Origin of the sequence: Bacillus sp. 03113, assembly GCF_006546985.1 — a bacterium.
GTDB lineage: Bacteria > Bacillota > Bacilli > Bacillales > Cytobacillaceae > VATK01.
Window position 1 is genome coordinate 1 of the sequence record NZ_VATK01000008.1, and the last position, 209,950, is coordinate 209,950.

Below are 209,950 nucleotides of genomic sequence, written 5' to 3' on the forward strand. Positions count from 1 at the left end.
GTGGCAATTTTTTTGCTTATAAAGCTCTCTATTAAAGGATTTAATAACCTATTTCTATATAAAGTTTTGACAATACGACGCTGCTTACGGGGGGGTATTTATTATCTTATCAGTTCTTTGGGGATGGGGGATTGATAAAAAGCTGCCTGATCTGTATGACTGGATTGGAGCTTTCATTTGTTTAATAGGTGTAGCAGTTATGCTGTGGGCTCCCCGACATTAAAACGGTTTAAAAAAGTTATCATTAAATATGATTGTTTTAATTCCATAATCAGACATTTGTAGATGTAAATTAAAGATTGATAATTTAAAACAAACTTTGATAAAACTTTGTATTTTAATATAGGGTTTTTCTTTTGACCATTAAACTTCAGCTGTATTGTTCAATTAAAGGGCCATTATCTATGTTAAAGTTTAGAAGAGATTGAAGGTTTCTACTTAAAGTAACGCGGCAGAATACTTGAATAAGATTATGGTAAAAAGAGAAGGATGGAAGACTTGATAAAGAATATAAACTAGTTGGTTACAATTAAAAGGGTCTTAATATTAAGGAAGGAAGTGCAAAACTATGGATTTCGAAACAGTTATGCTGGAGCTTGAAGCCCTCGGTAAGGAACGAACTAAAAAAATGTACATATCCAATGGTGCACACGAGCCGCTTTTTGGCGTAGCTACAGGTGCTATGAAACCAATCGCAAAGAAAATAAAAATAAATCAACGTTTAGCTGAAGAGCTTTATTCCACAGGTAACTACGATGCAATGTACTTTGCAGGCATTATTGCAAACCCAAAAGCTATGAGTGAGTCGGATTTTGATCGTTGGATGGATGGGGCGTATTTTTATATGCTGTCTGATTTTGTGGTGGCAGTAACTTTATCAGAGTCAGATTTTGCACAAGACATTGCTGATAAATGGATTGCAAGCGGTGACGAGCTGAGAATGTCAGCGGGCTGGAGTTGCTACTGCTGGCTTTTAGGGAATCGCCTAGACAATGAATTTTCCGAAAGCAAGATTTCCGATATGCTTGAAATTGTGAAAAGTACGATTCATGATTCACCAGAACGAACGAAATCCGCTATGAATAATTTTCTATACACCGTGGGGATTTCATATTTGCCGCTACATGAAAAGGCAGTCGAGACCGCAAAGGAAGTAGGTACAGTAGAAGTCAAACCGCACAAGAAAAAAAGCAGTTTCCTAAATGCTTACGAAAGTATTCATAAAGAAATTGATAGAGGGAAGCTTGGTTTCAAACGCAAATATGTAAGATGTTAATAATTAGCTTAATATCGGGGTGTTGATCCAAGAAGGATTGACACTCTTTTGATTGAAGTTATTGAACTAACGGGCAGAAAGGTGAAGGAGAATTTAGATCATCGTTATACCCTTGACCTGGAATTCACTCCAGCTGTTAGGATTTCGAGAGAAATTAGCTGAAAAACTTAGGATTCGGAAATCCTGTAAAATTTATTCAATCTTTGTATAAATACATCTATTCCTTTATTCCGAAGGGCCGCTTTTACGGAGAAGGATTGCGCTCTTATTTTTGAATCGGAACATTTAATGAAATAAGTAGGTTCAATTTTTTATAAATAGTTGCAATAGCATCCTATATGGATTATCCTATAATTAGTTGCAATAACATCTTATTGGGGGTTGATGCTTTCGTGGACAACGATATGAATAAGCCATTCATGGGTACTGGGTCGCCGCCTGGAAAATATATCTCGGCTATATACCGTCATCTGCAAATCCTTATAACAGCTCAGCTTCAGCCATTCCGAATTGGAAGCGGGCAGTATATCTTCTTGTTGACGATCGCGAAAAAAGAAGGGATTTCGCAAAAAGCGCTAAGCGAGGAGCTTTTGATTGACAAGACAACGACGACGAAGGCGATCAAAAAACTAGAAGCAGAAGGGTATGTGCGAAGGGAAACAAATCCTACCGATAACCGCTATCATCTACTTTATTTGACGGAATTAGGTAGAGAAGTTTTGCCGAAAGTAGCAGCAGTATTGCATGATATCAGTAGAAAAAGCCGGGTTGGTATAGATGACGAGGAATATGAGCTTATGCTCACCCTGCTAAAAAAGATGCTGTGCAACATGAGCGGACAGGTTCGCCGTAGAGAGAAGAAGCTATGACACAGCAGCATCAACAGAATCAATAGGTGAGCAATTTGTTGTTAGGTATGGAATCATTCTGTTGGATTACTATTACCAGTTCTAAAGAGGTAATTACCCCAAAATCCAGCTGGAAAGTAGATATAGTTATCAAAATAAAGGAGAGTGAAAAACTTGGAGGAGGAAATGAAAAGACCATTTGAAGTGGATTCATCGGAGTATCCATTTAAGGACCATTGGCTCCCTTATCGTGACGGATATATTCATTACATTGACGAAGGACAAGGGCCGACGGTTCTTCTCCTTCACGGGAATCCCACGTGGTCGTATCTCTATCGAAATGTCATTAAGGAGCTTCATAGCGACTATCGTCTTATCGCTTTGGATTATCCTGGATTTGGCATGTCAAAAGCGCCTTCTAGCTATGGTTTTACTCCACAAGAGCAATCTGAGGCGGTCTTGGACTTCATCCGACGCTTAGACCTAAAGAATTTTGTTTTAGTGGTTCAGGATTGGGGAGGACCGATCGGATTAAACTACGCGGTTCGACACCGGGAAAACTTACGCGGCATCGTCGTGATGAACACCTGGGCTTGGCCCGCGACTCTTCTTCCAATGAAGGTTTTTTCTTTGGCAATGGGGGGATGGCCCCTCGGTTACTGGCTTCAGACACAGCAAAACTTCTTCGCCAAAAACATTGTCCCACACGGGATTTACCATTCTGAAAAAGTCACGGAAAACTTGAGAAAGGCCTATACCGACCCGTTCCCAACACCAAAATCAAGGATACCGACATGGGTTTTCCCAGGACAGATTCGGAAGGCACGATCATGGCTTGCGGAAATTGAATCGAAACTGCCAGTGTTATTTGATTTACCCGCACAAATACTATGGGGTATGAAAGATAGCGCCGGCTTTCCGCCTGAAGAGATGGCAAAATGGCAGAGATATCTCCAAATGAATGAAACCGAGTCCCTGAGGGATGCCTCTCACTATGTTCAAGAAGATCGGCCAGATCGAGTTGCAGCATCTATCCGAAGAGTCCTTGAAAGAACGTCGCAGCAGTGATGGAAGTTAGGCTGAACCAACTATATTTCTGTTAGGTAACCATTAACTTATTATACCATTTATAATAGGAGGAGTTAGTATGACAACAATTCTTTGGGCAACATTGACCGCTAATGGTAATTATGCGCAGTCCAGCGCTGAGCATCCACCTAAAAAGGAAGCATTAGCCGATTTTGCGACGTATGCAAAAGCTGTGGGGAATTTTATAGTAGGACGTAAAACGTTTGAGGGCTTCCAGGCAAGTGGTGGTGTAACTTTTACCGATATTGACATAGTTGTAGTTTCTAAGAGCGTCAAAGAAATCCCTGGCATTAAGATTGCAGGGTCAGCACATGAAGCCCTAAACTACTTGCAAGAAAAAGGCCATAAAACGGTACTCCTTTCGGGTGGTGCGGATCTGCATAATACATTTTTAGAGCAAAAGCTTGTTGACGAGATAATTTTCAATGTTGTACCTGTGTTGGAGGGTAAGGGGCTTAACCTTTTGCTTGACACAGCTAATTACCAATACAAGGATGTCCAGTTGTTAGATTTCAAGTCTCTTGGCAGTGGTGTCGTTCAGTTGCACTACGCGGTAGGTAAATAGCAATTCAATAATAATACCCGAACACGAGTTGCATATCGCGATGTCTCACCTCTGCAGCGCATGACCTCTTATTGGCGGATAACTTTCTTTTAAAGCTACAATTATTCAAGAAAAGGAGCATCGCCAAAAGTGGAAATAATACATCTGTAGGTGCAATAACACTACTTATAAATCTTTTATATGTTTTCTAATATCTGTCGCTACTTTAGTAGGATCATCAATCTCAAAAAAGACATATATGTATTTTTCATAACCTTCTAATTCAATCATTACGAGAGTAACTCTATTTTCATAAGAGAGAAAGTACCATTCATCAGCGTATTTAAAACTTCCTTCAAAAATATTGAGAGGAGAAATTGATGTTCCAGGCATACGAAGCATCCATTTTGGAGCATCAAAATGATTAACATAAACACTCTTGATCGTGTTATAAGGCATTTTTAATTTTAGTTTTAATGCAAAGAATCCTGTTACTCCATTCAGCTTTAGAATTACACCTCCATCATCAAACATTACTTCTCTTCCCATAGTTCTCCCACCTTCTCTCGTAAACTGAAACGCCACAGCCCCCCTTGCCGTCTATGGTCATCCCTACGAAGTGAACTGCCCCGGTCAGCACGAACATAGCCGCTAATCCGCCCGAAGAGCAACCGTCCATGACCGTAGACCGCTCACTCCTACGGCTCCTGCGCCGAGAAGCGCCAGCGTGACGAATACAAGTACGATGAGTGGTTCCATTGAATTACCTCCTATAATTAGAATTTTTCATACAAATTCAGAAATTTCATCTATTGTAACTTCTTTGAACCTGCAGTTCACAAGACCAAATCTCCAAAGCTTTTCGCTACAGCTGCACATCTTGAGAGTAGTACAAAAGACAAGGAGATTGCAGGTAACAAGATGCTCCATTAGAACACGTAGGCGATTGAGTCGCAAGTCCGGCTGCAAAAAAATTCACGAACTGCCAATTAAAGCAAGACATATCGATAACCGAACTTCCTAGATGCCTCTGGATCTGGAGAAAAGCATTGATCCCAAAAGCGTATATATACTATACACTTTTTCCAAAAAAAATTCCCAGAGATGCCTCGCTTACAAATGACTCAATTTTTACCTTTACGATCCCAGCAAGGTGATTATTCAGCGTTCAAGCCTTTCCAGGTGACCCGATCATTATTCTGTTACAATACGAATGAAAATTAACTCTTATACCAGGAAGATTTAATGATACTAGAAATGAAATTTTTTAGGAGCTGATTACATTGAACAATACAGAACTTTTTTCTATGATTCAAGAAGCCTCTAGCCGATCAGGATTAACCACTCATACACTACGTTATTATGAAAAAATCGGGCTTCTTCATGAAATCCAACGTGACAAAAGAGGTAAGCGCTTATACTCAGAGGAAGACATGAGATGGATTATATTTCTGCTTCGCTTGCGGGAGACAGGAATGTCTATTCAGCAGATGCTTCGTTATTCTGATCTTCGACGTGAGGGGGAATCAACGGTAAAAGAGCGACGGAAAATGCTTGAGGAGCATCAAGTCCTAGTTAGAGCGAAAATTGCAGCTTTACAGGAAAACTCCGAAGTACTGAATAAGAAAATCGAATTGTACAAAGAGCTCGAATCAGGATTATCCTAAACAGCAAAAATAACTTGACTTCGAGTGCGCTCTAACGACTAAAGTAGATATATGAGTTGTTATCTACTTAGGAGAGGTGGAGTTGAAATGACAGAAGCAGCCAAAACAGTAAAAAGTTTTTTTGAAGCATTATGGAGTAAAGATACGGAAAAAGCTCTTCAATTAGTGGATGAAAATGCAATCTTTATTGCTATGAGAAAGGAATCGTCTGATCAGGTTCCTTTGTATGGAACTTTTAAAGGGAAAGAGGGAGTTAAAAAGTTTTTTGCAACTCTGGCAACTTCTTTCGACACTAAACGTTTTCAAATTAATCATATTATGGGAGAGGGGGAATGGGCTACTGCTTGGGGGAGCTTTCAACATATTGTCAGAAAAACTGGAAGTTTGTTCGAAAGTGAGTGGTCTGTTGTTTGCCGAATTAACGATGGTCGTATTCTTAGTTATCAGATTTATGAGGATACAGATGCTTTAGAAAGAGCTTTTGGTGTCCGATAACTATAAATATTCAGTACGAAAGTAGAACTATTATATAATCTAAGAACTGTCTTCAGGTATCTCGCAGAATACGTAAATAGAATAGGCAAACAATTTTGAGTTTCGCCAAAGTATACCTATGAATGAAACGTTGCGAACGATTGCATGTTAAAACAAACACGTTTGAACTTATTTTGCTACCCAAATTTATATTAGGGGTCAGTATACCAAGTTAAGGGGGAAGATTAAAATGGATACACAGGGGAAATATACAGTTATTACCGGGGCAAGCTCTGGTATAGGTTACGCGACAGCTAAGGCTTTCGCAAAACGCAAGAAAAATATCATACTTGTGGCTCGCCGTGAAAACAAACTGAACGAACTAAAAAGAGAAATCTTGCAGGAAATTCCTGAGCTGGATATTGTGATAAAAGCAGTCGATGTATCCGTCAGTCAAAACGTCCATCAACTCTATCGAGAGTTAATTCCGTATCAAATCGAAACATGGATTAATAATGCAGGTTTCGGTAGCTATAACAGTGTGTCCGGTCAAGACTTGGAAAAGATTGAAACAATGCTGCGCCTAAACGTGGAAGCCCTAACTATCTTTTCGTCCTTGTATGTACGTGATTATAGAGACGTGGATGGTACACAATTAATCAATATATCTTCAGTTGGTGGATACACAATCGTGCCAACGGCCGTTACCTACTGTGCTTCCAAGTTTTTTGTCAGTGTATTTACTGAGGGATTGGCCCATGAACTGAAAGCCGCCAATGCAAAATTACAAGCTAAAGTTTTGGCACCAGCGGCAACCAAAACCGAATTTGGAAAAGTAGCAAACAATACGAGCGAGTATGACTATGACAAAGCTTTTAGTACATACCATACAAGCGATGAAATGGCCAATTTTCTCTTGCAGCTTTATGATAGCAACATGACTGTTGGTAGAGTCGACAGAGAATCCTTTGAATTCAAACTTAGTGAACCACTTTTTGCTTATGCAGGCAATTCTAAGAATAACCAAAAAGTCCAACTGAAAGATTAACACAGCACAATTTTAAAGTGGTGTAGCAGGTGAATCACAACAGATGTGAGTTGGGTAACTAAATGAGAAGAGTTGCGCGATTGCTGAACAATGAGCAGTCGCTTTTTTAGTAAAAAGCGTGGGGAAACATTAGGTAGACCTAAGTTGGATAAAGAAAGAGCTTATTGTTGCGCTACGGATGTATGATAGTAAAGAATATTCTATAAAGGAGATAGTCTCGGGAACTGGAATATCTCAAGGTTCCTTATATAGGGCGGTCAATAGAAGAAAGCTTGAAGAAATAAAAAAATAGGGATGCGTTTTATTATTTCTCCAAATTTACTTTGCAGTCTACAGCAAGAATCCTGTCACTAAGCCTTAATCTTTAGAATAATGATCTTAATCACTTTACATACCATACTAGGGTATAATATAATACGAATATAAGGGGGCGGATAATATGGGAGCCGAATTTGAACATGATCCTCTTTTAGAAGACGATCATTGTTGTTCTACGACAAGTGATAGAAAAAGTCATCATTCAGAAAAAGTCAAAAAAAACCTAGTTACTCGATTAAACCGGATAGAAGGACAAATTCGAGGAATAAAAGGTTTAATTGAAAAAGATACTTATTGCGACGATGTGATTACACAAATATCAGCCACACAATCAGCATTAAATAGTGTCGCAAAAATATTAATGGAAGGCCATTTAAAAACTTGTGTGCTAGATCGTATTCATGAAGGGGACATGGAAGTTTTAGATGAATTTCTAATCACTGTACAAAAATTAATGAAAAAATAAAGGAGCCGATTCATATGGGAAAAGTTCAATTAAATGTTGAAGGAATGTCTTGCGGTCATTGTGTAAAAGCAATCGAAGGCAGTGTTGGAGAGCTAAACGGTGTTTCCAATGTAAAAGTTGATCTTGAAAACGGTACGGTTGATGTTGAATTTAATCAAAATGAAGTATCTCTAGATACTATCAAAGAAGCGATTGATGATCAAGGGTACGACGTTCAATAATGTATTGAAATGAGGTGCTGTAAAAAGCACTCTCTCTTTTTCATAAAAATATACCCCATATAGGTATAAAGTGAATAACGAATATATATCATAAAAATAAAATAAAAACAGGAGAATCATCAAATGAAAAAATGGACATTATCTGCGCTTGCCTATTTATTAGTCGTGGTTATTGGTTATTATGCGATTTCCACCATAAATAACAAAGCTGAAGTAAGTTCAGCTAGCAAAAACATGCATGAAGAACATTCAAATAGTACTCATGCAGGCAAAAAAGAGACTCATAATGATCATGAAGCTGAACCAAATACTAATAGCGAAGTTCAAACTACTCTAAAAATAGAACAACAAGAAATCATGATTAACATAAAGGATCAGCAAGAGAAGCCTGTTTCTGATATAAAAATCAATCACGAAAAACTGATGCATCTAATTGTTGTAAGTGCTGATTTAAGTACGTATCAGCATCTGCATCCTGAGGTAAAAGAACCAGGCGTTTTCACCGTTCCACATTCCTTAGAAGAAGGAGAATATAAAGCATTTGTAGATATTAAACCAAAAAATTTGGCTTATGAAGTCAAACCGATTCCTTTTCAAATAGGGGAGTCACATGATCTTAGCAGTCACTCTTTACAACCTGATTCAAATTTAACCAAAGAGATTGACGGTCATCAGGTAACTTTAAATCCTAGTTCTTTAAACGTCAATCAAGAAATTCAGCTTTCATTTGATTTAAATGGAGAAACGCCGGAGCCGTATTTAGGAGCATTAGGGCATGTTGTCATACTTGATGAAAAAGCCGAACAATATGTTCATGTACACCCACAGGAAGGTGAAAAGCCCGTTTTTGAAACGAAATTTACTGAGCCGGGAATTTATAAAATTTGGGCAGAGTTCAAATTTAACGGAAATGTTTCCGTATTCCCATTTGTTGTTGAGATTAAATAGATTGCTTTAGAAGTTAGTCGTCAAATTTCTCTCCACAGATGAAAAGAAGTAGAAGTATATTTACGTTTCTGCTTCTTTTTTATGCCTTGATAAATCCTGAAATTGGTCAAAAATGCTATTTATATAGTAATATAGTAAAGGATCATTCAATTTATTTTGGATTGCAAAGTATGTTTCTTGTCAATCAATTTTTTTCTTTGAAAGGAAATTGTGAATGTATGAACAATTCTATTGAAAGTATTACAAGCGCTGCAAGTACACCCACTCGATCAAATAGGTTATGGATGGCCATTGTATTAGGAATTTTAGTAGCGTTTGCCCCCTTATCCATTGATATGTATTTACCAGCTCTCCCTAATATTGCGAAAGATTTGCATACTACCCCTTCCTCGGTCCAACTTAGCTTAACTTTATTCCTATTTGGTTTATCATTAGGACAATTAATTGCTGGACCATTAAGCGATGTATACGGACGCCGGAAGCCTCTCCTCATAGGACTGATCATTTATTTTATCGTTTCTCTTTTCTGTGCGTTTAGCCATTCCATTTGGGAATTGATCGCTTTTAGATTTATTCAAGGTTTGGCTGGATCTGCTGGGATAGTCATTGCCCGCGCTATTGTACGTGATCTTTATTCAGGTCCTGAGTTAACGAAATTCTTTTCTATGTTATCGATGGTAAACGGAGTTGCCCCGATTCTGGCACCTATTATAGGAGCTCAGTTATTGCGTTTTGCTCCTTGGCAAGGTGTGTTCATTGTTTTAAGCGGAATCGGATTAACGATGTTTTTCGTTGTACTTTTTGGATTGCCTGATACACTGCATAAGAAATTGAGATCAAAGGGCGGCATTCATCAAACGATGAAAACATTCTCGGGTTTGTTGTTAGATCGTTCCTTTATGGCGTATGCATTGCCTCAAGGGCTTGTATTTGCGACGATGTTTGCTTATATTTCAGGTTCAACTTTCGTTTTGCAAAACGTATATGGGGCTTCTCCACAGCAGTTTAGCTTGATCTTTGCTATTAACGGGATGGGGATTGTTATCGCCAGTCAAGCAGCGGGTAGATTAGCAAATATCGTAAACATAAACAAGCTTTTTGTTATTGGGTTACTTATGGCTTCGATTGGAACTATACTATTGTTTATCATGATTCTTTTGCATCTTGGCTTGTATGCGATTTTACCGCCATTATTTTTTGTTGTTTCAAGTGTTGGGATCGTGACAACAACAGGATTCTCACTCGCTATGGAGAATTACGGTAAATCTGCTGGGAGTGCAGCCGCCTTACTTGGTGTGTTATCCTTAATCTTTGGTGGAAGTGTGGCACCTCTTGTTGGGTTAGGAGGAGGCATGTCTGCTCTTCCAATGGGGATTGTTATGGTGATCGTAGGGGTTAGCTCAATGCTCGTATTTAAAGTGTTGCTTCCGAAAAATCAATCGAACGATCAGAAAGTATAAAGATATAAGATCGTAAAAACAAAACAGTGAACTCATTCTATAAAACGGGAAATGAGTTCACTGTAGAGCTCGATTAAAAACCTTCTTCAGCAGCTGTAAACGGAATATTTAGCCTGTTTTCAACAGCTCTCAGCCTTTGATTTAATCGGTTTAATCGACGATTTTGACGCTCATCAGTTTGACTAAGACGTGTAACTTCTTGATTTAACCGATTAATATCCCGATTTAACCTATTTATTTCTCTGCTCAATCGAGTAATTTCTCTTGCTTGCTGCTCATTTTGTCTTTCTAAAGCACTTACTCTTCTTTCAAGCTGAGGTGGTTGTCGATATGGATCATATTGTTCTTGTTGTGAGTAAGGAACATATTGATTTTGCAAATAGTAGTCACCATGTTGTGGTGGTATATATCCAGAATGAACATAGGGATTCATTGAGGCACTCTCCTTTTTTATTTATCTTTAGTTGAAATCCCTATCAAAATATGTTGAAATGGGCTAAATGGAACGGCAAATACCCAGGAAAAACTCTTATTCCATAAAAGTGATAATACTACATATACAAAGACAATCTTTCTAAAATAAAAGTACATTATGGTTTACTTTCAATTAAAAATTTTTTCCGATAATGTGAAAGTGCTAATAAAGGGAAAATATATTTGTAGCTATGATAATGAATATAAAAGCCACTTGCCATTCCTTGTCCTTTAGGATAATGTGTCGTCCAATCTTCTTTATTTGAAGCTTCGATGATATATTTTATGCCAGCTTCCAGCTGTTGGCTTGGTTTGTCTAAAGCTGAAACGAGTGTATCAACTGCCCAAGCTGTATCTGTTAAGGTACTAGATGTTAATGGAATATATTTTTTCTTGATATCGCTTTTACACGATTCACCCCAGCCGCCGTCTGGATTTTGGATAGCATTTAACCATGTAACGGACTTTTGAATAGATGGATGCCTGGAGGATACACCTGCTGAAACAAGACCAGTAATTGCTGCCCAAGTCCCGTAAAGATAGCAAATTCCCCACCGACCATACCAAGAACCATCTTTCTCCTGATGATCGAATAACCAATTAACCCCATCTTTCATAACAAAATGGCGTTTTGATAAACGTGTATATTTCCCTAAAAACTCCAACGATCTTCCAGTCAAATCAGCACTAGAACGATCCTCAAGCAAATATTCCGCTCCTTGAATCGGAATAAAGCTAGAAATTTTTTTACTCACATTTTTTTCAAAGGATGACCAGCCGCCATCATCATTTTGCATTGATAGTAACCAGTTCATCCCTCTATCCCATACTTGATAATAGAAGGGCTCTTTGTTCACTATTTGACTAAGCGCTCGTAAAGAAGCCGTTGTGTCATCTACGTCAGGATTGAACGTATTTACATTTGAAAATCCCCATCCTCCAGGGTAGCTGTGAGCATTATGAATGATCCAATCTCCATATTTAACATGCTGACGCGAAAGTAAATAGCGGTTGGCTTTTTCAACGACTGGGTCAGTAATTGAAACACCAGCTTCCTGTAAAGCATAACTAATGAGAGAAGTGTTCCACACGGTTGCTGTTGTATATTGCATATGCGTATGTCCATTAACTTGACACTTCATGGTTAGCAAACCTTCAACTGCTTTTAAGATGATAGGATCTTTTTTCTTGTATCCAAGGGAAAGTAAAGCAAAAATCATTAGAAATGTCGAACTAAAATAACTCAAAAATGTGCCATCCGATTCAATTCTCTCTAGCATATATTTTTTTGCTCGTTCAATGGCAAGAGCATGAAGCTGGTTTGGGAAACCAATGAGCGCTTTTATTCCATTATGAATGGTATTTAGAAAGGATCTACATTCAATGGAGCGATTCCATGCTACAAACTCTTCATCCCAACTTCTTAATCTTGTTATAAATAAATCAGAAAGATCAGGACTGTTTTTAGTCCTCAACTTGTATTTATTATTTGCAAGAATCAAGATAGGAGTTAGATTTGCTCTGCCGTAAATAGAAATATCGAAAAAGTTAATAGGAAAGGTTGTAGGTAAGAGGACGATTTCAATTGGGATGGGGAAGAAATTAGGCCAAGAATATTGGCCTGTTAATGCAAGCATAACTTTCGTAAAAAAATGGCTTTTTTCAATACCGCCATTTGATAACACAAACTGTTTGGCAGACTTTATATTTTTATCATCTTTTGTACAATAACCAGAATATAAAAGGGCGTAATAGGCTTCTATAGTGGAAGAAAGATTCCCAACCCCTTCGTCATAAAAAAGCTTCCATGCACCATTCTTTTCTTGCTTGCTTAAAATGCGGGCAACCAGCTCCTTTATTAATTCTTCATCATTTATTTTTAGCGTACGTAATAAAATAATCATATAGGCATCTGTTGCGATACCTGTATCGAACGGGTAGTTCCAAGAACCGTCAATCGATTGATCTTTTTTTAATTGTTCGACCATCCGATTCATTTCTGCTTCTAACCAAGAATGCACAAAGATCAATCCTTTCTTTTTTTAAAATGCCAATCATCGTAGAAGAGCGTTGATCACTGCAAACTTTAATATATGGTGAATTTTTCACTTCATCAACTAGCTTAGAGATTTCCTTTTTAAACATATTCATGAATTAATTAAAGAATTCTTGAAAGGGGATGTACTACATTTTTTTCAAAAAAGAGAAAACGAAAAAACTGTTATTTTCCCATCACCTTTTTGAAATAAGGGAGGAATTAATGAGGAGTAAATCCTTTGAAATAAAGTACGAATTATCCAAGAAAGAAAAAGCAATGGTGGAAAAAATAAAAAACAAAACAAACGAGTTTAATAAAAATAACGTGACTCGAACGAACGCTTATTATGAATTTTATCGCCTTCATCCGGAAATTCATTGGGCTTTTCTAGGTCATATGGTTTCGAGGAATGGGGGATGGAACATGACAGATTTAAAAGGAGATTTGATTGCAAGATTATTAAATGAAAAAGCAAGACAAGCATTTTTTTCTTTTTTGGAAAGAGGAAACTGGCTTATTTTTCAAGATGCCTTTCCACAATTCTTAATTTATGAAGAAAGCTTAAAAAAAAGCAAAAACCTATTTCATCTCCTTGACTTTTTTAATATTTCTGTATTTATGAAAGCAATATGGAACTATTTTTGGCGATATGGTGACTCCCATATGTTAACCGTTGCGCTTGTTATCAATGAACAAAGCTATTTAGAGAAAAGGGTCATCCAAAACAGACTTTATAAAGATAGTGTTTTTAATACAATCGAGTTTAAGCTGCATGAGCTGCTTTCCATGAATCACATTATCTTTCCCTATCTTGATCGCCACAAAACAAAGCTTATTGGTCAAACTCTCCATCACTTTGGATCATTACATGAACGAATCATGCTCGGAAAGCGATTGTATTCGTTGCTATTTTTACAAAAAGACTTACTAACGAAAGTGGAAAATTGGGCTATGAATCACCCTCACACAGGTTCAAGAAAGGACTATTATTCTCACTTATTTAATGATGTTAGAGAAGATGTTCCAGGCATTCTTTATAAACGTCGATTAAAAAAGTGCCAGCTGAGGCCAAGTGCATGTCGAATCTATAGTCCAAAGCTTGAATTCGCATGGAAAAATACGGATCAACCAATCGCTGAAGCAGGGGATTGGTATGAAAATTGGAGAGTGTTAAAGTATTTATCAATACTAGATGAACAAATAAAGGATGAGATTCATGATGAGTATTGCGAAACAATTGAAAAAATCGAACTCGCGATCATTGCCAAAAAAACCATTTTTCTTTCATAAAGCTACACTTTCAACTTTATTATTTGCTTCATTAATAGGAACGTATTTAGATCTTTATTTTGTTGGGAGAAACCTCTATTTTTTTCCAAACAGGCCTTTAGAGGATATATTTACCATAAACATTGTGTTTACACTGGGAGTTCTTCCGATTTATACTCATATGTTTATTATGCTTATAAAAAATTTGACATTTTTTAAACGTTTTCTATTTATTGTTCTGATGAGCTATTTGTTTACCTTGATAGAGGAACAATCTGAATATTATGGATTCTTTCATCATTCTGAAGGATGGAATCATATGTATTCCTTTTATGGTTATCTTCTATTTATGATTAGTGTTTGGAGATTTTACAGATGGATGGGGGAAAGAATATAACACCCCGTTTACCTTCAAATCTTAAAAGAAGGCAATGGAGATTCCATTTTTCGGATTTCCCATTGCCTTTTATAGTTTGGTCTAATCAGCATAATAATTTTCAGTATAATACGGCTGCGATTGAGAGTTAAAGGTGACGCCAACTCCTAAATATTTGTAGCCCTTTTGTAATATATTTTCCCTATGACCTAGCGAGTTCATAAGTCCTTCATGAGCAAAAATACTGCTAAACTGCCCATACGCAAGATTTTCCCCAGCCATCTTAAATACGACTTGATCCTCCTGCATCCGATCAAAAGGGGATTGTCCTTTTAAATTCGTATGATTAAAGTAATGGTTTTCGGCCATATCATTGCTATGCTTTCGTGCAGTTTCTTTTACATGGTCATCCCAGGTTAACACGCGAAGACCGTGATTAACCCTTGATGCGTTTGTAAGGTCAAAAAGTTGAAATTCAAAGCCTTCTTTTAGCTTCTCACTACCAGTTGTATAAAAGGATTTCTTATTTTGTTCAAGTTCTTTGCTGATCAATTGAATGGCTGTCACAGTATTGTTTTTATGCTTATCATAAAAAATAGTTACATATGTGTTGTCGATCAAAAATACGTCGTAATCTCTATTTTTATCAAACTGATAGAAAACAAAGCCTTTTTGAATTTGAGTTAAGGGCTGACCAAGCTTAACTAGAACATCATCTTTTGAACTTCCAAGCTTTATCCCATTTTTAGAAGCTAGTAAATCTTGATTTGTATAAAAGCCTGCAACCTTGTTTTGTGCATTATAGGCAACCATCATATAATTTTGATAATTTTCGTGATACGCGTACCATTTAACTCCATACTCGTTCTCTGATGAACGCTTAGGTGCTCCAACTAGTCTTTCTACCTCGTCTTTTGTATTGCCAAACTCTAAATTATGAACAGAAAATACTTGGTTTTCAGGCTCTTTTAACTGAGGTTTTTCTACAGCATCAGATTTCCCATTATTTTCTTTAGGAAGCTGTTCAATCGTGTTATTTAATTCACCTAAAAGGAATTGTAATTTCGTATTAAAAGAATCCCAGGCTCCTTGAAGCTCTTCGTTTTCTTTAATATTTTTTATTTCACTTGTTGCTTTGTCCCATGTTTGGCCATAGTCTGCTTGATTTACATGACTTCCAAATATAGCCCACAAACTACCGATAATCACTATAAGCAAAAGAAATCTCTTCACTTAATCACCTCCAAGCTTATTACCCATTCTATCCATTTTTATAAAAATGTATATGGAAATGTTTCGCAACTATGAGTTTAACAGTATTTTTTTAAAAATTTATTAAGGTTTTTCCTAAATACGAAAGTAAAGTTAAATTTCATTTTATAGTTCATTCTGTTTCCAATCCCAAAAAAGATGGATATTTAGACAAAAGAACCTAGGAAATCACTATCTAAATATGGCATAATAAGACTAGCTTCACGAGCTGAAGATCTTATACTCTTTTAGTAATCATAATTATTTGTTAATAACTTGATATTAGAAGATAAATGATTGATTTACAGAAAGAAAATATTGAATAAAGGGAGACATTTAGTTATGAGTGATTTTCAAGGATTAAATGTTCAAGAATTAAATGACAATTATGCAACTTTAAAAGAAAAATATGACCATTATAAAAGTCTAAAACTAAGCTTAAACATGGCAAGAGGAAAGCCGGGGCCTGAGCAGCTAGATCTTTCGTTAGGCATGATGAATTTACTTACAACAAAAGAAGAATTAATTGCTCAAGGTGGAGTCGATACGCGAAATTACGGCGGACTAGATGGACTTACAGAGGCTAAAGAATTATTCTCCAAAATACTAGAGGTAAGTACTGAGGAAATCATTATAGGCGGCAACTCAAGTTTAAATATGATGTATGATACGATTGCTCGTGCAATGACACATGGTGTCTACGGCAGCGACCTTCCTTGGAGCAAGCTTCCAAAAGTTAAGTTTCTATGTCCTAGCCCAGGCTATGATCGCCATTTTGCGATCTGTGATCTGTTTAATATTGAAATGATTACAATAGATATGCACGATAATGGCCCAGACATGAATCAAGTGGAAACGCTTGTAAAAGAAGATGATTCGATCAAAGGGATTTGGTGTGTTCCAAAATACAGCAATCCAGATGGAATTACGTATTCAGACGAAGTCGTTGATCGGTTGGCACAGATGGAAACGAAAGCGAACGATTTTCGAATTTTTTGGGATAACGCCTACGCGGTACACCATCTAACAGAAAATCATGATGTGTTAAAGGATATTCTCGAGGCATGTAAAGAAGCTGGTAATCCGGATCGAGTTTTTCTTTTCGCCTCAACATCTAAGGTAACGTTCCCTGGTGCAGGGGTTGCGATGATGGGAGCTAGCGAAGCGAATATTCAATTCATCAAAAAGCAATTAAACTTTCAAACAATTGGACCTGATAAAATAAATCAGCTTCGCCATGTGAAATTCTTTAAGAATATTGAAAATCTACATGAACACATGAAAAAGCAAGCGGAAATTATTAAACCTAAATTTGATGTCGTTTTAAATGGATTAGAATCTGAATTAGGCGGAAAAAATTTAGCAGCATGGCATAAACCAAACGGCGGGTATTTTATTAGTTTAAATACATTAGATGGTTGTGCTAAAGCAGTTGTCAAATTGGCAGCAGAGGCTGGTGTTACGTTAACCAATGCTGGAGCAACCTTCCCATATGGAAAGGATCCAAGAGACCGAAATATTCGCATTGCGCCGACTTTCCCTTCTTTAGAAGAAATGAAAACGGCGATAGATGTATTATGCTTATGTATTCAATTAGTCAGCATTCAAAAGCTTCTTTCTGAAAAAGAAGCAATTGAAACAAAATAAGAAAAGCATCATCCTTTATTTATAGTAATGATTTTAATAAGAGAGTGACCCAAAAATCAGAGGCACCTCAAAGTGAATATGGAGTATGTAGTGATTGAATCATCTCACTATGAACAATATATTCTTGAGGAGTTTAAGCACTTTTGGGACACTTTTTTTTGTGGATCAATCGAGTAAACCGCTTGCATTAACTTTACTCAATTATATATAATAAAAGTAAGGAATGTAAGGAAATTAAGGAAAGTAAAAATGAGAGGCGATAAAGATGGAATTCTCAAAATTAACTTCTAAAGGGCAAATAACAATCCCAAAAAAAATAAGGAACCTACTCCAAATTGAAGAGGGGGACCAAGTAGCCTTTGTTGAAGAAGACGGTTTTGTAATCATGACAAAAGCTACCCTTCAAGCACTGCATGATATTCAGGATATTGTCAGCAATGAAACCTTTAAAGAAATGATTAAAAAAGTAAAAAATCATGAGCTTGAGGATAAATAATGTGAGAATTCGATCATACGGTCTTACAACCTTAAAAAAAATGAAAAGGAGAAGGAATGAATGAATATTCGAGAAAGTGAACTTCCTGGAATTGGCCGGAAATTTGAAATTATGACAAGCAACGAGGATAAGGTCGTAATTGTGATCCATCACGATGGCAGAAGAGAGATTTATCATTATGATGATGATGATTTAGAAGAGAGCATTTCCAATGTTACGTTGAATGATTCTGAAGCAAGAAAAATTGCTGCCATACTTGGAGGAATGGTGTATAAACCAAAGGCGGTAGAAACCATCGAGATGGCATTTGATGAACTATTGATTGAATGGTTTAAAGTAGAACCTCATGCTCCTGCGGTAAATAAGACGATTGGCGAAATTGATATTCGTAATAAATTCGGAATTAATATTATCGCGATTATAAAAAAAGATCATACAAAAATGTTGAACCCTGGACCTGAAACGGTCATTGAAGCGGGAGATACACTTGTCATTTCAGGCGAGAGAAAAGATCTTAAGAACGGGATTCAAAATATGTTGTGCAAGAAGGGAGGGTAATGTTTAATGGACCACCTTGTTTTTGAAGTAGGTACAGCTCTCCTATTGGTGGCACTTGCTGCCCTTATTGCAAATCGATTAAATTTTTCAATCATCCCTTTTCTGATTATTGTGGGAATGCTGGTAGGCCCTCATGCTCCACACATTGGGATTATTAATTTAAAATTTATTGAAAGCGCTGAAATAATCGAATTCCTTGGTCGAATTGGTGTGTTATTTCTTCTATTTTATTTAGGCTTGGAATTTTCGATTGGAAAATTAATAAAATCAGGGAAATCCATTGTCATTGGCGGCTCCATTTATATATCTAATAATTTCAGTTTAGGATTATTATATGGTTTAATTACTGGATTTTCCTTTTATGAAATATTAATTGTTGCTGGAATTATCACCATTTCTTCTAGTGCCATTGTTGCAAAGGTGCTTGTTGATTTGCGAAGAACCGGGAATAGTGAAACGGAATTAATTTTAGGAATTATCATGTTTGAGGACATTTTCTTAGCTGTTTATTTATCTGTCATTTCTGGCTTAATTCTTGGTGATTCAACTTCACTTGTCAGTACACTTCTTTCTGTACTCATAGCATTAGGCTATATGCTCTTATTTTTTATCGTTGCCAGAAAAGCCTCACCACTATTAAATAAGCTTCTAAATATAACCTCAAATGAAGTTTTTATCATCGTTGTTTTTGCTACTTTATTTTTTGTAGCTGGATTTTCAGAGACAATTCATGTTGCAGAAGCAATCGGAGCTTTATTATTAGGACTTGTATTTTCTGAAACAGAGCATGGAGAACGTATTGAGCATCTAGTCGTTCCTTTTCGAGATTTTTTTGGAGCTATTTTCTTTTTTAGCTTTGGATTAAGCATTGATCCATTATCATTAGGCGATGCAGCATGGCTTGCTCTAGGAGCGGTGATATTAACGATTATCGGAAATTTTGTTGCAGGAATGATTGCTGGCAGACGAGCTGGATTATCCCATAAAGCATCGTCTAATATTGGATTAACCATTGTGTCTCGTGGAGAATTCTCCATTATTATGGCCAACTTAGGTATTGCGGGAGGTTTGTCAACGATTCTTCAGCCATTTTCTGCACTTTATGTCCTTATATTAGCAATTCTTGGTCCACTTTTGACAAAGGAATCGAAGCAGGTATTTAATGTGTTGAATAAAGTATTCAAATGGAAAAAACCAAAAGCTTCAATTAAAAGAGTGTCTGAGAATGAACAATAGAAACTTCTAATATTGTAAAGATTCTGTAAATTATTCACACAATCTTTACGTAAAAAACACGTATTTTAGCTAAGAAATCCGCTAAATACGTGTTTTTTCATTCTTTTTCCACGACTGTAAAAACAATGTTAAACTTGTTCTTTTTTACACAAGATCAAAGAATATTCATTACACCCTTAACACGGTCTTTATAAAATAAAGGTAGGATCAAAGGGTAAGGAGGTGGAGAAAAAATGAAAATCGATCTACATATGCACACTACCTGTTCTGATGGTGAATTGACCCCGAAAGAAATCCTACATATGGCGAGCCAAAATGGAGTCTCCATCATGTCGATTACCGATCATGATGACATTACAGCTTTTCAGGAAGCAAAAAGCGAAGCAAATAAAATGAACATCACGCTTATTCCAGGAATTGAACTCAATACGAATGGTCCAAATGGTGAGCTCCACATTTTAGGGTTTGCTTTTCATCCTGATCATCCAAAGCTGCTTCAATATATTTCGTGGCGTAAACAGGAAAGGGTGAGATGGAGTAAACAGATCGTCTTAAAGCTTCAAGAATTAGGGTACGAGGTAGAATGGGAAAATTGCTTCAAACGAGCAGCGGGCGGTGTCATTGTACGAACACATATCGCCGATGAACTCGTTGCACATGGATATTTTATAAGCTCAAAGAAAGCTTTCAATACACTGCTTGTAAAAGGGCAAGCGGCTTTCGTAGAGCGGTCCCCTTTTTCCTCTTTAGACGCGATTCGCTTAATTCATCAATGTGGAGGGAAGGCCTTCATCGCCCATCCTGGCATTTATCCGTTTAAAGGTCACTTGACGTAATAATAAAAGAAGGCATTGATGGAATAGAAGCTTATTATTCACAACACGATGAACAAACAACGAACTATTGGCTTAATGAAGCTTCCAACCATCAATTGCTAGTAAGTGTTGGCAGCGATTTCCATGGACAGAACTCAAAGAATCCATATCCAATAGGATCTGTGAAGTTTGAATCAAATAGAGTACATCCTACTTTAAGACAAATTGTGAAGGTGGAGGAAACGATTTGAGATTATATGCTTCTTCTACATTATTATGGGGTAAGACATTTGAGGAAATGTGTCAGCAGGTTGCAAAAATGGGACTACAAGGAATTGAGCTTTGGGCTGAGCAAGCTTGGCACCAACATTTTTCAATCGATGAGATAGAGAAGTTAATTAAACAATATGGACTAAAATTAAGTTTGCATGCAGCAAGCTGGGATTTAAATCTTTGTTCATTGAATAAAGGCATAAGGCGCCAGTCCATCCATGAAATTGAACGATCTATCGCTATGGCCTCTTCGCTTCCAGCCTTAAATGTAACCATCCATCCTGGGAAAAGAACGTTGACACCAGCATGGACCAATTGGCATATGCAATGCTTACAAGAAGCCATTGATCACTTAGAGGAATTCGCCCAGCTTTATGGGGTGACTCTTTCCATCGAGCTTATGGAATCGGTCAATAAAGAGTTTGTAACGATTCCTGATGTCATGAATGAATTAGTTGAAAACCGAACAGACACGATTATGACGACCTTTGATGTTGCACATATTCCCATTCATGCTGATCCATTGTTGTATTTCAAAAAGCTAGAAAGAATCAATAAAATTCATTTAAGTGATTCAAGACCAGATTCCTATCATGTCCCACTTGGTGAAGGACAAATTCAATTAATACCGATATTAAATGAAATTGTACATCATGATTTACCAATTGTGTTAGAGGGATATGATCCGAATGGTCAAAACCAAACACTAGAAAAGCATGTCACTTATTTGCGCAATTGCTTTTTAGATGAAGAAAAGGTGATGATCAGATGAGGTTTTTAGTGACAAATGATGATGGGATTTTCGCTCCAGGGCTTACAGCTCTTGTTGAAGTTTTACAGCATTTCGGTGAAGTGTATGTGGTTTGTCCTGATCAAGAGCGCAGTGCTATTAGCCATTCTATCACATTAAGAAAACCCCTAAAGGCAACACCGATCTCATCATTCGGCAGCAATGTTACGGCATGGGCGATTAGCGGGACACCCGTTGATTGTGTAAAACTGGGAAACGAAGTTTTAGTAAAAAAGAAAATAGACTTTGTTATATCTGGGATTAATTTAGGTGCAAACCTTGGTCGTGATATTTATTATTCTGGAACGATTTCTGCAGCAGTGGAGGCTTCATTATTAGGAATTGCCTCAATAGCTGTGTCTCTTGATCGTTATGAAGGGAACAATCTTGATTATTCCATACCAAAGAGATTATTATTTAGTATTTTAGAGCCCATCCTTTCCAATAAAATTCCAAAGGGTGTATTTCTAAATATGAATCTACCTTATTTAACAAAGGAATTATGTAAAGGGGTTAAAGTTACACCACTTGATTTAAATGTGTGTCGTTATAAGCATGTTGGAATAAATGATCCAAATGGACAAGTTTATTATTGGCTAAAGGACCATCTTATGCAGCTTGGGAATGTAAATGAAGATGGGGATTATGCGTTTTTAAGAGAAGGATATGTGACAATTACTCCTTTAGAAGGAAAAATGAGTCAAAGAAAGTACATGAAAAAAGTGGAGAGCTGGTTTAAACATACATTACATGGGAATGCCAAGGAGGAGATATCTTTATGAAAAGATCTTTATGGATGAGTATCCTACTTATGTTGATACTGATGATTAGTGCTTGTGGTAAAGCAAGTGAACCTGCTTCCACAGAAGATGAAAAAGAGACCAAAGAGACTGAAGCGAACATTTCAGGAACGATCCAATTTTACACCTCTCAACCAGATACAGATGTAACAGAACTCGTCAATGGATTTAACGCAAAGTATCCCGATGTAGAAGTAAAGGTTTTTCGATCCGGAACAGAAGAAGTGATTGGCAAATTATTAGCAGAAAAACAAGCTGGAAGTATACAAGCTGATGTCCTGTTAGTGGCAGACAGCGTCACCTTTGAGAACTTAAAGGAGCAAGATTTGTTAATGCCATACGAATCAAAAGAATTATCAGAAATTCCATCAGAATTTGTCGATAATGAACATATGTATACAGGTACGAAAGTCATGGCAACGGTTTTAGCTGTCAATACAGAGAAGGTAAAGGAACTTCCAAGCTCATGGAATACTTTAACAGAAGCAAGTTCGAAAGATAAATCAATTATGCCTAGCCCGCTTTATTCAGGCGCTGCAGCTTATAATGTTGGAGTGATAAGCAGGCAATCTGATTTTGGTTGGGATTTTTATCAAAAACTACGCGACAATAACATTACCGTTGTTCAAGGAAATGGTGCAGCTTTAAAGGCAGTAGCTAGCGGAGAAAAAGAATTTGGCATGGTCGTTGATTTTATTGTAGCACGCTCAAAAAAAGAAGGATCTCCAATTGATCTTGTTTATCCAAAAGAAGGAGTACCTGTCATTACAGAGCCAATTGGTATCATGAAAAATACAAAAAATGAAGCAGCGTCTAAAGCATTTGTCGATTTCGTATTATCTGAAGAGGGTCAAGCTTTGGCAAACAAACTCGGCTATACCCCAATTCGTAAAGGGATGGATGCCCCTGAAGGATTAAAAACCATAGATGAATTAAATGTATTATCATCTCCGATCGATGAATTACTAAAAACCCGTGAGGATGATAAAATGCGCTTTAAAGAACTTTTAGGTGAATAAGAAAAGCGCTGCGCCTTGAACAGCCTTGAAGAAAAATGTTCTAATGGCTCAAAAAGTGTTTTTTACTTTTAGAGACATGTGGTTATTTTTCACAAGGGCTAGGCGCTAGAACTAGACAATAAGAAAAGCGCCTGTTTAGCGACGTATGGACTGAGGCGCTCTAAATAAGATAAAAGAAGACTTATCGTAAGAAGTAGAGCGATGTACATTAGTCGCTGGGCGCTGGAACTAGATAGAAAAGAGGACCATTCATATGGAAGAACAGTATGCGGGAAGACAAAGCCATTCGTCTTCCTCTCTTTTTACAAAATGGGTAAAAGGAAAGCATTTGATTTTTGGCTTATCTTTTGCACTTTTGAGTATCTTCTTTGTAATCCCAATTATTCGTTTATTGTTAATGAGCTTTTCAAATGAAAAAGGTTTTTCGCTCTCCAATTATGAAAAACTATTAACAGAAAAATCAACATGGGTCATGTTAAAAAATACATTTTATATCGTCGGTGGATCTACCTTACTTTCACTATTTTTAGGGATCATAATGGCTTGGATTATTGCGTATAGTGATATTCGTCTAAAAAAAGGGCTGCAGCTGCTGATTCTTATCCCGTTTGTGATTCCATCCTACATTGTTACGCTATCTTGGACACAATTAGTCCAAAAAAATAGCTTTTTCATGAAGCTATTATCCTTCATTCCAGGGTCCATTGAGTCTATCAATATGTATAGCTTAGGAGGAATGATCTTCGTACTTGGAATCTCCCATTATCCACTTGTTTTTATACTAACTACCAATGTGCTTCGAAGGATACCTAGAGAGTTAGAATGGGCGGTACGCTCATCAGGCGGTGGAAGATGGAAAATATTTAGTACTGTTACTCTGCCGCTTTCATTCCCAGGAATCATTAGTGGCGGTTTACTTGCTTTTTTATCAAGCTTAGATAATTTTGGAATCCCCGCATTTCTTGGAATCCCAGCAAACATTACGGTCCTTAGTACAGCTATTTATCAAGAAATTGTCAGTTTTGGTCCAAATTCCTTTGCATATGCTTCTGCTTTATCTATTCTTTTAGGGATCTTTGCTTTACTAGGGATATTTATCCAATGGTTATTCATGCGTAAATCAAAGCAGCATGAAACGACCATATCTGATCAGAAGTCACGCTTTTCATTTGGTCCATATCGTTTGTTATTTGAAGTGTTCATTTGGTTATTCGTCATTTGTATAAGCATCGTACCTATTCTGTCAATGGTTGGTTCCTCTATGATTAAAGCTTATGGACTGCCATTTACATTTGAAAATCTAACTCTTAAACACTATCAATATGTCTTATTTGAATATGACAAGGTAAAAGGAGCTATTTTCAATAGCGTCAAGCTTTCAATCATTACAATGGTAGTCTGTGTAATTGCAGGTACGATCATAGCTTATTATCGAGTTCGAAAAAATAATTCTCTAACGAAAATAGTTGAAATATTGATTGGGATTCCATTTGCTCTCCCTGGTATGGTTTTAGCACTATCGATCATTTTCGCTTGGATGCAGCCTATTCCTGGCTGGAATCCGGGAATATACGGTACTATTTGGATTTTACTAATTGCTTATATTACTCGCTTTATGATGCTTCAAGTACGAGGCAGTATGACGGCTATGTCACAGGTGTCTATTGATATGGAAGAAGCAGCCCATGTTTCAGGTGCGAGTGGGTTTGCAAAATGGAGAGTTATTATGTTCCCGCTATTACTAACAGGTGTTTTAAGTGGGGCATGTCTTGTGCTTATTACGACATTAACTGAACTAACCGTTTCTTCTTTGCTTTGGTCAAGTGGTACAGAAACGATTGGATTGATCATTTTTAACTTTGAACAAGCAGGATACACGACATATTCAACCGCATTTTCCGTTTGCATTATCTTGATGATGCTAGCTGTAAGTTCATGTGTATATTTGCTGCAAAAATGGTGGATGAGGAAGGTGAAAAGTATATGAGCACAGAGCTGAAAAAGATCGATAAAAAATTTGCTCAAACAACGGCACTTTCTTCTGTTGATCTGACGATTAATGATGGAGAATTTGTCGCGATTTTAGGACCTTCTGGATGTGGAAAAACGACCTTGTTGCGATTAATAGCTGGCTTTGAAAAACCTTCAGAAGGGGAAATTTGTATGAATGGTGCACCTGTTGCAAATAAGAGGAAAGCTCTGCCGCCAGAAAAGAGGAATATTGGAATGGTCTTCCAGTCATATGCTCTTTGGCCACATCTAAATGTCAAAGATCAAATTTATTTTCCATTAAAGCATCACCGTTTTGTAGAAAAATCACTACAAAAAATGGCTGATCAGCGTGTGGACGAACTGCTTTCACTCGTTGGTTTACATTCATTAGGTGAGAGAATGCCGAATGAATTGTCTGGAGGACAAAAGCAGCGTGTTGCCATTGCCAGAGCGTTAGCACCTAAACCAACGTTATTGTTAATGGATGAACCTTTAAGCAGTTTGGATGCAGAATTAAGATCAGAGCTGCGCAACGAAATTCAAACGATCCATCAAAAAGCAAATACTGCAATCGTTTATGTAACACACGATCAATCTGAAGCACTTGCAATGGCTGACAAAATTGTTGTCATGAAAGATGGGAAAATTGAGCAAATAGGGTCTCCTGAACAGGTATATATGAGGCCTGAAACACCCTTTGTAGCCTCTTTTGTTGGTAGAGCGAATGTTATCCAAGGAAAATGGAAACAACACGTTTTTCATCCATATGGAAATCGCAGCATCGAATGGTTTCTTCCAAATGTGTCTGAAAGCTTTCGATCATTGCAAACATGTCCCATTCGCCCTGAACAACTTACAATTGAAAAGAGTGGAAGAGGAATCCCAGGAGTCGTGCATAACGCGCTTTTTCAAGGAAAAGAAATGAATTATACAGTCACAGTAGGGAACGAACGTATCCATGTAAACGGGTCCCTAGCAAATCGGTATTCAGTTGGTGCGAAAGTAATGATACAACTTAAAGACAGTTTAGAATTAGGCGTTCAACCATTAGACCATTCTGAAAAAGAAAAGATCTATTTTTAATGATAAGTCAATTACCATTTTCACATTGATAAATGATCAGTAACCGAATGTTTTTGGATTAGTAAAGATTTTCTTCATTTTTATGATAAACACCCAAGAACTTTGATTATATTAGGCATATTCATAATATGATCTTAAAATGGGAGGGAATTAGGGTGTTGTATAAAGAAAATCGGAATGAACATCCACAACAGTATCACGAAGCAGACTTTTATCGTCGGCCAATTGGTTTTGGCGGATTCGGAAGACCGTTTGGATTCGGGAGGCCCTTTGGTTTTGGTTTTGGGAGACCTTTTTTTGGAGCACCATTTCTCGGAGGGCTGCTACTCGGAAGTGTATTAGGGGGAGCATTTGGATACGGTTACCCATATTATCCTTATCCGCCTTATCCGTATCCACCATATTATCCTTATTACCCTTATTATCCTTATTAGACAAAAAATGACCTATAAAATATGCTATTGATCATGACTCTAAGTCAACTACAAGGAAGTAAGTAAATAATACGTACGAATCCAAGCTAGTTTACTCTCTAAGATAGCTTGGATTTTTTATTTACGAATTAAAATGATGGAGAAAAATAAAAAACAGTTGATTTTGATAATCATTTTCAATTAAAATAAAAGAAAGTGATAATCATTATCAATAGAGGTGAGAGATAAATCATTACTTTTATTAACTATAGCTCAATATATGTCATGAAATGTCATTATTGTGGTTATATCGAAGAAGGTACAATTTGTTTTGAAATATGTCCTTGCTGTGGCGAGATTGATGGTCTTGATAGATATGAATACATAGAAACGGAGGAACATGTCATGCGTTCGCTATTAATTATTGGAGCTGACCATTTAGGAAATATCCCAAAAAAATTAGGAGAAATAGGTTATAAAGAGGTGCTTCATTTAAATGGGCGTAAGGTGCAAATGGTTAAACGTAAAATTCCTGAGCATATCGATTTTATTCTCATCCTTACAGATTATATTAATCATAATTTATCAAATGTGATAAAACAAAGAGCAAAAGAACAAGATATTCCCATTTGCTTCGCAAAACGCTCATGGTCTTCCATTCATCAAGTGCTTACCACTGTTTAGTGAATTTTATCTATTATAAATTTTTGTTCATTAAATTTTCACTTGTTTTCGTGCTACACCAAAATAATTAACTAGTGTCAGAGCCAATGTTTATGGGTATATAGAAAATTGGCTCTTTTCAATGACTTAAAATTAGATTTCTTCTCATACTGAAAAATACTTAAATTAATCTATTTTCAACCCAGCATCATAAACATAAGGATTACTAGGTTCTTTAATTTTTGTTATGTTTTGACTTTCGATCATCGGGACATCAGCTCCCTCCATTGTTGTTTTTTCAATCGTTCCAGTTACTTGAATCCATTCATCATTTAATAGTTTAATATCATTTCCTTTTGTTATCATGCCATAAACGGTTGCGTCTGCGATACAACAAACAACTCCGAATCGTGCGATTACGAATTGATCCTGCGGAAGTGCAGGTTCTTTATAAACAAATCCAGTTATCGTAATCGTTTTACCTACAACCTGTGAAAGATTTTCTCCAATCAAATTCATCAATGGTACATACATTGAATCTGAAAATTTAATATGATTCGTTTTCAAAATCTTCTTTTCTAAGGAACTATATTCTTCCTTTGTTAAAGGTTCAGGTAAATCAAAAGAGGAAGCCTGATTATTAATGGAGTCCTTATAACTTGTTGGATTTTTTTCTGCAACTTTTTGTTGGGAAACTGCTATACTCACTTGAGAACCGTAGTTGATTTGCCTTTTCATGGCAACAGTGCTACCCAACACGTTATTCGAAAATAAAAAACCTGAAATAATTGGAATTATAAATAAACTATAAATAAACATATTTTTAGTAAATGATTTTGAAATGGCATGTTCCCCCTGACACAAGCATGTAGAACCATTTTTCTTCGAAGTACCTCTTAAAATGAGTAAAACACTTAAACTAAATAAAACGATAAATGAAAAATAAATAAAGGGAATCATTTTTGGTGCGATAAAGAATATAATTTGATACGTCAAAAGTAATTTAAAGAGCAGCAATGTAAAGCCTGCAAGAATGATTCCTCTTACTATATGATGATGAGAAATTTCCTCATTTCTTTTCATAATCCCTTCCTCCATTAAAAAAGCTGATATAGACATATAACTACATAGACGACAACAATCGTTAAAGCGATTAGGAAACATACAAATCTCTTTTTAAAATAAGCAAATAACATCATCGTATTCTTTACGTCCAACATTGGACCAAAAACGAGAAAAGCAAGCAAACTTGCTTCTGTAAAATTTGATCCAAAAGAGGATGCCACAAAAGCATCTGCCTCAGAGCAAATAGAAAGAACGTAAGCAAACCCCATCATGATCCCTGGTGCAAAAATAGGATTAGATCCAATCGATACTAAAAGATTACGATCTAACAATGCTTGAAATAAACTAGCCATGAAAGCACCGATAATAAGAAATTTCCCTGTATCAAACAATTCATCACTAGCATGATTCAAAATTTCCAAAAGTCTATTTTGAGGAACATGTTCATGATGTTGATTATGAGGAGGGTACAACTTATTTTCTTTTATGACGGTTTGTCCATTATGATTACGATATACAATCATGCCAATTATAATTGAACAAATAAATCCGATAATCATTCTAGAGTTGGCTATATTTGGTAAGTTTCTAAAAGCAAAAAAAGTAGAAGCATAGACAACAGGATTTATAATAGGGGCACTTAACATAAAAACGATCCCTACATGAGCAGGCATTCCTTTTTTAATTAACCTTCTGGCAACAGGAATAATGGCACATTCACAGATAGGAAAGATGATGCCTAACAATCCAGCTGGGATTAACGCTAAATAAGCATTTTTCGGTATTAGTTTTTGAATCATTTTTTCAGAAACAAAGGTTTGAATGATAGCTGATACAAAAACCCCTAATAATATAAATGGAATTGCCTCTAATAGAATACTTAAAAAGATCGTGTGCACATTAAGGAATAGAGGGGGGACGTTGCTAATAATAGAATTGTTCGTGACTCTTTCAGAAAAAAGAAAGAGAAAAAGAAAAAGGCAAAATAAGAGGAAGATAAAACAATCCTTTGCTGCCCTCAATACGAATGACACGACCATTCCTCCTATCAATCTAGTAATTAATACTATCATCATATGCTTGGAGGAATAGGATATAGAACAAGGATATTCACATAGGGGAGAATTTATACGAAGTTTAGATTATCTACTCGAAAACTTTAACCTTACAAGACCAGCAAAAAAAGGACAGAGAACAAGTAATTAAACTTGCTTCTGTCCTCTTTATTATTTTAAGTTAAAGAGGCGGGATATTTTAATCTTACTGAAACAGAGTTCACTTATGAAGTTTTATTCATTCTATGATCATCGTATATCGTACGAATACGAACATTTTTGGGTGTTCCTGTCACCATTCTCCCACATACTGGGCATTGGGCTTTCAACCCTTTTAAAGCGTTTACATCAAATGTGTTTAAATATCCGTGAAAAAATGGCGAACGAAACCATTTTTTACAATTTGGATTGGTACAGCATAATTCTAAAACCTTATTTTCACTCATTTGATCATCTCCTTAATGAATAATATACGTTCAACATCGTATGTATTCCTCTTTTTTACAGGTGAAAAAATAAGACAAGTAGTTACAAAAGGAACGTTTTTTTGTCGAATAGATTGTTTTGTTTCGTTGAATGAGATTTTAGATTAATATATATAAAAAAGTAAAAGAGGAATGATAACCATGTATTTAACCATAAAAGAAACAGCAGAATATTTATCTCTAGAAGAATCATATATAGAAAGTCTAATCCAGCAGAAAAAAATTCGTGCCGTATTTGATGGAGAAGTTTTTTTAATTAATAAAGAGCAGTTTCAAACTCATTTGAAACAAATGGAAAAATATAAAGAACTAGCTGAAGAAATACTTAATGAACCGATCCCAGAGGATAAAGATATAAGGGATGAGGATTAATGGGTTTATGAAGATACCTATAATCTATTGTATAACAATACGAAAAAAGTGTCACTATATTGACACAGAGGACATCGAAAAAGGCCATTCTTTGTCGTATAATTTTTTTAGATGAAATAGAGGGGATTTCACTCTCTATTCAATCTTAATATTGATCAAATTGGGATCAACAGTTGTGGAAGGAGAAACAAGAATGAAAAAATGGGCTTTTGTATCAGATTTTGATGGAACAATATCTAAAAAAGATTTTTATTGGATGGTTATTGATCAGTACTTTCCAGATGGGAAAGAGCTTTTTAAGGATTGGAAAGCTGGAAATATTAAAGATATTGATTTTCTTGCGACTGTATTTAAAGCGATACATCAAGAAGAAGAGCAAATTATTAAAGATGTTCATTCTATTCCAATTGATGAATATATTCCAGAATTTATCAAACATGTACAACAAAATGGCGGCGACTTTTATATTCTAAGTGCAGGTACAGACTATTATATTCGCCATATCCTTGATAAGTATGACATTGAAAATGTGACTGTTTTTTCTAATGAAGGTTATTTTCATGAAAAAAATATTCATTTGAATATTAATGCGAATGACTGGAAATATTCAGAACGATATGGGATCGATAAAGCAACCGTTATTCAAAAATTAAAAAAAGAATATGAATTGGTTTATTTCGCTGGTGATAGTGAGCCTGATTCACATCCAGCCGTATATGCAGATTTAACATTTGCGAAGGATGCCTTACCAGATATGCTGAAAGAAAAAGGGGTTCCTTTTATTCCTGTTGAACAATTTACAGAGATTGAAGAATATTTAGTTAAAAAAGGACTGATTTCTAAATGACGATCCAAGGTACAAGCTTTTCAATTCCTGCTATTTTAGAAATCAATGAGGGAGTTATTCATCATTTAGAGTCTCTTTTAAAGAAGTATAATTTTCATAATACAATCATTTATTTTGATGATTTTACTTATGAAAATTATGCAAAAGCGATTCAGGGTACTTTTTCTTCTTTAAACATTGATACGAAAGCTTTACCTTTAAAAATGGATATTCATACCCTTATTGATGAGGCGTTTTGTATTAAAAACTATGATGCTGTTTTAGCAATGGGTGGAGGAGCGATTATTGATTATGGCAAATACATTGCTTTTTCAAGAAAGCTCCCGTTCATTAGCATTCCTACTTCTGCCTCAAATGATGGGTTTGCTAGTAGTAACTGCTCGATACAAATCAATCAAAAGAAAACAACAGTTCCAGCAAAAATCCCCTATGGAATTGTAGTCGATCTAGATATTGTACAAACAGCTCCCAATCAGCTGATCCTTGCTGGAATTGGGGACTTGATGTCTAATATTACTGCATTATACGACTGGGACTTTGAAGAAAGACATGGAGTAGGACAAGTAAACGCATTTGCTGCCATGTTAAGCAAAAAAGCAGTGAATAGCTTTATTCGAACACCTATGAACGATATTAAAAACCCGATTTTTTTAAAAGAATTAATAAGTTCCATGACAATCGGTGGAATTTCAACAGATATTAGTGGAAATAGTGCACCTATAAGCGGCTCAGAGCATCTTATTTCTCATGCATTAGATAAAATTTCAGTTAATCCGCAAATGCATGGTGTACAGGTCGGAATCGCAACATATATTATGGCAAAGGTTCAAGACCATCGATATGAGAGAATCATTAAAGTATTTGAACGCACTGGCTTCTTTAATTACGTTAAAACATTGCCTTTAAACAAAGAAGAATATCGTCAAGCAATTGACTTAGCACCGAGTATAAAGCCAAGTCGTTACACTTATTTACATGAAGAAGCATACCGAGAAAAAGCAAAAAAATTATTAGATGAGGATCGGATTTTATGTGAAATATTTCACAAAATTTAATTCTTTGAGTAGCCATCTCAAATAATGAAAAACTGGTTGAACCATGAGGAGAACCCTCCCCAAAAATTTTTAGAGCCTACGAATGTAGGCTCTTTTGTTCATTGTATGGTAATGATTTCGACTGGTCCATGGTCATCACAATGTCCATTGTGAATATGATGTAATCTTCCTTTAACTATATAATCCATATGATCGGCATGAGGAACCATTTCATGTCCACAATCATTTTCATGATCACACCCACAAGCAATAGGTTTACATTCATCAGGATTCGTTTCACTTATTGGAATTTTACATTCATCCCAGTGGCCTTCATGTTCATGATGAAGATGACCATCATGAACATAATCAATATGGTCATCATGCCGAATTTTAGTATGACCACAGGCAATGCTATGTCGGTGTTGATGTTCACTTGTATGAATAGAGTGTTCCATTCTAATATACCTCCAAACTTATTTTCTTTTTTAGTATTACCTTAAAGCATCAAAATTAATTAGTAATGACCGTAACAAAAATGGTCGTTTTTGTTACAAAAAATGAAAAAGTAATGTTGTAATTCCTAAAACTTATACATAATAATAATTATATGTATAAGTTTTAGAACAAATATCTTGAAGTGATATGATTATTTTTACTTCTAGTTGTAACAAAATAGTTATAATTTTATCTTGAAGCCATACATTGTAATATTGTATAGTGAAAAAGGACATGATGAATAGGCGATGGAGTTCGCCATGAACGCCCTAGAGCTGATGACTCCTACTAGAGATGTGACCTGAAACGGTCTTTCCCTAGTAGGAGTCTATTTTTTTGTCTTCAAAGAACTTTACTAAGTAAAAAGGAGAGAGAGCATTGGAGAAAATAAAACAACTTATTGTTACAGTTTCTTCCCAGAGAATGCATGTTGGTCTGCTATTTTATGTATTCAAATGGATCATATTAGGTGGAGGAGTAGGGATTCTGGCTGGTTCGGCCTCTGCATTTTTTTTGGCAAGCTTAGATTGGGCTACGAAAACACAACAAACGTATTTATGGCTGTTATTTTTATTACCTATTGGAGGAGCATTTGTTAGCTTGCTTTATTGGAAATTTGGTCAAAACTCTTCGAAAGGAAATAATTTAATTATTGAGCAAGCGCATGGTGCGAAAGAAAGTGTACCATTTCGTATGGCACCTTTGGTTCTATTTGGTACAGTTGTAACACATTTATTTGGTGGGTCTGCAGGACGTGAAGGAACCGCCGTTCAAATGGGTGGTGCTTTTTCTGAATTAGTAGGTAAATTATTTAAATTAGATGAAATCGATCGCAAAATTATTATGATTTGTGGGATTAGTAGTGGTTTTGGCTCAGTATTCGGAACGCCATTGGCAGGTACCGTATTTGGGTTAGAAGTATTAGCAATTGGACTCATTCGTCATGAAGCTATTTTTCCTAGTTTTGTTGCAGCCTTTATAGGGGATATTGTGACAAGTGCTTGGGGCATACATCATCACCAATATCATATTGGAAGTATTCCAGAATTATCGTGGTTATTAATTGTAAAAATTGTAATAGCTTCTATATTATTCGGCTTAACTAGTACGTTGTTTAGTGAATTAACGCATTGGTTAAAGACAACTTATACAAAATTGTTCCCTAACCCAGTTATTAAAAGCTTTATTGGTGGACTTATTGTTGTTGTTCTTGTTTATATTGTAGGCACAAGAAAGTATTTAGGACTGGGGATTCCTTTAATTGATCAAGCATTTGATGGGACAGTATCGTTCTTCACGTTTTTAATGAAATTAATTTTTACAGCATTAACATTAGGAGCGGGGTTCCAAGGCGGAGAAGTTACACCATTATTCGTTGTGGGTTCTACTCTAGGTAGTGCTCTTGGAGATATTTTATATGTATCAATACCATTTTTAGCAGCGCTTGGATTTATCGGGGTGTTTTGTGGTGCAACAAGTACACCAATTGCATGTTTTATTATGGGGATTGAATTATTTGGTTCGGAGGCAAGCATATATTTATTCATTGCATGTCTTTTTAGCTACCTATTCTCAGGACATACAGGGATTTATACATCTCAACAAATTGAAGTTTCAAAAAATAGATGGATTGAAATTCCCAAACAGGCAACACTGGCTTCGGTGAAAAAAAAGCGCATGATGTAAATTTGTAAAAGAAAATGGAATTTTTATAATAAAGAGAGGTAGTTATACATGGATATAACAGTTTAAAAGAAAAGGCGTTAAACTAGACCGAAACCCCCACCTTCTTTTATAGATATAAGGAATTGGTAAATAGTTTCTTCTTATTATAGTAAAAAATAGTAAGTCCATAATAGGACTTACTATTTTTTATAATATTCAAAATCACTTCTACGTTAAGAGAGGGGATTCCTCTTAACGTGTGTTTTATGTCATTTGGTTGGCGGCACCCCAGTAAGTAAAAAACAAAAATTAATCTTGTTTAACTTTAAAATCACTTCAACTTGCGGTAAGCTTATAAATGAAAGCGGTTGTTTATGAAGGGAATGAAAATTAATTGAGCACAAGGAGTCGCGGAATTTCAATAGGACCTCCTCGTTTTAATATTGCTGTGCGTGCACTTGTTTGGCTATCACGGAGTGAAGGGAAGTTGTCTAGCGCATCAATCGCGTGTCAAGTAAATTCACACGCTACTTTTTTAAGACGAGTATTAGTTTTATTAGTGAATGCAGGGATTGTGGAGGCAAGAGAAGGCCGGGAGGGTGGCTATATCTTGAGGAGACCCTCATCCCAAATTACCCTTGCTGATGTTTATATGGCAGTAAAAAGCGAATGTTCAGAAATAGAAGAAACAGGAAATTGCGGTGAAGCCGGTAAACAACTGGATATGGCCATAGAAAAAATCATGAACGAAGCTGAGCAAAAAACTCTTGACTTTCTTCGTCAATATACAATCTCAGATTTAATAGCTAATATGGATTTATTCACTGACATATAAAAAGAATAATTTCTGTTTACTTTATCCTTGCTTTGAAAAAGTGTTCTTTGTATAATGTGCTTATAAAAGTTGCAGTTAGTTAATCACTTACTGCATTTATTTTCACTTTATACTGTGCTGTAAACTATTGCAGTAAATATATACCTACTAGCGATACCGACCATATCATTTTGCTGCAAGTGTATGTGTTTGAATTAAACTGTGCTAATTATTGAACAGTTTTTACGAAACACGTTTCAGCCAAGTAAAGATGAAGGTTGTTCATTCTGGAAAATAGCGGTTATTTTATGCCGTATATATTAGGAGGAGAGAGAATATGTCAACAAAAACAAAACAAGAAGCGTTATTTTCAACTGTAATTCGAGATCGCCATTCCGTACGAAAATATGACTCCAATTGGAAAATTCCAAAGGATGAATTAAATGAAATACTTGCAGAAGCTACACTGGCTCCATCTGGTGCCAATATGCAAACGTGGCGTTTTCTAGTGATTGACGAGCAAACAAAAAAAGATATTCTTTTGCCAATTGCAAATAACCAGGAACAGGTTGTTCAAGCATCAGCTGTTGTAGCGGTATTGGGAGACCGACAAGCGATCGATAAAGTAGATCAAATTTACAATGCAGCCGTTCAAGCCGGTTACATGACTGAGCAGGCAAAAAGTCAGATGATTAAAAATATAAAAGGATATTTCTCAGATCCACACTCTGATGTTGTTAAGCGTTCAGTATTAATTGATGGCTCACTAGTATCCATGCAGTTAATGCTTTCTGCTAAAGCGAAAGGATACGATACAGTGCCAATGTTAGGCTATAATGAGCAAGCATTCCGAAAAGCATTCGGAATTTCCGACCGCTATTCCACTGTTATGCTGATTGCGATAGGTAAGGCTGCTCAACCTGCCCATCCTACACTTCGTTTACCTTTAGAAGAAGTAACATTCTGGAATAATATGCCTGAATAAAATTAAATTCGACATTACCGTATTAGTGGATCGTCAATTTGAAGAACAGATTTTCTACCTAAGAAAATTCTGTTCTTTTTTTGCTTGCTTTTTTTTAGAAAGAATATGACCTTCACTGTACATTTCACACAATTTTCTAATTTTTTGAGCTTACCATCGATGCTATGTAAGAATTTGTTATGATAAAATGAGATTGAGAAGGAAACAGTTTATAAAAATATAAATAGGAAAAATTCAGGTAGAAAAAATCACAATAGGATGGTGTATAGCAAAATGAAAATTGGTTGGATTGGCCTCGGGAATATGGGGATGCCTATGGTATCAAATTTATTGAAAGCAGGGTATACAGTCAATGTCTATAATCGAACACCTTCAAAAGCAAATAGTTTAGTTGAAAAAGGAGCAACTCGTTCTTTACATATTCGTCAATTAGTAGAAAATAGTGATGTGATCATTACTATGGTTTCTGATGACCAAGCAGTGAAAGACCTTTACTTAAGTAAAGAAGGAATACTAGATGCATCCCCAGCAAATAAAATCTTGATAGATATGAGTACTGTTTCGCCAAAAACCACACAAGAAATCTATGAAAAAGCAAAAAATGCAGGTGCTCGTTATCTTGACGCTCCGGTATCTGGAAGTGTTCAGCCGGCAACTAATGGAACGTTAATCGTGTTAGTTGGAGGAGATGAAGAAGTCTATCATGAAGTAAAGGCTGTATTCGAACCTTTGAGTAAGCTGTCACTCTATTTAGGCAGCTCAGGTTCTGGAAACAATGCAAAATTAGCGATTAATTTGCTATTGGGAATTACCATTCAAGGTATGGCAGAATCCATATTATTTGCTGAAAAACAAGGGATAAAACCTGAAGATATGATAAAAATTATTACCGAAAGTGCTGTTGGCACGCCTATTTCGAAAATAAAAGCTCCATCCATATTAGCAAACCAATTCCCAGCAGCATTCGCTTTAAAACATATGGCAAAAGACTTGCGATTAGCAGATGAAGCTACAGATTTATTACCTATAGGTGATTCTGTATATGAAACCTTCCAAGCTGCTTTACAGCAAAATTTTGGAGAAGAAGACGTTATGGCAGTCATGAAATACTTGAGAGGGAAAGCATAAATAAAAGTAAATGGAGAGCTTAAAAATGGCAGATATAAAATACGAAATTATTGAAACGCTTGGAATTATTTCGCAATCCTCTAAAGGCTGGAATAAAGAATTGAATCTTATAAGCTGGAATGGAAACGATCCAAAATATGACTTGCGTGATTGGTCGCAAGATCATACAAAAATGGGAAAAGGCATAACTTTAACCGAGCAAGAGCTAGTATCTTTAAAAAAGATTTTGAATCAAATTGAATAAAAGTAACGATCTAGTATTGTTGCTGTTGTAATAAAAAAAGATTTTTTTAAGAAGGAGCCATTGTTAAAACAACATTGGCTTTTTATTTTGACTAAATGACATGTTATGATCATAATAAACTATATTCAAAAGAAAAGGAGCAGTAAATATTGCTAAAAAAGAACATGAACCAATATCTAACAAAAATGATTGAAGAGAAAAACGCTCAAAAAAACGGTGAGAAAATACAAATAGAACTGTATAAGGAAGATAAAGATTATATAAATACATATCAAATCATATCAGATGAAATGAGAGAGAAGATTACGATAGTAGAGCCAACTGCAAATCGTTTTGAAGATGCTTATATGGAACGATGTGATAAAGAAACTGAAAAAACGTTAGCAGAAGAAGCACCATCTTTTTTAAATCAACCCATTGATTATTTTTCCACACATAAAAATGAATTTTTATATTTAGAATCTTCCTGGTTTGATATAATCGGTGTTGATGCAATTTGTTTAGAGGTAGACGATGTATTTGGTACTTATGATGTCATGTTGGGCTTAAAGCTACAAAAAAAGAAAGAAACAGCTATTAAAGGGTACCTAAACAAAGAGATAATCGGAGATGGAGCAAAATATGACTTAATGTTTATCCAAGAAGACGGTTTATGGAATTTAAATTTCACATTGAACTTTATAAAAGGATTTAATGAAGATTTAATCGTTGGAGAAGCTTATGAGGTCATTTATCGTTTTTTATTTAAGTTAGTAGAAGAGGTTGAAAAACAAAATACGTAAGAATTATTCAAAAAGAGTGGGGAGCGCCGCTCTTTTTATTTGCCTTTTAGGAAGGGGAATTTTACCATTTCTCTTAGCTGCAAAAGGTAGTTGATTAATAATATTTGAGGGTACGAAAAAACCCTAAAAAATAATTAAAACCTTTAAAAAACGTACCTAAATAAATTTAAACAAAATACTACACGAAAATCAAGAAATACTGAATTTTTTGTCGAAAGACACGAACATACTATCGTTTTCCCTCCAATCATACTATAATAGAACTAACTATTTATGGAAATGAAAGGAGGAATTTTCATGCCATATGGATTTATTCGTCACATTGAAAATAAAGGATATAGTCAAGAAACTGTTACTAGTTATGAAAAAGTACTAGGCCAATTCTTTGGTTATATAAAAAGTATGTATCCGAATAATAAAGAACCCTATGAAATTTCTCCATCTGATATTAAAAACTATTTAGCCTTTCAAAAAAAGAAAGGGAAAAGTATTTCAACTATTAATAAAGAGCTGACTGTAATCAAGATGCTTTTTCATTTTTTATGGGAAATCGATAAAGTCCCCGTTGATCCAGCAGTTAAGCTTAAAAGATTTAAAAATAATAACAAACCAACTATCACTATTTTTTATGAAGAGATTGAGAGTATCCTGCCAAAAGTGATAACAAACAAAGAATATACTGCACAAAAGAAAGCCATTTTTCTTTTAGCATTAAAAGGCCTTAAATCTTCCGAATTCCGGTTTAAAAAAGAGAATGTCGTCTACCATGAGCATCAAGATTATGCTGAAATTCATCTAAAAAATAGAGTGATTCGTTTAGAAGGTAATGAGGCCACGATCTTCTTAGAGCATTATTTACAAGCTAGTACAATGGAAGGGGAATTTGTTTTTACCACAAAGCATCATGGAGAAAATCTCGTAGGGCCGATCCAAGTAATGTCCATCTTAAACCATTTGAAGAGCATCTCAGAAGATTATCGGCTGCCGGAACATCTTACCTTAGTAACGATTCGAAAAGCACTCGCCTATCACTTATATACGAAAAAAAGATATTCCATCCAATATATTGCAAAGGAATTAGGAGTTGAAGAAAATACAATTTCTCTTTATTTAAAAAATATTATGGAGGGGATCTTACTTCAAAAGTTAAAAGAGAAGGAGACAGATACCTCTATAGGAAACTGAATGATCCTAATACATGGTATACAATAAAAAATTTAAAGGAGATCATATCGATGGGTTGGTCTTCATTTCAAAAAATTCGCAGTGATTACAATGATACTTTTAAGCAAATAGACGAAAATTTGTTAAAACTTTTAACAGAAAGAAAAGAATTAGCAAATGGGAAGAATGCCTTTCCACCAGAAAGTCTAATGCAGGAATGGTCTGAAAAATATAAATTGGATATTCCTCAAATCAGTTGGTTAATTCATAGTCTAAATAGCAGAAGTAGCTTTATGATACTTGACGGGCCAAATGAACTCTTAGCTGTCATTCCGATTATGAAAAAATCAATTGTTGGTGATTTTGAATATATTTTGACACATTCCATGCAGCATCAAAACTGCAGTATGATATACCTAGAAATAAAACATACAAATAAGGAAGAACACGTTGATCACATCCTTCCTCAGTTAATGCTACTCATTGATGGACCTGTATCATTCGATGTTAGTCATCACGGAGCTCATGGTGGAGGTGGGGAAGCAAAAATTAGTTTTCTTATTTATCCATCACTACCGAATAATCTTGATAACATTTCTTTTGCTTTAATTCCACATGCAAGTCCAATGGACTCTTCTCTAAAAGAAGTTAAATTGAACAAGGAAGTTTATTTTTAAAAGGAGTCGGCTCAATATTATTAAGCTGAAATAAAAGAGTCCTCGAGTATAACTATATACTAAAGGACTCTTTATTATATTAAGAATAAAATTGGATTAAAAAATTCAAAATAAAAAGAGAATCTCTAAAATACATTTGAAAGGGGAATACATTTTGCAAAATAAAATTTCAAAATTAGCTCTATTGCTACTTTCCGTCATGTTCATTCTTTCACCGATGAAAATTGAAGCCAAAGGAAATGTAAACGCACAAACTCATTGTATTAGTCCTTCCGCAGAAAAATTAAAAGGAGACTTAAGAAGGCTCTGGATCGACCATACAATATGGACGAGAAACTATATTATTAGCGCATTAGCAGGTCTGGAAGATCAACAAAAAGTATTAGCAAGGCTACTAAAAAATCAAGAGGATATTGGTAATGCCATTAAACCTTATTATGGTGAACAAGCAGGAAATAAACTTACTGAACTATTGAAGGAACATATTGTTATTGCAGGAAAATTGGTGGATGCTGTAAAGCAAAATAATCAAGCTGATATTGAAAAATATAACAAAGAATGGCACCGAAATGCTGATAATATCGCAAAATTTTTAAGCAGTGCCAATCCAAATTGGAAATTTAATGTAATACAAGATTTAATGTATGTACATTTAAAATTATTAACAGACCAAGTGTTAGGTAGAGTGAAAAAGGATTGGGATGCGGATATTGCCGCTTTTGATAAAGGAGAAGACCATATTATCATGATGGCTGATGCTCTTACAGACGGAATTATTAAACAATTCCCAGCTAAATTCAAAAATACATAAAGCTCTATTCGTTGCTGATGAATAGAGCTTTATAGTCAATAATGAATATTTTCACTCTTTATTTCTCACGCTAATAATTGAGAACCCATATGGAGGTAGTTCTATCTTTGACGATTCTTCTAAAGATTCATTTGTCCAAATATCTATTGGATCCTTGTCTGTAAAATCAAATGGGATAGAAATTTTTATCTTTCCTATAGAATTATTAACCGCAATGATTAACGTTTCATCTATAGATTGTTTTGAATAAATTATATGGTTCGTATTTGGATTCGATTCTATAAATTTAAATTCCCCATCATTTCCAAATGCAGTGTGCTCTTTACGAATAGAAATAAGTTTTTTCACATAGTTAAAAAGTTCAAGATCTTGTTTATCCTTATCCCAAATCATACATTTCCGGCACCCAGGATCGTTTTCTCCCTCTAATCCAATTTCATCTCCGTAGTAAATACATGGAGTACCAATAAAAGAAAGCTGGAACAAATAAAGCAGCTTTAGCTTATCTTTATTATTGTTACAAATCGTTAAAACTCTTGGTGTATCATGACTGCCTAATAAATTAAAAGCGACATTGTTAACATTTTTAGGGTAAGAGGTTATTACTTTTGTGATCTGTTGAATAAATTCATTAGCATTTATTTTATTCTTTGCAAAAAAATCTAAAGAGGCATTTGTAAACGGATAGTTCATAACAGCATCAAACTGGTCACCTTTAAGCCATGGCATCGAGTCATGCCAAATTTCTCCAAGAATATAAGTATCATCTTTCACTGATTTTACTGTTTTTCTAAATTCTCTCCAAATTTCATGATCTACTTCATTTGCTACATCTAGACGCCATCCATCAATATCAAACTCTTCAATCCAATACTTTGCAACCTTTAGAAGATACTCTTTTACCTCAGGGTTTTCTGTATTTAATTTTGGCATCATATGAGTAAAGGCGAATGTATCGTAATTTAGCTCTGGTTCAGCTTGCACAGGAAATTCTCTTAAATGAAACCAATCTTTATAAATTGATTTCTCTTGATTTTCAAGTACATCCTGAAAAGGAGCAAAATAGTATCCACTGTGATTGAAAACAGCATCGAGCATCACACGAATATTTTTTTGATGGAAGGTATCAACTAATTTTTTAAAGGTTTTTTTGTCTCCAAACTGTGGATCAATTTCCAAATAATCGATGGTGTCATATTTATGATTTGAATTTGCTTTAAAAATTGGCGTTAAATAGATTCCGGTAATTCCAAGATTCACGAGATGATCAATATTTTCAATAATTCCTTCAAAGTCACCACCAAAGTAGGATTCTGGCTTAGGGTCTTCACTCCCCCAAGCTAACGTTCCGTTAGGATCTAAGGTAGGATTAGCATTAGCAAACCGTTCTGGAAAGATCTGATACCAGACTGTTTTTTTTACCCATTCCGGTGCCTTGAACACATCTATCGAATTTAGGAAGGGAAAGCAAAAATAAAAACTTGCATCATGTGGATCCTCACCTACAAATCCTCTTTCCCCATAAACAACTGATCCAGTATCTGAATATACCTCAAATCCGTATCGCAACCGACGGAATTCTGGTTTTACTTCAGCAAACCAGTAATCGAATAAATCATCTGATCCTTCGAGAGTCATTGGTTTACTTGCATTTAACCAACCGTCTTTTTTTGACCATAGATATGGATCTCCATAGATTAAATATACTTTTATTAAATCATTTTTTTTTGAACGAAGGCGAATATGTAACGTTTCTTTATCATAGGCATATGCATAATTATTTTTTGGTCTGTGATAGATTGCTTCTTTAAACATAATATCTCCTCCAAAAATATTACATCGTGCAAACGATTGCACAAACAAAATATTAACACCTCACTGTAAAAAAAGAAAGAGAAATCATTTAAAAAATGGGATAATAGTTTTGTTTGTTTTTGTAAAAATAGTTGATTGACAAATAAATGGGATAAAAGTAGAATGAAAGTATTGGAATTGCAAACGTTTGCACAAAGATTTAATTACTTACAATTGGTTCCATCTTATACTTACACATAGATTTGCAAGCGTTTGCAACCATATAAGAGAAGTTTTATTAAAAGCATACTACCTTCAATTTTCAAAGTTCGTAAACGTTTACATTTTATCAATTATTCAGGGAAATGATTTTATTTTAAAGTAAAGATATGTAGTACCTTTGCCGCTGGTTACTATATTATTCTTTATCTTTCAAAAGCATCTTATAGAAGGGTAAAAACAGGGGTTAATAAAGGTTAATAAAGAATCAACATCCCATTTTTAAATAAAAAGGGTAGGAACCAAGGAAAAGATTGAATTTCTATTTGTTCCTTCTATCTTAACAAAAAGGAGCTTACGATCATGGAAGATACAAGCTTTGCCATTCACCCAGGAACTAAAAAATCAATCGAAGGGAAACAATTCAACGACATTGGAAATCTAGTTAGCTATACAAAAACGGGTCAAACTTTTTCTTTCGTTTGTGAACAAGGATTTGTCAATCTATTATTTTATCGTGAAGATATCGTACGTATCGTCATGAATCCTTTTGCACCACCTACTATGGAAAGCAGTTTTGCTGTTGTTAGAGACCCTGAACCTATTGTGATAGGAGTCATTGAAAAGGACGAGACAATCCAACTGTTTGGTGTAAAACTAACTCTTTCAATATCACATAATCCATTCCGTATTGCAGTGTATGACGCTGGTAATCGTCTTCTAGTTCAAGAAACATCTCGTGGGATGGGATACAACGAAAAAAAAGAAGTGATTTGCTTCAAAGAAATGAGATATGAAGATCATTTCTACGGATTTGGTGAAAAAACAAGTTTTCTTGATAAACGTGGTGAAAAAATGACAATGTGGAATAGTGATGTATATGCTCCACACAACCCTGAAATCGATTCACTGTACCAATCAATTCCTTATTTTATGAATGTAAACAAAGGGCTTGCTCATGGTATCTTTTTTGATAACACCTATCGAACCGTTTTTGACCTAAAATCTGAAAAGGATATTTACTCCTTTTCAGCAGAGAAAGGAGAGCTTGATTACTTTGTTATGGCTGGCCCAACTCCAAAGCAAGTGCTTGAACAGTATACTTATCTAACAGGGCGTATGCCAATTCCTCCCAAATGGGCAATTGGTTACCACCAGTCACGCTACAGCTATGAAACAGAAGCTGAGGTTCGTGAGCTTGCAAGTAAGTTTATTGAAAAAGAGATCCCACTTGATGCCATTTATTTAGACATTCATTACATGGATGACTACAGAGTGTTTACATTTGATAGAGATCGTTTTCCAAATCCGCAAAAACTCATTTTAGATTTAAAAGAAGTTGGAATCCATGTTATCCCCATTGTCGATCCAGGTGTTAAAGAAGATCCTGAGTATTCCATTTATCAGGAAGGGATTTTAAAAGACCATTTCTGTAAGTATATTGAAGGAAATGTTTATCATGGTGATGTGTGGCCAGGGAATAGTGCATTTCCAGACTTTATAAATAGCGATGTGAGAAAATGGTGGGGAGAGAAGCATCAATTTTATGCAGACCTGGGTATTGAAGGAATTTGGAATGATATGAACGAACCCTCTGTATTTAATGAGCAAAAAACAATGGATGTGAAGGTAACACATAATCTTGATGGGAAATTAAAAACACATCGAGAAATGCACAATACTTACGGATTTTATATGGGAGAAGCAACTTACGAAGGTATGAAAAAAAGCATGAATGGTAAACGCCCATTTTTATTAACCCGAGCTGGGTATGCAGGGGTACAACGATACGCTGCTGTATGGACAGGAGATAACCGCAGTTTTTGGGAGCATTTACAGCTATCCCTTCCAATGTGCATGAATCTTGGACTTTCTGGAGTAGCTTTCACTGGACCGGATATTGGTGGATTTGCTCATGATACGACAGGTGAACTGTTAACACGCTGGACACAGGTAGGAGCATTTACTCCTTATTTTAGAAATCATAGTTCAATTGGGACTGTTAGACAAGAGCCTTGGTCATTTGGGGAAGACAATGAACGGATCATAAAAAAATATATCGACCTTCGTTATCAATGGATGCCGTATTTGTATACGTTATTTGCTGAAGCAAATCGAACCGGTGTACCAGTGATGCGTCCATTGATGATGGAGTTCCCAGACGATGAGCATACAATTAACTTATATGATCAATTTATGATTGGTGATCAAGCAATTATTGCTCCTATTCTTAAACCAAGTACATTTCACCGGGTCGTCTATTTACCAAAAGGGATTTGGTTTGATTACTGGACAGACAAAAAATATGAAGGTGGGCAGCATATATTAGTTAAAGCACCTTTAGATATACTCCCTATCTTTATAAAAGAAGGTGCTATTCTTCCACACAGCTCAAAAATAGGAGCAGGAAAGGGAACGGAAACAGCGTTAACTGTCCACGTTTATCCTATGCAAGAAGGAAAATCTGAATATACACTTTATGATGATGATGGCTCTACATTCGATTACCAACAAGGACAAACGATTGAAAAACGAATTTCATGCGAAGTAACTTTAGAATCCTTACTAGTAGAAATTAAGGATCTCCATGCCAAATATCAACCAGATTGGACGAAAATCATGTTAGTACTGCATGATTACCATTTTGATAAAACGATCTATATTAATGGGGAACTAGCTCAAATTGTCAAAGCAGATCATGAAAAGTATACCGCTACCATTGTAAAAGAATCGTAATACTTTGAAGAAAGGTGCTGTAATAAGTCAAACTTACAGCGCCTTTCATTATTAATATGTTTTTAAATGTGCCGCATAGAAAAATCGGTTTAATTGAGGGCTTGTTTCCTCTCGGATATGTCCACAGTTTTGGTTTTATTATGTTATTAGAAACAACACTAAAAGAAAGAAAACGTGGATTATCTTCAGTATTTAGATGATGAGGCTGACTTATATTTTTTTATCACAAGCTTACTTAGTCTACTAAAATTGCTCTGCCTTTTATTCTTTTGATCGGCATTCTTTTCTCAGACTCTTACTTAAACTTAAATAGTCTAATGAAAAGAAGGAAGTAGTGTCCAGATAATTGACATTAAAGTCCGATAAAAATAAAAATTCCCTAACAAAGAGTTGCATTTGTAACTCTTATATTTTATATTTGTTGTACATACAAAATAAAGAGAGGATCTGTTTAATGATGGATGATAGCTTTCTTCACACATGTTTGTTTTTTACAACCAATCGATTAAGCCGAGCTATTACAAAAATGGCTGAGGAGGAGTTTGCTGCAACTGGATTAAGTCCAATGTATGGGTATTTAATCCGACTCGTAAATGGAACACCTGGCATTACACAAAAAGAATTATCTGAAAAGCTTTATATTACCCCGTCAACGCTCACACGTTTTATCGATAAACTAGAAGGGAAGCAATTAGTGGAACGAAAAGTAAATGGCAAAACTGTCCTCGTTTACCCAACGAGTAATGGGAAAGAATTAGAGGAGAAAATTCGACTTGCTTCAAAGAATTTTCATAAACGATACGAGAGCTTTCTTGGGAAAGAAGCTTCTGATCAGTTGACGAGAGTTCTTGAAGAAACAAGCGATAAATTGGAGAGAAAATAAACTATCTCTTTTTTTAAAACAATATTTGTATGTACAACAAAAATGAATCTTTAATAAAGGAGCAGAACTGCATGAAAGAAAATAGTCATTCTTCTAAAATCCATTATGGCTGGGTCGTTGTTTTTATTACATTCGTGGCGCTTTTAGTATCCTCGGGAATCCGATCCATGCCGAGCATTTTAATGCTCCCATTTGAAGATGAATTTGGATGGAGTCGTGGAGGGATTTCTAGCGTAATCTCGATTGGAATTTTCTTATATGGATTAGTAGGCCCGTTTTCAGCAGCATTCCTGCAAAAATACGGTATAAGAAGGGTAGTGGCTTTTTCATTAGCGGTATTAGCGATTAGTTTATCGATTACACCCTTTATGACTTCACTTTGGCAATTTGAGATTTTATGGGGACTTGTGTCAGGTCTTGCTACAGGAATGATGGCAAATGTTCTCGGTGTGACGGTAAGCAATCAATGGTTTGTAAAAAGAAAAGGACTGGTGGTAGGGTTACTAACAGCTAGTGCAGCTACTGGTCAGTTGCTGTTCTTGCCTACCTTGGCCAAAATCACGGTAGAGGCAGGATGGAGAACTTCCATTTATACCGCTGTTACAGTGATTGTTATTGTGCTCGCAGTTGTTGTCGTCTGGATGAGAAACCATCCATTTGATGTAGGCTTGGCTCCATTTGGTTCAGAGGAGGTAGTCAGACCGGCACCTTTTACCGGGAATTTATTTCTCGCACCCTTACAGGCTCTTTATTCTGCGCTAAAGAACTCCACATTTTGGCTCTTAGCTGGTACCTTCTTTTTCTGTGGTTTTTCCACCAATGGCTTGATCGGAACGCATTTAATTCCTGCAAGTCACGATCATGGTATTCCTGAGGTAACGGCAGCAGGACTTTTGGCTATGATGGGAATCTTTGATCTAGTAGGTACAACACTTTCTGGATGGCTTTCAGACCGCTTCGATAGCCGAAAACTATTGTTCTGGTATTATAGCTTACGTGGACTTTCCTTGCTTTTCTTACCATATGCTTTTGAAGCCAATCACATGATGCTTCTAATATTCTCCATCTTCTATGGTCTAGATTGGATTGCCACAGTCCCGCCAACTGTAAAGTTAGCTTCTATCGAATTCGGGAAAGAAAAGGCAGGAATGATTTTTGGCTGGATCGTCGTTTCTCACCAGGTTGGTGCATCTGCAGCTGCTTTTGGAGCAGGAATGATGAGAGAAGTGCTCGGAAGCTATACCATTCCATTTATTTCAGCTGGCTTAGTTTGCTTGTTCGCAGCTTTAATGGCTATGAAAATATCAAAAAGTAAAGCAGCAATATAAACACAACTTTGAATCACTTCATAGACAAAAAAGTTCTTAAAATGAAGAACTTTTTTGTCATCACTTTGTTTAAACTATATTTTGTAATATTTTAAGTTAATACTATTTTTATTATTACTCCATAAATGACCCCTAAAAAAATGGAAGAGAGAGTCCCTAATAAAAAATATTCTGCAAAATCTCTATCATCCATTTGTTTAAAGCGAACAATTGATTTAGCTGCAACAATGAACCCTATACTTGTAAAAGCATTATTAACGATCAATACAATAACAAGTAATCTTTCTAAATACCCGATATAAACTCCTCTTGATAGATGTTGCTTTTTATTAACGAGGTATGTAAATTCCTCTGAAATACTTGGAATTGGCTGACTTGCCATATGAGATGCTTCGGTTTGTTCTCTTTTTATTACATACTTGCCTTCGTATAAAGACAAATGATCTGGCAGTATTCCAACTAGAAGTTTAATAAAATGGCTACTAACAGTCGTTGAAATGATGAACATCAATATTAAAAAGAGAATGGTATTAATAGTAGAAATATTTTGGCCAGCTTCTTGACTCAATATCACATTGAAATGATTGGTATAAGAAGTCAAATCAAAATCAAGAAAAATAATACAAACTAAAATGACAGCTCCTATATGTAGGGCCTGATCGAGAATAAATAAGTAAAATTGCCGTATAGGCTGCTTAAAATAAGTATGTAATAATAATATTTTAATCCGATCAATACCGTAGTGAAAAAACACGATGGCAATGGATGGTAATGCAGCCTGTTTGAAAAAATATGTGAGATCATTCCTTAAATAAAAACCTGTTAAAACGAGCATAGAAAGTACGAAATGATGCAGTAAATGCCTTCTTAAATACTTTGATTTATTTTTCACCATTTTATCTGTCTGTAGATAAAAATCTCCTATCAAATGAGCGATAATTAAGCATAAAATGATCATTGTATTTCCTTTCCTTGTTTTTACATTTTTAATTCAGGAAAAAATTGTTTAACATTATCCTTAAGATGATTTCTAATAGATGTATTTAAATCATGAATTAACAGCATCATTTGATCAACATTCTGCGATTCAGATGTTTCATGTATACTTAATATTTTCTGGATTTTATAAAAATTTTTTAGTAAAAGTTCACTCTGACCTCTTTTATAGTGGGTGGATATGGTAGATTGAGTTTTGTTTAATACCTTTGCTACTTGTTTTTGTTCATGAAAAATAGAATAAAGAGAGTAAATAAGCTTTTGATTCTCTGATTGATTTTGAAGTAATGCTTGCTGATTTTCTATCAATAAATTCAAGATATCTGTTGTACTTATGATTTTTTTTTTCTCTTGATCTCCAGTTATTAGCATATTCGTATAACGATTTTTATCTTTTTTGATCTTTGCATTTTGATCTCTAGCTTTTTTTATTAATGGGTGATTCCAAATTTCAATATCTAGATTTTCGATATCTTCATCTATAAACCCATAAGAGATCCCAAAATATGGGCGTTGCTTAGTGAATTTCCAATGTTGACTAATGTGGTAGGCAATTGTAAAAGCTGTAAAATGATGATAACTGACAAATAAAATTTCATCACCCCGTCGATGTGAAACCTTAGACATTATCGTATTTTCACACCATGCTCCAATATATTTTTCCCATTCTTGCAAGTATTTTGTTATCTCAAACCAATTCTTTTCGGAAGTAGAGTTCGTGACATCCATAATAAAAATCGACGTAGCTTTTTTCATATCGATACCTCCAGTATAACAAAGAAACATATGTTCGTTAATAGTTTTTTTACTTTAAATGATTAAATGGTTCATTGTCATTATAACTCACTTAGATAAATTAGTCTAAGTGGATAAAAATTCGATAAATTTATCAAACTTTGATTGAATTTGATAAATTTATCGAATTGGGTTAAAAATATTCAAAATAACTAGACTGCAGCATGTAAAGTGTTATCAAAGAAGGCATTAAAAAAGAGACCCCACATCAAGCAAAGGTAGGGTCTCTATCAGATGAAGTATAGAATACAACTGATTCTCCTATTTTTACCTACTGAAACGAGCTCACTTGTATTGTCTTAACACAACTGCTATGGATTTATTTATCCGTTTTGGTAGAGGGGGATGGATTGATAATATCTTACTCAACCAGATAAAAAAGCCTTTTTATTTGTTTACCTGATCAAGGTATTCAGAATGGTTTACTTGTTGATAAAGAATTTTTCCAATCGCAAGCATCGTTAAGCTGTTTTTGGCAGCAACAAGATTTCCAGTATAATAAATAGCATATCGTATGGCCAATCATCAGCGCATGAAGCAATAATGGGACTGTCAACAGTCCAACCAGAATCATAATACCAATGATCGAAAGGGCAAACAACATAGATATAATACTAATAATGAGTACGATCCAAAAAATAAATAGACTCTTTTCTGAATACTAGTTCTTTTTGAGTTAATTCTTTTTCTATCATCCAATCGATCTCCTTATGTACAATGATTAAAATTATAGCAGTTTTTTGAAATGTTAATAGTAGTATTCCTTATCCAGATAATGGATGTATAAAAAAATCGAGAAAGTAGGCAATATGAAATGAAGTTAAGTATATTAGATCAAGCACCAATTTCTTCAAATCAAACGGCTAAAGATGCCTTAAATGAATCTATGAAATTAGCACAAGCAGGAGAAGCGCTAGGGTATACACGCTATTGGATTGCTGAACATCATGACTTACGAGGGCTTGCATGTTCTGCACCTGAAGTGATGCTAGGCTATATTGGAGCAAATACAAATAAGATTCGCATTGGTTCAGGAGCTGTTTTATTGCCTTATTATAAACCATATAAAGTGGCAGAAGTATACAACATGCTGGCTACTTTGTTTCCAGGTCGTATTGATGTTGGAATAGGAAGAGCACCTGGAGGTTCAGCTGAGGCTACAAATGCTTTATCAGCTAATTTCTTAGAACAAGTATGGAACATGCCAAACTCTGTAAGAGATCTGCTTAATTTTTTAGACGATGATTTTCCTGCTGACCACGAGTACGCTAAAGTATCAGCTTCTCCGTTGCCTCAAGTTTCACCAGAGCCTTGGCTTCTAGGGACAAGTAAAAAAAGTGCTTTACTTGCTGCCAAAAATGGCTTAGCTTATACATTCGGTCAGTTTATGAGCGACCAGGACGGCGCTGCGCTTATTCAACAATATTTACAAGCCTTTAAACCTAGAAAACAAGGTCAAAAACCTAAAGTTATTCTGACTGTGTCAGCTATTTGTGCAGAAACGTCTGAAAAAGCTGAACAGGTAGCGTTAAGTACCCTTATTTGGACATTGCAAAAAGAAAAAGGGGAAGGGCAGCAAGGAGTTCCTTCCATTCAAGAGGCAATGCAATATAGGCTAAGTGATAAGGAAAAACAAACATTAGATAAAAGGAAACAAATCATGATTATAGGTAATCCTTATGAAATAAAACAGAAATTTTTTGAGATACAAGCTCAATATAAAGCAGATGAAATAATGATTGTGACGATTACACACTCTCCGAGAGACCGGATTCAATCCTATAAACTGATAGCAGAAGAAATACTTCATCAATTTAAAAAATAATTAATGAGTACTTTAAAAAATTAAGAAGAATAAGCGAAACGGTCGTATACTTATACCTTTTTAAGGAAAACGTATACACGAAAGGAGTTGAATGCATTATGAAAAATAAGGACAGGAATAGAAGTACAGAACCTTCAATCGCTCCGGGAATGGATGACAACGAAGAACTAGAGAAAGAAGCCACAAAAGAGGAAATTGAAAAGGGCGATTATACACAAGTGACTACACTTTCTTATGATGAAGTAGATCAAAGTTAAATATAAACCGCCTAAAAAGCACTGACAAAAATAAGCAGCAGTGCTTTTCGAATAACGTCATTGAAAACAAGATGTATAACGTTGCATAATCAAGATATTCTTCAATTTCCTTTAACATACTTGTTTTAACCACGTCTAGTGTTTTTTCAATAATCACTTTTATCAAATTACCCCAAAAATGAACTTAGACAGTAAAAGGAATTATGTACTAAACTGCTTAAATTACCGTGGAGGATAGCTGTAATGTAATAAAAGAGCGTTTTTTAATAATAGTCTTCAAAATAATATCGATTTCTATGACATTTTTCACAGTTTCTATGAGGAAAATCCCACGCTAATTGCTTTCCGCATTGGGTACATTTCTTTATGAAAGTTGTTAAATTTTTCGACAGAACTTGAAATATTTTTTTGGATATTTCTTCTTTTAAATCAATAACTTTATCCTCATCGAAATCAATTGATTGGGAATAGAGAAATGACGTATATAGTGATAGTTTTTTATAACTGTTTTCTAGTTTTTCTACATCACTTGAATCAGTATAAACATGAGGATATTTTAGTTCATTTCCTAAAAGATACTCTTTGATCATTTCTAACCAACATTGGGTCATGTGTTGTTCGTCAATGGAAAATGGTACTGAACATAAAGAAACTTTTTTCGAAAGGGGGAGTTCTATATCTAAGTTGTTCAGTTTTCTTTCTAAATAAGCCATTTTCGCTTCTACTTCGTTTAAAGGATGAACCTTATATGGAGAGTCCTTTATCTCTATTTGGTAAAACTCCCAAGTTCTTTTCAATAATTCGAATGATTCATAGGGAAACATCTTGATTGAGTCTTGTGAAATTGGAAGATATGAAAATTCAATGTCTTGAACAATTGCTTTTAATGATTTTTTAAGACTTTTCGATCCCTTTGTTGCATTGACTAATCCTTTTTCATAAATTCCTTCTCGCCCTGCTCGACCCGCTATTTGTTGAACTTCTTCAGGTTTTAGCAACCGAACATTTTTCCCATCAAATTTTTCATTTTCCATAAAGAGAATTCTCTTTATTGGAAGATTTAGTCCCATGCCGATCGCATCTGTAGAAACTAATATTTTTGAGAAACCTTTTCGAAATTGCTCCATTTGTTTTCTTCTTGTTTCAGGAGGCATGCTGCCATATAGAACTGAAACAGTAAAACCTTTTTTCAATAGTATTGCTGCTATATTTAGTACTTTTCTTTTTGAAAAAACGATCAATGCGTCAGCGTTTTTAATATCAGTTGGAAATCGACATGACTTTTCTTCCCAAAGTAGAGGGGTATTTCTTTCATGCTGGACAATTTCAAATCCAAATCCGTGAAAGGATAATATTTTTTTAATTAATGACAAGGCATGTGGTGCAGTAATTAAATGAATTTCTTTTGCTTGTACACCAAGAATAGCTTTTACCCAATAAGAACCTCTGTCATGATCCGAGAGCATTTGACATTCATCAATTACAACTACATCAAAATTCTCATGAAAATTCGCAGCTTCAACCGTAGCACTAAGGTGAGTACTTCCATGAATATTTTTTCTTTCTTCACCGGTAATTAACGCACATTTTTTTCCGTTACTTTTAATTTCTTCAGTTCTCCATAATTTTCTTTGAACAAATTTTTTATTTGGTTCTTTATTATATTAAGATGATTTTCAAAATGTTGATTGAAGGAGGAAAAGTTATCAGGTTTTTCTATTTGCTCATAAAGTTCTTGTAGCTTGCTAATTTTATCTTCTGTAAAAAAAGAAATTTCATATTCCCCGAAATCATAAAAAATACTGTCTGCAAATTCATAAATTTTATCATCTAAATCTAAAACCTGTCGTAACACCCAATCAAGATTTTGAATGTCCATTTTATCTACTTCGTCTGCTTCGTATCCTTGCTCCATAAGAAAAATTCTTATTTTATCAATCCCAATTGTTTCGATCGTTTCGATAATTAATCCATAAATAAAGTCATTTGTTTTTTCTTCGATTTCATGAGCCAATGTGTGGTAATATCCATAATGATATGCTGGTAAAGGATACAACTCATAGTCGTTCCAAAAATCTTCTAATTTATTATAATAGTCAATATCAAACTCTTCATTCTCTCGAAGGTCTTCTAATTCTTCTTGTACCAGTTCTACAACCTCTTGCTCTAATTTATTAATTTGGTTATTTATTCCTTCTTTTAATTTTTCTATAAAAATATCTTCCGTTAATTTTGTATCTATTATAAACACCTCTTTCAATCTTATATTCTTTCACTTAAATTATATCAAACGTATGTTCTGTTATCTGTGAAAATTTTGTTAATTTCATTATGATTAATGATTATGTAAATTCTTTTATACAAATTTAGTTTGAGTAATATCAAACTCAGTTTATTAAAAAAATATCTTAATCATTTATATGGATTGACTAAATGATTAATGGGTAATATAAGCAAATCATAGCATTGAAATTAAATATATTTTCAATCCTGATAGGAGACGATTAGATTGAAAAAATTGATAGGAACAATGATAATCTTATTGTTATTAAACATGTTTCTTCCAGCAAAACAAATTGTTAATGCAAGTATAGAAGAAGGAATGAAAGCTGCTTTTATTAGAAATCATGATTTATGGGTAAAAATCGGAGAGAAGGAGCATCAAGTAACATCTGGAGAAAATGTACAATACCCGAAATGGTCCTATAACGGAAAGTGGCTTGCCTTTCAAAAAAGAGAAGACCAAAAGTCGGAAATATGGTTATATCAATTAGAAACAAGGCAACTATTCAATGTAATACAAACGGAGTTTCCCACATATAGATGGTCGCCTAATGAAAACAAGCTCGCCATTTTAGTTGGTGATAAATTGAAGATGATTGAGACAGATAAACTGACGTTAGGTGAAAAGAAAAATCAAATCTACAAAAAAGTGTTTGAGGGAGTTGGAAACTTTTCTTGGTTGCCAAAAGGAAAAGAATTTTTAATCTCTACTGCTCCTGTGCAAGTACCAGAAGGGTGGGCAGATATTCAATTGTTAATTGTTCCTGAGGATATTTCACAAGATATGAATAAAGTCAAACAGCTATTTACTCTCCCAAGTCAAACAGAAAAATACTTTGCGATTACAACTAGCTTGTTTAAATGGTCACCGGATGGTAGGTGGATATCATTTTTAGGGATTCCTACCGCTTCGTTAGCTGCAGATGTGAATACACTTTTTATTTTATCTGCTGATGGCAAGAAGCTTATACAAGTAGATGAAATGCTGAATAATGAAAATTGGTTTCATTGGGCACCAGATCTGAAATATCTTGCGTATATTGAAGGGGTAGGTCGAAATGCTACTCAAAATAAACAGCTTAAAATTAAGAAGTTTAACAAGTGGGGCATGAAAGAAGCAAGCTTAACACCAGAAGGGTATGTAGATTGGGATTTTACTTGGCGGTCAGATCGGATCATTACAATTTCACGTGCACAGGAAAGTGATTTACAATTGGATTCAGCAGAAAGACCTTTACCATTTTTAGTGCAGATTGATATTAAAAAGAATAGACAAACTGTATTGACGTCACCTCCTGAGAACTTTGGAGATTTTTATCCAGTTTATTTAAGAAAAAGTAGCCAATTAAGCTGGGTTCGATTTAATCACCAAAAAGCTGAAGCATGGATCGCTAGTCCTGATGGTTCAGAAGCTGTTAGATGGATTGAAAATATTGATCCAGCTCCTGAATATTATGAAAGATGGGATTGGCCTGCGGTAATTAGTTACTATAATTAAATTAGTGTTATAAAGAGTTGTGATAACATTGGTTTCAATGTTTTTACATAACAATGAAGATGTCATGGCAAAATCAGTCTTCTGGTTATCAATTACATCTAGGAATCAAAATAGGATTCTTACAAACAGAAGGAATTAAATGTTTCCTAACATTTCTGAGTAGGAATTTTAGTTAAATAGGTGATCAACTTTTACATAAAAACCCTGTAATATAGATGAATGTATTAAACCTGTTTCTTTTACAATTGCTTTTTGTTCATAGCCGCCATATTCATCCAAAATATAAACTATAACGGTATTTAATATAGGATTTACAATCCAATATTCCTTAACGCCATATTTCATATATAAATTCAGCTTTGTTACTAGGTCATGGGATTGATTGGAAAAGCTTAGAATTTCTATAATCATTGTCGGGACTCCGTGATAATTATTCTCTGTAAATCCTTCTTTTTCACATATGATCGATATGTCGGGAATAACGACTTTCTTTTTGACTATAGGCTTTTGACATAAAGTAGGATGCCACTCATTTTTACAAGCTGGTGAATAGCCTGATTTTCCATTTTTAGATTCCCAACGTAAAGCGAAAACATCGGTCCTGCCTTTAAATAGTTTTTTAAATATATGGATTCTTTCTTTTAATTTTTCTACTTTAGTAGTTTTATCAATAGTTGAAATTGGATAAGAATCCTCAAGGCGAAATTCAATGTTATGGGATTTTAAAAGTTCTTTTAATAGACGATTTTCATGTTTTAATCTTTCACATTCTTTAATTGTCAGCTGTAGCTGATGTTCGAGATTTTGCATATTATTCCCTCTATTAATGTGGTAAATTAATTTAAAAGCTTCGTAATTTATATTGCTATTATACCCAAAGTAAGTAGAAGATAAAATTCAAAAAATTTAAAAGAAAAAAATTCGGAGGTGGTTAGAAGGCAAAGAAAAGAAACGGTCATTACTATATAGTTCAATATATTGATCGAGCATTCCATGAAAAAGTTTCAATGATATAATAACTTGTGAATTTTAAGATTCATTTAAATATTCTCAAATATAAAGACAAGATATTACAAATTTAAATTTCAAATGTCGATCATCACAATAACGGAAGAAGGATTAAAATGAAAAAAAACAAAGTAAAAATTAAGATAACAGATGAATATCCAACAAGTATTGTTAAAGATTTTCTAAATTTCTTAAACTACATAGAAAACAACACAATTAAGTTAACGAAGGCTAACCAATATCTTACTAGTAGCTATATATTCTCTAATGTCTGAACCAAAGCTGGACGTTCCTTTAAAAAGTAATCAATCAACCTATCCACTCTTACACATGTTTTTTCACCTTGCACTAAAGTTAGAATTATTACAAAAAAGAAGTTTTGGAGGAGGGATGATTGCTACGATCCATGGAGAACATATGGCAGACTTTAATGGTATGACTCTATCTGAAAAATATGTAACATTATTAGATTCTTTTTGGATAAAAGCAGATTGGGAAGAATTACAAGGAGGATATTTCCGTAAAGAACCAACTAATATTGATTTACTATTTGAATTTTTAGAGCAATTTCCCGCAAATAAAGAGTTAAATGTAAGTGTAAATAGTGATTTAAGGCATTTTCTCTTTAATTTTGAACACTTTCTCTTTTATTTTAGCTACTTCGGACTTTGGAATATAGTAATAGATGAAGAAAAATCACAACAAATAAGTGTGAATTATCATGCAGCAAAATCAATCATGCTCACTCCATTGTTTAAATGTTTAGAAGAAGCATTAGCCGAAACATGGGAGTCTAAGACTAATGATATGATAGCAGCCTTTGAACTCTTAAAAATATTTAGTCCACCTCCAATTATTGAAGATATACAAGATCATCTACAAGAAGAAAAAAACCAAAAAGAATCGCTATTTGTATTACTAAAACCTTTATTTGAAGAAGGGGAACTTAACAGCACATATAGCACATATAGCAATAGAAAAAAAACGATAGTCGCTGGAAAATATCTATTTAAAGTAACTTTAAACAATTCATGCTGGTGTACGGTACAACTCTCTGAATCACACACACTTTTAGATCTCCATGAATTAATTCAAGATGCTTTAAAATTTAATGACGATCATCTTTACTCCTTCTATATGGATGGAAAAAAGTTTAGCAAAAATTGCTATAACTCTCCAATGGATAGTCATGGACCTTTTGTAAATCATGTAAAAATAGGCAGTCTCCATTTATATGAGGGACAAAGATTTCTTTATTTATTTGATTTTGGTAATGAATGGGAGTTTTATATTAATGTAATGAAAATTACGGAAGGGATAGAAGGTGTTTCAGCTATAATTTGTGATAGGAAAGGGGACCCTCCTACACAATACGACTCGTAATGATTCCAAGAGTTATACCGTTGGTGATGTAAAAACAATTTTTAAATACACTAAATCAAACTGCTATTAAACATTAGCAAGACGGATATTCATAAAAATAGAGGTAACTTTACTTTAAAACACATGAAGGCAGACTACATTTTAGGACCAATCGGATCAACAAAATCAACTCCAAGATATGGCAGAAGTAAGGATTGGTAACTATTGTATGATTGGTCCCAATGTTGCACTATACACAGCAGATCATTCAATTCAACCGAAAGACAGGAACAAGAGTGGTTATGCCATTCCAATTGAGATAGGAAATTATATCTGGTAAGAGGTTGTTTTGTTTTTCTAGTTTACATAATGTATATTATAGGAACTAATTAAAAGAAAATAAAATTCCATCTCAATCAAGAAGTATACTTTAAATAGTGAGACAAAATGGAATTTTATTCTTTATCACGCCTGATTTTATAAAATATCATCCTATACATAAACAGTGTTTTAGATCAAGTAATTATTTACGAACTGGCACCATCTTTTCTAAGATTTTAATGTTCCAATTCTCAGAGTTTAGATTTTTTCACCATCATTTAATATAACTTTATTGAGCTAACAATAAATAAATACTTTTATTTATATTCTTACTTTATTCTACTATTTCATTTTATCCACCATTTCATATAACTTAGTTTACACGTAGTTTGTAACTCCTCCATCAACAAATAAATTTTGACCTGTTATGTAGCTAGCGTTATCCGAACAAAACATAACAACAGGCGCAATCAATTCTTCTAATCTGCCTAGCCTTTTCATAGGAGTTCTTTTCTCAATAAGAGTACGAAACTCTTCATTTTCTAATGAGTTTGCATTAAGTGATGTTTTGAAAAACCAAGGACTAATCGCATTAACGGTAATACCATACGTAGCCCATTCATTTGCTAGCTGACGTGTAAGTTGAGCAACACCTGCTTTACTTGGTCCGTATGGGGTTCCAGATGCCAAAGTTAAACGTGAAGCAACTGATGCAACATTTACAATTCGGCCATACTTCTGATCCATCATATGTTTTCCCACAGCATGAGACATTAAAAATACGGATTTAAAATTAATAGCCATTAACGTATCCCATTCATCTTCCGTTAACTCAAAGGCGGTTTTCCTTATACTGCTACCAGCATTATTAATAAGAATATCGATATGTCCAAAATGTGCTATAGCTTTCTCCACTGTTTCTTTTACAGAATTGCCGTTCGAAACATCGCAGGCTAAAGCCAATGTTTTTCTTCCTGTTGCTTTAGATATTTCTTCGGCTGCACTTTTAATTTCCTTTTCTGTTCGTGATACCAAGACAATATCTGCACCAGCACTTGCCAATCCTTCAGCAAGTGTTCTGCCGATTCCTCTTCCTGCTCCTGTCACATTGTACAGCAAAATAGCGTCTATATATATGATATATGAGTTGCGTCAGGTAAATATCTTTAATTGAATTGAATCGCTTTACTCGTCAAAAGATGTAAAGAATACATCTTTTAGGATCTTCTTTGCTTTTTTTAAGTTTCCGGTATCAAGGGTTATAAGCATGTCTACTATATCATTTATTTCCTGAGATTTTATTGCTGAACACAGTTCCTTTGTGTAGTTTAATTGAACGTTCGAACGTTCTTTCTCTGTCTGCCCTACAATTGGTTCCTTTTGTACGTCTGTATTAACCCATGATGCATCCAAGGTATCCTGGAGGCATTGGATAAGAAAATGCAACTCACTAGAGTTATATCTTTTTAAAAATTGATAGGCTCCTTTATCAATTTGTCGATGGAGGGCTTTATGCAAATGGAAAATTTCTTTACCTAAGGGAGTTGTACGAAACAGAATTTCTTTTTTGTTACCAGGAAGAAATTCCTTGCGGATGATCTGTGTTTGAAGCAATTTTCTTGAAATTTTAGATACACTGCCTTTAGGTATGCCAAATTGCTTCGAAATGGTAATGCCATTAACTGGCTCCAGCTGCCCAATTGCATCTAATACATGCAACATCATAACCGTCATCTCTTTTAGTAGTTTTATTACGTCGGGATTATTACTGTTGTTTATCAACCACTGCTTCTCCTCATCATCTTCTTCTTGGAATTTTTTTTGTAAATTGGAAACAGTTTCCATTAGTTTTTTTATTAACTTATCTTTATTGGGGTTCTCATTATAGTCGAAAGAATTGTTTGAGGCAGCCATGTAAATTATCTCCTTTGATTGATGTTCAGCTATATCCAGTATATCAAGAATCAACTCTCAAATAAAGTTTCAAGGAAACATTATTGACACCATCGAATAAGGATGATATTATAGTTTCCAAGAAACTAATTTAAAATTTCAGGAAACTATTTTCATTTAAGCTTAATTTAGATAAGAATAAATACTGATGAAAGTTATTCACACCCCAGCTTTCAAATGCTTTTATATTAAACTTTCAAGGAGGATTATGTATGAATGTTGTCATTGTCTTTGATCATCCGTATGGTGCATTAGCGTCTGAGAATATCCCTCACCAAAGAAGCTATTCCGCAGCACTGCTTGCAGCTGTAACGAGAGGTCTAAGTTCAGCTGGGCACAAAATAGACCTTATAGATTTACATGCAGACGGATTTAATCCAGTCCTTTCGGCTGAAGAACTTTCCGCATGGCGGCAAAAAAAGACCATCGATCCCCTTGTGATCGACTATCAGCGTCGACTTATCGATGCAGACTATATCGTTTTCATTTTCCCTATCTGGTGGGAGTGTATGCCTGCACTTACTAAGGGTTTCCTCGACAAAGTATTTGTAAAAAGCATCATATACGATGAACGTAAGCCAGGGCGTCCATTCGTCAGCCTTCTACCGAAGATTAAGGGAGTTTCTCTGCTGACTGTTATGAGTACTCCCGGATTTTTCTATAGATTGTTTTTTGGCAATCCCGTCACCAAAATCCTATTTCGCGGCACTTTTCGAAAGATGGGCATTCATAACCTCCGCTGGTATAACTACACTGGAATGGAAAGACGCAGCTTTGAGACGCGAATTAAATTCCTTAGAAAGACAGAGCATCGGTTCGTTCGACTTTAAAACTACGGACATCGGGGAATAAATCTAAAAACGTTTTACAACATTTAGCCTCTGAAGTAATAGATCCCGATTTATCTTTATTATTATTTTATAGATTAATCGGGATATTTATAATGAAAGAATCTCTAAAAAAGGTGTAACGATAAGAGCTCTTATGTTGTCAACATTTTCATTAAGATATTAATATCCCACACTCGATAATTGTCATCTCTATCGACCTGCTGTAACATTAAGCCCGAAATGACAGAAAAATAGAGTAACAATAGTTCACTAGGATCCCCTGCACAAAATTCCCCCGATTCCTGACCCTTGATGATAATAGGAAGTATTCGGTCAATTAAAGCATTGGAGGAATATTGTTCGACGATTTCCTTAGCCTTCTCAGGTACTTCATCTGCAGTTTGTACTTGTTGTATGAGCATAAATGAATGTTTATTGCTTTCATCAAGCATCCCTTTGGTCAATTCCCTGATTTTTTCTGTTGGTGTACCTGACATTTGTTCCAGAGAAGCAAAAGTCGCATCCGTTTCTTCCATCGCCTCTTGAACAAGTGCAATAAAAAGCTCATCTTTGGAACTGAAATAACGATATGAGAGACCTTGGCTAATACCAGCTTCATTAGCAATCATGCTCATTTTCGTTCCAGCGATTCCGCGGCGGGCGAATACTTTTAGAGCTGCTTTCTTAATTTGCTCTCTGCGCTCATCACGGATTTGATCTAGTTGTTGATCATTTAATGGTGCCAAGATTTATCACTCTCTCTTCTGATTTCTTTTTCGTTATTGCTAATTACATTGTTTTATTCAAGTGTACCTGATTTTCGAACCTGTTCTTCACTAATCTCCCAAAGTCGCTTTGCTGCTTCCTTATCTATGGCCATGTCAGATGGTGTCATCACTTGTCTGTCTGCACAATATTGACCGTTCAAACCAGTAATATCACTCACTTCAGCTAGCCATACCAGTGTATCTGCACCCTCTTCAGGAGTACGGGAAAAGGGCTTCATGACAGCCATTGTTGCTCGAGCTAAAGCGCTGTTATTTTGATTAAAATTGGTTGCGACAAGGCCGGGATCAAAGCAGTGCGCTGTAACGTTAGATCCTTCTAGTCTTCGTGCCAATTCAGAGGTAAATAATATGTTGCCAAGTTTGCTCTGTGCGTAACATAAGGTGGGACCCCCCATTAACTTCTTGAAACCACTGTAAAAACGCTCGGAGCTTAGGTCGCTAAACTCAATACCTTTCTTGACCATCTTGTGACCATGAGAAGTGGTCGTAATTACGCGTGCAGAAGCACTCTCCTTAAGGCGATCGAGTAGCAACGATGTTAGCAGGAATGGAGCAAGGTGGTTAACCGCCCACGTCATCTCCACACCGTCCTCAGTAATCTGTCGAGTCTCGAATAAGGCACCAGCGTTATTTACTAAGACATCTACTTTAAAGCAGCTATCGAGAATTTCGGCTGCTACTTGACTTATGGACCTTTGGGAAGCCATGTCCGCTATAAACACGTCTACAATAGACCTATTGTTCGTTAAATGCTTAATTTGGGATGCTACCTCATCCGCTTTAGACTTATTTCGCGCAACAATCCCTAAGTTTGCACCTCGTGCAGCAAGTGCCTTGGCTGCGGCCAGCCCTATACCATTAGTGGCACCAGTAATCACCACATACTTACCATGCAAATTCCATTCTTGTTTTGTTCTTATACTATCCATCTCCAATAGCTCCTTTATTCATCCATAATAGTGAATGAACTGTTCATTCATAAAAATTATAATGTATTTTTTTGAGAATGGCAACATAAATACTTATTTGGTTAACTATCTATCCTGTCTTCATTCATTCTATTGACATGGAAAATCCTCACTTAGAATGATTAAAGTGAGGATTCTTTATCCAATAACTGCTTCCTTTTTCTTAACAATTCAGTATATTTCTCTTCAATAGACGCTTTTCTTCTTCACTATTTGCATAAGATAGTTTACTAATAGTCTCCGTTAGCTGTATATCAATCGTTAGTTTTATCGATTGCTTATTTTGGAAAAAGAAGGACTTTTATTTAAAAAAAACGAATTTATGTTGTAAAAAGATAAATCTTTTTACACACTGAGATTAATAATACTTTGACCGGTCCATCACTTAAAAATCTTGCCCTTATAGAAAACAAGCTTTAAGCATAGAGTAAAATAATATTACTAACTAGTTATATTTTAATGAGGGTGACCATATAATCATCTGATCTTCCTTTTGTCTTCACTTTTTTATTGATTTCTTCCAATGTTATTTTTCGCAATAGAAAACCCAAAGAAAAAATCGAACTAGACCAATGGAAAAAAGAAGCTGTTCTTGAAATTGAAACAGAATAGTTAGATGTTCTTATTATTGAGTTGAAAGGTTGGTTGATCAGATGACAATGAATCGCAAGGAAGTCTTGATTGATGAATTTCTTTCATGGCCTGGCGTTACGCAAAAACCCCACCGATTCGGAGGGATTGAATTCCTCTTTGAAGGAAAAGAAATTGGACATATACATGGAAATCATCTTGTTGATCTACTATTGCCAAAATCAAAACGGGACGAAGCGGTTGCTGATGGAAGTGCACAACCCCATCACATGTATCCTGATTCGGGTTGGGTATCTGTTTATTTGAAATCCGATACAGATATGGTGAATGCAATCAAACTCATGCGTTTCAAATATGAATATCTCATATAAAAGAATTAATTCTCATTTATTATTTCAATCTCTCAAAAAAAGTAATCAAATTATTGTCTGGGTCAACCACAGCAAAATCCCTCACTCCCCATGGGCGATCTCCTATATGAGCACTTGGGTGCAAAATATTTTGCCCCTTTATAATATGATAAAGTTCATCAATTCCATCTACACCTACTTGACAGTTTGCTGTACCGGCAATAAACGACTCTGCTCCAGATAAAATAAAGTCGAACATAAATTGTAGACAGATCGATTTACAATAAAGAATTATCATCTATTTGTATTTTTCTATTTCTTTTTTTATTAATTTTACTGACTTTTCAAAATAGGAACGCTCATGAGGAACAAATTCATTTTTGCCAATGAACTTATTAATGGATTCTTTTAACCCTTCATCATTCTCTTTAAAGCCTTCAATTCTTAAACCTTCTCTTTCACCTAGGCAAAATTCATAATAAGAGTTAAATTTTGCTTTAACAAGTCCTGAAACCTCTTCTTTTTGCAGGAAATAATCAATCATAATATTGTTCCCATAAAATAAAAATACGTTTGCGAACTCCTTATCAATAAAATTGTCCAAAATGATACAATCTTTTATTACACCTAAAGACACTAACTGGTTTATTGAGACATCAATTCCCAATTCTTCTTTTATTTCTCTTAAACCATCTATTACGGTTTCATCTACTAATAAATGACCTGCAGCTGTTACATCTAAAAGGTCTGGAAAATCCTTTTTTAAATGACTTCGAATTTGAAAATAAATGAAATCCACTCCGCTTTCTCTACTCACAAACCAGCAGTGAAAGGTTTCGTGTAAAAGACCTTTCTTATGCACCTCTTTTCGAGTTGCTACCCCTACTTTTTGATGTCTTTCATTAAAAACGTTCAGTTTTTCATTATCTGTCATATTAAATGCCTTCTTTTTTTCAAAATAGTTTAAAATGATACTTAATTTCACCTACTAGGATGCTTGTTTTCTACTCATTTCAATTCGCCTAAAGACCAATTTTAATATAATTGGAATAACAAATAATATAAACAGTATTCGAAATAAATGATAGCTAGTAATGACCGATAAATCCGCTTGGACTGATTGGCCGAGCAATGCCATCTCTGCAATCCCACCAGGAGCCATGCTAATAAATGCAGTTAATATAGAAACATTATGTGTTTTCATTAAAATAAAGGCTAATCCCGTTGAAAATAAGATAAGTAAAACGGATGTAATCACAGTCAAAAAGGTAAATTTTGTTGTTTGACCTGCATTTTTAAACTTTAACATTAACCCAAGATGAGTACCTATAAGAACTTGTGCAAGACGAATAAAATGTGGATCCATTTGAGGTACATCTACCTCTAATACCTTTAAAGAGGCTATGCCAATAAGGGCTCCTAATAAAAAAGGAGTTGGCAGCTTGCTTTTGACAGCCAAAAAAGAACAAGCTCCTGCAAAAAGGAGAAAGATGAAATGGATATAAGAAAAAGATTGAGATGAATGAAGAATTTGCTGTGGGATATGGCCTTCTTTATTCAAAAATGGACTCAGTGCGATAAATGGGACAATAAAAATAACACAAATAATTCTCATTAATTGAGTAACAGTCACGATCGTGATATCTACATTTTTTAATTCTTCACTCAGATTCACCATTTGTGATAATCCGCCTGGGATGCTTCCTGTCAATGTGGATTGATAGTTAACTCCTGTAATCTTTGAGGTAATGAAAGCAAGTACAGAGCTAAATCCGATAATAGCAATTGTCATCATTGCCATTGATGGAAGATGATGAATCATTTCAACAAGCGTATGCTTCGAAAACGAAAAACCAATTGTGTATCCAACAATAATTAAGCCTAAATTTCTGATAATTGATGGCCAGACTAATTCTTGCTTAAATAGCGTTACCGATAAAAAAGCAAACGTCATAGATCCTAACATCCAAGAAAGTGGAATATGTAATAAGGTAAAAATGTAGCCTCCAGTTAGACCAATGATCAATGTTTTAAATATTTGCTGCATGACAACCCTTCTCTAATCGTAAATAGTATAGTATGTTTTTATTGTTTTATTGAATAAAAAACATTCTTTCAAGTAGAACAAGCAAAAAATTGCATTTTTATTCAGTTAAATGTAAAAAAATTCAATTAATCAACTTCCATAACAACATCATTTTTTATCCGTATAATATTTTTCAACCATTTTCATTTTAATGTTGCATTTATTTTTTTAATTCACTTTGTCCTATTGGAGTTATTAAGCCATCCATACTATAATAATTTTTTTCTTTCCAATATGTTTGTAATTTTTCTTCTCCTTGTTTTTCTGCCCATTTCGTTAAGGTTTCTCGATCACCTTCATAGCTCAAGAAAGGTACACTAAATCCACAAGAGGTTTTCACAGACGTAATTTTGGCATGTAAAATTTGTCTTGCACCTGGTATAGTAGGAAAATACTTTATAAATTCATCCCATTCTGTATCATTTGGTAATATTGTTCGCCCTTGCCCATATAATCGTAATATCATAGGAGGGCCTTCAAATGCGATAAACATAAAAGTAATTCTTTTATTTTCATTGATGTGTGCACTTGTTTCATTGCCGCTTCCTGTTAAATCAAGATAAGTAACTTCTGTTGAAGATAATATTTTTAATACATCATAGCCTTTAGGTGAAATATTTACATGACCCTTATCACTTAAAGGTGCTGATCCGACAAAAAATATTTTTTGTTTTTTTATGAACTCTTCATGTTCAGGAAGTAACTCATCAAAAAGCTTCCCCATTATTCTCCCTCCTTGTATCCTTAACATATGTTTATAATCCTTAATTCTTCATGTATTTAATGAATCCTTTATTTTTATAAAAAAGCTATTTAAAAAAATCCTCTATTTAATTAACAAGAACTTGTTTTAATAAAGTAGAGTCAGTTTTCTCATACTACATATTAGACATTCTATAATGGGGGTGATGATGTGGGAGATTGGAACAAACAAGCAAGTCGAAATAACAATATTCAGTCAGATATAAATGTTAAAAAAGAGGAACTAGCACAAAAAAAGATTCAATGGAATATACAAGGGCAACTTGGGATGGAAGCAATTGGACAGGAAGAAAAGGTCGTAAAACCAAAATAAAATTCATAAAACAACGATCTTCTTCTCAAGATCGTTGTTTTACTTAAGACTTGCCTGTTTCTTTAACTTAAATCATCGCCTTATAGTCATTTTGAAACTGGCCATTAATAATAAGAGGTTTAGGTAGCGTTAAATTAGTTAAGATAAAATCCTTTAACGTAAATAAATAAAAGTTCGACATCCCCCCACTCCCTCCTGTTGGGATCGTTATAAACATATCTTTCACACCGTCATGATTTAAATCATCATATACAATTTTCGGCTCGTATCCTCCTTCTAGCTCTTCTTTATACGTTTTTCCATTAGATTCTGTTATGTCTAAAAAAACCTTCTTCAAAAATTTTGTATTTTGATCAAACCGAATTCCTTTTATCGTCACAATATCTATTTTTCCATCCCCTGTAATATCCACTTTATCTTGTGAAACCATGATCGATAAATTTGGTTCTTCTACAGCAGAAGCACCAGTAATCGCAAATAGGGACAAAATAAAAAAAGCGGCAAATGAGAATAACAGCTGTCTCTTCAAGCAAACTACCTCCCGATATGCACTTTATAAAGATATTTTGCTCGTTTTTTGGAAAATAATGTAGAGCCTTTATTAAAAATAAGTTAACGAAAAAACCATGACACAATTAGTTTGTCATGGTTTTTTCGTTAAAATATAATTTCAACCTTCCGATTCTTGCCGAACGCCTTCCACAATCCAAAGTTCCTTTGCTTTCCCTGCATCCGTCTCATCAATGACAAAAGAGCCATTTGAATATCGATCACTATAGCGAAGATCAGCCGCATTTAAATGATGCTGTACTCCTTTTTCAGTTTCCAAATAAATTTGGTCCTTATTTTTTACAAGTGCCATGGCTACAATACGATGAGGGTTTGCTTTTAATTCTCTCAACATCACTACACCACGTTTTGCTCTTGTTGATGCTTCGAAATCCTTCAATTTCATTTTCTTCATAGAACCGCGCTGAGTAAGAATCACAAGTGCTTGATCATTTTCATCCTCAATTATTTTCCCTCCAATGACAAAATCGCCATCTTTAAGATTGATTCCTTTAACACCAGCTGCTCGTATCCCTACCATATTGATCTCTATTTCATTAAACAACAAGGCATAGCCAGTGTGTGTGGCTAATAGAAGCATATTTGACCCGTCAGTTTCGTGAACATCTATAAGTTTATCATCCGCTTTTATATTAATGGCAACGAGTGGCTTAGAATAGCGTTGAGCTTTGTAGTGTGAAAGCTCCGTTTTCTTAACCATCCCGTTTTGTGTGATAAACAATAAATTCGTTGTAACATTAAAGTCATTAACAGGGATAGCTTTCACAATCGATTCGTCTCGATCTATTGGGATAATATTCGCAATATGTTGACCTAAATCCTTCCATCTAATATCTGGAAGTTCATGGACAGGACAGTATAAATAGTTCCCTTTATTTGTGAAAACCAACAGAACATCTGTCGTATTCATGTTTAGCTGTGCTAAAATTCGATCAGAATCCTTCATCCCGAAATCTTGTCCATTTGAAGCAGCAAAGGAACGTTGGCTCGTCCGTTTTACATAGCCTTCTTTCGTGATTGTAACAATCACATCTTCACTGGCAATAAGAACTTCAAGATTAATTTTGATTTCTTCAATTTCCGCCTCAATTTTAGTTCTTCGTTCATCTACAAATTTCTTTTTCACATCTTTTAATTCTTTTTTAATAACATTATTTAATTTTTTTTCACTATCTAATATTGAGGATAGCTCGGCAATTTTTTTCGCTAGTTCTTCCGCTTCAGTTCTTAATGCTGTGATATCGGTATTCGTTAAGCGATAAAGCTGCAAAGAAACAATCGCCTCTGATTGCGGCTCTGTAAACTGATATTTCTCAATCAAATTATCCTTTGCATCCCGCTTATCCTTTGAAGCGCGAATCGTAGCGATCACTTCATCTAGAATCGACAATGCCTTCATTAAACCTTCTACTATATGCTCGCGATCTCTTGCTTTTTGCAGGTCATAGGTTGTTCTTCTTGTAACTACCTCTTTTTGATGAGCAATGTAGGCATCTAATAAAGCTTGTATCCCCATTAATGTTGGACGCCTATTGTGAATGGCTACCATGTTAAAATTATAGGTAACTTGCAGATCCGAATTTTTGTATAAATAGTTAAGGACACCCTCTGCGTCTGTCTCTTTTTTCAGTTCGATGACAATACGCAATCCTGTTCGATCTGTTTCATCGCGAACCTCAGCAATGCCTTCTACCTTTCGATCTAAACGAAACTCATCTATTTTTTTCACTAAATTTGCTTTATTCACTTCATAAGGAATTTCTGTTATCACGATTTGTTTCTTCCCACCACGAATATCTTCGAAGAAGGCTTTGCCGCGAATAATCATTTTCCCTTTGCCAGTTTCGTACGCTTTTTTGATTCCATCAACACCTTGAATAATACCACCAGTTGGGAAGTCTGGACCTTTGATGATTTTCATAATATCTTCTACTGAACAATCTGGTTGATCCATGCGAAGAATAACACCATCAATTACTTCTCCTAAATGATGAGGAGGAATTTCTGTTGCGTATCCAGCCGATATTCCAGTAGAACCATTTACAAGCAAACTTGGAAACATGGCTGGCAGAACAGTGGGTTCATTTGAGGTATCGTCAAAATTAGGAATAAAATCGACCGTTCTTTTCTCGATGTCTCTTAATAATTCTCCTGATATAGCAGATAGCCTTGCTTCTGTATAACGCATCGCAGCTGGCGGATCTCCATCGATGCTCCCGTTATTTCCATGCATTTCTACAAGTAAATTTCTTACCTTCCAGTCCTGACTCAATCGGACCATGGCATCATAGACAGATGTATCTCCATGTGGGTGATAATTCCCAATCACATTTCCCACTGTTTTCGCAGATTTCCGAAAGCCTTTTTCATGTGTATTTCCTTCAACATGCATGGCATACAAAATTCTTCTTTGCACTGGCTTTAACCCATCACGTGCATCTGGCAGGGCACGCTCTTGAATAATATATTTACTATAACGGCCAAATCGGTCACCAAGAACATCCTCTAGAGGAAGATCGCGAAATTTTTCTACTAAACTCACTGTTCTTTCGCCTCCTCTGTAATAGAAATATTTTCATTTTCTAATATACTACCATCTTCTTCTAGTCCAAACTGGACATGTGATTCAATCCACTTTCTTCTAGGTTCAACCTTGTCGCCCATTAGTGTCGTGACTCGTCGTTCAGCTCTAGCTAAATCATCGATCCTAACGCGAATAAGCGTTCTCGTCTCTGGATTCATCGTTGTTTCCCATAACTGGTCGGCATTCATCTCTCCAAGTCCTTTGTATCGTTGGATCATATAGCCTTTGCCAACTTTTTTGATCGCTCCTTGTAAGTCATCATCGCTCCAAGCATATTCGATTACTTCTTTTTTCCCTGTTCCTTTGCTGACTTTATATAGAGGAGGAAGAGCTATAAATACCTTTCCCGCTTCAACAAGAGGCTTCATATAGCGATAAAAGAATGTCAGCAAAAGCACTTGAATATGTGCGCCATCTGTATCTGCATCGGTCATAATGATCACTTTTTCATAATTGACATCAGAAACAGAAAAATCAGCTCCAACACCTGCGCCAATCGCATGAATAATCGTATTGATCTCTTCATTTTTAAAAATATCCTGGAGCTTTGCTTTTTCCGTATTGATTACCTTTCCTCTCAAAGGAAGAACGGCTTGGAAACGACGATCTCGTCCTTGCTTTGCGGATCCTCCTGCTGAATCCCCTTCGACCAAATACAATTCGTTTTTCATCGGATTTCGTGATTGTGCAGGAGTCAGCTTTCCAGACAAGGAGCTTTCACTGCGCTTGCGTTTTTTGCCGCTCCTTGCTTCCTCACGGGCTTTTCTTGCAGCATCCCTTGCTTGAAAGGCTTTAATGGCCTTTTTGATTAATAAGGAGCTAGTTTCTGGATTTTCTTCTAGAAAATACGATAAATGCTCAGACACAACGCCATCTACTGCTGATCTTGCCTCGCTTGTCCCAAGTTTTCCTTTCGTTTGCCCTTCAAACTGGAGGAGATCCTCTGGTACTCTAACGGAAATAATGGCTGATAAACCTTCTCGAATATCAGCTCCATCCAAGTTTTTATCTTTCTCCTTTAAAAGGCTCACTTTACGTGCATATTCATTAAATATTCGGGTCATGGCCGTCTTGGAGCCAGCTTCATGCGTCCCTCCATCCTTCGTCCTTACATTATTCACGAAGGATAAAACATTTTCTGAGTACCCATCATTAAACTGAAAGGCAAATTCAATTTCAATTCCATTTTGAATCCCTTCAAAACTAACAACAGGATGGAGAACATCCTTTTCTTCGTTTAAATATTCGACAAATGCTTCAATTCCATTTTCATAACAAAATTGTTCTCGTTGGTCAGCCCTATCATCCATAATTTCAATTTTTAGTCCTTTTAGGAGAAAAGCTGATTCACGTAATCTTTCACACAATGTTTCGTAATTATAGGTGGTGGTAGAAAAAATGGAAGGATCAGGTTTAAAGTGAATGGTTGTACCTGTTTGATTGGTCTTCCCTTTTTTCTCAAGCGTGGTAGTAGGTTTTCCCCCTTGATGAAAACGTTGTTCATAAGTAAACCCGTCTCGCTTTATAGATACCACTAACCATTCAGATAAGGCATTGACAACGGATGCGCCGACTCCATGTAATCCACCGCTCGTTTTATAGCCGCCCTGACCAAATTTCCCTCCAGCATGAAGGATTGTAAAAATCACTTCCGGTGTAGGTTTTCCAATCTTATGCATCCCAGTTGGCATTCCACGGCCTTTATCTTGAACGCTAATAGAATTGTCCTTATGAATTTTTACAATAATATGATCTCCAAATCCAGCAAGAACTTCATCTACAGCATTATCTACGATTTCATAAACGAGGTGATGGAGACCTCTGGAATCTGTACTTCCTATATACATTCCAGGTCGTTTTCTAACGGCCTCTAATCCTTCAAGAACTTGAATGGCATCGTCGTTATAATTAAATGTTTCTTGTCTTGCCACGAACATACCCCTTTCTTTCCATAAAACAACATTTCTGAAAATAAAACATGTCGAACATTCGTTTATGTATTCGGTTAAAAAAAGAATTATCCTTTAAATAATAAGTGTATTTTATATGAAAAGCGAAAAACCGCCTATCACTTTTTTAATAAAGAACGAATGTTCGCATCATTATTCTACCACTTTTTCTGCAATCGTCTATGCTTTATTTTAGCCATTTATTTTATTTTGGCAAATTGGAGCTGACATTTCCACATTAGTCAAAGGAAAAGCACACTCCATTTTACCTGAAAAGTGTGCTTAGAAAAACGTTATTTTGTTAATGCATGCTCCACTTTAATACAACGATCCATAACGACTGTATAGCCTTTTTCCTTTAGCATCTGAAAGGTTGGCTCATGGACGATTCCAAGCTGAGCCCAAAAAACATCAGCATCGATTTCGAGAAAATCCTCTCCAACCTCTGGGATAAATTCCGCTCTTCGAAACACATTGACAATGTCTATATGGCCTTCAATTTCTTGTAATCGAGCGACTGCTTTTACACCTAGTACTTGGTCAACCATTGGATTGACAGGGATGATTTCATAGCCTGCCTTTTGCATCGCTTCAGCAATCATAAAAGAGGTTCGATCAGGCTGGTCACTTAAGCCAACGACTGCAATTCGTTTTGCTTTTTTTAATATGGTACCGAGTTCTTCTCTAGATGGATTTTCAATACTCACATATGCCACTCCTTTTTCGTTTAACGATAGCGTTAATCTATATAAAAGTAAAGGAATGTAGAAAAGCGGAGGTGCCTTGACCATCGACGTACAAACTGGAAGTGCTTCGACTGAGATAAAGGACACACGATGAGAGAAAGCGAATCGATGTTGACTTATCGTAGGGAGAAGACCTGAAGTTTGCTAGTCGATAGGCGCTGAAGCTAGACAATGAACATAACTACCCAATGATTCTGTGGTAAATAGCCTTCGCAATCGTAGGCTCGTTCGTCCCATGGATTAAAGCACGTCCATCTTCAAATAATACGACACGATGGTTATCATACGTAAATGAAAGTAAGTAAGGATTTGTTTTTACGTCTTGACCAATTCCTTTAAGCTGTTGTGATAAATCCTTCAATGATAATGCTAATGGTAGAGCTGGTCTTATTTGAACCGTTTCTCTTCCACACAGCACCGCTGTTTTCATTTGTCTTTCATACGATAAGTAAGGTAAGGATGGTTGATGACCACATGATTCACACTGATGATTTTTAAAGCTTGCTACATTTATTTCTGCATGTTCATTTTTCCATATATCAAAAGATCGTAAGTGAGGCTCAAGTTCATATCCTGATACATACTTTAATACTTGGGTCACCTGATAAGCAGCTACCCATTGAACAATCGGGCCAATGACTCCAACCGTATCACAGGTTAAACCGTTGTATGGCAAATGAGCTAATAAACAATTCAGGCAGGGCGTTTTCCCCGGTATCACGGGATATGTAAGACCATAGCTCCCTACACAGGCTCCGAAAATAAAAGGAATGTGATACTTTAACGCGGCGTCGTTCATCAGCATTCTCGTTTCAAAATTATCCGTTGCATCAATGATGATTGTTTGATTTTTGATTAACTCTTCAATATTAGAGCAATTTATATCAGTGACAATGCTTTTTATCTCTACATCACGATTAATTTCTTTTAATCTAGTTTTCGCTGCTTGTGCTTTTGGCAACGAATTGATTGCGTCTTCTTCTCGATATAACTGCTGTCGCTGCAAATTGCTCCATTCGACATAATCACGATCTACAATGGTTACTGAGCCCACACCTGCTCGAACCAGCATTTCAGTACTTGCTGAACCAAGGGCACCCGCCCCCATGATGATCACCCGAGCAAATTGAAGCTTTTTCTGCCCTTCTTCGCCGATTGGAGAAAAAAGCTGCTGTCTGGAATAGCGATCATTCACGATGTGATCATTCCTGTAACAGGGCTGCTAGCAACGCCATAATTCTTCTCTTCTATTCTTCCAGCTTCATACCCAAGTCGGCCAGCTTCAATAGCTAACTTCATCGCATTTGCCATTTTTACAGGATCATTTGCACCAGCTACAGCGGTATTTAACAGGACGCCGTCAGCACCAAGCTCCATTGCACATGCAGCATCCTTTGGTGATCCAATTCCAGCATCTACAATGACAGGAATGGATGACTGCTCGATAATAAATGATAGATTAAGAGGATTGATAATCCCTTTCCCTGACCCAATTGGGGAAGCACCAGGCATGATAGCATGAACGCCAAGCTCTTCAAGTCTTCTTGCAAGTACGACGTCATCTGATGTATAAGGGAGGACGATAAAGCCTTCCTTTAAAAGAATTTCAGAGGCTTTTAACGTTTCAACTGGATCTGGCAGAAGTGATCTTTGACAACCAATGACCTCTACCTTAATCATATCACAAAGGCCACTAGCCTTTGCTAGCTTCGCAATTCGTACCGCTTCATCAGCTGTTTTTGCACCTGCTGTATTTGGAAGAAGTTTATATTTTGACAAATCCAGCTGTTCGAGAAAATTTGGTTGGCTTGGTTCAAAAATATTCATCCGTCTAACTGCAAAGGTTAAGATCTCAGCTTCTGACACCTTTACAGCTTCTTTTTGAACCTCAAATGATGGATATTTCCCGGTTCCTAATAATAGTCTTGATTGAAACGTATAATTGGCAATGGTTAACATGTTATCCTCCTCCTACAAAATGTATAAGTTCTATAGAATCTCCTGTCATAAGCTTCGTCTCGGAATATTGTTCTTTTTTTAAAATTTCTTTGTTCAATTCCACGATGACAATACGATTCGTTAATTGATAATGGTCAAGTAAATCTTGAATGGATTCTACATTGCTCGGCAATGTTACTTCTTGTCCATTTAGTTGAATATTCAAAATCTTCACCTCCTTAAGCTAGTAGAGAAGTCATGGCTTCGATCAATCTTAAAAGCTTCTAGCCAAGACTTATTTATTTGCTTTTTTAAAATAAGGCGGCTAATGATATCCCCAGTTCCTGGAGCAAGCAAAATTCCATTCCGATAATGCCCCGTCGCAAAAAACAAATGATCATCATCTGGATGTGCTCCAATAAAAGGTTTTTGATCAAAGGTTTGAGGACGTAATCCTGACCAAAATGATTCAATTTTTAATTGTTTTATCGCTGGAAGCATGGAAACAGCTCTTGTAAAAAGACGGCCCAACCCATCCATTGTATTGGCTTCAGTCCAATCATTTTCAACCATCGTTGCTCCAATAACGAGCTTTCCATTGTTTCTAGGGACGATATAGCATTGATCATGAAAAAGGGTATGATGAAGCGAAAAACGATCATTATATACAGCTAAGCACTCTCCTTTAACTGGAACTAACTTTTGAGCAATATCTAACTGTTGAAAAAAATGAGTGCTCCAAACTCCACTGGCAATAACCACAAACTCCGCCATCACAGTCCCTTTTGCTGTCTGTACTTGGTAGCAGTCACGATGTTTCGTGATTTGATGGACGGGTGTATGTTCCTGAATATCCGCCCCTAATAGCCCTGCACCTTTGGAAAAAGCCATACAGGTCTTACTCGGAATGACACTAACATCATCTTTTAAATAAGCAGCTCCGAGAATATGTTCTGATATCGACTCTTCTTCCTTTCTTACATCATCAGCACTAAGCCATTGAACGGTATCAAATTCTGAAAGTTTCATGCAATCTTCTTGATCTTTTTTTGTAAAGGCAAGTTTATAAATTCCACCTGTTTTAAGTCCAATATCAATACCTGTTAACGCCTGTAATTCATCTTTTAATTGAAAATACGAGAGCTGGCTGCTTCTAGCAAATGGATAAAAGGTTTCTAGCTCATCCCATTCTGAGTGTGCGCCTAGCATCCCTGCAGCAGCACTTGTTGCTTTAGAACCTATTTGGCCAGAATCAAAAACTGCTACCTTTACTTTCTCTTTTGCAAGGTGGTAGGCGATCGAACAACCAATAATACCTCCGCCAATTACCGCAACATCATAATGTGTTTTCATGTTATTCTCCTAACATAAGCTATGGTATTTCGAAGCTATTTTTATTGGATCCTCTGTGGAGAAAATTCCAGACATAACGGCTACACCATCTGCTTTAACTAGGTGTATCTTCCATATATTTTCCGGAAGGATCCCTCCGATTGCATAGACAGGAATGCAAAGATTCATTTTCATTTTTTCTAATTCATAAATTCCTCTAGGTCTTTTTCCTTCCTTACATTTCGTTTCATAAATATGCCCATATAAAACATAATCAGCACCTTGATGTTCAGCTTCAACTGCTTCTTCATATGAATGAATGGAACAACCGACCTTTAGCTGTGGAAATTTCTGCTTTACTGCCTTTACTTGAAGACCATGGGATGGGAGGTGTACATTTTGTATGTCTCCTAATAAAGCAATATCAAGACGATCATTAATAATCAATTTTCTTTTTGAAACATTGCCCTCTTCTAAAAGGTGAAGCAAGCGCATGATATCTGATGCTGTTTTCGTTTTTTCACGAATATGAATCCCGTCGACGATATCCTTGATTTGAATGATTTTCTTTGCTAAATCCTCAATCGAATGCCGGTCATCTGTAATTACATGAAGCTTCAGGATCTTTCACTCCTTTTTGAAACTATGATGTTGACCTGATCAGAAAGCGGCAGGTATCTTTTTGTTTCGAGTAAGCACCCTCAAAAAGTGAACCAATAATCACTATAAGTTTACTGCCTATTACTGAGGGTAAAACAATGATCCAATACCATTTAGACAAAAAGAAAAACCACTTCCTCATAAAAAGAAAGTGGTTTCATTATTTGTACGCAAAAAAACACAAATAAACAGTGCCACTTTCCTACGCAGGTACGAACCTGTTCAGGTTTTGAGGGTTTAAAAGTAACTACTTTATTCTCAGCCCTTATCAAGGGATCCCCTAGTGAATCTATTAATTAAATTAGTAGAATATTAAATTTACGTTCATCATACCATACCGATGAAATTATTCAAGGAATAAATAGCCAATTATACCGCTATTTATTTTTTCGCCACTGCTTTTTCCAATGAAAGGGCTGTCCAAGCCGATTCCGCAGCAAAGGATCGCGACCAACTCGCAATACCCGCTAGATTATATTTCGCAGCTAAACCAGCGCGTTTTTGTAGGGAAAGATCATCCTCAAGCCAAATCTTATACGTAATCCCTTTATTACCATCTACATATTCGGCATAATTTTGCCCGCTGTCTTCATCGTAGGAAGCTTGTATTTGATACTGATCAAGCCATTCCTTAACTTTATCCATAGAAAGAGCTTTCGAGTTTAACTTGCCATCCGCATGCTGTTCCCAAAGCCGAGAATATAATGGAACTCCTAAAATAAGCTTTTGAGGAGGGACGATTTTTAATAACTTTTGCAAATTCTCTTCTACCCATGGGAAACTAGCAACACTCCCTGCTTTTGGAGAAGAAGCCCAATGCTCATCATAAGCCATGACAATGAGATAATCAACAATCTCTGCCAGATGCTCTCTTTCATAGAAAGCTGACCAATTTCCTTCAGTGATGAATGTAATATCCATGGAGACAAGTAACCCTGCTTCATGAAAGTAAGGGGTAGCCTCTCGGACAAATTGGGTGACAAGAGGACCATCCTCGGCCTGTACATTTTCAATATCGATATTTATTCCATTTAATTGGTAGTTTTGACTATAAAGCAACAATTGACGAATGATTTGCTGCCTTGTTTGAAAATCTTTAAAAGCTTCATGTGTAAGGGTTGGATTAAAGTCATTTGAAAAAAGACCCCATACTTGATATCCTCTTGCTTTTGCCCAATTGACATAGTCTAGCGACCCCATGTTTTTCACATTCCCAATGGTTTGATCGAGTTTAAACCAGGTTGGAGAAACGACATTGACACCAGGCATTTGTCCAATTTTGGACGGATCAGGGTTTCTCTTGTAAACCGCCTCCCATGTTAATTGGATAGGTCCTTGAATAGGGGTTAGCACAGCTTCTTTTTGTTCATGTTTAATTACGACTTTATTTGTTTGACGAATCGATATTAAGTTCTTTTGTATGAAACCTGCGACCCCATTTTCTTTTCTAACAAAATAGTAATCTTCTACTTGTTTTTCAACAAAGAGAGAATCATTTTTATTAACATCTTCTGTATAAGGAGATCGTAAGCTAGGTTTTGTTCTTAATCGCAGCTTACCTTTATGTGCATTCTGATCCGTTACCATTCCCATTTTAAGCACATCACCATCCATGTCAATTTTGACAGCATTCGTATGCGGTAAAATAGAGTATTGAATGGGATAATAATCAAGGATTAGATTCAGCGACATATACAGTTTCCCATCTTTGTCTTTAAGTGGTGGAAACTGCAGCTCAACAGGCTCTTGATTAATGAAATAAGTTAATGACTCTGTAGGCATCTGTATAACCTTATCCTTCGTGGTAATGATAATGCTGGTTGATTGTTGATCATAAAAAATACTTTTATCTATGTATTTTTTTACAAAATCGACTGGCAAGAAAACCGTTTCTTTTTCGATGATTGCATTTGCCTCTTGCTTTCCTTTAAATATAACTGGATTTTCCCCTGAAAAGTAATCTACCTTTTCATGCGAAGATAGAGGATTAAAAAGGAAATAAAGGCTTGAGGTAATCAGCAAAAAAGCAAGAATGAGACCAAAGATGATCCCTTTTCTTGACATAGTGTTCCTCTTATTTACTTCGATTTGACCCATTTTATCCCCCTTTCATAATACAAAGAGGAATATTCATTATTCTTCCCCATCTATTAAGACGAAAATCATATCTGATAGGTTTCAAAATTTGCAGCTATTACTGTTACCATTTAGTATCCCCAAAAAATAAGACCTGCACCGGCACCAAGCAAGACAACACTCCATGGAGGAAGCTTCCAAAAGATGAGCAATCCAAACAAGCACGCAGCTAAAGCAATATGAGACGGTAAAAGAATCGCACTCGTGAAAATTGGATCATAAAATGCCGAAAGTAATATCCCTACAACACCTGCATTAATGCCCTTCAAAGCTTTTTGTACTGATTGTATTTTGCGGGCTTGTTCCCAAAAAGGCAAAACGCCAATCACAAGTAAAAAAGCTGGGAGAAAGATCGCAAAAGTAGCTATTAAAGCTCCGACCCAACCATGGATATCACTTCCTAAAAAAGCAGCAAACGTAAATAATGGGCCTGGTACAGCCTGTGCAGCACCATATCCAGCTAAAAAGAATTCTTTTGTCATCAAGCCTTCAGGTACTAACGATTTCTCTAACAAGGGGAGTACGACATGGCCTCCGCCAAAGACAAGAGCCCCACTGCGATAAAATCGGTCAAATATAAAAATGTCGATTTGATTCATAAAAGAACTAATAATAGGTAAAAGGATCAACAATCCAGCAAATAAACCTAATGCCACGAGACCAGTCCTTTTTTTAATTGGGACAGAAAAATGATTCAGCTGCTTGTCCGTACTTTCATTTAGAAAAAATCTGCCAATCAATCCAGCAATGAGCAAAACTAGGATTTGAGATAAATACGATTCCCATAATAGCGTGATCACTGCAGCACCAATGGCAATAGAAGCGGTCTTTTTTTCATTAGCAAGCTGTTTTCCCATACTTAATACCGCTTGTAAAACGATAACAGCTGCCACTATTTTTAATCCTTGAATCCACCCTGCATTTGCGAAATCTTGGTTATTGATTAACATGGCAAAAACCATTAAGGCAATAACCGAGGGTGTCGTAAATCCTAAAAAGGAAACAATTCCACCTAGAATTCCACCTCTCATGATGCCAATACCAATACCTACCTGACTACTTGCCGGACCAGGTAAAAACTGGCATAATGAAACAAGATCTGCGTATGCTTTCTCATCTAACCATTTCTTTCTTTTTACATACTCATGATAAAAATATCCTAAATGAGCAGTCGGACCACCAAATGAAGTGAGACCTAATTTTAATGACACGAAAAAAAGTTCTTTTAATCTCTTTCTTATCGTAAAACTTCCAATCATAATGTTATTTGACCTCCGTTTCAACACTTTTCATTTATCATATCAAAGACATTCATCTTATAGCATCCATCATGGATGGACTTTACACAAAATTAACAGAATAAGAAAGCCAAAGTTTAATCACATTGTTATTATGTATGAAATAACTTAACGTACTTGTTAAATTTATTTGTGTTTTTCCACTAATCTAGTGTGTTTTTCGAAAATAGTGATACAATATACTAGCAATAGTAAAGTATGAAGGAGAAATTTCATGGTAGTATACGGACTCATCTTTCTAATCGCCTATTTACTCGGCTCCATTCCATCCGGTCTCATTGTCGGAAAAACTTTTTATGGGGTAGATATTAGGGAACATGGAAGTGGCAATTTAGGCGGAACAAATACATTTCGCACACTAGGGGTAAAAGCAGGTTTAACTGTCACCATTGCCGATATTTTAAAAGGAACTTTAGCAACGGCACTTCCCTTCTTTTTTCAATCAGAACTTAATCCATTAATTGTGGGAATTTTTGCTGTAGTCGGACATATATACCCGATATTTGCAGGATTTAAAGGTGGAAAAGCAGTAGCAACATCCGCAGGAATCATATTAGGAGTTGCACCTCTCCTTTTTCTTGTTTTAATAGCTTCCTTTTTCTTAAGCTTATATTTAACAAAGTATGTTTCACTCTCATCCATGGCGAGCGGATTAATTGGTGTATTTTATGCTATTATTATTTGGAAGCCATTGTTGATCGGCATTATGCTTATTTTGACGTCCTTTGTCATTTATAGACATCGTGCAAATATAAAAAGAATTCTAAACAAAACAGAGCCTAAAGTAAAATGGTTATAAATACCTAGAAGAGCCCTTAATATTTAATAAGGGCTCTTCTTTCAAAAAAATACTATCATCTTTCCGATTTGAAAAATCAGTTATTACCCCGATTTTTCTTTTATTTTGTCTCATCAATAGTCCTTTGCTCGTATTGAAATTCAATGTTTCGATCTGATATTATTTGATTAATTCCTTTTTGTTCCTTTTTTATTCAAGAAGTAAGAATTTAGACATATCTTGAGAATTTTCGTCATAGATTAATAGTAGAAACGATGAATAGTGAATTGAAAGAAATATGTAATGTTTGAATGCGTGAATAAACCTAAACTTCATTAATACATTCATATTCTCTCAATATATTATTATGTTGTAAGGATGGTGTTCCATGAATTTTACTATGAGTCTATTAGAAAATCTTCCTTTTCCCTATTTTCATATTGATAATCGTTATAACATTATTAGTTCTTCCCTTGATACAAATTCCTCATTCCTTATTACAGAGTTCATTATGGAAAAAGCTAGTTTTGAAACATTTCTTTTTCAATCAACATGTCATGTTCCCCATGAATTTCATTTAAGTTTAGATGGAATAAATGTATTGCATCTAATATACAAAGTAGAGGACAACAATCATTATCACCTTTTTTGCTACCCAGTCCAAGCAGCTAATCAAAACATTAAACCTAATCAATTTCAATCAATTAGCTTCCCTCCATACCTCTATGAAGCTTGTTCAAAGAAAATTACTCGAGAAAGTAGAGAATTTAGTCTAAATAAAGATTATGAAGCAAATATTGAAAAGCTTGCTGCAGGTATTGCACATGAAATACGAAATCCCTTAACAACAATTAAAGGGTTTCTACAGTTATTAGCTCCTACATTAAAAGAGGTTGGAAAAGAAACCTATGGTGAAATTGCTTTGGATGAAATCAATCGAGCAAATGAAATTATATCGGAATTTTTAAATTCTTCAAGGCCACTGAAAAATAAAGAAGAGATCACACAAATTAATCAACAAATTAATGAACTTACCATGCTTTACGAAAGTGAAGCCAAGCTTAGAAATATTAAAATATTAACATGCTTATCAAAAGAAAATTTAAGGGTATATATTGATCAAAAACAGCTAAAGCAGGTTCTTGTCAATATGATGAGAAATGCCATTGAGGCTATTGAAGGGGATCCAAACAGAATAAATGGAATTATTGAAATTTCAACCTATCGTCGTATGAACAGTACAATTATTTGTATAAAGGACAACGGCTGCGGGATATCTAACGAAGTTGTTCAAAAGCTCTTTATGCCTTTTTACACAACAAAAAAAGAAGGAACAGGAATTGGTTTATCAATATGTAAAAAAATCATTCAAAATCATGGTGGTGATATTTCAATCCAAAGTAAGAAGGGCGAAGGTACGAAGATTTGCATCCAGTTACCTCTTCATGCTGATCCTCAAAGCTAGCATTCGCCTAGATCGATCAAATATCATATAATAAGAAGAACTCACCATTTTTTAAAAGGAAGGAGCAGATTGAATGAACATTCATATCTGTGATGAAGCAGCAACGTGGTATAAAGAAGAGATGCTTCTAAAAGAGGGCGACTTTATTAGATTTTTTGCTCGTTACGGTGGCTGCAGTACGGTTCAACAAGGCTTCTCATTAGGAATTTCTAATGAAAAACCTTTTGATATAGGAATTCAAACGACTAAAGATGGAATTACTTTTTTTATTGAAGAAAAAGATTTATGGTATTTTGATAATCATGACTTAGTCGTTGATTTTAACAAAGAAATGGATGAACCCATCTATCGTTATCTCGAATAAATAAAGTGAAACTTCATTAAGTGGGAGTATTACTCCCCGTTAATGTGGGATAAAACGTCATTCATTTTTAAACAATCTCATCGGTCATATGTGGTAAGATAGAGCATTTTACCACATATGATCAAACAAACGCTCTTTTTCTAAAATTTCTTTTTGTCTATTTCCTAGTAAATCAAAATGAGAATACCCATCGTTTCTTATATGAATCCATTCTTTTTGTAAACCGTATTGCTCTCCCCATTTTGCAAGTTTTTCAAGATCATTGCACCCTACCTTTGTCACGGTTTTACTGCTTGGGAAACGATCATCTAGCCAATAATGGGTTAAAAAAGCAATTTCGCCTTCATCTATTTTTTTCTTCCAATTAACTAAATCCTTCCTTTTGATCCCAAAGGCCAATATCAATCCCTCATTTTTCCTTGTTATTGAAAATTATAAAATAGTTGGTTGTTGAAAATTATGAACATTATGGATCGACGTCCAGCTCCGACGTACAGGACGTACTAGTCCCGATTTTGCCATAGGATGTGGCGTTCTTAATTGGCCAACGCCTATCGACTATCAAACTTCAGGCCTTCTCCCTACGATAAGTCAACATCGATTCGCTGTCACTCATCGTGTATCCTTTATTACGTTGTAACGGGCAGTAAGATTTTACATAAAAAATGGATAGTAGATAAAAAACTGCCCGTAAAAACCTGATCTGCTTAGCTAACTATCAGGGGAAAAGAACATCCCCTGATAGAAGGTTCGCCTTATCTCAGTCGAAGTCCCTCCAGTTTGTACGTTGATGATCATGGCGTTTACGCTTTTAGTTCTTTCTTTTTGTTTCTTTCATAAGCTTCGTGCCATTTAGGATACAGTCGTTTAAAAACGATCGGCCTAAACGTTTCTTTCTTAACACACACATGCTTTGAAAGAGCAGTAACAGCAACCTGACCATCAAATGTTTCGATTTCATATCCATATGTAACTCTTATACCATCGTATTCTTCCACCCATGTTTTCACAAGAGCCTTTTCTCCGTATCGTACTGGTTTTTTGTAGGATATTTGTATATCTAAAACAGGTGAAACAATCCCGTCTTTTTCCATTTCGGCATAATTAAATCCAAGATCTTCAATGAGCGATGTCCTCCCAAGCTCCATCCAAATCAAATAATTCGCATGATACACCACACCCATTTGATCTGTTTCGGCATACCGAACCTCAATTTCCTTTGTTGAAACAAACATTAGGAACCTCCTCTATTCCATTTTTCTAACGCTTTATTTAAATCATAAGGTAAAAGATACGAGGATTGCTTTAACAATTCATTCTCGTCTTTTTCATCTAATAATCTTAAAGCTTGTACTTGAATCGCTTCATCAATTACATTGGTTGCAAAACGACCATTCCCGTTAATATGCGAATAGTTAAGTCTATCTACTATAAATTGCTCGGCTTCATTCGTTAACTTTAAATGATAGGTAGCGGCATAGTTTTTCATAATGAAGATAAGCTCTTCAATCGTATAATCTTTAAAGTGAAAAAATTTCTTAAATCGAGATTTTAAACCGGGATTACTTTCGAGTAGCTTTTCCATTTCATTTGGATACCCTGACAGAATCACGACTAAATTCTCATTGTGTTTCGTCATTTCATCCACAAGAGTATCAATCGCTTCCTTTGCAAAATCACCAGCTGTTTCACTTAGTAGAGAATAAGCTTCATCAATAAATAAGACCCCGCCTAATGCTTCTCGTATTTTCTTTTTTGTCTTTAAGGCAGTTTGGCCAACATATCCAGCAACGAAATCGGCTCTGCTTGTTACAAGAAGATGGCCTCTCTTTAAGATTCCATTTTTCTTTAATAGCTCAGCATATAAAGTTGCAACGGTCGTTTTACCTGTACCTGCGTTTCCAAAAAACACAGAATGGAATTGTATAGGTATAACAGGCAACCCATGCTCTCTCCTTATTTTTTGTATGTTTATCAAGGATTGGAAGGATTTCATTTCTTCTTTAATCTCATGTAAACCGATTAATTGATCCAGCTTTTCTTGAGGATCAATCAATTTTTCTTCCTCTTTTACTTTAAAATCCTCTCGTTCCAAAAGACTATATTGCACAATGCTCCTATTAACCACTTTAGTGGATCCTTTTTTAAAAATAGCATCTAATACAATATTTTTCACAGTCCTAGCATTACCAAAAGTGTCATCTACACGTTCTTTTTCGATTCTTTGCAGAAGCTCTAATTTCCCTTCATCCGCTAATAAATAGTCGTTGTCCATGGCAAATTTTTCAGCTATTTGTAGTAGTTCTTCATTTGTATAATCAGGCAAATGAATTTGATTCGAATGTGGAAATCTACTTCTTAAGCCAGGATTTGCATCAAGAAATTGACGCATTTCATCTGGATATCCAGCTAAAATAACCGAAAATTTCCCTCCGTATTCCTTCCCAGTCATTAAAGAAACTAACGTGTCAATAACTGTTTGGCCATAATCATTCCCAGATTGACCTTCTCTTTTTAGACTGTATGCTTCATCAATAAATAAAACGCCTCCTAAAGCTTGTTCAACCAGCCTCCGAACGTTTTCTTCTGATTGTCCGATATAACCTCCTACAAGCTGTGACCGATCTGCCTCTATAAATCTTTCGCTAGGCAATACACCAAGCTCAAAATAAATTTTTGCTAATAATCGAGCCAATGAGGTTTTTCCAGTCCCTGGATTTCCTGTAAAAATCATATTGAGACTCATTTCATCATTCATATGAAATCCAAGAGATTTTCTAGTTTTTTGATACTTTAAAAATTGGTAATAATTATTTACGCGAGCCTTAACAGAATTCAATCCAATCATATGATTAAGATCGATCAAAGAGCTGCTTGTTGAATGAATATTTTGTTGCTGCTTGGAAAAGAGACTCCTCCATTCACCCTTTATCTTCTCCAATTCTACCAAGTTAGGCTTCATTTCTTCATAATGAGCAGATGTATAAAACACACCGCTAATCGATTGATCGTATTCATTTGCAGCTTTCAATAATAACTCTGTTATTTGTATACTTTGATCTAACCATTTAATAATGGTTTCATATATAGAAATAAATGATGACTGGTTTAAAGACTTCAAAATGCGAAGATTTTTTATTAGTTTCTCTTTTTCGTTCTCTGCATCATTTAAAAATTCCTTACAAATATGAATGTATTGCTCTGCTATCCTCTTTTTTGCCGTACGATTATCAGTTTCTCTTATCGAAGGAAAGGTAAGTTGATCAAGAAAATTCTCATAATCCTCCCACTCATAAAAGGTTAAAAACTCCACTGCTCGTTGATTTTCAGGATCTAACTGGATCGCTTTATTAAGCCATGCAATTGCGATTGTATCTTTTTCGAGCTTCTTTATTCTTGTTAAAGCCACCATCGTTAACAAAGTGGATACTAACTCTGGATGAGATTCTTCTTCTAATCGCTGTAATTCCTTTAATACATTTTCTTCATTATTTATGTAACCGTTTCTATTTATTTCATTTTCCCATTCTCTCAATTGTTGAACTAAATAGGCATGTTTCATATCCTCTGGATTCATTTGACCACATCTCTTTAATATATTCCAAGACCATCTTACCATACAAAAAGACTTGATCACAAAGGATCAAGCCTTAACAAGAAAATATTAAAACTCTGATTGATTCAAGGCTGGGTTGCTCTCATCTTCTATTTCAGCACGCATTGCATTAATACTATTTTCTCGCCGCTTATTTTTTTCTTGAATTTGTAAACTTTGTTCAGCACTTTCACTATCTTTCAATGAATTTTCTGCTTTCTCAAAATTGTCAATCGTATCATTAATCATCGATTGAAGCTTTGCTACATTATCACTACGATCATCTGGATTTGGCTGATCCCAAGTCATAACATTTCCTCCTTATATCAAAAGTCTTGATTAGTTTGTGATTATTTTAAAAAATTATAATGATAAAAATGAAACTGCCTAAATAGTACAAAAGACAAATATAAAAACTCGCCTGCGATTGTAGACGAGTTTCCATTTTTAATATGAATACTAGGTGTGATTTTTCAATCAGCTAGAGTGCCATCTTCACCCGATTCATAAACGTTTCATCGAGCTGAAACGTGTTCACTTATTCACCTTTAGTTTGAATCACTTGTGGATGTTCGCCAGATTGATCCTGCATTTTTTTTCCGTTGTTACCACCAAAGCTTTTTGGTTGTGTGCCAATATGATTGGGAACAAAATCTTTACTGTTTCTTTTCGGATTACTCATATAATCTCCTCCTTAAGTATTAACATATCCTAAATAAAGAAATTTTATGAGAAAGAAAAAAAGACTGATTATTCCGCTTTGCTTAGTCGTTTTTTTTCTATTTTTTCTTCAATTTTTTCAATAGCTACACGATCATTTAATAATTGACGCTTATTTTCTAATACAAGCTCAGAAAAAGATCTCTTCCTTTTACTTCTCATATTATCACCATCCTTATCTCTATTGTAATAGTTATTATTACCTATAACCGTCCTAATTATTACAAATTTTCGAAAATTTATATTATTTATAACATTACGTTTTCTTCTCGTGTCGATACGATCCATAAGATTCATTTTTCCATCTTATCAATATACTCTTTCATCATTTCTTTTGTCATAGCTGAATAATGCATTTGCTTAATCACTCCCTTTTCATCTATAAAGAATGTAGTAGGAATAGTTAGAACTTGATAAAGCTCATTGACAATATCTTTTTCATCAAGCAGGATGGGAAAATGAATGTTCATTTTTTGGACATATGAACGAACTTCAAATTGAGGATCAATATTTACCGCTAAAATAACCACATCATCATTTTCATCAGAAAATTTTTGCATTTCTGGCATTTCAACTCTACATGGTGGACACCAAGTAGCCCAGAAATTTAAGATGACTTTTTTCCCTCGATAATCAGAAAGTTTAACCTTTTCTCCAAATAAATTCGTTAATTCAAAATCCGGAGCATTAGACCCTATACTTGGCTCATTTCGTAAAGCTGCATGGATTATCTTTTCTTGAAACCCTGTAGCAATAATTAATAAACTAAGGATCAATGATAAACATACTATTTTATTGAACACATTGTTCCCCCTTTAGTTATGTATTTACTTCTGTATTTTCTTCTTATATATTGTGCCCTTATGAAGAGAAAAATAAAAAAAGTGCAACACATTTTAGCATTGCACCAGTTTTATCACCCTTGCTACCTTTTGTTCATCCTCTATAAGTAGCATTTTTTCCTTCTTCACTGTTCTACCTCAATATTTATATTCAATGATTTGCCACACATATCTCAACTTTTTTTAGAAAACGAGAAAAAAGACGGTATTCTTATTCGAATACCGCCAAAAATCGTTCTTTTTATACCATATCGGTTATCAATTTGTAAAAAGAAGGAAACTTTTTCCTATTAATTCTTATAATTGATTAAATGCCTCAGTTAAGATTGGTACAATTTGTTTCTTTCTAGAAACGACTCCTTTTAATAAGGCAGTATTATTATTCAAAGTTACGTTATAGGCTTTTTCTACAACAGATGCCTTGCTGCCTAATGAAAGAGCAACAGAATCATTATTTAAAATATCTGTGACGACTAATAAAAATAAGTCTAATTCTTTTTCTGCAATGACTTTTGTAAGCGCAGCTTCTAATTCTTCTTGACGAGCTAATACATCATTTGTATCAACAGCATTTACTTGGGCTATTTCAACTTTGTTGCTACCCATTTGAAATTCCTTGGCATCAATTGAAATAAGCTGCTCGATTGTTTTATCACTTAAATCTGCTCCAGCTTTTAGCATTTCAAGGCCATATTGATTCGCATCAACTTCTGCAATTTTTGCTAATTCCTGCGCAGCAGCAACGTCTTGATCGGTACAAGTCGGAGATTTAAATAACAATGAGTCTGAAATAATAGCTGATAGCATTAAGCCAGCAATTTTCTTCTCAATTTTGATGTTATTCTCTTTGTAAAGTTTATTTAAAATGGTTGCAGTACATCCGACTGGCTCTGCACGGTAATATAATGGATCACTTGTCTCAAAATTAGCAATACGATGATGATCAATTACTTCTAATACAGTTACTTTATCAATATCATTTGCGCTTTGTTGACGCTCATTATGATCGACTAAAATAACTTGATTAACTTCAGAAGCTACTTCTTCTATGTAACGTGGTGCCTCAGTTTGAAAATAGTTTAACGCATGTTCCGTTTCACCATTAATATCTCCAAGACGAACTGGCTCAGCATTCATTCCTAGTTTTGTTTTTAGATCCGCATATGCAATGGCAGAACAGATTGTATCTGTATCAGGATTTTTATGACCAAATATTAATACTTTTTCCATTACGTATCTCCTTACTAAAAAATATTTGTTTAAAGGGGATATATATCAATTCCCAAAACCTATTTTAACACAAAAAAGTCATTTTTCATCTACTACCTTTTATTAAATGAAAAATATCTGTGAGTATGTATGTAAAGTTAATTTGTTATAGCAGAGAATTTAGTTTTAGTTGATTATATGATTCCTTCTATTTGTAAGGGTTTCAACCTTTATTTAAATACAAAAAAGCTAAAAGTACATGTAAAGTACCTTTAGCTTTTTTGGCAAAAATCTCAGAAAGAAAACTAAGATTAGAATTTAGCTTTATAATTTTCAATTTCCCAAGAATGAACAGCTGTACGGTAGCTATCCCACTCAGCTTTTTTAGCTGCTAAATACTCACCAAATACATGCTCACCAAGAGTTTTAAGTCCGATTTCGCCAGATTCTAGCTCAGCAATTGCACCTTCTAAGCTTCCAGGAAGATTTTCAATTCCAAGTTCAGCACGACGATCTTCAGACATGTGGAAAATATCTTCATTAATTGCAGCAGGAGCTTTTAATCCTTTTTCAATTCCATCAAGACCTGCAGAAGCGATTACTGCAAATGTTAAATATGGATTTGAAGATGGGTCTGGACAACGTAATTCAACACGAGTTGCTAAACCTTTTTTAGCAGGGATACGGATTAAAGCAGAACGGTTAGATGCTGACCATGCGATGTAGCAAGGTGCTTCATATCCTGGTACTAAACGCTTATAAGAGTTAACAAGTGGATTAGTAACAGCTACGAAGCTTTTTACGTTTTCAATAACACCTGCAATAAAGGAATAAGCAGCTTCAGAAAGTTGAATTGAATCCTTTTCATCGTAGAAAGCATTTTCGCTGCCTTTGAAGAAAGACATGTTTACATGCATACCAGAACCGTTGATTCCGAATACAGGTTTTGGCATAAATGTAGCATGTAATCCATTTTGTTTAGCAATAGTTTTTACAACCCATTTATATGTAGTTGATAAGTCTGCTGCAGTTAAAGCATCTGCATATTTAAAGTTAATTTCATGCTGACCTTCTGCTACTTCATGGTGTGAAGCCTCAATAGTGAAGCCCATTGCTTTTAATGCACGATATATATCTAAACGAACACGCTCGCCAAAGTCTTTTGGAGATGGCTCGAAGTAACCGCCATTATCGCCTAGTTTCGAAGTTGGGTTTCCATCTTCATCTGTTTGGAATAAGAAAAATTCTAATTCAGGACCAACTGAAATGCTGTATCCTTTTTCAGCAGCTTTTGCAACAGTATTTTTCAATACGTTACGAGTATCGCCATCAAATAGAGTACCATCAGGATTTGTAACTGAGCAAAGGAAACGAGCTTCAGAATATCCTTCTTCTTCAGTCCAAGGTAAAACAGCAAAAGTTGCTAAATCAGGTTGTAAATATAAGTCAGATTTGTTAATAGGAGAAAAACCTTTAATAGAAGAACCATCAAACATGATTTTTCCTTCAACAACATCTTCTAATTGCGCAGCAGTTACTGTTACATTTTTTAAAATACCTTCAATGTCAACAAATTGTAAGTGTAATAATTCTACACTTTTCTCTTTAACTGTTTCTTGAATTGTTTCAAGACTAATAGTCTTTGTTCCTGTCATGTTAGATAACCTCACATTCAATGATCAAATTTATTACATGAGACTATTATATTGAAATACCCTCATATTTACAATGGTTTTCAGAAAATTTTTTCTGCTTTTTTTTATAATTCAAATCGAAAACGTTACCAATCCTGTTATAATAGCAAGTCCATATTAAACAAAATCATTAAAAACTTAAGTATCTTCAAAATAATAATAATTTTAAAAATTATCAATTTTCCAAAGAAAACCCTTATTGTTAGCGTTTTCTCTTTAGTTTTCTTCATATTGCGATGCTTTTTAATATTTTGAATCTCGAAATAAATAAATTATATTACTTTTAACAAATGCAGATATCTACATCGATAGGGTGTCCTAATTTATCAATATTTAAGATGAGGTAAATTTTACATTTTAAGTGAAATCTGATCGCAATTCCGAACCAACTAAAATATTGACATAATAAGGAAATAACTATACATAACGAAAGATACATAATCATTGCCCGAATAGAATCATGCATTTGTTGGAAAGTAAATACATTTTTATCAACTGGAGGATCAATGAGTATGCTAAAACCTTTTTCATTTTCAACTCGCTTTCCAAATTTTCCAATTATAGCAGCAAATTTAGTTGAAAATTATAATGACATCATCCCACTTTCTTTCGGCTTCCCTGCACCAGAAACTTTGCCAACCAAGCTTTTATCAGAGGCAACGGATCAAGCCATGCAAACTCAAGGAACTTCCGCACTTTCATACATGGGTGGAACTGGTCCTAAAAAAGTTGTTCAATGGATTAAAGATCGTTCAAAATTAAGATCTATTGACGTAAGCGAAAAAGAGATCATAGTAACAAATGGTTCTATGCAGGCTATTGATTTAGCTACAAGAACGCTTACAGATCCAGGTGATCAAGTTTGGATAGAGGGCCCTTCTTTTTTCGGAGCGATTCGTGTTTTTAATTTAGCAGAAGTCGGGTTAAGATCCTTTCCAATTGATGAACACGGCCTAAGAGTAGATTTAGTGGAACAAGCTCTAATTGAAGCGAAAGCAAATCAAAATCCTCTTCCTAAAATGATCTATGTTATGCCTAATTATCATAATCCTGGTGGAGTCAACCTTTCTTTAGAACGTAGAAAAAAGCTTGCTGAACTCGCTTATGAATATAATTTCTACGTTTTAGAAGATGATGCTTATGTAGAGTTGAATTTCAAACAACATTTCCTTCCATCAATTCATTCGTTTGGTCCTGAACGTGTGATTTATTTAAGTACTTTTTCTAAATTAATTGCACCAGGAATTCGGATGGGCTGGGCAATTGCTAACGAGGAAGTCATTAATAAAATGAGAATTTTAAAAGTTGATGGATCAACAAGTGTATTTGTTCAAGAGGTGGTTCATAACGCATTAGAACAAATTGATCTACCAAAACATATTGATCTTCTAATTTCGTTATATCGTTCTCGTAAGGACGCAATGGTCGCAGCAATTAACGAATACTTCGGAGATGATGTTACATTCATTGAGCCAAATGGTGGATTTTTCTTGTGGCTAACCTTTAATGAGGATGTTAATACGAGTGCATTTTTACAAAAAGCGTTCGAATTGGGTGTTAGTTATTTGGATGGTTATCACTTCTTTTTACAGGAAGAAGGTTTTAATCATATTCGTTTATGCTTTACTTATTGTGACGAAGAGCAAATAAAGAAAGGCATTAAACTACTTGCGACTGCTTATTATGAATATACTAAAAATCAACCTGTTCTTGAAGGAGAAGTTAAATAGTGTCTTTTCAACATCAAATAATATCCGAACCTATTCCAATTCATTTGTTTATTCGATACAAGTTGGCGGATAAATATTTAGATAGGATAAGGGAAATATGTAAGGAAGTAATCATCGAACCATGGACGTATGGGCACCCAGAACCCAAAATCACACATGATCTTACGAAATGTAATGTCGTTTTAACATTAGGGTTACAGGATCCTCTAAACATTATCGACCAAGTACCAAATTTAGAGTGGGTTCAATCGACTAGTGTCGGGCTTGATGCGTTGCTTAATCCTCGTGTTAAAGAGAGTAGTGTATTATTAACCAATACGAAAGGCTGCACTTCAGTTCCCATCGCTGAGCATACGGTTGCCTTAATTTCTTCCTTATCTCGTGGAATTCCGATGATGATTCGAAATCAGCAGCAGCAAAAATGGGAGCTTCCACCTGTAATGGATTTAGAGAAAGCTACTGTTGGAATAGTCGGCTATGGTGAAATAGGAAAAGAAATTGCAAAAAGATGTAAATCATTTGATATGAATATTATCGGATGTAAAAAGCATGTAGGAAAAGGAAAAACAAACGATGACCCAGCAGATGCTATCGTTGGATTAAATCAGATCGATGATGTACTTTCTCAAGCAGATTTTCTCGTTTTAGCTCTTCCTTCGACAGATGAAACCTATCATTTCATAAATAAAGAGCGTTTGGAAAAAATGAAAAAAGGAAGCTTTCTTATCAATGTCGGAAGAGGCAACACGATTGCAGAAGATGATCTTTTATCATCCTTACAAAATGGTCATCTGACTGGTGCTGCATTAGATGTTTTCGATGTTGAACCTTTGCCTAAGGAACATCCGTTTTGGCATCTAGAAAACGTTATTGTTTCTCCACATCACGCTTATTATTCACCTAAAACAATGGATCGTTATATGGATCTTTTTATTGAAAATCTTAAACGATTTAGCGTAGGTGAACCGCTTTTAAATGTAGTCAATAAGGAACTTGGCTATTAATATAAACTTGTACAAAACCTTCCATTTCCTATTGGAAGGTTTTGTACTTTAAAAAGTTCTTAGATTGTATTTGCACGCTGCCCTTGGCTCACTTTTTTTTGAACTGCAAATCGATACTTTTCAATTTTATCTATTTGTGTAACTTGTGAATCATGAACAGTAATTTGAAGTGTACCAAAATCAATATCTTCCAAAGAACTGATTATTTTTTCAATTACCTGTTGATCAATTTTTAATTTTGATGCCATTAAAATATTCCTCCCTTATTAAACTAATTTATTTATTTAACTAGTTAAAGATTAGAAATGTTTTCCCAATATTATAAAAAGCTGTTATTAGCTTAATAAAGATTCGATATCATTTAAAGAAAATTTGGAGGACGAAGATTTTTTCTAGTCATCCTCCGAAATACATTTCGAACCACATTGTTTCAAAGTGAGAAAAGAACTTATTGCCGCTTCTTTTGTTTTTTTCTTTGATTTTGTCCGATAAATTGATTCTCGCTATCACGATTTACCTTATGTTTTCTATACTCTTCCTCAAGCTCTGTTAAGGTCCAATGGATTAATTTATCCTTTTCCTTAAAATAAGCACCAGAATCAACAAGAAAATCCACAATGAACGATTTCCTTTTTTTAATGGCATGTTGAAGCAATTTAGACATATTTACCTCCATATGAAAAAATTTTCCAATAGGCCGTAAAATGATCCTGTCACTTATTATGCTCTAAATTATTCCACTAATTTTTCCCTCCTTACAGATATAAAGTAGATGAAGAAAGGTAAAGATCTCTTTAACTACTAATATCTTAAGCTTGTAGGAATTGGCACAGTGCATATCCGCCTGTTGCCACTAGAGTTTTATAGGGCCAATTTCCTCACCCTCTCCTGAAATGGAATATGAAAATCGAAAAACAATTGATAAATACACTCTATGATGACACGCACAATTAAATGATTACTTATTCAAAAAACACTTTAAGTTCTTTTGGTTTCACAAATACGATATCACCAAGGGATAAATGAAGGTTTAAAAATTGCTCTTTTGTCAACTCGACCTCTATGGACTCTTGAATATCCTTTCTTTTCACTTCAATTCGGACAACAGGACCAATCGCATGTATATGTTGAATAATCGATTCGATAGATGAAGATCCTGAAGACTTTCGTTCGATGATAAAGTTATAAGGTCTGACATACCCAACACCAGCCCCCTGATGCTTTAATTCTGGAACTGCAATCTCTGCATTTCCCGTTTCCAATTTTCCTTTATGAACCCTGCCTTTAAACAGGTTGACACTACCTAGAAAATCATAAACGAATGAATTAGCTGGGCGTTCATAAACCTCAGCCGGTGTACCTATTTGTTCAATTTTCCCTTCATTCATGATCACAACTCGATCAGCAACATCTAACGCTTCTTCTTGATCATGAGTAACAAACACGCTTGTCACTTTAAATTCATCATGTAGTCTTCTTAACCAACGTCGAAGTTCTTTTCTGACCTTTGCATCTAAAGCCCCAAAAGGCTCATCAAGCAGCAGAATATTCGGCTCTACAGCAAGTGCTCTTGCTAACGCTACCCTTTGTCTTTGCCCACCTGATAATTGAGAAGGGTATCGATCATGATAAGATTCCATTTTAACAAGATGAAGTAATTCTGTTACTTTATCGTTGATGTCTTTTTTGCTCGGTCGAATTTTTCGAGGACGAACCTTTAATCCATAGGCAACATTTTCAAAAATGGTCATATGACGAAATAGTGCATAATGCTGAAAAACGAAACCGACATTTCGGTCTTTCACATGAAGATTTGTGAAATTTTGTTGATTGAATAAAATATTGCCATTATCAGTATGTTCAAGTCCGGCTATAATGCGCAGTAAGGAGGTTTTCCCTGAGCCTGAAGGCCCTAATAAGGCAACAAGTTCTCCGCTATTTATATTTAAATTTATATCTTGTAAAGCTTGAAATGATCCGTATCTCTTGGATACATTTTCGATGAGAATACTCAATATGTAAACCTCCTATCTTCCTATTTTTTCAAGTGCCGAAAATCAGCTTTCCATTCAATTAAATTTTTAATTACTAATGTAATGATGGCAAAAATAGACATAATGGATGCAACTGCAAATGCTGCAGAAAATTGATATTCATTGTACAGAATCTCTATATGCAATGGCATTGTGTTTGTTAACCCGCGAATATGTCCAGAAACGACAGAAACTGCACCAAATTCACCAATTGTTCGAGCATTGCTTAGGATAATTCCATATAACAATCCCCATTTGATATTTGGTAATGTAACATACCAAAAAGTTTTAAACCCTCCTGCACCGAGCGTAAAGGATGCTTCTTCCTCCGATGTACCTATATTTTGCATCAACGGAATAAGTTCGCGTGCGATAAATGGGAATGTAACAAATAAAGAAGCTAAGACAATTCCTGGTACTGCAAAAATAATTTTTATTTCATGCTCTTGCAAGAAAGGTCCCAACCATCCATGTAATCCAAATAATAAGACAAAAATTAGTCCAGCAATTACGGGTGATACTGTGAAGGGCAAATCAATTAAAGTAATAAGAAAGTTTTTCCCTCTAAAATCATACTTTGTAATCGCCCATGCAGCGATAATACCAAATAAGGCGTTTATTGGAATGGTAATAAGAACAATCAATAGCGTCAGCTTAATAGCTGATATTGTATCTGGATTTGATATGGCAGCAAAGTAAACCTCTGAACCTTTTTCAAATGCTTTTACAAATATAGCGATCAAAGGAACAATTAAAAATAAAGACAAAAATAATAAAACAACTGAGATAAGGATCCATTGGATGAGCTTCGATTCATTTGTAGCACTCACTTTTAAGAGGTTATTTTTTTTTAGATTTAATAGAGTTTCATTATTCGATTCCAAAAATACACCTCCTATTCCCTAATAAACTTCCTGCTTGACCACCATTGTAAAATATTAATCAAAAACAAGATTAAAAATGTAATGATTAACATAACAGCTGCGACTGCGGTAGCCCCTGCATAATCATATTGTTCTAATTTTGTCATAATAATAAGCGGTGTGATTTCTGTTTTAAATGGCATATTGCCAGCAATAAAAACAACTGATCCATATTCACCAAGAGCACGGGCAAATGAAAGAGCAAATCCCGTTAATAAGGCAGGGACTAATTCAGGTAAAATGATTTTCCTAAACGTTTGTAGCCTGTTCGCACCTAAAGATGCCGATGCTTCTTCAACTTCTTTTTCAATATTCTCTAATACTGGCTGAACCATTCGAACAACAAACGGAAGACCAATAAAAATAAGAGCTATTGTAATACCTAACGATGAAAAAGCGATTCTAAAAGAAAAAAGCTGACCGATCCAGCCATTTGATGCATATAGAGTCGTTAAGGTGATCCCTGCAACTGCCGTGGGCAATGCAAAAGGTAAATCGACTAGACCATCCATCAAACGTTTTCCAGGAAAATGATATCTTGTTAAGACCCATGCGATCAGTACACCAAATACGCCATTAATAATAGCTGCTGTAAAAGCTGTAACAAAACTTAATCGGTATGAGGCTATGACTCTTGGATCTATGATTGTCTTCCAAAAATCCTCAAAACCCATTGACATTGACTTCCAAAAGATCATGGATAGTGGGATCAATACTATGATAGCGAGATATAGTAATGTAAATCCCAACGTAATTCCAAAACCAGGAAATACAGATGTTTTCTTGTTCTTAAGTCCCACATTCATATCCATTTTTTCTCCTTACCTCTTTTTAGAAAGCGCAATAACCCTGTACCAAAGGAGTGCCTTGCGTACACGCTGGGTGCGTAAAACGTCAACCATTATAGATTACAATAATCAGGTGGAGTTCTGTCCCCACCTGATTACTAGATCTTTTTACTCACAGAAAAGATTTACTTTGGTTGATAAATTTGATCGAAGGTTCCACCATCGTTAAAATGTGTTTCCTGCGCTTTTTTCCAACCTCCAAAATCTTTATCTACAGTCACTAAATCTATATTCGGAAATTGATCTTTATATTTCTCTAATACTTCTTTGTTTCTTGGGCGATAGAAATTTTTAGCTGCGATTTCTTGCCCTTTTTCAGTGTACAAGTATTTTAAATACGCTTCTGCTGCTTTTCTTGTACCTTTTTTATCAACAACTTTATCTACCACAGCAACGGGAGGTTCTGCTAATATACTTAACGATGGGTTTACAATTTCAAATTTGTCCTCTCCAAATTCTTTTAAGGTTAAATATGCTTCATTTTCCCAAGCAATTAATACATCTCCGATTCCTCTTTCAACAAAAGTAGTCGTTGAACCCCTTGCCCCAGAATCTAAAACTTCAACATTCTGGTAAAGATTTTTAATAAAGTCCTTTACCTTCGCTTCGTCATTATTATATTTTTTACTAGCAAAGGCCCATGCAGCTAAATAGTTCCATCTTGCTCCACCTGAAGTTTTAGGATTTGGTGTAATAACAGACACGCCTTTTTTCGTTAAATCATCCCAGTCTTTTATTTGCTTCGGATTTCCTTTTTTCACCAAGAATACGATTGTTGATGTATATGGTGTTGAATTGTCCGGTAAGTTTTTTTGCCAATCCGCCGATAAAAGGTTTGCAGCAGTTGAGATTTCATCAATATCATAGGCTAAAGCAAGTGTTACAACATCTGCCTCTAACCCATCAATTACTGCTCTTCCTTGTTTACCAGATCCTCCATGAGATTGTTGAATCGTTACGGTTTGACCAGTCTCTTCTTTCCAGTGCTTAGCAAAATCAGTATTAAACTCTTGATATAACTCCCTTGTTGGATCATAAGAAACATTTAATAGTTCAATAGGTTCTTTATTACTCGATGCAGCTGTGTCTTTGCTTTCTTTTTCTGTTTTCGTATTTGCGCCGCATCCCGCCAAAGCTCCGATAATTAATATAAAACTAATAATAACAATCCATTTCTTCATCACTTTGTATCCTCCTAATTTCTATGTACAAAAAAGGCATATTTACCCCTTCATGTAATAGAGAAAATATGCCTTCAGTTGACTGATTAGCAAATATATGGTTGTGAAATAAATATAGAATGAAATCGCGATTTCGAATTCTTAATGATCTTATTGATATTAAGAATAATCATACTATTCCAAGTTGTCAACTATGTTTTTAAGAATTTATTTCTATTTCTCTAAAAATATACTATGGAGCTGATCTCAAAATTTTGAACACTACCCATTTTTCAGACTATTTAAAAACAAAGATTGCTTTAATAAATATGTTATATTGTTATAATTCACAATAGAGAAAGTAGAGTGTATAGCATGATCAAACTAAGAATAAACAGCCAAAACAAAAAAGAACTTACTGCTTTTATAAAAGAACTGGAACAGAAATGTATGATCAAATATTTGTCAGATCCATATGAAAGCAGCAACAATCCAAAATACAAAAACTCAAAAGAAATTAGGATTTATGCTGATATAGAAATGAAATAGTTCATTTTACTAATTTCTAAAAATATTAAATACAAAGTTGCAAAACGAACGTTTGTTTGGTAAACTGATATTGAGCAATACATAAAATTCAAAGGAGCGTGTTCCATTTATGAAATATCAAGCTACCCCATATCTTACATTTGAAGGGAAAGCAAAAGAAGCTCTAAAATATTATGAAGAAGTATTTGAAGGCGAAGTCCAAGGTATTCAAACATTTGGAGAAGCCGATTTTCCAACACCTCCTGAAGCAGATGATCTTGTGATGCATGCTCAATTCAAAAAAGGCGAGTTATTTTTAATGGTCTCAGACTCTTTTTTAGGCAGCACTGTAACAATCGGCTCAAACGTTTCATTAGCTCTTGAAATGGAAAGCGAAGTAGAAATTCAAAAAATATATGGGGCTTTAAGTAAAAAAGGGACTGTAATCATGGAGCTTCAAGACACTTTTTGGGGTGCAAAATTCGCTAAAGTTAAAGATGCTTTCGGAGTGATCTGGGATTTAAATTACACTAAACCTCAAGAGTAAATATCATCAATCATATAATAAATGAGAGGAGTCCATTTTTAGTGACTCCTTTTTAAGTATATATAGGTCAACCATGTTCAATAGTAAGGACAAACTCTATTGAAAAACCTTCGAAAGCCTCTCTTATAGTCTCCCTAAATAATCCCCTTTTCAGTTATAAACCAATATTTATATGTGAACTAAAATTATGTTTTATTGGTAATCATCATATCTTATTAATTTTGTTCATCATTATGTAATAATCAACTCTTCTGAATGTATGATAACATGATGATATTATTTAAGAAATAATCTATGGAGCTGATATTCGATGAAAACTCAGTCAAAAAAATCGTTTTCTTGCTGGTTACTGATCATTTTGCACTGTTTATTGGGAGTTGGTGCTATTTTGGGTGGCGGAGGCTTAATCATATCCCCTAAAGGAGACCTTCTTCATATGCCTCTCAGTTTGTTACAAAACACTCCTTTTCATTCCTTCCTACTCCCGGGTTTTCTCCTATTTATTTTCCTGGGGATTTTACCTTTAATGGTAGTCATTTACTTAATAACTGAAAAACCATGCAAAACTGCAGAATTATTCAATATTTATAAGGATTTCAAATGGTCCTGGACTTACTCTTTTTATATTGGAGTGATTCTTATTATCTGGATAACCATTGAAGCTTATTTGATCCATTCTTTTGTTTTTGTACATGTTGCGTATATTTTTCTTGGATTATCAATTCAAATTGTGACTCTATTACCTTCCGTTAAACAAAACTATACCTTGAAATAATTTTTTCACATACTAACCGCTGTATGGATTAATCCATACAGCGGTTTTTGATAAATATTAGTTTTGAAGCTTATCACGGAGTACCATTTGCAGAATACCTCCATGGCGATAATAATCTATTTCTACTTCAGAATCAAACCGAACAAGAACTTCAAATTCCGTTTTGTTTCCTTGCTCATCTGTAGCGACCACTTTCAGATAATCACGTGGTTTTACGGTTTCATCAACAAGAACATCAATCGTTTCTTGACCAGTTAATCCAAGGGAATCAGCACTATCTCCCTCTTTAAATTGAAGCGGGAGAACGCCCATTAACACTAGGTTTGATCGATGAATCCTCTCAAAACTTTCAGCAATAACAGTTTTTATTCCTAACAAATTCGTCCCTTTTGCAGCCCAGTCCCGTGAGGAACCCATTCCATAGTCTTTACCAGCTAAAACGATTAGACCCGTTCCATCATGCTTATATTTCATACAGGCATCATAGATCGACATGACTTCTTTTGTTGGCCAATATGTTGTATAGCCGCCCTCAGTACCAGGAGCAATTTGATTTCGGATTCGAATATTGGCGAACGTCCCTCTCATCATCACTTCATGGTTTCCACGACGAGAACCATAGGAGTTAAAATCACGTGGAGCAACTCCATTTTCTTGTAAATATTTTCCGGCAGGCGTATCTTTTCCAATCGCTCCTGCAGGAGAAATATGATCTGTTGTTACAGAATCCCCAAATTTCCCTACAACACGCAAGCCGATAATCGGATTAACATCATCTGGATTTGGTTTCAACCCCTCAAAGAAAGGAGGATTTTGAATATAAGTAGATGTATCGTCAAATGAATATAAAGGCTCATTGCTCGTTTTAATTTCATTCCAACGGGCATTATCATCAAACACATGCTCATATTCTTTTCTAAATAATTCTGGAGTCACCGTTTGCTTTACAACTTCATTGACTTCGGCTGCCTGCGGCCAAATATCTTTAAAGAAAACATCGTTTCCGTTTTTGTCTTTTCCAATCGGATCATTTTGCAGATCAATGTTTACAGTACCTGCTAAGGCATACGCCACGACAAGTGGTGGAGACGCTAAATAGTTCGCTTTTACAAGCGGGTGAATTCGGCCTTCAAAGTTACGGTTCCCTGAAAGCACGGATGTAACAAGCAGGTCATTGTCAGCGATTGATTTTTCAATTTCTTCCTTTAATGGACCAGAATTCCCAATACAAGTTGTACAGCCATATCCAACTAAGTTGAAACCTAGTTTTTCTAGATAAGGCAGTAATCCGGAATCTCGAAGATACCCAGTAACAACCTTTGATCCAGGTGCTAATGAAGTCTTAACAAACTTAGGTACTTCCATTCCAAGGTCAACTGCCTTCTTCGCAACTAAACCTGCTCCAACTAGAACATATGGATTGGAAGTATTTGTACAGCTTGTTATGGCAGCGATAGCAACTGCACCTGTACTCATTTCTACTGTATCACCATTATCAAAAAGAACATTCATTTTTTTATTGATTTCATTTTCTGCTAATCCAAACCCTTGATTTCCTTGAGGTGCGCTTAACGATGTATTAAACGCTTTCTTCATTTTAGAAAGAGGGATTAGATCCTGAGGACGTTTAGGACCCGATAGATTAGCTTCAATTGTACTTAAATCAATTTCTACTACATCTGTATAAATCGGATCTTCGTCCGGATTAAAGAAAAGACCATTTTCTTTACAATACTTTTCAACTACTTGAATTTGAGCTTCTGAACGTCCAGTCAAACGCATATAATCAAGAGATTCAGCATCAACTGGGAAAAATCCACAGGTTGCACCATATTCAGGTGCCATATTTGCAACCGTTGCGCGATCAGCTAAAGGTAATGAGGTAACCCCTGAACCGAAAAATTCCACAAATTTGCCAACTACACCTTTGCTTCTTAGTACTTGTGTTACTTTTAAAGCAAGATCAGTCGCAGTTGATCCGTTTGGTAAATCACCTATTAGCTTTACTCCAACCACTTCTGGAACTGGAAAATAAGATGGCTGCCCAAGCATTCCTGCTTCAGCTTCGATACCACCTACGCCCCATCCGAGAACTCCAATTCCGTTAATCATGGTTGTATGTGAGTCAGTCCCTACTAATGTATCAGGAAATGCTTCATATTCATTAGCTGAAATTTCATTTGTAAGGACAACACCAGCTAAGAATTCTAAGTTTACTTGGTGTACGATTCCTGTAGCGGGTGGAACAGCACGATAATTATCAAATGCCTTTTGTGCCCAGCTTAAAAATTGATAGCGTTCTGCATTTCTTTCAAATTCAAGATCCATATTGGCAAAAAGTGCATCTGATGTTCCATATTTATCAACTTGAACAGAATGATCAATAACAAGATCTACCGGTTTTTCTGGATTAATCTTGTCAGGATCTCCTCCCATATCAGCCATCGCCTTACGAAGAGATGCTAAGTCTACAACAGCAGGTACCCCTGTAAAATCTTGTAGGATTACACGTGAAGGTTTAAACGGAACATCGATTTCCTTAATCTCATCCGTTCCCCATTTTGCCAGATTTTCAACATGTTCTTTAGTAATAACTCTGCCATCAAGCTGACGTAAAACAGATTCAAGTAATACTTTAATGGAATACGGAAGCTTTGATATCTTTCCTATTCCTGCGTCTTCAAGCGCGGATAATTGATAATAGTTATAGTGTTTGCCTTCTATCTCGAAAAATTTTCGAGCATTAAAAACATCATTCATTGCCATATGTAGTCACCCCTTATGTTTTTCATCATATCGCATAAATAGAAGAATTGTCGAAAGGTTTTCATTATTCCCTCTCTTTTTCTACCTCTTTTATCTTAATATAGCTTTTGATATAAGTAAATAACAAGAATGTTATAGTTTCTGATAAGATTTTCTTATGCTATATTTATAAAAGGAATAAAAATCTCTTTGGGATGGCTTCTATTTTATTTCATCTATAAAAGAGAGGGAGTCCCAAAAGTGATTGGAACACTTGATTTGGGGCACCCTCTTAAAGATTGAACTATTCATTTTGATTTATTTCATCTACAATTGGTTTTATATCCTTTTTAAATTTTTCCAACTGCTTGCGTTGATGTTCAGATGCAACTTCATGTGCATTTTCAATTGACTGGTAAGCTTCATTGACTTCTTGTTTTAAATGCTTTAGTTCATGTCCATATGTTCCAGAATTTCGATTTAACTCATAATAAAGTTCTTCAGCATCTTCTTTTGCTTGTTGAGCCGCTTGGAATGCTTGCTGCTTATTTTTGTGATAAGGCATTCTATCCACTCCTCATTCATCTTTTTCACTACCTTTACATTCTCCTTTTTGCAATAAAAATATACAGTATAAATTGCATTGAAATTATTATCCTAATGATTAGGAGGGATGCATAAATGAGCAATCAAGATCATAAGGATTTGGTAAAAAACACACAAAAAGGAAATAATCCTGGTCAGCCTGCTCCATTAAGCGGTTCTAAAAAGGTGAAAAACCAAAATCACACTAGACAAAAGAATCACGCACATCACGATATGTAAAAAGAAAAGCGGAAGCCCCTTGAACAGCCCTGAAGAAAAATGTTCTGCTGGCTCAAAAGAGTTTTTTACTTTTAGAGACAGTAGGTTATTTTTCACAAGGGCTAGGCGCTGAAGCTAGACAATAAAGAAAAACGGATACGCATTCGAAAGCTTATAAAACAGCATCAACAAACATCATGCACCATTAAAGAGGATGACTGAAACCTTGCACTTTGTATAACGTCATCCTCTTACTTAAGTATGATTCAACTCCTACTAAAACTTGATCCTATTCAATAGCTACTCTGTATAAACATTTTTAGTGTTTTTATCCTTCATTTACGCCTACAACTTACTTTCTTAGAAGCATTTTTCTCCTTTTCCAGTTTGTCCTATCACTTTTTAAGATGGAGTGAATATGATAATGAGCAAAATGTAAATTCCATGAATAGCAATAAATAGTTCATTGACTACAGATTTTTTCATTTCATTATTTAATATTGGTACTATTTCCTATTCGACAGGAATTAGGAGGATCCATCATGAAGAAACATAACGGAGAACATCCATGTGATGACTCTGAATTAGAGAAATGGCTGGAAGATTTTTTTCTAAATCCTTTAACTTCGTATTTAGATGAAACTGCCTTTCGAATCGATCTTTTTGAGACTGAAAATGAGATCATCGTTGAAGCATTGCTAACGGACTACAAGCCAACAGGGATCTCAGTTTATCTAGAAAACGATCAAATGTATATTCAAGCTTTTCCATCTAATGATGCAAAAAAAAGGAAAGGTCCTTGTAAAAATAGAACCATTTCTTTTCCATTTCGTGTCATTGAACAGAAAGTATATGCGAAATTTAATAATGGTATTCTTGAAGTATTTGTTTCAAAAGATACCCCCGGAAACAGAAAAAATCGATATGTTATTCTCTCACAATAGATACTCTTTTCGAGAGAGGCGCCACCACACCTCTCTCATTTAAACCATACATCTGCTAAACCTTTAATACCTGATTCAATTTCTTCTAAAGATAATCCACCGAAACCAAGCATGACAAGAGCTCGATTTTTCTCAGCATTTCCTGTCCAATAAGAGCTTGTAGTATATACTTTAATCTTCTTACTCAAACCTTTTTTATAGAGCATATCAAATTCCTTGTTTTTCACTTCCAACAGGATGTGGAGACCTGATTTTTCACCAATAACACGAACTCGATCCCCCATATGTGCAGCAATCGCTTCTAATAAAGTTTGTTGTTTTTGTTGATATAATTTGCGCATTCGACGTATATGCCGTTCAAAATCTCCTTTTTTCATAAAAAGGCTCATGGCTCTTTGAATAATCGGAGAAACTGATTGGTTATATGGTTTAAAGCAAGTGCGATATCTTTCTAGTAAGGCCGTAGGTAATACAATGTAACTGATTCGAGCAGAAGGTAGGAAACATTTTGAAAAGGTTCCTAAATAAATAACTCGATCTTTTGTGTCCATCCCTTTTAAAGAAGGAATAGGAAGACCTTGATATCGAAATTCCCCATCATAATCATCTTCGATAATATAGCCATCTGTTTCATACGCCCACTTCAATAGCTTCCTTCTTTTCTGAATCGACATGATCACTCCGAGAGGAAATTGATGTGATGGTGTTGTATAAACTAGAGCAGCTTTACTTTTTTCAAGATCCTCTAGATTTAATCCATCCAAATCAATAGAAATTGGTGATATATGACATTTATGCTGTTCGAATACAGATAGAACGCCATCATAACCTGGATTTTCCATTCCGACGATACTGTTTGGCAAATCCAGTAATTGAATTAACCAACTGATTGCATTTTGTGTTCCACCTGTAATTAGAATTTGATCAGGATGACAAAAGACACCTCTGGATTGCTGTAAATAATCGGCTATTTGGATTCTTAGCTCATTGTCCCCTTGCTTATCTCCATATAAAAATAATTCATGGTTCAAGCTATCAATCGCTTCACTTATACATTTTCGCCACTTGTTTAATGGAAAGCTCTTATTATCGATATCTCCGTATTGAAAATCTATTGTCACTGGAGGTTTCTTAGTTTTTTCTTCAGAAATTAACGGTTCAGCGGGTTTTATAATTGGCATTTCGTCTAATGGTAATACCCACAACCCACTTTTAGGTCGGCTTTCCACATATCCCTCTGCAATTAACTGATGATATGCTTCTTCTATTGTCGTTTTACTCACTTTTAGATGCATGGCTAATTGTCTAATTGAAGGAAGCTTTGTGCCCTCCTTTAAATGATGAATTTCAATTTCATTTTTAATATATCGATATAGTTGTACATAGAGCGGCTCATTTTTCTTTTTCACTAGAAAAGGTGTTAAGTCCATTTTTTCTCCTAACTGACCTTTTAATAAATTAAATTTCTGTCTATTTTCATTAGGTCACTTTCTTTTTATACTGATTTTATCATAAATATTGGAGGAGAAAGACAATGATGGATGAAATTAGATATAAAAATCGGGAAGTTTTGGATCCAGAAAAAATTTATTCCTTTTTAGAGCAAGCAAAGACAGGTTATTTAGGTTTAGCAGATACGAAGGGACCGTATGTTATACCTCTAAATTTTGTATGGACGAACGGAAACATTTACTTTCATGGGGCTTCTGAAGGAAGAAAAATGGAGATATTAATAGAAAACCCAAGTGCTTGCTTCACGATCAGCGAAGATTACGGCACAATGGCACACCCTATACCAGCACATACAGATACAGCTTATATGAGCACCATGCTTTTTGGAAAAATTGAATTAATTACTGATATAGATGAAGCCGTTTTAGCAATGCAAAAAATGCTAGATAAATATGTTCCTGGATATTATCAGAAGCCTCTGTCAAAATCTCATTTAGAAAAATACCGCTCTTCTTTAGGGAGTAAAACAGCAGTGATGAAACTGATCCCTTCCAAAATCACTGCTAAAGAAAATATTTTAAATAACAATATGCGCTTTTACCCTGGAAGAACCGTTCAGATTGACCTTTAGTGATTTGAAATAAAGTTTAACCGTTTTAAAAAAGTCTGATCTTTTATAATAAAATAGATAATTTAATCTAATAGAGAGGGATATTCAAATGGAAATATATCAAGCTATGATTGAAGATTTAGAAGGAGTATCAAATTTATTTAATTTGTACCGTGTGTTTTATCAACAAACATCAGATTTAGAAGGTGCTAAGACTTACATAAAAAAACGTTTAGAAAGCAATGATTCTGTGATATTTGTTGTTAAAGACAAACAAAAGTACCTAGGATTTACTCAACTTTATCCTACATTTTCATCAATATCTATGAAAAGAGCATGGATATTAAATGACTTATATGTAGATGCAAATGCCAGAAAACAAGGAATAGGAGAAATACTCTTACATAAAGCAAAAGATTTTGCTATTGAAACAGGTGCTAAAAGTATTAGTCTGAGTACAGCACCAGATAATGATTCCGCTCAAAGATTATATGAAAAAAATGGATACATACGGGATTCACAATTTGATCATTATAAATTAAGTTTGATTTAATAACTGTCTTATCCTTTTTATTCAATAAGTTCTGATTATGAACAATTAAGTGGATCTAGGATTGAGCCAGATTTTAATTGAGCCATAAAAGGCGCTTTAATGGAAAAAGGATCACAGAAATGATTAAAAAATCACTTTTATCAACAATATTCTTTAACAAAGCCTTTTTATAAAAGTATGATTCACATGATATATTAAGAGCGTGTTTTGATCAATCTTTTTAAAACACGCTCTTTCCTTTTGTTATTTATTAAAGTTTTTAGGGTCAATTTGATCAAACTTTATTCTAAAGCACACCTTTAACGTTTTATAATAAATTTGGAAATTAGGAAAATGAGCTTTCACTTTCATATAAAAATCTAGTATGATGAGATAATGGATGATTTTTTGAAGAAGTGAGGACTAATTATGAGTTTATTAAATGTAGAAAAATTAAGCCATACTTTTGGCGATCGTACATTATTTAAAGATGTATCATTTCGTCTATTGGCTGAGGATCATGTTGGCTTAGTCGGTGCTAACGGAGTAGGAAAATCCACCTTAATGAACATGATCACAGGTCAATTGATTCATGATACTGGAAAAATTGAATGGATTCCAAACGTTCATTACGGTTATCTTGACCAACACACCGTATTAACTCCTGGAAAATCCATTCGTGATGCTTTAAAGGATGCTTTTCAGCATTTATATAGCGAAGAAGAAAAACTGAACGAAGTAACCGCAAAAATGGGAGAAGCAACTCCTGAAGAGCTTGAAGCTTTACTTGAAGAAATGGGTGAAATTCAAGACCGATTAGATGCAGGTGGATTTTACTCACTTGATCTAAAAATTGAAGAAGCCGCTAGAGGGTTAGGGTTGGATGCGATTGGTTTAGACCGAGACGTTTCAGCACTAAGTGGTGGACAAAGGACCAAGGTTTTACTGGCTAAGCTTCTTTTAGAGAAGCCGCAGGTTCTTCTTCTTGATGAACCGACAAACTACCTAGATGTGGAGCATATCCGCTGGCTGACCTCTTATTTAAAAGAGTATCCATATGCTTTCATTTTGATTTCGCATGATACCGAATTTATGAATCAAGTATCTAATGTTATTTTCCATTTGGAATTTTCAAAGCTGACTCGCTATACAGCTAGCTACGAAAAATTCATTGAGCTTGCTGAAATCAATAAGAATCAGCATATACAAGCATACGAAAAACAAAAAGAATTTATCAAAAAACAAGAAGATTTCATTGCGAAAAACAAAGCTCGATATTCAACCACTGGTCGGGCAAAAAGCCGACAAAAGCAGCTTGACCGAATGGAAAGAATTGATCGACCAGAAACAGCTTTAAAGCCAACCTTTGACTTTAAAGAATCAAGAGCAAGCAGTCGATATGTATTTGAAGGAACTGATTTTGAAATTGGGTACGCTCATGCACTTTTACCAAAAATGTCTGTCACGATTGAACGTGGAGACAAAATTGCGATTGTCGGATGCAATGGGGTTGGGAAATCCACTCTTCTAAAAACGATGCTAGGTAAAATCCCGCCTATAAGTGGAAAGGTTGAAAAAGGAGATTACCTGTTTCCTTCTTACTTTGAACAGGAAGTTAAAGCACCTAACTTGACACCAATTGATGATGTTTGGAATGAGTTTTCTCATATGGAGCAATCACAGGTACGGGCAGCTCTCGCACGATGCGGCTTAAAAAACGAACATATTTCGCGACCTTTAAATCAATTAAGCGGAGGAGAACAAGCGAAAGTACGTTTATGCAAACTGCTAATGAACGAAAGCAATTGGATCTTATTCGATGAGCCAACCAATCACCTTGATATTGTAGCGAAAGAAGAATTAAAACGAGCTTTAAAAGCTTATAAAGGTACGATTGTATTAGTTTGTCACGAGCCTGACTTTTATGAAGATTGGGTTACAAAAGTCTGGAATGTGGAAGAATGGGCAAACACAAATGAAGTAAGATAAGATTTACATGATAAATTTCTAACAATTATTAAAACCCAAAAATCCATGTTTTACAAGGATTTTTGGGTTTTAACTATTTCCAGCGACTAAACCTCAGTTTCCAATTTTTAACCCATACAGATAGAAAAACAGTTTCACCTTTTGATGTCTTTTGTTTATGCCATTCGTTGTAGCTTGCCACCGTTATCAAAATTGAACCTGAAATTAATAGATATACCCACCAAGGTAAATGGCCCCAATATGGTCTAGTTTGTAAAAACACATTCAGTAATAAAACACCAGATCCAATAAAAAAGTACGATTTTTTTTGAAGGAACCATCCAATTAATATTGAAATCAATGATAAAGTTCCGAGAATAATAGCGTCATAGATGGTTGAATTTTCCAGACCATCTTGGATAAGCAAGAGTGAAACGATCACCAAAATCGCCCATTCGATGCGACTTGTTATTTTAACATAGCGTTCTTTCAAAATAATGCGACAAAATATCACAGCCCCTATCAATGGCAGCACCCATACTTCTCTTTCGATTAAGCGAGGGATAGAAAATTCCTTCATGACTGAATAATAAGGTTCCAGTAAATAAAGCCCTGAAAGAAGGATTGGCACCCAAGAGTAGTTAGGATGAATTCTCTTTTTTTGAAGCCAGATAGTCAATGAAATTAATAGTCCAGGAAGGACTGATTGCCAAATAAATTCTTCGTTCACCACGTACAATGAAATAAAAAACAATAGTGCCGGCACTTGATAGAAATCTACATGATTTTTTGAATACAGCCCACGATAAAAAAATAGTCCAATGAAAAGCAATATGACTCCGAAAATACTCATTATCAAAAAACGATTTATTGTATCCATGGCATTCATCTGCATGAATTGAAGCGTACTGACCCACAACATGAGTAAAGGTACAATGGTTAAGAGCTCTTTTTTTGTAAGATGAAGTATAAGTAAAGTTAACCCAATTAAAAGAATGATGGATGCAAATAGTAAGAAATTAAATGGATAAGTAGTCATAAAAGCGAAAATACCGTAAATAGAAAATAAAATCAAAAACCATTCCGTTCTACGTTTATAGTAGCTCGAAGACAGAGTCCAAAATAGGAAAATAAATAAACTTGTTAACAAATAACTAAAGAAGAGATACCTATTTTCGAAAAACAAATCGATTACAGTAACAAATATCATCCATAAAGATAAAAAGGATCCATATAAAAACAGGTATTTCTGCCATTCCTTTTTGACCATTGCTATACTGACACCATATACACTAAGTGAAATGAAAAAACTTCCGAACGATTTTTCCCCATTCAACACAAAAGTAAGCAATAGGCTAATAGGGAAATAAAGATGCCCTACCCACATATACCCGTTCGCTAATATAGGATATCTCTTATATAGACGGTATACAATAAGAAAAAGCAGAATACCTCCAAATGTAAAATAATAGCGAGTCCAAAACGGTGGAATCGTAAACGTCTTTTCCAAGGCGATCAATATTGTAAAATAACAAATTAATGACGTAAGAGAGATTCCATATGTCACCCATTTTGCCTTAACTGACTTATAAAGGTACAGATACATCACAACTCCGCCTAATATAATAAGAGGTCTCAGCCATTCATTTATATGAATGAAGAGTGCGGTCAACATACTTAATGTATAAAAACCTTGAGCAATATAAAAGCTATTGCAAAGCAAAATTGCATGTTTTTTTCTCCAAATAAGCAAGGTAAACAACAAAATGATACTGGCTAAAGCTAACGTCACAGGAAGGTTCATTTCATTTCCATAGAAAGGAACGAGTTGCTCCAACTTCAGTCCAAATGTAACGATAGAAAAACCGAAAGATAAAGGAATAATCCACGGAATTAGACGCACAAATAGAACCCTCTTCTCTACCTCAGTAGTTAAAATAAGCCCTACTCCAAAGAAAAGAAGCATAATTCCAAGCTCAGTCCATTTAAAAAATAACAGGGACATGATCATCGGAAGAGTCATAATACTCCAGCCTACATCCCTGCTACTTTGCTTCATTACTTGAATAATTGATACTTTAACTACACAACCGGATACGAAAAGGACAAGTCCAATGAAGAATAAAGGTAATAACCAGCTTTCAAATGATAAAAGCAAATTAAACCATTTTTCCATTTCGTATAAGAAAAAAGCTGTATAAACAGAGCCAAGATAAGGCAATATCCACCCTTTCATCCTGTTTGACAAATAGATAAAATGAGCTGCCATAATCAAATAGGCAAATAAAAGGGCAAATGAAGGGACATGAACAGCAGCTAATAAACGTTCTATAGTGATATAAAGGAACCCCAAGATCGAAACCGAAGTACTTGTGTAACGAAATATTTTTTCCCAGTACATTCGATCTGAAAAACCTCTTGGTATGGTTAGAAAAAACACACCCGCCAAAGCATATATAACAGGACTTATATTTTGTAAAATCGAAAACTCAGCAAGCTGATAGACTCCATATATAAACAGGACTGTAAACATATAATGGTATTCTTTTTTTCCACTAACAAAAATCATCGATAAAAAAATAAAGGCTGTTAGAATAAGATTCATCCCATGAATAGTTTCAGTATCATAAAAAATGAGCATGAGAATTGTTGTAAGTATAAGCGTACTCTGAACAAAAGGAATTAACTCTTTCGTAACTGAAGTAGCAACTAATTTTTTCTTTAAGTAATGTATACTCATTGACAAAATTGCTATATAGATAACCATTCCTAAGAAAAAAGCATCTTTAGATAAGTGGAATGATACTAAAGAAAAACCTACTCCTACACTAGTGGCAATGAACGAAAACCATAAAAATAACCGAGAGGACATTTTTTGTGAAAAGAAAAAGTAAATAGGTGTTAGCAAAAAGCTCCCTGCTGCTCCTAAAATAAATTTACCTTCTCCGGTAAAAGAAAAATAAGAGCCGAGTAGTTTAAACCAACTAATCGATAATACAAAAATTGGTAAAAACAGATTTCCTAGTACGACAAACGCAAAGGCTGTCTTATTAATTTTAAGAATAGATTTTGAAAGATAACCTAATCCATAGAATAAGAGCGAGACAAGTGCTATGAACCCCGCTTTCATCCAACCCTCCATCTGATTCCAATTACTAGTTGCTACAAACAGACCACTAATTAACAGCAAAATAACCCCTAAATAAAGTGAAAATGAAATATTTCTCTCTCTAATTTCTTCTGGAGAACGCTCCTTCCTTCTTCTTTCAACTTTTTTCGTTAATTTAGGAAGGTTCTCCTTTTCATTTTTTTCTATCTGCTTGATTACTTTTTCCAGTACAGGTGCAGGTAAATAATATTGATCATGAGCATGATCAACCAATTCGAACACTTCTGATGAAATATAGTTTTCATTTTTTAGAACCAAGAGTTCTTCTTTAAAAATTCTCTTTCTTTCCTTCACTATAGAATCCATTTTTACCCCCCTTTTTCATATGAACAAAAGCTTGTTGTTAAATTGGGTATTATTACAAGTGTAATTTTACACTTTCGAGGTTGTTCTATCAACCTATTAAAAGATTTTTTTGGTAAAATATATAAAGAAGGTAAAATTTTTACCGTTTATTAATACATAACCATATGGGAGGCTAATGTTTTGGATCTATCCATTATTGATTATTTGCAAACAAATCGGACAAATCACTTAGAAGAATTATTTGACTTTTTATCTTTACCAAGTATCAGTGCCTTACCTGATCATACGGAAGATATTCAAAAGACAGCAGCTTGGTTAGCTGGTGCACTAACGAGGATAGGCATGGAAAATGTAAAAATATTTGAAACAAATGGTCACCCCATTGTTTATGGTGATTGGTTAAAAGCGGAAGGAAAGCCTACTGTACTGATTTACGGTCATTATGATGTTCAGCCTATTGATCCGATTGAACTGTGGGATAGCCCTCCATTTGAAGCAGAAATTAGAGAAGAAAAGCTATTTGCTCGAGGTGCCAGTGATGATAAAGGTCAAACCTTTATGCATTTGAAAGCAATTGAAGCCATTTTACAATCAACTGGCACTCTTCCAATCAATATTAAATTTTGTATCGAGGGTGAAGAAGAAATAGGAAGTCCAAATCTACCCGTCTTTGTTGAAGAAAATAAAGAACTATTACAAGCAGATGTAGTCGTCATTTCAGACACAGGTATGATCGAAAAAGGGAAACCAACGATATGCTACGGCTTAAGAGGATTATGCGGCTTGCAGATTGATGTAAAAAGTGCGAAAGGTGATCTGCATTCTGGCCTTTTTGGGGGTGCTGTACAAAATTCGATTCACGCATTAGTGCAAATCCTTCATTCTTTTAGAGATGAGCAAGGTGTCGTTCAGGTGGAAGGCTTTTACGATCAAGTTCAACCTTTAACCGAAGAAGAAAAACAAGCATATGAGGCATTACAGCTATCTGATGATCTTTTCATTAAACAGGCGGGAGTTACTGAACTTTTTGGTGAAAAAGGCTATACGACATTAGAAAGAATGTGGGTTCGACCAACACTTGAAATTAATGGTATCTTTGGAGGATTTCAAGGTGAAGGCGTCAAAACTGTCATTCCTGCGAAAACTTCTGCCAAAATTACTTGTCGCTTAGTACCTGATCAAGATCCAGAAGAAATAGCAAAGCTTTTGATTGATCATATCGAAAAGAACAAGCCTCAAGGAGTAGAAGTATCCGTTACAATGTTCGATAAAGGTGCTCCTTATGTAACACCTTATGATCATCCAGCCATTCAGGCAGCGGGAAAAGCTTATGAAAAAGTATATAAGGTTCCTACATCTTATACACGTGGCGGCGGCTCCATTCCAATTGTTGCTGCATTTGATCAGCTTTTAAAGCTCCCTATTGTGTTAATGGGATTTGGGCTCCCTGATGAGAATTTCCATGCCCCAAACGAGCATTTCCATTTGGAGAATTTCGACAAAGGCTTGCAAACAATATGCCATTATTGGTACGAACTAGCTAAGTAAAAACCGTAGATTATCAATCTTGTTTAGTCACTAGGAAGAAGGTATACATAAGCCTTCTTCCTAAATTTCCTACTGATCATTATATGTACGAATGGAAAAAGGGGCTTCCAAAAGTCGATTTTTCGACTTTTGGAAGCCCCTTTTCCTATTTGAGAATGTTGGTATATCATCTTTCTCGAATATGGAATTTTATCGGATTTGTCCTTTTCGGACAGCCCCTTTTTTACATTTCATCTTTATGTTTGTGGCCTTACTGATAAAAAGTTCGCAGCTTTTTTAAAGCCAACTTTAATCCGAATGAATGATAAGAATGCAACGAATTCTTCTGTAAATATAATGCAAACATTAAAAAGAAAATGGCACTTGTTAATCTTAAGATCGTTGAAACATTCATCGCTATATTCATGTTCGTCATTTCTAAAAGATAGACACCAAATTGCGGTGCGATAAATGCAATCAAAGCGAGTAGTACATTATAGTTTGCTATGTACGCACTTCTATTTTCCTCATTTGATACCTCTAAGAGCTGGTTAAAAAGAATCAATATTGTTCCAGAAACAAAAAAACCGGTGAATCCATTTACGAAAATTAAATAGACAAGATTTTTTGATAGCACAGTTAACATCGGAGCTGTCGCCATTCCAATTGCTACAAGAATAAGCATTTTCGCGTGTCCATACTTATCTGCCATTCTTCCCCACCATTTAAAACTGATCACTTGTGAAATTTGATTTGCTACAACAAATAAGCTAATCCAAAGACCGGTTGCCTCTGCATATTTTATTTGATAAATATTAAATAAAGGCCAAGCCATTTGCCAGCCAAAATTAAAGAATAAGCTGCACAAAACAAAATATAAATAAGGCTTTTGCTTAAAAACAAATAAACCAAGTGTTAATTTTTTCTGTTCGCTTTGTTTTATTTTTTTTTGCTCAATATGTTTTTTCAAATAGTAAATTTCCGCTATTCCAAATAAAAAAGCGAATAAATAAAGTACTTGATAAGGCAATGAATTCGACTTATCAAACATTTGCAGTAGAATTCCCATAATAAACGTTGAAATCATTCCTACTAAAGTAAGAATTCTATTTCTCTCACTAAAAAAACGACTTCTTTGTTTCTCAGGTATTAAGTCTGAAATAAATGCCTGCCAGCTTAGATTTGCAAATGAACCCGGCAAATTCATAAGTCCAATTAATATAACAAATACCCACCCACGTATGCTTTCTGGCAAATAAACGACAAACACCATCGCTAACAGAAAAAGTCGTGCAGCTAGAAAAGAATAAATGGTAAACGTCTTTTTTGTTTCCAATCTACTAACAATGATAGATCCAATGAACATTGCAAACATACCAATAAATTGAGGAAGTGAGTTGATCAATCCTATTTGATAATTAGTCGCTCCAAGAACAATAATTGCAAACAGTGAAAAATAATTATTACTAATGTTTAAGATCATGGTTGTGAAAATACCATTTTTTATACTATATGTTTCATTTAAACTATTCAATTGTAAATTGCTTTTCATTTTATGCCTTCCTTTGTAGGATCGTACATAATATATTAAAATGATTATTCTATTCTGCTCTTATCTTACCTTCAAGTCATTAAAGTCGTGATGTCCGTTCATAACACTTCAATATGGTTATACGATCAATCATTTATTTAGATTCCCTAAGTAATATTACTCTCTTCTTCATACAGTTGCAATACCCATTTGAAAAACAATTTAGAAAAAAGAAAAGCGGAAGCGCCTTGTTCAGCCCTGAAGAAAAATGTTCATTTGGCTTAAAAAGTGCTTTTTACTTTTAGAGACAAAGGGTTATTTTTCACAAGGGCTAGGCGCTTGAGCTAGACACAAGTCTACCTACAAAAAGTGATATTTTCTTTTATTTAAATGAAATAAGGATACCCTTCGTTCAAATCATTCACAAACAAAAAAAGATGCTCAAAGAGATATTCTTCTCTTTAAGCATCCTTGATAATAAATTATTCTTGGCTTGTCGAACTGGCCTCGTCTGATTCAGTTTCTTTTACGTAATTATAATCATTACGGTTAATAGGAATAAAACCTTTTGGTTTATGAAAACGGAGTAAATCCTTAAATACAATGTTATCAGACATTTTTAAAGCAGTACTTACAGATTCAGCAACAGGTTCACATGCTTTTGTATCAGGCATCAATTCACCTGTTTCATTAGAATAGCATTTTTCACCTACTTGAGTCACATCTTTAGTTACAAAATCTCCATCTCTAAAAGGAACAACCTCACGATGATCTTGCGATAATAAGTCAGAACCAAATTGTAAATATTCCTTCGAGTCAATACCTAACAAATGCATTAATGTCGGAAGTACATCTACATCTCCACCATACTCTTGCTTCACTTCCCCTTTAACACCTGGAACATGAATAAAGAGAGGAACGCGTTGCAATTGAGTATTCATGAATGGTGTAATTTCATCTACACCAAGCACTTTTGCCATTGCATTATTATGATTATCTGAAATTCCGTAATGGTCTCCATATAAAACAACAATTGTTTTATCATATAAACCTGAAGACTTCAAATCATTAAAAAATTGCTCTAATGCCTGATCCATATAATGCGCTGATTGGAAATATTGATTAACAACATCATCACCAAAATCACCTGCAGGGAAATCTGTATCCCCTTCATCCATCTTAAATGGAAAATGATTAGATAACGAAATGAATTTCGTATAAAACGGCTGAGGCAAGCTGTTTAATAACGGCATGGATTCTTTAAAGAAAGGCTTATCCTTCATCCCATAGTTTTTTGTATTTTCATCACTCATATCATAATATTCAGCGTCAAAGAATTTATCATAACCGAGAGATTTATACATCTCGTTGCGATTCCAGAATGTTTTATAATTCCCGTGGAAAACGGCAGAAGTATACCCTTTCGTTTTCAAAATTGCTGGAGCTGCTTGGTAAGTGTTCTGTGCTTTATTGACAAAGACAGAGCCTTGTGACATCGGGAAAAGTGAGTTTTCCATCATAAACTCCGCATCAGAGGTTTTCCCCTGACCTGTTTGATGGAAAAAGTTATTGAAATAAAAAGCTTCTCCATTACGAGTTAAAGAATTTAAAAACGGCGTTACTTCTTGGCCATTTAACTTGTAATTAATCATAAATGACTGCAAGGATTCCATAGAAACATATACGACGTTCATCCCTTCACCCTTGCCAAAATAAGCAGGGTTTGGCGCCGTGTAATTAGCGTTAATATAATTTTCTACTTCAATAATATCATTGCTGTCTGCCATTGCACGCTGGCTTTCAGAACGTGCATTTTGAACAATATCATATACCGTAAAGTTATAAGCACCTAGATATTTTACTAAATAATTTCGATCAAATGAACGAGTTAACAGCTGTGGACGATCGATTTCTGCTACACCTAAGTTCACTATAAATGTTACGATTGCAATCGCCATCACCGAATAAGCTGTTTTTTTATTATGTTGAATCTTTGGTTGGTAGATTTTAAAAGCTAGTAATAATATTAAAATAATTGTATCGGCAAAATATAGCAAATCAAATGGGGTCATTAATGAAAATGCACTATCTCCCAATTGTCCACCATTTACCTTTGTTTGCATTATTACAGGTACTGTAATAAAATCACTAAAAAATCGGTAGTATACAATATTTGCATATAGCAATGCCGACATTACAAAATGGAAAACCACTATGAGAATCGCTTGTACTTTATTTTTAAAAAACAAAGCAATCCCGAACACAAATATTGCAGAACTTAATGGATTAAAGAAAAGTAAAATATGTTGTAACGCATTTTCAATTCCTAAACTAAATTCGATTTGGTATGCAGCATATGTTTTGATCCAAAGAAAAACAACTGCTGCAATAAAGAATGATAACTTAAATTCGAACATTCTTTTTAATGAGTGAATCATGTTTTTCAATTTAATCACCTAAATTCAATTCAGTATCGTTTTCTCTAATATTGATATTAAAATAGATCGAGAGAAATGTAAAATAATATAAAATTATTGTAAATCTTTTATCGCAACGTAAAATACTATAACACACCTTTCTCTATTAGAAAACTAATTTGGTGGAAAATTTACATTCATTTTATAGAAGATTATTTATTATTTTCCAATTTTCATTCATAATAATAAGGAAGCATACGTCGTTTGAAGGAAAAAAGTTAATATAGTTTTCTTTATATAAGGAGGTTAGATCTCTTGAATCAAAGAGAAAGTACAGTTAATTTATTAAATCAGCTTTTATCCATTCCAAGCCCTTCTGGAAATACTTCAGAGGTTATTACATTTGTAGAAAAATATTTATCAAAATACAACATTCAAACAAAGAGGAATCATAAAGGAGGGTTGATCGCTACGATTTTAGGGGAAAATAAAAATAAACATCGCATGCTGACCGCTCATGTAGACACACTTGGTGCAATGGTAAAGGAAATTAAAGCAAACGGAAGACTTAAATTGGATTTAATTGGTGGATTCACCTATAATTCAATAGAAGGGGAATATTGCCTTATTGAAACTTCAAATGATAAAAAATATACCGGAACCATATTAATGCATCAAACTTCCGTCCATGTATATAAGGATGCAGGAAAAGCAGAAAGAAACCAAACAAATATGGAGGTCCGTATTGATGCAAAAGTAACGAATGCAGATGAGGTTCGTGCACTAGGAATTGAGGTCGGCGACTTCGTTTCTTTTGATCCTAGAACAGAAATAACATCAACCGGCTTTATCAAATCACGACATTTAGATGATAAAGCAAGTGTCGCCATTCTCCTTGAATTGATCAAGGAAATTAGTGTAGAGAACATCACCATCCCTTATACAACCCATTTCTTAATTTCAAATAATGAAGAGATTGGCTATGGTGGAAATTCAAATATTCCTCCTGAAACTGTGGAATATGTAGCGGTCGACATGGGGGCAATTGGAGATGGACAATCAACAGATGAATATACTGTATCCATTTGTGTGAAGGATGCTAGTGGACCATATCACCTGCAATTGAGAAATCATTTCGTAAAATTAGCAAAAGAGCATGAAATTGAGTATAAGCTTGATATTTATCCATATTACGGTTCTGATGCTTCAGCAGCGATTCGCTCTGGGCATGATATCATTCATGGTTTAATTGGCCCAGGAATAGATTCTTCTCATGCATACGAACGAACTCATATGACATCAATTGAAAACACAAGAAAGCTTTTATATCATTACATACAATCTGAGATGGTTGATTAATTGAAATAACGAATTAGTTTCCTAATTGATAAAAAAGGGAGAACCAGCAAGCCTTATGTCGACTGGTTCTCCCTCATTATTATGAAATTTTGTATTTTGCAATTTCTACCTGTAACTCGTTAGCATTATTCTCTAATTCTCCAGCTAAGTGATTTAAATGCTCCATAGAAGCCGTCGTTTCCTCAATTGAAGCAGACACCTCTTGTGTACCTGCAGCTGTTTCTTGACTTATTGCATTCAAGCGATTGGTATTCTCAAGAAGTATTTCTTTTTGTTGTACAGTGTCACTGAATGTTTTCGAAATACCCTCAAATAATCTAGTATTTTCATTAATAATGGAATTAATTGAACGGAAAGTTTTCCCGGTTTCTTCCACCGCGTGGTCTTGCTCTAAAATATTTTGATTTGTTTGATCAATTAATTTAACAGTATTCGCTGTCTCGTTCTGCATTTGTTGTACAAGTTCAGAAACTTCATTTAAAGATATGCCAGTTCGTTCGGCAAGTTTTCTCACCTCATCCGCAACAACTGCAAACCCTTTTCCGTGTTCACCAGCTCTCGCTGCCTCAATGGCTGCATTTAAAGCAAGTAAATTCGTTTGACTTGCAATTTCTGTAATTGTTTTAACAATGGCACCGATAGAGTGTGAGCGTTGATTCAAGCTATTCACTGCTTCTACCATTGATTTTGCCAATGAACTCGTATGATCAAATTGATTTTGAAGGAAGCTGATTTTGCTCATACCTTCTTCAGATTCTTTTAACATTGATTGTGTTTCTGCTCTCATCAACTCTGCCTGTGTATTAACCTCTTTCATTTTCTCAGCTAAAACATATGTTGCATTTGAATTCGTTTGAACAATTTCCATTAAATCTGTAGATCCAGCAGCAATCTGTTCCATTGTAGATGCTACCTGATTAGCAGCAGCAACATTTTCTTCAGAACTGGCAACGAGGGTTTGAGAAGCTTGAACAACGTCATCTGAAACAGTAATTACTTTTTGGAAAATGGATTTTATTTGGACCATCATTTGAGAAAAGCTTTTTGATAATTGACCTATTTCATCTTCTCTTTCTTCCATTAGTGAAATAGAAAGATCTCCATTTTCTACTTTTTTCATATTTTCTTGGAGCTTTCTAATCGGCTTGGTTATCATTTGTGTAACAGAAATGGCTATTACAATTGACAAAACAAGTACAATTAATACCGTTATCGCAATTGGAACTAAGATTGCTTTCCCTTTATCTTGATAATCGGATTTCGCTTCCAATGCGGCAATTTTCCAATTTGTTTTTGTATTTGTTTTATATCCAAATATGTAATCATTCTCATTAAACTTTGCTGTAAAAAACCCTGAATCTTTATTCATTTTTTTATAGAATAATTGCTTAGATGCATCTTTGGTTACTTGTTTCTTATTAGGGTGAGCTAAATATTTACCATTTTGATCAAGCAAAAAGGCATATCCATTTTCCCCAAATTTTGTTTTTTCAACTAAACCGATAAGTGTATCAATTGTGATATCTAGACTTAGTACTCCAACAAGCTTATCTTGATCGTAAATAGCCTTCGCAACACTAACAACTGTTTCTTTTGTTGTTGCATCTATGTATGGTTCCGTCCAAATAATATTTTTTCCGGTTTTAACTGCATCTTGATACCAAGGCCGCTTTCTTGGATCATAGCCTTCTGGAAGTTCGGATAAAGAAGTTGAAAACATTTCTCCATTCGACTCTGTTCCCATATAAATGCCTTTTACCGTTTTGTTACTCAATTCAGTTTCCTTAAATTCTTTAATAATAAGATCTTTATTCGTGTTAAGATCTAATAATTCAGGTTTGATCGCATATTGATTAATATAAGATTCCATGCTATCAAAAAAGAGATTAAATGAATCATTCATGCCTACCATTCGATCTTGAACTGTACGTGATAGCTCATCTGTTGTAATTTTCACACTATATTGGTAGCTAATGATGGATAAAATTAACCCCCCTGTTACAATCAATGTTAAAAATGGTAATAAAATTTGACTTCTTAAAGAATTAGTTAACCACTTATTTACTTTTCTCATTCAATTCCTCCATCAAAGGTGCTTTTCTAGGTCATTTGAATTAAATTATAGGTGCAACAAAATTAAAGATCAAGACACTTTTCAAAAAACTATGTAATATCTCCTAACATTGATCTCATCCATAATCATTTATTTAGTACAATAGACCTGTTCATTCATTTATAAAATGGAAAGAAGTTCTACTTCCAACTTGTGTTGCTGTTACTTCTAATCTTGCTTCCATTCGTTCCTTCAGCTCTGGGACGTGCGAGATGATTCCGACTAAACGTCCACTGCTTTGAATATCAATTAATGTTTCGATCGCTTGATCTAAAGATTCCGGATCTAACGTCCCGAAACCTTCATCAATAAACATCGTTTCAAGCGATACTCCACCTGCGTGCTCTTGAACAACATCTGCTAAACCTAAAGCAAGAGATAAAGAAGCTTTAAAGCTTTCTCCGCCTGATAACGTTTTAACATGCCTTTCTTGCCCGGTGTATTGATCAAAAACAAGTAATTCTAGACCACTTTGTACATTTCCTTTAGATCGATCTGTTTTGCGAATTAAATGGTAGCGGCCGTTTGTCATTTTTGACAACCTCCCATTTGCTTCTTTCAAAATATCATCTAAGAAAGCTGCTAAAACAAACCGTTCAAATGTTAAACGATACGTATTCTGCCCTTTCGTTATTTCATATAAATGACCAATCAATGCATACTTGTTCTCTAGTTCTTTAATCTCCTCATTAATTTGGTGAATGAGATTGAATATTTCCTCATTTTCGCTCTTTTTTATGAATAATTGGTTATTGCTGCTTTGTAATTCCTCCATATATGCGCTTAATTCAAGTAATTCTTTTTGTAAACTTTCTAGTTCTGGAGCTTCTACCCCATTTAAAAGGTTTGATAGCTCTTTATATCGATCGATTACAGATCTGTACTCTTCACGATATTGTCTAACTTCCGTTTCCCATTTCGTTATTTGTTCTCCAGATTTTCTCGCTTCACTATAGGCCGTGTAATTTTCAAAGCCTTGCTCTCTCATTCTATTCATAAATGCTTCTTTTTCAGCTTTAAGGGAGTTTTTTAATCCGAGTAAGTATTTTTCATTCGTTTCATATTTCGCAATGTATGATTGGTTTTGATCCCTAGAGATTTGGTACGCTTTTTCAGCTTCCACAAGCTTCTTTTCTAAAATCTCCTTTTTAGCAGCTGCTTCTTTCCTCACTTTTTCATAATTCTCTTTTGTTCGAACATGCTCTGGTACCTGTTCTAGCATATTTTTATAGCTCGTTATTTTCTCTGTGTATAAAAGATTTAACTGTTGAAGCTCTTCCTTCAATTTTTCCACCAATACTAGTAGCTCTTCTTTTTTCCATTCGTTTTTTTCTAAGCTTTGCAGAACATGTGGAAGCTTGTTTTTTTCAATAGAGAGCTGTTCTTGCTCATAAAGTAATCTTTCTCTTTTATCTAAATGTTCTTTTTGTAACAATGACCATTGTTCATGGGAGAAACAACTAAATAGATTCGTCATTTCATCAAGCCATTCATTATAAGAGAGATACGCAGAATTGACGTTGAACTCAGCTTCAATAAAGACTGACTCTGCTTTCGCTTTTACCGCCTCTAATTCAGTTAATTGAGTTTTTGCCGCTTTTAGGTCTTGCTCGTCTGGTAATGATGTAACGTGATCAGTCGCAGGATGTGGGTGATCGAGAGAACCGCAAACTGGGCAAGGCTCGTCTGTGCGAAGCTTACTTGCCAAAACGGACGCTTGACCATTTATCCATTTTTGTTCTAATTCCTCTACAAGTATCCGGACATCCATAAACCGGGCTTCCTCTTTTTGAAATCGCGCTTTGGTTTTGTTTTTTACTTGTAGAGCTTTTTGATAACGCTCATAGAATTGTTCATACTTTATTAATTTTTCTAATTGGTATTCAACCTGTGTTATTCGTTGACTATTTTCTAAGTAATCAATTTGTTTTTTTTCGATTGCTTCTTTAACAATTAATAAGTCTTTTATGACTTGCTCGGTTGTCTTTAAGTCGTGTTCAAGCTTTTGATACTTCGTTTGAGTAGTCTTTATTTGATTAGTAAGACTTTGTACCTCTTCATGATAAATAGAAAGTGAATAGACATCCTCCTTCATTTTCTCAAGCAATATAAGCTTCTCGGTTGCTTCCTGGCGTTCGGTAGCACGACTTAATTCTAATTGAAGTATGTTCTCATTTTTCTGTAATTGGGCAGAAATGGTATGTAGATAATTTTGAATAGTCTCACTTTCTCTTTCAGCAGTATCTAAGTCTTTTCTTAGCCGATGGCACAGCTCTTCCTGCTGAGCTAGGACAGCTGCTTTTTGAGCGAAATATATATCTTTTTGCTTTTGTTCAAAGACTTTTTCCTGTAATTCAAGTTCGTTCTTTTTTACTTGAAGTTCTTCCTTAGCCTTTAACTGTTTTAAAATAATATCTGCTTCAAATATTCTCTGTTTGAGTTTATCTCTTTCTTGTTGTTTTTCTTTAACTTCATCATTGTATCGGTTAAGCTGCTCATTCATGGTTCCAATTTCTTTTTCTAGAAGAGGAAGAATAAGCATATCGTTCTGACTTCCTTCTTTTTTTAAGTCAACTAATTCCTGTTCGAAAAGAGCATGGATGCTATGAATAGCTCGAATACGATGATCGATTTCTTTCTCAACTGATTTTTTAAGCTCGATAGACTCTTCTTTTAGTTTTTCCTCAACTCTTTTATAGATTTCAGTATGAAATAATCTTTGTAAAATGATTTCTTTCTCTTTACTATCTGAGATGAGCAGCTTGCGAAACTCTCCTTGTGGAATCATTAAAATCTGCCTAAATTGGTGACTATCAATGATGATTATTTCCTTTATTTTTTCTTCGACCTCACGTATATTTGAGGCTAAAAGCTGTTGCTTTCCTGTTTCATCATACACATACAATTCTGCTTTCGCTTGAATAGTTGTATATCCTTCTCCGCGGTCCTTCTTTTTTTCTTGCTGAGGAGATCTTTTAATAAAGTATGTTTTCCCTCTTAGATAAAACTCTAGACTGACTTCCGTTGGTAGATCATGATTTGCAAATTGACTTCTTAGCTCCGGACCATTTCGATCCTCACCACTTGCTTTCCCGTATATCGCATAGCTAATCCCATCAAAAATGGTGGTTTTACCAGAACCTGTTTTTCCAGTGATGACGAACATAGTTCGAGAGCCGAGCCTGCGAAAGTCGATTTCTTCTTTCTGCCCATAAGGACCAAACGCCTGCATAATTAGTTTTAACGGCCTCATTTTTTCTCTCCTTCCTTTAGGACATTCTCCAAAACATTCATCATTACCGTCCTCTTATCAGCAGAAAAATCTGCTGTCGTCATTTCCTTATAAAAAAGTTCAAATAGCTCAAGGTCCGTTTTCTTTGCTTCTTTGATGATGTTGAACGCTTGTTTTTGTTTCGTATCTACAAGATTTATTTTCCTTTCAAGATGGAGAACATTTGGATAGATTTGGCGAAGCTTATAAATCGGATCCAATAAAGCACCGTCATCTAATAATGTGATCTTTAAATAATCATCAACAGCCTGTTTGTGGTAAAAGGAAGGATCTAGAATTTCTTCTAAATAACCTTCTATCTCTCTCATATCTTGTTTTGGAGTAAAAGAATGCAGCCTTTGATGAAACTCTCCATTCTGCTCTATTTCAATAATAGAAACTGATTTTTTCTGCTTTACTTCTGAAAATGAATATTTTAGCAACGACCCTGCATACTTAATTTTGTTATGCTTAATCGCATCCGGGCTATGCAGATGCCCAAGCGCAACATACGAAAACGGATCAAAAATGTCAGCATCAACACTTCCTGAGCCCCCTACAGAAAGAATCCTTTCAGAATCACTCGTTTTTCCACCTGTTACAAAAGCATGTCCTACTAATACATTGGGTTCATTTGGATTTAGCTGTTCTTCAATCTTCCCAACAATCGCCTTCATAGCATCATGATGAGTATGAATAGTATCATCATGCAAAATAGAACGAACCATCCCAGGCTCTGCATAAGGTACAAGATAGAAATTGACTCCTTCTAGTTGAATAGGATGAAATAGATTTGATAGTTTTCCAGACAAAAAGAACTTGCTATGCCGGTACCAAGAACTCCCGAACGAAAGTCTTTCTGGGCTATCATGATTACCAGATATTGCAATAATCGGTATTTTAAGCTCCACATTTATTTTAAATAATATTTCATTTAATAAATCAATGGCATCTGTAGGAGGAACTGATCGGTCAAATAGATCACCAGCTATCACAACCGCATCAGGTTGTTCTTTCTCTACTAGATCAAGAAATTGATCTAGTAAAAACCGTTGATCCTCTGTCATATACACCCCATGTACCAGCTTTCCTAGATGCCAATCTGCTGTATGTATAAATTTCACAAAATTTCACTCCTGCTTTCTTGAAATCTTTATTCTATCTAACTATTAGCATGATCCTAAAAGAAAGAAGATCATAACCGTTCATATCAGTCAAGTATATCAGAAAAGTGGAACTCACTAACGATTGAAATGTATTTCTTTATTAAGAAAAGCGGAAGCGCCCTTGGGCATCGACGTAAAGTGCTGGACTGAATCGAGTGAGATATAGGAAACACGAAGAACGTAGTGATTCGATGTTGACTTATCGTAGACGAGGTGAGGGAAGCACTTCTAGTCGATAGGGTGCTGGCCGATTAAGTACGCCACGGCCTTATGTCTTCATCGGCACTAGTACGTCCTGTACGTCGGAGCTAGACAGTAATCTAACTTCAGATATAAATTCTGATTATATAATGTAAAAAGCTCAGCCAATGGGCTGAGCTTTGTCTATTATCTCTACTTATTTTTTTGTAACATTTGCTGCTTGAGGTCCACGTGCTCCTTCAACAACTTCGAAAGAAACCTCTTGACCTTCTTCTAGTGTTTTAAAGCCATCAGATTGAATTGCAGAGTAATGTACGAATACATCGTTGCCATCTTCAGCTTCGATAAAGCCGAAACCTTTTTCAGAATTGAACCATTTTACTTTACCGTTTTTCATTGTAAAAAAATCCTCCTATTGGCTAATAAAAGCCATGAATAAAATTCACCATTTACAACGTATAGCTTTACATAGTATTACTCATCCAAACTCACTGAAACTTTCGAACAAGCAGCTTGCATAAACTTAACACGATGCACAACGGCTGATTTAAATTTAGCATTTTTAGCTAATTTTGTCAAGATAAAGCCCTTTCATAAAGTGAAACTTCCATCAGTTTTACACCACTTTTAGCTGACCTTCTTTATCGAATAAATTGTGTAAAGACTAGTGCTTCACATTAATGCGATCAGGTAGACTTTGTATAGATTGTACTACAACATCTAACTTTGCCTCTATTCGGTAAAGTAGATATAAGGATACAACAATTGGAAAGCCTACTTCACTAATGAACGGAATCACTTGGTCCATAATTCGTTATCTCCTTCCTGAGAAGTTGCTCCTGATTTCATTTGAATAGGAAAATCAATTAATTAACAAAAGAGGAAGAAACATGCTATCCATACTCAAGCAGCTAATCTTCCTCTTTTTGAAACTTAAAATGATTCAGTCAATAATTACTACACTAACTCATAATCAGTTACTGTACGATCAATCAATTTAGCTCCTTTAACCGCTGTTAAATTTCCGTTGTTCGTTGCAAAAATATTTGCTGCAATCATCTGATCCATTGCTTGTTTTACAACTGCCGTATTCACTGGCTCAATCGGGTTTTCGATTGAAATTGTGGTTGTCTTCCCATTTTCAGTAATGAATTGTAGGTCTAAGCTCTTTGCCATGATCCTTCACCCCCTCATCCTTTTGTCCCTCTACTTTTTTACGCCATCAAATCTAAACTGTCATTACGTTCAATAGAACTTAGAGTGTAAGCACTTATAGAAGCAATCGCTTGTGCAACAGAGTAAAGTTGATCGGCTGTTGCTTCTTTTTTAATGTTGGAAAATGTTTTAGCTTTAAAAATCGGTTCTCCTTTCTCATTCAATCCTGTTTCAAAGGTGATACGAAGCTTAGTATCTGCTAAAATCGCTTGTGCCATTTTCTCACCTCCTCCCTCTCACCCTTTATATATCTTTTAAGAATGAAAATAGGCAGGTAAAAAAATATTTTTTCAAAAGGAAATTTGTAACAATCAAAAAATGGAATATTAGCGTATCATAAATCAAAAACGAAAGATGTGAAAAATAGTGAATCTCATTCAATACTTAGATGAAAATTATTTAGTTCTTGTACCCGCTCTATGGGTAATAGGAATAGCTTTAAAACAAACCCCAAAAATACCAGACTGGTCTATCATTTGGATATTATTGTTTTTATCTATTACAACAGGGACTTATATTTATGGTTTTTCATTTAGAGGAATTTTAAATGGAATTGTAGCTGCGGGCGTTTCCGTTTTAGGTCATCAAGTGGTTAAACAATCCATCAAGGCAACAAATGGAGATAAGAATAAATAGTAATATGATTAGAATGTATATACCAATTTTGTTAAAATTAACATCATCTCTTCCTCTATTACTTCTATCGCTTGATCTCTCCAAATATGAACCCATCCACCTTGTGTCTAAACAATTTGCTCGTTATAATAAAAGAAAACCGAATATGGACTTCACTAGATAACCCTCTTAAAAAGTTGCACGTAAATGAACATCTGAACCCTAATCAAGAAAATGAAGGTGATCCAAATGTTAAATGGTTGGTTTATGTGGTTTATCCTTTTATGGATCAGCATCCTTGTTTTTTCTTTCGCAGTTGGCGGTTTCTTTATGTTTCGTAAATTTTTAAAACGATTTCCGAAAGAAGATGGGAAATCTGATATGGATTGGGAAGAATATTTCGTAGAACAAACAAAGCATCTTTGGAATACACAAGAAAAGCTTCTACTTGAAGATTTAGTAAGTCCAGTTCCACCATTATTTCGGGATGTAGCCAGGCATAAGATAGCAGGAAAAATCGGAGAATTAGCTATTCATGAAAATGTATCAGTAATAAGCGAAGATTTAATTATTAGAGGCTATATTTTAGCAACGCCAAAACGAGATTACAAACATTTAAAAAGAAAGCTAGAAGAAAAACAAATAAGCTTGAAAGAGTATCAACATCTGTTTTAAATTAATTTTCAATTATGGAAAATGGGTGGTTTCAACTCAACTTAAGTAAAAAGTATCACAACAACAAAAATATGTTCGATAATCGAAACTAACTTGAATGTACCACCCTTTTGCTTCAGACATCCATCTCATTACTTAAATGGTTGGATTTGAATCTATCGTACCTTTCAGCTCATGCAATATCTTTCGATAGTTCATATACATGGCAACTCTCCAAGGTACGATCATCCCAAAGGCTAGAATCCAAAACATTCCACTTAATTGACCAACATCAATAGTCGAGCTAAGGACTAACTTGCCTACTATTCGAATTATCAACAACCCAATTAATATAAAGATAAAAGCACGAGATCGCTTAAGATAAATATTTTGATCACGTATTTCAAAATTGGATGTTTTAATTAGAAAAATAGAGAATATGACTCCTACAGAAAAAGCCTCCAATACCTCTAAAGGGGTAACGCGAAACATTGGAACAAAAAACATGAGCGCCCCTGTACTCATAAAAAGGGGAGGCAAAATTATTTTTTTTGCTGATACCGGTTTATTTGCAGATTTCATCCGAATGAACATGACCAGTACAGCCATGAAAATAGCGCCAATAGAAGATGCAACAACCATGTTCATAAAATTCATCCTTTTTGTTTTAAGATCTATTCATATTATATCTAATATATGCACTAAAGCAAAATGGATCCTTTATTAGAATTGTGTAGTAGCCTTCAACAACAATCAGACTCTAGAAACCCTATTTTTTACTGATGTAAGACTTGCGTTACTAGACATAGTTGTATGAGAGACACTGCCTTCATTGGTACTTCTACCTACATGCTCTACTCTTTTTTAAAAAAGGACCCAGTATTTTCAATCTTTTCACTTGAATTACCCTTTAGCTTTGGACTTAAAATCCTAATCTTTTTATCGCATTTATTACTCTGTTTTCTTCAAAGGGCTTAACGATAAAATCTTTCGCACCTGCTTCAATTGCTTCAACAATCATTTTTTGCTGCCCCATAGCGGAACACATGATAATAACAGCTTGAGGAAATTCTTGTTTAATTTGTTTCATTGCCTCCATGCCACCCATCTCAGGCATAGTAATGTCCATAGTAACGAGATCAGGCATTAGTTTCCTATATAACTGAATGGCTTCCAGTCCATTTTCTCCTTCTCCAACAACTTCATGTTCTGCTTTTTTGAGAATGTTCGAAAGTGTTAATCTCATAAAATTAGCATCGTCCACTATTAATATTCTTGCCATGGCTGTTTCCTCCTTAAACGTCACAGCGAAGTTATATTAAAATCAAATAAATGATTTATTCCTTTCTGCACGCCATATACAAATATAACGAAGAAAGGTTATTATTTCAATCCTCTACTAATATTCTTATAAGGAATCCCTATTTTAAAGTATATTAGAATATTGATTTAACTATATAACTACGATTAAAAACCTGTGAAACCTCCAAAAAGAGGTGATAAGTAAGCAATAATTTTCGTCATCCAATCAAAATACAGCATAATCCCCATTACAATCATGAAATATCCACCTATGTTCATAAAAATCATGCTGTTCCTTTTTATCCATTTTAATTTTCCAATAAAAAAGGAAAGAATAAAAAACGGAAGAGCAAAACCAATGATATAACTAATCATATAGATCATTGCTGACTCAGGATGAATAGCAGCAAGATAGATCACGGAACCTAAAATAGGTCCTGTACAAGGTGTCCACCCAGCTGCAAATGCCATACCTATGAAAACAGACCCTAAATATCCAGATGGCCGATTTGTAAATTCAAAACGATGATCTTTCATCAAAAATGTAGGCTTTATCAAGCCAATCATAACAAATCCTAAAAAAACAATCAAAATGGCTCCAATTTGCCTAATTAAAGCTTGATTCTCTTTGAAAAACACCCCTAATAAAGAAGTGCCATAACCGATCGCCACAAAAATAATGGAAAAACCAAGGATAAAAAAAAGCGTATGAAATAAGCTCCTCCTTTGAAGCAGCACATTTTCTGATTTTACTTCTCCTACAGACATTCCAGTAATATAAGATAAAAAAGCAGGATATAAAGGCAAGCAGCATGGTGAAATAAAACTTAAAAAACCAGCTCCAAAAGCAAGCAGAATTGTTAATTCAGACATCAGCAACACCTTCTTCACATCCAAAATTGATCACTACTTCTTACAACTTTCTACACTAATTTTCCTATTAAACACTTACTTATTTTCAACTTCTAGGACAAGTTATCTCATACGCTTTATAATGATTATCCGATTACATCTTCAAGCTTTTCAACCCCACCATTTTGAAGTAAATACATTTTATAATAAATCCCTTTTTTCGCTAAAAGCTCTTGATGATTTCCTCGTTCAGCGATTTCACCTTGATGTAAGACGTAGATGGTATCTGCATCTTGAATGGTTGAAAGCCGATGGGCAATGGCAATCGTCGTACGCCCTTTACGCATTTTCGATAAAGCTACTTGAATAGCTTCCTCTGTTTCAGTATCAATATTTGCAGTTGCTTCGTCTAGAACAAGGATTTTCGGATTGGTTGCAATAGTGCGCGCAAAAGCAATCAGCTGTCTTTGCCCACTTGAGAAAGTTGAACCTCTTTCAACAACTTTATGATCATAACCCTTTTCTAAGCTTTCAATAAAGGTATCAGCTTGAACGAATTCAGCTGCAGCTATAACATCTTCATCACTTAATGAATCATCATAAAGGCGAATATTATTCTTTACCGTACCATAAAAGAGAAAAGGGTCTTGTAATACTAAACCCATTTTACTTCTAAGCTCCTCTTTCGAATAATGTTTAATGGATTTTCCATCAATTAGAATATCTCCATGTTCAAATTCGTAAAAGCGCATAAGCAAATTAATAATCGAACTCTTCCCACTCCCAGTATGCCCAACAAAGGCAATTGTCTCTCCTTGCTTTGCAGTAAAAGTAATGTTCTTTAATACATCTTTTTTTCCATCATATGAAAAACTAATATTTTTGAATTGAATTTCTCCCTTTTCAATGCTAGTAAATGGATCTTCCAATTGATCAGGTTCAACGGTTTCCTCATCTAATAATTTAAATACTCGTGAAGCTGCCACAATGGCTTGTTGATACATAGAGAGCCTCATCATGACTTGATTCACAGGTTCAAAAAATCGGTGCAAATAATTTACAAACGCATAAATAACCCCAATTTTAATCGGGCTCGTTAAGGAAGCAAGTCCAAAAAAGCTTAAAACAGTGATGAGCGTAAAAACAAACACTAAATCTATGGCTGGCCTAAGTAATAATGCATCCAACTTTATATTTCTCATCCCTGCTTGAAAATGCTTTTCATTGACACCTCCAAATTCAGCTTTTAATCGCTCTTCTTGCCGAAAAATTTGAATAATCGCCATCCCTTGTATCGATTCACTTAATTTTGCATTTAATTCACTTAATCTTTCTCTCATATCTGCATAGTACCGAGAACTAAACCTTCGATACATCTGAATGATCATAAAAATGACTGGGACAATTATTATACAAAATACAGCTAGCTTTTTATCTAAAAAAAACATTGCTGTTAGTATCCCAGTAAGCATGACAATGCTCTGAATAAACGTTGCCAATACATTCACAAACATTTCTTTTATTGCTTCAGTATCATTAGTCACTCTTGAAACAATACTGCCGCCCGGTGTTTTATCGAAATACTTTAAGCCGAGTGAATGAACTTTTGTAAAAATATCAATCCGTAATTGTTTAATGATAAAAAGGGCTATTTCTTGAAAGGATAATAACTGAAAATACGTAATGATAGCATGGAGAATTTGAATAACCATATAGGCTGTTGCCAAGTAGAATAAAGGCTTAAAAACAATGTTTTGGGTCGTTACGTAATCATCAATAAAGATTTTTACTAATATAGGCCCAATCACTTCTCCTAAAGTTGATAAGAGAAGCAAACAAAAAGCTGCTATAATTTTTTTTGAATAAGGCTTCGCATAGGCTAAAAGTCGCCATAAAACTTGTCTTTGATCTCTTTTATCAAAATCAACGTTCTTTTCCATTTAATCACCTACATTCTCAACTAAATCTTCAAGCTGTTGATGATGATACATCTCTTGGTACCATCCCTCTTCCTGCATCAGTTCTTCATGTGTTCCGCTTTGCAGAATTCTTCCTTTTTCTAAAACAATGATCAGATTAGCATGCTGGATGGCACTTAGACGATGTGAAGTAATCAAAGTTGTTTTCCCATATCTATTTTTCTTCAGTGATGATAATATCGCTTCTTCCGTTTTTGCATCAACTGCAGATAAGGAATCATCTAGTATTAAGATTTCTGGATTTAATAAGAGTGCTCTAGCAATTGAAATTCGTTGCTTTTGTCCTCCTGACAGAGACACACCGCGTTCCCCTACTACGGTTTCATATTGCTCTGGAAAACTCAAAATATCATCATGAATATTCGCAATCTTTGCAGCGCTTACGATTTCTTCTTTCGTAGCTAGCGGATTGGCAAATGCTATATTTTCAGCAATGGTTGCTGAAAAAAGAAAATGATCCTGTGGTACGTACCCAATTGCTTCTCTTAGCTTATTGATTTTGTATTGTTTAATTGACAAGCCACCGATATTAATGTTTCCATTATATTCGTCAATTTCTCGAATAAAAAGCTTCAATAAAGTCGTTTTCCCTGAACCAGTTTTCCCGACGATTCCGAGTGTATCTCCTTTATGAATGGAAAATTGAATATCTCTTAATACTTTTACTGAATCGTCTGATAAGGAACAGCTTTTTATATTAAATTCAATTGGACCAATCGGCCTTTGATCAAGCGCATCTTCTGTATCCTTAATATCTTCATTTTCTTCTAAAAGAGTTGTGACTCGATCTAATGATGCTCTTCCTCTTTCCATGATGTTAAATAACCAGCCAAAAGCGAGCATAGGCCAAATAAGAAGACCTAGATAAGTATTAAATGAAATAAGTTCTCCAATTGTTAATTCGCCCTCTAACACAAATTTTGCTCCAAAAGAGATCGATAGGAATAGGGAAGCAGCAACAATGATCGATATGGTTGGATCGAACAAAGAATCAATTTTTGCTACAGCTATGTTTTTCTTTACAACATCCTCCGAATGCCTCTGAAAATCAATAATATCTTCTTTTTCCTGCCCAAATGTTTTTAATACCTTTATCCCCATAATGCTTTCTTGAGTTTTATCATTTAATGTTGAAAACGCTTCTTGAGCCTTATGAAAATGTTTATGTAATCTCTTTCCATACCAGCTCGTTAATATTGCCATTATAGGCATAGGAAATAAGCTAATAATGGTGAGCTTCCAACTAATGGTTGTTGCCATCGTTAAAATTACAAAACAGCCTGTTGATAATGAATCAACCAAAGTCAAAACACCCATTCCAGCTGTTTGCTGAATGGCTTGTAAATCATTCGTAGCGTGGGCCATCAAATCTCCCGTTCTTCTTCTCTGATAAAAGGATTGAGACATTTTAGTAAAATGATCAAACAAACGATTGCGAAGCAGCTTCGACAGCTTAACAGCTGATCCAAAAATAAGATTTCTCCATACATAACGAAGCAAATACATCAATAGACCAACAATCATGATAAGAGCTATCCATTGAAAAAGAATGGTTCTCGTTAATGTTTGTTCTTTAATATGGTCTACGATCAATCCAATGATTTTAGGAGGAAGAAGTTGGAGCAAAGATACCATAAGTAATAAACAAATACCTAGTAAGTAAGACTTTTTTTCTTGTTTAAAAAACCACATTAAATCAATAAAGACCTTCATCTTACATCCTCCAAAATGGCAGAAGCCCCATATATTTCTTACATAACCCTTAGTTTAGCAAAGATTAGAAATATTAGGTAGATTTTTACCTTGCTCAAACCAACTGCTTTAATTGATTACATATTAAGGTGAACTAGCTAACTTCTAAAGTAAAAGAAAAAGCACTCATATTGAGTGCTAAGGAACCTTATTTTGATTGCTTATTCATCGCATTCATCATTTGGTTGATTTTCTTCTGTGATGGCTTTTGACCCATCTGCATCATCATCATTTTTAACATTTGTTCATTGATAGGTGGATTTTTCTTTAGGTAGCTCATCATATACTTTCGAGCAATGAAAAATCCTAGTGCTACACCAGCTAGCAATGCTAGTATACCAACTAGAATAAGTTGCCAAATCATAACATATTTCCTCCTTCATGTTGTCTATCAATTAGTGTACTAGACCAAAGAGTATTATACAATATTTGCCCAAGATATTTCTCTTATTTATACTAAATTTCTTTCTTTTATTGGCTTTAACCACCCAAAACGATAATGAGTTAAATCAATGGCTAAAAAAGAAGGCTCCAATTTTCTAAGAACCTCAAAAAAGATAGTCTCAGCATCATAATACCCATTGGATTCCAATTTTAAGTACCGTTCAAATATGGTTAGTTTTGCTGTACTCATTTTTTCATTTATGATAAAAAAAGTATGATTTTTTTCGGTAAAACCCATTTTCCTTTTAAGGGAAAATTGTAATTGTTGCTGCAATTTTAATTGTGAGATAGGTTTTGTGACATAATTAATCTGATCAGACAGGATAGATTTCATTTCTCCATAAGATTTTTGAAACTCGTAGAAAAGATTAAAGAGAATTCTTTCTCTTCCAAAATAATGGGAGGCAAATTCATCTTCAATTAAATAAAGCTGATAAGTTCTCACTGCTTTACCCCTCCTACAAAAAGTTATACTCTCTATTATATATAAATTCGAGTGATTCTTTTGTCTGGTGTTGTAAAGAATATGAACCTTTTTTGTCGAATTTTGAATTTTCTTATTATTAATTATACAAAATCTCATGAGAATACACCAAGAATTTATTCGAGCTTTGTGAAGTTATTGGTGTGAAGAGAAGGAGGAAAGAGAATGGTAGATAATCCTGATTTTTCAGGGAATTATATGTTCTGATTGTTATGTTTATCAACAGATAAATTCCGTACAAATTCATCCTAAGCTTCCTATTATCGAAAACAAAAAGGGTCCCCTAGGGACTAGAACATCGATCAAGTTAACGAGAAAAGTAATTGTAACTTCTTTATCGAATCTTTTTTAGAAATTCTAGACACCTTAGAGCACCCTATTTTTATTTATTTTTAATTTTGAAGCAATGCTTTAACGCGAGCTACTACATTTGAAACAGTAAAGCCGTACTCTTCCAAGATCTTTGCTTCTGGTGCTGAAGCTCCGAATTGGTCGATCGCTAAAACTTCTCCTTCATCACCAGCGTATTTATGCCATCCTAGTGAAGATCCCATTTCGATCGCTAAACGCTTTTTCACTTCTTTTGATATTACACTTTCTTTATACTCTTTACTTTGTGCTTCAAAGCGATCCCAAGAAGGCATACTAATAACAGATGTATAGATCCCTTCATTTTCAAGAGCTTTTTGAGCATCAACGGCAAGATTTACTTCAGATCCTGATGCTAATAGTAAAGCGTCTGGAGTTTCCTTACTAGAAGGTGAAACAATGTAAGCTCCTTTTAAAACGCCATCATAAGCTGCTTTATCTGTACCTTTTAATGTAGGTAAGTTTTGACGAGTTAAAACTAGAGCAGTTGGTTTATCAGTAGATTTAATTGCTGTTTTCCAAGCTGCAGCCGTTTCATTACCATCTGCTGGGCGCACAATTGATAGGTTCGGCATTGCACGTAAAGATGCTAACTGTTCGATCGGCTCATGTGTTGGACCATCTTCACCAACCGCAATACTGTCATGTGTAAAGACATAAGTAACTGGTAATTTCATTAATGCTGCTAAACGGATGGCTGGACGTAAATAATCTGAGAACACAAAGAATGTTCCTCCAAATACATGTAACCCACCATGCAAGGCCATACCATTTAATGCAGCACCCATTGCAAATTCACGTACTCCAAACCAAATATTACGTCCATCATAAGATTCTGATGAAAAATCACCTGATCCATTAATCATCGTTTTATTTGATCCAGCTAAATCTGCAGATCCTCCAAAAAATGAAGGAAGATTTTTTGCTATGCTGTTTAACACTGATCCTGATGAAGCACGGCTTGCAAGACTTGACCCTTCTTCGTAGACAGGAATATCCTTATCCCAGCCAGCTGGAAGCTCATTGCTTATCGCTGTTTCAAATTGTTCACCAAGTTCAGGAAATTCTCTTTTGTACTGTGCTAATAGTGAATTCCACTCAGCTTCTTTCTTGCCACCTTGCTCAACAATTTGTTTATTAAAGTGCTCATAAACTTCTTCTGGAACATAAAAATCTTCCTCAAATGTCCACTTATAAGCTTCTTTTGTAAGCTTAAGTTCGTCTGCACCAAGAGGAGCACCGTGAACATCTGATTTACCAGATTTATTAGGTGAACCGTATCCAATGACCGTTTTTACCTCAATTAAAGTTGGTCTTGATGTGTCGCTTTTTGCTTCTTCTAAAGCCTTTGCAATTTCATTTAAATCATTTCCATCTTCAACGCGAACATATTGCCAGCCATAAGAAATAAAGCGTTGTTCTACACTTTCAGAAAATGATTTATCAAGATCACCATCAAGTGAAATGTCATTTGAATCATAAAGTACAACTAAACGACCAAGTTTTAAATGACCTGCAAATGAAGCTGCTTCAGCTGAAACACCCTCCATTAAATCACCATCACCGCAAATCGCATATGTAAAATGATCAACTAAATTATAATTTTCTTTATTATAGACAGAAGCTAAATGACGTTCCGCCATAGCCATTCCAACAGACATCGCAATCCCTTGACCTAGCGGACCTGTTGTTGCATCTACACCAGCAGTATGGCCAAACTCTGGATGCCCTGGAGTTTTACTTCCCCATTGACGAAATTCTTTAAGATCATCAATAGTAAGACCATATCCTGCTAAATGTAACAAGCTATATAGCAACATCGAACCGTGTCCTGCTGAAAGAACAAATCGATCTCTGTTAAACCATTCAGGGTTTTGTGGGTTATGATTCATAAAACGAGTCCAAAGAGTGTACGCCATTGGTGCAGCACCCATTGGCATACCTGGATGACCAGAATTTGCTTTTTCAATTGCATCAATGGATAGTGTACGTATAGAGTTTATAGCTAACGTATCAATTTTTTCCAACATAGTAAATACTTCCTTTCCCTAGGTGTTCTTACTTTACTTATATTAAATGGACAATACCTTTTAGACAACCTATTGTGTCATAAATATTAAAAAAACATTCTCATTTGAAATAAAATAAGCATAAAAATGAAGATTTTCGATAAATGAACAGAGACATTCATTTATCGAAAAAAAAGTAAATGTATGCAATGATGTCCTTAATGGAGATTTTCTTTCGATTGAATATCTTTAAGCTTTTTCGGGGTTACATCTTTTCCATTTGGATCAATTACAGTTACTGATTTTAATGTATTTAACATGGACGATCGAAACGTTTTGAGATATTCACCTCTTAGCTTGGATTGTTCTTTCGCTTCATCATCTGTTAATCCGGTTTCTTTTGCTTTTTTCGCTAAAAAGTTAATTCTGGCTAATTTATCATTTTCTAACATGTCTTGGCTCCTTTAAAAAACTTACCATATTTCATGTCTTCAGATTATTGCAAAAATTATTCATATCGACATATGGTATATTTTTTATGTTAATAACCCAAAGCCATATTACTAGAAAGAATGGATTTTGACAAGTAAAGCATCCTATTCCACTTTATCTTCTACATATTCTTTGTAGCGACGATGTACAGTTGCTTTTGAAATTTGATAACCGAAGCCTTTAAGACTAGCAGTTATTTCCGCAAAAGTTAAGCCATTTTCTTTTAACCTAACAATTTCTGTGATAGGAACCTCTATTCTGTCTCTTCCAGAATGTACTCCTTGATTTGTTAAATTTTTTTCAGGTTGATATCCGTTTTTTACAGCTCTTTTCATGCCCCTTTTAATTTTGATATTATGTAGTTTTCGTTGAAACTCCTCTACAATAGATACAATTTGTAAAACCATTGAATCTGATTCAGAAAGCTGTAACTCACCCATTTGAGAAATGCTAAAAAGCTTTACTTCTTCCTTTAATATGAAGTGAAGTAAAGCCATTTTTGCATTCCCTCTTCCCAATCTAGTTTCGTCCTGAATCATAACGGCGTAAATCTCTTCTTCTTTGATAATTGAAAGAAGTTCTAATATCCCTTCTCTTTCTATTTCATAGCCACTAGCTTGTTCTTTAATTATTTTTACAACCTCAAATTTCTCTTTTTCAGCCAGTGAAAGTAGCTCTTCCTCCTGTCTTTGAAGCGAAGTTTCTTGTGTTTCCTTCGTTGTACTCACTCGGCAGTATATGATCGCTTTCATTTTTTCCTCCAATTACCAGTTCTTTAGTTTGATGCTAAATTAGTTACCTCATCATCAGAAAAGAGCTTATCTTTTACTGGAATGATAATTTCCTCACCGGGATAGATTCGATCAGATGCAACTTCATTATGCTTCACTACCCAGTTAATAAATTGCTCATTTGAAAGATTATGCTGTTTAGAATATTTATTTGAAATTTCCCAAAGAGAATCCCCGTCTTCGACAGTAATCGTCACATATTTTTGATTATCATGTTGTTTCATTGTGGTCATCAATACAAAAGTAATCACAATCGATAATAAGATTAGAATAATAGTATAAGAGTTATTTTTCCAGATATTTTGCATAAATAGCACCCCACACACAAGAATATATGTTCGTTTTTTATATTATAATCCGAACACTTGTTTTGTGTCAACACTAAATTCGAACTTATGTTTGTATTCATTTGTTATACATGCTATAATGATGGCAAGTAAATCCATATGAGGTGCAAACTATGGCAAAGTTATCGAAACGACAATTAGACATTTTAGATTTTATTAAAGAAGAAGTTAAGCTTAAGGGCTATCCTCCTTCCGTCCGTGAAATTGGAGAAGCCGTTGGACTTGCTTCTAGCTCAACCGTTCATGGACATTTGGCAAGACTGGAAAGCAAAGGACTTATTAGACGTGATCCAACAAAGCCTCGTGCAATTGAAATCTTAGATATAGACGAGTCCAATACTATTCCAAAATACAATATTGTTAATGTACCTATACTTGGAAAAGTAACAGCAGGACAACCCATTACAGCGATTGAGAACATAGAGGAATATTTTCCACTGCCAGAAAGACTCGTACCTTCAGATGAACATGTTTTTATGCTCGAAGTAATGGGAGAAAGCATGATAGAAGCAGGTATTTTGGATGGGGATTACGTTATCGTCAAGCAGCAAAGCTCTGCGAACAATGGTGAAATCGTTGTAGCCATGACAGAAGATGATGAAGCAACTGTTAAAAGATTCTTTAAAGAAAAAGAGTTTATTAGACTTCAGCCAGAAAACTCCACTATGGAGCCGCTTGTCTTACGCAATGTTTCAATTTTAGGTAAAGTAATTGGTGTTTATCGTAACATTCATTAATTTTAGTTAGGATCGGAGCCCTCAGCATGCAATTAATATCTGAGGGTTTTTTCTTTATATTAGAATATTATTTTTTGTTTATAGTATTGACCTTTCACTTACCAAATTTTATAATATATCTATTGTCCCAGTAGCTCAGCAGGATAGAGCAACAGTTTCCTAAACTGTAGGTCGGGAGTTCGAATCTCTTCTGGGACGTCGAAGAAACCTTTATGTATCAAGGGTTTCTTTTTTTGTTTTTGTTTGGAAACATGCTTAAAAACTTTAATTGGGAGCGAGTTGGGAGCGGATTTAAAAAATAGTCTTTTTTAGGATGTTTATAGGGTATTACGCATATTCTAAAACTCTCAAAAATATAAGATGATCGATAAACAATTTATAAAATCTGTTAATTACTTTTTTATGTTTTACTGAAGATCTAACTATACATAATAATGAAGGCAAATAATCTAAATTGACTTTCTAATGATTTTGTCTAAAGAAAATCTGTAAATAAAAATGTTGCTTGGATTCCTTTCAGTTTAACAAAACGCTTTAATATAGTTTTACTGTATCCTTTCACTATTATTGTTCTGTTTAAAGTTAAAAACGAACTTTTTGGCTAAAAAAAATTATTCAGCTAAAAATGTACATAATAACGATCAAAGAGGACATTTAACGTAAAAAATGGGCTAATAATTTTAAAAAATTCATTAAAAAAGTTCACTTTTTTTGCAGGAAATTTTATATATACGTCAAATTTTTAAAATAGATCACTTATAATATATAGAATTGGGAATGTTGTAATGGATAAAATTATTTCTGAATTATTTGAAAGATTACCAAATTGGTTTTTTATTCTTTCATCTATTTTATTGTTAATACTCTTAATAAGCATTTCAATTCCAATATGGATTGCTGTTAAGCGTTACGCAGATTCTGCTGGAAAAGAAAATCGAATAATAACACTTCAAGAAGATATTGCAACACATAAAAAAATATCAGAAGTAAATATTAATAGTACCTCTCAATTACAAAATGTACTTATGAATACTCGTTCCTTCTTTAATGCCTTTAATCAGCTGAAATACAAAGATGAAATTTTTTATGATCAACTAATACAACGAATTGTAGAGGCGATTGCAGCAGATATTAAGTCCCAAGGTGGGGAACGGCATAGGTGTGGTATTTGGATAGAGGTACCAGAACAAGGACAGTTGAAATTAACAACTGGTAGTTCAGGATTCCCAGAACAATACATAGGTAATCGAGTGCTAGATATCAATAATTCAATTGCTGGGAGATCTTTTAGAAAGAAGCAAATAATTAAAGTAGATAATGTAGTAGAAGATACTGATTGGAGTTCTCAAGATTCTACAAACTCTTATTCCGCCTTAATATGTATACCGTTAGGAAATTGGGGAGTTGTAACAATTGATGCTAAAAATCCATTAAATGAAAATGCTCAGTTAATTGGGGAATTGTATTGCTCAATAATCGAAGGTATAATGGAGGAACTTCTCAATATTATGGCATATAATGAACATGAGCAGGATGTTGAAGTGCAGGCAGGTTCATAAATGAAAGGGGGATTTGTTTATGAATATCCAAAAAGATAAGGTGTTTTTACAGAAGGTTGCAGCAAGAACTGCATTAGAAAAAGGAAACATCAGTCACGAACAATATAAACTGTTAATGCAGAGAATTGAGAATATAGAAGAAGAAATTAATTATGAGAATAAGCTTCGTAATTATAAAATGGATGAAGCAAAAAGGAAATTACTTAAAAAAAGACTAACCACTGTTTAAAAGCCCTCTCATTTGAGAAGGGCTTTTTTAATTAATCATAAAAAGATGAATCCTTTAGGTAGTAGCAACCAAAAGGATCCTCGGAGTTGGAGTATACTCCTTTTTCTAGTAAGATTAAATATTAAACTTCATTGGAGTATAGTTAGAATACCATGATAGGTTATACTTAACATTTATTTAATTAAATTTTTTCTACATATTTCGTATTAGCTGTCACTAAGTTGCCACTTTTCAACTTGTACATTTTTGAACCGTTCACCATAAACGTCTTAACAACCGTGAAGATCTCTCCTGCTTTTTCTGTTGCTTTCTTTATTTCGCTTCACCATACGCAAGTGGATAGCCTTTTTGATGTAATTCAATGACAAGCTGCTTTGCGTGGTCTAATGTTGTATCGATTACGAATTTATATGGATCGTGGTCTTTAGGCTTTTCATAAGGAGCGTACTGGTTCAAATTAACTCCTTCGCATTTAAACCCTCTTTTTTCGTATTCTCCAACGAGTGCTGCAGCCTGAAAGAAAGCTGTGTTCGGTACAATAACTCGATATGGTTGTGATTGAACCGGTGCCGATTTAGGTGTGATGTCTGCATACCAAACCCAACTCATTATCTCAGCCAATAGTACCTTTTCTGGTGTAACTTGTTTGATAGTATATTGCTTATTTTTAACATGTGCTGGAATCTCTTGGCCAGTTGAATAGTGAGTTGCATGGTTTTGTAAGGTAACTTTTTGACCCTCATGAAACTGACTAGGTACAGACTGAGAAGGAGCTGGCTTATATTCTTTAATTGGTTCCTTATCGTACTGTGTTAAAAAGTTTCGTTGAATTACTCCTATGAGTTTTTCTGCATACTTAATATCAGTTGCGTAGCCAGAGGCACCCATTTTAATACAAGCGCGTTGATAATCTTTTTCTCCGATGACACCATGATACTTTGATCGATCCCAACTAACACCTTTTACAAGAAGTAAAGCATGATCCTCAAAAGATTCTGTCCATGTAGGGTATTTTCTAAATTTAGCTGTTATTACACTAACTTTTCCGTTTCTATCCTGTTCTTTAGTTTGCATTTTGATTGATTGCACTTGATATTCTCCTTTTACACCGAAAAGATTTTTACCTTTTATAGCTAGTCCTGACTTACCAAAATTTGATTCTAGACAAGCTTGAGCTAAGATCAAAGAAGGGAGAATATTATATTTCCAACCTATTTTTTGAGCGTGTGGAGCTACTTCAGTAATAAATGACATTTTTCATCTTCTCCTTTTATTATGTTTATGCCAAAAATAAAAAGAGCACCTAGTTAGGCGCCCTACTCAGATTGTTAAATTGTGTTTCTTTCGTGAACCAATATTTTCTTTTTCTACCCAATTAATGATTGATTAAGAGTTTTCACTTTAAAGTATTCTAAATGAACTGTATCATTAGTCCAAAGTCTCAACTCATCAGAGCTTAATTGTGGAAAGATCAGGTTACTTAATACATACGCCCCATCATTAACGAATATTTCCACAGTGCTTCGGTCTACAAAAATATCAAGTTTAATTTTTCCATTTAGAGGAAATACATTTTTAACAATTCTTGGCTTGGTAAACATCGCATCATCAATGATCAGTCCACTTTGAGAACGATTAAATACAAGTTCATTTAGTTCTTTATCGTATGTGATATCAGTATGTGTACCATTTCCGTCTCGTACAGAAATTCCAAATAGCCCATTTGTTAGGTCATCTATGTGAAAAGAAGACTCGATTGAATAAGATGTAACTCCATCTAGGATTTTAGCTTGTTGACTTGTTATAATTTGATCACCCCAAAACGAAATGTCTTGAAAGTTATCTCTTATACCCCATATTGGAGTTTGAAACATTCTTAACCCTTCAGTAGTAGACTTCAATCTAAGTTCTCTTACAATCGTAGCATTCCCAATGTAATTTTCGTAAGGAAGTTCTCTTGTATACTCCCAGTTAGTCATCCAAGCAATGTAGAAACGATAATTTCCATTGCAATAAGGAGCATCCCAAGTTACTCCGGTGTAACAATCTGTCCCATGATCTAACCATTGGACATCAGTCCCTGGATCTGGAGTAAAAGATATACCATCAAATTCACCAATAAAGTAAGCAGAGCCACTAGTATGCCCATAATTAAATCCATTTGCACATGGCATAAGTACCCACTTTTTATAGTTTGGATCATCATCTACATTAATTTGAAACAAATCAGGACACTCAATTATTCCAATATCTTGCCTTACGAATGAGGAAACATACACCCAATCTTTCAAGTTTGTCGATGTATAAAACCCAATCTTATCTAACTCTGCCATAAGCATTACCCATTTCTGAGTTGGCTCATGCCAAATAACTTTAGGATCCCGAAAATCCGCATTACCTGTCGGATTATACTGTACAAGACCATAATAACTAAATGAATTGCCATTGTCTGTACTGTACCATAGATGAGTTGATTGGTATTCGGGTGGCATTGTTACTAGTGCTATGATAGCTCCTGCACCAAAACCAGCCGTATTATTTGTATCAACTACTGCACTTCCTGTCCATGGATCCCCTGCAGGATTGCCACCATATTTATGAATCGCAACTCCTTCATCTTTCCAATGTACTAAATCTGTTGATGTAGCATGTCGCCATTCTGTTCCATTTTCTCCTATAGAAAAATCCTTATTATAGAGATAATAAAAATGATGAACTCCATTAATGTAAATAGGTCTTTGTACGTCACTCATCCATTCAGATGGTGGTGTAATATGGTATAGTGGTCTAAAATTTTCTGTCATAAATAAAACACCCTTCCCTTCCTTGCTTTGTTCTTTATATTTAAGCTTACTTTCCAGTTAATTTTTTAAATATAAAAAGCCACCCAGAATGGACAGCTTATTTTACTTTTGTTAATCCATGTTTCTTCAATAATTCTTTTTGCTTTTTACCTTTTGCAGTGACATAGTTGTTTTTAAACCAAGCGATTATTGCTGTTACTGCAGTAAAAACCGTTGATAGCACAAGTGTTTGTTCTTCTGATGTGCCAGGTATTTCGGTTAATCCATAAGTAGATAAAAATTGATTAAGCAATGCAATAAATAATACAATTGTTCTGATAGCTGTCCATTTATCCATGAGTTACACCTCCCTTCAATTCTTTATCCAATTTTGCTTTCAATCTTGTCCAGCTTCTCTATTACAACATCATATTTATCGCTGAACTTTCCTAGCACTTCATTCTGCTGCTCGATTACTTCATTTTGCTGATCGATCGTTTCATAAAGCCTTGCCTCCCTTTCCTTTGTTTCCTTTCTCGTGGACATAAAAAGCCAAACAAAAAGAACCGCGAACGGTCCCTGGGTGAGGAAATATTGATAATCTAGTTCCATAATTTATCTCCTTTCAAGTGCAAAATAAAAAGAGCTCATTTGAGCTCTTAAGAAATCATATTAATGTTGCGCAGTATGGTCATTTTTCTCAACATAAAAAAATAGACCTCTACTGAGATCTATAATTAATCTTTAGTAATATAAATTGGACTAGATGATATCGTTATCTTACTATTTTTAATTGATCCTATATTTTCTCCATACATAGATATAACTTCACCTTTAATATCATCTGGTATTGTAATTTCGTGAGAATGTTCAGTTGTCCAACTGGCTATTCTTATTTTCCCATCAACATTTTTAAAAACTAGAACATAATCATTGTTATTTCCTGTATAAATCCTTCTATTATATTTATATCCATTAAATATTTTATTTAACGCCTTAACACTGTAATAAGAAAGTTTAGGTTTAGTTACATCATTTTCTCTTAATCCAAAGTTATGTTCACCATTATTAGGATTAGTGCCATCATCTTTCCAATCATACCAAATGCTTATCGGTATCTTCTCATAATGATTTATTAAAAACATTCTAGCTGCATATTCAGCTTGCTGTTGGTCTGTTAAATTTAAGCCAGCCCATCCTTTTCCGGTAGAGTAACCCCATTCACCAGAAATTATAGGAACCTTTTTCTTAGTATATTTGGTTATTAATTCTCTTAACGATTGATAATCTTGAATTACTGTTTCTGGATTGTATCCACGATATGGGTGTACAGAAAGAGCATCAATATTATTGATCATGCCTCTTTTTAATATCTCATTCAACCAATCTAAAGATTGTTTATTTAGTCCAGCCAAAGCCGGCGCAACAATTATACCGCTAGGATCATTCTTTTTAATAACTTTAGACACTTCTTCTACTAGCAAAGCGTATTCATCATAGTTTGGTTTTGGTTCCCAGAAACCTCCATTTGGTTCATTCCATATTTCCCACACTATTCCTTTATTTTTATATCTAATTGTAGCCTCCTCAACAAATTTGCAAAAAGCCTTTCTTCCTTTTTCAGTTACTATAGAACTATTAGCTTCGTACAACTTATTACTATAATTCAAAATATAATAAGGAGTGATACCATTATCAATAAGTGAGTTTGTTAATTGATCATAACCAGTATTTTTAAAATCGAATTTACTTTTATTATTTTCTATTGTTGACCAAAACATGTCCCTGCGAACATATTTAAATCCTGCATCTTTTAATAAAGTAATATCAATTGGATTTCCTGTAAAATGAATATTAACACCAGTACCGTTATTAAAAATTTTGTTATTTAATTTATAGTATTTTAACTGGCTACTGCAAAAGAATATCACTAAAAACAATAAATATATTGAGATTGTGATAATTTTTCTATTTTTTTTTTCAATTATATCCATAATTTTTTCGCTATTTACCATGTTATTCTAGGAAAAAATCGTTTCTTTTTAACTACATTTAAGTTCTGTTCTTTTTCAAATTTAATGTAATGATCACCAATTATCATACACGCAAATACTAAAAGATAAATTTGAATATTTATATTGTAAATTCCAGTTACTAAAAAAGTTGATAAAAAACTTGTTATCCCCATATTAAAACTATTATGTGATGCTCTAACAATCTTTAAGCAATAATTCCAAATACTCATCATTATAAAAAACCAAAACAATAACCCTACTAAACCAATGTGCATTCCAAGAGCTAAATAATTATTATCAAGTATTAAATTATAACTTGAGTTACCGTTTTGATATACTCCAGAACCAAACAAGAATGTCCAAACATCTTTAAACCAAACATTTTTTACTGATATCCAGTTTGCTTGTCTAATTAATAAAGTTCTATTATCTACCAATGAACTTGAAAAAAGCATTGTTATTTTTGGTGCGAAATAATAAATTGCGTAACCAATTGCTAAATGAATAAAAGGAAGATATTTAACTACTTTAGATTTTTTATTAATTAGCATCACAGAAAGTATAGTTAACAAAAAACAAATGTAAATATTTCTTGTTAATGTCATATAAGTAGCAGTTGCGAATAAAATAATTACAATGAAATAGAAAAACTTATGACCTTTTTCAATTAAAAATTTTGAAAAAACAACAGATAAACATATACATAGAAAAAATCCAAATGATAGACCGGAATCAAATAATGAAAATGCTCGGAATGACTGTAAACTACCTGAATCATCCATAATATATTTAAAAGATGAAACATAGAAAGAACCATTCGGTGAACTTGTTGCAAGCAAAGGTTCCTTTAAAACATATTGAAAAATCCCTAACACAGATACTGGTACAGCTAGAAATAATAAAACACTGGAAATTTTATTAATAGAAATGCTTTTTTCTAAAAAGAAAAACATTGGCATGAAGAAAATTAAAGCATAGTATCCGTTATATCCTATTAATATTTCGCTCACAGAATATCCAATGCTTAGTAATCTTATGAAATTCAAAAACAGATATAACAAAAAAATCCACCATATTAATATAATTTTAGTTTTGTTCTTATATTGAAAGGAAAAAAATAATGAAAAAAACAGAAATCCAAACATAATAATCTTAACAGAAACAGTCGGAATAACTACATCACCGAATAGTGCTATTTGTAATTGTGGAAAAGCCCCGTTAATTAACGAGATTAAAATTAAAATTAAAATTAAAGAACTTACAACTTTTTTAATGTTCAATTTTTTATCCCCCTCAATTAATCCAAAAAATTTATATCTATATAGTTAATGAAGAAAACAAATAAACCAGTCATTATTAGCATGAACATCATATATTTCTCGTAAACAAAAAAAGTTAAAATGAAAATAATGGCTGATATACAAAAAAGAATAAGCAAAACATTATAGATTAGTTGAAAGTCCATAGTATTCCTCCCATGATAAATTAGTTAATATTTACTTATTACCTAATTTATCATTAAGTAGCCAAAGTAACAAACAAAGATTGAAAATTACAATGGTGCCAGACTATGTTATTATCTGTGAAATCGGCATATCCACTTGGTGCTATAGTCCCACTTGTCCCAGCATTTTTCGCAATTTAAACACGATGATCATTTGCAAGTATAACATCGTATTGATTATAAGCAGTGTTTTGCACCCAGTGGTTGTTACCCTAAAACCTCTTCTTGTGCATAATTTATAAACTGACTCATCTTTATAAACTCTTCCTTGTATTGCAAATGTTTTTTCACTTATGCTTGGCACTCCTAATCTCCCATTTTCAGCTATACTAATAAATTCGATAATGATATAAGCAACAGTAACGCCATCACCTAAATGTTGTGTACCAAATATTACTTTTTCTAGCAGATAAACAGATCCAACAATAATAAGAATGTGGACCTTCTTCACAAAACTTTCTCTTCCCCTTGCGCTGCTTAAAACCTCTTTCTTTGATCCTGCTGTAGTTCCTGATAGGAAGTCAGATGCCATAAGTATAATGAGTGTAGGAAAAGCCCAACCCATTGCCCCGACTATAAAAGACCAAACAGATCCTACCACAGTTGAAAAAGTTTTTATAAATGCAATAATATTTGTATCCATAATATCCCTCCTTATAATTATTCAAGAAAATAATGCGACGAATAATGTTAGATCTCTATGATCATCCCCTTTCAAGTCAAAATAAAAAGAGCCCAAAATTGAGCTCTTTTAATGCACTAAAATCATTTGCAGTAACTGTAACATAATTAAATATGCTAATAAAATTCTAATATGGACGTTATAAACAGCCTTGTAATCTTTAAAAATTAAAAATAATACTAATATTACAAAGCAAAACGCACCTATTAACTCTTGTTGACTTAGCAGTAGATTTAGCATTTTCATTTTTTGACACCTCCTCAACTTTGATTTTTTATTTTAGTAGAGTGGGTGTTAATTTATTCAATGAAAGACGCTTTATACTTGTTCAATAGGAATTCCGTTTAATATTACTCTTAAAAGAATTACTCACTTATAGCTTTTTGAAAATAAACCATTTAATCTCCTCCTAGCAATTAAAAATATGTTAAAATAATTGAAAATCACATTGAAGGGACAAAAACAATGAATAAAAGAGAGCAATGGTTAGATGTAGCAAAAGGTTTGGGTATAATTGCTGTTGTTATGGGACATGCACCAAATAACCCAACTTTGAGTCATTATTTATTTTGGTTTCACATGCCTCTATTTTTTGCATTATCTGGTTATTTACACAAACAACTAGAAACCCCCCCTCAGATAGCTGACTGGACAAAAAAACGAACCTTCCAACTTTTAGTCCCCTACATAACATTCGCGTGTTTAATTACAGTAGTTATTTATTCACATCAAATTTTAGAAAGAAAATTTATACTTGTTGATGCAGTGAAAAATATTTTAGGTTTAGCATATGGTGGAAAATATATGGTTGGTCCTTATGCTGTTTTTTGGTTTATTACGTGCTTATTAGCCACACAAATTTTATTTACCCTTATAACATATAAATTCAAATCAGCATCTATACAAATAAGTATTTTAATAGTCTTATTCATTATCGCTCATGTACAAACAACATTCACCAAGATTGATAGGATCCCATGGAATATTGATGTTGCGCTTATAGCTATTTTTTATTACGCATTTGGTTACTATTTTAAAAGGTTTAAAGACATCATTCTAAAAAATATCTTTATTATTTGTTTGGTATTTATTAGTTCATTATCTTTTATAATTTTAGATTCATCAGGGATAATTCAATATACTCTTGATATGAAAAATCATCTATATACTAATTTAATTTTTGATATCATAATCCCAATATGCTTTATTTTATCAGTGTTTATACTAAGCAATTTAATAGCCAAAATTAACTTTATTGGAGAAATAGGAAAGATGTCACTAACTATCATGTATCTCCATTTCCCTTTAAATTTTCTAGTTAAATATTTGTTCGGATGGTATAACTTTTATTCATTTGTGATTATAGGTTTAATAATACCCATCGCTATTCACTTAATCATTAAAAGGTATAAACTAACAAATTTATTATTTCAAGGGATTTCAATCAAGAAACAGAGACAAGTAAATTTAGAAATTAAAGGGCTCGCAAAATGAGCCCTCTTTTTTTAAAGCATTCTATTGTGTTATTTACTATAGACAATCAGATCAAGTTGAGATAAATATATATCTATTTTTTTATCTACCGTTGAAGGATTTTCCGTGTTTGTACACGTTATTCTTTGTTTATACGCAATGTTCGGATCAGGCAATTTCGGTTTATCAATTTTCCCCACTAACCTTTCGTTTAAATACCAAGCAGCTCCCTCATTTGGTTTCCAAACAATCTCGAACCATGTTGGCATATTTGAATTCCATGCTGTCACAGGTGTATTGCCATTGACAACTCCTGCAATAAGGGTAGCTATTTTTGAATCCCTCGTAAAATATAAACCATTTTGTAAGTTATTGCTGTATAACCCAAGTCTCATGATTATTACATCGTGATTCCTTGAAATTAATGTTTTTAATCTTATTTCATCGTATTTATTCGGGACAAAGGCGGGAAAGTTGATGCCAGATACACTACCATAAGCCGAACTAGTTAAGTTTAGTGACCCTCCATTTTCTAAGTTTTTTGCACTAACAGCTGCACTTCCTGATATTTCTGTTGTGAAATCAGTTGGTATTGCAGAACCGTTAAAATCCCATTTTAAATTTCGTTCATACAAACTGAATTTATCCATTTAGCGATACCTCCAAATCCATTACCGCAACTCCAATCCTTCTTCTCAAATCCGTATTATCATAGTCATGGAAGAACATATACAATTTATTGTTATAGGATAAGAAGTTAGGGCTCTCCAATCCACCTGATAAAGCCCATGACGGAATTTCCATAATTTTCATAGGAGTAACTTCTCTTTGGTTTAAACTTTCAATTGGAGCAGCATAGATATTTCTGACTGATTGGCCACTTACAAAGAAACACCACAATGTTCCCTGTAATTCTAGCAAACAAGGAGAACCGCCTAAAAATCCAACTAGATTAAAACTATCAGTAAAATTTTGGAATTGGTTATCGTACCATAATGGATGTGACAAACGATTCCAATTAACACCGTCACTTGATTCTGCATAACCTATATGAGCATGTTGATCAGAACCACTGTTTCTTCCTTGATAAACACCCACCCATTTCCCTTTATATCGAATAACACGAAAATAGGTTCTTTCTACCCCATCCCACGTTCCATTCAATGGGCAAGGAATCACTTCAATAGGATTTGAGAAGGTTAATCCATCTACACTTTCAGCCCGCCAAGTCGATTGTCTAGCTGGCGAACCATATAACCGATGAAAATACAGATAAAATTTATTTGTTAATTCATCAAACACAATGCAAGGAGAGCTAATGTGACCTGAAACTCCACCCATTTGCGTATCAAAAAAAGTGTCATTAATTAGTGGCGTGTCGATATCAGGATAAAATGCCCATGGTCCCGATGGATCTGGTGCAGTTGATAACCTTATTCCTCCGCCATCATGACCAGCCCAATACATATAAAATTTATCTAATGGGTTTTCTACTTTGTTGTCCATTCTAATAACTGATGCATAACTCGCTTGATTCTCTGTGCTTTCAGGAGGTTCAAACAAATATCCTCCTGAATCAACAAAATTAAAAGGCTTTGTATTTAATTGAATTGAATAATTAATTGCGCCATTTAGTGTGTTATCTAAGGCAGCTTGTGCATTATCTAACGCAGTTTGTGCTTTAATTAGTGCTTCTTTTGCTTTAATATACGAAATAACATCCATTATATTTTTACCCATCCTGTTCCATCACACATATAGCAATCCGTAGTATCTATTTCAAAGTACGTTGATCCAATTGGTATACCCATTGCAATGATATTTGGTTTTGTATCTGTTGATTTTCCAAAATATTCTTTTGCTGTTCTTGAGCCTTTTAAACGACCTGTGATAGTTGCGACATTAAATGTCATAGAAGTAGTTGATGTATTTTTTAATATAACATTTGTTGCATATCCTTTTAGATCGTACCATTCTGTGTAGGAATAAGGAGTATTAGGAGAAATTTTTTCAAGCAGTACAGAGTTTGCGGTAAACCGTTTATCGCCAGCCGTTCCCAAACTTGAATAATAGTGAGCTTTTAATTCTAAACCAACGATATTTGCATAATTTAACGCATTTAAACCAACCGAAAACTCCTGACATTCTTCGGAATACACTGTCCCTAACGTAATTTCACTTCCGGGCGGAACAACAACATTTGTAAAATTTTGTGAAGATCCTATTTTGGCTTTTACGTCAATTACACCCGTTTGCAATTCCGTTTTAACTGCTTGCACCTCAGATTTTAGTGAAGATACTTCTGCTTTAACATTATCATCATTAACTTGTATGACCTCTCCTTTGTCCCCTTTTTGTCTAGATGTTAATGTGATAACACTAAATGTTAAGTCAGTAGACAATGTATTTTTCAATAATACCGTCATCCCATATGCTTTGATATTGTGCCATTTCGATAAATAATAAGGCGAATTTGGAGAAATACTTTCTAAAAGTGAAGAATTAGCAGTGTATCTTAAAGAGCCAGTTTCGCCTGTTTTGGAAAAATAATGTGCTCTTAACTCTAAACCGTTTATGTTTGGATAACCAAATGAGCTCAAAGCAACCATAAATTCATGATGGTTATCTGTGTATACTCTATCCAGAACGACCTCACTGTTTGCAGGTACAACGAAATTTGTAAAGTCTTTAGATGTGCCAATTTCTTGAACAATACTCCCCGTTAGCTTCACAGCAGCTGGGTTAGTATCCGTCATAATTGGGTTACCAGATTCATCAACATTTTTTACTTTTAAGAATTTATTTATAATATGTGTTACATTAAGAAGCCCCAATTTAAACCCTCCTAAGCTAGCGTTTTAGATACGCCTGTTACTTCTCCGCTTGAATACTGCAAAGTGTAGGTGACTGTTTTCCCACCAGCTGACTCAGAAACAGATTGTACCTGACCTTGTTCGTCATAATTAATAGTTGTAGTCTTTATAACATTTGATCCGTCTTTTTCTTCAATTGTTGTTAAAAGACCATTTGAAAATATTAGATTTGTATTTCTTGAGTCAATTTCTAATAATGCAGCCATTTGTTCAAAGACTGCAGAATTAGAAGTTCCAACGATTTTATCGATATCATCACTAATATCTTGGAAATTTTCATTCGAATCATTTCGAAAATCCCGATCAAAAGGCACCCCTAAATTTTTATATCTCAATCTTCATACCTCCATTTTTCGCAAGAAAAAAGACAAGTCCATGACTTGTCTTTTCTCACCTATTTGAATTTGATTATCTATGATTCGATATTGAGGCAATTCTTGTTTAACTGTTTCTAAATCTTTTTCTGATATAAAAAAGAAGTGGTCAAACTGTTGAAGTGGAATCACTCTTTCACCTACTAAACTGTCAATTATTTTGCCTTCCATGTCAGTGTTGCAAAATAATAAGACTCCTCCCATTTTTACCCCTCCTTACCGATATATCTCACACTTCCGTACCCATAATCAGTTGAGTTTTCTCCATACATCCTCCAATATATGGCTCTTAAATTACCGGTTGGTGTACCAAGATCAATAAGCGCCTCTTTTCGATAGCCTTGTTCAGCATCCCACCGTGTCTCAGTAAAATAAGTTGAACTGACAACAATTTCGTCATTCTCGTCTGTTAAATCAAAAACGAGCGTGCCGAGCATGCCGTTTTCGGTCTTCATATTAACGACAACATGCAAGTATCTACAATCATGTTTAAATGTATATCGTTGAATATTGTCACGGTTAGTTGTGTGTACACGGTAAAATTGTCCATCTTTCTCAACGCCCTCCGTTTGAAAAGGCGGCTCACTCCCTTGGATTCCAAATGCATTTTGCAATATTCCATCATTGACGACTTTGTACCCATCTGGACGCTCAATGATCATAGCTCCCTTTGCGATATAAAGACCATCTGAATTTAGTTTTACATATTTATTCGAATCTGCTGCATTAATGGCAATAAGTTCATTCCCATCCCAATAAAAAAGATCATCGTCACCGATAATCTGAATATTGTTCGTTTTAATTTGTCCAGCTATCAGTAGTGCTGTGTTGATTCCTTCTGCAGTTATCGCATTTGGGAATGTAACTCCTCCATCTGTCGTAACACCGATGCCTGTGGATCGTAATACAACAAATTTATTAGGATCATTAGGATCCCTAGCGAGAATACCCATACCTGGCGGATATTCTAATTCTGTTAAAGAATTATTCAGTGCTTCGGTTGCCCGTTGAACAGATTCTTCGTATACGTCATAACGCAATTTCCCTTTGTTCTCATCATAAATTTTATTTAATAGCGACTTCTGATAACTTAAAAATGATTTTGCAAAAGTCTTTTTATAATTAGCTAGAGCAACTCTTGGTGACTTCTTACTCTCTGGATAAAGCTCTATTTCCATAATTCGAAGGTCAACGTCTACCCCCAATTCTTCTAAGATGGTTGGTACTACGTCTCCTCTTTCGGGTACTGGCTTTGTATATCCAGCGTCTTGCAGCACGATAAATTCTAAATCAAAAAATACGTCCGGTTCATCTTGAATGTTTGCTGCTAAATGCTCTATTAATGTATAGTTATTTGTTATCGTTTCATTTGAGTACGGTGGAGCATCTTTGTACTCAATATTGCCATCTTCGTCCATGTAAAAACTAGCATTAGGACTAACATATTCAGCAGAAACAATTGGTGTTCCATCTTGATTTCGCTTGCCTGTTCCCTTAATTCGCGTTGATAGATTACTTGTATCAATATTCTTTTTAAATGTCTTTATATTGTGATTATGCCTAAACTGCATGTCGATAAAAGAACCAATTTGGTTTCGAATTCTTATTTCATTTCCAATGATCTCAAACTCTGCTTCGAAGCGCTCTATTACTTTATTAAATAGTGCTAAACAGTTATCATTTCCAAAGTTTTCGAATTCCAAATTTCCAAAAGCATCAATTATGGAAAATGTCCAACGAGTCCCAGTAAAAATGAAAGAGAGTAATTCGTTTATTGACTTTAATCCTGTAGATAACACTGATTCTCTCCTAGTATCGATAATGTCATAAAATCGATGCCTAGCTTCTGTGATGATTTTGACCGGAGTGTTCTTAATCAGACGTTCATCCATTTTCTTAATACGATATTGATGACCTTCGTACCCAATGAATTCCTCATTTTGAATCAAATTAAATCCGAATTGATTCATTTCGGTTTTGGGAATAAAAAAAGAGAGTGGACCGTATTGGTTTACTCCTCCCTTTAAAACTAAATCTTTGTAATTACTTAATGGCTCAATTTCTCTATTTCTAGTTATGACCTCTAAAATATTAATCACCTACGATCTTAAAAATAATAAAACCGAAAATCGAAAGAGATTTCAAAGCTCCCTACAGCTCCTACTAATTCGAAATCATTCCAACCTGGAGCTAATTTTATTAATTTTCGGTTTGTATCTCCAAAAACAGGGACTATACCATTTTTAAGAGATCGAGTACGATTTATTTCAATAGATTCTCCAGCTGCTGTTGATCCATTATATGTCCAGGTGTTGAGTGTAGTAAGGTTCTTGATTTGTAGATTATTTGACTCTCCTTGATATTTAATAATCAAAGGAAATTTTTCTGGATCAATAGTCTCATCACCAGCGTTATAAATCTTGAATGTATTTGTATTAAGCTTGTATATTAAATCATCTGCTAATAATCCTTGACCGATTTGCCAAAGTTCTGCATCGAATGTAAGAGGATCTAATGTAGTTCCAATAGATTCGGAAAATGAACTATGGCTAATAAAATTTAGCATGAAATCACTGTAAGTCCCGATTTTAGATGGATCCCATTCATCACTTACTTCCACAAGCCAACGTTTACCAGGTTCAGAATCAACAATTAAATAAAATTCATCTAATATCATAAAGATCTGAAAAAGTTTATTTCGAAGAAGGGCATAATCATAACTATCCACTGCAAATGAGGAGCATTCAGCAATTATCTTACGTTCTCCCCATGTTTTTCCTAATCGTATAGATCCATTTATATTATCTGAAGTTTCGGTGTAAATTTGCGGTTTTGGTGAAAAGATCGTTAGCTTTTTTACTAAAACACCAAAATCATTGGCCATATCAAAGATTTTCCCGTCTTTTGTAACGATCTTAAAATTATCTAACGTTTTGATCACGATTTCACCCCCGCTTTGATGAGCTCGTTTTCAAATTCCAGCTGTTGTTTAGTCATAATTTCATCATATAAATCTTTATCCATTGACCCTTCTACGGTTATAAAGTTGGTAACTTGCTGACTATACGATCTTGGAGATTCATTTTGATTTGGCTTAACAAATCCAGCATCGATCATTCTAAAAAGATTTGCTTGTTGCGCTTCTGTTATAACCCATTCATTCCGAAGTAAGCGGACATCGACCTCATTATGCATGGGTGAATTCATAAATTGAGAAGCTAATCCACCTGTATGAAGCATAGGCATTTGACCATGACCTACGATCCCACCAGTATGATAGGTTCCTCTATTTATTCTATTGACTATTGCACGCGTAGGAGTTTGGACCACATTTACCGTTTTAGTAATAGATGCTCCTAACACACTGTTCATAGTGCGTCCTTCATTTGTGATCTCCTGTACTTTTGTTTTAGCTCCTTGAAGTCTGTCTATTTGTGATTGGATGGCTCCAACGGCCGCTTGGTATTCTTGGGTTGTCCTTGCGGCGGCAGGTGTACTAGCTTCGAGATTCCTTTTCTGCTCTTCAAGTTTTTCTATTTCTGCATCAATAACATTTAACGCTTCACCCTTTTTAGCAGTCAGACCAACTTGGCGAAGTTCCAAGTCAACCATTTTTTGGTTAACTGCATCTAGTTTGCCTATCTCTTCATCAATCTTAGCAGCTTCTTCACCTTTTGCCTTAATATTCTCTAGATTTTGAGCGTACTGATCACGAAGCTCTTGTAATTTTAAACGTTCTTTGACAGTTATACGATCTAATATAAATGCTTCTTCATTATTTCCTTTGTCTTTTGCAGTACGAATTTCAGCTTCTCTTTCCGCAACAAGATCAATTTGATCCTTTAGTTCTTTTTCAATGCTATTTCTTTCTTCTGAAAGCTGATTCAAATCTCCCTGAATTTGTTTTCTTTTTTCAAGATTTTCTTGCATATTCGCTTCTGCTGCTGCCTTTGCAGCTTCAAGATCAAGCCTTAGTTGTTCAACCTTCTCTTGTGTCAGTTTTTTAGCTGCATCTGTATTCTCCAACATTATTTTCCCTTGATCTGATAGAACAATATTTGATTCTGGAACCTTCTCTATTATTTTGTCGTTCAATTCTAGAAATTCCGCAAACTCTACGTTTGTCAATCCTGACTTTTCAAGAAGTTTATCTTGTTCGTCTTTCAATTTAGTAATAGTATTTGGATCAACTGTTTGCTTAATCTCGTTATTAATATCAAGATAACGACCAAGTTCATAGGTTGTAAGGCTCATTTTATTTTTCAATTCATCGTATCTAGATGTCATCGAATTGAGAGATTCTATTTCTTTTTGTGCAGTAACAAGACGTTCTAACGAAACCTCTTCCATTTCCCTCTGATGTACAATAGTACTTGCTATAGCACCACCAAGTAAAGAGATACCTACTATCAGCCATCCACCAGGACCCATAGAAAACATTAAACCTTTTACTGCGATCGCAAGCTTACTAATTGTAGAAATTGTAAGAGCAATGGCCGAAGAAGCACCTGCAAAAGCAATCCCAGCATTGACTGTAGACATATCCATTTCTGCAATCGTACTAACAGCATTTGCACCTAGTTTAGTAATGTCTGTTAAAAACGGAAGAAACTCTTTCCCTAGTTTTATTCCAATCGTTTCAAGGGCCCCATTTAGTTCGTCATAGGCTCCTTTTAAATTGTCTTTCATTACATCTGCAGCTGCTTTGGACGCACCAGCACTATCTTTTAGAGAATTTGTTAATTCATCTATGGTTTGAGGTCCTGCTTTCATAAGGGAAAGCATACCCGAAACAGCTTCAGTTCCAACAAGACTTGCCAACGTGGCTGCTTGTTGAGTCTCTGTTTGCCCTTCCATGGACTTCCTAAGGTTGTCCACTAATTTTGATAGGCCTACAAAGTTCCCTTTTGAATCCGTTATCGCAATGCCCATTTTCTTCATCATCTTTGAGTTTTCATCAGATGGATTTAAAAGAGAAAGTAACGTAGCACGTAACGTTGTACCTGCTTGCTCTCCTTCCATTCCCGCATTCGTCATTACCCCGATCGAAGCTGCCAATTCTTCAAGACTTATTCCAAGTGCAGCTGCAGGAGGACCAGCATATTTCAGTGCATATTGCATATCCGTGATATCAGCAGCTGAAATATTTGCTGTTTTAGCCAAGATATCTGCTACTTTACTTGCTTTACTAGCTTCTAACGAAAAAATATTAAGGGTTGATGCAACAACTTGAGAAGTTTTAGATAAATCGGCACCTGATGCTTCAGCTGCAGCAATAACCCCTGGCATGGCTGATATGATTTCATTAGCATTAAATCCCATCGCTGCCATCTCTTCAAAACCAACAGCAACTTCTGATGCTGATTTAGAAGTAGTAGCCCCTAAACTAAGAGCAGAATTCTCAAGATCTTTAAATTCATCATCCGTTGCACCCGATATGGCTTTTACACGGCTCATTTGCGCTTCGAAATCCATGGCTGTTTTTACACTTACACCGATGGCCGCAACAACAGCTGCACCAACACCAGCTGCCGCAGTTTGTATATCTGTTAACGATTCTTCGAATGACTTGGTCCCACTCTCAGCTCGCTCAATTTCAGCAGTGATTTTCTCAATTTCACTGCTATCCATCCCTAATCCTTCAAGCTCAGTTCTTACATCTGCTAACATTTGCTGAAGTATTTGTGGATTAGCTCTTCTAATTTGTTTGTTGATCTTGTCAATTTGTTCTGAAGATATCCCAATGGTTTGTAATGACGAATTTAATGATTGAAAACGGATATTTACGTCGTTTGCTGATCGGCCTGCATGTTGCAAATGATTTCTTGTATCTTCCATCCGTTGTTGGAATTGCTGTGATTCGAGCGTTAACCTTGCCCTTAATTCACCAAGATCCGTGGCCATTATTTTTTGATTACCTCCTTTCTATCAAGTTTTGTTGGCTCCTAAATTGGTCATCATGCGTAGCTCTTCCATTTTTTCACGAGAAAAGGATTGATTTAGATTTAATTCAGAGGTTAGTTGTTTCATAAATTTATTAAACTCTTCTTCTTCTAACGATCGTCGATTCGTAGCTAATTGAATCATCACTTTTTCAAGAACTTTATCGTTATGTTCCTTTGCCTTTTTTTCTAAAAGAACAGGTAGATCAACCATGTAATATTCGGTTTCAATTGCTATTTGTGAAACCCCTAATTTAAAAGCAGCTTGCAAAAGAAACTCATCTATGGAAATAAAAGTGCCTTCTACTTTTGTTGTTTCGGTAGAAGGCTTTTTACGTTTTTTACGACATTATTCAAATTATTATTCTTAGCTGTTTTGACTAGATATTGAACAATTTCATCTAATCCAGCATTTTCGGCAATGTAGTCCCTATCAATTCCTGACAGCACGGATACAATCGCTACTACTTCATCCAAAGCTATGTCACATGCAGATAAAACATAAGAATAAAAATCTTCTTTTGGAGCAAGCAATACTTGCACGATAAGACCTGGTAACTTGTCTAAAGTACCGAATAATTTTCTCCATAAATTAGGTGTTAACTTTGGTATATCAACTTGTTTTTTCCCAAGAAAAACTGCGTTTTCATTCTTTACAGCACTTTTTAGCATTTTTAACATTTTGAGTCCTCCATGAACAAAAAGAGAGCACCTTTTTAAGCGCCCTCTCTTGTATTATTAAGCAGGAATAACAACAGCCTCATCTCCTAGGAAATAAAGCAAACCTGTGTCATCTGGATAACCAGCAAACGTGATATTGCAAACACGTTCATTATCGGAATTATACGTCCATTGTACTTCTGGTAAAGGGCCGCCTAGAGGAATTGTGATGTAGTCATTAGGAGTCGTTCCTTCAGATGTAGGCTTCACGACCACTTTTTTAGCATTTTTAACTAAATCAATGCCAGCTTTAGCATATACATTTAACCGCTTTTTAACATTTTGAGGATCTGTAGCATCCTCTGCATATACACTACCAGGTGTTACTACACCTAATTTTTTTAAATCATGCAAAGCAAAAGGTACGACTAATTGGCACGTTCCACCTTTTAAAATAGATTTAACAGGTGTGTCTCCAAACTGATCAACTGTAATATCTTGCTTAGTGAAATTCGCACTAAAAACAATTCCGCCCTTTGTGATGTCAAATATAGTCGGAGTCGTTTCACCAAATTCCACTATGGCAGGCCCAATTGGGACATTAATTACTGTCATGTTTTATAACTCCTTTCTTAAAAAGATTGTAGTTTAAATCGAAAATTAGTAGAAAATACTGGTCTATCCAATGTATCTAATCCAATCGGAATCGGATTACTCTGCATGGCCTTGCTGAAATACACTAGATTATTACCAATTTCATAGTGTTTCTTTTTATCTAAAAACTTGATCAAACTTATAGCTAACTGTTCTGTTGAATCCATTTGTAAAGGGTCCGTCTTGTAATTTTTCCCCTTCACAATTACTTGAAAGGATGGAAATTCAATTGGCAAATCATTATCTGACTCACTGCCACCTGAACCAAAAACAAAAAGAGCCGGCAATTGGCTCTCATCTACATCAGGCATAAAATTTGCGTCAGGGAATACGTTGAATCCTTCTGATACTAAAAAATCGATCAATTCTTTTCCTCTCATGTTATCACCTCAACTTAAATAGCAAGGGCATTACGTAACTCATCAATAATGAGGCGTTCGTTAATCACAATTGCATTTTCGAGATATTTTTTTCCAGGAGTGTATCCTTTGTATGAAGGTTTTGACCCTGTGACAGGACCAGGAGACATATAAATTACTCTTCCATCTTCTGTTTTACGAAATCCTTCGTGTTGAACAGTTGCATAATGGTCAACTTCTGAACTTACACCGAAATCAATGTATTTGCTTTTTATCATAGTTTTTACTTCTCCTACATGGAGTGAAGCTTCTAAATCACCACTTCCCGGTGCAACAGGAGCTAATTTTTTGGCATCCTCAATGACTTTTTCAGCCAATCGCGTAAGTGTTTGATCAATCCTTTGCTCCATTTCCCTCTCGATTTGATCAAGACGACTAATCATTGCGCCAATACCATCGATAGAAAATATCTCACGACTACCCATAAATAACGACCTTTTTTACATCATCAGTACCCATGTTCTTTTTAATCTCAATGTGTTTTATATCATAAAGAATCTCTTTTCCTAACGCATTAGTATATAAAAAGTAGTCTTGAGTTTTGATCACTTGTGGTCCTTCGAGATGGATTTCTCCAATACTGACCACATCTTCACCTTTGTCATTTTTGACGAGCTTTTGCTCCTCAACGACCTTTGCTTTCTTTGATATGGAATTATAACCTGTTACACGATTCCAAGTATCAATAATGGCAGAAAAATGAGTGATATTTGCTGGATATCCAAAAAGACTCATATCAAGCTTCCACCTTCAAGGATTACGGTTTCTTCGATTAGCTCATATGCTGGTGAACCCAATATCTCACGAACATCAGGGGCAACTTTATCTCTCTCTAAATAATCAATTCGGTCTAAACCTTCACTTACAGACTTAACGCCTTGTTTTTGAAGCTTGAGAGCAGGATCTAGCCCTTGAAGCTCCCAGATAGACTGGTATGCTACTATTTCATCAGTAAGTTCAATTTCCGGATACCATCGAGATAAATTACGGGATGCTTGCTTAATAGCAATCTCTTTTTTGGTTGAATCATCCCAAGCTTTAGAATCTAAGACATTTGATTGAATCCATACCTCAACCTCTTCTAATGTCGTCATGTTTTTCACCTACTCTGCAGGTGGGGAAACCTGAGGTTTAATAATTTCCTCAGCAGCACCAAGTTCGATCAAACGATCTCCATCTTCTTTTTTTACTTTCTTAATTTCTTCATTAGGTTTATACCATTTACTGTTATGTTTGATATTAGTTAGGACTTTTAATTCCATCTCTGTCATCCTTTCAAATCAAAGTGAAAAGGGAATCAACATTTAAGTTGACACCCTTATAATTTAAATAACAGTTGCTGACACTACTGAATCGTTTAGACCAAATGAAGGGAAAGCAAGGTTCACTCCAATTGTCTCAACACGAATCGGATGTTCATTCACTTTACGGAATACATAGATACCATTTGAATCTGTTCTTTCGGCTTGAATATCACTCATCATTTCCTCTGTTGATTCAGCCCATAGATAATGGCCTAATGCCCCGTCCGGAAGCATGACAAAACGGTTTTGAGGAGTCATACGTACATTCGTAAATGCAAGTTTTCCACTTGAAAGGGCCTTATTTTCAACACGAGCTTGAGTATCATAGGCAACGACTTTAGGAAGTCCCTGTGAAGTAAATAATTCGTCAAGTTGCGATTTATTCAGTTGTGGTGGGTTAGCCGAACCAGATGGATCACCATGGTAAGCAATTCGAATGTTCTTATTTTGTAACAAATAAGAAATTATTTGACGTGATGCAAGAGCCCTCGGCAACATAATCCCTTTATCTGCAAAGGTATTAACCCACCCCATAATGTCATCTAGTGGATTGGAATTCGTTGTATCACTCCAAAGATCAGTTCCACTAAGTACGGGTTTTTGATCATTTGTATATCCGAAGTTAACTGTAATTGGTGGAGCTCCTGCTTCTGCATAAGTTACAGCTCCTGTTGTAATAGCTTGCATCGCAATCCATTCTTTACGCGCTCTAATGGCATCTACAGCATAATCAGCATCATTTAATTGTGTACGACGAAGTTCAGCAACCTCATTGTTTCTTAATGCACCTTGAAGCAAGATACGGACTAATTTTTCATCCATTGCTCGACCACGTTGAATCTTAGGAATAGAGATACGTTCTCCTGTCATTCCTTCACGGCTGCCGTATTCAACTTGTGTACCAAGTTCCGCGATTTGTGCCATTACCGGTAGACGAGAACCTTCGCGAACAATATCAATTGTTAATTCAGATGTCTCACGAGCAGGAAATAGCAATTCATGTAAATAATTGTTTGGTAGTGCTAGATTTCGAGTATAAATGATTAATTCTTCACCAGATAACGCTTGTTCTAAACCCAATAATTCTGGAGGCATTTATTATCATCCTTTCATTAATTATTATTAATAGAAAAACCTCCCTGTTAATGGTCAGGATGGCTTACGCAAAAACTATATTAGGCATTTTACCTTTAAGTGTGGCATCAACAGTGATGGGAATACGCTCAGTAATGACTTTTGCTACTTCATATCCTCCAGTGACTACATCACCATCTGTTACATCAATCGTATGTTTCAAGAGAACAGAAGGATTTTCACTACCATCAGATCCACCTGCGTTATACGGCACATACCTTCCACTTGCCATTTTTGAAACAGGTTGACCTTTTTTTAATATTTTCTTACCATCCCCATCTGCAGCAACAGCAGTTGAGTCAATTGTAATTCCATTTACTACTTCACGAATGACTTCATAGCTTGCAAGGATTTCATAAGAATCTTGCACTTCAAATGATTGAATCGGTTGTAAACGCATGAATCATTCCTCCTTTTATTATTATGACCAAGGGTTATATGTGGACGATTGCTGTGTACCACGGTTGGCAGCCATCTTTTTGATATTCTCCAATGATTCTTTTTTCTGTTGTTGGTTATTAGGAATAGGAGCCCCAAATTGACCATTTGAAGTATTCTTCAATAAGTGAGGTTTTTTCTTTCCTAATTCTTCAAGAGCTTCCTTAACACCAACAATGTTGCCTTTGTCATCCTCTTTTATTTTGGATAAATCAGCAAGTGCTAAAGCATCCTCCCAATCTGCGAAACCGAGTTCTTTCGCCTGTAACTTAACCTCGGAGTTTAGTAATCTTTTGAACGTTTTATCGCGCTCTTCTTTAAGTTTAGCTTCAACAACAGCATCAACATCGACAGGCGGAATTTCATCTTTCTTATCATTTGGCTTGTCTTTGTTAAAAGCAGCTGTCATCGCTTCTACGGAATCAAAACCTAATTGTTTAGCCAATTCCTTTTGTGCTTTCTTTTCAGCTCGAGAAACCCTGTCCTGAACGATTTTATTAACATCATCTTGGTTAAATGTTTTTGGCGGATCTGTAGGAGGATCGGCCGGTGGGTCTGCAGGTGGATCAGCAGAAAAGAATTGTAGATCAAACGGCAAGAAGGAAGAAAATTCCCTCTGCTCCTCTTTTTTAGGTATTAATTTGGCAAAGAGTAGCCATATTGAAATGAATAATAAACGAATATGTTTATAGAATGTTTTCATGATTTCCTCCTATTTTTAAAGCCTATAGTAGGCTATTTCCGTGATGTTCTTTTAAGCCTTCATGCACGTAAAAAGGCAAGTGCCATTTAACGCATGGATGCGAGATATTAATTTGATCACCATACCTTTCAGCCTAAATAGGCAAAATAAAAAACACTCAATGAGTGTTAACTATTACTTTTCTTGATTTCTAAATTAAATTTACGGTAATCTTCCATCCATTCCTGATATTGCTTTGTATTTCTAGCTTTATGACTAGCAAATGTCCTTAAATCAGGAAGATCAGGCATCCTAGACTTATAACGAATCCATTGCTTTCTCGTTTCGTTTTTCTGTGATTTTTCTTTTTGGAGTTGCTCATATTTTTTAATGTTCTGCTCAGTCCGATTATCGGTAAAAGGAAGGTTTGAGTCTTTCAAAGCTTGCTCTATTTCATCCTCATCATGGTATTCCTCTACCCAAGGTGTTGCATTATGGACACAATGGCCATGAAATGGTGGTCGTTGAGTTAACTTAGGAAATCGACTATCTTTACCACTAATGCTGTAAACTCTTCCTTGGTACTTAGCGCACATTTCGCAAGTAATCCCAACTAGATTGACATAAACAAGATCTTGATTGTTATCAATCATGCGATTAATAGCACCATCTACATGTGCCTTTCTCTGATGATATTGAATAACATTAGCCATGTATTTTTCAGCAGGCATTTCAGTACCATTTTTATAAACAATCCCTGTGATGCCCTTATTAGCTAGTTCAGCAATAGCTTGTTTTGTAGCTTGCCGACGTGAAATGCCTTGTACTAAAGACTGTTCATTTGCTCTTCTAACTGCTTCTTCTACTCGGTTTTTCGCATCTTGTTCCATATGCTCAGTCGCTTCAAGTATTCGGTAGAAAACATCATCCATGATCGCTTGAACTGCTTGTTCATGAATAACGGATGTTAATTTAGTCGCAACTTCCTCAAAACCTTGCTGCACTAATTCTTCAACTGTTACTTCTGAACCTTCCAAATAGGACTCTTCAATAATTTGAGTGCCTAACTCTAAACTTTCCATCTGCAATTTAGCTATGATAGCAGTAATTTGTCTTAGAATGGCTTGTTTTCGGCTTCTTTTCGTACCGTCTTCTAAACTGCGAATCTGTTGCAAAAGTTCTTCACCAGCTTCTAAATATAACTGAATTAGCTTTTCAATTTTGGTCATTTTCTGCACCTACTAAAAAAGCCACTCTAATGAATGACGATGGAGGATTTTAAGTCTTGCATTTCTTACTTTATAGTTTTTTGTAATAATTCAATTTTTGAATGGATTTTATGGTGTTTCTTCACTGTGGTTGCAGTTTGTAATTCTCGCCAAAGCATTTTCAAATCAGATTGCTTCTTACGAATACTCTGATTGATACAAAATGAGATGTATTCTTTATTGCAATGAGGGCAGATAAAGTAGTTTTTCTCAACATTATTTTCAATAATTTCTGTCTGCATTTTAATTTCAAACTCCAGTTTACATCCATCACAGTTTGCTTTAATACCTTCCTCAGCCAAAACCACTCACCCCTTTTTATTTCAAGTGTAAACTACTATTCACTACTTTTACCAATATTCGTTTTAGGTGGTTGAACATAAGTAGGTGAGAAGCTATTCATAGATTCTGCTTCTTGAATCTTTTTAACTTCATCCATAATCGCTTTTTCAGACCATGTAGGGTGAAGGTTCCGAACTGTTGTTTCAAGTGATTGTACGCCTTTTTCGTATTTGTCTGCTTCCTCTGAATCACGTTCCGAATCTGCTTTTGGAAGCATATCATCCCATTCAATGATTGGTGAGACAATCTTAAAATTAGTACCACCTAAGCTATTTTCTAAAATAATACATTTCCGATTAGCCTCTTTTATGGCTGCGTCAAATTTATCCTTGATCGCATCAGCTTTAATGACTGACTGTATCCATTCATAAAGAATAGCAATTGCTGAACGTGCTCCATCATCTGTGCCAATACCAGCAGCCTGTGGTGATGTTTTAGAAACAGCCATCATGTAATCAATCAATCTTTCAACATGTTTAAAAGACTGTTCTGTTTGAGCATCCCAAGTAATGTACATTGGAACTGCCCCTTTATTTTCATCATAGCTTACCACTTCAAGATCAGCATTCCTTACGAATCGTTCACCATAATAATTTTTGTTTTTATTAGCAACTGTATCCCATAAAGCTCTGGGAATAGCTAACTTAGGTTTCCCATGCTTTTCAAAGACGATGGAATCTCGAGTAATGGTCCAGTTTATCTCTTCTTGAATGGCATCAATGTTTCTTAGCCCAGAACGGCCGCGAGAATTTAGTAATGTTTCATCGTTCGGAATATACCCGCACATGAGCTCGTTAATATTACTTAATACCTGATCTTCTGGAATAACTAGTCTATACCTCGAAGCATATTCCTTTATATCTAATTCTTTATCAATAGTTTCACCTTGAAATGAAAAAACCAATTGCGAAATTTGCAATTGATCATTATCTAAACGCTGCCTCTCAACACGTAGATATTTATTTTCGCCTTTTTTCTCAATCCATGCGATATCAGCACCAAGTTCATCCTCATGTTCAAAATAAAGGTCTGCTGGTTTCCATTCAAACCAGGTACCTTTAGCGTCTCTTCTTATTCGAAAAGCTACCCCACCATCCACCTGATGTTGAACGACAGCTGCCCATATTTTTTCTTTTGTTTTAGAAACTTGATTAACGGTTTGAATAAAAGAAAGCAGCTCGTTATCTTCTTCAGTATCTGCAGAAATATTGCCAAGTGCACGGTTAATCAGATCAGCTGAAAGCTCAGCGATAAGAGAAGCAAAGTTCACTACTACGTAATGATGCTGTGATGCTTTTTCTACAACCTTCTTTCTCAAATAAGCTTGTCGCGGCCTCCTTAAATATCTTGTAACTTGCGTTTCTTTTGCAAGTTCAGCAGCTCGAGGGAAAATATTTTCGTGATTACCATCGTATAGATCTCGATAATAATAGATTTGATCTATTTCCTCATCGAATGGAGCTGGAGGAAATTTTTGCTTAAGGTATTCAATTGGCATGGTCTCACCTGCCTTTCCGATAAAATAAAAAAACATAAGATTACCAACCGGATGGACGTTCGCTTGACCACTGCATATCTTTGTCAGTTGCAAATGCTAATGCAACTGCATCGGCACGGTCTGGAGAATCTAATCCTCTTTTTTTCATATCTTCTTTTCTTTCTAACATGATGCGGCCTTTACTCGTCATTTTGTATTTTCTAGTTGTTAATTGGGAAATAAGTTTTTCATCATTCGGAATCTGAACCGTTGCTGCTTCTCCTTGTAAATACGCTGATAGGTTTTCTTGCAATCGATCACGAATTGAAGCCCAAATTTCTGTTCCTCTATTTTCGTAATGCTCATCATCGTTTGCCTTTCGTCCGTTCCCTATCGGAATGACTTCGATAGAAAATGGGAAAAATTCTTGTGAAATTATTTCATTAAGCTGATCCGTAACGCCACCGCCTACACCATCATCATCAATCTTGACTTTCACATAACGAATAAAATATTCAGCATGAAAATATCTTGCCGCTTCAATAATGCGTCCTGTGGTGGCTGTAGTACTTTGCTTATTAAAACATCTCAAATCAAATATCTTTCCACCTATTCTAGGAGAGATAACGGTCTCATCGTCACCATATCGGGCAACATCAACACCAAGGTGTAATTCGTCTCCTACAGGATCCAGAATCGTTTCTGTAGCCATTTCAGCCATTTCAAGTGGAATAAATACATCTGGCTCTGATTTAGGAAAGTCTCCATTTACACGGACCCGAACAACGTCGCTATCTTTCCCATATTTTCGAATAAGACGTTCAATATTTTCTTTACTTGCTCTTGGAGAATCCCAACTTGATACCTTATGAGTTTTATAATCTACTCTATCCTTGTGATGTGAATCATAAAAAACCCCACTTGTTCTAGTCGGGTTTCCGCACATCAACAATTTATTTTCTTCACCTGAAAGCGTACCAAGAATTGCTTCCATGATATCATCAGCAACCCCTGAAGCTTCATCCACCACAAATAACATGTATTCTTCATGGAAACCCTGCATATTTTCAGGCTTGGTTGCGGTTCTTGCTGTAGCGAACCATCTTTCCTCGTTGCCAATCATATAGACTTTTGTTTTGGTCCATTTGAGGAAATTTTTAACCATTGATGAATCAAGCCATTTGGCTATTTCAGCCCATAAAACATCGTTTAGTTGCTGCCTTGTCGGAGCTGTACAAACTACTTTTGGATTTGGTCTGCAGCAAAGATACCAAATTACTGCTATAGCTTCTACACCTGTTTTCCCAACTCCTTGTCCAGATCGAACGGAAACAAATGGGTGGTTAGCTAGATCATTTAATACATTTGTCTGCCATTCATCGGGGTAGAATTCTAAAACATCCTCAGCAAAAGCGACTGGATTATCCCAATATACATCGATAAGATCAACCAAGACATTGTAAGGAATGTTACTCATTCTCTTTCACCTTTTTACGCTTGTTAACAACCTCTTTAAGAGCATCCACCCATGTATCAGCACCATCCTTTTTATCACCTTTGATGTTTTCTATTTCAGCCTTTGTTTTTTCAATGTTTAGGCTCATCTGTTCAAGCTTAAGTCGTCTTTCATCATTTTCATGAGCAAACTCTAAAAATTGTTTAATCAAGTTTCTAAGCTCGCTCATTGCCCTGGATTGAGCATTTAAAAAGGTAGCATGTTTATCCCAAGCAAACTGCAGCTCGTATTCTTCTTCCCAGCTGCTACTTTTGTCTGAGGAGCTCTGCTTTTCGCGCTTTAATTCTCTCGTCAGATCTTCTTGACTCGATACAAACATGATCTGCTGAGCACGTATTATGGCAGCATATTGAATCTGAATTTGATCCCATATCATATCTGCAGGTGAATGCTCTTGGATCTGTTCCATAATCTCCAACGTCTCACTAGGAAGAAATTTAGAGAAGAAGCCATGCTTTACTGCGTTCTGATTTTTCTTAGGAGGACCAGATCCTTCAGCATTTTTATTGCCAGCTGGTGCGCCCCTTTTTCGTTTCGTAACGTTACCTTTGGGTTTAGTAACGTTACCTTTTAATTGGTCATCCCATTTATCTTGGTTTTTCCACTTCCGAATCTGTGAATCGGATAATCCTAATTCGGCGGCAATGTCTTTTAGCTTCTTGGTTCCACCACTATTTTTCCAAATCTGAAATGCTTCATCTCGCTTCGAATTTCTCGGTCTCGCCACGTCACATCACCGTCCACCTCCGTGTAATTGTTTGTTTTGGAGCAAAATAAAAAGCACCACAAAGGATGCTAATTATTGTAAATTTTTAATTGAAAAAGTTAAATTATCCATACTTTTAATTAAATTATTATAACTACCTCGAACCCAGGTATTATTTTCATCTCTTCTGGTTAAAACAGTAGATATTTCTGATTTAAAATTTAAATAACACGAAAAAAAATTTTCATATTCTTCTCTTTGAACAACTTCATTATCATAATAAAATCTACTAGCTTCAACATAATGCTGGTTAGCAAGTATTAAAAACCCTTGCGATATTTGAAATTTTGTATCGTCTTCAATAAATAATAGAGCTTCATAAGAAGACACAACATCATTAAACAAATTGTCTAATAACCTTTTTAAATAGAAAACATCATCTTTCCCCGTCAGCTTATTAATCATGATAATTTTATCACTCCTTCAGTCTTTCATTTCGACAAAAGGAGATCAATTCCTACTACCGTAATAATATAAAATTACAAATATGTGACAATATTATTAAGCAATATAAAAAGCGCCCTTCGTTAGAAAGACGCTCTTAATTAATTTAATTTTCAACCACCAGATGGGGGATCATCCATAAACAATCCTGTCGGTGGATCACTTAATTTACTGTCAACGACTAAATCTCCAAATCCACCTGGATCTTTACCAGCAATTCCAGGATCAGCCATTTAAATCACTCCTTTTTAAATATGTATTCCCTTTTGTGTATTCTCAATAACTATTAAATGTCCTTTATGAATAAAAAACACCCCGAAGGATGCTTAAACTATTATTATTTTTTATTGTTCTAACTTTAATGCATTTATCCCTTTTTCCTTTATGTGGATCACTTCAGACCATACAATTGCTATTGCTGTACCATATTTTAGGTCTATTCTCCCTCCTGGTACTAATGCATTTTTTTCTAATTCAATTAGATCAAATCTTTCTAATCTTTTTAAGTGAAAAGCTTTGTGATTATTAGATTCAAAACCTATTGCAAACCAATTAATTTTTTTATTTTTATAGTCTTTTTCATAAATTGCTTTTAGCAAATCAAGGTCAATTTTCTCTAATTCCATATCCCTACCTCCTTTAGCCTAAATATTCGACAAAAGAAGATGGTTTCCTACTACTAATTAACTATAAAACAACAAAATTATTACAAAAATAAAAAGCGTAATTCGTTAGAAAGACGCTCTTACATATTAAGATTAAAAGCCTGGAGTAGGATCGGCTTTAAGCCATTCAAAACGATCTCCTGACACCCATATTTTTCTATTTTTGATTTTCTGGCCATTGTAACGTTACAGAATGTTTTGGGGCAAAAGAAAAGCACCCAGAGGATGCTCTGTTTTACTCTCCTGTTAAGATATACTTTTTCATTTCTTCAAAGGAAGCTTCTCCAATTTCTTCAATTAACATTTTGTATTCTTCCTCTTCTAATAATCCTTTATTTTGCAAAACTTTTGCAAGAGCCCTTGTTCTCGTCCAATTATCAATTGCAGTGTGAAAAAGACCTGTAAAAGATGTCCACTTATTATCCTCTTCTGTATACTCTTTAAAATTAACTGTAAATGAACTTGGAGTATCATCTTCTAAAGTTCCAATATGAGAACTTGCCCAATTACCCTTATATGCCTTATATTCTAAATTCAAATCAGGTAATTTTCACATTAATCGAATCATTTGCTAACAAAGCTGAATGCAAATAATAGTCTCTTTCTCCAATAACACTAAACTTAAATTCAAATTCTTTTTTCTCTAGATCAATAGTTTTTAAATCTCCTTCAATTTGAACGTTATTTATGAATATTTTCATACCTTAACCAACTCCTTTCGCCCTATAAAGTCGACAAGAGGATATAATTTCCTTTAATTTATTCTAATATGTAATAAATTTTGGAGTGCTTTTACCTCCAAAGCCCCGCGCTCTATCTCCGCAAACATAAGTGCGTGGGTATGGATTCCCATACTTGACGACAGATCGAGTACGTCTTGATAAGGGATAGGCGCTTCTCCCAGGGAATTTAATCCCTAAGAAAATGTTACCTTTAATGGAAAATTAAAAAGGCACCCTTTTTGGTACCTATTTTCTCTGGATTTTGTCGGGTTTTTGTCGGAAATTTATCTGGATTTTGTCGGGGAAATTATATGATGCCTAAGGAGGTAGCAATATTGGAGATAGCAGATCCTTTCTTTTCATAGAATTTTTCTTTTTTTAAGCCTAATTCCATATAAATGGTGATGTCCTTATGCTGCTTTGTTTCAAGGTACTTCATTTGGATAATCTTTCTTTCTATATCATCGAGCGAGTAATCAAGAGCTCTATCAATCTGCTTCACTTTTAATTCAGCTAAGTTATCTTCTTTTCGAAGAACAGGAAACAGATTATTTACACCTGCTTCCTGGCTTTCTTTCTTGTTTGCAAGTCGAACTTTTAAAGCTCTATATCTCTTTAATTCTCTTATAACTGTTTGTCGAACTAGCTTTTCATCGATTTCCCCGAAAAGAGATAACTGTTCAGCTGTCATTTTTTACCCTCCTTCTTGTCAGCTACAAAGCCATTTTTCTTAATACAACGATGGAACATACACAGATTGTCTTTTGTTAACCAGATACAGCCTTTACAATGGTTTGTCGGCAACTTTACTTTCATCAATATCACCTCGTTTTCGGCAAATAAAAAAGGACACTGAATAACGATAAAACCGTTTGTTCAGTGTCCTCCAGAGGGCTGGTAGAACTTATTTACTTTCCATAAATTCTTTTATATATAGGGAAATTAAATCCTTAAGAAAAAATAATCTTCTTCTGTCATTTTCTATTCCTTTATTCACTGAAACTACACATACCAAAAAAAATACTACAACAAATACTATTATTATAGGGATTATTATTGATAAATATTTTAATAACTCCCCTCTAAGAAGCCAATTTACAATTAAGGTTAATGAAAATCCACCAACAAAAGTTATATATAAGGACAAAGTTGAACTAAGATGAGAATATTGATTAATGCTATTTAAACAATAACTAAATCTTTTTATTGCATATTTTTCTTCATTGGAAAGAGTATCCTTCTTTAATATTCCTATTAAATCATTTATATTTTCTTTAGAAATTTCATTTATCCTTTCAATTGAAGAATAAGTCGTGCTTATTTCTTCTATTAATTTTTCCTTATTATAAGTTGAATAAAAAATAAACTTTCCTTTTTGTTCTTTCTTTTCAATGTTTTTGAAAAACCAATCAACACATTTTCTAATAAATTTTAATAAATAAGGAAATAAAGTGAATATAATTGCAGTTATAGATAGAATCAATGACATCATTATTAGCTGTGTATTGTTCAAAAATCTTCCCCCTCATCAAACTTCACCCTCTTTACTTTACCTTGATGTGTCACTATTTTTGTCTCACCATGCACCGGAAGCTCCGTAAGCTTCGCCTTCCCATCACACACCACAATAACAAAACTTCCTTTTTGTTCCATTATATCAATTTCCATCCTCATAGTACTAGGATTAATTTCTATGTTTTGTAGTCTCAATTGGATCCCTCCCATGGTATAATTACAGTGTGAGTGCCGGGAGAGATCCTGGCTTTTTATTTTACTTGCGGCCAATTTAATGGCATACCGTTATATGTTACACGCTTCAAAAGTTTCAACTTATTTAATATATTTTTGTCCATCTGATCCCCCTCCTAACATGCTAATTTAAACATCTATTTAACAAACAAAACGATTAAAGTCCATCGTAATATGTTAAAATTATACAATTTTTATGTTAAACTATTTTTTGTATTGCACTGGAGGTTATTAATATGGATTTCTTTATCGATTTATTTTGGCTTTTATTCGTTATAGTTTGCATTTTCTTTTTTGTATTCTTTTCGTACAAACAGCACGTGATTAAGAAAGAACAGGATTATTTAATTAAGCTAAATCACCAAATAATTGATAGGTTAAAAGAGATACAAAGGAAGTAATTAAAGCACTATACTTTTTAAAACTACCTAGTTAGACAAAACAATCAAACGATCATGCGATTCGACTGTTTTGTCTAAGTAAATCTACTCTTTTAATGAAATGTACCCGTATACTTCTTTATCCAACCAATTACCATTTTATCTCGTGGTTAACCGTATGTTCCTTTTCTTGCATCCTCTACGTTACATCCATGGTATAATATGGATGATTTTGTTAATGAAAGGGGAGAAAAAGATGAATCAACTTGTATTCAAGCAATTTGAGATGACAAGGGAATACTTCAGTAAGATTGTAGAGTCCGTTTCTAAGGAGCAAACTGATGTCCAGCCAGATGGTTTTAATAACACAATCCATTGGCATACAGGTCACATTTTAACAACTACTGAACAAACTATGTTTGGTTTTCCTCATGTAACAACTCACCTTCCTACGAATTATATGGAATTGTTTGGAACCGGTACAAAACCAGCTGATTGGATAGGTGATATACCTTCTATGGATCAGCTTATTGAACAGTTGAAAGATCAATTAACTCGTTTAAAGCAAATTCCTATTGAACAGCTAGATCAAGATTTGGATACCCCATTCCTAGGGTGTAAGACCGTTGGAGAGCTTGCAGGTTTAGCATTAATACATGAAGCAGCTCATATAGGTCATATTCAAGCAATGAAGCGTATGATTGAACATGTAAGTGTTAAAAACTGAATATCAACAAAGTGTTGTATTAGGAAGAAAAAACTAGTCTAATAAAACTGGTTTTTTCTTTTATATACTCTATTACTCTTTTGTTTCCAAGGATAACAATCATTCATTATAATAAGTTTACCGACAACAAATTAGAGGTGGATAAAATGAACGATTATTTGATACAAACAAATTTTGCAGCACATAATTTGATTGATTTGATAAATTCTGAAGAAAATGCTCTTAATAGTCTTAAAACAAAACTTGTTGACTTAAAAAAACACCACGAATTTCTTTATGCTGACTTCATTAGGAAAGAATTAGATCTGAATGATCATTTTAATGACCATCAAATAATGCACTCATACGCAAAACAAGCTTCTTTTTATAATGAGCATATTGAACCACTACAAATACAAATCGATAAACTATCTAACTCAATTTCTTCAAAGCAGGAATCCATAAAAGCATTATCTGGTGCACTTTTGCAAATAGCCAAGCAAGGCATTAGTATTGTTCATAGTAGTTTAAATACTTGTCCAGATGGTAGATTTATATATAATGAGCCTATTAAAAACATAATTTGGCAAGGAAGAAATCAGTCACTTCATTATGAAGAAGGAAACTTTCGCTCTCCTATAGTCCGCTGTTTTCAATCCATTGGTATTTCACTAATCAATAAGAACTTGGCAAAAGAAATTATTGATTTATTAGAATGGAATACTTACCAGAAATATCAAGATGATATGATCTTGCTCTTGGGCTAAGCAAGAGCTTTTCCTATCCCAGACAAATTTAGTCTTTTGTTCCCTATTCACTTTCATTCAATTAATCATCAATTTTATATGGCCAATTAAAACCATTTCCCTATTTCTTTCTTCTAACCTTTCAATATTCCAAGTATGAGTATCAAAAGTTCTAGATTAACCTCATGATCATCTATTATTCCTTCTCTTAGCATCATTGAAGTTGCTCAATTAACTCTGTTGGTTTCAATTTATCCACCTCATTTTTTTGGAAACAAAATAATTCTTGTGTTTACTTATGAAAAAAACTGTGAAAAATTTATTCTACATTTGTTTCAATAGTTACATTTGGTATACCTAACTTATCTCTATTTTCATTAATGCGATCCATCCCTTTTAAACAGTATTCTTCCTCCAATTCGAATCCAATCCAATTCCGTCCAGTGTTGTCACAAGCAACTGCAGTAGTAAATCCACCCATACAATTATCGAGAACAACGTCTCCTTCATCTGTATATGTTTTGATAATATATTCGAACAAAGACAATGGCTTTTGTGTAGGATGGAACGTTTTGCTGTCTCGAGGGAAATCCAAAACGCTCTTTGGAAAATTTTTATATCTTACTGTATGTGCTTTTTTTAGAGTGACATTTCTTCCTCCTAATACCTGCATTCTTGGTTCCTTTTTAACTCTTTTAGGCTTAATTTTCATAATCCCTTGTGGGTGATATGTCGGTAATTTTTTATAAAAAACACATACATTTTCATGGTTTTTAAGTGGCATTCGATTGGCATTTTGGAAATCGGTATTGTGATTTCCTTTTTTCCAAATCCACTCATATCTGAACCATTTCATATTTGAAGCTATAAGTGCTGTTGTAAATGGTTGACTAGCAGTAAGCACTATTGCTCCATTATCTTTAATAATTCGTTTATATTGTTCCCACAATAGTTCAAAGGGAATAATACTATCCCATTTACATTGTGTAGTACCGTAGGGTAAATCACATAAAATAAGATCTACTGATTTATCAGGAATAAACCTCATCCCTTCTAAACAGTCCATTTGATAAATCGTATTTTGTTTTATACTCATTTTCTTTCTCCTCTCAAAGTCATATAATAGAATTGTACGGGAACATTAGTTCTATAACAATTGAGAGGCTTGCTAACAGGTCTCTTTTTCTACTCAAAATATAAAACTTAATATGAAATAGTCACCCAATCTTCTTCCATCCATCCCGCAGCCTTGCATTCAAATCACATTTTCGTAACGGCTCATATAAATAAACGGTACACTCCTCTTCAAACCTGAAGAGAAGGGTCCATTTTCTTTGTCTTTTGCGCGTAGCCATTATGCTGCTCCATCTTCTGAGTCAGAGTCTTTTTCATCCTGATCAGAATTATCCGTTTCTTGATCATTTTCAAGCTCATCTGTATCATTTTCGGTACCTTCTGTTTCAGAGTCCTCAGATTCTGTATTTTCTTCGGTATCTGCAGAAGGATTGCTTAACTTCCATTCCCACCAGGCTTGAGCCAAAGGAGCGCATTTTATGCGAAACTCATCGATCAGATCAGCTACCTTTCCTGAACTAATGCAAAGCTCATTAGCTAGCCTAATGAATGATTCTCCCTCTAAACGGCGCTTTACAATATCCGCAAAATAATATGGGAAATCATCAAAGTTAGGTGCTAATCCTTCTAAAATGAATTGATCGATAACCTCTCGCTCTGCCTCTTTCTTCTCTTCTTTTGTTTGAGGTTTGTCTTCAGGTAATCCAAGATCTGCTTCCATTTGCTCGTTAACGTTTTTTACCTCTTCAACAACTCCACTTTGATTTACTTTGTATTCTTTAAGAGGCTTGTTTGTTTTCGAATTTATGGTCACGTTGTAGTTAATGATTAGAGATTCCAGAGAAACTTCTGCATGCTGATCGATCATTCCAGATAGCTTATCAAGTTTCCCATCCAGTCCGGCACCACTTACTTCAATTACAATTTCTTTAACACCTTTTGGCTTAAGGTTTACTTTCTTGATCAATGCTTTAAAGTCGATAAAGGACATTTTCTTAGCCTCCTAGATTGTTAGTTTTATTTGCTCTGAATCAATTGATAACAATGGTTTTATCACGACTTCGACTCTTGGCGTCTCGCTATACCATTTACTGACCCGAAGATCGACTACTTGGCTATCATCTTTCCAAATAACACTTTTCAGTGCATCCTTGATTCCCTTGATAAAATTGTCTACATCGGGCTTTGTGATAGGTCTAAGCTCGCCTTTTTCTGCAGCTGCTTTTTTCTTTTTTGAGAAGCTCTTTAACGTTGCCTTAAACACTCGCACTTCCATGATCAACGGTCCTTCTAATAATTTGTTAGGTCTATGATCTGAAGCAGCCAATTTGACAAAATGCTTAAAATCCTTTGATTTTTTTGGATCATACGCTCTCACAAAGCCGCCTTGGGTGCTAAACCGTGGACGTCCTTGAGCTACTGGATCTCCATACACGGTGAATTTAATCTCTGTTGGCACAATTTCACACCCTTTCAATAATCAATCTGTGATCCAATAATTCCTTAAACCATTCATAATCCTTCGTATCGATCGCAAGATCAATTGGGCACTCTAACACTCCATTGCCAAACAAACCATAAATTGGTGCTGATTTGAATTCTATAACGCTTCCTGACTTCTTACTGTTCATACTTTCACCATTGATTGATCTTGTTAGAACTACAGTCACGAATAATCCTGATGATGAGATTTCTTCAATATAACCAAAGGATCCAGATTTAATGTTGATGACCCAATCGCCTTCATTGAACATCAGATCACCCCATTTTCGCTTTTTCCATTGCTAACAAATGTCTTAGTTGGTAATAATCTAACTGTTCAACACTTGTCCCATCGTCATCCTCCGTGACTCTTAGCTGGATTAATTCCTTAATGATGAATTGACGCTTCCCTTCTTTAGACAACATGACTTTTTCGAAAAGAATTCCCATTAACTCACACCCTTTCTTTTTTCATCCAAAAATTGATTAAAAATCATAAGCCCCTCGATGACATGCTCTGTTTTAAACTTAGAAGCAATTTGGGAAACAAATAATTCATTTCTCATAACTTCACCAGTAGCTAAATAGTGAGATTTCATTTTTTCATAGACTGATCGAGCACTCATTTCAAGCCCCCTCTAGGTCCCTCTTTCTTTCTAAAGATCGAAAACGGCTAAATTCTTTTAAAAATGCTAGTTGAACAGTCCCAACAGGTCCGTTACGTTGTTTGGCTATATTAATTTCGACGATATTTTTACCTTCAGATTGACGATCATAGTATTCTTCACGGTAAAGAAGCATAACAACATCAGCATCTTGTTCAATACTTCCTGAATCTCTTAAATCAGATAGCATAGGGCGCTTATCTTGCCTTTGTTCGACTCCCCTATTTAGCTGTGATAAAAGAATAACCGGCACATTAAATTGGCGTGCCATTTGTTTCAATTCCCGTGTAATACTACCTACAGCGAGATCATGGCGATCGAACTTACCTAGTGGCGTTATAAGCTGCAGATAATCTATAACGACAATATGTTGCTTGCCTGGATTCTCACGACTGGTTTTTCGAACTTCCCTTCGTATGTCTGCTACGGTTTGTTTTGCTTCATCGTGGATATTCATCACCCATTGGCTATATACGCCTATCGCTTTTGTAGCACTTGCACGATCTCGATCGGAAAAGAATCGAAACGAATTTCGCCATTTTGATCCATCAATCCATCCAATAGCACTTAAAAACCTTTGAGTGAGTTGTTTCTCAGGCATTTCCAAAGAGAAAACATCTGCGACACCTTCGCGTACACAACATTGACTTGCAAGATTTAAAGCAAAGGCTGTTTTCCCCATCGATGGCCTTCCAGCAACAATAATTAAATCGCCGCCTTGTAAACCACCTGTCATATCGTTTAGATCTTTAAAACCTGTATCAATCCCTCGAAGATCGCCAAAGTCCTCGTTCATTTCCTCATACAGCTCATACAAGATATCTTTCTTAGTCTTCTCTTTGACTTTTCCGACCTCTTGCATTTCAATGTAATGGGTATACAAGTCCTCTGCTTTTTCCTCAGTGGGATCGTTTAGATATGCAGCTGCAGCAGCGACCAATACGCGCTTTTTATGGTCATCAAGAACAATTCGTTGATAGGCTTCCAAATTCGCTGTCGAAGGAACAGAAGCTGCTAATTGAGATATGTAAGATACTCCTCCGACGTTTTCGATGTTGTTGCCTAATTTTTTTGTCATCGTGACAGGGTCTATTCTTATCCCTTCAGCTGCCAATTCGCGCATGGTTTGAAACAATAGCTTATTTTTAGCAATCGAAAAATGTATAGGTTCCAAATTAATTTCATGGATTAAATCTGGTTCTAGAAAAACTGAACCTAATACCATATTTTCGGCTTCTAGTGTTTCCTGCCGGGCAAAATAATTAGGATTCCCACGGTGGTCTTGGTGGGACATATCCACTGGCCCGATCTCGTTGTATTCGTTTTTCTGCATCACGCCGCCACTCCTTTTGCCGGTCTAAAAAATCATTTTCGGGTGCATCATATGCTGCAATTTCAGCAATGACAGGAGGGAAAATCTTCAGACGTGTATGCTCTTTTAATCTTGCACGGACCAGAGGATAAGACATGTCTTCTAGTGCCTCTAACCAGATGTCCACATTCTTGTCGTCGCTAAGATCAAACCTAGCGTAAGTAGCAGCAATCCTTTGTAAAATTTTTATTGCTTCTTCCCTTGTCACGAGCATGCACCTCCTAACCAATCCCCTTGCGTTTCTTGTAATCCTCAAGAAAATCTAACGTGCTATTGGTTTTTTTAGAGCTATTTTTTCCTTGAAATGAAGGAGAATCGCTATCCCTATTTTTTTCAAATTCCAATAAATCACCCATCGTTTTCACTCCGGCCTTTGCCCAATTAGAAAGTGTTTTCCAAAGATAGCTAAAAACAGGCTTATCTGCTTGTCTTACTCTTTCGATCGCTTCTAAAAGCAATGCTTCCGTCATATTGTCATGGTCAATATAAGCACCCAGCATTTGCGAATGATTTAACCTCATGTCTTGGTTAAAGACCTCTTTCCAGGAATCCATGATATTCGCCCAGGTGACCTCAATCTGTCTATCTATCTTTCTATTTTCTTCTAATAATGCTGACCTATTGACTTGAACATTGACTGGAGGATTGACTGACTCATCGACTTGAGTATTGACCAATGTTTTTTGCTGTCCTGAGTTTTGATCAATGCTTTTTGTGGTACAAACAGTGATTAAATACTTGGCAGATTGATTGCCACCTCTGGATGAAAAATCGATATAACCTTCTTGTTTAAGTTTGTTTCGTATATTAAAAAAATTACTTTCACTTATACAAGACTTAGTGCATAAAGCAGATATGGATACCGCAAACCAATCGACCAATCCGTGTTTGTCTCGTATATACATTAATGAATGAAATAGCGAGATGGCGGATAAAGGTAATGGGTTTGTTTCGAGCCTATCGTAAAATGCATTAAGTTCTTCTATACGTTCCAATCGATTCACCTACTTCTACGCGTTAATTTCATCTATGAATCTGCTTCTTTCTGCAGGAACCAATGTCCCATTAAATAGTTGCCTGTTTGCAGCATATGATAGAATCAATTTTTCTTTTGCTCTGGTAAACCCAACATAAGCAAGACGTCTTTCTTCTTCGAGGTCATTGGTTTTTTTAGATGGAAAAACCTCTTCGACCATTCCGATCATAATAACTACTGGAAACTCTAAGCCCTTGCTGCCGTGAACGGTCATCAGTTTGACTGCATCTTTCTCTTGGATGAGTTTTTCGTGAATATCCCGATACTTTAGCCATTTTAAGAATCCTGAAAGACTAGCATCTTCTCCAAGGTTCGTTTTAGATTTCTCCCAATTTCGTATATAATTCAAAGAGCTCTCAAACGATTCTATGCGGTTATTTAGCCCTTTTTCTTTGTAGTCATCTAAAACCCCTAATATGTCAGCTGCGATCTCAAATAAGCGAGAAACAGAAGTCTCTTCTTCATCCATCCATGTCTTGAAGATTTTTTTTCCAATGCTGAAAAACTCCTTAACACCCGGGAAGTCAGATTGATGAAGTACCTCTAAATGGGAAGAATCATCTTCAAGAGCTTTCATTTTCACCTTGCTTTCCTCCATTTGAGTTAGAAAAGGATGAGGATATCTAAGGGCTATGGAAAGCGCTCGATTATCTTTATGATTTGTAATGACTTCTAACCAGGCTACAATTGATCGAATATCTCTGTTTTTCATCAGATCGTCATTGTTAATCAGTACGTTAGGGATATTGCTTACTGCCAATTCCATCTTTGTTTTTTGAAGCTGTGCGTTCGTTCTTGAAAGAATCGCTATATCTTTGTATGAGTAGCCCTTCTCTTGGAGCTCGCACACTTTTTTGACGATCATTTCATATTCGACTCGTTCATCAGCAACCATCTGAATCGTAATAGGATCGCCGTCTTTATGAGCGATAAGTTTCTTCTTAGTCTGCTTTTTGTTATGTGATATAAGGTTATTTGCTGCAGCAACGATTGTTTTAGTGGATCGATAATTATCTTCAAGCTTGATTATTTCGCATTCTGGATATTCCTTAGGAAAATTGAGAATGTATTCGACCTTAGCTTGTCTCCAACCGTAAATGGCCTGAAAATCGTCACCAACCACGAAAAGATTAGGCGGGGACAAAAAACTAATCATATCTCTTTGTTCATCGTTGCTATCCTGATATTCGTCTATAAAAATGTGTGTATACATTCTTCTGTAATATTGCAGAGATTCAAAATCGATCTTCCAAAGCTCAACGACTTTAGCAATTAACTTCTCAAGATCAACAGCGTTATTTTGTCTTAAACGGTACAAGTACTCATTAATCACTTTTCGTTCTTCTGTGCCTTGTGGGGCCATGGATATTTCAAAAGAGAACATCACCTTTTTCAAGGTGGTTCTCTTACCAAGCTCATCAATAATCGTTGTAAGAATAGAAGCTCGATCTTCTTGATCATAGATGGTAAAGTTTTTTTCAATGCCAATACGATCACCCCAATCTTTTAGTACTGAAACTGCAAAGGCGTGGAAGGTGTTACAGAAAAGCTTCTTCCCTTCACTGTCGCCCACTAGTTTGATAACACGCTCTTTCATTTCTTTGCCGGCTAATCGGGTAAAGGTTAGGGCCAGCATATTGCTGGTCCCTATCCTGTTTTCATGGAACAAATGAGCAATTCTTCGAGTGAGTACCGTTGTTTTTCCGGATCCTGCACCTGCTAAGCAAAGGATGACAGGTGATGTAGAAACGACTGCTTGATGTTGGTTGGTATTCAAACCTTTAGTAATGCTAGAAAGGGAGCTCACCATTGGCATATTTCCCTCCTAAAATTTTTATTTCAAGTTCACAATCTGGGTCTGCATAAACATAAGCATCAAGTTCAATGAAATCAGCTTTTACATTTAATAAAATAAGTCTATGCCCAAGATTCTCGTGGACTATATAGATACCACTCATGTCATGACACTCTTCATCAAATCCCTTTAATTCAATCGCTGTACCACGGCAAAGTTGATAGGAAAAATGAGGGGCTTGTACGATATATGGCTTGCTTTGTTCATCATGCTGACTCATAAAGTTCACCTTCTTTCGATGAAAGATCAGTAACTTCCCATCCATCTGAGCTAAATTCGTACTCAAGAGCACCAGCTATGATGATGTTATCCACATTAGGAGCCAACTTATCCAGTCCATCCACAAGCAATTGGAAGTTTTGCTTATCTAAATGATTTAGGTTGTCCATTACAAGGATCCGTAATTTCGGCTGTGCTCGGTCAATAATGGTCATCATCATTGCTGCTAAGAATACCGTTTGTTGACCAGTGCTAAGTGCATCAAAATTTACTTCATGTCCATGCTCGTTAATCCAACCAAATTCAAATATCTCCTTACCGGTATCGGATTCTGTTTGAAAAAATGGCTTTTGTTCAAATCCCATTAGCTGCAGGTTCTCTTGAATTTGTGAACGAATTGGCTCTAATATTTCCTTTACTAACTCCCCTTGGATCCCTTTAGGTCCTAAGGCTTCTTGAATAGATTTCAAACAAACTGACTTATGTTCTGCTTCGCGGTTTTCAAGAACGTTCTGTTGCATAAGAAGGATTGCTTGCTTTGACTTTTCTTTCTCCTTAATGGACTGATCTAATTCAGTTATGCAGTTTTTAGTTCCATCTGCTTGAAGTCTCATAAGGGCAAGATCCCCAATCGGTTCGTCTTTTTCATTAACCAACTTGGCTAATTCCTCACGATAAATGGAAAGCTTATGCTCTTTTCTCTCTGCAGCTGTTAATCGTTTTTCACGTTCTTTTTCTAACTGGTTGACTTCTGCAGTCATTTGCTCGCGTTGCTTTTGTACTTCTTGAGCCTTTTTAAATAAGTTGGTTTTATCCTCTTCGTTTTTATTAATTATGGAGAGATATTCATCGACTTTGATCGTGAGTTCTCCTTGCTGCTCTTCTAAGGTTTGCAGTGCTCCTGAAGCCTTTTCTTTTTGTTTATCGATGTAAAGATCAAATCCAGTGAAATCCTTAGGGCAGGCGATCATTTGATTGATGATACAAGCTCCACCTAACTCATTTACTTTATTTAGAGCAGCTTCTAATGATTTAATGGTCGAACGAATCGTCATGATCTGTTCTTTTATTGAAGAGCCTTCTTGTTGAATTTTGATCAGCTCGTCATTAGCAACTTTAATATTTTGATTAAATATTTTTATATCGTTGTCGATATCAAGAGGTAATGGCATTTCAGATTGTAGTCTAGCAATCTTTTGGTCCAATTCAGATGTATCTATTTGAATAGGTTCTTTCTCAATAGAATCAATTAGCTGTTTTAATTCCTCGATTCTAGCGAGACGGCGATCGATGTTCTTTTTCTGCTGCTCATCACCAGAGATTTTCTTTTCCACTTCGAGCAACTTTTCTTGAAATTCTTCCAGCTCTTTTTTTGCTGCCCCAATGTTTCGATCAGTCTCAGCCATTTTATTTTTCATGTCGGCCATCTGACGAACAGCACCTTGAGCATCCTTTTGCTTTCGTGACCAGTAGCTTAATTCATTGGTTGTCCAATCTAACATGGATTGGAGGCCTTCATGGATCCCTAAATGCTCCGGATACTGTTTAAGAGATTGTTCAATAAGATTAACCATAATGTAATATTGATCAGGGTTATTAGTTTTTAAATGGATCGTTAATAGCTGATCAGCTAAATAGTTTTCTACCTGTTCTCGGGTCCATGTGTTACTAGAAATTGGGGAAAGCGAGTAGATGAAATCTCTTCGCTTAGCACCCGATAAAGATAGAAATTCATTGAAATCTAAAGCAACAGGAAAGCTGCCAATCTCTTCAGCAATCCTTGCTTTTTTCTCAGTCTCGTTTCGTTCACCCTGACCGGGAGAAACAGAGAGTGTTTCCTTGATGCTGACCTTTCTTTCCCCTGTTTTCTTGTTTAGTTTTTCTTCTTTTTTGAACTTACGCTGAAACTGAAAGGAATCAGTTTTTAACCCAACCACCATTTCTTCACCAGTCGCAAGCTTGAAAGTATCTGCAGCAGTCTTTCCTTGCCCAGGTACATAGCCCAACATGGATAATCCCAGTGATTGTACCCGGGTCGTTTTCCCTGTACCATTTCGTCCAATGAAAATATCTTTACCAGTAAGGGGCTGTGTAACTGTCTGCCCCTTCACGTTTTGAATTTGAATCTCCTCAATAGCTATTAGAATCGACCCCCTTCATCGAAATCGAATAGATTAGCAGCTTTTGTAGGTCTAGTTGTAGAATACGAAGGATTTTCTATAGGTTCTTGAACTGGATCTTGTTGAAATCTCTCTTCATCGTCCATATCAGCAACCATGTCAACTTCAGTTGCTTCAGCAGTAGTTTCAATGATGTTAACTTTTTGATTATCAATTTTGATTTCTTCGCCCTTCTCAGCTTTTTCAGCAATATCAAGCAATTCTTCACGATTAAAATCATGTACGTAACCAACAACGGGAACCTTTGCAGTTCGATTTTTATCTGGACCTTGGGCAGAGACATATGCTGCACTTGCTAAGGCGGGATGCTTACTCATTACTAAGCGTTCACAAATAGATTGAGCATTCCGTTCAGCAAACTGTTTTTTATTTATGAACGTATCGATAGCTTTTAAAATATCCTTGTGTTGGAAATTTGCCCAAACGCCCATCATCCCATCGATTTTCAAAAAAATTCCCGTCTTTTTTTCTTCATCAGTCAATGTTTGCTCAATTGTGACTCTCCCTGCTCCTTGGCTATATCCGACCTTCTTCATAACGTCTTGGATGAAATACATCCGAATGTCATATAAAAGAGTGGCGCTAGTGATAACCAAGTTTCCGATCGGGCTATAACCAATCGCTATTTTCTTCACCCATACTTTGCTGATCGTGCTACTATCTGGATCAAGGATCGGATAAGGATTAACAACGATCTGACCATCAGGAAGAGTCAATTTCTCCGGCGTGATAATGGACAAACCGGCAATTTGATTAAGGGAATTGAAGCCTTTAGCCGTTGTCATTGCTTTTCCTTGTATAACAGCAATTTCGCCATTGGATTCATGAAGGGAAATTGCCCCTTTCACGCTCCTAATAGCTCCACCATTGACTTTCTTAACAAAAACTTCTCCATCACCCAGGACAGCTACGTTCTGTCTTTTTACTGCCTCTACCATTTGTAGAGCTTGCGCTTCGTTCGTTGCCATTAACGATCAACCTCCTCAGGTGAATTAATCATTTTGATATCAAGCATTTTATTTAGTATTAAGCCAAAGTTAATAACCTCTTGGAGATCAATAATCATCGGTGCCACATCCGTAAAAGTGAAATCTATATGCAAGGAATCTCCAAAAGTTTTTCTAATAATAATCATCCAATCTACTTTTTCGTTTACTGGACGAGTACAAAAGCTTTCTATTTCCCCTTCATCAATACGCTTCGCGCAATTCAAAATAAAAAGGACTAACATCGAACAATCTGAGATAGTAAGCTTAATTGGTTGCGCATCAAAATAAGGAAACCCAAATTCAATATGGTCAAAGTTTTTTCTCATTACGATACAGTTTTCAAGATGCAAAACACTATCCGAATGAAAAGGAACAACTTGTATCATTTTTAACCTCCATTGATTTATTGAAGGTTTTCCCCTACAATAGGGATAGAATATTGAGGAAAACCTTCATGAGACTTGTGCCGCAAACACAGGTCTTTTATTCTGCTGTTTTGAACTCAAATCCAAGTACTTCAATTAAGTAATCTTCTAGATTCTCTTCTAAAACGATTTCTCCATTCGAAGGATCCTTTATCACAGAATCCCCTTCAAAGATCTCATCACCGAAATAATCGAATCCCCAAATTTTAGGTTGTTCTGATTTTGGATAACCTGTTTTTTCAATTTCAACAACAATCGGATGGTCCATTGTTTTACCTCCTCTCTATACAGTTTTCAAAGAACGATTAGCACAAACTTTCATTTGCACCGCGATAAGTCGGTGGATCAATTTCGGGGGAAAAATTGATCCACCGACCTATCACGGCAATAACGAAATTGCCGCCCCATTCCTACTGTGGTAAAATGGGATTATCAGAAACTCAGTTAGCTTTAGGTGGCAGCCTAGCTAGCTGTTTTTTTGTATTTGTTATAGATTTGTTCGCGATATTGAAACTCTAAATCTAGTAAAAGTACTGGGTTTTCTCTCATTTCCTTACATAGTTTTCGAACTTCACTAGCTTTCATTAAGCGACTTGCTGATAGAATATATTGCACCGTATTATCTCCCTTCGTAGCGTTTTCTTACTTCACCGATTTTGTCCGTCAGCATGATTTTTGCTTCCAAAAATGCCATTCTTCTACCGTGTGCTTCTCCTTCTGCTCTTTCATTTCCGGGAGTCTTAATTTGCTCTTCAAACTTTTGATGATACTCTTTAATGAGAACATCTAAATCATCCCTCAACTCATCCAAGACAGTCACAATATCGACAACGCTTGTATAGTAAGTAATCGATCGACGGTTTCTTTCTTTCACTTCTCCATCCTCCTCATCTTCAAAGTCAGTCGCCATTCCCTGAAGATCTTTTTCATCGAGAATTTATGCTCTCTACAAATGACAGCGACTAGATTGATCATGGATGTGGCAGCATCCAATGTTTCAAAGATGGCTCTTTTTATTTCTTCCTGTTCACTATCGCTTCGTGTATGTACGGGCTTGGTCCAACAAAGCCCTCTTAGTTGTACGATTGCTTCATCCGTCTCACGCTGGACCAAGAAGGCCATGCTTGATGGATGCTGATCGATAAAATCTCCATTTAGGAAAGGAATTGCAACTTCTCCAGCTGATTCATTCCAAGTAACAAAGTAATATTCAACATCATCGATGCCTTGAGCAATATGCGATCGCATATCCTCAGGAATTCTTCTAGCTCCAGTTTCATACTTGGCTAAGCTTTCCCTTGATGTGGGTAAATCTAGTGATAGTTGTTCTTGGGTGAGTCCTTGCCGCTTTCGTGCCTTTGCGATCTCCTCACCAATCCTCATGAGATCCCTCCTTTTGTACCTATGTTTTAGTAGAGTTGTTACGCTCTGAAATGATAGTTTTAGATTATTGAAATAGACCTTTAACTGATTATTGACTCCTGGTCTTTAATCCAAGCATCAATGGCTTCAAGACTAAAAAAGATTCTGCGACGCACTCTAAAATGTGGAATCTCTTTCTGTCGGACCATAGTGTAGATCGTGTCTTGATGAACTCCTAAATAATTAGCAACATCTTGAACAGTGAGTGTCTTTTGAATTAGCAATTTGATCACCTCCTTAGGCAGTATTAGGATTTATATGTTCCTTTGAGGAACTTTCATCTTCAAAAAAAATTGTCCATTTTAAATCTAATATTTTTGCAATTTTTTTCGCGACATCAACACTTGGAGTTTTAGTCCCATTCTCAACATGAGTATAGAAACTTCTTGAAATATTACACTTATTGGCTACTTCTTCATGTGTCAATTTTTTTTCAACTCTTCTTGTTTTTAGCCAAATTCTCAAATTAATCACCTCCGAATGTTCCTTTAAGTAACTTTATGTCATCATTATATGTTTCTTTTAGGAACATGTCAAGGATTTTATATACCTTTAGGAACAAATATTTAAAGTTTCTAAAAGTAACATTATAATTAAGTTAATGAATTAAGAAACGGGAGATTAATCATGGATATTTTCGCAAAAAGATTAAAGTTCTTGAGAGAAAAAAAGAAAAAGGAAAATAGTAAATATACTCAGGGATATTTAGCTGATCTAATTGGAGTAGCAAGAGTAACCTATACTGCTTATGAAAACGGAACGAAACAGCCACCTATGGAAACAATTAATAAGATCGCGGATATATTTAATGTATCAACTGACTACCTTTCGGGCAGAACAGATACTCCAAATCCAGAAGAACGAGTCAGTGTAATGTTCCGTAGCGGTGGAGAAAATTTAACTGAAGATGAATTAGAACATGTGGAGCAATCTCTGAAGCAATATAGAGAATTAAAAGAAAGATTTATGAAGGAAAAAGCTAGAGATGAAAAAAAAGACAAATAGTCTTTTTTTTTGGATAAATAATAGTAGTAATTATGCATTAAATATTAATCACAAACGTATGTTTTGATTTAACTTAATATATGCTATTAGCTTGGGAGGAAATTTCATATGAAAAAGTTGAACTTAAAAAAAATTCTATTTTTTGCTGGTTGGATTATTATGATTTTAGGAATCCTGGATGGAATTGATTACAGCTTAGAAATTAATGCTGAACAATATGTACCAGAAGGAGATAAACCTGAACCGTTAGAAATTATGGATTTTGTCGGCCCGATTTTAACTCCTGTATTTCATGGTCTTATACTAATAGCTCTATCTACCTTTATTAAAGAAGAAAAATCGATAGAAGAATGACGGAGATTAAGAATGCTGAAAAATTTATGATGCAACAGGAAAGTTAGTCGACAGTGAAATTTTAAGTACTGTTCCTGATTATGGGGTTCCTGAATACGTACCAAGTATGGATCGTGATAAGGATAATTATGCGTGTGAAAGATAATATCAGGCCAATTCAGGGATTATCAAAATGAAAATTAGTTACTATCTTTATGATTCACTTTTAAGCAAAAACAGTAATAATTTGATTTATCTTCTTCATTGTAATTCTATATATATTGACAATTTAGGAGGAAATTAGGATGATTTTTATTGGAGGAATACACGGAGTTGGGAAATCTTTTTTATGCAAAAAAATTTCAGAAGAACTTAAATTAGAACATCATTCATCCAGTCAACTAATATCAAGCAAAAAAAATGAAAATTTTAACAGTAACAAAAAGATAAAAGATGTAGATAGTAACCAAAGTTTTTTGATTTCTGCTTTAAAAGAACTTGACTTGACCAACAAATTATTTTTGCTAGATGGTCATTTTTGCTTATTAGACATGGATCAAAAAATCAGTAAAATTCCAGAAGATACTTTCACAACTTTGGCTCCAAAGGGGATTGTTGTGTTAACTGATAAAATTGAATTAATTGCTGAAAGGTTGCTAAAGCGTGATCAGAAACATTACACATATGAATTTTTAGAAAAATTCCAAAAAACAGAAGTAGATTATGCTAACTACATTGCAATGAAGCTTCAATTACCCTTCTATAACTATTGTTTAAGTTCATCAACAGGTAACATTTTTAAATTCATTGAAAATATAAAAATCTAGGTCTTCTAAAATATTATTTTATGTATTTATTAATTTATATTTTCTTATTTGTCATATTTTACTGGAGGGAATAGAAATGAATGATTATTTAGAAAGAATCTCTTTTAAAGACATTGATTTAAATGAACCTTTTTTTAATTCATTAAAAAAAGACTATTATGGTTTCGAAAAATGGTTTAATAAAAAGGCCAATGAGCAAGCTTATATTTTACGTTTAAATCAATTTATTCATGGTTTCCTTTATTTAAAATATGAAGATGGTCCAATTACAGATGTTACCCCTGAAATATCATGTAAAAAAGCATTAAAAATCGGTACCTTTAAAGTAAATCCTCATGGAACAAGACTGGGAGAGCGATTTATAAAGAAAGCTCTTGATTACGCTGTAAAAGGTAATGTTGAACTTTGTTATGTTACAATATTTGAAAAACATCAAACTTTAGTTAAATTATTTGAAAAATATGGTTTTATAAAACATGGTGTAAAAACTAATAATGATACAGAAAGCGTATATGTAAAAAGTCTATCAAAAATTAACAATGATTTACTACTAGATTATCCATTGATTAAAACAAAAGAGAGGAAAAAATACATTCTAAGTATTTATCCTGAATATCATTCAATAATGTTCCCGGACTCTATTCTCAAAAATGAACATATTGACATCCTTGAAGATGTTACAATCACAAATAGTATTCATAAAACTTATGTCACAAGAATGAAAGTCAATCAAGTAAAACCAGGTGACATTTTGGTAATGTATCGAACTGCGACTAAAGGTATGAAAGCTGAATATACAGCTGTCGCAACTTCTGTTTGTGTTGTTGAAGAAATTAGAAGTCAATATGATTTTAATAGTTTTGAAGAATTTTATAAGTATGCTACTACTTATAGTATTTTTGATAAAAGTGAGATAGAATCTTATTATAACTTAGGATCTAGTGCTTATGCTATAAAAATGACATACAATGCAGCATTTAGCAGACGTTTAATTCGTAAATATCTCATTGAAAATATTGGTCTTGAAAGAGATTCTTATTGGGGATTTTTTAAATTAACTGATACTCAGTTTAATCGAATCATAAAAGAAGGTGAAGTAAGTGAAAGTATTATTATCGATTAAACCTGAATATGTTCAAGAAATAATTAATGGTAAAAAAAAATTTGAATATAGAAAACGAATTTTCAAGGAACAAGTGGAATCAGTTATAGTTTATTCTACAATGCCCGTAGGAAAAATTATTGGTGAATTTACCATTGACACAATTTTATTTGACTCGCCTATTGAGTTATGGAACAAAACATATAAATACTCTGGTATTTCTAAAGATTCGTTTCTTGATTATTTTTCAGGTCGAGAAGAAGGTTTTGCGATAAAAATAAAGAATTTTTTTGAATATGATAAGCCTATTAACCCAAAAGATATGGACAAGAATTTTATAGCACCTCAATCATACAAATACATAAGGAAAAATACAGAACAACTTAAGTTAGAACTTTAAAATATGAATATTTGTTAAATACCAACGCAAGAATTATTGAATTAATATAACTAAGTCCTTTGTGGGCTTTTCTTTTTACTTATAAACAGAACAAACGTTCTTTAGATGGAGGATTTATTAATGAATCATACATTACTAGAATCGACAATCAATGTGAAATACAAAGTGAAAGAGATTGATACGCTTGATAAATTAAGTATAGAGCATCTTTGTTATTGCTTTAACATTCATGTTGAATATGTTGACGAAGAATCTAAAGCGCTAGTAGGAGATGATTTTTCGGTAATATACATCAACAAGAATCATAGCCAGAAAAATATACGGGCTGACTTCTTTCATGAATTTTCTCACGTCCTCTTACATTGCGGCGATCAAAGATCATCTCATGAATTATTTAGAGAACAGCAAGAATTACAGTCCTTTTGGGCGACCCTCTATGCTTCAATGCCTCAACACATTCTTGATCAGTACTTACCAGCAGAAGTTGGAGAACTTTCAGATCTGTTCGAAATACCAGAAGAACTCGTCTGCGAAAGAATAGAACAAATCAAACGAAAAGAGATTTACTATCTAAATCAAAAAATTGCCGAAAAACAAACTAGTTATGAATCTAAAAGTTACAATCCAGACCAATGGACAGATGAAACTTGGAGGCTACTAAATAAACTCAAAAAGCAAACTAAGAAAGAGGTGATTAACTATATTGGTCTATTACGATGAATTGGATGGACAGTTATACCCTAAATGGCTACTCCTTAAACCAAGTAAAGATGACATAACTTATTATTCTATTGATTCTCCCTATGAGCGTATTTACGACCTTGGAGATTTACGATTAATAACATTAGAATTGGCTGATCTATTAAGAAATGATAACAATAATGATCTCGGTATTAATTTGATTCATATCGAAAAAAGACTTACTGGTACTTCTTTTCATAGAAGTCACATTGATGAAATTGACTATTTTATTTTACTAGTCGATGATGTTCAAGAAATTATGGAATATACACTCAAATAAATGGGGGTTTACCCTTGCATAATTTTTTCGCAAGGGTATTTTTTTATCTACAAACGGAACGTACGTTCTTATAATGATTATTAAATACATATTAGCTCATGTACCATCTTCAACCTATCTTTGTTCCATAAACGATGTACATGATTAAATTAGCTAATCAATCAAAAACACACTTTTATCAATAACGAAAGGAGTTATACCCATGGCTTATATAGAAAAGCGAGGTAAAAACAGTTTCAGATTAAATGTAATAATTGGATACAATGAAGATGGTACAAAAATCTTAGAGCAAAAAACAGTCAAAGCGAAGAATCCGACAGAAGCAAAAAAACAGCTGACTTTATTTGAAGCAGAAATATTAAACGGTCAATATATAAAAATCGAAGAAAAAATGACACTGAATGCTTTTTATCAAGAATGGCTAGAAAAGTATGCGAATGACCCTAATAATCTATCTCCAGATACAAGACAAAACTATGTAAATATATTAAAAAAACGGATTTTACCAAAATACGGTCATATGAAACTAGTTGATATAAAAACCATCCATATCGTAAATTTTATGAATGATTTAAAAAAAGATGGTCGAAGGCTAGATGGAAAAAAAGGGCTCCTCTCCCCTTCTACTATCGCCAACTGTTATCGTACTTTCAACAATATTCTATCACGAGCATCTGAATGGAAATTGATCAAAGAGAGCCCATCTGCCCCAGTAAAACAGCCCAAAGTCAAGACGAAGAAATCAGACGTTTATTCAAAAGAAGAATTATCAGTAATACTAAATTATTTACTGGAGAAGCCTTTTCATTGGCAAGTTCTCATCTTTCTTGCCCTTTCTGCAGGTGCCAGGGAGGGTGAAATTGCTGCTCTTGAATTTAAGCACATAAATTTTGAAAAAGGAGTTTATATAGAACAGTCTTTAACCGAAGTTGTTGGTGTAGGAGTTCAATTAAAATCAACTAAAAATGAAAGATGTCGATTTGTCTCTCTCCCCTCTCCTTTATTGGCAATGTTAAAGAAATTAAAGGTGCAGCGAACACAAGAAAGGCTTCTTGCTAGAGACAAAAATGAATGGCCGGATCATTTCTTCATTTTTGCCAATGAATTTGGAAAACCAATTCGTCCAGACAGTATTAGTCAATGGTGGAGAAGGTTCACAAAAAAATATAAAGTAAAGCACATTCGTTTTCATGAATTACGACATACTTCTGCGACTCTTCTCATCAACGAAGGCGTTCATCCAAAAGTAATAAGTGAACGTTTAGGCCATGCCGATATTTCAACGACAATGAATATTTATGGTCATGTTTTAGCTGAAGCTGATCAAGCAGCTGCAAGCCATTTTGATACCTTTTTCGAGAAAAAGGCAAATAAATAATCTCCGCTCCCAGTTGGGAGCGGATTGGGTGCGAAACTCATCATAATGAATTATTTTTCTTCCTGTATCATCACATTAGTTCCTTGTGAGTGCTTAATATATCAAGCTTTATCCTAGTTCTTCCTAAACCAATCTGAAAAGAACATCCGTTTCCTAAACTGTAGGTCGGGAGTTCGAATCTCTTCTGGGACGTAAAAGAAACCCAAAGCCCGTTATATCAAGCGTTAACAACCGTTCAACCATACGGTGACATAGCGATGATATGACGGGCTTTTTTGCGTTCTCTAAATAGCAACGTAGGACATACGAATGTAATTTTCGGAGGTGGTTTACTTATGAAAAGGAGTTTTATCGGTGAAAGAGGAGTCAAAAAACGGCAGACGGCCACGCCTATAGTCTCGCAGAGTACCTATGTCCACCATACTCAAACAAGGTATACAATCGAAGAGGCACTCGACATATTTACTCAAGCAAAGGAAGCAGAAGGCTTAAGACCTCGAAGTATTGAAAATTATCGCGAGCATACCAAGTATTTAATGCGGTACATTAATCGGTCTCCTTTTTATATTGACGAATTAAAGCCTGGATTGATACGTGAATACCTCCTTTATCTTAAGCAGGACCGTATTACATACGAAGAAATCGAAAGTCGCGCAACTAAGTCAAAAGGTTTATCGCCGTACACAATTAATTTACGTTTAAGGTCATTGAAAACAATGTGCGCTTTTTGGGAGAAAGAAGAAATGATTACGAAAAATCCTACTATTAACATTAAGCGCGTTAAGTCCGATCACATCGACGAAGTACCTGGGCTTTCTGATGTCGAAATTAAACGCATTCTTAACTATTTTGATGAAAGACAATTCGCTCAGTGGCAAGAGGTGGCTTACAATTCCCATTATGGAACGGTTGGTTTTCATCCACTAGTTGCTTTTGATGGAGTAACTGGCGATTTTCTTAAAGCCAAACTACGTCCTGGAAATGTGTATACCTCTAATGGTGTAGTAGAATTCATACAACCAATTATTGAACATTACAACGAGAAATTTCCAGCGACTTCATTATTTGTTCGTGGAGACAGTGGCTTCGCTGTCCCTGCATTATATGATTTGTGCGAAAAAGAATCGGTTTACTTCGTTATCCGCCTAAAATCAAATGCGGCTCTACAGCGGATTGCTGAAGAACTCCATCCTTCATCAACGCCATTTGATGTTGCTAAAACCGAATGCTACTTTGAAGAAACCATTTATCAAGCGAAATCATGGTCCAAACCAAGAAAAGTGATTGTAAAATCTATTCGCCCAGCGGGCGAACTGTTTTTTATTCATTCGTTCTTTGTAACCAATTTAGTAGATGCTTTTTCTCCCAAGGACATTGTCCTTGCTTACCAAAAAAGAGGTACAATGGAGAACTGCATCAAAGAGGCCAAAAATGGTTTTAATTTTGATAAAATGAATAGCCATGCTTTCCAAGTAAACGAGGTAAAGATGATGTTAAGTCTTCTTGCTTATAACTTAACGAATTGGCTACGAACTCTTTCCTTTCCAAAAGAACAAAAGAATATGCAAATCGAGACCATTCGTACACGCATCCTTAAAGTTGCTAGTAAATTGGTAAAGTCAGGGCGATCCCTTTACTTTAAATTATCTTCAAGTTTCGTTTATCAAGAATTCTTTTGGAAGGTACTTAGCCGAATTCAAAACCTCCAGATAGAATAGCGAAACTTATTTGTTCAATTTAAAAAACAGTTTCAATTTCAAGGGATTAGTCTGCCTAAAAACTGCTATTTAAAGCTACTAATTTTGGAAATACCGCTTTTAAGTAGTGCGTTGATCATTTACTTTTCAAAAGAATAGAAAAATAATTGATTTTCGGTTAGATGCATGACTCATACAAAAGGTATGAATAATTCAGGCTTAATATATAATTTTAGAATTTAATTTGTAGTTAATTAGAATCGGAGCAAAAGCTACATTTGCCCCCTATTAATATAATTTATTGTTTATGTTTTCGTGGTCCAGCAATTTTCTTTTTATTAGCTACAGAGTATGTCACTAGATGAATAAGTTAAGACCAGCGTCTTCCGTGTCACTCAAGTATGTTGCAACGCCTGCAAAATCGATGCCATCTATCAATTCTTCTTTTTTGATTCCCATAACATCCATGCTCATCGTACATGCAACAAGTTTAACGCCAGCATTTTGGGCGGTTTGGATCAAGGTTTGCAGAGTATCGACGTTTTTCTTTTCCATGACGCTTTTCATCATCTTAGTTCCCATACCGCCCATATTCATTTTAGAAAGTGGCAGTTCACTTGGCCCCTTTGGCAACATCATTCCAAACACTCTCTCCATAGATTCCTTTTCTACACGCGGAGCATCTTCTCTGCGGAGAATATTCAACCCCCAAAATGTGAAGAACATCGTTACGTTCTTTCCCATTGCTGCGGCACCATTCGCAATGATAAATGAAGCCATCGCTTTATCTAAATCTCCACTGAATACAACCATGGTAGCTCCGCTTTTTGTTTCAGAAGCAGCTGATCTTACAACATGATTATTCGCATTTCCTTTTTTGACTACAGCTTTTACCACTTTGTTTTCAAAGGAAGATGAAACAAGTGTATGTCCTGTACGTTTGCTCCAAGCTTCTAAATCACTAGCAAAGCCGGGGTCAGAAGCGGACACCTCCAGTATATCCCCATCATTCAACTCCTCCATTTGTTCTTTCACGCGTAGAATGGGCCCAGGGCATTGCAGACCACATGCATCCACCGTTACCGTTCTTACTGCATGCATATTTTCTTCGTCCTTTACAGCATAGGTTTTTTTATCTTCTGATAGGCTATGTTCTGGCTGGTTGTTTTCATATACCGCTTTATATGTCTTATATCCGCCATCGAGATTTTTCACATGAAATCCGTGTTGTTTCAAAATACGGGCGGCCAAATAACCGCGCAATCCGACCTGGCAGGATACGAATATCGTTTTGTCTTTCGGCAATTCGTTCAGATGCTTCCTTACATCGTGTAATGGTATATTTATGGAACCTGGAATATACCCTATTTCTCTTTCAACTGGTTCTCGAACATCTATGAGAAGTCCCCCATTTTGTACAAGTGCATCAATCTCATGCCATTGTACTGTCTCTACCATACCGTCCATTATGTTAGATGCCACATAGCCCGCCATATTTACAGGGTCTTTCGCAGAAGAATAGGGAGGAGCATAGGAAAGTTCGAGATCCGGCAAATCATGTACTGTCAATTTCCCTTTTATAGCAGTCGCTATCACATCAATCCGCTTATCTGCGCCATCGGTTCCGATTGCCTGCGCACCATATATCGTTCCGTTTGTTGGATGGAACAATAATTTAAAAGCAATTGGAGCTGCGCCAGGATAATATCCTGCGTGAGAGTTAGGATGGATATGGATCGCTTCATACGGCAATTCCAGCCGCTTCAATGTTTTTTCGTTATTCCCTGTAGCAGCCACTGTAAGGTCAAACACTTTGGCAATAGAAGTCCCCATCGTGCCGTTATACCGAACATCCATTCCCGCTATATGATCTGCTGCCAATCGCCCTTGACGGTTTGCAGGCCAAGCAAGCGGAATCATTGTTGGATTTCCATTCACAAAATCCACCACTTCAATCGCATCCCCGATTGCATATATAGAAGGATCTTCTGTTTGAAGAGTTGGCCCAACTTTAATAGTGTTCTTTACCCCAAGGGCTAAACCAGCTTCTTTTGCCAATATACTTTCCGGAGCAACACCGATGGAGAAAATAATCATGTCAGCATCCAGAACAGCCCCACTATTCAATAGTACTTTTTTTCCGTTGTTTACAATGGCTTTAACCCCATCCTCTAAAATAAGACGTACTCCCTTTTGCTTTAGATGACTATGTAGCATAACTGCCATCTCATAATCTACAGGAGCCATAATTTGATTTCCTGCCTCTACCAAAGACACATGAATACCAAGGTCCCATAAATTTTCTGCCATCTCAACGCCTATGAATCCTCCGCCGATAACAACTGCCTTTTGCACCTTGTGTGACTCAACGTAGCTTTTGATTTTATCTATATCTGGAATATTGCGTAACGTAAATAAGTTGCCAGCATTTTCGATTCCGGGAATCTCAAGTTTTACCGGTTTTGCTCCAGGAGATAAAATTAAAACATCATAGGCTTCTTCATATACTTCTCCAGTCTGTGTGCGTCTCACTGAAATCGTCTTTCTGCCGCGATTTATTTTTGTCACTTCACTAAAGTTACGAATGTCCATGTTGAAGCGATTTGACATTCCCTCTACTGTTTGTAGTAATAACTTATCGCGTGAGTCAATGCTTCCACCAATGTAATAAGGCAAACCGCAGTTGGCGAAGGAAATATATTCTCCTCGTTCAAACATTAAAATCTCAACGGTTTCATCCAATCGACGTAATCTGGCAGCTGCTGTTGCTCCACCTGCAACCCCACCAACAATAACAACCTTTTTGCTTTTCCCCATTCTAAGCACATCCTTCTTCTCTAGTTTAAAAAAATTCAATTTATAAAGTGAAACTTCCATCAGTGGGGGTTTTCCAACGTACAGGAAATACTAGCGCAGACATTGTGACAGGATGCCCGTGCTATTGTCTGCTTCCAACCTCACTGATATTGATGCATTTATATAACTCTTACTTTGTTCTTAAACAAGCAAAATCTCTCTCAATTACCCCCGTGGGTATATAGAATCCCAAAAAAGCCTTTTTCCTGCAAATTATCGGCTTTTCACTAACAGCTCAACAGCTTCCTTCACAAGATCCCTATTGCCATATTTGCCTGTTTCTATCTGATCACGAAGACATTGTTCCAAATTCTCCGCTACAATAAGGCCTATTGTGCGGTCAACCGCTGCACGTGATGCGGACAGCTGCGTCACAATCTCTGTACAATCTTTACCCTCTTCCATCATGCGCAATACACCACGGATTTGCCCTTCAATCCGTTTCAATCTATTTTTAGTCCCTTGCTTATATTCCAATTATAATACCTCCTTATTTTAAGAGAATGCCAACTTATATTTCATCTAATGCTTATAAACAAAGCTCTTCTCCCTATATACCTATATGGGTATATAGGGAGGAATTAAGCTGCTTTATACCTCTCTCACATTCAATATATACCACCCAGGGTATTAATGCAATTCATTTGATTTGGATCTTTAGTAAGTAGGAGGTCCCACTCTTATTCTGGTGTAAACCTAGAAATTTGTTTTAATTGCAATCTATGACCATTAACAAGGGATACTGGCTGACCTTATAATTCGAAGGTCTTAAATAAAAACCGCCCGACCGCAATATAACGTTATCAGATATTTCTAGTTGACTTTTATCTATATGGAGTCCTATTGACAAAACGCGGATTTACAACTTTATGGTATCTGGAAACAAAAAACAGCGGGTTTTCACTATTTTAAGCGTGACGGGTAACTAACGTTTGATTTCTATGCTTGGTTAATGGTCGCAATGAATCTTCGATATTATTGATTTTATTTACATATGTTAAAATAGTTAAGAGTATTAAATAATATGGGGATTTCTATTCTGGATAAGAAGCAATTCCCGTTAGTCGTGTTGCCTTAGCTTTTTATTAGAGGTGTAGAGGGAGCACAAACTGGACAAAACTATTAAGTCTATTAATTAAAGGGCCGTTCAGCAATAACACTATAATTTGTAGAACAGTTATCGATAAAATGATTTTTTCTTTTAAATTAGCTCGTCTTTGACGAGCTAATTCCATATGCTAGAATTTAGTTCAAATGTTAAATTATGAAAATATTTTTTTAAAAAAAGGAGAATAGGGATCATGAATTTTTGGAATTCCCGTTTTCAAGATGAGAACTATGTTTATGGAACTGAACCGAATGCATTTTTAAAAGATTCTCAGAATAAACTTCAATTATCAGGTGATGCTTTATCAATTGCAGAAGGTGAAGGACGTAACGCTGTTTTTTTGGCAAAGCAAGGAATGTATGTAACTACTTGGGATTATGCGGAATCCGGATTGAGAAAAACTAAAAAGCTTGCCGAAGCCCGAGATGTAGTAGTTAAAACTGAACTTGTTGACTTAAATGAAGCGTCATGGAAAAAAGATCAGTGGGACGAGATTGTATGTATTTTTGGACATTTTCCAAAAGATTTACGCCAAAAAACACTTCTAGGAGTTAAAGAAGCTGTGAAACCAGGTGGATTTTTTATTACGGAGGTATATTCAATTCACCAAATTCCATATAAAAGTGGCGGGCCACAAGATTCGGAACTTTTATATACTCCAGAAGAGTTTTTACAAACTTACTCAGATTGGCGTATTGTTCACTTTTTCATGGGTGAAGTAGTTCGTCATGAAGGGAATTTACATAATGGCTTGTCTCATGTCATTCAATTTATAGGACAAAAACGATAAATGCCGATGCAAAATTAAAAAGTTGCAAAATGGACTGACTCAAATAACTAAGATGTTTTAAGGGATAGGATGGGATTACCACTTTAGAATCATTATGACTAGAAATCAAGCCGGTTAGTTCCACGATCGTTATATAAGGATACCCAGTTTTTACTGGTTGACCTTATTTCTTTATGTCTTATGATAGCCGTATTCGTGGTAGAACGTAGCGCCCGTGGGAATTGACCCCCATCCAAAACTGTTCACCCCCTAATTTGGATATTCAGTCGATTGTAAAACTGATTCGCTATTAAAGTGGAAAAATACTAAGTCCTAAATCTATTTGCTGCTTTGCATCAGCCAAATGGGATTGATTGAGGACCAATAAATATAAGGCTTTCCCTATTTTGGTCCCAGTTTTTTTGTTGCGTTTATTATTGCAATTTAAGATTTGATTAAAAAAGCACTTATCAATAAATACAATATTGGTTGTTAATGCTTATTAATAACAATCGATAATTTATAATTGGCATGCTCGTTTAAGTCTTCCAAAAATTTATCTAACATTTCATTAGATGGAAATTTGCATTCAAGAAGATAACAACCATCTTCACTGATTTTATAGTTATGTATTATGTATTCTTCTTGTGTTTTTATGTACGACAGATAAGGTTGATGATAAGTACTCCATTCTTTTCCAAAAAATAAATAAAAGTCCACTAAGATGTTTTCATAATAAGTAACTTTGCGCCTCAATTGTAGTTGAAGAAAAAAATCCTGTATTAAGCTCTTTTCTTTATAACTGTTGGTTTTAACTTCCTGTTTTGGTAACATTCAAATTATCACCTCCGATAGTCCTGTAATTTGATATAATGTCATTAAAACATTGTGAAGGAAGCCAAACACAATGGGGGTCAAACCATTAAAACTTTGTGAGGCAAAAAAAAATGCCTGGTAACATTATTACCAGACATTTACAAATTTATTCGTGGAATCCCATTAGAGTCCATTCACCAATCTGAGCATTGTTAGATAGTTTAAAAAGAGCTTTATATTGTTCGGGGAAGACCATACCTAATTGTTCTTCTGCTGATTTTATATTTAAATCCGTAACTCCAGGTTTTCTTGTTTCAATCAAGTCGATTAGATCATTCATTAATAGGTACCATCCCTTTAAATTCTCTTATATAACATATCTTGCTTTTTCTTCAAAAATCTTCTTCAGATATCCTAACGTAGGATTAAAGACCAAGAAAAGTGAACTGCTAAAACAGTCTATAGTTGTTCGATTTTTTGCTTCCTTTAATTTAAGATTCATCTTCAATGTATATTCGAAACTCTTCCAAGGTATCAAATATTTTTAGATTTACTCCCCTCGATTTTAGAAGACTTTTCAATATTCTATCAAGTTCAATAACAGTTTTCTTTAACAACTTCAGGTTACCAGATTGAACAATTGAAATAAGTTCTGGTAAACCTAGCTGTTGATACTCCATATTCAACATATCATAAGAGTGAAGGTTGTTATACCAGACTCCTGTTTTAGCATAATTAAAAAAATTCATAAGTTCATTTTGAATGTGAATTGTAGCAAAAAAAGCACCTTCATAATCTTCTCTATCACACGCTGAAATAATTTTATTAAAAATTGATTTTTCCTCTTCATAAAACCCATTAAAAAAAGATGAAAATATCGGAACCTGAACAATGTTTTTTTGCTCAACAATCAATAGCAATCTTACCTTATTAAAAAGTTCATCACAGGTTCTTATTATCTTTTCACAGGACTGGGATCTTATTATGGTTTTTATGAGTTCTTCTAGATTATGTGGCTTGATTCTAAAGGTGTAAATTTGTTCTAAACTAGCTCCCCACCATCTTTTTAAATATGTTTGATTAATCAACGCGAGACTTTCAAAAATTTTTGTAATAGTCCCATATGCTTCATTTCTTATAGCAGATAAATTATCCCTAGTCTCAGGCATATTCATTTTATAAAGATGTATATAACATTCATTTAGTTTATTAGAGGCTTTCTCAATCATTAACTTTTTACTTTCAGTTTTTTCCATAGATGAAATTTTGTTTTTTAATTGGTTAAAACGACTTAAATCTTCTTCGGATTTCACATATAAAATCTTCGAATTGGCTATGACGGAAACAGTAGATTCATCAAATGAAGCCATTCTTAGTGCTCTATCCCAACTGATAGGGAATAAATCATATCCTATCCCATCTAAAATAAACTGAAAACTGGCTGCAAACCCCTTTTTCGTACTTGGAATAAAAAACATATCTAAATCCGATAGTGTTGTAGCTCTACCTTGTGCATATGACCCATAATAAGCAACAAGGGCAATATCGTCCCTATATTTCTTCTTTATATTTTCAACTAAGATATTGGCCACTTCAAAAACGTCTACCATGAATACCCATCCTTTCGATAAAAATGGCCTGTTCAATTTTTTACACCTTTACTATTAGTGTAAAAATAACATTATTAAAATTCACCTCCCTTCATTTCTCATAAAAAAAGGATTGTAAATGAACAACCATTCATTTACAATCCTTTAGTTAATTTTATAAAAAATACATATGTTTAATAAATCAGCTCATAGATGAATATAAGGAGTAAAAATTGTTGTTCTTATCTGTCAATCGAAAAAATGACATATTTCTCCTGTAAAATCATACGTCTTTTTTTCGATCGAACTATTTAATTCATTAGATAAGAACATTATTTATCATTTACTAAAACACCCCTTATAGTTGATTTTACATAATTTTAACAGATAAACGTTTACATTTGTTATACTTTTATAAAATTAATCGTTAAATTAAAAGTCTTATTTTTCAAACTGCTTACTTCCGTTTGTGTATTTTGATAAGCTTCGATAAGAATAAGATGCTCCTGAAAGAGGCTGCCCATTGCCTTCAATTCAGGAGTCTCTTTTTGGAAAAGATTACAAAGATACCTTAGCAAGCTCTTCAATTTTTATCTCAAATAATTCCATTAAACGTGAAGTAATGGGACCAGGTTTCCCTTGATTAACAATTTGATCAGCAATTTGAATCACCGGTGTAACCTCAGCACCTGTACTCGTAATAAATACTTCATCAGCTTCTAATAATTCTTCTGTAGTAAATGATCTTTCTTCAACAGTAACAACTATTTCTTTTGCAAGTTCTAAAACAAAGAGACGTGTAATTCCATTTAAAATAAAATTATTAGCTTCATGAGTAATTAATCGTCCATCCTTTACAATAAATACATTAGATGAACAACCTTCAGTCACAATTCCATTTCGATGTTGTATTGCTTCAAGCGAACCCTCTTCATAAGCTTTTTGCATGTTTAAAACGTTCCCAAGCAAATTTAATGTTTTGATATCACAACGAAGCCATCTAATATCATCTAATAGACTAGCTTTTATTCCTTTTTTATGGACCACATCAGTACGTTTTAATTCACTGACTTTACCCGTTATCACACAATCGGTATTCTCTGGAAAACGATGGTTTCTTTTTGAAGTACCTCTTGTAATCTGAAAATATACAAGCCCTTCTTTTATTTGATTCTTTTCTATAAGCTCGTATATCCTCGACTTTAATTGATCAAGGGGATATGGCAGCTTTAAAAAAAGCTCCTTAGCACTCCGTTCAAGCCTTTTTAAATGTAAATCCATAAGAAAAGCTTGACCATAATACACACGTATAGCCTCATATATCCCGTCGCCAAACTGATATCCTCTATCTTCCATGTCTATTTTGGCTTCTTCACTCGGTATCAAATGATCATTGTACAGGATAATTTCCAACTACATTTCCCCCTATATTATTGCAAATATAATTAAGTATATTACTAATTTTCTAATCACTCAATAATTCTACCATAGATTGGTAAGTTACGAATCTGATTTTACCGATAACGTGAATTTACTTGGTGAGGAAAGTTTTGTTTTTGAGTTTCTAGTGGGAACGTTTCTAGGAATGAGTCTATGAGGTGTTTTAATTCTGAATGGTTTTGTATCTCTTCATATTTCTTTTTGAATTGATTTAGTAGATCTTTATCATTCATTCTATCCCTCCTTTCTTACTAGGAGGTTTCTTTATTTTAGTTCTATTTCCCTACCGGTTTAAATATTTACCTAAAAAACATTAAAAATTTCCACTCTCAATAGAGAAGGGGCTTAATAATTTTATAATTAATTTCTTTTCAAGAATGAAAGATGAATCCTTTAGGCAGTTCCTACCTAAAGGATCTCAGTAGCTGAAGTATACCAGCTATAAGCTAGCATACTTCCATTTACAAAACAGATTAAATCATTATCTTCATTGGAGAAGATATAGCTACTATACTTTTTTTATATGTGATTAACAGTTCATCTTACATTATTTCCACATATTTAGGATTAGCTGTGATAAAGTTGCCACTTGTTTGTACATTTTTGAACCATTCACTACTAGCGTTTCTACGACTGTAAAGATCTCTCCTGCTTTTACTGTAGCTTTCTTTGCGTTCCAATGGCTTTTTGAAGACTATCACCCGATTGCACCACTCTAACCGTTTTTTTGCACCATCCAATATCGTGAAATGCACCACTGAATATCATAAGTTGCACCACCGCATATAAAAAAGCCACCAATCATCATTCAAACACGGTGATTGGTGGCTTCTTAAAATGGTAAATCATCAATCTCAGGCTTAAGCGGTTGATTATCATCAGGCAGTCTGATACTGGCAATGTAGCTGTCAATTTCATGTTTCCCCATATTTACTATCCATTCCTTGAAATCCTCAGAGGAATAATCACACTGACCAGTTACAATAAAGATGTTTAATTATGTCCTTACAATCACACAAAACATCGTCCAGTTAACCTAAACGGTGTTTTTAATAGTTGTTTAATAACTCTGTATTGTGAATTACAACATTGCTTATATTGAATAACAATAAAGTCGTTTAAAATTTAAGTCTCATTTCACAATTGCGCCCAATTGCGGAATATCAAGATTACAAAATCCAGTTGAAGAGAGCGTAAACACCGATTAATGCAAAGATAATGGTTAGTATTATTATTGAGAAGCACCCAAAAATAATTAACTTATTTTTCAATGGATCTTCAGGTTCAGGTTCTTCCTGTAAATTTTCTTTAACTTTATTTTGTATAGGGGAAATTACTTGATCTAATTGCAATCTTTTTAAAATTTCTCTATCGCCTTTAAATTTTAGAGCTCTTGCTACTCTAATAGGATCGTTCCCCATAGATTTTTCGAACTGAATACACGCTTTTACCATTTCAGGTGTCTTATTCATTTCTAAATACCAGTATCGGCCGGCCATTGAAGGATATTTTAATTCAGAGTAGATATCTCCTAACTTTCTACGGAGTTCTAATTCATTTGGATAGGTTGAAATTAACCCATGCAGTCTATCTCTTGCTTTCCCTAAATCATTTTTATCAATGTCCTCTTCTATTTTCTTTAAAGTTTTAACAGGTATCTTTTCTATAAAAAAATACCTCCTTCATCTATATTTATTACAGTCATTATTTCTAGATGGTTCAGAATAGTTCCTTCTTCAACTCAAGTGCACTTTACTTCATAAGAATTAGTACTACTCATCCTTAAAGCATAGCTCCCTTTCTATTTTCTAACAAACTAAATCCAATTAGTATTAAAGGACACATCCATATGAATAAATTAATCCTCCTTTACTTATCCTAAAAATAAAAAATGGAGGATAATGCCATGCTTAGAAAATTGAAACTTCTAATTGTACCCTTTAGTATTCTTTTGACTTTTAGTCACATCAGTACACTTGCATCCTCATTGGGAAGACTGCCTTCCAGTATTGCATCTGATCAATGGAATGTGATTATTGGGAAAGCAGACAGCGAGAATCAAAAAGAAAATAAATCGGATAGGCCCGACATATACAATGTTTACAGTATGGACATCAAGAATATCGGTGATAAAAATGTAAACTTGGTTAGAATAGAGGCCTATAGAGATGAACCAAATATAAAAACTGAGTACGAACTCTTTACTACAGAGTCTAACAGACTCTTGACTCCTTCTTTTCATCATAATAATTTTCCTTTGTCAACTAAAGCTACAAAGTTGAAAGTTGTAGTCACATGGACTAAAGAAGACAGAAAGAATAGTCAAAGAAAATATCAGGAAGAATTTATCTTTAATCAATAACCTTATTGAGGGGGAAGATTCCCTCTCTTTTTTTGCATTATGATTCTGATAACTTAATTTAGAAAGTATTTCTGTGCTAACCGGCACGTTACTATAAGTACAATCCTTCACAATCTCTAATTATTATAACTTAAATATCCAATTATACTACCAAGTGTTATTCAATTATCTGTCCCTTAACATAAAGAAAGTGCACAATTCTTGCTGCGGAATTGCGCCCGTTAGTTGAAGAACAATCACGAAAATATTCTATAATTGCTACTCTAAATAGTTATCAATGAAGACAAATTTAGTTGTTTCTATGTCTGTACTAAAACTCTCAGGACCGTCACTTCCTATTACTTGCAAGTTAAAGCCTGAAGACACTGTTTTGGGACCTGCATTATCGATTTTTTGTAGACTTTTATTCTCTAAAAGGTAATAATCATCTACTAAGTAGCTCTCTTCATTCCAACCAGATGAAATGATTAGTTTGTATTCAAATTTACTTTTATCAAAAAAATCTTTTTGATTTAAAGTATCGAGTACTGAAAAAAGACTATCAGCATTCACTAATTTATCATATTGTAGCCATTCACTTACTATACTTTTGCTAATGTTAATTTTATTTTCTTCCTTTAATTCACAAGAAAAACAGTTTGTATAATGATAAATTGTAAATTTATCATTATCTTTGTCAACTAAATCAAATTTAACAGAGTATATTTTGTTATCTTTATCAAGAATTAATTGAAAGTTTTCAATTTTTGTATTTTCCTTTGAAATGTTTAACTCTTTTCTAAATAATTTCCAACTTTCTTTACTGTTTACAGTATTAAAGTCAGTCTGTTTATATAAAGGAACTTCTTTTACATAATTCTCATTAAAATAATATATAGCTGTGAGTATTACGAATAATATTATCGTACCACTAATTGCCCATTTCTTTATTTTCAAACTATTCCCCCTTTTTTCTCATTTTAGCATAAATATCCAGTTTTTTTGAAGTCTTATTCCATTAAATGAAAAATGAGCGCTTATCCTTGTTCAAGGATAGCACCCCGATTGCAGAAGATCTTTATACTTTAATACTCATTATCGATGAACTATTTTTTACAAACAATACCTATCCAATCAGTGGAATTATCATAAGGTGTTCCCTTTAGATCACTCCAAATATTTTCTACATTGAAACTAGTATTAGTTTCAATCTCATTTAATATTGTTTTTTTAGTAAAGTCTTGAAACCAATTTCTGTAAATAGACGTAGTACCATCATGTTCAATCACTATAAATTGGTCTAAATGTAAATCACCATCATAATTGAACCCTTGCTCAAGTACTAGATGCTTACTTCCTTTCCAGAAACCACCTTCGCTATAGTACCAAGAATTTTGTAACCTTACTTTTTTCCTATGTGTAGGCGTTGAAACATCGAATATAAAATAACCATTTGAGTTAAGAGAATCGTAAACTTTTTGCAATAATTTTTTTCTGTTTTCTGGTGTAAGAACACAATAGTCACCGTAAATTAAGACAGCAGCATCTAAACCTTTTTCAAACTCAACCTCTGTATAATCACCATATATATATTTTATACTCTGATTGTTTTTTAAAGCTTGATCTTTTGCATAATTAATTGACCTTTTTGAGTAATCGATGCCAATAACGTTGTAGCCAAGTTCATGGAATCTTTGAGCATAAAGACCAGGCCCACAACCTATATCTAACAATTTACTTCCGAACTTTAAATTCATCGTTTTATGCAAATATTCTACAGTTTTTTCAATTTCATTTTTATTTCTACTAGCCCCATCTGTTTCAGGATTCAAATGATTTTCTAACATCCTATCCGAAATATATGGGTCATTCCAAAATAAACTATCCCCCTTTGCATAGAGTTCTGGTTTATTAGTATATTTTTTTAGCAAGTTAAAGTCTAAAAATTGTTCCTTTAATAAATTCTCCATTATTGAAAACCTCTTTCTTATTTATAACTATCTCAAAAACCATAATTTTTTCACAAAGTTTTTTCTTAATCATTTTTACCACGTCCTCTCATCTTATTATTGAGTATTACTTAATAGACTAAACAGTAAATACTTCTTCTTCAACAAACTTAATACACACCAATTTTAACCTAAATATCCTATTCTATTAAATAGCCTTAACATTAAATAAGAGCGCATTCTTGCTACAGAATTGCGCCCTTTTGTGGAATAAGGTTGTATTTATTATAAAGGACAGTAATGATTAGCAATATCCAAAAGACGCTCAGTTTCTTCTAATGTGACGTTTTCAGATAATCTTGCACCAGCTATGATCGCTGCCCAT

At 34.9% G+C, this 209,950-nt stretch carries 223 protein-coding genes, 1 tRNA gene, 7 pseudogenes and 2 riboswitches; of the genes and pseudogenes, 87 read left to right on the forward strand and 144 right to left on the reverse strand.

Annotated elements, in window-relative coordinates; all coding sequences use genetic code 11:
- Positions 1 to 79 precede the first annotated feature (79 nt).
- The 5 genes and pseudogenes from FDO66_RS08765 to FDO66_RS08785 form a co-directional block, all read left to right on the forward strand.
- Positions 80 to 223: pseudogene (locus FDO66_RS08765) on the forward strand (YnfA family protein); the annotation flags it as partial.
- A gap of 345 nt (positions 224 to 568) precedes the next feature.
- On the forward strand, positions 569 to 1,276 hold the full coding sequence (locus FDO66_RS08770; RefSeq protein ID WP_141432282.1) for a DNA alkylation repair protein: 708 nt from the start codon (positions 569 to 571) through the stop codon (positions 1,274 to 1,276).
- A 392-nt stretch (positions 1,277 to 1,668) separates the two neighbouring features.
- Positions 1,669 to 2,145: a MarR family winged helix-turn-helix transcriptional regulator gene (locus FDO66_RS08775; RefSeq protein ID WP_258535668.1), complete on the forward strand. Its 477-nt coding sequence runs from the start codon at positions 1,669 to 1,671 to the stop codon at positions 2,143 to 2,145.
- A gap of 153 nt (positions 2,146 to 2,298) precedes the next feature.
- On the forward strand, positions 2,299 to 3,192 hold the full coding sequence (locus FDO66_RS08780) for an alpha/beta fold hydrolase (protein ID WP_258535669.1): 894 nt from the start codon (positions 2,299 to 2,301) through the stop codon (positions 3,190 to 3,192).
- A gap of 79 nt (positions 3,193 to 3,271) precedes the next feature.
- Entirely contained in the window at positions 3,272 to 3,778 is a 507-nt protein-coding gene (locus FDO66_RS08785; RefSeq protein WP_141432283.1) for a dihydrofolate reductase family protein, read from the forward strand.
- 165 nt (positions 3,779 to 3,943) lie between these two features.
- Here the strand turns inward: FDO66_RS08785 and FDO66_RS08790 are convergent, their stop codons facing one another.
- Positions 3,944 to 4,306, reverse strand: coding sequence for a hypothetical protein (locus FDO66_RS08790; protein WP_141432284.1), 363 nt, complete (start codon positions 4,304 to 4,306; stop codon positions 3,944 to 3,946).
- Positions 4,307 to 5,040: 734 nt separating this feature from the next.
- On the opposite strand from FDO66_RS08790, the gene FDO66_RS08795 reads away from it, so the two are divergent.
- From FDO66_RS08795 to FDO66_RS08830, 8 genes and pseudogenes are all read left to right on the forward strand, one after another.
- Complete coding sequence (locus FDO66_RS08795) at positions 5,041 to 5,424, forward strand: MerR family transcriptional regulator (RefSeq protein ID WP_258535670.1); 384 nt, start codon at positions 5,041 to 5,043, stop codon at positions 5,422 to 5,424.
- Positions 5,425 to 5,511: 87 nt separating this feature from the next.
- The gene (locus tag FDO66_RS08800; protein ID WP_181444500.1) at positions 5,512 to 5,919 is read left to right on the forward strand and encodes a nuclear transport factor 2 family protein; all 408 of its coding nucleotides are present in this window, start codon (positions 5,512 to 5,514) and stop codon (positions 5,917 to 5,919) included.
- Between the two features lie 229 nt (positions 5,920 to 6,148).
- Positions 6,149 to 6,946: an SDR family NAD(P)-dependent oxidoreductase gene (locus FDO66_RS08805; RefSeq protein WP_141432286.1), complete on the forward strand. Its 798-nt coding sequence runs from the start codon at positions 6,149 to 6,151 to the stop codon at positions 6,944 to 6,946.
- A 108-nt stretch (positions 6,947 to 7,054) separates the two neighbouring features.
- Positions 7,055 to 7,238: pseudogene (locus FDO66_RS21220) on the forward strand (helix-turn-helix domain-containing protein); the annotation flags it as partial.
- Between the two features lie 147 nt (positions 7,239 to 7,385).
- Entirely contained in the window at positions 7,386 to 7,730 is a 345-nt protein-coding gene (locus FDO66_RS08815) for a metal-sensitive transcriptional regulator (RefSeq protein WP_141432287.1), read from the forward strand.
- A 14-nt stretch (positions 7,731 to 7,744) separates the two neighbouring features.
- Complete coding sequence (gene copZ, locus FDO66_RS08820) at positions 7,745 to 7,951, forward strand: copper chaperone CopZ (protein ID WP_141432288.1); 207 nt, start codon at positions 7,745 to 7,747, stop codon at positions 7,949 to 7,951.
- Between the two features lie 123 nt (positions 7,952 to 8,074).
- Positions 8,075 to 8,899: a hypothetical protein gene (locus FDO66_RS08825; RefSeq protein ID WP_141432289.1), complete on the forward strand. Its 825-nt coding sequence runs from the start codon at positions 8,075 to 8,077 to the stop codon at positions 8,897 to 8,899.
- Between the two features lie 218 nt (positions 8,900 to 9,117).
- Positions 9,118 to 10,359: a multidrug effflux MFS transporter gene (locus FDO66_RS08830; protein ID WP_141432290.1), complete on the forward strand. Its 1,242-nt coding sequence runs from the start codon at positions 9,118 to 9,120 to the stop codon at positions 10,357 to 10,359.
- Between the two features lie 73 nt (positions 10,360 to 10,432).
- Here the strand turns inward: FDO66_RS08830 and FDO66_RS08835 are convergent, their stop codons facing one another.
- Together FDO66_RS08835 and shc are read right to left on the reverse strand one after the other, a co-directional pair.
- Positions 10,433 to 10,792, reverse strand: a complete 360-nt coding sequence (locus FDO66_RS08835) for a hypothetical protein (RefSeq protein WP_141432291.1) — start codon at positions 10,790 to 10,792, stop codon at positions 10,433 to 10,435.
- 157 nt (positions 10,793 to 10,949) lie between these two features.
- Complete coding sequence (gene shc, locus FDO66_RS08840) at positions 10,950 to 12,830, reverse strand: squalene--hopene cyclase (RefSeq protein WP_141432470.1); 1,881 nt, start codon at positions 12,828 to 12,830, stop codon at positions 10,950 to 10,952.
- Between the two features lie 182 nt (positions 12,831 to 13,012).
- On the opposite strand from shc, the gene FDO66_RS08845 reads away from it, so the two are divergent.
- Complete coding sequence (locus tag FDO66_RS08845; RefSeq protein WP_395939760.1) at positions 13,013 to 14,161, forward strand: DUF2515 family protein; 1,149 nt, start codon at positions 13,013 to 13,015, stop codon at positions 14,159 to 14,161.
- Positions 14,091 to 14,537, forward strand: a complete 447-nt coding sequence (locus FDO66_RS21400; RefSeq protein WP_141432292.1) for a CBO0543 family protein — start codon at positions 14,091 to 14,093, stop codon at positions 14,535 to 14,537. Before FDO66_RS08845 ends, FDO66_RS21400 begins: the two co-directional genes overlap by 71 nt.
- 81 nt (positions 14,538 to 14,618) lie before the next feature.
- Here FDO66_RS21400 and FDO66_RS08855 read toward each other — a convergent pair whose 3' ends face one another.
- Positions 14,619 to 15,749, reverse strand: coding sequence for a CAP domain-containing protein (locus tag FDO66_RS08855; RefSeq protein ID WP_181444501.1), 1,131 nt, complete (start codon positions 15,747 to 15,749; stop codon positions 14,619 to 14,621).
- Between the two features lie 360 nt (positions 15,750 to 16,109).
- On the opposite strand from FDO66_RS08855, the gene FDO66_RS08860 reads away from it, so the two are divergent.
- From FDO66_RS08860 to FDO66_RS08915, 12 genes are all read left to right on the forward strand, one after another.
- On the forward strand, positions 16,110 to 17,414 hold the full coding sequence (locus FDO66_RS08860; protein ID WP_141432293.1) for an aspartate aminotransferase type Ic: 1,305 nt from the start codon (positions 16,110 to 16,112) through the stop codon (positions 17,412 to 17,414).
- 265 nt (positions 17,415 to 17,679) lie between these two features.
- Positions 17,680 to 17,910 carry an AbrB/MazE/SpoVT family DNA-binding domain-containing protein gene (locus tag FDO66_RS08865; RefSeq protein ID WP_141432294.1) on the forward strand — a complete coding sequence of 77 codons (231 nt, stop codon included), beginning with the start codon at positions 17,680 to 17,682 and terminating at the stop codon, positions 17,908 to 17,910.
- Positions 17,911 to 17,970: 60 nt separating this feature from the next.
- The gene (locus tag FDO66_RS08870) at positions 17,971 to 18,468 is read left to right on the forward strand and encodes a cation:proton antiporter regulatory subunit (RefSeq protein ID WP_141432295.1); all 498 of its coding nucleotides are present in this window, start codon (positions 17,971 to 17,973) and stop codon (positions 18,466 to 18,468) included.
- 6 nt (positions 18,469 to 18,474) lie between these two features.
- The gene (locus FDO66_RS08875) at positions 18,475 to 19,704 is read left to right on the forward strand and encodes a cation:proton antiporter (protein WP_141432296.1); all 1,230 of its coding nucleotides are present in this window, start codon (positions 18,475 to 18,477) and stop codon (positions 19,702 to 19,704) included.
- 233 nt (positions 19,705 to 19,937) lie between these two features.
- The gene (locus FDO66_RS08880) at positions 19,938 to 20,540 is read left to right on the forward strand and encodes a PHP domain-containing protein (protein WP_141432297.1); all 603 of its coding nucleotides are present in this window, start codon (positions 19,938 to 19,940) and stop codon (positions 20,538 to 20,540) included.
- Between the two features lie 226 nt (positions 20,541 to 20,766).
- Positions 20,767 to 21,564 (forward strand): sugar phosphate isomerase/epimerase family protein, encoded by a 798-nt coding sequence (locus tag FDO66_RS08885; protein WP_141432298.1) that lies wholly within the window; start codon positions 20,767 to 20,769, stop codon positions 21,562 to 21,564.
- On the forward strand, positions 21,561 to 22,364 hold the full coding sequence (surE, locus tag FDO66_RS08890; RefSeq protein WP_141432299.1) for a 5'/3'-nucleotidase SurE: 804 nt from the start codon (positions 21,561 to 21,563) through the stop codon (positions 22,362 to 22,364). Before FDO66_RS08885 ends, surE begins: the two co-directional genes overlap by 4 nt.
- Positions 22,361 to 23,401, forward strand: a complete 1,041-nt coding sequence (locus FDO66_RS08895; protein ID WP_141432300.1) for an ABC transporter substrate-binding protein — start codon at positions 22,361 to 22,363, stop codon at positions 23,399 to 23,401. Before surE ends, FDO66_RS08895 begins: the two co-directional genes overlap by 4 nt.
- A gap of 253 nt (positions 23,402 to 23,654) precedes the next feature.
- Positions 23,655 to 25,388: an ABC transporter permease gene (locus FDO66_RS08900; protein ID WP_141432301.1), complete on the forward strand. Its 1,734-nt coding sequence runs from the start codon at positions 23,655 to 23,657 to the stop codon at positions 25,386 to 25,388.
- Entirely contained in the window at positions 25,385 to 26,476 is a 1,092-nt protein-coding gene (locus tag FDO66_RS08905) for an ABC transporter ATP-binding protein (protein WP_141432302.1), read from the forward strand. Before FDO66_RS08900 ends, FDO66_RS08905 begins: the two co-directional genes overlap by 4 nt.
- A 224-nt stretch (positions 26,477 to 26,700) precedes the next feature.
- On the forward strand, positions 26,701 to 26,910 hold the full coding sequence (locus FDO66_RS08910; protein WP_395939762.1) for a hypothetical protein: 210 nt from the start codon (positions 26,701 to 26,703) through the stop codon (positions 26,908 to 26,910).
- A gap of 384 nt (positions 26,911 to 27,294) precedes the next feature.
- Entirely contained in the window at positions 27,295 to 27,573 is a 279-nt protein-coding gene (locus FDO66_RS08915) for a DUF2325 domain-containing protein (RefSeq protein WP_141432303.1), read from the forward strand.
- Between the two features lie 165 nt (positions 27,574 to 27,738).
- On the opposite strand, the gene FDO66_RS08920 is transcribed toward FDO66_RS08915, so the two are convergent.
- From FDO66_RS08920 to FDO66_RS08930, 3 genes are all read right to left on the reverse strand, one after another.
- Positions 27,739 to 28,635 carry a TIGR03943 family putative permease subunit gene (locus FDO66_RS08920; protein ID WP_258535671.1) on the reverse strand — a complete coding sequence of 299 codons (897 nt, stop codon included), beginning with the start codon at positions 28,633 to 28,635 and terminating at the stop codon, positions 27,739 to 27,741.
- A gap of 14 nt (positions 28,636 to 28,649) precedes the next feature.
- Positions 28,650 to 29,657: a permease gene (locus FDO66_RS08925; RefSeq protein WP_141432304.1), complete on the reverse strand. Its 1,008-nt coding sequence runs from the start codon at positions 29,655 to 29,657 to the stop codon at positions 28,650 to 28,652.
- Between the two features lie 239 nt (positions 29,658 to 29,896).
- Positions 29,897 to 30,118, reverse strand: a complete 222-nt coding sequence (locus tag FDO66_RS08930; protein ID WP_141432305.1) for a hypothetical protein — start codon at positions 30,116 to 30,118, stop codon at positions 29,897 to 29,899.
- 180 nt (positions 30,119 to 30,298) lie between these two features.
- Between FDO66_RS08930 and FDO66_RS08935 the strand changes: the two genes are divergently transcribed.
- The 3 genes from FDO66_RS08935 to FDO66_RS08945 all read left to right on the forward strand — a co-directional run bounded on the left by FDO66_RS08935 (position 30,299) and on the right by FDO66_RS08945 (position 32,431).
- Positions 30,299 to 30,529, forward strand: a complete 231-nt coding sequence (locus FDO66_RS08935; RefSeq protein WP_141432306.1) for an excisionase family DNA-binding protein — start codon at positions 30,299 to 30,301, stop codon at positions 30,527 to 30,529.
- 193 nt (positions 30,530 to 30,722) lie between these two features.
- Positions 30,723 to 31,376 carry an MtnX-like HAD-IB family phosphatase gene (locus FDO66_RS08940; protein ID WP_141432307.1) on the forward strand — a complete coding sequence of 218 codons (654 nt, stop codon included), beginning with the start codon at positions 30,723 to 30,725 and terminating at the stop codon, positions 31,374 to 31,376.
- Positions 31,373 to 32,431 carry an iron-containing alcohol dehydrogenase family protein gene (locus tag FDO66_RS08945; RefSeq protein WP_141432308.1) on the forward strand — a complete coding sequence of 353 codons (1,059 nt, stop codon included), beginning with the start codon at positions 31,373 to 31,375 and terminating at the stop codon, positions 32,429 to 32,431. The genes FDO66_RS08940 and FDO66_RS08945 overlap by 4 nt, the downstream gene beginning before the upstream one ends.
- 98 nt (positions 32,432 to 32,529) lie before the next feature.
- Here FDO66_RS08945 and FDO66_RS08950 read toward each other — a convergent pair whose 3' ends face one another.
- Positions 32,530 to 32,868, reverse strand: a complete 339-nt coding sequence (locus FDO66_RS08950; RefSeq protein WP_141432309.1) for a hypothetical protein — start codon at positions 32,866 to 32,868, stop codon at positions 32,530 to 32,532.
- Between the two features lie 275 nt (positions 32,869 to 33,143).
- Positions 33,144 to 33,203, forward strand: a riboswitch (Fluoride riboswitch).
- Between the two features lie 83 nt (positions 33,204 to 33,286).
- Between FDO66_RS08950 and FDO66_RS08955 the strand changes: the two genes are divergently transcribed.
- From FDO66_RS08955 to FDO66_RS08995, 9 genes are all read left to right on the forward strand, one after another.
- The gene (locus tag FDO66_RS08955; RefSeq protein WP_258535673.1) at positions 33,287 to 34,594 is read left to right on the forward strand and encodes a voltage-gated chloride channel family protein; all 1,308 of its coding nucleotides are present in this window, start codon (positions 33,287 to 33,289) and stop codon (positions 34,592 to 34,594) included.
- Positions 34,595 to 34,967: 373 nt separating this feature from the next.
- Complete coding sequence (locus tag FDO66_RS08960; protein WP_141432310.1) at positions 34,968 to 35,408, forward strand: RrF2 family transcriptional regulator; 441 nt, start codon at positions 34,968 to 34,970, stop codon at positions 35,406 to 35,408.
- Positions 35,409 to 35,724: 316 nt separating this feature from the next.
- Positions 35,725 to 36,372 carry a nitroreductase family protein gene (locus FDO66_RS08965; RefSeq protein ID WP_141432311.1) on the forward strand — a complete coding sequence of 216 codons (648 nt, stop codon included), beginning with the start codon at positions 35,725 to 35,727 and terminating at the stop codon, positions 36,370 to 36,372.
- 219 nt (positions 36,373 to 36,591) lie between these two features.
- Entirely contained in the window at positions 36,592 to 37,500 is a 909-nt protein-coding gene (locus tag FDO66_RS08970; RefSeq protein ID WP_258535686.1) for an NAD(P)-dependent oxidoreductase, read from the forward strand.
- 25 nt (positions 37,501 to 37,525) lie between these two features.
- Complete coding sequence (locus tag FDO66_RS08975; protein WP_141432313.1) at positions 37,526 to 37,744, forward strand: YdbC family protein; 219 nt, start codon at positions 37,526 to 37,528, stop codon at positions 37,742 to 37,744.
- A 185-nt stretch (positions 37,745 to 37,929) separates the two neighbouring features.
- The gene (locus tag FDO66_RS08980; RefSeq protein ID WP_141432475.1) at positions 37,930 to 38,526 is read left to right on the forward strand and encodes a branched-chain amino acid aminotransferase; all 597 of its coding nucleotides are present in this window, start codon (positions 37,930 to 37,932) and stop codon (positions 38,524 to 38,526) included.
- Positions 38,527 to 38,823: 297 nt separating this feature from the next.
- Positions 38,824 to 39,711, forward strand: coding sequence for a tyrosine-type recombinase/integrase (locus FDO66_RS08985; RefSeq protein WP_141432314.1), 888 nt, complete (start codon positions 38,824 to 38,826; stop codon positions 39,709 to 39,711).
- 50 nt (positions 39,712 to 39,761) lie between these two features.
- The gene (locus tag FDO66_RS08990; RefSeq protein WP_141432315.1) at positions 39,762 to 40,367 is read left to right on the forward strand and encodes a hypothetical protein; all 606 of its coding nucleotides are present in this window, start codon (positions 39,762 to 39,764) and stop codon (positions 40,365 to 40,367) included.
- A 154-nt stretch (positions 40,368 to 40,521) separates the two neighbouring features.
- On the forward strand, positions 40,522 to 41,178 hold the full coding sequence (locus FDO66_RS08995) for a glycosyltransferase (RefSeq protein ID WP_395939761.1): 657 nt from the start codon (positions 40,522 to 40,524) through the stop codon (positions 41,176 to 41,178).
- A 51-nt stretch (positions 41,179 to 41,229) separates the two neighbouring features.
- Here the strand turns inward: FDO66_RS08995 and FDO66_RS09000 are convergent, their stop codons facing one another.
- Positions 41,230 to 42,993: an alpha-glycosidase gene (locus tag FDO66_RS09000; RefSeq protein ID WP_141432316.1), complete on the reverse strand. Its 1,764-nt coding sequence runs from the start codon at positions 42,991 to 42,993 to the stop codon at positions 41,230 to 41,232.
- A gap of 561 nt (positions 42,994 to 43,554) precedes the next feature.
- Between FDO66_RS09000 and FDO66_RS09005 the strand changes: the two genes are divergently transcribed.
- The 3 genes from FDO66_RS09005 to FDO66_RS09015 all read left to right on the forward strand — a co-directional run bounded on the left by FDO66_RS09005 (position 43,555) and on the right by FDO66_RS09015 (position 48,138).
- The gene (locus FDO66_RS09005) at positions 43,555 to 45,927 is read left to right on the forward strand and encodes a glycoside hydrolase family 31 protein (protein WP_141432317.1); all 2,373 of its coding nucleotides are present in this window, start codon (positions 43,555 to 43,557) and stop codon (positions 45,925 to 45,927) included.
- Between the two features lie 454 nt (positions 45,928 to 46,381).
- Complete coding sequence (locus tag FDO66_RS09010; protein WP_258535674.1) at positions 46,382 to 46,810, forward strand: MarR family winged helix-turn-helix transcriptional regulator; 429 nt, start codon at positions 46,382 to 46,384, stop codon at positions 46,808 to 46,810.
- Between the two features lie 71 nt (positions 46,811 to 46,881).
- Positions 46,882 to 48,138, forward strand: coding sequence for an MFS transporter (locus tag FDO66_RS09015; protein ID WP_141432318.1), 1,257 nt, complete (start codon positions 46,882 to 46,884; stop codon positions 48,136 to 48,138).
- A gap of 91 nt (positions 48,139 to 48,229) precedes the next feature.
- Here the strand turns inward: FDO66_RS09015 and FDO66_RS09020 are convergent, their stop codons facing one another.
- From FDO66_RS09020 to FDO66_RS21225, 3 genes are all read right to left on the reverse strand, one after another.
- Positions 48,230 to 49,096, reverse strand: coding sequence for a DUF3307 domain-containing protein (locus FDO66_RS09020; RefSeq protein WP_141432319.1), 867 nt, complete (start codon positions 49,094 to 49,096; stop codon positions 48,230 to 48,232).
- Positions 49,097 to 49,116: 20 nt separating this feature from the next.
- The gene (locus FDO66_RS09025; RefSeq protein ID WP_141432320.1) at positions 49,117 to 49,890 is read right to left on the reverse strand and encodes a helix-turn-helix transcriptional regulator; all 774 of its coding nucleotides are present in this window, start codon (positions 49,888 to 49,890) and stop codon (positions 49,117 to 49,119) included.
- 426 nt (positions 49,891 to 50,316) lie between these two features.
- Positions 50,317 to 50,451: a hypothetical protein gene (locus FDO66_RS21225; protein ID WP_258535675.1), complete on the reverse strand. Its 135-nt coding sequence runs from the start codon at positions 50,449 to 50,451 to the stop codon at positions 50,317 to 50,319.
- Between the two features lie 292 nt (positions 50,452 to 50,743).
- On the opposite strand from FDO66_RS21225, the gene FDO66_RS09030 reads away from it, so the two are divergent.
- Together FDO66_RS09030 and FDO66_RS20800 are read left to right on the forward strand one after the other, a co-directional pair.
- Entirely contained in the window at positions 50,744 to 51,754 is a 1,011-nt protein-coding gene (locus FDO66_RS09030) for an LLM class flavin-dependent oxidoreductase (protein WP_141432321.1), read from the forward strand.
- Positions 51,755 to 51,852: 98 nt separating this feature from the next.
- A complete protein-coding gene (locus FDO66_RS20800; protein WP_181444504.1) occupies positions 51,853 to 52,011 on the forward strand; it encodes a hypothetical protein in 159 nt (52 codons plus the stop codon).
- 263 nt (positions 52,012 to 52,274) lie between these two features.
- On the opposite strand, the gene FDO66_RS09035 is transcribed toward FDO66_RS20800, so the two are convergent.
- Together FDO66_RS09035 and FDO66_RS09040 are read right to left on the reverse strand one after the other, a co-directional pair.
- Complete coding sequence (locus FDO66_RS09035; RefSeq protein ID WP_395939763.1) at positions 52,275 to 53,618, reverse strand: helicase-related protein; 1,344 nt, start codon at positions 53,616 to 53,618, stop codon at positions 52,275 to 52,277.
- Complete coding sequence (locus FDO66_RS09040; RefSeq protein WP_220095163.1) at positions 53,588 to 54,262, reverse strand: hypothetical protein; 675 nt, start codon at positions 54,260 to 54,262, stop codon at positions 53,588 to 53,590. The genes FDO66_RS09035 and FDO66_RS09040 overlap by 31 nt, the downstream gene beginning before the upstream one ends.
- Positions 54,263 to 54,520: 258 nt before the next feature.
- Between FDO66_RS09040 and FDO66_RS09045 the strand changes: the two genes are divergently transcribed.
- Complete coding sequence (locus FDO66_RS09045) at positions 54,521 to 55,792, forward strand: TolB family protein (protein WP_141432324.1); 1,272 nt, start codon at positions 54,521 to 54,523, stop codon at positions 55,790 to 55,792.
- A gap of 168 nt (positions 55,793 to 55,960) precedes the next feature.
- On the opposite strand, the gene FDO66_RS09050 is transcribed toward FDO66_RS09045, so the two are convergent.
- Positions 55,961 to 56,602, reverse strand: coding sequence for a Uma2 family endonuclease (locus FDO66_RS09050; RefSeq protein ID WP_141432325.1), 642 nt, complete (start codon positions 56,600 to 56,602; stop codon positions 55,961 to 55,963).
- A gap of 615 nt (positions 56,603 to 57,217) precedes the next feature.
- On the opposite strand from FDO66_RS09050, the gene FDO66_RS09055 reads away from it, so the two are divergent.
- Together FDO66_RS09055 and FDO66_RS21105 are read left to right on the forward strand one after the other, a co-directional pair.
- A complete protein-coding gene (locus FDO66_RS09055; protein ID WP_181444505.1) occupies positions 57,218 to 58,183 on the forward strand; it encodes an IS1096 element passenger TnpR family protein in 966 nt (321 codons plus the stop codon).
- A 178-nt stretch (positions 58,184 to 58,361) separates the two neighbouring features.
- The gene (locus FDO66_RS21105) at positions 58,362 to 58,502 is read left to right on the forward strand and encodes an LbetaH domain-containing protein (protein WP_220095164.1); all 141 of its coding nucleotides are present in this window, start codon (positions 58,362 to 58,364) and stop codon (positions 58,500 to 58,502) included.
- Between the two features lie 359 nt (positions 58,503 to 58,861).
- On the opposite strand, the gene FDO66_RS09065 is transcribed toward FDO66_RS21105, so the two are convergent.
- Together FDO66_RS09065 and FDO66_RS09070 are read right to left on the reverse strand one after the other, a co-directional pair.
- The gene (locus FDO66_RS09065) at positions 58,862 to 59,602 is read right to left on the reverse strand and encodes an SDR family NAD(P)-dependent oxidoreductase (protein WP_258535676.1); all 741 of its coding nucleotides are present in this window, start codon (positions 59,600 to 59,602) and stop codon (positions 58,862 to 58,864) included.
- Positions 59,603 to 59,668: 66 nt separating this feature from the next.
- A complete protein-coding gene (locus FDO66_RS09070) occupies positions 59,669 to 60,397 on the reverse strand; it encodes a MarR family transcriptional regulator (protein ID WP_141432328.1) in 729 nt (242 codons plus the stop codon).
- 251 nt (positions 60,398 to 60,648) lie between these two features.
- On the opposite strand from FDO66_RS09070, the gene FDO66_RS09075 reads away from it, so the two are divergent.
- Complete coding sequence (locus FDO66_RS09075) at positions 60,649 to 61,266, forward strand: NAD(P)H-dependent oxidoreductase (protein ID WP_141432329.1); 618 nt, start codon at positions 60,649 to 60,651, stop codon at positions 61,264 to 61,266.
- Positions 61,267 to 61,418: 152 nt separating this feature from the next.
- On the opposite strand, the gene FDO66_RS09080 is transcribed toward FDO66_RS09075, so the two are convergent.
- Together FDO66_RS09080 and FDO66_RS09085 are read right to left on the reverse strand one after the other, a co-directional pair.
- Positions 61,419 to 62,012 carry a TetR/AcrR family transcriptional regulator gene (locus FDO66_RS09080; RefSeq protein WP_141432330.1) on the reverse strand — a complete coding sequence of 198 codons (594 nt, stop codon included), beginning with the start codon at positions 62,010 to 62,012 and terminating at the stop codon, positions 61,419 to 61,421.
- A 53-nt stretch (positions 62,013 to 62,065) separates the two neighbouring features.
- Positions 62,066 to 62,983 (reverse strand): SDR family NAD(P)-dependent oxidoreductase, encoded by a 918-nt coding sequence (locus FDO66_RS09085; protein WP_141432331.1) that lies wholly within the window; start codon positions 62,981 to 62,983, stop codon positions 62,066 to 62,068.
- Between the two features lie 698 nt (positions 62,984 to 63,681).
- On the opposite strand from FDO66_RS09085, the gene FDO66_RS09090 reads away from it, so the two are divergent.
- A complete protein-coding gene (locus tag FDO66_RS09090) occupies positions 63,682 to 63,984 on the forward strand; it encodes a luciferase domain-containing protein (protein ID WP_141432478.1) in 303 nt (100 codons plus the stop codon).
- A gap of 19 nt (positions 63,985 to 64,003) precedes the next feature.
- Here the strand turns inward: FDO66_RS09090 and FDO66_RS09095 are convergent.
- From FDO66_RS09095 to FDO66_RS09110, 4 genes and pseudogenes are all read right to left on the reverse strand, one after another.
- A pseudogene (locus FDO66_RS09095) lies at positions 64,004 to 64,210 on the reverse strand (VOC family protein); the annotation flags it as partial.
- A gap of 51 nt (positions 64,211 to 64,261) precedes the next feature.
- Positions 64,262 to 64,897 (reverse strand): NUDIX hydrolase, encoded by a 636-nt coding sequence (locus FDO66_RS09100; RefSeq protein WP_141432333.1) that lies wholly within the window; start codon positions 64,895 to 64,897, stop codon positions 64,262 to 64,264.
- 54 nt (positions 64,898 to 64,951) lie between these two features.
- A complete protein-coding gene (locus FDO66_RS09105) occupies positions 64,952 to 66,010 on the reverse strand; it encodes an AbrB family transcriptional regulator (RefSeq protein ID WP_141432334.1) in 1,059 nt (352 codons plus the stop codon).
- Positions 66,011 to 66,209: 199 nt separating this feature from the next.
- Positions 66,210 to 66,773 carry a pyridoxamine 5'-phosphate oxidase family protein gene (locus FDO66_RS09110; RefSeq protein ID WP_141432335.1) on the reverse strand — a complete coding sequence of 188 codons (564 nt, stop codon included), beginning with the start codon at positions 66,771 to 66,773 and terminating at the stop codon, positions 66,210 to 66,212.
- A gap of 189 nt (positions 66,774 to 66,962) precedes the next feature.
- Here FDO66_RS09110 and FDO66_RS20805 point away from each other — a divergent pair, with 189 nt between their 5' ends.
- Positions 66,963 to 67,124: a hypothetical protein gene (locus tag FDO66_RS20805; RefSeq protein WP_181444507.1), complete on the forward strand. Its 162-nt coding sequence runs from the start codon at positions 66,963 to 66,965 to the stop codon at positions 67,122 to 67,124.
- Between the two features lie 67 nt (positions 67,125 to 67,191).
- Here the strand turns inward: FDO66_RS20805 and FDO66_RS09115 are convergent, their stop codons facing one another.
- The 11 genes from FDO66_RS09115 to chrA form a co-directional block, all read right to left on the reverse strand.
- A complete protein-coding gene (locus FDO66_RS09115; RefSeq protein ID WP_141432336.1) occupies positions 67,192 to 67,653 on the reverse strand; it encodes a hypothetical protein in 462 nt (153 codons plus the stop codon).
- 141 nt (positions 67,654 to 67,794) lie between these two features.
- Complete coding sequence (parC, locus tag FDO66_RS09120) at positions 67,795 to 70,236, reverse strand: DNA topoisomerase IV subunit A (RefSeq protein WP_141432337.1); 2,442 nt, start codon at positions 70,234 to 70,236, stop codon at positions 67,795 to 67,797.
- Complete coding sequence (gene parE / locus FDO66_RS09125) at positions 70,233 to 72,209, reverse strand: DNA topoisomerase IV subunit B (RefSeq protein WP_181444508.1); 1,977 nt, start codon at positions 72,207 to 72,209, stop codon at positions 70,233 to 70,235. Before parE ends, parC begins: the two co-directional genes overlap by 4 nt.
- Positions 72,210 to 72,520: 311 nt before the next feature.
- Positions 72,521 to 72,934, reverse strand: coding sequence for a CoA-binding protein (locus tag FDO66_RS09130; protein WP_141432339.1), 414 nt, complete (start codon positions 72,932 to 72,934; stop codon positions 72,521 to 72,523).
- 220 nt (positions 72,935 to 73,154) lie between these two features.
- Positions 73,155 to 74,168: a ThiF family adenylyltransferase gene (locus FDO66_RS09135; RefSeq protein WP_141432340.1), complete on the reverse strand. Its 1,014-nt coding sequence runs from the start codon at positions 74,166 to 74,168 to the stop codon at positions 73,155 to 73,157.
- Positions 74,165 to 74,932: a thiazole synthase gene (locus tag FDO66_RS09140; protein WP_141432341.1), complete on the reverse strand. Its 768-nt coding sequence runs from the start codon at positions 74,930 to 74,932 to the stop codon at positions 74,165 to 74,167. Before FDO66_RS09140 ends, FDO66_RS09135 begins: the two co-directional genes overlap by 4 nt.
- Before the next feature lies 1 nt (position 74,933).
- Positions 74,934 to 75,137, reverse strand: coding sequence for a sulfur carrier protein ThiS (thiS, locus tag FDO66_RS09145; protein ID WP_141432342.1), 204 nt, complete (start codon positions 75,135 to 75,137; stop codon positions 74,934 to 74,936).
- A gap of 5 nt (positions 75,138 to 75,142) precedes the next feature.
- Positions 75,143 to 76,264 carry a glycine oxidase ThiO gene (gene thiO / locus FDO66_RS09150; protein WP_141432343.1) on the reverse strand — a complete coding sequence of 374 codons (1,122 nt, stop codon included), beginning with the start codon at positions 76,262 to 76,264 and terminating at the stop codon, positions 75,143 to 75,145.
- Between the two features lie 9 nt (positions 76,265 to 76,273).
- Complete coding sequence (tenI, locus tag FDO66_RS09155; RefSeq protein ID WP_141432344.1) at positions 76,274 to 76,864, reverse strand: thiazole tautomerase TenI; 591 nt, start codon at positions 76,862 to 76,864, stop codon at positions 76,274 to 76,276.
- A 221-nt stretch (positions 76,865 to 77,085) separates the two neighbouring features.
- Positions 77,086 to 77,195: riboswitch (TPP riboswitch) on the reverse strand.
- Between the two features lie 89 nt (positions 77,196 to 77,284).
- Positions 77,285 to 79,000 (reverse strand): glycosyl hydrolase family 18 protein, encoded by a 1,716-nt coding sequence (locus FDO66_RS09160; protein ID WP_141432345.1) that lies wholly within the window; start codon positions 78,998 to 79,000, stop codon positions 77,285 to 77,287.
- A gap of 110 nt (positions 79,001 to 79,110) precedes the next feature.
- Positions 79,111 to 80,298 carry a chromate efflux transporter gene (gene chrA, locus FDO66_RS09165; protein WP_141432346.1) on the reverse strand — a complete coding sequence of 396 codons (1,188 nt, stop codon included), beginning with the start codon at positions 80,296 to 80,298 and terminating at the stop codon, positions 79,111 to 79,113.
- A 253-nt stretch (positions 80,299 to 80,551) separates the two neighbouring features.
- Here chrA and plsY point away from each other — a divergent pair, with 253 nt between their 5' ends.
- The 3 genes from plsY to FDO66_RS09180 all read left to right on the forward strand — a co-directional run bounded on the left by plsY (position 80,552) and on the right by FDO66_RS09180 (position 82,944).
- Positions 80,552 to 81,136, forward strand: a complete 585-nt coding sequence (gene plsY, locus FDO66_RS09170) for a glycerol-3-phosphate 1-O-acyltransferase PlsY (RefSeq protein ID WP_141432347.1) — start codon at positions 80,552 to 80,554, stop codon at positions 81,134 to 81,136.
- A 367-nt stretch (positions 81,137 to 81,503) separates the two neighbouring features.
- Positions 81,504 to 82,580 carry an ATP-binding protein gene (locus FDO66_RS09175; protein ID WP_141432348.1) on the forward strand — a complete coding sequence of 359 codons (1,077 nt, stop codon included), beginning with the start codon at positions 81,504 to 81,506 and terminating at the stop codon, positions 82,578 to 82,580.
- 73 nt (positions 82,581 to 82,653) lie between these two features.
- Positions 82,654 to 82,944 carry a HesB/YadR/YfhF family protein gene (locus FDO66_RS09180; protein WP_141432349.1) on the forward strand — a complete coding sequence of 97 codons (291 nt, stop codon included), beginning with the start codon at positions 82,654 to 82,656 and terminating at the stop codon, positions 82,942 to 82,944.
- Between the two features lie 108 nt (positions 82,945 to 83,052).
- Here the strand turns inward: FDO66_RS09180 and FDO66_RS09185 are convergent, their stop codons facing one another.
- The 9 genes from FDO66_RS09185 to glnA all read right to left on the reverse strand — a co-directional run bounded on the left by FDO66_RS09185 (position 83,053) and on the right by glnA (position 90,965).
- Entirely contained in the window at positions 83,053 to 83,343 is a 291-nt protein-coding gene (locus FDO66_RS09185) for a hypothetical protein (RefSeq protein ID WP_141432350.1), read from the reverse strand.
- 404 nt (positions 83,344 to 83,747) lie between these two features.
- On the reverse strand, positions 83,748 to 84,179 hold the full coding sequence (locus tag FDO66_RS09190) for an acyl-CoA thioesterase (protein ID WP_141432351.1): 432 nt from the start codon (positions 84,177 to 84,179) through the stop codon (positions 83,748 to 83,750).
- Positions 84,179 to 86,563, reverse strand: a complete 2,385-nt coding sequence (locus FDO66_RS09195) for an AAA family ATPase (RefSeq protein ID WP_258535677.1) — start codon at positions 86,561 to 86,563, stop codon at positions 84,179 to 84,181. Before FDO66_RS09195 ends, FDO66_RS09190 begins: the two co-directional genes overlap by 1 nt.
- A gap of 45 nt (positions 86,564 to 86,608) precedes the next feature.
- On the reverse strand, positions 86,609 to 86,848 hold the full coding sequence (gene tlp / locus FDO66_RS09200) for a small acid-soluble spore protein Tlp (protein ID WP_141432353.1): 240 nt from the start codon (positions 86,846 to 86,848) through the stop codon (positions 86,609 to 86,611).
- A 229-nt stretch (positions 86,849 to 87,077) separates the two neighbouring features.
- Positions 87,078 to 87,221: an acid-soluble spore protein N gene (locus tag FDO66_RS09205; protein WP_141432354.1), complete on the reverse strand. Its 144-nt coding sequence runs from the start codon at positions 87,219 to 87,221 to the stop codon at positions 87,078 to 87,080.
- Positions 87,222 to 87,289: 68 nt separating this feature from the next.
- A complete protein-coding gene (locus FDO66_RS09210) occupies positions 87,290 to 87,421 on the reverse strand; it encodes an FbpB family small basic protein (RefSeq protein WP_141432355.1) in 132 nt (43 codons plus the stop codon).
- A 131-nt stretch (positions 87,422 to 87,552) separates the two neighbouring features.
- Positions 87,553 to 88,062 carry a peroxiredoxin family protein gene (locus FDO66_RS09215; protein ID WP_141432356.1) on the reverse strand — a complete coding sequence of 170 codons (510 nt, stop codon included), beginning with the start codon at positions 88,060 to 88,062 and terminating at the stop codon, positions 87,553 to 87,555.
- 336 nt (positions 88,063 to 88,398) lie between these two features.
- Positions 88,399 to 89,331: a manganese-dependent inorganic pyrophosphatase gene (locus tag FDO66_RS09220; RefSeq protein WP_141432357.1), complete on the reverse strand. Its 933-nt coding sequence runs from the start codon at positions 89,329 to 89,331 to the stop codon at positions 88,399 to 88,401.
- Between the two features lie 290 nt (positions 89,332 to 89,621).
- Positions 89,622 to 90,965 (reverse strand): type I glutamate--ammonia ligase, encoded by a 1,344-nt coding sequence (gene glnA, locus FDO66_RS09225; RefSeq protein ID WP_141432358.1) that lies wholly within the window; start codon positions 90,963 to 90,965, stop codon positions 89,622 to 89,624.
- Between the two features lie 545 nt (positions 90,966 to 91,510).
- Here glnA and FDO66_RS09230 point away from each other — a divergent pair.
- Both FDO66_RS09230 and FDO66_RS09235 read left to right on the forward strand, forming a co-directional pair.
- Complete coding sequence (locus tag FDO66_RS09230) at positions 91,511 to 92,734, forward strand: aminotransferase-like domain-containing protein (RefSeq protein WP_141432359.1); 1,224 nt, start codon at positions 91,511 to 91,513, stop codon at positions 92,732 to 92,734.
- Positions 92,734 to 93,738, forward strand: coding sequence for a D-2-hydroxyacid dehydrogenase (locus FDO66_RS09235; RefSeq protein ID WP_258535678.1), 1,005 nt, complete (start codon positions 92,734 to 92,736; stop codon positions 93,736 to 93,738). The genes FDO66_RS09230 and FDO66_RS09235 overlap by 1 nt, the downstream gene beginning before the upstream one ends.
- 59 nt (positions 93,739 to 93,797) lie before the next feature.
- On the opposite strand, the gene FDO66_RS09240 is transcribed toward FDO66_RS09235, so the two are convergent.
- The 6 genes from FDO66_RS09240 to FDO66_RS09265 all read right to left on the reverse strand — a co-directional run bounded on the left by FDO66_RS09240 (position 93,798) and on the right by FDO66_RS09265 (position 98,723).
- Positions 93,798 to 93,986 (reverse strand): YezD family protein, encoded by a 189-nt coding sequence (locus tag FDO66_RS09240; RefSeq protein WP_141432360.1) that lies wholly within the window; start codon positions 93,984 to 93,986, stop codon positions 93,798 to 93,800.
- A gap of 200 nt (positions 93,987 to 94,186) precedes the next feature.
- Complete coding sequence (gene fbpA / locus FDO66_RS09245; protein ID WP_181444509.1) at positions 94,187 to 94,402, reverse strand: Fur-regulated basic protein FbpA; 216 nt, start codon at positions 94,400 to 94,402, stop codon at positions 94,187 to 94,189.
- 298 nt (positions 94,403 to 94,700) lie between these two features.
- Positions 94,701 to 95,753: a sulfate/molybdate ABC transporter ATP-binding protein gene (locus FDO66_RS09250; RefSeq protein WP_141432362.1), complete on the reverse strand. Its 1,053-nt coding sequence runs from the start codon at positions 95,751 to 95,753 to the stop codon at positions 94,701 to 94,703.
- A gap of 20 nt (positions 95,754 to 95,773) precedes the next feature.
- The gene (gene cysW, locus FDO66_RS09255; RefSeq protein WP_141432480.1) at positions 95,774 to 96,601 is read right to left on the reverse strand and encodes a sulfate ABC transporter permease subunit CysW; all 828 of its coding nucleotides are present in this window, start codon (positions 96,599 to 96,601) and stop codon (positions 95,774 to 95,776) included.
- 65 nt (positions 96,602 to 96,666) lie between these two features.
- The gene (gene cysT / locus FDO66_RS09260; RefSeq protein ID WP_141432481.1) at positions 96,667 to 97,500 is read right to left on the reverse strand and encodes a sulfate ABC transporter permease subunit CysT; all 834 of its coding nucleotides are present in this window, start codon (positions 97,498 to 97,500) and stop codon (positions 96,667 to 96,669) included.
- Between the two features lie 167 nt (positions 97,501 to 97,667).
- Positions 97,668 to 98,723, reverse strand: coding sequence for a sulfate ABC transporter substrate-binding protein (locus tag FDO66_RS09265; protein WP_141432482.1), 1,056 nt, complete (start codon positions 98,721 to 98,723; stop codon positions 97,668 to 97,670).
- Between the two features lie 354 nt (positions 98,724 to 99,077).
- Here FDO66_RS09265 and FDO66_RS09270 point away from each other — a divergent pair, with 354 nt between their 5' ends.
- The 3 genes from FDO66_RS09270 to FDO66_RS09280 all read left to right on the forward strand — a co-directional run bounded on the left by FDO66_RS09270 (position 99,078) and on the right by FDO66_RS09280 (position 100,552).
- The gene (locus FDO66_RS09270) at positions 99,078 to 99,251 is read left to right on the forward strand and encodes a YvzF family protein (protein WP_258535679.1); all 174 of its coding nucleotides are present in this window, start codon (positions 99,078 to 99,080) and stop codon (positions 99,249 to 99,251) included.
- Between the two features lie 109 nt (positions 99,252 to 99,360).
- Entirely contained in the window at positions 99,361 to 99,777 is a 417-nt protein-coding gene (locus FDO66_RS09275; protein WP_141432363.1) for a VOC family protein, read from the forward strand.
- 310 nt (positions 99,778 to 100,087) lie between these two features.
- The gene (locus FDO66_RS09280; protein WP_141432364.1) at positions 100,088 to 100,552 is read left to right on the forward strand and encodes a hypothetical protein; all 465 of its coding nucleotides are present in this window, start codon (positions 100,088 to 100,090) and stop codon (positions 100,550 to 100,552) included.
- 57 nt (positions 100,553 to 100,609) lie between these two features.
- Here FDO66_RS09280 and acnA read toward each other — a convergent pair whose 3' ends face one another.
- Together acnA and FDO66_RS09290 are read right to left on the reverse strand one after the other, a co-directional pair.
- Positions 100,610 to 103,318 carry an aconitate hydratase AcnA gene (gene acnA, locus FDO66_RS09285; protein ID WP_141432365.1) on the reverse strand — a complete coding sequence of 903 codons (2,709 nt, stop codon included), beginning with the start codon at positions 103,316 to 103,318 and terminating at the stop codon, positions 100,610 to 100,612.
- A gap of 283 nt (positions 103,319 to 103,601) precedes the next feature.
- Positions 103,602 to 103,862 (reverse strand): hypothetical protein, encoded by a 261-nt coding sequence (locus tag FDO66_RS09290; protein WP_141432366.1) that lies wholly within the window; start codon positions 103,860 to 103,862, stop codon positions 103,602 to 103,604.
- A gap of 116 nt (positions 103,863 to 103,978) precedes the next feature.
- Between FDO66_RS09290 and FDO66_RS09295 the strand changes: the two genes are divergently transcribed.
- Together FDO66_RS09295 and FDO66_RS09300 are read left to right on the forward strand one after the other, a co-directional pair.
- Positions 103,979 to 104,122 (forward strand): small acid-soluble spore protein P, encoded by a 144-nt coding sequence (locus FDO66_RS09295; RefSeq protein WP_141432367.1) that lies wholly within the window; start codon positions 103,979 to 103,981, stop codon positions 104,120 to 104,122.
- Positions 104,123 to 104,643: 521 nt separating this feature from the next.
- On the forward strand, positions 104,644 to 105,045 hold the full coding sequence (locus FDO66_RS09300) for an Hsp20/alpha crystallin family protein (RefSeq protein ID WP_141432368.1): 402 nt from the start codon (positions 104,644 to 104,646) through the stop codon (positions 105,043 to 105,045).
- A gap of 35 nt (positions 105,046 to 105,080) precedes the next feature.
- Here the strand turns inward: FDO66_RS09300 and pdxR are convergent, their stop codons facing one another.
- Entirely contained in the window at positions 105,081 to 106,454 is a 1,374-nt protein-coding gene (gene pdxR, locus FDO66_RS09305; protein WP_258535680.1) for a MocR-like pyridoxine biosynthesis transcription factor PdxR, read from the reverse strand.
- A gap of 128 nt (positions 106,455 to 106,582) precedes the next feature.
- Between pdxR and FDO66_RS09310 the strand changes: the two genes are divergently transcribed.
- The 3 genes from FDO66_RS09310 to FDO66_RS09320 all read left to right on the forward strand — a co-directional run bounded on the left by FDO66_RS09310 (position 106,583) and on the right by FDO66_RS09320 (position 109,628).
- Positions 106,583 to 107,128 (forward strand): pyridoxamine 5'-phosphate oxidase family protein, encoded by a 546-nt coding sequence (locus FDO66_RS09310; RefSeq protein WP_141432484.1) that lies wholly within the window; start codon positions 106,583 to 106,585, stop codon positions 107,126 to 107,128.
- 88 nt (positions 107,129 to 107,216) lie between these two features.
- Complete coding sequence (locus FDO66_RS09315; RefSeq protein ID WP_141432370.1) at positions 107,217 to 107,660, forward strand: GNAT family N-acetyltransferase; 444 nt, start codon at positions 107,217 to 107,219, stop codon at positions 107,658 to 107,660.
- A 408-nt stretch (positions 107,661 to 108,068) separates the two neighbouring features.
- Positions 108,069 to 109,628, forward strand: a complete 1,560-nt coding sequence (locus FDO66_RS09320) for an ABC-F family ATP-binding cassette domain-containing protein (protein WP_141432371.1) — start codon at positions 108,069 to 108,071, stop codon at positions 109,626 to 109,628.
- Positions 109,629 to 109,701: 73 nt separating this feature from the next.
- Here the strand turns inward: FDO66_RS09320 and FDO66_RS09325 are convergent, their stop codons facing one another.
- Positions 109,702 to 113,082 carry a hypothetical protein gene (locus FDO66_RS09325; RefSeq protein ID WP_141432372.1) on the reverse strand — a complete coding sequence of 1,127 codons (3,381 nt, stop codon included), beginning with the start codon at positions 113,080 to 113,082 and terminating at the stop codon, positions 109,702 to 109,704.
- A gap of 180 nt (positions 113,083 to 113,262) precedes the next feature.
- Here FDO66_RS09325 and FDO66_RS09330 point away from each other — a divergent pair, with 180 nt between their 5' ends.
- The gene (locus FDO66_RS09330) at positions 113,263 to 114,630 is read left to right on the forward strand and encodes a dipeptidase (protein WP_141432373.1); all 1,368 of its coding nucleotides are present in this window, start codon (positions 113,263 to 113,265) and stop codon (positions 114,628 to 114,630) included.
- 250 nt (positions 114,631 to 114,880) lie between these two features.
- Here FDO66_RS09330 and FDO66_RS09335 read toward each other — a convergent pair whose 3' ends face one another.
- Positions 114,881 to 116,161 carry an MFS transporter gene (locus FDO66_RS09335; RefSeq protein WP_141432374.1) on the reverse strand — a complete coding sequence of 427 codons (1,281 nt, stop codon included), beginning with the start codon at positions 116,159 to 116,161 and terminating at the stop codon, positions 114,881 to 114,883.
- Positions 116,162 to 116,622: 461 nt separating this feature from the next.
- Positions 116,623 to 118,578: a lipoteichoic acid synthase gene (gene ltaS, locus FDO66_RS09340; protein ID WP_220095165.1), complete on the reverse strand. Its 1,956-nt coding sequence runs from the start codon at positions 118,576 to 118,578 to the stop codon at positions 116,623 to 116,625.
- A 294-nt stretch (positions 118,579 to 118,872) separates the two neighbouring features.
- Between ltaS and FDO66_RS09345 the strand changes: the two genes are divergently transcribed.
- Complete coding sequence (locus FDO66_RS09345; RefSeq protein ID WP_141432375.1) at positions 118,873 to 119,916, forward strand: M42 family metallopeptidase; 1,044 nt, start codon at positions 118,873 to 118,875, stop codon at positions 119,914 to 119,916.
- A 79-nt stretch (positions 119,917 to 119,995) separates the two neighbouring features.
- On the opposite strand, the gene FDO66_RS09350 is transcribed toward FDO66_RS09345, so the two are convergent.
- The 7 genes from FDO66_RS09350 to FDO66_RS09380 all read right to left on the reverse strand — a co-directional run bounded on the left by FDO66_RS09350 (position 119,996) and on the right by FDO66_RS09380 (position 128,100).
- Positions 119,996 to 121,990: a methyl-accepting chemotaxis protein gene (locus tag FDO66_RS09350; RefSeq protein ID WP_141432376.1), complete on the reverse strand. Its 1,995-nt coding sequence runs from the start codon at positions 121,988 to 121,990 to the stop codon at positions 119,996 to 119,998.
- A 151-nt stretch (positions 121,991 to 122,141) separates the two neighbouring features.
- On the reverse strand, positions 122,142 to 125,282 hold the full coding sequence (locus FDO66_RS09355) for an AAA family ATPase (protein ID WP_141432377.1): 3,141 nt from the start codon (positions 125,280 to 125,282) through the stop codon (positions 122,142 to 122,144).
- The gene (locus FDO66_RS09360) at positions 125,279 to 126,424 is read right to left on the reverse strand and encodes an exonuclease SbcCD subunit D (protein ID WP_141432378.1); all 1,146 of its coding nucleotides are present in this window, start codon (positions 126,422 to 126,424) and stop codon (positions 125,279 to 125,281) included. Before FDO66_RS09360 ends, FDO66_RS09355 begins: the two co-directional genes overlap by 4 nt.
- Positions 126,425 to 126,863: 439 nt before the next feature.
- On the reverse strand, positions 126,864 to 127,064 hold the full coding sequence (locus FDO66_RS09365) for a cold-shock protein (protein ID WP_141432379.1): 201 nt from the start codon (positions 127,062 to 127,064) through the stop codon (positions 126,864 to 126,866).
- A 267-nt stretch (positions 127,065 to 127,331) separates the two neighbouring features.
- Complete coding sequence (locus tag FDO66_RS09370; protein ID WP_141432380.1) at positions 127,332 to 127,475, reverse strand: YvrJ family protein; 144 nt, start codon at positions 127,473 to 127,475, stop codon at positions 127,332 to 127,334.
- 149 nt (positions 127,476 to 127,624) lie between these two features.
- Entirely contained in the window at positions 127,625 to 127,843 is a 219-nt protein-coding gene (locus tag FDO66_RS09375; protein WP_141432381.1) for a DUF2922 domain-containing protein, read from the reverse strand.
- 38 nt (positions 127,844 to 127,881) lie between these two features.
- Positions 127,882 to 128,100, reverse strand: a complete 219-nt coding sequence (locus tag FDO66_RS09380) for a DUF1659 domain-containing protein (RefSeq protein ID WP_141432382.1) — start codon at positions 128,098 to 128,100, stop codon at positions 127,882 to 127,884.
- Between the two features lie 148 nt (positions 128,101 to 128,248).
- Between FDO66_RS09380 and FDO66_RS09385 the strand changes: the two genes are divergently transcribed.
- Both FDO66_RS09385 and FDO66_RS09390 read left to right on the forward strand, forming a co-directional pair.
- Positions 128,249 to 128,518 (forward strand): phage holin family protein, encoded by a 270-nt coding sequence (locus FDO66_RS09385; protein ID WP_141432383.1) that lies wholly within the window; start codon positions 128,249 to 128,251, stop codon positions 128,516 to 128,518.
- 228 nt (positions 128,519 to 128,746) lie between these two features.
- Positions 128,747 to 129,172, forward strand: coding sequence for a DUF2621 family protein (locus tag FDO66_RS09390; protein WP_141432384.1), 426 nt, complete (start codon positions 128,747 to 128,749; stop codon positions 129,170 to 129,172).
- Between the two features lie 135 nt (positions 129,173 to 129,307).
- On the opposite strand, the gene FDO66_RS09395 is transcribed toward FDO66_RS09390, so the two are convergent.
- The 11 genes from FDO66_RS09395 to yneA form a co-directional block, all read right to left on the reverse strand.
- On the reverse strand, positions 129,308 to 129,799 hold the full coding sequence (locus FDO66_RS09395) for a CcdC family protein (protein ID WP_141432385.1): 492 nt from the start codon (positions 129,797 to 129,799) through the stop codon (positions 129,308 to 129,310).
- A gap of 274 nt (positions 129,800 to 130,073) precedes the next feature.
- A complete protein-coding gene (locus FDO66_RS09400; protein ID WP_141432386.1) occupies positions 130,074 to 130,433 on the reverse strand; it encodes a response regulator in 360 nt (119 codons plus the stop codon).
- 185 nt (positions 130,434 to 130,618) lie between these two features.
- Positions 130,619 to 131,326, reverse strand: a complete 708-nt coding sequence (locus FDO66_RS09405; protein WP_141432387.1) for a cytochrome c biogenesis CcdA family protein — start codon at positions 131,324 to 131,326, stop codon at positions 130,619 to 130,621.
- Positions 131,327 to 131,451: 125 nt separating this feature from the next.
- Entirely contained in the window at positions 131,452 to 133,245 is a 1,794-nt protein-coding gene (locus tag FDO66_RS09410) for an ABC transporter ATP-binding protein (RefSeq protein ID WP_141432388.1), read from the reverse strand.
- Positions 133,246 to 134,997, reverse strand: coding sequence for an ABC transporter transmembrane domain-containing protein (locus FDO66_RS09415; protein ID WP_141432389.1), 1,752 nt, complete (start codon positions 134,995 to 134,997; stop codon positions 133,246 to 133,248).
- A 187-nt stretch (positions 134,998 to 135,184) separates the two neighbouring features.
- Positions 135,185 to 135,400 carry a YneF family protein gene (locus tag FDO66_RS09420; protein WP_141432390.1) on the reverse strand — a complete coding sequence of 72 codons (216 nt, stop codon included), beginning with the start codon at positions 135,398 to 135,400 and terminating at the stop codon, positions 135,185 to 135,187.
- 87 nt (positions 135,401 to 135,487) lie between these two features.
- A complete protein-coding gene (gene sirA / locus FDO66_RS09425; protein WP_141432391.1) occupies positions 135,488 to 135,925 on the reverse strand; it encodes a sporulation inhibitor of replication protein SirA in 438 nt (145 codons plus the stop codon).
- A 431-nt stretch (positions 135,926 to 136,356) separates the two neighbouring features.
- Positions 136,357 to 138,363 (reverse strand): transketolase, encoded by a 2,007-nt coding sequence (gene tkt, locus FDO66_RS09430; RefSeq protein WP_141432392.1) that lies wholly within the window; start codon positions 138,361 to 138,363, stop codon positions 136,357 to 136,359.
- Positions 138,364 to 138,560: 197 nt separating this feature from the next.
- Positions 138,561 to 138,794: a DUF896 domain-containing protein gene (locus FDO66_RS09435; protein ID WP_141432393.1), complete on the reverse strand. Its 234-nt coding sequence runs from the start codon at positions 138,792 to 138,794 to the stop codon at positions 138,561 to 138,563.
- 144 nt (positions 138,795 to 138,938) lie between these two features.
- A complete protein-coding gene (locus FDO66_RS09440; RefSeq protein ID WP_141432394.1) occupies positions 138,939 to 139,586 on the reverse strand; it encodes a YneB family resolvase-like protein in 648 nt (215 codons plus the stop codon).
- 23 nt (positions 139,587 to 139,609) lie between these two features.
- Complete coding sequence (gene yneA, locus FDO66_RS09445) at positions 139,610 to 139,933, reverse strand: cell division suppressor protein YneA (protein ID WP_141432395.1); 324 nt, start codon at positions 139,931 to 139,933, stop codon at positions 139,610 to 139,612.
- A gap of 152 nt (positions 139,934 to 140,085) precedes the next feature.
- Between yneA and lexA the strand changes: the two genes are divergently transcribed.
- The 4 genes from lexA to FDO66_RS09465 all read left to right on the forward strand — a co-directional run bounded on the left by lexA (position 140,086) and on the right by FDO66_RS09465 (position 142,497).
- Entirely contained in the window at positions 140,086 to 140,709 is a 624-nt protein-coding gene (gene lexA / locus FDO66_RS09450; protein ID WP_141432396.1) for a transcriptional repressor LexA, read from the forward strand.
- A gap of 124 nt (positions 140,710 to 140,833) precedes the next feature.
- Positions 140,834 to 140,907: transfer RNA gene (locus FDO66_RS09455), tRNA-Arg, on the forward strand.
- Positions 140,908 to 141,494: 587 nt separating this feature from the next.
- Complete coding sequence (locus FDO66_RS09460) at positions 141,495 to 142,268, forward strand: GAF domain-containing protein (protein WP_141432397.1); 774 nt, start codon at positions 141,495 to 141,497, stop codon at positions 142,266 to 142,268.
- Between the two features lie 19 nt (positions 142,269 to 142,287).
- Positions 142,288 to 142,497 (forward strand): hypothetical protein, encoded by a 210-nt coding sequence (locus FDO66_RS09465; RefSeq protein WP_141432398.1) that lies wholly within the window; start codon positions 142,288 to 142,290, stop codon positions 142,495 to 142,497.
- Between the two features lie 181 nt (positions 142,498 to 142,678).
- Here FDO66_RS09465 and FDO66_RS21230 read toward each other — a convergent pair.
- The 9 genes and pseudogenes from FDO66_RS21230 to FDO66_RS20810 form a co-directional block, all read right to left on the reverse strand.
- Positions 142,679 to 142,795 (reverse strand): annotated as a pseudogene (locus tag FDO66_RS21230) (N-acetylmuramoyl-L-alanine amidase); the annotation flags it as partial.
- Positions 142,796 to 142,809: 14 nt separating this feature from the next.
- The gene (locus FDO66_RS09475) at positions 142,810 to 143,751 is read right to left on the reverse strand and encodes a glycoside hydrolase family 73 protein (protein ID WP_141432399.1); all 942 of its coding nucleotides are present in this window, start codon (positions 143,749 to 143,751) and stop codon (positions 142,810 to 142,812) included.
- A gap of 113 nt (positions 143,752 to 143,864) precedes the next feature.
- Positions 143,865 to 145,301 carry a glycoside hydrolase family 32 protein gene (locus FDO66_RS09480; RefSeq protein WP_141432400.1) on the reverse strand — a complete coding sequence of 479 codons (1,437 nt, stop codon included), beginning with the start codon at positions 145,299 to 145,301 and terminating at the stop codon, positions 143,865 to 143,867.
- Between the two features lie 97 nt (positions 145,302 to 145,398).
- A complete protein-coding gene (locus FDO66_RS09485; protein ID WP_141432401.1) occupies positions 145,399 to 145,638 on the reverse strand; it encodes a phage holin in 240 nt (79 codons plus the stop codon).
- Between the two features lie 23 nt (positions 145,639 to 145,661).
- Entirely contained in the window at positions 145,662 to 145,892 is a 231-nt protein-coding gene (locus FDO66_RS09490) for a BhlA/UviB family holin-like peptide (protein ID WP_141432402.1), read from the reverse strand.
- A 125-nt stretch (positions 145,893 to 146,017) separates the two neighbouring features.
- The gene (locus tag FDO66_RS09495) at positions 146,018 to 147,295 is read right to left on the reverse strand and encodes a glycoside hydrolase family 5 protein (RefSeq protein ID WP_258535681.1); all 1,278 of its coding nucleotides are present in this window, start codon (positions 147,293 to 147,295) and stop codon (positions 146,018 to 146,020) included.
- Positions 147,289 to 148,575 (reverse strand): hypothetical protein, encoded by a 1,287-nt coding sequence (locus tag FDO66_RS09500; RefSeq protein WP_141432404.1) that lies wholly within the window; start codon positions 148,573 to 148,575, stop codon positions 147,289 to 147,291. Before FDO66_RS09500 ends, FDO66_RS09495 begins: the two co-directional genes overlap by 7 nt.
- 327 nt (positions 148,576 to 148,902) lie before the next feature.
- Positions 148,903 to 149,442: a phage holin family protein gene (locus FDO66_RS09505; protein ID WP_141432405.1), complete on the reverse strand. Its 540-nt coding sequence runs from the start codon at positions 149,440 to 149,442 to the stop codon at positions 148,903 to 148,905.
- A 108-nt stretch (positions 149,443 to 149,550) separates the two neighbouring features.
- Positions 149,551 to 149,727 carry a hypothetical protein gene (locus FDO66_RS20810; RefSeq protein WP_181444511.1) on the reverse strand — a complete coding sequence of 59 codons (177 nt, stop codon included), beginning with the start codon at positions 149,725 to 149,727 and terminating at the stop codon, positions 149,551 to 149,553.
- Between the two features lie 219 nt (positions 149,728 to 149,946).
- Between FDO66_RS20810 and FDO66_RS09510 the strand changes: the two genes are divergently transcribed.
- Entirely contained in the window at positions 149,947 to 150,975 is a 1,029-nt protein-coding gene (locus FDO66_RS09510) for an acyltransferase family protein (RefSeq protein ID WP_141432406.1), read from the forward strand.
- 29 nt (positions 150,976 to 151,004) lie between these two features.
- Here the strand turns inward: FDO66_RS09510 and FDO66_RS09515 are convergent, their stop codons facing one another.
- The 31 genes from FDO66_RS09515 to FDO66_RS09655 form a co-directional block, all read right to left on the reverse strand.
- Positions 151,005 to 151,604, reverse strand: coding sequence for a hypothetical protein (locus FDO66_RS09515; RefSeq protein ID WP_141432407.1), 600 nt, complete (start codon positions 151,602 to 151,604; stop codon positions 151,005 to 151,007).
- Entirely contained in the window at positions 151,597 to 152,679 is a 1,083-nt protein-coding gene (locus FDO66_RS09520; protein ID WP_181444512.1) for a glycoside hydrolase family protein, read from the reverse strand. Before FDO66_RS09520 ends, FDO66_RS09515 begins: the two co-directional genes overlap by 8 nt.
- The gene (locus FDO66_RS09525; RefSeq protein WP_141432409.1) at positions 152,679 to 153,788 is read right to left on the reverse strand and encodes a hypothetical protein; all 1,110 of its coding nucleotides are present in this window, start codon (positions 153,786 to 153,788) and stop codon (positions 152,679 to 152,681) included. Before FDO66_RS09525 ends, FDO66_RS09520 begins: the two co-directional genes overlap by 1 nt.
- Before the next feature lie 11 nt (positions 153,789 to 153,799).
- Positions 153,800 to 154,162 (reverse strand): hypothetical protein, encoded by a 363-nt coding sequence (locus FDO66_RS09530; protein ID WP_141432410.1) that lies wholly within the window; start codon positions 154,160 to 154,162, stop codon positions 153,800 to 153,802.
- 3 nt (positions 154,163 to 154,165) lie between these two features.
- Positions 154,166 to 154,405: a hypothetical protein gene (locus FDO66_RS09535; RefSeq protein WP_141432411.1), complete on the reverse strand. Its 240-nt coding sequence runs from the start codon at positions 154,403 to 154,405 to the stop codon at positions 154,166 to 154,168.
- 2 nt (positions 154,406 to 154,407) lie between these two features.
- Entirely contained in the window at positions 154,408 to 156,300 is a 1,893-nt protein-coding gene (locus FDO66_RS09540; RefSeq protein WP_141432412.1) for a phage tail protein, read from the reverse strand.
- An 8-nt stretch (positions 156,301 to 156,308) separates the two neighbouring features.
- Entirely contained in the window at positions 156,309 to 157,142 is an 834-nt protein-coding gene (locus FDO66_RS09545) for a phage tail family protein (protein WP_258535682.1), read from the reverse strand.
- Entirely contained in the window at positions 157,139 to 160,105 is a 2,967-nt protein-coding gene (locus tag FDO66_RS09550) for a phage tail tape measure protein (RefSeq protein WP_141432413.1), read from the reverse strand. Before FDO66_RS09550 ends, FDO66_RS09545 begins: the two co-directional genes overlap by 4 nt.
- 24 nt (positions 160,106 to 160,129) lie before the next feature.
- Entirely contained in the window at positions 160,130 to 160,414 is a 285-nt protein-coding gene (locus FDO66_RS09555) for a hypothetical protein (RefSeq protein ID WP_141432414.1), read from the reverse strand.
- Positions 160,415 to 160,446: 32 nt separating this feature from the next.
- A complete protein-coding gene (locus FDO66_RS09560) occupies positions 160,447 to 160,824 on the reverse strand; it encodes a hypothetical protein (RefSeq protein WP_258535683.1) in 378 nt (125 codons plus the stop codon).
- A 57-nt stretch (positions 160,825 to 160,881) separates the two neighbouring features.
- The gene (locus FDO66_RS09565) at positions 160,882 to 161,418 is read right to left on the reverse strand and encodes a hypothetical protein (protein ID WP_141432415.1); all 537 of its coding nucleotides are present in this window, start codon (positions 161,416 to 161,418) and stop codon (positions 160,882 to 160,884) included.
- Positions 161,419 to 161,435: 17 nt separating this feature from the next.
- Positions 161,436 to 161,837: a minor capsid protein gene (locus FDO66_RS09570; protein ID WP_141432416.1), complete on the reverse strand. Its 402-nt coding sequence runs from the start codon at positions 161,835 to 161,837 to the stop codon at positions 161,436 to 161,438.
- A gap of 14 nt (positions 161,838 to 161,851) precedes the next feature.
- Positions 161,852 to 162,301, reverse strand: coding sequence for an HK97 gp10 family phage protein (locus FDO66_RS09575; RefSeq protein WP_141432417.1), 450 nt, complete (start codon positions 162,299 to 162,301; stop codon positions 161,852 to 161,854).
- Positions 162,294 to 162,611 carry a hypothetical protein gene (locus FDO66_RS09580; protein ID WP_141432418.1) on the reverse strand — a complete coding sequence of 106 codons (318 nt, stop codon included), beginning with the start codon at positions 162,609 to 162,611 and terminating at the stop codon, positions 162,294 to 162,296. The genes FDO66_RS09575 and FDO66_RS09580 overlap by 8 nt, the downstream gene beginning before the upstream one ends.
- The gene (locus FDO66_RS09585; RefSeq protein ID WP_141432419.1) at positions 162,608 to 162,970 is read right to left on the reverse strand and encodes a hypothetical protein; all 363 of its coding nucleotides are present in this window, start codon (positions 162,968 to 162,970) and stop codon (positions 162,608 to 162,610) included. The genes FDO66_RS09580 and FDO66_RS09585 overlap by 4 nt, the downstream gene beginning before the upstream one ends.
- Positions 162,971 to 162,979: 9 nt before the next feature.
- Complete coding sequence (locus FDO66_RS20815) at positions 162,980 to 163,138, reverse strand: DUF7210 family protein (protein ID WP_181444513.1); 159 nt, start codon at positions 163,136 to 163,138, stop codon at positions 162,980 to 162,982.
- Positions 163,139 to 163,201: 63 nt separating this feature from the next.
- Positions 163,202 to 164,275 carry a major capsid protein gene (locus FDO66_RS09590; protein WP_141432420.1) on the reverse strand — a complete coding sequence of 358 codons (1,074 nt, stop codon included), beginning with the start codon at positions 164,273 to 164,275 and terminating at the stop codon, positions 163,202 to 163,204.
- A gap of 64 nt (positions 164,276 to 164,339) precedes the next feature.
- Positions 164,340 to 164,714 (reverse strand): head decoration protein, encoded by a 375-nt coding sequence (locus FDO66_RS09595; protein ID WP_141432421.1) that lies wholly within the window; start codon positions 164,712 to 164,714, stop codon positions 164,340 to 164,342.
- 21 nt (positions 164,715 to 164,735) lie between these two features.
- Positions 164,736 to 165,455 carry a scaffolding protein gene (locus tag FDO66_RS09600; protein WP_141432422.1) on the reverse strand — a complete coding sequence of 240 codons (720 nt, stop codon included), beginning with the start codon at positions 165,453 to 165,455 and terminating at the stop codon, positions 164,736 to 164,738.
- A gap of 167 nt (positions 165,456 to 165,622) precedes the next feature.
- Positions 165,623 to 166,663, reverse strand: a complete 1,041-nt coding sequence (locus tag FDO66_RS09605) for a phage minor capsid protein (RefSeq protein WP_141432423.1) — start codon at positions 166,661 to 166,663, stop codon at positions 165,623 to 165,625.
- 65 nt (positions 166,664 to 166,728) lie between these two features.
- On the reverse strand, positions 166,729 to 167,004 hold the full coding sequence (locus FDO66_RS09610) for a hypothetical protein (RefSeq protein ID WP_141432424.1): 276 nt from the start codon (positions 167,002 to 167,004) through the stop codon (positions 166,729 to 166,731).
- Between the two features lie 35 nt (positions 167,005 to 167,039).
- Positions 167,040 to 168,542: a phage portal protein gene (locus tag FDO66_RS09615; protein WP_141432425.1), complete on the reverse strand. Its 1,503-nt coding sequence runs from the start codon at positions 168,540 to 168,542 to the stop codon at positions 167,040 to 167,042.
- Between the two features lie 40 nt (positions 168,543 to 168,582).
- Positions 168,583 to 169,998, reverse strand: coding sequence for a DEAD/DEAH box helicase family protein (locus tag FDO66_RS09620; protein WP_141432426.1), 1,416 nt, complete (start codon positions 169,996 to 169,998; stop codon positions 168,583 to 168,585).
- The gene (gene terS, locus FDO66_RS09625; protein ID WP_141432427.1) at positions 169,991 to 170,764 is read right to left on the reverse strand and encodes a phage terminase small subunit; all 774 of its coding nucleotides are present in this window, start codon (positions 170,762 to 170,764) and stop codon (positions 169,991 to 169,993) included. Before terS ends, FDO66_RS09620 begins: the two co-directional genes overlap by 8 nt.
- A gap of 72 nt (positions 170,765 to 170,836) precedes the next feature.
- Positions 170,837 to 171,208, reverse strand: a complete 372-nt coding sequence (locus FDO66_RS09630) for a hypothetical protein (RefSeq protein ID WP_141432428.1) — start codon at positions 171,206 to 171,208, stop codon at positions 170,837 to 170,839.
- Positions 171,209 to 171,591: 383 nt separating this feature from the next.
- On the reverse strand, positions 171,592 to 171,873 hold the full coding sequence (locus tag FDO66_RS09635; RefSeq protein ID WP_141432429.1) for a hypothetical protein: 282 nt from the start codon (positions 171,871 to 171,873) through the stop codon (positions 171,592 to 171,594).
- Positions 171,874 to 172,147: 274 nt separating this feature from the next.
- Positions 172,148 to 172,450: a hypothetical protein gene (locus tag FDO66_RS09640; RefSeq protein WP_141432430.1), complete on the reverse strand. Its 303-nt coding sequence runs from the start codon at positions 172,448 to 172,450 to the stop codon at positions 172,148 to 172,150.
- 1 nt (position 172,451) lies between these two features.
- Entirely contained in the window at positions 172,452 to 172,613 is a 162-nt protein-coding gene (locus FDO66_RS20820; RefSeq protein ID WP_181444514.1) for a hypothetical protein, read from the reverse strand.
- A 328-nt stretch (positions 172,614 to 172,941) separates the two neighbouring features.
- Positions 172,942 to 173,325 carry an ArpU family phage packaging/lysis transcriptional regulator gene (locus tag FDO66_RS09645; protein WP_141432431.1) on the reverse strand — a complete coding sequence of 128 codons (384 nt, stop codon included), beginning with the start codon at positions 173,323 to 173,325 and terminating at the stop codon, positions 172,942 to 172,944.
- A 213-nt stretch (positions 173,326 to 173,538) separates the two neighbouring features.
- A complete protein-coding gene (locus tag FDO66_RS09650; protein ID WP_141432432.1) occupies positions 173,539 to 174,147 on the reverse strand; it encodes a hypothetical protein in 609 nt (202 codons plus the stop codon).
- Complete coding sequence (locus FDO66_RS09655; protein WP_141432433.1) at positions 174,144 to 174,344, reverse strand: XtrA/YqaO family protein; 201 nt, start codon at positions 174,342 to 174,344, stop codon at positions 174,144 to 174,146. Before FDO66_RS09655 ends, FDO66_RS09650 begins: the two co-directional genes overlap by 4 nt.
- A gap of 675 nt (positions 174,345 to 175,019) precedes the next feature.
- Between FDO66_RS09655 and FDO66_RS09660 the strand changes: the two genes are divergently transcribed.
- Together FDO66_RS09660 and FDO66_RS09665 are read left to right on the forward strand one after the other, a co-directional pair.
- Positions 175,020 to 175,490 carry a DinB family protein gene (locus FDO66_RS09660; RefSeq protein WP_141432434.1) on the forward strand — a complete coding sequence of 157 codons (471 nt, stop codon included), beginning with the start codon at positions 175,020 to 175,022 and terminating at the stop codon, positions 175,488 to 175,490.
- A gap of 146 nt (positions 175,491 to 175,636) precedes the next feature.
- Positions 175,637 to 176,236, forward strand: coding sequence for a hypothetical protein (locus tag FDO66_RS09665; RefSeq protein WP_141432435.1), 600 nt, complete (start codon positions 175,637 to 175,639; stop codon positions 176,234 to 176,236).
- A 298-nt stretch (positions 176,237 to 176,534) separates the two neighbouring features.
- On the opposite strand, the gene FDO66_RS09670 is transcribed toward FDO66_RS09665, so the two are convergent.
- From FDO66_RS09670 to FDO66_RS09750, 21 genes are all read right to left on the reverse strand, one after another.
- On the reverse strand, positions 176,535 to 177,311 hold the full coding sequence (locus tag FDO66_RS09670) for a DNA-methyltransferase (RefSeq protein WP_141432436.1): 777 nt from the start codon (positions 177,309 to 177,311) through the stop codon (positions 176,535 to 176,537).
- A gap of 121 nt (positions 177,312 to 177,432) precedes the next feature.
- On the reverse strand, positions 177,433 to 177,570 hold the full coding sequence (locus tag FDO66_RS20825; protein WP_181444515.1) for a hypothetical protein: 138 nt from the start codon (positions 177,568 to 177,570) through the stop codon (positions 177,433 to 177,435).
- Positions 177,570 to 178,280, reverse strand: a complete 711-nt coding sequence (locus tag FDO66_RS09675; RefSeq protein ID WP_141432437.1) for a 2-methylcitrate dehydratase — start codon at positions 178,278 to 178,280, stop codon at positions 177,570 to 177,572. Before FDO66_RS09675 ends, FDO66_RS20825 begins: the two co-directional genes overlap by 1 nt.
- A 12-nt stretch (positions 178,281 to 178,292) precedes the next feature.
- The gene (locus FDO66_RS09680) at positions 178,293 to 178,748 is read right to left on the reverse strand and encodes a RusA family crossover junction endodeoxyribonuclease (RefSeq protein ID WP_258535684.1); all 456 of its coding nucleotides are present in this window, start codon (positions 178,746 to 178,748) and stop codon (positions 178,293 to 178,295) included.
- A gap of 4 nt (positions 178,749 to 178,752) precedes the next feature.
- Entirely contained in the window at positions 178,753 to 179,043 is a 291-nt protein-coding gene (locus FDO66_RS09685; protein WP_141432438.1) for a hypothetical protein, read from the reverse strand.
- 4 nt (positions 179,044 to 179,047) lie between these two features.
- Positions 179,048 to 179,221, reverse strand: a complete 174-nt coding sequence (locus tag FDO66_RS20830; protein WP_181444516.1) for a hypothetical protein — start codon at positions 179,219 to 179,221, stop codon at positions 179,048 to 179,050.
- Positions 179,221 to 179,397, reverse strand: a complete 177-nt coding sequence (locus tag FDO66_RS20835; RefSeq protein WP_181444517.1) for a hypothetical protein — start codon at positions 179,395 to 179,397, stop codon at positions 179,221 to 179,223. Before FDO66_RS20835 ends, FDO66_RS20830 begins: the two co-directional genes overlap by 1 nt.
- 1 nt (position 179,398) lies before the next feature.
- Complete coding sequence (gene dnaB, locus FDO66_RS09690) at positions 179,399 to 180,769, reverse strand: replicative DNA helicase (protein WP_309475269.1); 1,371 nt, start codon at positions 180,767 to 180,769, stop codon at positions 179,399 to 179,401.
- Positions 180,699 to 181,016 (reverse strand): replicative helicase loader/inhibitor, encoded by a 318-nt coding sequence (locus FDO66_RS09695; RefSeq protein WP_181444518.1) that lies wholly within the window; start codon positions 181,014 to 181,016, stop codon positions 180,699 to 180,701. The genes dnaB and FDO66_RS09695 overlap by 71 nt, the downstream gene beginning before the upstream one ends.
- A 13-nt stretch (positions 181,017 to 181,029) precedes the next feature.
- Positions 181,030 to 181,803 carry a DnaD domain protein gene (locus FDO66_RS09700; RefSeq protein WP_141432440.1) on the reverse strand — a complete coding sequence of 258 codons (774 nt, stop codon included), beginning with the start codon at positions 181,801 to 181,803 and terminating at the stop codon, positions 181,030 to 181,032.
- 15 nt (positions 181,804 to 181,818) lie between these two features.
- A complete protein-coding gene (locus FDO66_RS09705) occupies positions 181,819 to 183,660 on the reverse strand; it encodes an ATP-dependent helicase (protein ID WP_141432441.1) in 1,842 nt (613 codons plus the stop codon).
- Positions 183,635 to 183,919: a hypothetical protein gene (locus tag FDO66_RS09710; protein WP_141432442.1), complete on the reverse strand. Its 285-nt coding sequence runs from the start codon at positions 183,917 to 183,919 to the stop codon at positions 183,635 to 183,637. The genes FDO66_RS09705 and FDO66_RS09710 overlap by 26 nt, the downstream gene beginning before the upstream one ends.
- Positions 183,906 to 186,029 (reverse strand): coiled-coil domain-containing protein, encoded by a 2,124-nt coding sequence (locus FDO66_RS09715; protein ID WP_141432443.1) that lies wholly within the window; start codon positions 186,027 to 186,029, stop codon positions 183,906 to 183,908. Before FDO66_RS09715 ends, FDO66_RS09710 begins: the two co-directional genes overlap by 14 nt.
- 29 nt (positions 186,030 to 186,058) lie before the next feature.
- Entirely contained in the window at positions 186,059 to 187,066 is a 1,008-nt protein-coding gene (locus tag FDO66_RS09720) for a hypothetical protein (RefSeq protein ID WP_181444519.1), read from the reverse strand.
- On the reverse strand, positions 187,066 to 187,473 hold the full coding sequence (locus tag FDO66_RS09725) for a hypothetical protein (protein WP_141432444.1): 408 nt from the start codon (positions 187,471 to 187,473) through the stop codon (positions 187,066 to 187,068). The genes FDO66_RS09720 and FDO66_RS09725 overlap by 1 nt, the downstream gene beginning before the upstream one ends.
- A gap of 97 nt (positions 187,474 to 187,570) precedes the next feature.
- Positions 187,571 to 187,780 carry a YqaI family protein gene (locus FDO66_RS09730; protein ID WP_141432445.1) on the reverse strand — a complete coding sequence of 70 codons (210 nt, stop codon included), beginning with the start codon at positions 187,778 to 187,780 and terminating at the stop codon, positions 187,571 to 187,573.
- A gap of 194 nt (positions 187,781 to 187,974) precedes the next feature.
- The gene (locus FDO66_RS20840; RefSeq protein WP_181444520.1) at positions 187,975 to 188,127 is read right to left on the reverse strand and encodes a hypothetical protein; all 153 of its coding nucleotides are present in this window, start codon (positions 188,125 to 188,127) and stop codon (positions 187,975 to 187,977) included.
- Between the two features lie 4 nt (positions 188,128 to 188,131).
- The gene (locus tag FDO66_RS09735) at positions 188,132 to 188,386 is read right to left on the reverse strand and encodes a hypothetical protein (RefSeq protein WP_141432446.1); all 255 of its coding nucleotides are present in this window, start codon (positions 188,384 to 188,386) and stop codon (positions 188,132 to 188,134) included.
- Positions 188,383 to 188,895: a helix-turn-helix domain-containing protein gene (locus FDO66_RS09740; protein WP_141432447.1), complete on the reverse strand. Its 513-nt coding sequence runs from the start codon at positions 188,893 to 188,895 to the stop codon at positions 188,383 to 188,385. Before FDO66_RS09740 ends, FDO66_RS09735 begins: the two co-directional genes overlap by 4 nt.
- Before the next feature lie 80 nt (positions 188,896 to 188,975).
- Positions 188,976 to 189,158: a helix-turn-helix domain-containing protein gene (locus FDO66_RS09745; RefSeq protein ID WP_141432448.1), complete on the reverse strand. Its 183-nt coding sequence runs from the start codon at positions 189,156 to 189,158 to the stop codon at positions 188,976 to 188,978.
- A 13-nt stretch (positions 189,159 to 189,171) separates the two neighbouring features.
- Positions 189,172 to 189,399 (reverse strand): helix-turn-helix domain-containing protein, encoded by a 228-nt coding sequence (locus FDO66_RS09750; protein WP_141432449.1) that lies wholly within the window; start codon positions 189,397 to 189,399, stop codon positions 189,172 to 189,174.
- Between the two features lie 162 nt (positions 189,400 to 189,561).
- On the opposite strand from FDO66_RS09750, the gene FDO66_RS09755 reads away from it, so the two are divergent.
- The 11 genes and pseudogenes from FDO66_RS09755 to FDO66_RS21240 form a co-directional block, all read left to right on the forward strand.
- Complete coding sequence (locus FDO66_RS09755; RefSeq protein ID WP_141432450.1) at positions 189,562 to 189,939, forward strand: helix-turn-helix domain-containing protein; 378 nt, start codon at positions 189,562 to 189,564, stop codon at positions 189,937 to 189,939.
- 108 nt (positions 189,940 to 190,047) lie between these two features.
- Complete coding sequence (locus FDO66_RS09760; RefSeq protein ID WP_141432451.1) at positions 190,048 to 190,293, forward strand: hypothetical protein; 246 nt, start codon at positions 190,048 to 190,050, stop codon at positions 190,291 to 190,293.
- Positions 190,294 to 190,351: 58 nt separating this feature from the next.
- Positions 190,352 to 190,438 (forward strand): excalibur calcium-binding domain-containing protein, encoded by an 87-nt coding sequence (locus FDO66_RS21460; protein WP_395939764.1) that lies wholly within the window; start codon positions 190,352 to 190,354, stop codon positions 190,436 to 190,438.
- Between the two features lie 139 nt (positions 190,439 to 190,577).
- The gene (locus FDO66_RS09765) at positions 190,578 to 191,099 is read left to right on the forward strand and encodes an ATP-binding protein (RefSeq protein ID WP_141432452.1); all 522 of its coding nucleotides are present in this window, start codon (positions 190,578 to 190,580) and stop codon (positions 191,097 to 191,099) included.
- A 76-nt stretch (positions 191,100 to 191,175) separates the two neighbouring features.
- Positions 191,176 to 192,222 carry an N-acetyltransferase gene (locus tag FDO66_RS09770; protein WP_141432453.1) on the forward strand — a complete coding sequence of 349 codons (1,047 nt, stop codon included), beginning with the start codon at positions 191,176 to 191,178 and terminating at the stop codon, positions 192,220 to 192,222.
- The gene (locus FDO66_RS09775) at positions 192,200 to 192,601 is read left to right on the forward strand and encodes an ASCH domain-containing protein (RefSeq protein ID WP_141432454.1); all 402 of its coding nucleotides are present in this window, start codon (positions 192,200 to 192,202) and stop codon (positions 192,599 to 192,601) included. The genes FDO66_RS09770 and FDO66_RS09775 overlap by 23 nt, the downstream gene beginning before the upstream one ends.
- A gap of 120 nt (positions 192,602 to 192,721) precedes the next feature.
- Positions 192,722 to 193,321 carry an ImmA/IrrE family metallo-endopeptidase gene (locus FDO66_RS09780; protein WP_181444521.1) on the forward strand — a complete coding sequence of 200 codons (600 nt, stop codon included), beginning with the start codon at positions 192,722 to 192,724 and terminating at the stop codon, positions 193,319 to 193,321.
- Complete coding sequence (locus FDO66_RS09785; protein ID WP_141432456.1) at positions 193,305 to 193,622, forward strand: hypothetical protein; 318 nt, start codon at positions 193,305 to 193,307, stop codon at positions 193,620 to 193,622. The genes FDO66_RS09780 and FDO66_RS09785 overlap by 17 nt, the downstream gene beginning before the upstream one ends.
- Before the next feature lie 202 nt (positions 193,623 to 193,824).
- Positions 193,825 to 195,000 (forward strand): tyrosine-type recombinase/integrase, encoded by a 1,176-nt coding sequence (locus FDO66_RS09790; protein WP_141432457.1) that lies wholly within the window; start codon positions 193,825 to 193,827, stop codon positions 194,998 to 195,000.
- 335 nt (positions 195,001 to 195,335) lie between these two features.
- A pseudogene (locus FDO66_RS21235) lies at positions 195,336 to 195,749 on the forward strand (phage integrase SAM-like domain-containing protein); the annotation flags it as partial.
- Positions 195,750 to 195,863: 114 nt separating this feature from the next.
- Positions 195,864 to 196,718: pseudogene (locus FDO66_RS21240) on the forward strand (IS1380 family transposase); the annotation flags it as partial.
- A 336-nt stretch (positions 196,719 to 197,054) separates the two neighbouring features.
- Here the strand turns inward: FDO66_RS21240 and FDO66_RS09800 are convergent.
- Both FDO66_RS09800 and FDO66_RS09805 read right to left on the reverse strand, forming a co-directional pair.
- A complete protein-coding gene (locus FDO66_RS09800; protein ID WP_141432458.1) occupies positions 197,055 to 199,514 on the reverse strand; it encodes a DsrE/DsrF/DrsH-like family protein in 2,460 nt (819 codons plus the stop codon).
- Positions 199,515 to 199,766: 252 nt separating this feature from the next.
- Positions 199,767 to 200,030, reverse strand: coding sequence for a metal-sensitive transcriptional regulator (locus FDO66_RS09805; protein ID WP_141432459.1), 264 nt, complete (start codon positions 200,028 to 200,030; stop codon positions 199,767 to 199,769).
- 824 nt (positions 200,031 to 200,854) lie between these two features.
- On the opposite strand from FDO66_RS09805, the gene FDO66_RS09810 reads away from it, so the two are divergent.
- Positions 200,855 to 201,451 (forward strand): SAM-dependent methyltransferase, encoded by a 597-nt coding sequence (locus FDO66_RS09810; protein WP_141432460.1) that lies wholly within the window; start codon positions 200,855 to 200,857, stop codon positions 201,449 to 201,451.
- A gap of 471 nt (positions 201,452 to 201,922) precedes the next feature.
- On the opposite strand, the pseudogene FDO66_RS09815 reads toward FDO66_RS09810, so the two are convergent.
- From FDO66_RS09815 to FDO66_RS09840, 6 genes and pseudogenes are all read right to left on the reverse strand, one after another.
- Positions 201,923 to 202,117 (reverse strand): annotated as a pseudogene (locus tag FDO66_RS09815) (Lrp/AsnC family transcriptional regulator); the annotation flags it as partial.
- Positions 202,118 to 202,412: 295 nt separating this feature from the next.
- A complete protein-coding gene (locus FDO66_RS09820; RefSeq protein WP_258535685.1) occupies positions 202,413 to 202,586 on the reverse strand; it encodes an SMI1/KNR4 family protein in 174 nt (57 codons plus the stop codon).
- 151 nt (positions 202,587 to 202,737) lie between these two features.
- The gene (locus FDO66_RS09825; RefSeq protein ID WP_141432461.1) at positions 202,738 to 203,856 is read right to left on the reverse strand and encodes a hypothetical protein; all 1,119 of its coding nucleotides are present in this window, start codon (positions 203,854 to 203,856) and stop codon (positions 202,738 to 202,740) included.
- 537 nt (positions 203,857 to 204,393) lie between these two features.
- A complete protein-coding gene (gene dat / locus FDO66_RS09830; protein ID WP_141432462.1) occupies positions 204,394 to 205,248 on the reverse strand; it encodes a D-amino-acid transaminase in 855 nt (284 codons plus the stop codon).
- Between the two features lie 101 nt (positions 205,249 to 205,349).
- Positions 205,350 to 205,508, reverse strand: coding sequence for a hypothetical protein (locus tag FDO66_RS20850; protein WP_181444523.1), 159 nt, complete (start codon positions 205,506 to 205,508; stop codon positions 205,350 to 205,352).
- A 936-nt stretch (positions 205,509 to 206,444) separates the two neighbouring features.
- Entirely contained in the window at positions 206,445 to 206,942 is a 498-nt protein-coding gene (locus FDO66_RS09840; RefSeq protein ID WP_141432463.1) for a DUF6584 family protein, read from the reverse strand.
- A gap of 239 nt (positions 206,943 to 207,181) precedes the next feature.
- Here FDO66_RS09840 and FDO66_RS09845 point away from each other — a divergent pair, with 239 nt between their 5' ends.
- The gene (locus FDO66_RS09845) at positions 207,182 to 207,637 is read left to right on the forward strand and encodes a hypothetical protein (RefSeq protein WP_141432464.1); all 456 of its coding nucleotides are present in this window, start codon (positions 207,182 to 207,184) and stop codon (positions 207,635 to 207,637) included.
- 258 nt (positions 207,638 to 207,895) lie between these two features.
- Here FDO66_RS09845 and FDO66_RS09850 read toward each other — a convergent pair whose 3' ends face one another.
- Positions 207,896 to 208,573 (reverse strand): hypothetical protein, encoded by a 678-nt coding sequence (locus FDO66_RS09850; RefSeq protein WP_141432465.1) that lies wholly within the window; start codon positions 208,571 to 208,573, stop codon positions 207,896 to 207,898.
- Between the two features lie 149 nt (positions 208,574 to 208,722).
- On the reverse strand, positions 208,723 to 209,586 hold the full coding sequence (locus FDO66_RS09855; RefSeq protein WP_141432466.1) for a class I SAM-dependent methyltransferase: 864 nt from the start codon (positions 209,584 to 209,586) through the stop codon (positions 208,723 to 208,725).
- Between the last annotated feature and the right edge of the window lie 364 nt (positions 209,587 to 209,950).

Coding starts and splice junctions, on each gene's coding strand:
- FDO66_RS09790 (WP_141432457.1), top strand. CDS start 193,825: ATGGCTTATATAGAAAAGCGAGGTAAAAACAGTTTCAGATTAAATGTA.
- FDO66_RS09335 (WP_141432374.1), bottom strand. CDS start 116,161: ATGAAAAGCAATTTACAATTGAATAGTTTAAATGAAACATATAGTATA.
- FDO66_RS09020 (WP_141432319.1), bottom strand. CDS start 49,096: ATGATCATTTTATGCTTAATTATCGCTCATTTGATAGGAGATTTTTAT.
- FDO66_RS09365 (WP_141432379.1), bottom strand. CDS start 127,064: ATGAAAAACGGTAAAGTAAAATGGTTCAATTCTGAAAAAGGTTTCGGC.
- FDO66_RS09580 (WP_141432418.1), bottom strand. CDS start 162,611: ATGAGTCTTTTTGGATATCCAGCAAATATCACTCATTTTTCTGCCATT.
- FDO66_RS08845 (WP_395939760.1), top strand. CDS start 13,013: ATGTACTACATTTTTTTCAAAAAAGAGAAAACGAAAAAACTGTTATTT.
- FDO66_RS20830 (WP_181444516.1), bottom strand. CDS start 179,221: ATGGGAATTCTTTTCGAAAAAGTCATGTTGTCTAAAGAAGGGAAGCGT.
- thiO (WP_141432343.1), bottom strand. CDS start 76,264: ATGAAAACACATTATGATGTTGCGGTAATTGGCGGAGGTATTATTGGT.
- FDO66_RS09505 (WP_141432405.1), bottom strand. CDS start 149,442: ATGGATACAAATATTATTGCATTTATAAAAACTTTTTCAACTGTGGTA.
- FDO66_RS08900 (WP_141432301.1), top strand. CDS start 23,655: ATGGAAGAACAGTATGCGGGAAGACAAAGCCATTCGTCTTCCTCTCTT.
- FDO66_RS09275 (WP_141432363.1), top strand. CDS start 99,361: ATGAAATATCAAGCTACCCCATATCTTACATTTGAAGGGAAAGCAAAA.
- FDO66_RS09055 (WP_181444505.1), top strand. CDS start 57,218: ATGGCAGACTTTAATGGTATGACTCTATCTGAAAAATATGTAACATTA.
- FDO66_RS09565 (WP_141432415.1), bottom strand. CDS start 161,418: ATGACAGTAATTAATGTCCCAATTGGGCCTGCCATAGTGGAATTTGGT.
- cysT (WP_141432481.1), bottom strand. CDS start 97,500: ATGAATGTGGGACTTAAGAACAAGAAAACATCTGTATTTCCTGGTTTT.
- FDO66_RS09030 (WP_141432321.1), top strand. CDS start 50,744: ATGAAGTTAAGTATATTAGATCAAGCACCAATTTCTTCAAATCAAACG.
- FDO66_RS09620 (WP_141432426.1), bottom strand. CDS start 169,998: ATGAGTAACATTCCTTACAATGTCTTGGTTGATCTTATCGATGTATAT.
- FDO66_RS20810 (WP_181444511.1), bottom strand. CDS start 149,727: ATGAAAATGCTAAATCTACTGCTAAGTCAACAAGAGTTAATAGGTGCG.
- FDO66_RS09195 (WP_258535677.1), bottom strand. CDS start 86,563: ATGGTAAGATGGTCTTGGAATATATTAAAGAGATGTGGTCAAATGAAT.
- FDO66_RS09630 (WP_141432428.1), bottom strand. CDS start 171,208: ATGATTAATAAGCTGACGGGGAAAGATGATGTTTTCTATTTAAAAAGG.
- FDO66_RS20815 (WP_181444513.1), bottom strand. CDS start 163,138: ATGGAATTAAAAGTCCTAACTAATATCAAACATAACAGTAAATGGTAT.
- FDO66_RS08920 (WP_258535671.1), bottom strand. CDS start 28,635: ATGAAAAGAAATGAGGAAATTTCTCATCATCATATAGTAAGAGGAATC.
- FDO66_RS09015 (WP_141432318.1), top strand. CDS start 46,882: ATGAAAGAAAATAGTCATTCTTCTAAAATCCATTATGGCTGGGTCGTT.
- FDO66_RS09390 (WP_141432384.1), top strand. CDS start 128,747: ATGTTAAATGGTTGGTTTATGTGGTTTATCCTTTTATGGATCAGCATC.
- FDO66_RS09770 (WP_141432453.1), top strand. CDS start 191,176: ATGAATGATTATTTAGAAAGAATCTCTTTTAAAGACATTGATTTAAAT.
- FDO66_RS09280 (WP_141432364.1), top strand. CDS start 100,088: ATGAAAACTCAGTCAAAAAAATCGTTTTCTTGCTGGTTACTGATCATT.
- FDO66_RS09410 (WP_141432388.1), bottom strand. CDS start 133,245: ATGGAAAAGAACGTTGATTTTGATAAAAGAGATCAAAGACAAGTTTTA.
- FDO66_RS09405 (WP_141432387.1), bottom strand. CDS start 131,326: ATGTCTGAATTAACAATTCTGCTTGCTTTTGGAGCTGGTTTTTTAAGT.
- FDO66_RS09175 (WP_141432348.1), top strand. CDS start 81,504: ATGAATTTTACTATGAGTCTATTAGAAAATCTTCCTTTTCCCTATTTT.
- FDO66_RS09025 (WP_141432320.1), bottom strand. CDS start 49,890: ATGAAAAAAGCTACGTCGATTTTTATTATGGATGTCACGAACTCTACT.
- glnA (WP_141432358.1), bottom strand. CDS start 90,965: ATGACAGGAACAAAGACTATTAGTCTTGAAACAATTCAAGAAACAGTT.
- FDO66_RS09665 (WP_141432435.1), top strand. CDS start 175,637: ATGAACGATTATTTGATACAAACAAATTTTGCAGCACATAATTTGATT.
- FDO66_RS08880 (WP_141432297.1), top strand. CDS start 19,938: ATGAAAATCGATCTACATATGCACACTACCTGTTCTGATGGTGAATTG.
- FDO66_RS08935 (WP_141432306.1), top strand. CDS start 30,299: ATGTATTTAACCATAAAAGAAACAGCAGAATATTTATCTCTAGAAGAA.
- FDO66_RS09800 (WP_141432458.1), bottom strand. CDS start 199,514: ATGGGGAAAAGCAAAAAGGTTGTTATTGTTGGTGGGGTTGCAGGTGGA.
- FDO66_RS09855 (WP_141432466.1), bottom strand. CDS start 209,586: ATGGAGAATTTATTAAAGGAACAATTTTTAGACTTTAACTTGCTAAAA.
- FDO66_RS20850 (WP_181444523.1), bottom strand. CDS start 205,508: ATGAATGATAAAGATCTACTAAATCAATTCAAAAAGAAATATGAAGAG.
- FDO66_RS09720 (WP_181444519.1), bottom strand. CDS start 187,066: ATGGCAACGAACGAAGCGCAAGCTCTACAAATGGTAGAGGCAGTAAAA.
- shc (WP_141432470.1), bottom strand. CDS start 12,830: ATGAATCGGATGGTCGAACAATTAAAAAAAGATCAATCGATTGACGGT.
- FDO66_RS09725 (WP_141432444.1), bottom strand. CDS start 187,473: ATGATACAAGTTGTTCCTTTTCATTCGGATAGTGTTTTGCATCTTGAA.
- FDO66_RS09205 (WP_141432354.1), bottom strand. CDS start 87,221: ATGAGTAATCCGAAAAGAAACAGTAAAGATTTTGTTCCCAATCATATT.
- FDO66_RS09220 (WP_141432357.1), bottom strand. CDS start 89,331: ATGGAAAAAGTATTAATATTTGGTCATAAAAATCCTGATACAGATACA.
- FDO66_RS08965 (WP_141432311.1), top strand. CDS start 35,725: ATGTCAACAAAAACAAAACAAGAAGCGTTATTTTCAACTGTAATTCGA.
- fbpA (WP_181444509.1), bottom strand. CDS start 94,402: ATGTCTAAATTGCTTCAACATGCCATTAAAAAAAGGAAATCGTTCATT.
- FDO66_RS09010 (WP_258535674.1), top strand. CDS start 46,382: ATGATGGATGATAGCTTTCTTCACACATGTTTGTTTTTTACAACCAAT.
- FDO66_RS09710 (WP_141432442.1), bottom strand. CDS start 183,919: ATGAGTCAGCATGATGAACAAAGCAAGCCATATATCGTACAAGCCCCT.
- FDO66_RS09300 (WP_141432368.1), top strand. CDS start 104,644: ATGAAGAAACATAACGGAGAACATCCATGTGATGACTCTGAATTAGAG.
- FDO66_RS09100 (WP_141432333.1), bottom strand. CDS start 64,897: ATGACAGATAATGAAAAACTGAACGTTTTTAATGAAAGACATCAAAAA.
- FDO66_RS08950 (WP_141432309.1), bottom strand. CDS start 32,868: ATGGAACACTCTATTCATACAAGTGAACATCAACACCGACATAGCATT.
- FDO66_RS09380 (WP_141432382.1), bottom strand. CDS start 128,100: ATGGCACAAGCGATTTTAGCAGATACTAAGCTTCGTATCACCTTTGAA.
- FDO66_RS09495 (WP_258535681.1), bottom strand. CDS start 147,295: ATGGTAAATAGCGAAAAAATTATGGATATAATTGAAAAAAAAAATAGA.
- FDO66_RS08905 (WP_141432302.1), top strand. CDS start 25,385: ATGAGCACAGAGCTGAAAAAGATCGATAAAAAATTTGCTCAAACAACG.
- FDO66_RS08790 (WP_141432284.1), bottom strand. CDS start 4,306: ATGGGAAGAGAAGTAATGTTTGATGATGGAGGTGTAATTCTAAAGCTG.
- FDO66_RS09660 (WP_141432434.1), top strand. CDS start 175,020: ATGAATCAACTTGTATTCAAGCAATTTGAGATGACAAGGGAATACTTC.
- FDO66_RS08830 (WP_141432290.1), top strand. CDS start 9,118: ATGAACAATTCTATTGAAAGTATTACAAGCGCTGCAAGTACACCCACT.
- tlp (WP_141432353.1), bottom strand. CDS start 86,848: ATGACTTGGGATCAGCCAAATCCAGATGATCGTAGTGATAATGTAGCA.
- FDO66_RS09000 (WP_141432316.1), bottom strand. CDS start 42,993: ATGTTTAAAGAAGCAATCTATCACAGACCAAAAAATAATTATGCATAT.
- FDO66_RS09600 (WP_141432422.1), bottom strand. CDS start 165,455: ATGAAAACATTCTATAAACATATTCGTTTATTATTCATTTCAATATGG.
- FDO66_RS09550 (WP_141432413.1), bottom strand. CDS start 160,105: ATGGCCACGGATCTTGGTGAATTAAGGGCAAGGTTAACGCTCGAATCA.
- FDO66_RS09415 (WP_141432389.1), bottom strand. CDS start 134,997: ATGAAGGTCTTTATTGATTTAATGTGGTTTTTTAAACAAGAAAAAAAG.
- lexA (WP_141432396.1), top strand. CDS start 140,086: ATGGCAAAGTTATCGAAACGACAATTAGACATTTTAGATTTTATTAAA.
- FDO66_RS08805 (WP_141432286.1), top strand. CDS start 6,149: ATGGATACACAGGGGAAATATACAGTTATTACCGGGGCAAGCTCTGGT.
- FDO66_RS09705 (WP_141432441.1), bottom strand. CDS start 183,660: ATGCCAATGGTGAGCTCCCTTTCTAGCATTACTAAAGGTTTGAATACC.
- FDO66_RS09755 (WP_141432450.1), top strand. CDS start 189,562: ATGGATATTTTCGCAAAAAGATTAAAGTTCTTGAGAGAAAAAAAGAAA.
- FDO66_RS09265 (WP_141432482.1), bottom strand. CDS start 98,723: ATGAAGAAATGGATTGTTATTATTAGTTTTATATTAATTATCGGAGCT.
- FDO66_RS20820 (WP_181444514.1), bottom strand. CDS start 172,613: ATGAAAATATTCATAAATAACGTTCAAATTGAAGGAGATTTAAAAACT.
- FDO66_RS08925 (WP_141432304.1), bottom strand. CDS start 29,657: ATGGTCGTGTCATTCGTATTGAGGGCAGCAAAGGATTGTTTTATCTTC.
- FDO66_RS09160 (WP_141432345.1), bottom strand. CDS start 79,000: ATGGGTCAAATCGAAGTAAATAAGAGGAACACTATGTCAAGAAAAGGG.
- FDO66_RS08870 (WP_141432295.1), top strand. CDS start 17,971: ATGAATATTCGAGAAAGTGAACTTCCTGGAATTGGCCGGAAATTTGAA.
- FDO66_RS09760 (WP_141432451.1), top strand. CDS start 190,048: ATGAAAAAGTTGAACTTAAAAAAAATTCTATTTTTTGCTGGTTGGATT.
- FDO66_RS09180 (WP_141432349.1), top strand. CDS start 82,654: ATGAACATTCATATCTGTGATGAAGCAGCAACGTGGTATAAAGAAGAG.
- FDO66_RS09140 (WP_141432341.1), bottom strand. CDS start 74,932: ATGTTAACCATTGCCAATTATACGTTTCAATCAAGACTATTATTAGGA.
- FDO66_RS09575 (WP_141432417.1), bottom strand. CDS start 162,301: ATGGGTAGTCGTGAGATATTTTCTATCGATGGTATTGGCGCAATGATT.
- FDO66_RS09780 (WP_181444521.1), top strand. CDS start 192,722: ATGAATCATACATTACTAGAATCGACAATCAATGTGAAATACAAAGTG.
- FDO66_RS09605 (WP_141432423.1), bottom strand. CDS start 166,663: ATGACCAAAATTGAAAAGCTAATTCAGTTATATTTAGAAGCTGGTGAA.
- FDO66_RS09350 (WP_141432376.1), bottom strand. CDS start 121,990: ATGAGAAAAGTAAATAAGTGGTTAACTAATTCTTTAAGAAGTCAAATT.
- FDO66_RS08940 (WP_141432307.1), top strand. CDS start 30,723: ATGAAAAAATGGGCTTTTGTATCAGATTTTGATGGAACAATATCTAAA.
- FDO66_RS09325 (WP_141432372.1), bottom strand. CDS start 113,082: ATGGATTCTATAGTGAAGGAAAGAAAGAGAATTTTTAAAGAAGAACTC.
- FDO66_RS09435 (WP_141432393.1), bottom strand. CDS start 138,794: ATGTTAGAAAATGATAAATTAGCCAGAATTAACTTTTTAGCGAAAAAA.
- tkt (WP_141432392.1), bottom strand. CDS start 138,363: ATGTTGGAAAAAATTGATACGTTAGCTATAAACTCTATACGTACACTA.
- FDO66_RS21400 (WP_141432292.1), top strand. CDS start 14,091: ATGAGTATTGCGAAACAATTGAAAAAATCGAACTCGCGATCATTGCCA.
- FDO66_RS09190 (WP_141432351.1), bottom strand. CDS start 84,179: ATGTTTGTTTCAACAAAGGAAATTGAGGTTCGGTATGCCGAAACAGAT.
- FDO66_RS09230 (WP_141432359.1), top strand. CDS start 91,511: ATGAGTATGCTAAAACCTTTTTCATTTTCAACTCGCTTTCCAAATTTT.
- copZ (WP_141432288.1), top strand. CDS start 7,745: ATGGGAAAAGTTCAATTAAATGTTGAAGGAATGTCTTGCGGTCATTGT.
- FDO66_RS20825 (WP_181444515.1), bottom strand. CDS start 177,570: ATGGCTACGCGCAAAAGACAAAGAAAATGGACCCTTCTCTTCAGGTTT.
- FDO66_RS09510 (WP_141432406.1), top strand. CDS start 149,947: ATGAATAAAAGAGAGCAATGGTTAGATGTAGCAAAAGGTTTGGGTATA.
- FDO66_RS09845 (WP_141432464.1), top strand. CDS start 207,182: ATGCTTAGAAAATTGAAACTTCTAATTGTACCCTTTAGTATTCTTTTG.
- FDO66_RS09810 (WP_141432460.1), top strand. CDS start 200,855: ATGAATTTTTGGAATTCCCGTTTTCAAGATGAGAACTATGTTTATGGA.
- FDO66_RS09560 (WP_258535683.1), bottom strand. CDS start 160,824: ATGTTAAAAATGCTAAAAAGTGCTGTAAAGAATGAAAACGCAGTTTTT.
- surE (WP_141432299.1), top strand. CDS start 21,561: ATGAGGTTTTTAGTGACAAATGATGATGGGATTTTCGCTCCAGGGCTT.
- plsY (WP_141432347.1), top strand. CDS start 80,552: ATGGTAGTATACGGACTCATCTTTCTAATCGCCTATTTACTCGGCTCC.
- FDO66_RS08800 (WP_181444500.1), top strand. CDS start 5,512: ATGACAGAAGCAGCCAAAACAGTAAAAAGTTTTTTTGAAGCATTATGG.
- FDO66_RS08785 (WP_141432283.1), top strand. CDS start 3,272: ATGACAACAATTCTTTGGGCAACATTGACCGCTAATGGTAATTATGCG.
- FDO66_RS09050 (WP_141432325.1), bottom strand. CDS start 56,602: ATGCAAAATCTCGAACATCAGCTACAGCTGACAATTAAAGAATGTGAA.
- FDO66_RS09765 (WP_141432452.1), top strand. CDS start 190,578: ATGATTTTTATTGGAGGAATACACGGAGTTGGGAAATCTTTTTTATGC.
- FDO66_RS09520 (WP_181444512.1), bottom strand. CDS start 152,679: ATGGATGTTATTTCGTATATTAAAGCAAAAGAAGCACTAATTAAAGCA.
- FDO66_RS09315 (WP_141432370.1), top strand. CDS start 107,217: ATGGAAATATATCAAGCTATGATTGAAGATTTAGAAGGAGTATCAAAT.
- FDO66_RS09090 (WP_141432478.1), top strand. CDS start 63,682: ATGAATCGCAAGGAAGTCTTGATTGATGAATTTCTTTCATGGCCTGGC.
- FDO66_RS09110 (WP_141432335.1), bottom strand. CDS start 66,773: ATGGGGAAGCTTTTTGATGAGTTACTTCCTGAACATGAAGAGTTCATA.
- FDO66_RS09645 (WP_141432431.1), bottom strand. CDS start 173,325: ATGACAGCTGAACAGTTATCTCTTTTCGGGGAAATCGATGAAAAGCTA.
- FDO66_RS09670 (WP_141432436.1), bottom strand. CDS start 177,311: ATGAGTATAAAACAAAATACGATTTATCAAATGGACTGTTTAGAAGGG.
- dnaB (WP_309475269.1), bottom strand. CDS start 180,769: ATGCAGAAAAACGAATACAACGAGATCGGGCCAGTGGATATGTCCCAC.
- FDO66_RS09635 (WP_141432429.1), bottom strand. CDS start 171,873: ATGGAATTAGAGAAAATTGACCTTGATTTGCTAAAAGCAATTTATGAA.
- FDO66_RS08815 (WP_141432287.1), top strand. CDS start 7,386: ATGGGAGCCGAATTTGAACATGATCCTCTTTTAGAAGACGATCATTGT.
- FDO66_RS09320 (WP_141432371.1), top strand. CDS start 108,069: ATGAGTTTATTAAATGTAGAAAAATTAAGCCATACTTTTGGCGATCGT.
- FDO66_RS09400 (WP_141432386.1), bottom strand. CDS start 130,433: ATGGCAAGAATATTAATAGTGGACGATGCTAATTTTATGAGATTAACA.
- FDO66_RS09490 (WP_141432402.1), bottom strand. CDS start 145,892: ATGGAACTAGATTATCAATATTTCCTCACCCAGGGACCGTTCGCGGTT.
- FDO66_RS20800 (WP_181444504.1), top strand. CDS start 51,853: ATGAAAAATAAGGACAGGAATAGAAGTACAGAACCTTCAATCGCTCCG.
- FDO66_RS09295 (WP_141432367.1), top strand. CDS start 103,979: ATGAGCAATCAAGATCATAAGGATTTGGTAAAAAACACACAAAAAGGA.
- FDO66_RS09420 (WP_141432390.1), bottom strand. CDS start 135,400: ATGATTTGGCAACTTATTCTAGTTGGTATACTAGCATTGCTAGCTGGT.
- FDO66_RS09615 (WP_141432425.1), bottom strand. CDS start 168,542: ATGCCAATTGAATACCTTAAGCAAAAATTTCCTCCAGCTCCATTCGAT.
- FDO66_RS09070 (WP_141432328.1), bottom strand. CDS start 60,397: ATGGCTGCCTCAAACAATTCTTTCGACTATAATGAGAACCCCAATAAA.
- FDO66_RS09590 (WP_141432420.1), bottom strand. CDS start 164,275: ATGCCTCCAGAATTATTGGGTTTAGAACAAGCGTTATCTGGTGAAGAA.
- FDO66_RS09440 (WP_141432394.1), bottom strand. CDS start 139,586: ATGAAAGCGATCATATACTGCCGAGTGAGTACAACGAAGGAAACACAA.
- FDO66_RS09570 (WP_141432416.1), bottom strand. CDS start 161,837: ATGAGAGGAAAAGAATTGATCGATTTTTTAGTATCAGAAGGATTCAAC.
- FDO66_RS09085 (WP_141432331.1), bottom strand. CDS start 62,983: ATGGATAGTATAAGAACAAAACAAGAATGGAATTTGCATGGTAAGTAT.
- FDO66_RS08915 (WP_141432303.1), top strand. CDS start 27,295: ATGCGTTCGCTATTAATTATTGGAGCTGACCATTTAGGAAATATCCCA.
- FDO66_RS09210 (WP_141432355.1), bottom strand. CDS start 87,421: ATGAGAAGTAAAAGGAAGAGATCTTTTTCTGAGCTTGTATTAGAAAAT.
- FDO66_RS08975 (WP_141432313.1), top strand. CDS start 37,526: ATGGCAGATATAAAATACGAAATTATTGAAACGCTTGGAATTATTTCG.
- FDO66_RS09480 (WP_141432400.1), bottom strand. CDS start 145,301: ATGACAGAAAATTTTAGACCACTATACCATATTACACCACCATCTGAA.
- FDO66_RS09375 (WP_141432381.1), bottom strand. CDS start 127,843: ATGGCAAAGAGCTTAGACCTACAATTCATTACTGAAAATGGGAAGACA.
- FDO66_RS08875 (WP_141432296.1), top strand. CDS start 18,475: ATGGACCACCTTGTTTTTGAAGTAGGTACAGCTCTCCTATTGGTGGCA.
- FDO66_RS09730 (WP_141432445.1), bottom strand. CDS start 187,780: ATGGACCATCCGATTGTTGTTGAAATTGAAAAAACAGGTTATCCAAAA.
- FDO66_RS09535 (WP_141432411.1), bottom strand. CDS start 154,405: ATGGGAGGAGTCTTATTATTTTGCAACACTGACATGGAAGGCAAAATA.
- FDO66_RS08895 (WP_141432300.1), top strand. CDS start 22,361: ATGAAAAGATCTTTATGGATGAGTATCCTACTTATGTTGATACTGATG.
- FDO66_RS09465 (WP_141432398.1), top strand. CDS start 142,288: ATGAATATCCAAAAAGATAAGGTGTTTTTACAGAAGGTTGCAGCAAGA.
- FDO66_RS08990 (WP_141432315.1), top strand. CDS start 39,762: ATGGGTTGGTCTTCATTTCAAAAAATTCGCAGTGATTACAATGATACT.
- FDO66_RS09515 (WP_141432407.1), bottom strand. CDS start 151,604: ATGGATAAATTCAGTTTGTATGAACGAAATTTAAAATGGGATTTTAAC.
- FDO66_RS08985 (WP_141432314.1), top strand. CDS start 38,824: ATGCCATATGGATTTATTCGTCACATTGAAAATAAAGGATATAGTCAA.
- FDO66_RS21105 (WP_220095164.1), top strand. CDS start 58,362: ATGGCAGAAGTAAGGATTGGTAACTATTGTATGATTGGTCCCAATGTT.
- FDO66_RS09675 (WP_141432437.1), bottom strand. CDS start 178,280: ATGTCCTTTATCGACTTTAAAGCATTGATCAAGAAAGTAAACCTTAAG.
- FDO66_RS09075 (WP_141432329.1), top strand. CDS start 60,649: ATGAATGTTGTCATTGTCTTTGATCATCCGTATGGTGCATTAGCGTCT.
- FDO66_RS08865 (WP_141432294.1), top strand. CDS start 17,680: ATGGAATTCTCAAAATTAACTTCTAAAGGGCAAATAACAATCCCAAAA.
- FDO66_RS08980 (WP_141432475.1), top strand. CDS start 37,930: ATGATTGAAGAGAAAAACGCTCAAAAAAACGGTGAGAAAATACAAATA.
- FDO66_RS08770 (WP_141432282.1), top strand. CDS start 569: ATGGATTTCGAAACAGTTATGCTGGAGCTTGAAGCCCTCGGTAAGGAA.
- FDO66_RS09290 (WP_141432366.1), bottom strand. CDS start 103,862: ATGCCTTATCACAAAAATAAGCAGCAAGCATTCCAAGCGGCTCAACAA.
- FDO66_RS09595 (WP_141432421.1), bottom strand. CDS start 164,714: ATGCGTTTACAACCGATTCAATCATTTGAAGTGCAAGATTCTTATGAA.
- FDO66_RS08860 (WP_141432293.1), top strand. CDS start 16,110: ATGAGTGATTTTCAAGGATTAAATGTTCAAGAATTAAATGACAATTAT.
- FDO66_RS09355 (WP_141432377.1), bottom strand. CDS start 125,282: ATGAGGCCGTTAAAACTAATTATGCAGGCGTTTGGTCCTTATGGGCAG.
- yneA (WP_141432395.1), bottom strand. CDS start 139,933: ATGCAAAATATCTGGAAAAATAACTCTTATACTATTATTCTAATCTTA.
- FDO66_RS09310 (WP_141432484.1), top strand. CDS start 106,583: ATGGATGAAATTAGATATAAAAATCGGGAAGTTTTGGATCCAGAAAAA.
- FDO66_RS08945 (WP_141432308.1), top strand. CDS start 31,373: ATGACGATCCAAGGTACAAGCTTTTCAATTCCTGCTATTTTAGAAATC.
- FDO66_RS09585 (WP_141432419.1), bottom strand. CDS start 162,970: ATGACGACATTAGAAGAGGTTGAGGTATGGATTCAATCAAATGTCTTA.
- acnA (WP_141432365.1), bottom strand. CDS start 103,318: ATGGCAATGAATGATGTTTTTAATGCTCGAAAATTTTTCGAGATAGAA.
- FDO66_RS09395 (WP_141432385.1), bottom strand. CDS start 129,799: ATGAACATGGTTGTTGCATCTTCTATTGGCGCTATTTTCATGGCTGTA.
- chrA (WP_141432346.1), bottom strand. CDS start 80,298: ATGATTGGAAGTTTTACGATAAGAAAGAGATTAAAAGAACTTTTTTTC.
- FDO66_RS09460 (WP_141432397.1), top strand. CDS start 141,495: ATGGATAAAATTATTTCTGAATTATTTGAAAGATTACCAAATTGGTTT.
- FDO66_RS09825 (WP_141432461.1), bottom strand. CDS start 203,856: ATGGTAGACGTTTTTGAAGTGGCCAATATCTTAGTTGAAAATATAAAG.
- FDO66_RS09740 (WP_141432447.1), bottom strand. CDS start 188,895: ATGAGGATTGGTGAGGAGATCGCAAAGGCACGAAAGCGGCAAGGACTC.
- FDO66_RS08835 (WP_141432291.1), bottom strand. CDS start 10,792: ATGAATCCCTATGTTCATTCTGGATATATACCACCACAACATGGTGAC.
- FDO66_RS09475 (WP_141432399.1), bottom strand. CDS start 143,751: ATGTCATTTATTACTGAAGTAGCTCCACACGCTCAAAAAATAGGTTGG.
- FDO66_RS09685 (WP_141432438.1), bottom strand. CDS start 179,043: ATGTTCAATGAAGGCGATTGGGTCATCAACATTAAATCTGGATCCTTT.
- FDO66_RS20835 (WP_181444517.1), bottom strand. CDS start 179,397: ATGAGTGCTCGATCAGTCTATGAAAAAATGAAATCTCACTATTTAGCT.
- FDO66_RS08825 (WP_141432289.1), top strand. CDS start 8,075: ATGAAAAAATGGACATTATCTGCGCTTGCCTATTTATTAGTCGTGGTT.
- FDO66_RS08930 (WP_141432305.1), bottom strand. CDS start 30,118: ATGAGTGAAAATAAGGTTTTAGAATTATGCTGTACCAATCCAAATTGT.
- FDO66_RS09370 (WP_141432380.1), bottom strand. CDS start 127,475: ATGGACCAAGTGATTCCGTTCATTAGTGAAGTAGGCTTTCCAATTGTT.
- FDO66_RS09005 (WP_141432317.1), top strand. CDS start 43,555: ATGGAAGATACAAGCTTTGCCATTCACCCAGGAACTAAAAAATCAATC.
- FDO66_RS09240 (WP_141432360.1), bottom strand. CDS start 93,986: ATGGCATCAAAATTAAAAATTGATCAACAGGTAATTGAAAAAATAATC.
- FDO66_RS09820 (WP_258535685.1), bottom strand. CDS start 202,586: ATGAATGATCTAATCGACTTGATTGAAACAAGAAAACCTGGAGTTACG.
- ltaS (WP_220095165.1), bottom strand. CDS start 118,578: ATGATTCACTCATTAAAAAGAATGTTCGAATTTAAGTTATCATTCTTT.
- FDO66_RS09485 (WP_141432401.1), bottom strand. CDS start 145,638: ATGGATAAATGGACAGCTATCAGAACAATTGTATTATTTATTGCATTG.
- FDO66_RS09270 (WP_258535679.1), top strand. CDS start 99,078: ATGATCAAACTAAGAATAAACAGCCAAAACAAAAAAGAACTTACTGCT.
- FDO66_RS09105 (WP_141432334.1), bottom strand. CDS start 66,010: ATGCAGCAAATATTTAAAACATTGATCATTGGTCTAACTGGAGGCTAC.